We start from the raw sequence: 230,686 nt of genomic DNA on the forward strand, positions 1-230,686 counted from the left end.
CACTTCACCATCGATAGAGATACCGTTGTCATCCCAGAAAGCAACTAGCTTACCAAGACCTAGCGTACCCGCTAGAGAACATGCTTCGTGAGAGATACCTTCCATCAGACAGCCATCACCCATGAATGCATAAGTGTAGTGGTCTACGATGTCGTGGCCTTCTTTGTTGAACTGTGCCGCTAGCGCTTTCTCTGCCATAGCCATACCAACAGCGTTAGTGATGCCTTGACCTAGAGGACCAGTCGTTGTTTCGATACCTGGTGCGTAACCGTACTCAGGGTGACCTGGAGTCTTAGAGTGCAGTTGGCGGAAGTTCTTAAGATCTTCAATTGAAAGCTCGTAACCTGCAAGGTGAAGCAGAGAGTAAATCAGCATAGAGCCGTGGCCGTTAGACAGGATAAAACGGTCGCGGTCTGCCCACTCTGGGTTTGCTGGGTTGTGGTTTAGGTGAGAACGCCAAAGTACTTCAGCGATGTCAGCCATACCCATAGGTGCGCCTGGGTGACCAGAGTTTGCTTGTTGTACGCCGTCCATGCTTAGAGCACGAATAGCGTTAGCTAGATGTTTGCGATTCATAAGAACTTCCGAATAAAAATTAAGAAAAACAAAATTGATAAAAGTAGGGGAACTGAACGTTCCCCTATTTGTAATTGGTAAGAGTGATTACAGCTTAGCTGCGATCATGTCTTCTAGTTTGCCTTGGTCAACGGCGAAGTTGCGGATGCCTTCAGCTAACTTCTCAACAGCCATTGCATCTTGGTTGTGATCCCATAGGAACTCAGCGTGAGTCATCGCGGCTGGACGCTCTTTAGTACCGTTAGAGTCGATTAGCTTCTCTACTACTTCGCCTTCTGCTGCTTCTAGGTCTGCTAGAAGTTGAGGTGCGATAGTTAGACGGTCACAACCAGCAAGTTCAAGGATCTCGCCGATGTTACGGAAGCTTGCGCCCATAACAACAGTCTTGTAACCGTGGTCTTTGTAGTAGTTGTAGATATCTGAAACAGAGATTACACCTGGATCTTCTGAAGCTTGGAAATCACGACCTTCTTTCGCTTTGTACCAGTCCATGATGCGACCTACGAAAGGAGAGATTAGGAATACGCCAGCTTCAGCACAAGCACGAGCTTGAGCGAAAGAGAATAGAAGCGTTAGGTTACAGTTGATGCCTTCTTTCTCTAAGATTTCAGCTGCGCGGATGCCTTCCCAAGTAGAAGCCAGTTTGATAAGGATGCGGTCATTAGTGATGCCAGCGTCGTTGTACATTTTGATAAGTTGACGAGCTTTAGCAACACTGCCTTCCATGTCGTAAGAAAGACGAGCATCTACTTCTGTAGAGATACGGCCAGGTACAACTTTCAGGATTTCTTTACCGATGTTTACGTTAAGCATGTCGCAAGTGTCTTGAACTTGCTGTGCTTTGTCATCGCTTTGCGCTTTAGCGTATTCGATAGAAGCATCGATTAGAGGTGCGTACTCAGCAATTTGAGCAGCTTTAAGAATTAGAGATGGGTTAGTTGTTGCATCTTCAGGAGTGTACTTGCTGATAGCTTCGATATCGCCAGTGTCAGCTACAACAGTTGTTAGTTTACGAAGTTGCTCTAATTTATTGCTCATTTTGATCATCCTATGTATCGCATAACACCTCATTAATGGGAGAGGTGTGGGCATTTGCAAGCTAACTAATGAAGTTCTCAATGGTTGTACCAGTGAGCCAAACTTACATTAATTTAAATTTTTCTCCGAACGAACATTTGCACAGAACATTTGATCGTTCGATGAGTAAATGATGTAGCCATATTTATCCGATCTAGCACCAAAGTCAACGGTAAATAGTCCTGTATGGTGACTTCAGTCAAATATATTTCGCTCTAGTAATCATGGGGTATGCAGGCAAACGTTTAACGGGCATGGAGAGGTGAATTAATCAACAATAAAACCAAGGCTATCACTGTGAACAAATGTTCCTTGTTGTTACATATGTTCACGGTGTAAACTTGTGTATCACTTGCTGATGCATCGAACATTTGTTCTCAAAGCAGGTAAAATAATTGTTAAATATAGGTTGCGTGGTATATGAGTAAGAATATCCAAGATGTTTCCGAAGAAAACACTGATCTCCTCACTGAAGTGGCGGTAGCTTATTATCAGGATGGCGCGACACAAGAAGAGATCTCCAAAAAGTACTCTATCTCTCGTGCAAAGGTTGGTCGAATGCTCAAACAAGCCCGAGACGAGGGTATTGTTGAGATCACCGTGAAGTACCATCCAGTATTCAGTGCCAAGATAGAACAACGCTTGATTGAGCGCTTTGGTGTGAAACGTGCGCTCGTGGCACTAGATCAACCGAACGAAGAGAAGCAGCGACTTCAAGTTGCAGGTTTAGTGTCTAACTACCTAACCAGTAAACTGAAAAACGGCATGGTGGTGACAGTAGGCCAAGGTCGTAACGTATCTTCTGTTGCTCACCATACTGGTGTAATTACTCCTCGTGATTGTAAGTTCGTGTGTGGTATCGGCGGTATTCACCCAAGAGGCGGTATGTTTAATGCCGACCATATATGTAGGCAGTTAGCCAAAAAATACGGCGGCTCGTCTGAGACCTTGTATGCGCCCGCTTATGCAGAAAACAAAGCACAAAAAACCGCATTCATGGAAAACAGTACCGTTAAGCAAACACTCGATCTAGCCAGAAAAGCAGACGTTGCTTTGGTCGGTATTGGTGATATGAGTGAAAACAGTTATATGGTCGACTTAGGTTGGTTTACTGCGGGTGAAGTTGTTCAGTCTCGCTTATTACAAGGTGTCGTAGGTGACTTCGCGGGTTATGACTTTTTTGATGTACACGGCAAAGCAGCAAACACAGTAATGAGTGATCGAGTCATAGGCTTAGGCTTAGAGGAGTTTCGCCCAATAGCGGAAGTTATTGCTATCGCAGCAGAGAACAGTAAGCCATTAGCTCTCTTAGGTGCACTAAGAACAGGTGTGGTTGACGTGATTGCGACTAGTGTAAGTAACGCATTGACTGTGCTTAACCTAGATGAACAAATGAAGCATGCTGAGTTTAAATGAAAGTCGCTAGAATATAATCGTCATTGAATGAAAGGGAGCCAGTACCGACTCCCTTTTTCTATAAAGCAACGACACTACAATTCTAATGACATCACAAACATCACTTCCTTCCCGCTGCTTGATTCACTAATTTGCTGCCATACTCTGTTCTAGATTTAGCTTAAACAGATCGATAAATGAGCGAGTTTTTTTCGATAACGAATTCGCGGAAGGGTAGATCATGGTCAAACTTAATTTAGGGAAAACAACCTCTGGCAAAACATGTACTAGGTTGGATTCATCCCCTGATCGCGTTAGATAGATATCTGGAAGAAAGGCAATCCCTTGGTGTTGTAACGCTAACTTGAGTAAAAGGTTTAGATCGTCGGACTTTAAATGGATTTGAATGGACTTATCAAGAAAGTCAGCGCTGTATCTATTGGACAAAATACGATGGAGCTTTAAGTCATTTAAGCTTTCGCAGAAGGGATGACTATCAAGGTACTGTTTGGTCGCGATGAGCCTTGAGCCATAATGTAGCAAGCTAAACTGAACATAACTATCGTCGATGATCTCGACGGTATTAGGCAGTATCTGTAGGTCAAGCCCCTGGCGCTTTAAGTCCACGGAATCTTGGTAATTTTCAATTTCGATTTGCACATTGGGAAACTGTGCTGAATAGTCTTCGATAGTGGAATTAAAAATACTAGAACTCATCAAAGCTGACGGAATGGCTAGGCGCAATAGGCCATTGAAATCCCGCTGACTTTCCTGCAACGCTTCGACTCCCTGCTCAATGTGATAAACCTGCTTAGCCACCAATTCGTACAAGTGCTTCCCAGCCCCAGTTAGTTCAATATTCCGTGTGGTACGAATCAAGAGCTCTGTACCTAGAGAGGATTCTAACGCTTTTAAGCGGCGGCTGACCTTTGAGCGCTGCATATTATTTGCCTTAGCTGCAGCACTGATCCCTCCATGAAGTACGACTTGGGAAAATAGTCTGATATCGTCAAAACTTGCTTTCATTGTCCTATTTTTAGCTCAAGTGTGGGCTCTTTATGAGCATACCAGATAGATTTTATTATGACTATAATTGCACAAAAATCTTTTCGGTTAGGATGTAGCATGAAGCAAAAGCAAGTATTTAAGCGCACTATGAAAATTTTGGGTAGCGTATTTGTTGTCTTATTTGTGTATTTAATTATCGCGGATCGTCGAGCTCCTTTCACAACAGAAGGACGTGTTTATGGACAAGTTGTGCAGATAGCGCCAGAGGTGACAAGTCGAGTCATACGAGTATTCGTTGAGAACAATGAGGTGGTTGAAAAGGGCGACGTGCTATTCGAACTGGACTCGAGTCGATACCAAATAGCGCTGGAGCAAGCTGAGTTATCATTGAAAGCGGCAAAAGAACAAGAACGTTCTTTATATGCTCAGAAAAAGATGGCGATAGCGAGCATATCTAGGGCCGAAGCCAGTTATAAAAATGCACAAACAGACTATCTACGAATTGCCGAGCTTGCCAAAAATCAAGCAGTGTCGGCATCATATCTAGACAATGTTTTTAAACAGTACCAAGTTGCAAGCTCGGTACTTGAGATTGAAAAGCATAACCTTAGCACTTTGGTCGCTCGTTTAGGAGAAGCGGGTCAGCCAACAACTGATGTATTGCTGGCTGAAAATAGAGTTAAGCAAGCACAGCTTGATTTAATGAATACCACAGTACGTTCACAAAGCGATGGTGTCGTTACTAACCTACGTTTAGAAGTTGGAGCAATGGCGACAGCCAATATGCCGTTGATTACATTAATATCTGATGGTTCTATGTGGGTCGCGGCTGATTTTAGAGAAAAGTCTGTGGCGCATGTTCAAGAAAGCTATCGAGCGCTTGTTACGTTTGATGCTCATCCCGGACAGATATTTGACTATCGCGTCGCGAGCCGAGATTTAGGTGTTGCTTCCGCTCACCAAACCCCAAACGGTACGTTAACTCAAATTGAAGGGAATAACCGTTGGGTACGCGATGCGCAACGAACAAGAATTAATCTACAGAGTGACGGTGTGTTGCCGAGCCCACTATTTGTTGGTTCTAGAGCGACGTTAGCCTTGTACTCAAACGATAATCGCTTTTGGGGGTTTGTCGCTAAGATGCGTATCCGTTTGGTTAGCTGGTTTCATTTCATCTATTAGGCGGTCGCGATGAAGACGTTTCGAATATGGTTTGGTTGTTCATTCGGTTTAGCCATAAGTATGAGTATGGGCTGGGAACTGGGCTTTTTGGCGATTCTGCTGCCCCTTTTTATACTTAGCCTAAGTGATAGCTTGAACCTACCTCTGTTGTTGATCATTGCGGCTAGTGCACTTTGGTCAATAATTCAGGCTAATTTACTATGGGGAGCTTTCGGAAGTTATCCCTTTGCTTTGTTGATCGCTGTAGCGGGAGTATTTCTCTTTAAATGTATTGCGATGACAAAAAAACAAACCTTTATTATCGGGTATATGGGATTGATTGCGATATCTATTTTATTGCATCTAAGTAGTTACGACTTTATCGATATAGAAGAAATATCAATCACGATTGGCGTGTATTGCTTTATGAATATTGTTATCTGCTCTATGGCATATTGGTTATTCCCGGACGCGACAGACAAGAACCAACAGCCAGAAGAAACAGCACTGCCTATTCAGTACGATGCAACGCAAATCATGGTGATTTGGGTTGTCGTGATGCTGTCTTTTATCGTATTTCAAGTTGTTGATCTTTATGACTCATCGGCTGCATACGCATCAATACTTGTAATTTTGGCACCTTTAACTTGTTCAGGTGCAGTGCAAATGGCCAAAGTGAGAGTGATTGGTACAGCGCTGGGCTGTATTACAGGATTGGCTGTGCAATTGATTCTTGGACCATGGTACGAAAATGCAATTTTGTATTGGTTATTATTCACAATTGCTATGGGGCCATTCTGTTATTGGCACACACAAGGTAAATTAAAATCTGCCGTTGCCTCTGCCGGGATGGCTTCATTAACGGTACCTTTGACAACTGCTTTAACCCCAAGTGAGCAAGACGCTATTTTTTCTATTTTATATAGGTTTAGTTCAATTTTTATTGCAGTTGTCGTCAGCGCTTTATTTATTTTGTTGATGCAAAAAATACTTGAATATAAAGCGTTAGATAACTCCCCAAGTTTGAAAGAGAAACGATAATGACGCCACATTATGCGGTAGTTATTACGCTGTTACTGATACTCGTCACGTCTGGGTGCGCGCAAACCCCTGAGCGAAACATCTCCTTAAAGTCTGAGCAGATAAATCCCCTTAATACTCCTGGGTTGAGATTTTGGGATGAGTCTGTCAACTCTGCTGATAATTACGATATCGATAACGCGATAGATTCATTAGTTGAGCACAGTAACCTGTCTGGACAGGTGAATCATCTTGCTTTGTCTGGGGGCGGGTTTGATGGAGCTTTCTCTGCTGGTGTTTTGAATGCATGGACCAAAAGCGGTACTCGACCCGAGTTCGACGTGGTCACGGGAGTTTCAACCGGTGCAATTGTGTCGGTGTTTGCCTTTTTAGGAAGTGATTACGATCAAGCACTAGAGTACTACTATACGAGAACGTCAGCTGAAGAGATGTTTAAGCGTAACTCGATTTTTAAGTTACCTTTTCGTAACTCAATGGTGGATGTGAGTGGCTTTGAACGCAAAGTGCGTCACGCTGTCGATGTCACTATGCTTAATCAGCTTGCTCTTGAGAGAAGTAAAGGGCGGTTATTGCTGATAGCAACAACCAGTTTAGATAATCAAAAAATGGCAATTTGGGACATTGGAAAAATAGCGCAGATCGGTACGCCTGAAGCACAGTATTTGATTCAAGATATTATTATCGCGAGTAGTGCTGTACCAGGCCTGTTCCCTGCGACTCGAATTGTGTTGCCTTATGAAGGAGGAACGCTAGATGAGTTGCATGTAGATGGTGGCGTGTCACGACAAGTGTTTCTCATTCCTCAAGGTTTTCAAACACCTTTGGCGTCAACGTCAAGAGACGTAAAAAGGAACATCTACGTCATACGTAATGGTTTCCTGAAGCCAGAATTCGAAGAAGTGGAAAATGGTTTAGCGTCAGTCTCTTACCGTGCTTTATCGATTTTGATTCGCCGGCAAAGTATTGGTGATATAGAACATATCTATAATTACAGTGAGCGAAATCAGATTGGCTTTCATCTTGCTTACATAGACGATGATTTTTCGAAAGATAACCTTAACTCGTTTAGCCTAGAGTATATGCAAAAGTTGTTTGCGTACGGATATCAAAAAAAGATAGAGAGTGACTTATGGAGCCAAAATTTACCGAATCCAGATTGAGTGAGCTTTAAATGCATCTATGGTTTTTGGGGAAGCATAGATGTAAATCTACTTTCCCCATCTGCTTGATTCAGCCAATGTCTAGAGGTTTGAATCGTGACGCTACTCGTTAACTTTCGGATTTTGTCAGCTCGACTTCCTTTGCTAAATCTGGAGATAAAAACTCACACAGCTCATCGTAAGGAATAGGGCGAGAGAAGTAATAGCCTTGCATTAAGTCACATCCACACGCCTTTAGAATCGCGAAGTGTTCGTTTGATTCTACGCCTTCAGCCAATACCACCATGCCAAAGTTCTTGCCGATTGCTATGATGTTTTGAACCATAGTTAATGATTGCTGATCCACCGCAATATTTTCAATAAAGCTTTTATCGATCTTAAGTTCATCGATAGGGAGTGCTTTCAACATACTCAGTGATGAATAGCCAGTACCGAAATCATCTAAAGAGATCTTTATATTCTTCTCTTTGAGGGCTTCAAAAGTCGGTTTCACTAAAGTTACATCTTCAATGAACAAGCTCTCTGTAATTTCTAGCGTTAAACAGCTAGGAGAGAGTTGATACTTTTCTAGTGTCGCGAACAGGTGCTCAGAGAAAGATTGATGAGAAAACTGACGAACTGATATGTTGATCGACAGCCCGATCTTTTGTTCCGTTGTTCTGTGCAAGTGGGCGATCTGCATAATGCTGGACTCAATAATAAAAGTACCCAGTTTTTGCATTAAGCCTGTGTTCTCAGCAACCGGTATGAAGACATCTGGCGGTACAAAACCCAATTCGTCATCAATCCAGCGAACGAGTGCTTCTACACCATGAATACTTTCATTTGCACGAACTAGCGGTTGAAAAACCATGAACAGCGTTTGTTTCTCGATAGCGATGCGTAGCCTTTGTTCTACTTTCATTTTGTAGAGGTGCGCATCTTGCATTTCCGTTGTGAAAATACTGTATGAGTTTTGCTGTTGTTTCGCTTTGTACATCGAAATATCGGCAGAACGTAATAAACTGTCTAGATCTTTCCCGTGTTCAGGGAAACGAGCTACGCCGATGCTGCAACCTAACAAAAACTGAGCGCTTTCAACTTCATAAGGTTGAGAAAGTACTTCAATAATACGCTTGGCGAGTCGTTTTACCTCAGCTTCATTCGACAATGGCGTTAAGAACAAAAACTCATCGCTTGATTCACGTACTAAGAGGCTGAGTCGAGATCGGAATCGCATCAAACGCAAAGCTATTTGTTTGAGCACCTTGTCGCCGAAGTCGTGTCCGTGGGTATCATTGACACATTTAAAGTTATCGATATCAATAAACAACAGCGAGAACTGCTCTGACTCATCCTCAATCCATTTACCAATATTTTTACGCATGTACAAGCGGTTTGGTAGAGAGGTTAATGGATCATGGTTAGCCTGATAAATGAGTTGGCTACGAGTGCGCTGTTCATTCTTGGCAATCGACTTAACCAAAAAGTAGAAACCAAATTGAAGAAAAATAAAGGCAACGAAAAGAATGCTGAACTCTTGTATAAATATGCTATCAACGTGAGTTAGATCCGTGCGTCCAACCACCCATAATTTGTAGTTTGGGATGTATTTTGCGCTCATTAAAGAGTGGTATTGTTCATCGTCGACGACAAAAGAGTAGGTTTCTTGCCCATTCATCGCTTCTTGCACGCTGATTCCGAAGTGGTCGGTAAAGGTCCGTGCAATACGTTGTAGGACATCTTTGCCTACTGGAGAGGAATATGCACTCTCAGATTCGATATCACTCGAATAAAACTGGCGATAACTGTCTGTTCTGATCAGGCTTAGTGTATTGAAACTTCCGGCGTGAGCATTATTTTCAAATACGATCGTGGCGTCTAACCGCAGCCCTGCGGTCATTACTGCATCGATTTTATTACCATCGATCGAAATGGATTTTCTCAGCGGGATAACCAAGCTATTCAACGACTCTTGAAAATAGGTACGGCCAAGCACCATGCTACTGCTTGATAGGGCGTCTAAAAAGGAGTCTTTCGTTGGCGCGTATTGAAGCAAGTTCCTTTGATTCGCAAGTTGGAGATTTGAGCTGATCGAGAGGTAGTCACCGTCGGTGTTCAACAAGCCAAACGCTGCAATCGCAGGGTGAGTATCTAGCAGTTTATCCAGTATTGGTCGAATTTGAATGGAGGCAGTACGAGTGAAGTCAGACTGCTGGGCGAGTTGGTGCCCAACCACTTCAAGCAGTGCCTCTTGACTGGTCAAGAGTGAGCTTACAGAGCTAGAAAAAAGCTCGACTTGGATATGTTGTTGTTGGGTGAAGTCATCTCTGTTGGCTTGCCATTTAGTTACGCCCAACGCGGCGAAAAGTATCAGGGTCAGTAGTACGATCAACGCGTACAGCGACCAGATATTTTTCTTAAATAGAGCCATGAGATGCCTTTTGTTGGTTACTACTTTTAACAGAGTGCAAGTGACAAACTATTGGGTCGTCAGCGTGATTCGTGCAACGAAAGATACAAACATCAATGATGACAGTATCAATGATTAAATAGTGTAACGACTACGAGCAGAGATTCTTGAGTGAAATATTATTATTCACCACATTGATAACGATTTACCCAAGATTAATCACGGTTTATGGTCAATAAATCGCTATAGATTAAAAAGCAACCGAGTAAATCCAGATTTGTTTTCAAACGACGTAGCATTACCGCAAAGCAAAGAGCTTACTGTGTGAGACGTTAAGTCATCACTACGAGTAAGCTCTTTATGCATGCGCAGTATATTCTAACAGTGGCATTAAGCGAAGTTGAATTACCTTTTAGTCACAGTGATGGGTAATTTCTCGTTAGCGCCCCATTCAGTCCATGAGCCATCATAAACGCCCATTTCACCTGAATATCCGGCCAGTTTAGCGGCTAATAATATGATGCAGGCTGTTACTCCAGAACCACAACTAAAGAACATCGGCTGAGAAGGGGTTAATTGCAACGTTGAAAAGATATCGACGAGCTCTTCTTGAGGCTTTAACTTACCGTTATCGAGCACTTGGGCAAATGGTAGGCAAATCGAATTCGGTATATGGCCACTACGTAAGCCTTCACGTGGCTCAGGAACTTCTGAATCGAAGCGAGCTTGAGAACGAGCATCGACAATGTTTGCGCTTTTGGCAGTGGAGTAACCTTCAATCTGCTGAGCAGTAACAAAATAGTTGTCTTGAATATTGCCTTCAAAATCACCCACTTTTACTTCGGTTCGATAGTCAGTCTCGGTCGCGTAACTGGCTTCGATCCAAGCTGGCAAACCGCCATCTAAGATGTATACGTCGTTGTGTCCCATTGCCATAAACATCCACCACGCACGAGGGGATGCGAAGGTTCCTGAGTTATCGTAAACCACAACCGTACTGTCTTGATTGATGCCAATTTCTTTTGCGCGAGTGTTGAAGTGTTTTTCGGTCGGGAACATGTGAGGAAGCAAAGTGTGCTTGTTACAAAAGTCTTTATTGTAGTCAAAACGAATAGCCCCAGGAATCATTTGTCCTTTGATCTTTTCTGACTCACTTGGGATCTGAAATTCGATACTGGCATCTAGGATTATAATGTTGTTTTCTTCTAGCAAACGTTGTTGAAGTTGTTCTGGTGAAATGAGTGGCTGAGTCATTCTTCTTATATCCATTCTTGTTGTTATATCGACGACTAAGGCGCTGTTCTACAGTGGATGAACTGATAGCTGCTTTGTCCGGTTATTTGATTGTTTAATGTATCAAGCGCGACCACAGAATCAAGAGGGCAGTCTGTTGTTGGTGGAATGGAAACGCGAAATATCTCGTTGTTTTGAGTTTCAACCGTGAGGTAGCGCCTATGTCCGTCTAGTGACTGAGTGAGCGTGTTAGAAATCACTTTGGCTTCAATACGTTGCCCCGTCTGTGACGTTAACGGGAAATGGGTAAGAGCAACTAATACGCCGACACCACACATTAATATAAGTAGACCTATTTTTAACTGTTTCATGAGAGTAAGTCTTTGAAGGTTATCTTGAAAATATAAGTTAGATTCGAAGTAAAGTGAATGAACGCCTATCAGATAATTTTCGCTGTTATTAGTGTGGGGCGATTAAAAAAGTGAGCATTGCTGCTCACTTTTAGTTGCTGATATTCGAAGCTAAACTTTCATTACCACACGATCTGAGAGTTGCTGCTCGATACTACTTTTTGTAGAGGTGGCTGCCCATCGTAAAACCAAATCTCAACAAGAAGTGAATCGTGGTTGACTGGGCTAGAGAAGTTAGAGGCGAACACACCATTGTTTAATGATCCTGCAATCACTTTGCTTGAGTAGTCTGGTTTCAATGTCGAGTCGTCACGAGCACTAAAACGGCTATACACGGTAACAAATGAACGGTCTGTTGAAATACTACTGATGTCGATGTCGATATCAAACTGCTCTACAGAGCTGTAATCAAAACCATCGGGTACCACTAAATCACTCATAGTGTAAGTTGGTTCCGCTGCTGCACTGGCTACTGGAGACGGTGATGGCGTTGCAGTTACTGGCGTTGCAGGTGTCGCCGGTGATGATGGTGAAGGAGAAGCCGTGCTGCCACCACCGCCACCTCCGCCCCCACCACAACCTGCTAGTAGGAGTGGGGCTGTAGCTAAAACTACGGTCATTGTTTTCTTCATGTTCCAAGAGCTTTGTGCAGACATATTATTTTCCTTAGAGAGGTTGCTTCTCAACTCAACGTTATGATGTTCGCGATTAGGTTTATCTTTGATACTCATGACGTCTCTCCTTATGGCTCGTAACATTGGTTGTCTGCTGGTGATGTGTACCAAGTTTGGTTATTGTCACCACCTGACTCTGCCCACTGCTTAAACTCTGGGTAAGCAGTTACGATATCAACGTATTCTTGTGGCCATTCCCACTCTTCTGTTGACGTGATAATCAGTGCCCAAGGGTGGTTTTCTGCTGTTTTGAAATATTTACCTGTTGCTGGGTCGCTATCATCAACACCGATTCCAGAATCAAATAGGTTCACAGTGTCAAAGGCCTCGGTTGGTGCTTGGTCTGGCAAGTGAACTTCCCAACTACGCCCTGGGTGCATCGGTAGGTTGTCGCCGTGATAGTAGCCCGGTGTTGCAAAAATGAAGGGGTCGTAAGGCATGTCTGTCCATGACGCAGTACTCACACCGTCGCCTGATAAGTTGATACCGATTTGGAATGCGAACTGTTCATCTTCTTTACAAGCGTTGCTTGTACGGTAGAAGGCGCATGAAGTATTCGCTTTTTCAGACAAGTCTTCAGCGGCGATAAAGATAGCTTCACTACGACCGTCTTCCATACCTAAATCGGTGAATACGCCATTGTGTTTCATGTATGAGTTAACGGTATCTACCGAGCTTGGTGCAAGGTTTGGTAGGCGAATCGCAAAGCCATTTTTGTAGGTTGCCCCCACAGCCGCTAGGCGACCATCGATGGTAGACTTAACAACCTTACCGTCTTTTAAGATCTCAGTGATGCGATACATGATAACGGCATCATTCATGTCATAGTCGGCTTTATAAGGCCAATTGTCTTCATACGCTAGGGTGGCGTAGCCAGAAGCACTTGGGAAGTAACGAGCCGTTGCGCCATCATTAAGAACATCGACTTGAATATCGACCACCTCACCAGAGGTAGAACCACCAAAGTAGCTCAGGTTAGTTTGTTGGCTGAATCTGAATCGAGCCCAAGTGGTACCCGTTAAGGCATTAATATCGACATTTAAGAATAAGTCGTTCTCACCGGCCGCCAATAAGTAATCGGTAAAGACTTGTTCGTTGGCGCCGTCGAAGCTGCCGTCTTGGTTCCAATCTATCCAAGCTGAAAGATAGCCCGTTGTTGAAGCTTCAATAATTACTTTCGAATCGAGGCCAGCTTCAAGTGCGGTTACGAAGCCGATACCACCATTCGTCCATTCGTCATCAATGCCGACGCTTTCATCCGATTGTGGAGAAACGTATCCATCCAGATCTGCATCTGGTGCATCTGTCCCTAACCATGTGACACCATCGAGTTCATGTCGAGGACCATTACTCGCTAGTAGAGTTAGGTAGCTGTCTGGCGCGTCACCGAAGTCGATGTTTGAATCTTCATCAACAACAGGTGCGTTGGCACAACGAGCACCATCGTTTTGACCAGAAGCTGGGCCATTCGAAACAAATTCAACGGCTGGAACAATACCTGCCGCGATATTGGCAGCGTTGTCTGGAGACAGGTTGATACGGTAAATTTTACCGTCTTGATTTCGCGATACGTAGTAGTAGCCATTGACATCAAAATAGCCAGCACCGAACGTACCTAACTCGCCGGTGTCGCCGATATAGGTTTCGGCACCAGTTGTAGGGTTGAAGCTGTATAAGCCACCAGAGTTATTATCGATACCATATAGAGAGCCATCGCTTGGGTGGAAAGCGAAATCAGTTAATTTCACTGTTGCTGGGCTGCCTGCGATTTTGTTAACGGTAACTGTCGCATTTGGATCAGAATCCAAAGGTGATAGATCAACCGTGAAGAGCCCTTTACCAGTGCGGTACAGGTAGTAAACATGATCGTAAACGTCACCCACATAGAAGGTATGGTCTGTCGGCAGTCCACTGGTGTTGATGACTTCTGCTTGGAAATCCTTGCCTAGGCGCACCAAGCGCTTGTTAGTGGTGTCATAACCGTAGATGTATCTGTCTTCGAAGTCGAAACCGACACCATTGATGTTAGCGTTCATCCCCGTGTCGTCTTCGAGAAGGGTCGTTGAACCAGTCACTAGGTTAACGCCCCAAACTTCCACAGGGGTGGATTGAAAGAGGTATGCCTTACTCGGGCAAGTATCGAATGGCGCTGCGTTGGCGACCAGTGGCGCGCTTAATAGCAAACTTAACGTTGTAATTCTCATATCTACATCCTTGTGATGGAAGGTCTAGATACTTAGTCAAGTAATGTGCCATTTTTAAGCTTATGATTTTATATGTTTTTATTTTTGATAATTCAAGTTCTTGTTGTTTTCTCAAAATGAGAATTCAAATGAAACTAATCCCTTAATAATTATTTCAAATTGATAACCCTGAGTAGAAGCTAAACTTCAGGAATACAAAAGCCCTGACTTATAGTCAAGGCTTAGGCTCTCGATAAGAGGAGGATGGTTTAGTCTATCCACACACCGAGCAATTAGGCATTTTCATCAAATTCATCTCACGCCAGCTGTGCGACATCGCATCGAGTATCAAAAGCTTGCCTTGCTTTGGTTGCCCGAATTTAGCAATCACCTTAATCGCTTCTAGAGCTTGCGCCGCGCCTACCATGCCAACAACAGGTGCCATTACACCCGCTTCAACACAGCTTAGTGCGGCGTTGCCGAATAGAGCACTCAAGCACTGATAACACGGCGCGTCGGCGTCTTGATAAGTGAATACGCTAATCTGACCTTCCATTCGAATCGCAGCACCAGAGACTAATGGTGTTTTCGATGCGTAACATAGGCGGTTCAACTGATTACGTGTTTCGACGTTGTCACTGGCATCAAGAACAAGAGAGTGAGTTTCAATCAACTTTGCAAGCGCTTGATCATCAAGCCTGTGGTCGACAGTTTCAATTGTCAGATGAGGGTTCAATACCTGCAGCGACTCAGCGGCAGAATCGACTTTCTTCTTACCAATGTCAGCATCGGCGTGAAGGACTTGTCGCTGTAAGTTTGAAAGCTCGACAATATCATCGTCGATCAGTGTCAGCTTACCAATCCCCGCGGTCGCAAGGTATTGAGCAGAGGCACAACCTAAGCCTCCAGCCCCTAATACTAAGATTGAGCTCTGCTTTAGCGCTTCTTGGCCTTCAAAATCAAACTGCTTAAGGATGATTTGGCGGTTGTAGCGAAGCATCTCTGTGTCAGACAGTATTTCCATCAGTGAGCCTCGTTAGTAAAGCGTCGAGTTAAACAGTTGGATCTGAACCGTTTCACCAACTTCAACACGACCGCGTTCGCGCTCTAGTACCACAAAGCAGTTTGCTAAACTCATTGAGCGGAAAGCGCCAGAGCTTTGGTTACCGGTTGTTTCTACGACAAACTGACCGTTTTCAATCGAGTAGATGCCACGTTGGTAATCAGTACGGCCTGGGCCTTTTTTGAATGCAGACTTGGTGATAGCAGGAATAGATTCTGGTGCTGTCCACGCGGTATGACCCGCAAGCTTAGCCAGCATAGGTTGAACCAGTACGTACATCGTCATCATCGCTGATACTGGGTTACCCGGTAGGCCACAGAACCACGCGTTATCCAACTCACCAAATGCGAACGGTTTACCGGGTTTGATTGCAAGTTTCCAAAAACCGATTTGCCCCAGTTCTTCAAGAATGTCTTTCGTGTAATCAGCTTCGCCAACGCTTACGCCACCAGAAGTCACAACCACGTCTGCTATTTGCTGTGCTTTCTCGAACGTCTCTTTAAGCGTTGCAGGGCAATCTGGGATGATACCTAGGTCGATAGCTTCACAACCAAACGCTTCAATCAGCGGTTTAATGCCGTAGCGGTTGCTGTCGTAGATCTGACCGTCTTCAAGAGGCTGGCCTAATGGTTTTAGTTCATCGCCAGTAGAGAAGAACGCGACTTTAGGCTTGTGTAGTACTGTAACGTGGCTTACACCCAGTGAAGCAATCATTGGAATATCACGAGGTGTTAAACGTTCACCGCGGCTAAGTACGATATCACCCTGCTTGATGTCATCACCAGTAGGACGAATGTTATTGTTCAGCTTGATGTCGTCTTGTTGAATCTCAATGACAGCGTCAGTTTCAACCGTGTTTTCTTGCATGATTACGGCGTCGCACCCTTCCGGGATCTTTGCGCCAGTCATAATGCGAATACAGGTATTTGCTGGCCATTCACCTTCAAAAGGTTGACCTGCAAAAGACTTACCCGCTAAAGGCAGCATTTTACCGTTTTCAAGGTCTGCTAAGCGCAGTGCATAGCCGTCCATTGCTGAGTTGTCAAAGGGAGGTACGAAAATAGGGGAAAGAATATCTTCAGCAAGGACATAACCTAATGCTTCAGCAAGAGGCAGAGATAAAGTCGTTTGGATTGGTTTGATTGGTGATAGCAGCTTGTCTAGTGCTTCTTCAATTGGCATTAAGCCGGGAGCGTCGCAACAGCCCATAATTGAAATCCTTTGGTCGTTATTATTTTGATTTGGTGGTTGGCAGCAGTGATTCAATAATGATCAAATTAATACTATTTACCAACGAAATTGCAGCCACTTTAGCATAGTTTAACCCCCGTAAATAATGACCTCCCTTAAAATATGGGTGTATTTATTCAAAATTCCGAGTATCCTTGTTTGCCATCCAGAAGGGGCAATAAAAGAGGAAGTTCAATGTCAGGTCTTAGCGAATCAGCGAAGTTGGTTAAAGATGCGCTAGCAAGCCGCGGATTAGAGACACCAATGCGTCCTAATCAGGTTAGCCGAGAAGAGAAAAAGGAACGAATCGAACACCATATGCGTGAGATTCTAACTCTCCTTGAACTTGATCTTACAGACGATAGTTTGGAAGAAACACCACAACGTATTGCTAAAATGTACGTGGATGAAATTTTCTCTGGTTTGGATTACGCCAATTTCCCTAAAATTACGGTAATTGAAAACAAGATGGGCGTTCGTGAGATGGTACGTGTAAAAGATATTACCGTGACCAGTACTTGTGAGCACCACTTAGTGACGATTGATGGTAAAACAGCGGTCGCTTATATCCCGCGTGGGAAAATCATCGGCCTTTCAAAGATTAACCGTATTGTTCGATTCTTTGCTCAGCGCCCGCAAGTTCAAGAGCGCATGACACAGCAGATCCTTGTTGCATTGCAAACGCTATTAGAAACCGATGATGTTGCTGTAACCATGGATGCGGTTCACTACTGCGTGAAATCACGTGGTGTAATGGACGCAACTAGCGAAACGACGACAACCGCATTGGGTGGTATCTTCAGATCAAACCCAGCAACGCGCCACGAATTCTTACACGGCCTACGTTAATACGTTGCGTTATTTGATGGACGCGATTTAGCCTCTGTAAATTGATGTTCGTTAAAAATATTCTAAGCCTCGCTTCCTGCGGGGCTTTTTTGTGCCTGTAATAAAGTTAACTGCATGACTGCGAATGTTGTCATTACCGAGAGTGAAGAAGGAGCGAGTAAGGAATCTGTTTGTCTGCGCTGTTTTCTGATTTTGTATGAGATCCCCGATTCAGTCGTTCCTCCTTCTTGGGGATGACGGAGAAGATCGGTTTGCTCATAAGGGAAAATACGAGGGTGGAGGTTCAGTTTGTATTCTATTGTCAGCCTTTTAGAAGCACGCGCTGCCGATCTTGCAGAGTGAGCGACTCAGTCATATTCGTCATTCCCTAAAGCGAGGAACGAGCGTAATAGGGAATCTTTTGGGGCTGAAGAGGAAAAGTACGCTCTATCGAAAATATAGAGCGTAACTAGAAACAACTGCTGGTGGAATGCTTAAGTAAGATTAAACAAACGCTTAAAGCGATGAACAAAACCTGATGGTTTGTTCTCAGCTTGATAGAGGTTCAAGCCATCATAAAAGCTGCCCATGAACTCGACTCGAATCTCGTCATCAGTATTTCTCGAAAGGCGAGACAGTAATGTTGCGGTCGCAGCAGCATGATCATTGGCTAGGCTGTAATCCATTCCTAGTCGTCCTTGAATGAATAACCACAAATGCGTGACTAGTTTTAACTGTTGGGCGTTAGAGTTTTGAAACTTGTCGCTATGTTCAGTGCCCACTGTATTATCGAATACATTTTGCATCGCCTCATTCGCTTCTTTATTACTTTCAAAGCGATAGCTTACATCGATATGTACTTTAGTTAGCAGACCAAGCAACGTCTGACGTGCAGAGTTGTCCGGTTTGTTCTCGCAAGCGTGTTTAAACAGGGCATGATTTTCGTCAATAAAAGACGTTAGCTCTTTCTCAAAACCTGTCGCAATCGCAGTTACTGAGTCTAAGCCAGACTCCTTCAAACAAACGTGAAGTCTGGTTTTAGCTTGTTGGTTTGCTTCAAGCTTTTGCTGATTACTGGTTGGAAGCTCAGTCATTACTCTGCAGCTCTTCCCATGTGACTTCTGCTGATTGTGTATCGCTATTAACGAAAGCAGAGTTGCCTGTCAGCATGACAGAAAGATCCATCGTGCGTTGTGTCATCGCTGCAAGCTGCTCAATACCATCGTTGTCTAGACGAACGATTTGAGCTTTTAGATAACCGAATTTGCCTTTGTTCTGTTCCCACCAAACATTTGATTTAGTGTTGAAGCTGAATACGCGAACTGATTTCGATAGACGAGTTGCCTTCTTAACACGCTCTGGATCGGGTTCGCCGACATCAACCCATTCTAGGATTTGATCATCTAACGACTTCTGCCATAAATCGGGTTCTTCAATGCTAGACAACCCTTTGGTGAACTCAAGTTCAGGAGAGGCATTGATACAGAAAGCCATGATTCGAGCCATCATTCGCTGTTCTGTTTCCGAAGGGTGTTGTGCAACCGTTAGATTAAAAGAGTCGTAATAGTCGCGATTCATATCAGTTAAAGAGATACGAAACTTATAGATTGTCGGTTTAAGAGCCATTGAGAGGGTGTCTTAGGTAGAAATAGTGAAGGGGAATATTACCTTAAATCTCTGAATAGCGGGTAAAAAAATAGCCAGCAGAGGCTGGCTATTTTTAGAAAGCTTTAAAATACTAAATTAAAGTACTTTGATGCTGTCAGCTTGTGGGCCTTTTTGACCTTGAGATACTACGAACTCAACTTTTTGGCCTTCAGCAAGAGTTTTGAAACCTTCGCCAGTGATTGCAGAGAAGTGTGCGAATACGTCTGGACCGTTTTCTTGTTGAATGAAACCGAAGCCTTTAGTTTCGTTGAACCATTTTACTGTACCAGTAACTGTGTTAGACATGATGTTATCCCTAAAATTAATTTTTATAGTGAGCCAATTGTGGCACTGATAGCGTGGAAAAGTTTATTGCTATTGCGTACAACACAACGGGGTTACTAGTAATCCAACGAAATGTTTATATACAAAGAACTTTCTTTCTAGCCGAAATGGAGTCTAAATCAAATCAGGGGATAGTCAATCGAATCCATAGTGAAAGGTTGCAGAAACTTGGGGGTAGTCAAACTTTGCATTCCTTAAATATCATGGAGTTACAGTTGTATGGTGATTTCTTGTCGTTTTTGTGAAAAACCTAGGTGAATTTGATGACAAAATTAGAGTGGTTGCACTGTTTTGGCACATTCTACTTTGTGATAAGAAAGCCGTTAAATTGACTTGAGGGCCTGTATTTAACGGCTTTATTTATAAAATCATTATCAAATATCGTCTGTTTGTATCGGTGTCGCCACTACTTTTTCAAGCGGTATAGATTACCATTATCGGTGCTGAAGAAGATGTCTCCGTTTGGTGAAGTTTCGATGTCTCTTATCCTTTCGCCTAAGTCCTCTAAAATGCGTTCTTCCTCGATTGCCTCACCTTGCCCGTTAACTGTGACGATATTGATGTGGGTAAGTTTTAGTGCCCCTGCCAACAGCTTGCCTTGTAATTCTGGGTACTTGTTACCTTGGTAGACGATCAAACTGCCCGGAGCGATTGAAGGAACATAGACCTTTTTAGGCGCTTCTATGCCTTCTTTGGTTTCAGATTCGCCAACGCTGATAGGGCCCCAATACTCCTTACCGTGTGATGTGACTGGCCATCCGTAGTTAGCTCCTGCTTTTATTAAGTTAATTTCATCACCGCCACGCGGACCGTGTTCTATAGACCAAAGCTTTTGACTTGGGAAATCATAGAAAAGCCCTTGCGGGTTGCGGTGACCGAAACTCCAAACCTCGTCGAGAACCTTGTCGTTATCTGTGAAAGGGTTGTCGCTTGGCGTGCTTCCATCGGCATTTAATCGTAATATTGAACCTGCGTGCGTCATGGTGTTTTGGCCGTTATCTCGATCCCCTCGGTCGCCAATAGAAAAGTAAAGGTGGCTATCGTCAAACGTAATGCGGCTCCCGAAGTGACGCCCAGTATCGGTTCTCGACTTCGAAACAAACACATCTTGCCAATTAGACACTTCACCATTTTTGTAATCAGCGGAAGCGAGTGTGGTTACGCCTTCATCGTCGATGTCTTTGCTATACGTCACATAGAGTTTGTCTTCTTCAAAGGGTGAAAACGTAATATCTAGAGCGCCGCCTTGACCTTTTGCCCAAACATCAGGCAGCCTGAATAGTGTGCTTTGGTCACCTGTTTTCAAATTAACGTGTTTAATAACGCCGGCTTTTTCTGTGAGAAGCATAGAGTCGTCATCGACATAAGCTAGGCCCCATGGGATTACGAGACCGTCTGTGATCTTCTCAGCTTGCCAGGCGAAGGCCGCCGTTGAGGCAATAGGACTGGACACAACAAGTGCCAAAGCAGAGCATAGAATGCGGTGATAAGTGTTCATTGAAGTCTCTTGATTTCATGAGGTGGTATTAGTGTAGCTTGTGTTGATTTAAGTTTAAGGAAACATTTACTCTGTTTTCACTCGTTATGCTGGTGAGTTATCCAAAGAATGAGTACCTCATTCACTTAACTTTGATTCTTCGGGTTACTCGCAGACAACGGCGACCTTTTCGCTTGCAGCTGTCTTAGCTGGAACTGGATGATCGATAAGTCGAATTGGGGACTCATACAGTGCAGACAAAGCCTGTTCATCGAGTAACTTATCGGCGCTGCCTTCAAATGCAATCTGACCTTTCTTCAGAGCAACGATGTGCGTCGCGTAGCGCAGTGCAAGGTTCAAGTCGTGCAGAATCACGATAACGCCAACGTTTTCATTTTTGTTCAGTTCAGACAATAAACTCATCAGTTGGAATTGGTGATGAACATCCAATGCAGAAGTCGGTTCATCAAGGATCAATACCGGTGACTGTTGAGCCAGCAACATAGAGACCCACGCTCGTTGACGTTCACCACCAGATAAGTCATCCGCTAATGCTTGTGAGAATTCAGTAACACCGGTTCTTTCCATTGCTTGTCGGATGATCGACTTATCTTCTGAATTCCAACGACCTAACGCGCCTCTCCATGGGAAACGCCCTAAACGAACCAGCTCTTCCACCGTTAAGCCAGCAGAAGCAGGGAGCTTTTGTGGCAAATACGCAATCTTCTTGGCTAAGTCTTTGCTTTTTAGTGAAGAAAGAGAAGTGCCGTCCAGTTCAACGCTACCATGATCCGGTGACATCTGCCCTGATAGCAAATTAACGAGTGTAGATTTACCTGAACCATTATGGCCAAGAACGACAGTCAGTTCATTGGTCGGAATCGCAAGGTCTTCAATTGAGAGAATGGTTCGTTCATCACGAACAATTTTGATGTTTGAAAGCTGAAACATGTCAGTCCTGTGTCTAGACCAATAAAGCGACTCAATGGAATCAAATGAGCGTTATTGGCCTTTAAAAATAGAGGGTGTTATTGTGCTGCTTTTTTGTTATCGGGGTGTCTTGGACAATCGTCGCAATACTTTCCCGAATCGCATTTGTAAACTAAGCAACAGCTGACTCTAATCAGTTTAAGCATTCCTGAATCGGCATCGACCTTGAGGCTGTCTAAGTGACTTTCAGGTAATTGGCATGCTTCTAACCAAAGCTTAGCTTGTGCTGTGATGTAGTCGTTGGTCAGGCTCGGTTCATGCTGCTGCAATTTGATCAAACTGCCTAACAGTAGATCCGCCAGCAAATGGTTAGTAAAGCCTGGGCGGATGCGTGTCCATTCACTTATTTGGCTGCGATAAAACTCAGTAAGTGCAAGTATGGCTTCGCCCGCTTTAGGTATCAATTCCTCAGGTGAGCCGTGTTGATGATCACCATTAAAGAATCGGTATCCTGTGACGAACTCTTTGTACCTAAACTGACCGATATTCTTAATATCAGGCAGCGAGTGAAGGCCGTAGATAGAAACGAAGGTCACATAGATAGGTTGCCAACAAACTAGATCCCAAGTTCGGGTTAACCAATAAGCTTTGCCTGCTTCTGTGTGATTTTCCGCTAATCCATCGTAAACACGTTTGATCTCGATATGGCTCTTATCGTTTGTCATTGCGATGCTTTTGCTGCTCAGAGAGCCATAACTTCCGCTTAGATAAGGCGTTATTTGTTTTGAGTAAGCGAAGATTTTCTGGTGCAGGGAGGGGGCTCTGCGACGAGTGGCAATATTGTGCAGCTGGGAAAGCATTTTAAACCATTAAATGAGAATCAGTTGCGTTATCATAGCGAACCTCATTGACGATAACCATACAAAATGGTGCATCTCTTCAGAGAACTCTTGGTTTAAAAGATTTATAAATTGAGTGCGCCTTGGCCATTATTAAGTGATAAAAGTCGCTTTAAATGTTAAAAAGTATTCCTGTATCGACTTAATTGTTACCACTATCGAGATTATAAAAGCGTGACTATGAACACTCCTGCATTTGACCGTATCAGCCGCGTTCTAGCTTATATCCATGCGAACCTTAGCTCTGCGTTATCTCTAGAAGATATTGCAAAGCAAAGCTGTTGGTCTCGCTGGCAACTGCAAAGAGTGTTTCAAGCCGAAACGGGGCTTACTGTGGCTAACTATGTGAGAGAGCTAAAACTGAGTCAGGCAGCAGAAGAGCTACTTGATGGAAGAGAGCGTGTCATCGATGTTGCACTCGGGCTTGGGTTCAATTCAGAAATTAGTTTTAGTCGTTCCTTTAAGCAGATGTTTGGGGCAAGCCCAAGCCAATATAGAAAAGCGGGCAAAAGAGTAGGGCTAAGAAAGCCGATACAAGTGTCTGAAACTGTCAGCGCAGAAGAAAAAGGCGCTCTGAGTTTTGTTGAAGTTCGTATTGACGAAAGAGAGTCTTTCCTTGTTAAAGGCATAACATCAGAAATCAGCGGCTTGTTTTCACTAACACAAGATTTTGCAGAGAAAGTCCCTCAACTTTGGTCTCGCTTGGAACAGGAAGTTACGATTCCAAATGATAATGTGCTTCAGTTTATTGGCGTCGTTGATCTTACTCAGTCTTGTTTTGATGGCACCAACATCCACTATTGGGCCGGTGTTGAGCTTCACGACGGAATTTCCATCCCGCAATTACCAAGCATCATATCCGATAAATTGAAGGTGCTGACCATCCCTAAGCAAACTTATGCTGTGGTTAAGCATTGTGGGCCGATTGAAAACTTGCGACATACCTTGAGCTGGTTTGTGCTTAACTGGCTGCCGAGTTCTGGTTATCGTGGTGTCGATGGCTATGAACTCGAAGTGTACCCATTTGGCTATCAAGCCCATGCATCAGATGCTGAAATGGAGTACTGGGTTCCTATTATTAAATCGTAATCATATCCCCACGAAACCTCTTTCTATAAAACCTCCCACTGAATAAGGTCAATTGTGTTTTTAATCAGCAATTGGCCGATTTTTATTAAAATTAGGCCAAGTTCTTTTTTAATTTGCACCAAATTGTTAATTATCCCATCTCTAGATACATACAATGCAAATGAGATTTATTATTATTTATGTTAAGCATTGGTACCGAGGGAATCATGACCACTCACACTCGTTTTAAGTATTCATCATTGGCAGTAGCGTTGCTCACTGCATTTTCAGCGCAAGCGTTGGCGGAAGAAACCGTTACAGCGGCAGACTCGAATATCGAAACTGTCACGATTATGGGGAAAGCCTATCGTAATACCGCAACAAAATCGGCACTTGAGCCAGAAGAGACGCCTCAAGGTATTACCGTTATTGATGAAGAACAGTTAGATCAACGAGGTGTGAAGTCCCTCAACCAAGCGCTTAGATACGCGCCGGGTGTTGTAACCGAGCAGAAGGGCGCATCAGTAACGATGTACGATACGTTCTCGATTCGTGGCTTTAGTAATAACCAAAGCTACTACGATGGTTTGGTACTTCCGTTCCTTACTGGTTGGAACTTACAACCTCAAATAGACCCTATTGCGATTCAGCAAGTTGAAGTGTTTAAAGGCCCTACGTCTGTGTTGTATGGAGCTATGCCACCGGGTGGTATGGTCAACATGATTGCAAAGACGCCGCAAGAAGACGGGGCTACAAAAGTAGGAGTATCTACTGGCTCAAGAAACCTTATGGAAGCGTCAATTGATACAACAGGTCAATTGGGGGACAGTGACTTTTCTTACCGCTTGGTAGCACTCGCTCGTAAACAAGACAGCCAAGTCGATCACGCCGAAGAAGAGCGCTATGTGATTGCTCCTTCACTAGATTGGCAGGTCTCTGATAGAACACTTATTAACTTCAACTTTTACTATCAAAATGATCCGTCAATGGGTACTAACTCCGCAATGCCGCTTGAAGTGCTGAAGGCAAGTGATCCATCTGTCTCCATGGGTGACAAGAACTGGAGTACCTTTGAACGTGAAGTCTTGATGTTAGGCTATAAGATCAATCATCAAATCAACGATAATTGGACTTTTCTTCAGAACGCTCGCTATACCGATGCATCTCTGTACCAGGAGAATACTTACCACACCGCGACTAATTTCAACCCTGCGACAGGCAGTTTAATTCGAAATGCTTACAGTACGGATGAGGATTCACAGAGTTTTGTTATCGATAACCAAGTTTCAGGTCGCCTAGAAATTAGTGGCTTAGAGCATAATTTACTATTCGGTGTCGACTACCTAAAGCTAACAGGTGATTCTCTGTACAAAGAATTCACTGCGAATGCGGGCTTCTATGGGTTTGATGCTTACAATCCGAAAACTGACCTTTTGGATAAAAGTCAGCTTCAAGAGAACTACCGTGAATCTCACGACATTACGACCGAGCAGCTAGGACTATATTTCCAAGACCAAGTACGCTACGACGCGCTTGTTCTACTTGCTGGTGGTCGTTACGACATGTTCAAGGCGAGCGATGATAAAAATAGCTCTTACCCAACTTATGATGGAAAAGAAGAAGCTGAACATAACCAGTTCTCTTATCGTGTAGGTGCCTTGTATGAGCTAGATAATGGTATTTCTCCGTTTGTAAGTTACGCGACGAGCTTTGAGCCAGCGGCAGGTACTGATATTAATGGCAACTCTTTAAAACCTCAGCTAGGTGAACAGGTCGAGCTGGGTATTAAATACTTGTCTCCAGATATGTCGCAACAGGTTACGGCTTCCTATTTCCATATTACTAAGAAAGACTCAATTGCTGCTGATCCATCAGATCCTACATACCGTTCTAAGATTCAGCTAGGCGAGGTGCGCTCGCAAGGTTTGGAGCTTGAAGGCCGATGGTTTGTCACGGAAGATTGGGATGTGAACGCGAGCTATACATACGTCGATATGGAAGTAACGGAAGATGCAAACCCTGACCTTGAAGGAACGACACCAATCTACGTACCTACACACGCTGCGAATTTGTGGAGTAATTACTATGTGTACGGTGGTGCTTTAGCAGGTACGCGTTGGAGTGCTGGCGCTCGTTACATGGGTGACATGGAGATGGATGCAACCAATACTCAAGGGAAAGTGCCGTCTTACACTGTCGTTGATATCTCTATGGGTTACGACTTAGGTGAGGCAAGCGACACACTATCTGGTGCAACGGCTAATTTGATGGTTAACAACCTGTTTAATGAAGAGTACTACACCTGTTACGACCAATCGAACTGTTGGTTCGGTGCTGAGCAGTCTGTAGAGCTCAGCGTTAACTACGAGTTCTAATTCATTTGAATACATAAATCTAAGCAGCCTGTGTAGGCTGCTTTTGTCGTTAAATAAACAATTAAAAAGTGACAGTGATTATATGAAAGCCAACTATTTTACTTCTCGTTTTCCTAAAGTGAGTTCGTTCATTGTCTCATTGAGCTTGTTGTTATCAGCTCAAGCGATGGCCAACTTTCAAGTTGAAGACAGTGAGGGTGTTAAAACCCTTGAAGTTCAGCCTGTTAGAGTGGCTGCGCTGAACTGGGACATTGCTGAACAAGTGATTGAACTCGGTGTAACACCAGTGGCAGTGCCTGATATCGCTGGCTATACAGATTGGGTTGTTCAACCTGCGATTCCAGAAGGCGTGGCCGATATTGGCACTCGAACTGAGCCTAATTTCTCTGCTTTGAAGAAGCTAAATCCTGATGTGATTCTTATCGCTTCTCCTCAGAAAGATCTTCAGGAACGACTTTCTGAAATTGCGCCCGTGCTTTACTACCAGACGTACAGTGAACAGCATAGCAATGCGGCGGCGGCTATCGATAACTTCAAGAAGATAGGCCAATTGCTTGGTAAAGAAGAGCAAGCGAACGACAAACTGGCTGCGATGGACGAACGTCTTGAGGTTTTAAAAGCTGAACTAGATAAAGCGTATCCGGGCGACAAGCCGAAAGTGACCTCTTTCCGTTTTGCGAGCACGACTTCGGTTTACATATACGGTGATAACTCGATTCCGCAATATGCGCTTGAGCAGCTAGGCTTTGAAAATGCGATGGATCTTCCTGCGAGTCAGTGGGGCATCAGTCAAAAGCGTATGACCGAGCTTAAGAATGTTAAGGGTGGTATTGCGCTTTACTTCGAACCTTTCCCATATCAAGACAAGTTAGATCGTTCTCCGGTTTGGAAGAGCATGCCTTTCGTTCGTAATGGTCAATTTAGCCCTGTAGCAGCAAGTTGGAGCTACGGCGGTGCTATGTCGATTTTGTATAACGCAGAAGCGATGGCGCAATCGTTGTTGACGTTAGCGGAGCAGTAATGAAATCCAGTGGTTTGATGATGGGGGCGGTGTTATTTATCGCCGCCCTTATTCATTTATGGTTAGGCCAGTCTGAATTTGGCCCTATCGGTGAGTTGTTTCAGCAAGTCTCACAGATCAGTGACATCGTTACATTCAATAAAATGGTCGACGATTCATTCGAGTTGATGGCATTAATTTATGTCAACTTACCTCGTTTAGTGATGGCGATTTTGGTTGGTGGAACACTTGGCACTATCGGTAGTTTGTTCCAACAGTTAACGCAGAACCGCATGATGTCTCCACTTACACTCGGTACATCATCAGGGGCGTGGCTTGGTCTGGTCATTCTGAACGTGGTCGCGCCAATGTTGGTTGCTCAATATTCGGTTTGGTTTGCGCTGATAGGCGCGCTGCTTGCTATGGGTCTGATTGTCTCCATTGTTGGCATTAAAAATATGAGCGGTTTACCGATTGTATTGGCGGGTATGGCGGTCAACTTATTGCTAGGGGCATTTGCAACGGCGATTATTCTACTCAACGACCAGTACGCACAGAATCTGTTTGTATGGGGAGCGGGCGACCTAGGGCAAAATGGCTGGGAACAAGTGCTTTGGTTGATGCCTAAGCTGTTGCCGATTTTTGCCATATTCTTCTTAGCTCCGCGAGTTCTGACTTTGCTTTCCATCGGCACTGAAGGGGCTGCGGCGCGCGGGCTCAATATTGGCACGACCTTCTTTGTGCTAATGGCAATCGGCGTTTGGTTGGTTTCAGTGTCGATTACCTCAGTGGGCGTGATCAGCTTTATCGGCTTGATTGCTCCGAACATCGCTAGGCATCTAGGTTTTCTAAAGGCTAAATCTGAACTCATCGCGAGTTGTGTATTAGGCGCGCTATTACTTTGTGTCACCGACAGCTTGGCGATCTTCTTGGCGCAATGGTCTTTGGACATGATTCCAACAGGGACGGCAACCGCAGTGATTGGTGCTCCTGCGTTGATCATTATTGCGAGAAAGCAAATGTCTGCTCAAGATCAGTTGTTTTTCTCAATGCCTAAAGGTCCGAAGTCTATTTCATCTTTGGCTTACTTCTTGTTGGGCACAATGATTTTCGGGTTGTTGGCGTTGAGTGCATTGTCACAGCCTTCTTCTGATATGGGCTACTTTGTTATCCCAGACGCATTTGAATGGTCTATTCGTTGGCCGAGAATGTTAACCGCGATATTCGCTGGTGGCGGCTTAGCGGTGGCGGGTGTGATTTTACAAAGATTGGTCTACAACCCGCTCGCAAGCCCAGACATTCTTGGTGTGTCGGCGGGTGCAGTTCTGGCGTTGATTTTCAGTAGCTTATTCATGGGCTATTCGATTCACTCACTAAGCCCGTGGGTTGCATTTTTAGGTAGTGCGATTGCGCTTTGTTTATTGCTGTTCCTTGGCAAGAAGCATCAGTTTGCTCCGTCTATTCTAATTCTGACAGGTATCTCGCTGACCGCGGTATTGGAAGCTTTGGTGCAATTCTCTTTAACACGAGTGGGTGAGGGGAAATACACATTATTGGCTTGGTTAGCAGGGTCTACCTACCGTGTGGAGCCTGAGTCTGCCACTATAATGGCTGTCGTGATAACGGCTTGTATTGGTGTTGCTCTGCTGTTGAGTCGTTGGGTGACCTTAATTGCGACTGGACGACAGTTCGCGAGTGCCAGAGGGCTGAACATCAACATCGCTTACGTGGCTCTGTTGTGTATTGTCGCGGTGTTATGTTCGATGGTCACAACCACCATGGGGCCGGTCGCCTTTGTTGGTCTATTGGCTCCACATATCGCGGTGATGGTTGGTGCTCGTTTGGTTCGTGAACAGATCATTCTATCGTTTTTGATTGGTGCGGCATTGATGTTATTTGCTGATTGGTTAGGGCAAGTGGTGGTGTTCCCAGCGCAACTTGCGGCAGGGACGTTAGTTTCCATTATTGGTGGCAGTTATTTCATATTCTTATTACTGAAATCTCGAACAGCATAGGTTCTGCTAATGTCCTAAAACCACTGGTAATCAAAGCTATTGGCAACCAAAGCTACGAATAAAAAGCAGTGAATGGAGCGATCCATCACTGCTTTTTTTGTAGGAGTCGTTTGTGTAAAGGGGGGGAGTTAAGCAACGCAGGTCTCGCTTCTTAATGTGCAAGTTTGGCATATGTTAATAAAATGTATAATCTAAAGGTCTGACCACTGATAAGGTAGCCGCCATGCCAAACCTCGATCGTATTACTTGTTCTATCGATGAAAACCAAATTGCGACGGTTGTGTTGAATCGACCCGATAAGCTCAATGCTATTGATATGGCAATGTTCCAAGGCGTGAATAACATGGTGACTCAGCTGAAAAAGAACACTGAGATTCGTGCTGTAATAGTGAAGGGCGAGGGGCCTGATTTTTGTTCAGGGCTTGATGTTAAGTCCCTTTTAACCAGTAAATCTGGGGCGATGAAGCTGCTGTTTAAATGGTTACCGACATTGCCTAATGCTGCACAACGTTTTTCATTGGGTTGGCGAGATATTCCATGCCCTGTCATTTTTGCGATTCATGGTCGTTGTTGGGGAGGTGGTCTGCAATTAGTCAGTGGTGGTGATTTTAGGATTGCTAGCCCTGATGCGAACTTCTCAATATTGGAAGCAAAGTGGGGCTTGATTCCTGATATGGGAGGCGCCATCGCATTTCGAGAGCTGATGCGAAAAGATCACACCCTAGAAATGGCGATGACGGCCAAAGTGATCGACTGCGAAACCGCGAAAGAATATGGATTGGTGACCAAGATTGCCGAAGACCCTTACGCTGAAGCTTATGCTTTGGCTCTGGAATGTGCGAATCGGTCGCCAGATGTTGTCGCTGCTAATAAGAAACTCTATAACAAGACTTGGTGGTCAAGCCCAGGCATGGCTGTGTTCTACGAGACTTGGTATCAGATAAAGGTCGCTTTGGGTAAGAACCGAGCGATTGCTGCTCAACGTGAAATTCATCGAGATAACCCACGACCATACGTCGCCAGAAAGTTTAAATAGCGTTTGTACAGGAATAATGGATATTCCCTTTGTTTATGAGGCTTTGCGGTAACCTTAGAACAATTTAATGTCTAAGGCTAAATGAGCAATCTGATGAACAAAACTTTTACTTACTCTATAGCTGCCACCGCAATTTTTACTAGCTTAAATGCTTTCGCAAGTGGCCTGTTTTTGCAAGAAGCGGTCGTTGCCAATGCTGGTACTACTGGTGCTGGTGACGGTGTTTATACTCGCTCTGCTGCTGCGATATGGACTAACCCTGCCACTATGTCTCACATGGGCGAGAGCAAAACGACCATCAACACCATGGCGTTCGATCTTGAGATGAAATATCAAGACAACGATGGTAATCCAGACGGCAAAGCTCATTCAGTCATGCCTTCATTTGGTGCCTTCCATGCTCACCAAGTCACAGACAAATTACACCTTGGTATTGCGCTGGGTGCTGTTGGTGGTTCAAGCCTTGATTACGGCAGTGATTGGGCGGGTGCTGCACTTCTAGAAGACATTACCCTGACCGCAATGCAAGTGAACCCATCACTGAGTTATAAGCTGAATGATCAGTGGTCAGTGGGTGCTGGCGTTCAATTGAGTTGGGCTGCATTCGAGCAGTCGACTTCTGGGTTTACAGCTAAGCAAGATACTGATTGGGCTTACGGGTATAACCTAGGTGTAATGTACACGCCTACAGATAAACTCAAGTTAGGTGCCAGTTATCGCTCTAAGCTAGAACACGAGTTTAATAACGAAGTGAAAGGTTTAGGTAATGTTGCTAACTCTTTGTCTACAGATATTGCTCTTCCTGAAATCATTGACTTCAGTGCAAGTTATGCATTGAATTCTCAACTTGATCTCTTGGCAAGCGTTCAATTCCACCGCTGGAGTGCTTGGGACGAAACGGTATTAGATTTCGGAGCAACTGACTTAGGCGGCGTTCCAATCGAACGTGATTGGGATGATGTATGGAAGTTTGCAGTAGGTGCGGATTACCAACTTAACTCTGATTGGCGCTTAAAAGCAGGCTTCTCTTACGAAACGTCACCACAAGACGATCCTTCAATGCAATGGGTTGACCTTCCAGTGGGCGAGCAATACCGCTACTCGGTAGGAGCATCTACCTATTGGGATGATATCTTAATTGACGTTTTCTATGAATACGCAGATTTAGGTTCAGTTGATATGAACCGAAACTTGGCAGGTTCACAGGTGAACTTGTTGAATGGTTCTTTCGATGGCCGCATTCACTTTGTTGGCGTTAGCGCGACATTCTAATGACATTACGTAATTTATTAATTGTTACTTCGGTAATACTGGGTTCAACGGATGCTTTGGCTGAAGAGAAGCATCCAGATGATCCGACTAAAATCGTGACCAAAGCCGGCGTTGCTTATAACGAAGAGCTTAAGTTCTCAGGCTCTATCGGGCTTGATGAAGCTCGAATGATCAATGCTCGTGTCAACGCGGACGGCGAAGAGTGGCGAGTGGGTGGTTCATGGTTATTACCTTTGGGCATCGTCAATTTCAACTTTAGCCGCTCTGAATACGACAACGATGCTTATAAGAATAACTACAGTATCGGGACATTTGTTCCGTTGAGTTATTTTGATATTGAGCCGTTTGGATGGCAAATCTTCCCGATGGCTGGCTACAGCTATAACGATGGTGAAGTGGCGGTGTTCGATGATGATAACGTTGGCTCTGACTATGTATTGATGCCGAGTTCAACACACGGTGGCTACATTGGTGCGTTTGGTTTAAAAACGATTACGGATGAATGGTCTATCATGGGCTTCGGTGGCGGTTCAATGGGGTCTGATGATTACTCCGGCTATTGGGCTGGCGTCGGCGCAAGCTACAAATTGAGTGATGCTCAATCATTCAACTTCTTCACTATTTTTGCTGAGGACGATTTCGGTGAAAATAACAGTGTCGGTGCTTCTTACACCTATGAGTTCAACTAAGCTTCAACTCGTTTCCCCATAAATAAAAAAGCTGAGTGTAGGCCAACCTAAGTCGGTGAACTTACACTCAGCTTTTATCATTTCTCTATGAGCTTTTTAGCTGTTGTTCGATGTTAGCAAGTCGCTTGGTAGCGCTCTACGTAGCTTTGCATTACCTCATTCATCGCTTTCGTGATGTTGGCGTATTGCTCTTCTTCTAAGTTCGCGAGAGACACACGTAGTGACCATGTTGGAGCATCAAACCCTGCGCCCGGCATGACAATCACACCATGCTCTTCTGCAAGGCGAACCAAGAAGTCTAGCGGTTCGTAGGTTTCTTCTAACCAAGAGAAGAAGCCCTCGCTGTGAACTGTTTGAGCGATTTCTTTCAGGTCAATCTCTACATAATAAAACGCACCTGTTTTATCGCCTTCAGCAATGATTGGCGTTGCTAGGTTTTTCTGCATCAAAGTATTGTATCGACGACGCACAATCTGCTTAGCCAAGCGCTTATATTCTTCACCACCTTGCATCAATGACAACAATGAGAACATCGTCATCTGGATTTGCTGAGGTGTTGAAAGGCCAGCAGTATGATTCAGTGCGACAGCACGGCTGTCAGCCACCAAACGGTCAATAAATTTAATCTTACTCGGTTCAAGGGAGATGCCTTGGTATCGTGCTGTTAATGTGTCTCTGGTTTGCTCCGGGAGATCTGCAATCATGCGGTCGAAGTTACTGTCTTCGTGAACGCCAATTACGCCTAAACGCCAGCCAGTAGCACCAAAATACTTAGAGTACGAATACACTAGAATTGTGTTCTTCGGAGCAAGCATCGCTAACGAAGTGAAGTTATCTGCAAAGGTGCCATAAACATCATCAGTCAGTAGGATGAGTTCAGGACGACGGTTAGCAATTTCTGCGATCTTCAAGAGCGTCTCGTCACTTAATCTTACTGATGCTGGGTTACTTGGATTCACTAAGAAGAACGCTTTTACGCTTGGATCGTTTAACTTTTCTAATTCTGAATCAGGAATCTGCCACGCCGACTCTTCTGTTGCCATGATTTCCACTTTGTTTAGTGAATAATCTTCAAGCTCTGGCATCTCGATGTAAGGCGTGAAAATTGGTGCGCCAATCGCAATCGTGTCGCCTTTGTTTAATAAGCGGTTGCTCTTCAATGTATTGAAGATGTAGACCATTGCTGCGGTACCACCTTCAACTGCAAACAAGTCAAATTTGCCAGCAGGTAGCGGCTGACAGCCTGCCATTTCTTGCTCGATGTATTTACGAGCAATGAGTTCCGAATATTTGAGCATGCGATCAGGCACTGGGTAGTTGTTACCTAGAATCCCCTCAACCCATTCATAAATAAGCGCATCACCGTCTACCTGATATTGATCCGTAATAAACTGGAAGGCTTCAATGAGGAATTGCACACCTTCTTGGTCTTCGTATTTTTCACAAAACTGAAGAAAGCGCAGGCTAATATCTTGTTGAACTCCCATTCCACCAAAGCCTTCATACCCTGAGAAATTCGATTTTGATTCTTCTAGTGCAAACATACCTAATTGGAAAAAGGCTTCACGTGGCGCTGTCGCGACCCAGTTTGGGTTACCACGACCAGCGTTGATCATAGTTTTCTCATGTGAATGCTGAGCAAGGTCGATCAGTGTGTTTTTTACTTCGAATGGGCTTAGTGTTTCTAGGCGTTTTTCATCTGTGCGTTTCATAGTCGTTTCTCTTTAAATTTGTTTAAGATCCAAGTTTTTTGGATATATAAATGAGTTAATTTCTTTGAGCAGCTAGCCTGCTTGGCTAGCTACTGTGTTAAATCGTTAATGAATAAGTTGAATCATCAATTGGCTGATTCGGTGTTGATTACGAAATTTTGGTAATTAGGTTGATGATGATCGGACCCCATAAGGTGAGGAAGATATTGGCAACCGCATAAGTCATCGTGAAACTCGGTACTGGTGTGCTGTTTTGTGTTTTTTCTAGTAGCGATGCGAATGCAGGGTTTGCACTGCGACTACCCGCGATAACCGCTAGCGCTTCTACTGGATTTTTGATTTTGAGTACGTAGTAGTTGAATAGGAACGTCAGTACTTGAGGAATTAGAGTGACCAACACACCTAGCAGTAAGAGCGTTACGCCATTCTCTTTGATTGCCGTCAGCGCTGGAGCGCCTGCATTAATACCAACAACCGCAACAAATACTGCAAGGCCGAATGTCTGCATAAAGTTGGCTGCGCCATGGTTAACACTGCCTAAACGAGGTGTACGCATTCTTAAGTAGCCCACAAGTAAGCCGGAAACCAGACAACCTAAACCTGAACCTAGAGCGATATGAGAACCACCGATAGTGAAACCAATCTCGCCAATCAGATAGCCAAGCACCATGCCGAAAGACATTGTTACGAAGTCAGTAACACTAGGCAGTGGGCTGTTGTAGCCAATTTTTTTGATGACTTTAGCTATGTCTTCTTTTTGTCCAACTAAGGTGATTTCGTCACCAATGTGCAGTTCAGTTTCTGGCAATGTCGAAATATCATGGCCCATGCGTGATAGCTGAGTGATATAAACACCACGACGTATACGTGCGTTCGTTTCATCGTGAAGCTTACGTAGCGTAATACCCGCTAGTTTCTTATTCGTGAGTACGACCTTCTGTTGTGTTTGGACAACATTGCTTTCTTCACTAAATTCACCGAGTTCGACACCCAGCGAGGTCACTTTAGGAAATGCCTGAGTCAGACCAGTAAGGTAAACTTTGTCATCCGCCGCTAAAATAGGGTTCTTCGCCAAATCTAACGTTGATTCTGTGTCTTCGTGTGAGCGGTAAATAGCTTCAATTGTGAGGTCGGCATCGAATGCTTCTTCTAACTCGACAACACTTTTTCCAACAAACATAGAGTTCGCGGTCACTTGATAAGCACGAGAAGATACGCGGTTCAATGCAGAGAATTCACCCTCGTTTAGCTGCTTGCTGCCTGCGCCCATTTTTTCCGTAAGCTTCTTCGCTTCTTTGGTTATGTTCCAACCCATTACCATTGGAATGAGTGACATCATTAGAATCGGACCAAGAGAGCCGAAGATGTAGGTGATTGAGTAACCCACAGCCACGTTTGTTTTAAGCGTTGAGGTGACATCTGGCGCTAGGTTCAGCTGATCGATAGCATTACCTGCAGTACCTATGATTGCCGATTGTGTTAAGCCACCAGCCGCAAGGCCCGCCGCTAAACCTTTATCTAGTCCTGCCCATTTAGATAGCAACACAACCGTGATTAATCCTACAAACGTCATCACAAACGAAGCGAATAAGCGTGTTAGCGATGAAAGGCGGAATGACGAGAAAAACTGCGGACCGCCGTTGTAACCCACCATAAAAATAAATAAAGCAAAGAAGATGCTTTTTACTTCGTTAGAGATCATGATACCGCCGATCTGACCAAGTGCTACAGCAACAAGCAGTGAACCTGCGATTCCACCTAATTCAAACTTACCGATTTTAATTTTACCAATTAAGTAACCGAGACCGAGTGATAAAAAGAGCGCTATAAACGGATAGTCTCTAAGTTGTTCAATAATAAATGACATAGTAATCCTTGAATGAAATAGCATCATCATTGACTCGCTATTTCATTTTTTAATTTGGTTTAACGTTTGATTAAGCATTAATCAACATTTGGTTGATGAACTGATCTAATGCTTTATTTTTAATAATCTGAACTTCATCCAGTCTTCTACTTTTTATGATGAAGTCGCGATGATTTTTTATGGTCATGCATTTTATCTTTGTGATGTTTATCATGATGACCATCAGAATGGTGATTGACTAAATGCTTATGACCTTCTGGGTCGCCACCATGTTGACCAGAATGAGAGGGTTGATGTTCTCTATATTCTAAATGGTCTTTATTATGTTTATGGGTAACATCTTCTCCATATATACGTTTCATCTTTTCTTTAATAGCGACTTTAGTGTGATTAATTTGATTCGACATAGTTAACTCGTTTATTTTTTAAGGAACGATGAGAATTATATCGATCGAGAAAATAGATAAATCATGTTCAAATAAAATAGCAATAAAACAAAAATTGAGTGCCGATTGGTATTTTTATATTAAGTGTTTGATTTTTAAGGTTTGATTTTTATTTTATATAAGATTGGGTGGATGTTATATGAGTTTGATTTATTGGCAGTGTCGATAGATAGAATGACCAGACTTAAAAAACAAGGTGAACACATGAGTAAGTATAAAGGCGTTATTGTCGGGTCAGCTCTTTTTATATTACTGTCTTTTGTATTTGGCTTTCATTATGTAAAAGGTGAAATGATCAAAGAGAAGGTCGCTAATTTTAAATTGCCAGCTATATCTGTAACAACGGAAAAAGTAAATCAAGATACTTGGGATAAAAGTTTAAAAGTCATTGGTAACATTCATTCTAATCAATCTATTGATGTGACGAGCCAAATGTCAGGCCAAGTAAAAGAAATTCTCTTTACTTCAGGTCAGCAAGTAAATAAGGGTGATGTTCTTGTTAAATTGGATGATGCGTTATTGAAGTCCAACTATAAGAGCCAGCTATCCAAAGTTGAATTGGTTAGAGTCGAATTGATGAGAAATAAATTGCTCCTTAGAAATAACAGTGTTTCAAAAAACTCGGTTGATAAGCTACAAGCTCAATTTAATGCTGAAGGTGCAAAGCTGGAATATATTGCTACGCAAATTGACTACATGAAAGTGAAAGCGCCATTTTCTGGCAGCGTTGGGATTCGTAATATCGATGTGGGTGACTTTATTAATTCAAGCACAGCGATTGTCGAGCTGGAAGACAAATCAAAGCAATATGTCGATTTCTCTATTCCAGAGCTTTATTTACACGATGTGAAGGTAGGGCAAGATTTACAATTTTATTCAGAAGCAACGAACGACGAAGTCTTTCACGGCACGATTTCTGCCATTGAACCGAGCTCAGACAGCAACACGCACAATATCGAATTGAGAGCCATGGCTAACCAAGCCGTGCCGTTAGAGGCGGGTATGTATGTCGACGCTACGTTAATCACATCAGAATCGGACACTATCGTGGCAGTACCTTCTGTTGCGATCAGTTACACCTTATACGGAAACACCGTGTTTGTGTTGGATACGTCGACTAAAAAGGCCAGCGAACATTCGAGCAACGATGCATCACCATTTTACGAGTACAAGGTTGTGCAGCGCACTGTTGAAGTCGGCCCCAAACAAGGCGGTTATGTTGGTGTGGTTTCGGGCTTGAAAGAGGGGGATGTTGTTGTGACTTCAAACCAACACCAACTCAAGAATAGTGGATGGGTTCTGGTTAATAACCAACATCCGTTGATTACTGATAAAAGTACTAAGCAAAGTAACTAGGAAACTCCCATGACATTTACTGATGTATTTATCAAACGTCCAGTTTTGGCTACGGTATTAAGCCTTGTACTGTTGGTGTTAGGTCTTAAAGCTTTTACCTCACTGCAAGTGCGCCAATATCCAGAAATTGAAACGGGCGTTATTACCATTACAACGAATTATCCAGGTGCCAGTGCATCCAGCGTTCAAGGGTATGTGACGCAGCCACTGCAGGCAGAAATTGCTCAAACAGCGGGCATTGATTACATGACATCGGATAGTGCTCTGGGTAAGTCCGTGATTACCGTTTATTTGAAGCTAGGGTATCCGTCGGATAGTGCTTTGACCGAAATTTTGTCTCTCGTGCAGCAAGTGAAATATAAGCTGCCGTCGGGTGTATTGGACCCGAGCATTCTTAAATCGACGTCTCAATCGCCGATCTTATATGTTTCATTTTCGAGTGACACATTGAAGACGGAGCAAGTCTCGGACTATGTGAGCCGTGTGGTTAAGCCGACTTTCTCTACTGTTGAAGGGGTGTCAAAGGTCGACATATTGGGGCAAGAAGATTTTGCAATGCGAATCTGGCTGAACCCTCAACGACTGGCTTCATATGGTCTGACGGCTGAAGATGTTCAAAACGCGCTTCGTGCAAATAACATTGTGAGTGCGGCGGGCAAGTTGCAAAACCCTTATATCGAAGTTGATATTAACGCTCATACCGATTCAAGTTCGGTAGACGATTTCAAGAACATGGCTTTGAAAGCGCATGACGGGCAACTGGTGCACTTAAAAGATGTGGCGACGGTTGAACTAGGCGCAGCAAACTATGACTCAGACGTTGAATTCAATGGTGTGACTACCGTATCAACGGCGATCAGTAATACGGCAACATCTAACCCATTGACCGTTGTTGAAGGCATTTACGAATTGCTTCCACAGATCCAAGCAGGCTTACCTGAAGGTATTAAAGCGGATGTAATCTATGACTCGACTAAGTTTATCGAAACCTCAATTGATGAAGTAGCAAAAACCTTAATCGAAGCCGCACTGATCGTAGTCATCGTTATCTTCGCCTTTTTGGGCTCAATGCGAGCGATGTTGATACCACTTGTAACGATTCCTTTGTCATTGATTGGCTCTATGTTCTTCATGTTGAGCATGGGCTTCAGTATTAACCTGTTGACGCTGCTTGCCATGGTATTAGCAATATCGCTGGTGGTTGATGATGCCATCGTTGTTGTGGAAAACACCTTTCGTCACTTAGAAGATGGTACCAGCCCAATTAAGGCTGCTATAGACAGTGCTCGTGAAATTGCAGGCTCGGTTATCGCGATGACCATTACATTGGCCGCAGTGTATGCGCCGATTGGTTTCATGGGAGGACTCACCGGTAAGCTGTTTACTGAGTTCGCATTCACTTTGGCGGGTTCAGTACTAATTTCGGGTTTCATCGCCTTAACGCTAACGCCGATGATGTGTTCAAAACTGCTTAATAAATCGGTTCTCGACGGAAAACTGGTTAAGAAGATCGATGCAGTGATTGAAGGCGTAACAGAGCGCTACCGAAAAGTGCTCGAACATGTGTTGAACAACCGTGTTTATATTTGGCCAGTGGTAGGAACGTTAATGATCAGTCTGGTGTTCATGTTTATGAATACTTCATCTGAACTGGCACCTGAAGAAGATCAGGGCGTGATGATTGTGATGGGGCAAGGTCCTGCACAAGCGAATACCGATTACATTCGCCACTTTACTCCGGCTCTTATTGACTCTATCAGCAAGAACGATGAAGTCGAAATGACCATGCTAGATAACGGTTACATGAACAACAATGCGTTCTTTGGTTTGGGTGTATTGAAAGATTGGGATTCGCGTGACGCAACGGCAAAAGAAGTAATGCAACGTTTCGAAAAAGAGAGTTCTGTATTACCGGGCTTGCAGGTGTATACCTTCTCTCCACCAGATTTACCAGGTACACCGCAAGGCTTGCCATTCCAAATGGTTCTGAAAACGCCAACGGGTTCTTATCAAGAACTCTATCAGTACGCTGAAAAACTGAAAGAGTACGCGCAGAAGAGTGGCAAGTTCATCTATGTGCAAAACGACCTGAATTTTAATAAGCCACAAGTAGAGATTCGCATCGACCGCGATAAAGCGGCTCAGATGAACGTGAACGCACAAGACATCGGTACCGTGTTGTCTCGCTTTATCAGTGAAGGCTTCGTGAATTACTTCTCGATGGATCAGCGCAGCTACCAAGTTATCACTCAGGTACCTAACGAGAACCGTAACTCTTGGAATGATTTGAAGAACTACCACGTGCGCTCTAACACCAATGAGATGGTACCGCTGGCATCATTGATTGAAATTAGCCAATCAGTGCAGCCATCGAAAGTGGATCAGTTTCAACAGCTTAACAGCGCCATGATTGAAGCGAAAATGATGCCGGGAATCAGTATCGGGGAAGCCTATAAAGTGATGGAAGAAGGGGCGGCGAAGATATTGCCTAAGTCTTATACGACAGACACTTCAGGCCAATTGAGACAGTTCCTACAAGAAGGCTCTTCACTGGTTACGACGTTCTTCCTTGCTCTTGTGATTATTTACTTGGTTCTGGCTGCTCAATTTGAAAGTTTGCGAGACCCACTAGTGGTATTAACCAGTGTTCCATTGTCTATCTTTGGCGCCCTGATGCCACTGTATTTAGGCATTGATACGCTCAACATATACACCGAAGTGGGGCTGGTGACCTTGATAGGCTTGATTAGTAAGCACGGTATTTTGATTGTGGAGTTTGCAAACCAAATGCAACAGGAATTGAAATGCAGCCGACGTGAAGCGGCCATTCGTTCGGCTACCGTTCGAATGAGACCAGTATTGATGACAACCGCAGCCATGGTTGTTGGTGTTGTACCACTGCTCATTGCAAGCGGAGCCGGTGCTCAAAGCCGTTTCTCGATTGGTTTGGTCATCACGGTGGGTATGTCGGTGGGCACATTATTCACCCTGTTCGTGGTACCAACGATATATACCTACTTGGCTGCGGATCACCGCGGGCAAGAGCAAGAAGTTTAGTCCGTTATCTGGCTGCTAACGTTACGCGGCCAATACACATAGAAGTTTAATCAACACGAGTCCCATTTTATGAGCCTTATCGCTCAGGGATTCGTGCACTCAAAATTTAGAAAACTAGAGGTTCACATGAAACTACATTACCTATTCCCATTGTTCGTTTTATTCACTGCTGGCTGTTCAAGCAACATGCCAGATAAACAAGAAATCCAGAGCGTCGACTCAAACCATTATTTTATTGATAGCCAGTTTGATGATGATAGGAAAGGCGTTTCTTGGATAGCGAAAGACAGCGCGTCACTTCACTTTAATCAATTTGAATTTACAACCGTTAGCATGAAAAGCTCGGGTGTTGATCAGCATGTATCAAAGGAGGTTCAGTCTCAATTTAAAGCACAGATCCATAAGAAAATGGATGAGAAGTTGGCTGAGAAATTACAGGGCTACAAGAACGTAGTTTTGGAGAACAAGGAGCTTGATATTAGCGTGAAGTTATATGATATCAATGACATTCCTGAAGACATGCGTGTGACTGAGTTTATCCCAGTAGGTTCGGTTATCGGCGCTGTAAAATACGCGGCAGGTACTCGTGATCGCTCTATTCGTATATTGGCGAGTGTGGATCTGAAAGATCATGATTCATCTCAGCTCATTGGTCGCCGTATTTTCGTCGTGAACGATAATGGCGTACTTGAGAACGACAAATCAGAAATCACCATCGAGATGCTTGATAAAAACGTTGAGCAAATTACTCAGCAAGCGGTCGACTTTGCGTTTGAAGTGACTTACCAAGATAAAGACCAAGGGTAGAGTCATGCGATCTCGTAAACAGAACAGCGCTAGTAAACGCCTTGGGGTTGGTGAAAGGCTAGCTGGACACAAAAACACGCTTGCTCTACTGGTTATCGGCCTCGCTGTGAATGCTTCAGCGTATGCCAATACTAGCGGTGTTGATGAACGAGCAAGCTATGAGCAATGTATTTTGTCTTCATTGGCCAAAGCAACCAATCAACAAAGTATTGAGTGGTTAAAGCAGCAATGCGCATCCCAAGAAGCCGTTACATCAAACAAAACACCCGAGAATAAGTTGTCGGGTGAAACCAGCGAAGACGGTTTAGACTCCATCAGCGAAAGTGCACTGGAGTCTAAAGTCCCGCGATTGAAGATGGAGTACACAACTGAAGATAACCCGTTTGTTATAACGCCTTATCGTTTGAACTATATTTTGCCAGTGACTCATATGACCAACGTGAATACACAGCCCTATGGGGATGAGCGATTCGGAGGTAAAGCGGATGACCTCAGCGATGAAGAGATCAAACTGCAGTTAAGTTTAAAAATTCCAGTGGTTGATGATGGTGTTTTTAATCAAGCGGACAAAATCTATTTTGGTTTTACGCTCAAATCATTTTGGCAGGCGTACTCTTCTGATATCTCGGCACCATTTAGAGAGACTAACTATCGCCCAGAGATCTTTTACGAAACGCCTTTGAACATCGAGTCAGCTGATGGTGTTTGGTTTTCGCGTTTGGGTTTAGAGCATGAATCTAACGGACGAACGGCAGAGCTTAGTCGTAGCTGGAACCGCGCTTATGTTGGGCTAGGGTATACCGAAGATGACTTTGCGGTTTATTTCCAGCCTTGGTACCGAATTCCTGAGTCGAGCAGTAGCGATGACAACCCTGATATTCAAGACTATTTGGGTCACTATGAATTGTCTGGCGCTTACAAATGGGATGGTTTTGAGGTTTCAGCATTGGGTCGCTACAACTTTCAAACCGGGTATGGTGGAATACAGACATCACTCAGCTTTCCTCTGTATGGCCGGCTTCAAGGGTATGTCCAGTACTACAAAGGCTATGGAGAAAGCTTGATTGATTATGACTACAACAGTGAAAGGATTGGTGTGGGTATTCTGCTAACCAATGCCTTATAGCGGTTATCGCTTTTTTATCAACGATTGAGCGATTAACGATTTCTGTGAGAACCCAAAAACACACCGCCTGAGTAAGCGGTGTGTTTTCTATATTAATAGCTAACGGCCAATAGTTAATAGTTAACAGCCAATAGTTAAGAGCTGTTAATCATTGATTGATACCCAATTTGGATTCAATCTCGGTGATGTTACTTTTGAAAAACAACGTTTGAGCGACTTTCAAAACCACAGGGTGGCCAGATTCTAATATCGCTTCATAGTAGTACTCTTCCGCCATTGAAGGGTTGCCTTGAGATTCTTCAATTTTTGCCAAGATAATCATAGACATCACACTGTATTCATTCCTCGGAATCAAGCTTAGATAGTATTCGGCTTGGTCAGGGTTATCTTCAGTGAGGAAGTAGGCTGCTAACGCGTCATAGACTCGATAAGAGTTAGCATTGTTCTGAGCATTGAGTAACTGTTTTTTGAATTTCTTATTGAGCGCTTCAACCTGCTTATTCTTATTCTTATTCTTCGATCTCATTATAAAAATGTCGGCAAGCTCATACATGTAACGGTTCGACATAACGAAGTGGTTGTCGGGTTCTAGCTCATTGGCTTGGGCGATCTTAGACAAGGTGTCGGTTCTGTCTAACGTCATGAAGGTGAGCCCGAGCGCTTCAAGGGTGAGCTTTAAGGCTTCTTCTTGTTTGGGTAACTCAGAGATTTGCTGCTTCAATATCGATTTTTGAATATCCAAATTAAATGAATCCAATAGATCATCGAGCATTGAACGCATGGTCGTGTGGAGTGAAGCCGGGTCAATCAGGTAATCTCGACCTAGGTGTCTGAAATTAGAAATTCGGTTGAAGTAGGTGATATCAAGGTATTCTCTGTCGCCATCAATTTCACTCTTGAAACTGATCACGTTGGCTGAATTCGGCACCAAGGTTTCATCGACTACGACACGAAAATCGCGATAGGTGGTCAAGTAGCTCATTAATTTATGAATGATCCCACGTTTAAAGGCATCCGTCTTCAAGTTGTCATCGATACTTACGTAGATATATCTAGGTTCTAAAGATAAGTAGTGCACAGATTCGTGTGCTTTGTGGGCATCTAGGTTTTGACTGTCTACTGTTTGATTAAGACGATTTTGTTCCGTTGATTGATTTGAGTCAGCGAGTGGTTGGTTTGATTCATTAGCGGCGGTATTTAAACTGCTCAAATCGAAGGCGTCCGATGTAGGGCTGGTCGGTTTTAACGTCCACCAAATAAGTCCAAGCGCAATAACTATAGCGCCCCCAAACATAACAGCACGAGACGTTCTTTTCTGAGGTTTATTTTCTGCGATAGGCGCTTGTTTGTCGTTAGCTGTTTTATTTACAGGTGACTGTTGAACGGACTGTGCTGTACTCGAATCGGTATGGCTTGGATCGACATAGCTCGAATCGCTAGGTCTCGAAGCGCTAGGTTGCTGATCAACAGGCTGAATAGGTTCTTGTGAAGCAGGTTTTTCTGAGGTTGCATCGATTGAACTCTCTTCAGATTCTTCGAGTACGGTTTTGGCCTCTGAGCCTTGATTGCTTATTAGGTTCTCACCAGTAACCGATTCTGCTTTTGGTTCGACTTGTTGTTTTTTATCCTCATCCAAAACTGGCGATGTATCTGGTGCGTCTGATTGAGTTGAAGGAAAGGAACCAAAAGCATTAGGTGCATGATTCATGTCTGTAACTGATACGGTATTTGTGGTGACACTTGCAGGTACTAAGATGGTTTTGTGGACATCAACATCGAGTTTATAACCGCGTTTGGGCACGGTGATGATGTGTCCCATTGAATGTCGTTCAGCCGCTTTGAGTATTTTGCGCAGTTCAAAAATAGCTTGCGTGATCACCTGATCCGTCAAGATTGAGCCATTCCAGACTTCATTAATCAGCTCATCTCGTGAGAATACGATCTTAGGATTTTGGCAGAAAAAGTTGAGTAGCTTGGACAAGCGATTGTCGATGATCACGTCTTCATCATTCATGATGAGTTTGTCTTCATCAGGAATAAATAACCACACGTCGAAAGAGTATTGAATGCGTTCTTTTTTCATAACCACCGAGACTAAGTCATTGTATTAAAATTACTTTAGTAGACATGTTTGGGCAATTCAATTAACCAATGTCTAATTATGATAAGTGGACGTGCTTTTGAGCGGATTAGTGAGAGCCAGCAAAAAAATAAAAACAATATTGAGACTTATTCTCATTTGTTGATCTCGATAAAGGAACGGTTTAAATTGTCTGGTTAGTATCACTACAACATGAATATTATGAGGTTTTTTATGAGTACGGTCGTTGTATGGGGAGCAGGAAGTGGGCTGGGTGCTGCAATTGTTGAGCATTTTCACAAACAAGATTATCAAGTAATAGCGATTGCGAGAAACCTAGAGAAGAACACGCGCTTGGCTGAACTTGGTATCACCACACTGCGTTGTGATGCTACCGATAAAGAACAGGTTGAATCTGTGGTCGCTCAGTTACCTAAATCGACACTGGTCGTTTCTAGTATGGGCAGCTTCAGAGCTGACATTCCCGTTGATTACATTGGACACCGACATCTGACTGATGCGCTTGAAGCCAATGGTATTGCTCGATTTGTGCTGGTAACGTCGTTAGGTTGTGGTGACTCTTGGCAGTATTTGTCGGAGCGATCTCGAAAAGGGTTTGGCGCAGCGGTTCGTGAAAAGTCGTTGGCCGAAGCTTGGCTAACCTCGAGTTCTCTGGATTACACCATCTTACGTCCGGGTGGCTTGTTAGACGGCGAGGAGACTGGCAACGGTGAGCTGTCCCAGCAAGTCGAAGTTCATGGTGTGATTTACAGACAAGAAGTGGCGCGCCTTATTGAAGCCTTGTTAACCAATGAAGCGAGCATTGGGCAGATCTATCAGTGTGTTGATCCTACGGTTCAATATGGATAACGCTGTTAAGTCTGATTTTTAGTAAAGCCTTCAAGCTATAAAGCTATAAGCTTATAAATCCCTGAAGTCGTTTAGCTAAACTAAGCGGCTTTTGTTTGCTTCCTTTGTTCTCTCTAATTCCTGCCTTTCTATTCTTTTGCTGTCTCTTTCTGCCTTTTTCTCAGATGAGAGTGGCGCTCTCTTAATCTAGATTAAGTTTTCCCTAGTTTATTCTCTGTAGTATCCGCCTGAATCAGTGCCCATGCTTAATGGGTAACTCGCGCAATACGATTTTGAGAGGAAGACACTTGAGCACTTTGTTTACAGAAACCCACATTGGCAAGATGACACTAAAGAACCGCTTCATGAGAAGTGCAACGTGGGAAAATATGGCCACCGAAGACGGGCATATGACAGATAAACTGTACGCTATCTACGAAGAGTTGGCTCAAGGTGAAGTCGGCCTGATCGTGACGGGTTACGCGAACATCGTTGAAGAAGAAAAGCCGAATGCGGGCATGATGGGCATGTATAACGACTCATTCATTGAAGAGTATCAAAAGCTCACTCAATTGGTTCATGACAATGACTCTAAAATCGTCATGCAATTGGCATACGGTGGCACAAAGACCACGCATGATCTTGGCGAGCGAGTGATCTACGCACCAAGTGAGGTTCCAGAAAAAGGAACTCAAACACTAGGCAAAGCGATGACCAAACGCGAGATTGACTACATTGTTGATGCCTTTGCTCAAGCGTCATTGAGAGCACAAAAATCAGGCTTTGATGGTGTTGAGATTCATGCTGCTCACACTTACCTGATTAATCAATTTTTAAGCCCTTATTACAACCAACGTGAAGATGAATACGGCGGTAGCCTAGAGAATCGCATGAGATTTCTGTTAGAGATCTATACTGCGACGCGCAAGCTGGTGGGTGATGATTTCCCTATCTTGGTTAAGCTTACAGCTTCGGAGTTTTTTGAAGGTGGTGTCACCTTCGACGAAACGCGCTTAGTTTGTAAAAAGCTTGAACAAGTCGGCGTTGATGGCATTGTCGTATCAGGTAATATTCATGGCAAGGCAGACACTATGATTGGCGAGTCGCACGATGGTTTTACTATTCAAGCTGAAGGCTACTTCCACGAATATGGTCATGCGATCAGCCAAGACGTTAATATCCCAGTTATCACGGTTGGTGGTCTAACGGATTTTGATGCTATCGAAGCGATTGCAAACAACACAGGTATTGAATATTTCGCGCTTTCAAGGCCGCTGCTTTCTGAACCACATTTGGTAAAGCGTTGGAAAGAAGGGGACAGAAGCCCTGTTGAGTGCGAAAGATGTTCAAAATGCCGAACTAAGCGTGGCAACTTCTGTGTCGTGAATAAAGACAGAAAAGTACAGCTTGCTCGTATGTAATCGCTGAACCTAGCTCCAAGCGTGAGCCGAAATTTATAGCCGAGCCTATGTTTGATCCTGTGTAATCGCACAGGCTCTATTCATTCCGTATTCTATGAAACGAAATTTGAAACCTTATTAATCACATCTGACTGTCAAATGGGTGCGATTAAACAGATACACTACACCTGTAAATTATCCAACCAAGTTATCGATAAAAACTGAGCAAACTTTGAAACTACTTCCTCTTCTTAAGCAACCTCGAATCCACTGACGCCTCTTTAGTTTTAGCGGCATTGCTATGATTTAAGCGTGATACTCACTATTTATCCCGGTGAACCCTGTGTTTATGGGGGTGCTAGTTTGTGCACCTTGGATTTGCATCGTCGAACATTTTGATAGTTAACGAATAAAACTAAATAGATCATTCAGAGGTAAAAATGCAAAAGAAGCATTGGTCCAAATTCGAGTTGTTGCATGAAGTCGTAACCAACCCCAATATTCATGTAAAAGGTCAACACAGTTATTACAGCGATTACTGGGATAACGGTTTTGAACAATCGGTAGTGCGTTATTTACACGGCGACGAAGTCAGCCGCCAGTGGGAGCCTCGATGGGAAATCGACGAACTCCATATCGGTGATTATGTCTGTATTGGCGCAGAGGTTGTGATTTTAATGGGCGGCAACCATACACACAGAGTTGATTGGTTTTCACTGTATCCATTTGTGGATGTTATCGACGACGCCTACATTGGCAAAGGCGATACTCACATTGAAGATGGGGTGTGGTTAGGCATGCGAGCGATGGTGATGCCCGGTGTGACGATTGGCGAAGGCGCTGTAGTTGCAGCGAATAGTGTGGTGACTAAAGACGTCGCACCCTACAGCCTTGTCGGTGGTTCTCCAGCTAAAGTCGTCAAATACCGCTTTGATGAGTCCGTTATTGACGAGCTCATTTCATTCAAAATATACGAGTGGCCCTCAGATAAATTTGAAGCGCTGAAACCGTATTTATGTAACCCAGACTTTTCAAAGTTAAAGCAGGCGATAACGGATTACGACAATTGTTTGTAAGGAGCACTTGTAACGAGCATTTGTAAGGTGCGTTTTTAAGGTACGGGTATAGCCACAGATTTGTGTAGAAAGATCTGTGTCATATTTATATTGAAAAACACGTTAAATCAGTCCGTTACCTTGCAATACTCAACATGGTGTACCAATCTTATTTCATAAGCATGGATAAGGATTGTGTATGCCCGCAAGTTCAATGAAAAACAAAGGGGTGGTGGGGAAAGTCCTACTGCCTTCTTTACTCATAAATCTTCTCTCTCTCGCCGTTCCGTTAACGGTTTTACAAATTTACGATCGTATTTTACCTAACCAAAGTTACGGTACTGCCACTTTGTTGTTGGCGGGTGCAGCGTTGGCTGTTGCCATGGAAGCATTAATCCGGTTTGTGCGTACTTGGCTTTTGTCAGCCGCGGCCAGCAATACCGAGAAAGCGACCTATCAAACCTTGGTTGAAAGAGTAACAACGGCTTCATCAGGCCATCTTCGCCACATTGGTGTTGGCGGCGTGGAAGAGGGGCTGGGCTCAGTATCAAAAGTCAAAGATTGGTATTCCGGTGGTGTGATTGCAGGCTTTATTGATTTGCCTTTTGCATTGATCTTCTTGGGCTTGGTGGCTTACATCGGTGGTGAGCTGGTGGCGATACCTTTGGCAGTTTGGCTGATTACTCTTGGAATCGTTTGGTTATCTTCTATTCGCGTTAAAAGCTTAAGTGAAGAGGCTTCCCAAGATGAGCAGGAGCGAAAAGCGTTCTTGATTTTACTAAGCCAAACCATTCAGGGAATCAAACGCCAGGCCGTTGAGTCTCGAATCTTCAATCAGTTCAAATCCCTCAATAATGTTCGCTCTCAGTCTAAAGCGAGAGAAGAAGAACAGAACGCCTTCGCCCAAGAATGTATTCAGCTTGCTGCATTAGCGACGTCAGTTTTACTGGTGATTACGGGGAGCTTGTGGGTGTTGGATGGTCAGTTAACCACAGGTGGGTTGGCGGCATGTTCTATCTTATCGGGCAGAGCGGTTGCGCCTTTGAGTGCACTGGTTGGGGTTCGAATCAAGCTTAATTCAATACACAGTGCCAATCAGGCAATAGAAAAATTGAATGACTTGTCACTATCTGAGTTTTCAGATTCTGAGCAACCTGAGACCCCTTTATCTGACTTTGAGACGCTGGAAATTAAGCAAGCGACCGTCGAAAGATACGGTGAACTTGCTTATGCAGATGTCACACTGAATAAAGGTGAGTTGGTATTGTTAGAGAGTGAGGATCGCCACACCAACAGTCATTTATTGTCGTCGATTGCAGGTATTGATGATCTAAAAGCGGGTGAGTGCTTCATTAACGGAGCTGCCGTTTCAATCGCATCGGTAAGCAACATTGCAGCCTACTGTGGCGTTAAAGGACAACTGGTGTCGGGGACCATTCTTGATAACTTATGTGGCTTTGACCCTGAGAAAACGCAAAGCGCCAGTGACTATGCAAAGCGTTTGGGTTTAACCAAAGAGATTACTCGATTACCCGATGGGCTCGAGACACAAATTGGCCATACGAGTGCTTCTTTGTTGAGTATGGGTAACGTGAAAATGCTCAATATCGCGGCTCAATTGGCAAGTGATAAACCCATAATCATGTTAGAAAGGCCTGATTCTTCACTTGATTTAGACGCTCTTGGAAATCTAGCTCAGGTGTTGGAAGAAGAAGTGACGGCAGGGCGCACGATACTGATGGTGAGCTACCATTTGAAACTTCGAGATTTAGCTAATCGAATAATTACAGTGAAAAGTCGAGCTATTACCGAACAAAGTGAGATCAATCAGGAGGCCGTCGTATGAATCGTTTAGATGCTAGCAACCGTGCAGATACGGATGGTCGACAAGAGGTGATGAACCATTTAGAAACCGAGAGTCTTTCCGTCCTCAAGCAGTTGGAAGTGAATGCGAATATCCAATTGTTCGCACATCAATGGGTCGATGAGAATGGCATTGAATCAATAGACGATATGTTTGCCTTGTTCGACAGGCTTGCACTGCCTTATCGCTTGGTTGCCAACCTAGATGAAGTTGGTGAACATAAATTGGTCTTACTGGTACTTGGTGAACATGAGCTGGTCTCTGGTCATATAGAATCGAAACAGTTTATTGCTTTTGATGCCAATGAAGACATTGCCGATATACCACAGTTTTGCATTGTTATCGAAGGCCCACCACTAGAGAAAGCTTCTCCTGATTGGGTTGGCGAACGGTTACATGCGTTTCGTCATATCATTCCTAAATTGCTGTTGGTCAGTTTTATCACTAACTTATTTGCACTTGCTGTTCCATTCATCACGATGTCGATCTATGACCATGTGATTGGTGGTGATGCAGGGCATGAGCTGCAAGGTATCGCCATTGGCGCGGCGTTGTTGTTTGTAATGATGGGTTGGTTAAGGACATTGCGTAGCCGAGTATTTGCTTCAGTGTCCAACCGAGTGAGTCGTGAGATATCCCAATCCCTCGTGCAGCGTCTGCTAAGAAATAGCTATGCTCAAAATCAGCAAACAGCATCTTCTAGTCAGCAAAACCAAGTGATGTTGTCGGAGCGTATTTCAGGTGTGCTATCAGGACCATTAGGAAATGCGTTGTTTGATCTGCCATTCATTCTAATCTTTGTACTCGCAATTGGTGTGTTAGGCGGGTGGTTAGTGCTGGTTCCGATCGTCTCTTTGGTTCTGTATTACCTATTAGCTAAACGTGCGATACGTTCGAGTAGTAAGTGCTCAATGCAATCGACGGTAGCAGGTACGAATCGTCAAAACATGACCAATGAACTGTCATCCAAACTTGCCTTTATTCGCAGTGCTGGGTTTTCAGAGCACTGGATCCAACGTTTTCAAAAGGCCAATCTGCTTGCCTCTACAGTGACGTTCAATCAAGCAGTTCTGCAAAGTCGTTACACCTCTATTTATTACTTTATCGGAGTGGGCTCAACATTGGCTGTCATGGGCTTAGGTATTGGACTTATTTTCGAACAAGTGATGACACCCGGTGGTTTGATTGCTTCAATGATGTTGATATCTAAAGTGACGGGTCCCGCTCAGGTGTTGGCAAACAGTGCGATGCGTTTTAACAGCTTTAATCAATCCAAATTGCAAGTGAACCGTATCTTGTCTCAGCCGTCCGAGCGTGAATTCAGTTACCAGCATCACCCGTTACCTGTGGTAGCGCCTAACTTGAAATTAGACCAAGTGACACTGCGTTATCCTAAACAGAGTCGCCCCGCTTTGAATGGTGTGAGCTTTGATATTGAAGCGGGTGAAATTGTTGCGATTACTGGCCCTTCAGGAAGCGGTAAATCAACCTTGATCGAAGTATTGTCTGGTTTACAACCTATCCAAAATGGCATGGTCGAGCTTGAAGGCGTTAACCTCGTTCAATACGACCCGCAGCTCTATCGCCACTGGTGTTTCATTCGAGCAGCTTATCCTGATTTGCTTACGCTGAGTATTCGAGAGTGGCTAAACGACGGTCATAAAGTCGAAGATCAGAAAATGATCTCTGCGATTGAAATGGTCGGCGGAAAGCGTTGGTTCGAGACATTATCAGGCGGGCTCGATACTTCCATCAGCAGTATTCAGCCGGACAGTCTTTTTGACATGTTGTCTGGCAGCGTCGCGCAGATCCTCATTGACGCGAAAGCGCTGGTTTATGACTACCCAATGTTCTTAATGGATAATCCTGTGCCTGATGCTCACCCAAATGCTAAACGTATATTTGGTGAGTTTGTGCAGTCGAAAAAAGGAAAAGCAACGGTGATCTACACGTCCCACGACCCGGATTTAATCAAGCTTGCCGATAAAGTGGTGGTATTAAATGAAGGTACAGTGGTTTATGCCGGTCCATTAGAGCCGGAGCAGTCTTCAGAACCTCAAGCTTCCCAAGGAAAAGAGGCGTCTGCTCAACAAAATGCAGCCCAACAAGAACAATCAGAGTCTAAGCAAGGAGTCGCTAATGACTAAACAATCTATCGAGAAGGGCAAGCGCTACGGTGAACTTGTTGAATCACAAAATACGGCTCGTACATTGGCATTGGCGACATGGTCGGTTGCCTTATGTGTTATTGCTTTTGCCACTTGGTCTGTAGTCACTCAAGTTGATGAAATTGCAAAAGCCAAAGGCGCTGTGATTCCTGAAGGCGAAAAACAGGTACTACAAAGCGCGATTGGCGGTAAATTAAAGCAAATTCTCGTTAAAGAAGGTCAGTTGGTTGAGAAAGGTCAGCCACTTGTTGAGTTTGATGCCACTTTCCAACGTACCGCTCTTGAAGAATTGAAGTCTCAACAAGTGACGCTTCTAGCCAGTGTGGAACGTATGAATGCGTTGCTTGAGCAACGCGAGCCTAACCTTGCTGAGTTCGAGGTCGATTATCCTGAGATTGTTAGCCAACAAAAAGCTCAACTGAACGCGCAGAAAGCCCTCTACTTCCAAAAACGTGTGGTGCTTGAGAAAGAGAGCGAGCAAATTGCAGAGCAACTTCGGAGTGTAGAAAAGGCCTTGCCGAGTTATGAGAAAGAGCTAAATGCGACTAAGCAAGAGTTGAATATACTAGAAAAGGGTTATAAATCGGGCAACATTTCACGCTTACGTGTGCTTGAAATGCGCCAAAAGCTGGCCAGCATAGAGCAGAAAATCGAAGAAGCTCGTGGTAAGAAAGCTGTGTTAATCAAGCAAGCAGACAGTACAGAGCAAAAAATTGAACAGCTTTTAGCAGAGGCGAAGGCGAAAGTCAGCGACGATCGTTCTAAAGCAGTATCTGACTTATCAGCATTGAATGCCAGAGTTCGTTCAAGCCAGGCTAAATTGACGAACACTATGTTGGTGTCACCGCTACAAGGCTTGGTGCAAAGCCTGCCAAGCACCCAAAACGGTGGTGTTATTCAGCCAGGTGGCACTGTGGTTGAAATCGTTCCTGTTGGTGGGAAAGCTGACTTTAAAGCTCGTTTATCGCCAAGAGATATTGGTTTTGTGAGTGTAGGGCAGCCGACTCGAATCAAGATTGACGCGTTTGATTACAGTCGCTTTGGGGCGCTGAAAGGTGAGGTGGAAAGTATTTCACCAACCACCAGTCAAAGCGAGCGAGGCGAGATTTACTATGAGGTTGTGGTATCGGTTGAAACGCCGTACTTCCGTGATAATCCTGAGAGCTTTTCAATTCTGCCGGGTATGACGGGGGAGGTAGATATCACGACGGGCGAGAAGTCGGTGTTCCAATATCTTTGGAAGCCAATTTATACCAATATCAGTGTTGCATTTGGTGAAAGGTAACTCAAAGAATCACAATCGTCTCTTTGTTCAGAATGATACAAGAAACAACTATTAAAAAGGGAGCACATAGCGTGCTCCCTTTTGTTTTACTTCACTAATGACCAACTACCAACCATTAGTTATTTGGATCTATGTCTGGTAGTCCATCTACGTCGTTGTGATGATGGTGTTCATCATCTTGGTTATGGTTATTGGTTGTATCATGGTGTTCAAGTGCATCCGACATATCTAAATGCGCTTGATCGTAATCTACCGTATGTTGTTGGTCGACTTGTGCAAGCACGATGTCCATATCCGCTGGCTGATCGTGAACCGTTGTCGATGTCGCATCGGGGCTGATGCCTAGGGCATCCAGATAAGCGGCTGCACCATGATGACTGGTTTTCTGATCTGGTTCTTGATGGGTCTGCTGGGTTAAATCTAGATAAATGTCATCGCTTTGCGTGACCATAACATCCGACTGGGAAGTCATATCTGGTTCATCATGTTGAACTGGAGTTGGCGGCGGTGGAGCAGGGTGTGATGTATGGACGACAGGAGTGATCGTCATATCAACCACCTCGGTTCCAATTGTCAGCTTACCACTACCTCCTGGACCATGACTGAGTATCTGGATATTCACGTGGGCGACTACTTCATCTTGATTTGTCCCTTGCAGTGCCACTTCAAATTTATCTTCATGTTGACCGATACCTGAAGTGCTGCCATGTGGTCCGGTGTGAACTTGAGCTTGCTCTTGGTAATGCAATTGGCCTGTTTGAGGATCAATGGTTAAAGTTCCATATTGTCCTTGATGGCTTGTTACATACTGTCCATTCGGTAAATGGATTCGCCAACCGCTTTGTGCTGTTGGTACCGGAGTTAAAGATGGTAACAGTGGTGGTACCCCAAGTGTGCCAGACACTTGGTGGCTTCCTGATGGCGGTCTGACAATGATCGGTTCAGGAATAGCGCTTGCAGCAAAACCTTGGCTACCTGCGGTATTACCGTGTTCGTCAGTCATTGTTGCTTGTACATTAGAACCCGGGTGAACTTCAATTTGTATTCCGTGCTGTAGAGTATGAGCATCTAATACATGATCCTGACCGTTAACGACAAGATGCTCACCGATTTTGGCATCACCAGGAGGCGTAACGGTTGCTGTGATCGTGTTTGCCTGTCCTCGGGCGATTTCAGCTTTGCTGTATAAGTTGTCTGCCCCTGCGTTTTCAAAGGTAATCGTAGGAACGCTAACCTGTGTATCGACTTGGTAAGTAACATCTGCAGTGGCATGAGCGCTATTACCTGCGGTATCTGTTACCGCTACTGATGCCTCTATTTTTTGGTCAGCATCAGCAATGAGTTCACTGCCAGGGACGGCAATTGAATAGTGTCCTTTTGCATCGACCACGCCAGTATGCTGTGTCCCATTTACATCTAAAGTCACAATGTCGCCTGCATTATAATCGCCAGAAACGGATCCGGTGATGTCAATGGAGCTGTTGGATTCTTGAGCATTAACCACATTATCGGCAGTAATTGGGTCTGTTTGAATACCGACGTGTACTTGTGTATCTATGTGGACGGAAAGAAGCGAAGAGGTAGCCGGTAGCACTGACGAAGGGGCCAGTGTTTTGGCGGATAGATTATGATCGCCCTCCGATAAGCCGCTTACTGCAACACTATATTGGCCAGAAGCATCTGACACCGCGTGTCCAACCGGTGTTGAACCATCGTAAATCGTCACTTGTGAATACGGAATATCAGTATGTCCGGTAATCGTTGGGGTCGTGTCATTGGTCAGGTTGTCGGTGTTTGATGAACCAGAATCGCTTGTTGATGCAAGATCCAGAGTCACCGTATTCGTTGGCGCGACGTTAGTGCCTGAAGACAAGGTTGGTTGCGTCGCGGTTACCGTAGGTTGTTGAGGTACCGTCGTTGATATGACTAGACCACCCGTTGGTGACATGGTGACATGTCCCGAGGCATCAAAGGTGATGAATTTCGAATCTTCAGTATGGCCGTCGCTGACTTTTACTTCAAACACGTCCACACCATGATAGGAGTTGGTGGCAGAGTTATAACTCATTCCTGTGATAGACGTATTTGGTGTGTAGATGTAGTCACCAGTATTTGGATCGACGGACAGTGAACCGAATTGCCCCGCAGAACTCACGACAGAGAAGGTATGAGAGTCAGTAACATCCACATCAGTCTCTGTTAATGTACCTGTAGTCGATGATGCTTGGTTGACACCGAGAACCGGTGCATCGTTGGTTCCGGTTATCGTAACAGTCACCTCATGGGTAGCAGTACCATCTAAGGAAGTCACGATATGCCTTTCAACTAACTGTTCGCCACTTCCGAGCTGCTGAACGACTGAAGCATCCTTATCAATACTATACTTCCAATCGTGACCTGACACGGTAAAAATGCCACCATGGACTGTTGTCACCGTTTCAGCCTTGAGTTCCTCTTCAGAATGGATTGTCCCCTTATTATCAGCATCGCGAACTGTAACAAGGCCATAGGTTTCTAAATTATTATGATTGATGTCAATCGAGTTGTCTTCAGTTACAGCTGTGTGACTCATATTCCCGACTGCAGTTACGATTACATCCGTTATTGTGGCTTTGTCATTACTCCCATTAATCTGTATCTGAACCTGCTGAGGTGCACTGTCAATACCATGTACGGTAAAAATTTCAGTGATATGGTCTTGAGCTCCGAGCCTATTGAAAAAACCAATTTTGGAAGGTGCAGGCTCATAAAACCAACTTCCATCTTTATGGATTATTAAATGGCCATAAGCTCCTGTCAGAGTACTTTGTAGAAATTGATTGGCTTCGCCTCTATCAACATCATTACTTGTTAACTGTCCCTGAACTCTTTGAGGAAAATAAGTAGCATCATCATTATGAGGAATAATATGGTCTTCCGTTGAGACAACATAAGTGTCACCGCTAATTATCGCCGCATCATTTACCGCTGTTAACATAATAGAAGCTGAAGTAGACACCGAGCCACTGTGTCTATCAGTAACATCATAAGTGAAGTGCACTTGTCCGTTATAATTAGGGTCGGGGTTAAAGGTAAAACTGCCATCTGAATTTGATACCAAGCTACCGTGGTCTGCAGTCAAGTTTTCAACGTGTAACCAACCTCTATCGTTAGTATCAACATCTGTCGCATTAGCGATTAATTCAGCTTGTGTAATATGTATTGAAGTATCTTCCTTACCTGAAGGTAAAGAGACCTCACCACTAACGGTTGGTGCATCATTATTGCCATGTACAACAACCGATACGCTTTTCGATACATGGCTACCATCAGTAGATACTGCCTCAACTGTAAAGTGTTCCCAATACTCGTCACCGTCTCCTAATTTTGTAGCTTTACTTTGGTCAACGTCATAATGCCATTGTCCATCTGCACTTAGGTGGAACGTACCATACTGGCCATTAAGGCCTGCTGTTGGTGTTTGTGTCCAACTCACCGTATCGTGAAGGTCGACATCGTGGGCTATTACGTTGCCGGAAACTGAAGCACCTGTTTGGGCATTTTCTACGACATGGCCAAGTTCTGACTTGGAATCGATTATGATCCCATCCTCTGTGCCGTTTACCTTAACCGTAATAGGAAACTCAGTACCGTCGGTTGCTATTAGCTTTATAGATTCGGTTAATGATTCACCATGCTTTAATTCTTGAACGTGAACATTATAATTGTCGCCAATATAACTCCAAGAATGCTCACCTTTGTGAGATCCACTTGCGATAGTATGGAACTGGAATTTGCCATAGGGAGTCGTAACATCTAGGTCACTGCCTATATTCCATGTGTATTGTTTGCCTGCAAATTCGACAGTGACTTGAGTATTAGGGCTGTCTACATCAGTAACTTGTAGCGCTTGCCAATCTACAGCATCCATAATATGGGAATTCGTATAAACAAGAGTGGCTACATCTTCAGTTGCAACACCATGATCAATGCCAGAAATAATGGTTTTGTCATCGACTGCCGCAAGTGTCGTACTCGCTCCGGTATGCGTAACACCGCCGTGCGCATCTTTTACATCATAAGTGAAGTGAACCTGACCGTTATAATCCTTGGCAGGTGTGAAGGTGTACGTGCCGTCAGGGTTAAGATGAACGGAACCGTGATCAACATTCAAGTTAGCCACCGTCAATAAACCCACATCATTGTTGTCGATATCTATTGCATTGGCGAGCAGTTGCGAAGCGGTCAAGGTCATGCGTGTATCTTCAACGCCAGCAGGAAGCAGTGTTGCTTGTGTTACGACTGGGGCATCGTTTGTACCATGGATAGTGACTTCAATCGTGTGTTGGGTGCCATCACTTGAATGAATAAGCACCCGATCAACTAAACTCTCGCCATCGCCTAATACTTGGATATTGGGCTTAGTTGTATCAATGACATATTCCCAACTGCCATTTTTATCGATGCTTAACTTACCCCCCAGCTGGCTTTGATAAGGGGCCCATTCAGGGTGAGATGCTACTTTGATAAAGCTTTTAAAGTCAAAATGATCTTCACCTGTGTCTGGATCACTAATACTTAGCTGCCCTGTGGTATGAATCATATTTGGCAGCCAACTTACAGGTGTATATGGGTCGATATCTTCGGTCACACTACCGGTGTCGGTACCTGTTATTACAGCTACATCATCCACAGCATTTACCGTGAGTATCATTCCCGATAGTGCGGCTTTTCCCGTACCAGTATCTATCGCTTGTGCATTATGATTATCCATAATTGCATAGGTAAAGGTGACCTGCCCATTGAAGTCTTTTTCTGGCGTGTATATAACACTCTTACCATCAGGTGACAAAACAGCAGTTCCATGATCGACATGCAATTGCTCAAGATGCAATGTATCACCATGGTCAATATCTTTCGCTGACATAAAACGATCCACGGAGATGGTTATGGCTTTATCTTCATCTGTTGTGATAGGAGATGGTCCGCCACTTAGATTACCGTAGCCAGAAAAGAGCAGTTCTGGGTTGTCATTTGTTCCATGAAGGGTAATCGTAATGAGCTGTTTGGTTCCATCTACTGTTGAAACTTCATAGACAATATCCTTTGTCTCTCCTTCTGCCATATGTTGGACTAAATAATTATTTACACCATAATGCCAAGCGCCGCTGGGAGAGAGAATAAGCCCATCGTGATTTGTATTGTAGGGGTCATCAATCTTTGTTACAGAGGTAAAGTGAGCCTCTCCACCATCTGGGTCCACCACAGTTAAATGGCCCTGAACAGTCAGTTGAGCTAGGTGTGGGGTAAGATGGTCTTCAGTAATATCTCCAACATGTTGTCCACCAATTAACGCTTTATCTGCTACACCTTGCAGATTCATATTTGCACCAGTAGCAGTTACCCCACCATGTGCATCTTTCACATCATAAGTGAAGTGAACCTGACCGTTATAATCCTTGGCAGGTGTGAAGGTGTAAGTATCGTCATGATTGTCGCGGATAGAACCATGGTTAGAATGAAGGTTAGCGATAGAAAGTATGCCAGCATCGTTGTTATCTACATCTATGGTATTCGAAAGAAGTTCTTTCGTTGTGAGTGTTTGCGAAGTGTCTTCTTTGCCAGAGTTGAGTTGTACTTCTGAAGAGCAGTAAGGTCTATCATTGTCTCCATGAATAGTAATTACGATGTCGTGAGTTGTGCCATCTTTAGATTGTATAGTGATGGTGTCGGTTAAAGTTTGCCCTTCACCAAGTTGATCTATAGTGGTGCCAATCGTTGTTTTTTTATTACCAACCCAATCACTACCTCCCACTGTTACATCGTAATGCCAAGTTCCATCACTGTTTAATAATAAGTGGCCATATTGGCCATGGTAGGAGTTATTCCAAGCGCCGCCTTTAGGGTCAAATTGGGCTTCACCACTATCAGGATCAACTATATCCAACTTGCCATCAGCAGTTATTGCATCTTGCCCTAGTTTCGCCATGCCAGGATGAGCATAGTCTGGTGACCTATCGCCATAACTGCCATGTCCTTCATCGACATCACCTGTGCTAACACCGCTGATCGTCGCAGAGTTATTGGCACCTGTTATTGTGATCGAAAGGTTTTGGGTGTTGCTAGCGTGGTGTTCATCGGTCAAGGTTACAGGAATTGTGAGTGTTTTTGTTGTTCCCGATGCTAACGACAGGTAGCTGGCATGATTGGGGTCAAAACTGTAGCTACCATCAGGGTTAAGAACTAAGCCATCAACCTGCGGTGCACTGTAAATCAATGTCGCACCTGTATCAATGTCGTGCCCAACCATTTGTCCATTTAAGAGGCTACCTCCTTCAACAACGGAGTGAGATTGAGCATTAATGACGGGGGCATCATTAGTGCCGTTAATCGTCACTTTGATCGTTGACGTTGTGCCATCAATAGACGATACAGTGAAGGTCTCTTCGACTTTATCGCCGACGTTCAATTGATTAAACGCGTTGTTGGCAGTGAACGTCCAATGACCATTGGCATCAATAGTCAGGTCGCCTTTGGTGCCTGAAATAGAATCCGGCGTGAACGCATTATCTGGATTATCCACGTCGGTGCTGGTTAGGGTGCCTGATGTGGTTACCGCTTTGTCGGTTTCATCGATGGCAACGGTCGCACTGCTGACAGTAGCGGCGTCGTTAGTGCCGTTAATCGTCACTTTGACCGTTGACGTTGTGCCATCAATAGACGATACAGTGAAGGTCTCTTCGACCTTATCGCCGACGTTCAATTGATTAAACGCGCTGTTGGCGGTGAACACCCAATGCCCATTAGCATCAATAGTTAGGTCGCCATTAGCTCCAACAATGGAGTCTGGCGTAAATGTGTTATCTGGATTATCAACATCGGTACTGGTTAACGTGCCTGAGGTGGTTACCGCTTTGTCAGTCTCATCCACACTGACTGTTGCGGTACTGACTGTCGCTACATCGTTAGTGCCATTAATCGTCACTTTGATGGTCGAGGATGTGCCATCAACAGACGATACAGTAAAGGTTTCTTCGACTTTGTCGCCAACGTTTAGTTGATTAAACGCGCTGTTGGCAGTGAATACCCAGTGGCCTGTGGCATCAATGGTGAGGTCGCCATTGGTGCCTGCAATGGAATCCGGAGTAAACGTGTTGTCTGGGTTGTCTACATCGGTACTGGTCAATGTTCCTGAAGTAGTTACCGCTTTGTCGGTTTCATTGATAGCAACGGTCGCACTGCTGACAGTAGCTTTGTCATTAGTGCCATTTACTGTGATAGTCACTTGATGCGGCGTGCCATCAGCAGAATGAACGGTGATGGTGTCGGTAGCGGTTGCTCCGTTGCCCAAAGCTTGAACGTTAGGATTTGTATTATCAAGATCGTACGTCCAAGAACCAGTATCAGTCAGATGAAGCGTACCAAACGAGCCTACGATATCGGTGTTGGAGAAGTGTGCCTCGCCAGTATCCACATCCGTTACCGCAAGTGTGCCCGAGGTCTGAAGTTGGGACTCTTCGGTTACCAAGCCGGTACTGGTTCCGCTTATCACGGCTTTATCATTGGTGCCGTTAACGGTAATAGTGATTTGATGGGGAGTGCCGTCAGCGGAGTGGATGGTTATGATGTCTGTTGTCGCAGACCCTTTACCAAGAGCCTGAACTTGTGGATTTTTATTATCTAGATCGTAGGTCCAATCGCCATTGTCTTTAAGGTGTAAAGTACCCAGTGTCCCCTTGAGGTCGGAATTAGAAAAATGTGCCTCTTTTGAGTCGATATCGGTGATGTTGAGTTGGCCCGAAACCGTTAGGTCTTTATCTTCAGTAACTTGGCTCGAGCCATTACTTCTCCCGATAGCGAAAAACGAACTTGGTGAATTTGCTGTACTACTCGTGATTACCGCATGGTCGTTGGTGCCATTAATCGTAACCGTAACTTGATGTGCTGTGCCATCGGCAGAGTGAACAGTGACGATGTCTGTCGCAGTTGAACCTTGGCCAAGCCCTTGAACTACAGGGTTATTGTTATCTAAATCATATGTCCATGCACCGTCTTTTGTGATGCTTAGCGTACCGAAATTACTAGTCACTTGTGAGGCTTGAAAGTGGTCTTCTCCAAGATCAGAGTCCGTTACTGAAAGCTGCCCTTGAACTTGTGTCGTTAAATCTTCAGTTACTGTGCCAGCATCTACACCTGTGATAACGGCGTTGTCGTCGTTGCCGCCAATTGTCATATCGATTGTTTGCGGTGTGCCGTCTTTGGTGTGAATAGTGAAGCTTTCGTGCAATGAAGTGGCTGCGGTTAACGCTTGAACATTCGAAAGAGAGTTATCAACTTGATACTGCCAGTGTCCATCAGCATCGATAGTTAATGAACCATATTTACCTGAGATAACTTCTGGCGTAACCGAACTTTCACTTTGGTCAGGGTCAACGACGTCAATTTTACCGTTCGCATGCAGTAAACCTTGTGAATCTATATTGTGGTCTTCGGTAACGACGCCGGTTAAGTCTCCAGAAATACTTGGCGTGTCTTGCTTACCTATTACCGGTATCTGGACAATGATGCTCGATCCATTAGATAGATGTAACGCAAAATGGTCAGTACCTGGTTGGTGCTGATTTAACAGGATGTATTGAGGAGAATTTGGATTCAATACAAATGTGTATTGACCATTTGCATCAACATGAAGCTCTCCGTACGTTCCTTTTATGACTTCTGGCATGAAGGTGACGGGTAAAGCGGGCATCGTAGGCGCATTCGAATGAGTCGGCTGACCGTTACTTCCTGAGGAGATAGTCGGCATCGATACCGAAGGAATGTAATGGACTTGCGGGTGAGAAAGCGTCGATAAATGATGAGAAGGAACCAAGTGAGAGCTCGAACCATTGGGGGCATGACTTGCACTTAAGGTGGCGTTTACGTCGCTGTCACTCGTCTGAGCTTCTTGGAGAGCAACCGATGATGAGTCCGCCTTGGTATGATCATCGGTGACATCTTTTTCGGTCACGTTATTTGCGATTACTTGATCTGCAGCACCGCTGGAATTGTCTATAGTCTCGGCAGCTGCGTGTTTAGCCAATGATGGCAAAATCATCATGAGTGATTGAAAAAGTGGGATATTAACTTTTAGGTGTGAATGCAGTCTGAGCTTCTTTTTTTTTGTTGGTTTCTGTTGTTCTAGCTCGTTACTTTTCTTATTTTTGGTTTCTGTATTTTTCTTGTTTGCTTCGACGTTTTTTTTGTTAGCCATCTTTATCATCCGTGAATCGTGGTTGCACTATCTTAAGTAAAATACACAGATCGAGGTTTCGCTAGCTAATTGGATAATTTTTAAAGAAAATTTCCTCAAATCAAACAATTCTCTCAATTTAATGCAAAAAGGTAATAGAACCTTTTCTGGTCTATCATACAAATGTACAAAGAATTATATTGACCTTACCCTAAGGGGAACCTTTATAGTTGCTCCATAAATTTAAAGGTTAGCTATGACAAACACACTCCGAACAACTTGGATTACTGTTTTCAGCATCATCGCGATGTTGGTGTCGAGCTATGCTTCAAGTTCATCGGCTCTGATGGCCGACGTAATGATGGCTCAGATGGGCTCACCTCAGTCAGATTGCCATCATAGTGAATCATCGAATGCGGTATCAGATCTGTCTAACATGACAACGGGTTGCGACATTAGCGTAGCAACTGGTGATGCAGGTGGTGAGCATGCTGCACATGCCACTATGCCTCATCATTCCAGTCAGCAGGGTCATACTGAAATGACCGTTTCCGATGATGAAGTAACAACTGCACATTCTTCTTCAATTAGCTCTCACGATGACAATATGATGGGTACGCACTGCCTAGGCGGTTCGGATTCTATTCATAACTGTTGTATCTCTGTTTGTTCTACTGCTTCCTATCCAATTCAGGCTGTTCAAGCCGTTAATCAATTTTCCTTTTCATTTGCTCTTTTTCAATCTGTCACGATTGGCCAGAAAGTCGCACGCGCTCAATCTTTGCTACGCCCACCTTCCGCATAAATCTATATCTAAAAATCTAGCGATATCAGAGCAATAAATCTGATACGCCAATCTTTTATATGCGTTATTTAACGCAAGATATGGACATTCATTGTGAATATAAAACCAATAACCTCTGTGTTTGGAATAAACGCAAATGTCGCGGTCGCTGTTGCCTTTGTTTCGAGTGCTGCTTTTCTTTCAGGTAGTGCTTTGGCTGCTGCCCCTGCTTCAACACAAGCAAATCAACAAAGCTCAACACAGCAACTCAATACGTTGATTGAGATAGCATTGAGCCAAGACAGCAACCGCAAACAGTACTTTGCTCAGTCGCAAGCGATGCGTGAAACCGGTATTGCGAGCGCAACCTTAATGGATCCGAAATTGAAAGTCGGATTTGGCGGACTGCCAGTCGATAGCTTCCAGTTTGATGAAGACCCGATGACCAATATTTCGGTCGGTCTAATGCAGCAATTTGAGCGTGGCAATACACTCGATCTTCAGCAGAAAAAAGCTGGTCAGCAAGCGGATGGGTTAGCTCTTCAAGTGCAGGCTCGCGAGCTTACCGTTGCTAACAGCATGACGCAGCTATGGCTTGAATTGGGTTATCAGCAAGTTGCAGAAGGCGTGATGCGTGAAAATCGACGCTTGTTAGTTGAGCTAGAAAACTATGTGCAGACCAATTACTCGATTGGTAAAAGTGAAGCGCAAGATCTGCTTAATGCTCAGCTTCAAGTGAGCAAGCTTGATGAGAAACTACAGGCAAACCAGCAGGTTCAGCGCCGTTTAATCTCTCAGCTTTCTGAATGGTTGGGTTCTGATTGGCTAGGCTCTCAGGTTCTTGATTCTCAGGGAACACTGAGTGCAACTAACCAAATCGATTGGTCGTTGTTGGAAAGCAAATTAGCGACCAATATCGATTCAACTAAGCACTACCAGCTACTGACTGACCATCCTTTGGTTAAGATCTCCGATGTCAGTATTTCCTCCAATCAAACTCAGGTTGAGTTAGCCGAGCAAGCTTATACCCCGCAGTTTGGGGTGGAAGTCATGTATGCCCACCGACAAGCGAACAACATGGCTGGCGAACCTGCTTCTGATCTTGTGAGCGCTTATCTAACAGTCGATATCCCTCTGTTTACAGGGAACCGACAAGACAAGAATTTGTCTGCGGCTCAGTACCAAGTTGGCGCAGCTAAATCTCAAAAAGACACCTTACTTTCCCAAATGAACGCGCAAGTGAACGCATTGCTGGTGGACAGATCAAACCTGATCCAGCGATTAGAACGCTATCAAACGTCCTTGCTTCCTCAAACCGCAGCACGAATCAGCGCGGTTGAAAGGGGCTATCAAAACAACACCGCGCAATTTAACGATGTTATTGCAGCAACGGCAGACGAGCTTGCTCTGAAACTAGAGCAACAGCGTTTGATCACCGACCTCAACATCGTTAACAGCAAGCTAGCCGCGTTAGTCAGTGGTTTTGAATACCAAGTAAACCAACCACAACTCAACTCAAGCGCAACTAAACACACAGCCAATCAATAAGGGAATAGACAATGAGTTCAGTAAAAGTAGCAACAATCGCTTTATTGGTCGGTGGTGCATTGGGTTTTGGTGTGAACCATTTTCTAATTAATCCAGCACACGACATGTCAGCAATGGCAACTAGCACAGAAACCAGTGACGAACCTTTGTATTGGGTTGCGCCAATGGACCCAAACTATCAGCGTGATAAACCGGGTCAGTCACCTATGGGGATGGATTTAATCCCTGTTTATGCCGATGACTTAAGTGGTGGTTCAGACAAAGCAGGAACTGTGTTTATCGATCCGTCGGTAGAAAACAATCTTGGTGTCAAAACAGCGAAAGTTAACTTCGAACCGCTGTCTCCTCGGATTGAAACCGTGGGTTATGTGGCGTTTGATGAAAGTACATTGTGGCAAACCAACGTAAGAGCAGCTGGCTGGGTTGAGAAGCTTTATATCAATGCTGTCGGTGAGAAGGTAAATAAGGGCGATGTGCTGTTCACACTTTATTCTCCAGAGTTGGTTAAGGCACAAGAAGAGTTACTTAGTGCGTACAAAACGGGTCGCAAAGGATTGATAAAAGGTTCCACCGAGCGCTTGATCACCTTGGGTGTCGATAAAGCTCAGATTCGTTCGATCACTCGCCGAGGTAAATCCTCACAAACCATAGAAATCAAAGCACCTGCTAATGGCGTAATTGCGAGTCTCAATATTCGTGAGGGCGGCTACCTTTCACCAGCGCAAGCGGTAATTAGTGCGGGTCCTCTAGGCGAAGTATGGGTTGATGCCGAAGTGTTTGAACGCCAAGCACACTGGATCTCGTCGGGCAGTAATGCAGAGATGACACTGGATGCGATTCCCGGTAAGGAGTGGCAGGGCAATGTTGATTATGTTTATCCAATCCTAGATCCGAAAACTCGAACTTTACGCGTTCGTTTGAAGTTCTCGAATCCTAATGGCGAACTCAAACCGAACATGTTCGCCAATATTGCGTTGAAGCCAATCAGTGATGATGCCGTACTTACCATACCAAGATCATCGGTTATCCATTCAGGTGGAATGACTCGAGTGGTGTTGTCCGAAGGTGAGGGAAAATACCGTTCAGCACGCATTGAAGTAGGGCGTGAAGCTGGCGAGAAGATCGAGGTGTTGCAAGGGCTTGAACAAGGTGAACATATTGTCACCTCTGCGCACTTCATGTTGGATTCTGAATCTAGCCAATCCGCTGATTTGTCGCGAATCAATGGCGTTGAAGAGCAAGCCGAAACAGTTTGGGCAAACGGTGAAATTTCCGATGTTATGCAAGGCAGTCGTATGGTGACAATTAACCATCAGCCTGTTCCAGAGTGGGATTGGCCGGGCATGGTGATGAACTTCACCTTTGCGGAAGGTTTAGACATGAGTGACGTGCAACGTGGTAAGGCAATTGATTTTGAGATGAGAAAGTCAGAGTCAGGGCAGTACGAGGTTGTTGATTACAAGGTCAGCGAACATCAAATGGCGGGCGAAGTGTGGGTGAAGGGAGACATCACAATGCTGATGGCAGACTTCGGAATGATCACGGTAAATCACAAGCCAGTGCCTGAATGGGATTGGAAAGCGGGCGAAATGAACTTCCAAGTCAGTGATGACCTCGATTTATCCGAGTTTGCCGAGGGTCAAAGTGTTCGGTTTCTAATTGTGAAGCAAGGTTCGGATTATGTGCTCAAGTCTCTCGAACCGACGAATAGCACGGGTGAGGGCGAACTATGATCAATGCAATCATTCGTTGGTCCATCAGTAACCGCTTTTTGGTGCTGGTTGCCACTGTAGCCATCGTATTTGGGGGCTTATACAGCGTTAAAAACACACCGGTAGATGCGATTCCTGATTTGTCAGATGTTCAGGTGATCATTAAAACAAGCTATCCGGGGCAAGCACCTCAAGTAGTTGAAGATCAGGTGACCTATCCGCTCACAACGGCGATGTTAGCCGTTCCGGGTGCAGAGACGGTTCGTGGCTATTCGTTCTTTGGCGATTCGTATGTCTATATCATCTTCAATGACGATACCGATATGTATTGGGCGCGTTCACGTGTGTTGGAATACTTAAGCCAAGTAGCCCCTAACTTACCATCAAGTGCTAAGCCAACATTAGGGCCAGATGCAACTGGTGTGGGCTGGGTTTACAGCTATGTGTTGCAAGATAAAACCGGTCAGCATGACTTAGCGGATCTTCGTAGCCTGCAAGATTGGTTCTTGAAGTATGAGCTGCAAACCGTTGAGGGCGTATCTGAAGTGGCGACTGTTGGCGGCATGGTGAAGCAGTATCAGGTTCAGATAGATCCTGCCAAGTTACGTGCTTACGACCTAACGCTTCAGCAAGTCAACAAGGCAATCCAGGATGGTAATCAAGAAACCGGTGCGTCTGTGGTCGAAATTGCCGAAGCCGAACATATGGTTCGTACGACCGGCTACCTCACAAGCATAGAAGATATCCAATCTCTGCCATTAAAAGTAACCGACAAAGGCACGCCGCTGCTACTGGGCGACATTGCTGACATTAATCTTGGCCCGCAAATGCGACGTGGTATCTCTGAACTTAATGGTGAGGGCGAAGCGGTTGGCGGCGTTATCGTGATGCGCTTTGGTGAAAATGCCAGTGAAGTGATCGACTCGGTGAAATCCAAACTCGCTGAGCTGCAAGCCGGCTTACCTGATGGTGTCGAGATTGTCGCGACTTATGACCGCTCTACTTTGATTGATTCTGCGGTTGAAAACCTTTGGAAGAAGCTAGCTGAAGAGTTCATCGTGGTCGCCGTGGTGTGTGCGCTGTTCTTGTTCCATATCCGCTCGTCGTTGGTTATCGCACTAAGTCTACCTGTCGGAATCTTGGGTGCATTCATCGTCATGCATTGGCAGGGCATCAACGCCAACATCATGTCTCTTGGCGGAATAGCGATTGCGATTGGCGCCATGGTGGATGGTGCCATCGTGATGATCGAGAACGTTCATAAACACATTGAACGGACTCCGCTCACTGACAAAAACCGTTGGCAGGTGATTGGTAAGGCAGCAGAAGAAGTTGGCGCACCGCTGTTCTTCTCTCTGATTATCATTACCTTGAGCTTTGTGCCTGTGTTCGCGCTAGAAGGGCAAGAAGGCAAGATGTTCTCGCCACTTGCGTTTACCAAGACGTATGCGATGGCCGCAGCCGCTGGTTTGGCTATCACGCTGGTGCCTGTGTTAATGGGTTATTTCATTCGCGGTAACGTGCTACCTGAACATAAAAACCCAGTAAACCGTAGCCTAGTGGCGATGTACAAGCCGCTTCTAAACCTCAGCCTAAAGTATCCAAAGGTGATGATTGTTATCGCACTTGGCTTAATGGCGTCTGCTTATTACCCAACCAGTAAGCTTGGTAGTGAATTCATTCCTCCTTTGGACGAAGGGGATTTGATGTACATGCCAACCACGTATCCGGGTATCTCAATAGGTAAGGCTCGTGAGTTGTTGCAACAAACCAACAAGCTCATCAAAACCATTCCAGAAGTCGAAACCACGTGGGGCAAAATTGGTCGAGCAGAGACAGCAACCGATCCTGCACCGTTAACCATGATTGAAACCGTGATTCAGCTTAAACCACGCGATGAATGGCGTGACGGTGTCACTACGGAGTCGCTGCGTAAAGAGTTTGATGATCTGATTCAGTTCCCAGGTTTGACCAATGCGTGGGTTATGCCAATCAAAACCCGTATCGACATGTTGGCGACAGGAATCAAAACCCCAATTGGTATCAAGATTGCGGGGCCTGATCTTAACGTTATCGAGAAAATTGGCTCTCAGCTTGAACCTATCTTAAATGGTGTCAGTGGTACGGCTTCTGTGTATGCCGAACGTGTGGCTGGTGGTCGTTATGTGACGATAGACATCAAACGACGCTCTGCTGCGCGATATGGCTTGAGCATTAAAGAAGTGCAACAGGTTATCTCGACTGCGATCGGAGGAATGAACGTGGGTGAAACCGTAGAAGGGCTAGAACGTTACCCAATCAACGTTCGTTACCCACAAAGCTATCGTGATTCTGTCGTTAAGTTGCAGAACCTGCCGTTAGTGACACCAAACGGTGCGCGTATCGCCCTCTCGGATGTCGCGGATATTCGTTACGAAGACGGGCCTCCAATGATTAAGACGGAGAACGCTCGTCCTAATGGTTGGGTGTTCGTTGACATCGAAGGTCGCGACCTTGGTTCTTATGTGGCAGAAGCGCAAAAGGTCGTTGCTGACCAAGTTGTATTACCGGCGGGTTACTCGCTCGCTTGGTCTGGTCAATACGAATACATGGAGCGAGCAAAAGACCGTTTGAGTGTCGTTGTGCCTATCACCATCGCCATCATCATGCTGTTGCTTTACCTGAGCTTCCGACGGGTCGGTGAAGTGATGATGATCATGGCAACGCTTCCTTTGGCTATGGTGGGTGGTTTGTGGTTGATGCATTACCTCAATTACAACTTCTCTATCGCGGTCGGCGTTGGCTTTATTGCCCTTGCCGGGGTTGCGGTTGAAATCGGAGTGATCATGTTGGTTTATCTCAATCAAGCGTGGCACTACAAAAAGCTCGATGCAGAGGAGAACCAACAAACACTTCAACAAGCTGACCTAACGGATGCCATTCGTGAAGGGGCAGGGCTTCGTGTTCGTCCAGTAATGATGACGGTTCTTACGGTGATCATTGGCCTAATTCCAATCATGTATGGCGAAGGAACAGGCTCTGAAGTGATGCAACGAATTGCCGCGCCGATGATAGGTGGAATGGCGTCGGCACTGTTGCTTACCCTACTGGTTTTGCCTGCAATCTTTAAGCTCTGGAAACAGCGTGAGATTACGCATAGCCAAAATGAGACAAACAAATAACGTATTGATTATTAGCCCTTACTTACCAAAAACAGAGTGGGTAAGGGCGTACCACATGAACATGTGAAACTAACAAATAAATAACTGAATTAATCTAAGGAACGATCATGAAAAAGACACTTATTGCGATTGCATTGACGTTAACTACTGCAACGGCTTTTGCTGAAATGGACCACTCAAATATGGATCACTCGATGATGAAGAGTGGAGAGATGGATCATTCCCAAATGGACCACAGCATGATGCAGGGCGGAAAGATGGACCACTCAAGTATGATGAATATGGAAGGCATGTCTGAAGTGGGTATGCCTGCGACAGGCGCAAAGCCGGATAAAGTGGTTCATGTGCTGCTTAGTGATGATATGAAAATCACATTTAAGAACAAGGTCGATATTGAGCCAAATGACGTAGTGCAGTTCGTTGTTATGAACACAGGCAAGATAGATCACGAATTCTCGATTGGTTCTGCATCAGAGCAATTAGAGCACCGTGAAATGATGAAAAATATGGGTAACCACGCTCATGACTCAGGCAGTACAGTGACGGTAAAGCCCGGTAAAGCGAAGCAATTGCTATGGCATTTTCATGGCGACAACAACGTAGAGTTTGCGTGCAATATCCCAGGTCATGCTGAAGCGGGTATGCTGAAAAAAATTGAGTTGTAGTATCGATTAATAAAGCGCACCAGACTTATATTGATTAGTTTGGTGCGTTTTCTTGTTTTTCTCGTATTAGACGATTAAGTTTAATAGGTAAATAGAAAAAATTTTTAGTTAGAACAAGTAAGTAGGAGTTTAAGGATGAACAAAACAGTACTCGTCGTTGCCGTATCAAGTGCTTTACTATCATGGTCTAATTACAGCATTGCTGCTAAACCTGAGTGGGCTGGTAAAGGTAAGCCCAATTTAGAAGAAGTCAAAACGTTCGCTGAGGCAAAAAAAGTTGAAGGCGAAATTAACGATCGTGAGAAGCAGCTTGATTCAATGATCGAAGAGAAAAAGAAGAAAGCCAAAAAAAGTAAGAATAAAAAAGATAAGCAGAAGCTAGATAAAGAGCTCGACGATTTGGAAGACGAGAAAGAAGCCCTCGAAGAGAGTAAAGAGAAGCTCAAGGATAAGAAAGAAAAGCTTAAAGATGATATGGATAATGACGAAGAAAAGTCGGGATTAGAAAAGCAGAAAGAAAAGAAAGCGGAACAAGAGCGTAAAGAAGAAGGAAAAGGGTCAGAAAAAGGCCAACAGCAGCGTGAAGAAAACAGCAAAAAGTGGTGGAACTTTTGGGAGTAATGCGAGGGCCTTACATCACCTATTCATTTCAACCAATCAGAACAGCTTTGTGTGACCGCTAAGTCATTGATTAAATGCTGTGTTCAGTTAAAGATAAGCCTCAACCTGCCCAGGAATACATGAACTAACTTGGATTGGCTGAGGCTTATCTGTAGCTAGAATCACTGTAGCAAGATAGAAGTTTCAAGCAAATGGTGTGCTTCACCGCTTAGGTGCGGCAGCTCTGCCATGATCTTTCTAAACTTGTCGTCGATTGATTCTGCTTCATTCAGTGATCGAAAAGCCATTACAGCTTGTTCAGGTTCGCTGTTCACATAACCTTTCAACGTATCTAGCTGAATTTTATTGGCATTCTCAACTTTTGCTAGCGCGACATTGATTGCTTCGATGCTAATCGTTAACTCATTGCTTTTAAACATTTTTTATTATTTATGGGTTGTTGCTAATGCGCGCACATTAACACAATGATTTTGGCAGATATTGACCAAGATTATTAAATTGGAACAATTTTGAAAATCATTGAAAGTTGCTCTGCAATGTGTGATTTGGACAAGTGTAAAAATGTGAAACGATTTAAGGCGTTAATAGCTATGAATAGTCGATAGGGGCATAACCAATGTAAGTCAACGCAATATAGGTTTAATAGATATAGGTTTAAACGATATCGATGAAGATGGCTTAATGTACAGAGGGATTTTCTTGGGGAGCGGGTTGCTGAAAGAGATACACATAATAAAACTGGAGGAAGAGTTGGAGCGTGCAGCGGGAATCGAACCCGCATCATCAGCTTGGAAGGCTGAGGTAATAGCCATTATACGATGCACGCACATCGTGAAGACTGAACTAATATGCCATAATTAAAGCAAAAGAAAAGCATTAACTCATGCTTGGCGAGCTATTTGCATGACTTTTGTGCTCTTTGTTTGATATCTACACAGTGGGCAAGGGCATCTTTAACAAAAGCTATAAAACGAAACACTATCGCCAATAGAAATACACCAGCTCAATAAGGTTTAACTTATTGTAACCCTAATAAAAAATAGCCATTTTTGCTGCCAAAGTATCCTTCTAACGAATATATAAAGATTTATCATTAGCTCGCGCGGCTTATGCTTTAAATGGTGCGCTATGTTTAAAAAAAGGGGGACAGTTTTATAACCTCAATCCACTTAAAGGGGATTTATAGTGTCCATTGCAATCAAAACCAAGATTATTGCTTGAAATACCGCTTCAGTGAATGCAAAAAGGCTCACCATTTAGAGAGCCCTTTTTCGTGGTACTACATATAGTAGCTATAAGTAAGCTTTAACTCTGTACCTTGACGGTTATGACCAAAGCTTTGCTCTGTGTCATCAAAGTACTCTGTGTAAGTTAACTTACCCCAGTGACGACGGTTACTGTTTAATGGCATTTGCAATACAGTATCCATTTGTAATTGGTTTACTGTGCCAACCGTACCGCCAAGATCTAAGCTGCTAAATTGTGGGTTGAGTTGAATGTGAGTGCCATTTTCATGCAGATAGATAGAGTTTAAGAAATTAAACTGTACCCCATATGTCATTTTATCCACTAGACCAATATTGCTGTAATCTTTGTTATTTTGACCTACCGCAGCGGCGATGATTGGGAATGATAACCAGTTTTTAAACGGTGTGTTCATGCGGATCAAGCCGCCTACGGCAAACAAACGATCAGAAGTTGCATTGGTAAAGCTAGATTCAATGTAGTCAAACGACATACCTAGCATAGGCGCATTGGCCCAATCAGTTCGCGTTACTTCGAAGTAACGAGCTCGAACCTGAGATAGGTTAAAATCCTCGCTTCCTACTTTACCATTGTCTTGCCCTGTCACAGTCAACGAGCCTAGGAATAGGTTTTCATTGTCTTTTGCGCCAGAAATCTGACCTTGCAGTTGAAGAAAGTCATTATCAGCTTCACCAAAACTTTGTTTACCATAAGTTGCACTTACAACTGAAGATACTTTTGTGTGATCGCCTGGATCGGGTGCATTTTCTTCAGTCGCATCTTGTGCGTTGGCAAAAGCAGATAATGGAAGCAATAAAGTGAGTAGTGGTAATTTCTTCGTTATTGGCATAGTAAAACCTGTTAGTTATTCAATTTAAGAATTTCACTATCACCTTAAGTAAATGTTTCGCCCACGAATAACCAAATAAAAAAAGATAAAATGATAAAAAGTAAGTATGTTAATTAACTTGTTGTTTCATAATGGATAATTACCCTGGTCTTACTTGGTGGGGTTCACATATCCGCTATCCTTTTCTTACTCTACCAAGAGAATAATTTATAATTTATTTATTAAATGGTTAATCAAACCAATAGTTAGTTTGTTGTAGATCAAAATAATTTATCATTACTTAACAGTACTATCTCCTGTAATTTCTGTGACCTAGAGGCCTCGGTATGACACAACCCTTTCTTGAACCGCCCATTTATCAAGTGGCAGGACTGCAATACTCTCCCACCTCCGGAGCCATCAAGAATGAAGAAGGTAAAGTGATTCGTCTACGGGCGCGTGAGGCCAATTTATTTACGGCATTAATTGACTCTTTCCCCGATATTTTGTCGCGTCAATCGATTGAAGAGCAACTTTGGAAAGGTTCTTATGCGACTAATGCAACCATTAACCAAACCATTAAAGCGCTACGTTTTTCCCTCGATGATGATCAACGCTCTTTAATTCGTACCATTCCCAAACAAGGTTATGTTCTTTCCAGTAAGCCATATATCCTTGAGTCTCACACTGCTCATCATATGGCGGGGGCGAAAGAGCCGGCTCCTGGTATTGTGCCTGACAGTACCGCTAACTCTTCAGAGTCAGTAACCTTGACTGACACACCTCAGAACAGCAAAGCATTAGGTTGGAGAACTTTTTTCTCAGGCAACGAGTTAATCGGTATCGGCGTAATAAGCCTATTACTATTCACACTCGGATACCTCGGCATATTCAGCCCGTCATTCGAGCGCATTAGCTATAAGGCTGGCGAACATTGGTTGTTATTTGATGCTACAAGCGAAGAAATCAATTCACTGAACCTCAGTGATGACACCCCATCCATTATTATGAAAAACGACAGTAATTATCGAATTTGTCATGTTGAAGAGGGGATAACGGTATGCAAAAATCAATAATCAAACGCGCTATTGCTGTGATGCTACCGGTTGTTGCTCTAACTATTGGCCATTATCTTCATGATCCAATCAAAGCACATAACCAACAGTTTGAAGGGGTATGGACGGGCCAATCTGTCATTCAATTTGATCAGCACACGATTGATAGCTACGCAACCATGGTGGTTGATAAGGACAACATCCGTTTATCTATCAATAACAAAAGTGGCAACAGTAATTATGCTTTCGATGCCAAACTTGAACTGCACTATACCGACAAACAATATAATCGATTGCAATTAGTCGATAGAGAAGTCACTGGCTTGGAGCGATTTGAGCAAGAAACAGGTATTCGAGTTCCGGTTTCTGGCACCCTAATCGAGCTCAATGGCTGGCGACTAGAAGAGGATGAGATCTTTTTCAATTTCAATTCGCTTGGTGAAGATAGCATTTCATATGTGGTAAAAAGAAAGCGCTAACACACCACCCCAAGCAATGCTAAGTTTATGATATATAGAGTTTTATATATTTTTTCATCGCCATATTATTTTTTTTATTTCAAGAATACTTTTTTTTGTTGGATGAGTCGGTTCTTCGCACGGTTTAATGGTTGTGTTCAAAACTATTTGAAAAAACAACCTCCGAGCAACGGCTCTACAACAAATGAAGGTATCCCCAATGACGGTATCAGTTTCAACTAATCCAGCAGAAGAAAAAGTTGGCATGGCCAAGTGGTTCCCGCTTCTGGTTCTTCTTGCAGCTCAATTCTCAACCATGGCAGACAACACAGGTCTTTCTATTTCAACAGAAGCACTGATCGCTCTTCACGGTGCGACCATGCCTCAGATTCAAATGGCTAATGCTATGTATCCTCTAATTGCGGGTGCTGGTATGATTGCTGGTGGCCTTATTGGCCTAATCATTGGTTGGAAACGACAAATGATCATCGGTGCAGGTATCTTATCGCTTGCCTCATTTGCAGCTGCATTTGCTCCAAACATGGAAGTTTTGAACTATGGTGCTCGCGTTGGTTCTGGTCTAGGTGCATGTCTACTTATTCCTGCAGTTCTAGCTAATGTCGCTGGTATCTATAAGGGTAAAGATCAAGCGATTGCCTTCTCTGCTATCGCTGCTCTAGTTGGCTTGGCAAGTGCTTTAACTCCGCTTATCTTTGGCTTCATCCTTGATGTCGCTAGCTTTGGCGTTGCCTTCGCTGGTCTTGGTGTCTACTGTGCATTAGTTATGTTCGGTAGCATGAAGTTACCTGAGCTTCCAAAAGCCACGTTCAAAGGTAAGTTTGATATCGTTGGTGTATTACTTGCGGGTACTGGTCTACTGTGTTTTGTTACTGGTCTGCTAAAAATTGCTGAATGGGGTCTCGTTGCACCACTGACTGATTTCACTGTTGCTGGTATATCTCCGGCTCTACCTATGTGTCTTGTGGGTGGCATACTGCTAAAAGTATTGATGGTATGGGAACGTCGTTTTGAAGCTGCTGGTAACACGCCACTTCTCCCTCGCTCATATGTTGAAAACCCACAAGTGGTTGTTGGTCTAGTACTTTGTGCCACTATCTTCTTGCTCTTTGGTGCTACGGGCTTCATTAATGTCTCGTACATGCAGTTAGTTGCTGGCATGAGTGCATTCGCATCAGGCATGGCATTGTGTGCATTTGCTTTAGGTATGATGATCGGTTCTCTTGGTGCACCCGCCAAATTGGGCAACTTATCTTGTCAACGTATCTGTCAATTAGGCTTCATCATTGCAGCTTTAGGTACTGCATTAATGTTCTTAGGCTTTACTAAAGACGGCATTACATTCTGGCAATACATCTCACTACTCGTATTTGGTATTGGCGCAGGTTTACTAGCTTCTCAGGCTTCTATTGTTGTGACTTCAGCGCTTAGTGAGCAAGAAGCAATGCAATCAGGTGGTATCCAAGCAACCTCTCGTAACATTGGCCAGGCGTTCGGTGTAGCGATTCTTGGTACGGTAATGCTGTTCTCCCTAACAGGTGAAATCAAGAAGGGCGTTATGGACCACGACGCTATTTCAGCAGAAACCAAGCAGATGATTGTTAACACACCGTCATTACCATTCGTGTCAAATGATATGGCACTTGAGCTTATGGTAAGCGCAGAAGTTCCGGCACAAGAGCAACACACTGTTGTCGCTGTAATGGCAGATTCTCGTCTAACATCGGTTCAATATGCACTTTATACTCTCATTGCCTTAATGATGGGCGGTTTAGCTCTTTGTTCTAAATTACCAACTCGTTCGTTAATGGCTAACTCAGACTAAATTTAAAAGCCCCAACTCAGGTTGGGGCTTTTTCGTAGACACTTAAATGTCGGTATATCGGCATCGGTAAAGTGAACTTACTGATGTTTACTCTTTAATCAACTATGGAGCCAACACCCTCTTTACGTTTATGCACCAAATACTGATTTTCAGCACAGGTGCAATCAATCAGTAGTTCACCAAGCAAAAAGAACAATAATTATGACAAATTCTATTACTGCCTCTCAAAAGCGTCTCCTATTCATTCTTTGTATTGCTCAATTTTCTATCTCGGCTGATATAGCCAACTTATCTATCGCAACAGCTACGTTAGTCACCCACTTTCAAACAGACATTAGTGCAATTAAAACCTTGGGCACAATTCAGCCTCTAGTTGGCGCAGCGTTAATGTTACCCGCAGGCCTTATTGGGCTATTTATCGGTTGGCGTATCATGCTCATCACCGGGGCTTTTATTGGTTTAGCCGCTTCTATTTTATTTATTCTTGCTCCTAATGTAGCCTTTGTCACCTACTTGGCTCGGCCACTGACAGGCATATCATCAGCACTGCTTTTACCTGCTATTCTAGCTCTAGTCTCTGCCCGATTTCCTGGTAAATCTCGTGCACTAGCGTTTGGCGTGTTAGCGGCTTCCGGTGGACTATCTGCCGCCGTCGTGCCGATGAGCAGTGGTTTGCTAATGGACCATTTTGCTTGGTATCTACCCCTGACATTTATCAGTGCCTTTTACCTCATTACCAGTTGGTTTGCTATTAAAGGAATCCCGCCAGTGGAGAATCCGCGCCCGAGCTCATTTGATTTTATTGGGGCGCTGCTAAGCTCATCGGGCATCGTTTTGGTGGTGCTGGCACTGATCAAAGCACCCAGTTGGGGCCTATTAAGCGCCAACAGCAACGCTGATATTCCTACTTGGTTTACCGGCCTTACGTCATTAAGCCCTTCCTTGGCCGTTATAGCATTAGGGCTAGTGTCACTATTTGCCTTTTATTTTCAACAGCGACAACGAGAAGCCCAGCAAAAAACAGCTTTATTACCGATTAGCTGGCTGAAAAATCGCCAGTGTCGAGCTGGTTTTCTGCTTCTTACCTTCATGTATATGATTTTAGGTGGTGTGAGTTTTATCATCATAACCTATCTCCAAGTTGCCATTTCATTAAGCTCTTCGCACTCAGGTTTTATTATTCTTCTGTTCTCCATTTGCATGATCGCGTTTTCAGTTATTACACCTTTGGTGTTTAAATCACTAAAGGCAAAGACCTTATGTTTAACGGCATTTATCGGTCTGGCTAGCTCTGCAGTTATTTTATTTTTTTCTAGTCAATCTCATCATATTTTGTCGCCTTTTTATCTAGGTATGCTGCTCACGGGTTCTTCAATGGGGATACTTGCATCACAATGTCCGGCCATCATCACCAATGCGCTTGGTGAAACCGATGCCGCTCAGTCGAGTGGTTTACAAGCCACCATCCGAAATATGGGTTTAGTGCTCGGGATTTGCTTGATTGGCGGGACACAGCAATGGGCACTAGAGCATACGGTCAGGCAGCACAGTGAACAATCGAAACAGATCTTTCCGGACCACTTTATCAGCCAGATCGAGCAAAGTCCGACCCTACCTTATTTAGACGATATTAGAATTGCCAATCTCTCTGATACTTATGGTATGGATCATCAGCAGCATGCGACCTTATTAACTCTTAATGCCCATTCTCGGCTAACCAGTTTTCAAAACGCTTTGATGATGGTGATTTTTCTTTCAGCATTAGGAGTGCTAACCAGTTATCGCTTATCTGTACCCGCTACACAGCAAGGCAAATTAAAGGGGGAGAGTGGCTAATAAACACATATTAATAGTCGTAACTTTAGAACTAACAATACGCGAGCTTATATTGTAACCATTTGAATTTATTGAAATAGAGTGGTGATATAAATTAAAAAAAAACCTAAAAAGTAGGAAAAACCCATTTCTATTTTCTCCGCATTTTTTATTGATTGGCTTGTTTATACAATTGCCATATCCAATTAGGGCAGCGGAATATCAGACCTGTTGCCAACCCTATAATTTGATAATTGATTGAGAGATGCATTATGAAAATGGTTAAAGAAATGGCGGCATGCAGTGTTATTGGTACTGTGGTGATGGTAGGTTATGGAGTAGCTTGGGACTGGGTCACCGTAGAGAGTATTGGCATGGGCGCTATTTCTGCCCTTATCATGGCGGTGATTGTGAAGCTATCAGTGGCGTTTGAAAAAATGACTTCAGAATTTTGTTTAAAACAACGCTCATTAGCTAAGCCAAAGCGTGTGTTCACTTCGTGGTTGATTCTTGTTGGTTCAAAAGTCGCAGCAATGGGTGCTATTGTGATTATGTTTGGTGAGCAAGTGCAGTTTAGCGGACCGGCCAGTGGTGTTGTGGCATTCTACCTTACCATCATGTCAATTCTTCTCATTGAAGCAGTTATCGGTAAGGCATTCAATAAACGCAATGCTGAAGCGGTAATAAGCTAACGAGCCTATTATCTGAATTGCTTGACTAATACCAATCGTAGTAAATAACTGGTCACCCTCGCTTGTTAAAAACCTCGATAACTTCGTTAGAATTTTTGATTGTAGAATAACTACTTATCGAAAAAATCTGTCTTGTTCTCAAGCTTTTTTTGTACGCCATTTTTGAACACTTACTTACTGTGATTGGTATAAATATCATCGTAGAGGACATGGCGCTAACATTTTGCGCTGTGTTTCTCGTTTTCTCCCGCCTTGTTCTCTAGCCTTTTCCCACGCTATTTCTGAGCACTTACTGTAAGTGGCATCACTCGTGATGTCGTCGTAGAAAGTTTTTTTTTGCTTGCTGTCCAATAGGGCCTTTGCTGCAATCATAATGTACTAATGAGTAAGACCATGAAGAACGTTTCTAACGCAAAAATAGTGTAGGGCGCTTGCCTAAGTGTATCGATTTACTGAATATAAAAAGATTTTATATCGGCATATTGAACTGGCATTGGCCTGTTTTGCTTGTTCCTAATGTTTTAGTTGTTCATCCACTTTTTCTAATGCAGTCGGTAAAACTCAAACATGAGAAAAGCCAAATATCTCAGATGCTGCAATGGGTTTATTTGTAAGAAGGCAATGGGCAACAGACATGACGCTGGTCAGGTTTAGCTTGATCGCTATTATCATAGTAAAAAAGCCTAGCTCAAGAGCTAGGCTGATGTTTTTAATACAAAATTGGTGTATTGCCACAGGTATACCCTTTTATTGATGTTGAATGAAAAATCACTCAGAACATCAATTAGGCAATGGAAAGCTCTTCTTGTTTAACCGCTGCTTTACCAAGGTGAACGGTTACATTGCCGCCTAGCATGGTAGCGTGGACATGAATATCTTTAACTTCTTGTTTATCTACGCTTAGTACGTCTTTATCCAAGATAGCCAAGTCGGCCAATTTACCGACTTCGATAGATCCTTTCATGTTCTCATGACCCATTAAGTACGCGGCACCTAATGTCACTGCGTGAAGTGCTTCCTCTGCGTTCAAACATTCATCTTCGCCGTACACGTTGTCCGAGAATATACACTGGCGGTTCATGGCTCCCCACATCATAAACAATGGATTAACTTGCGTCACACCGTCATCACAGTGAATAGAGAAAGGCACGCCTTTTTTCACTGAACTCTTAAATGGATTTAAGCGTTTTACTAGCTCAGGGCCCACTGTTTGTTCTGCGTGTACATCGCCCCATACCGGTATATGAGTACCAAATAGGTTATGGCAAATTCCGATTGCTTTCATACGATCCATTTGCGCATCTGTTACCATTTGATTGTGCTCTAAGCAATGGCGTGCATTTGGCATTGGCGTGTCTACTTGTAAGCGTTCAATGATGTTAATGAGCTTCTCGGTGGTGCCATTGCCGTTACAATGAAACGAGATGTTGTAACCGGATTGGTGGAAAGGTAAACATTCTGCAAAAATGGTTTCTTCATCTTTGATAAGTGAACAACTCGGTTTGCCGTTATAGTAAGGAGCATCATCAAGAAGATTGGCGGTGAAGCCTTGAATTGAACCATCAGTACTGACAAATTTCACGCTAGAAACACTAAGACGATCGTTATCCGATGCTTTCATATCTAGCACTTCACTGGTAGAGAAGTTACTCACCAATGGGTAAGCTGTTATGCGTAATTTAAACGCCGGATTTTGGCTTAGCGCTTGATAAAGCGGCCATGGGTTAGTTGGCAATCCCATACCACAATCGGAAACCGAGGTAACGCCTAACGAATGCGCGATATTGGCGTAATCTATTAGCGTTTTCCCTATCGCTGCAGGATCAGTACCGTAGTTAAAAGCACCTTGGTTTAAGGCACGATATAGATCAGGTAGCTCTGCAATGTAACCAGTTAAGCGGCCATTTTCACGCATGACAAATTCAGGGTTATCTTCGAGGCTGTAGCCAACTTGTTCAAGCGCCATTGAGTTAAAGCTCGCTAAGTGACAACTGGCATGCATAAAGAATACGGGTGAATCATCAATCACTGAATCGATAAAATCACGATTAACCACTGAGCCATCGGTCATCAAAAGTGGGTCTAAGCCCCATAGATTTAACCACTCGCCAGTTTTCCCTGCGGCATCATGTTTTGCTTTAAGTTCTTTAAGCAAAGCTTTTAAAGTGTCTTCAGTGCAACACCCTTTTAGTAACTTACCTTCAGCACCAAGGCGATCATATTGACCGCCATATTCGAACATACCGGTAAACAGCGCAGCCATCAGTGGGTGCATGTGTGCTTCAATAAACCCAGGAACAATGGTTTTACCTTTGAACTCTTCATTTAGTGTGTGAACGATAGACTCATTAGCAAGAAAGGTTTCGGCTTGATCTTGGGTGCCAACAAAAAGGATTTTTCCATCTTGTACGACGATGGCTGAAGCCTTAGGTTGTTCCTTATTGACAGTAACAAAGTTACCCGTATATAAAACAGCTTCTTTATTGGCTTCTAGACCCGGATTTAAAAATGGTTGAGTTGTCATTATGTGCTCCACATTACTTAGTGTAGGGGGTAATCAAAATCAATTACCCACTTACTTTGCACATCGGCCACTTTTGGGTCGAGACTTTATAAGTCAATTAAAATTATAAAAAGTAATATTGACGAATCGAGTAGTGATGAAGATAAAAGTTAACTTAAAACAATGAGTTAAACTTATCCTGACGGTTGTGTAAAATTAAAAAGCAGCACCACTAGTGGCACTGCTTATCTATTTTGAATTAATTTTCACAAATTAATACTGGACGAAAGCTAAGCTTCAGCTGTTTGCTTAGCTTCAACCTCTGATGTTTGGTGCACTTGAATATCTCCACCTAGCATAGTGGCGTGCACTTTAATCTCTTTGACTGCCATTTTATCAACGGTTAATGGGTTTTGATCAAGAATGGCTAGATCTGCCAACTTACCCACTTCGATAGAGCCAATCATATCTTCTTGCTCCATCAAATAAGCAGCACCCATCGTCACCGCGTGCAATGCTTGCTCTGCAGTTAGACGCTCTTCTTCTCCGTAGACGTTACCAGAGAAAACACATTGGCGGTTCATTGCCCCCCACATCATGAATAGTGGGTTTACTTGTGTTACCACATCATCACAGTGAATAGAGAAAGGAATACCTTTCTTCACCGATGTTTGGAATGGGTTCATTGTTTTAACGCGCTCTGGGCCAACAGTTTGTGTGGCATGAACATCGCCCCAAAATGGAATATGTGTGCCAAACAAGTTATGTAGCACGCCTAACTTCTTCATGCGATCCATCTGCGCTGGCGTTACCATTTGGTTGTGCTCTAGACAGTGACGAACGTTTGGTTGTGGGCACTCTGCTTGCATTTTTTCTATTAAGTCTAGTAACTTAGTTGTACAACCTTCACCATTACAGTGGAAAGAGATGCTGTAACCTAGTTTGTGAGCATAGAAGACGTCAGTCCACATTTTCTCATCGTCAAATTGGAAGTGACCATTTGCTTTGCCGTTATAGTACTTCTCGCCTTCTTCCAATACCGCTGTAAAGCCTTGAATAGAGCCATCAGTGTTTAGGTATTTTGTTTTTGTTGCAAATAGACGATCGTTACTTTGTGCTTTAAAGCCAGCTAGCTCTTCTTCACTAAAGTTTGGGACTAGTGGGTAAGCGGCTAGGCGCGAGCGGAATGCTGGCATTGTCGATAGCGCTTGGTATAGCGGGAATGGGTTATGAGGTAAGCCCATACCGCAATCAGACATCGTCGTTACGCCAAGACGGCTGGTGCTGTCTGCATATGAAATCATCGCTGCAACGGCATCTTCTGCTGTACCTAAGTTAAAACCACCCACTTTTACAGCACGTAAGATATCTGGCATTTCTGCGATTTCACCTGTTAGGCGACCATCCTTGCGAAATACAAATGCTTCATTATCTTCAAGGCTAAAGCCTGCTTTTTCAATTGCAGCACTGTTAAAAGCCGCTACGTGACAAGATGCGTGCATCACCATCAACGGCGAATCTGAGCAGATTGCATCTAAGAAGTCACGGTCAATAACCACCTCTTCGGTCATTAGAAGTGGGTCTAGCCCCCACATATCAAGCCACTCGCCTTGTTTGCCTGCTGCGTTATGAGCATCAACAAAGCTTTGCATCTTATTACTCAATTCTTGCTTGGTTAGGCTTGCACTTAATACTTCGCCGCCACCTGCACTGCGTTCAATTTGCCCCACATAACCAAAGCGTGCTGTAAATAATGCAGCTCCTAGCGGGTGCATATGCGCTTCGATAAAACCAGGAACAATGGTTTTACCATTGAATTCGTCATTCAGCGAGAAAGCAATCGATTCGTTAGCAAGGAAAGTTTCTGCTTGATCAACAGTACCAACAAAAAGAATTTTACCACTTTGTACCACGATTGCTGATGCACTTGGTTGTTGTTCATTGACGGTAATGAAATTGCCAGTATAAAGGACAGCTTCGTCGTTGTAGCTCAGACCCGGTTTAAGTTGTGATTGTGTTGTCATTATATGCTCCACATTGGTGTAGGGTTTAATCAAAGTTAACTGCCAGCTCACTTTGCCCCTATGCCCATTCGTGGTCGAGAATTAAGAAATGAAATAAAGATCGGGAAAATGAATAGAAATAATGAAAAATAGTGGCTATCAAAATAAATATAAAATAAAGCCCGCTAGCTACTATAATGATCATTTATATCAATAGGTTAAGTGGTGTTAAGAATTTGGCGCATCATCTGTATTTACTGTTGCTCTCGCAGAGCGGGGCGATTAAAGAGTTATTTTTTAGTATTAAGTTTATTCAACAAACGATTGGCTAGGGGGCTATTTCATCTTTGTGCGAGTAGCACTGCCTTGAAGTTATAAAAAAAACTCAATCGCAACTTATACTTCAAGAGATAAATGACATCATAAGTCTAAATTCAATTTGCTAGTGCTGCTAGGGCGGAGGTCCCTTAATGGCTGTTTATGGGTTGGGTCGTGTGACCATAATTATTAGCAAAGTCTGTTGAGGTTTCATCGAGTAGGGACGTGCTGATTTTTGGTGGTCGTGTGAGACTGGCGGATGCGTGGTGTTCTAAGTAACACCGGTTTTGGCGAATGTTACTGGTCTGTTCAAGTTAAAAGGCAGTTTATTGTTGCCAATCTGACCCAATTTATTTCGACAAAATATGAATATACAACGGATAAGTTCCGTATTGGCTTTTTTCAAGGTGCTATCTAAAGGGGGGCTATAAAATTATTTATTTGTAAGAGAGAGGAGTCAAGAGGACTTGGAGCGTGCAGCGGGAATCGAACCCGCATCATCAGCTTGGAAGGCTGAGGTAATAGCCATTATACGATGCACGCACATCGTCTTAACGAGTTTGATAATGCCACATCTAACTGAAAACGAAACCTTTTTCTTTCATTTTTATTCTAAGTGCTCGCATAACCACCACTCCGCTAGTTTTTCCATCAGGTTCGGCATTTTCATAGTGAATAAAATGTGACTAAAATCTCGTTAAAAGGAGGGCTAGAAATATTAGTAAATGTCATGCTTATTTCTACGATAAATCTACCTTAATTTATAAACCTGTTTTAGTGGTGCTCAGTTGTCATAAATCTCATGAAAATTAAGGTATTTGGAGTGTTAACATAAACTGATTTTCATGCGTGTTTTGGCGCCCGTTAATAACAATCTAAATGCATAAATTTAACTTATCAGCAGGTCAAAACATTCAGTAAACTAATCCCAAATGAGTAGAGATATAGGCACTTCTAAGCCTTTGCAGAAAAAAGTAACGAGTTCAGTTGATAATTTACGCAAAAGTCTCGTCATTCCGTCTATCGTTTGGTACATTTGCCGCACATTTTGTCTCCCCTAAAATACCCATGCCTTCTCAGTTCCGAATTAACAAAATTGTTGAAATTGGTGACACTCTTCACCGCAGTGGCTGTGCTCCTTACAAGCTAGAGAAATACACTCAATTCTATGCAAAAAAGCATGGTGTTGACGTGATGATCCAAGCAACGCCAACTGCGATTAACTATCAATTTCCAGACGATAACAACGCCGTTATTCTTAAGCGTCTAAAGCCTGCGTCAATTAACCTGAGTTTGTTGGCCAATACGATCATTCGTATTAACCAACCGAGCAGTGAGCCTGTACCAGAGCCTGTCGGTTACTCTAAATTTGTGACTGCACTAGCCAATATGGGGATTCCGCCTGCGTATTTGATGCTGGTGGGCAGTACGTTGGAAGCTGTGGGCTTTTCTGCGTTATTGGGTTTGATGGTTTGGGTCTGTCAGCAAGTTCTTCATTCACGTCGCGCTATCGCGGTTGAGTTCATCTCTGCATTGTTAACGGGTATCTTTGTGGCGTTTCTGGCAAGTACAGGGTTGCCGATTCCGGTGTGGGCGTTGTGTATCGCCTCGATCGTCTTATTTGTACCAGGGTTATCCATAGCCAACGCATTAGAGTGTTTGGCGTTTAACGATCTCGTCTCTGGTACTAGTTTACTAGGGCAGAGTGCGTTAACGCTGATCAAGCTGTTTGTTGGGATTATCATGGGTCTCAATATTGGTGAAGCAATATGGGGACAAGCGGTCTCCATCGACTATACCAATGCGGTACCGATGTGGATGCACATATCAGGCTTGGTGTTGATCTCAGTATCTATCGGTGTGATGTTCAATGCGCGCCCTAAAGACATCTTGCTTGGCTTGCCAGTTGCGGTTCTTGGCATGTGGGGGCCGTTCTACCTCGGTTTTGATAGTGGTTGGGTTGTGGGTACTTGGGTAACCACGGTTCTTATTACTCTGTACGGAACTTGGATTGCCAAGAAGATGGAGCTCACAGGCTCTATTTATATCGTGCAAGGGATCATCATTTTGGTTCCGGGTAGCCGAGTATTAGTGAGTGCCAGCCAGTCGGTGTTTGAACAATCTATTTTGCCTATTCCAAGTATTGGTTTGTCGGCGTTATTCATGTTTTCTGCAATTGTGGCAGGGCAAATCACCGCTTACTCGATTTATTCGCCAAAAGTCGAACGTTAATCGGTTCCACTTCCTAGGCCTTTAAACAAACACAGCTTAATGGCTGTGTTTGTTCGTTTTAGGTGCTGTTCTTTTCAACGTTAAGTTACGCTACCGAAAATTGGTTCGATTTGTGCTCGCTAAGCCTAACAAGAGTCATTAAAATGGGGACAAATTCTATTTAAATGAAGTATTAACGTATGTCTTTACCTCCTTGTCCGCAATGCCAATCTGAATATGTCTACCCAGACCAAAACAACCTGATCTGCCCTGAGTGTGCCTATGAATGGAATCCAGAAGAAGAGCGTTTAGAAAGAGAAGCCGCGCGTGTTAAGGACGTAAATGGCGTTGTATTGGAAAGTGGCGATAAAGTTACCTTCATTAAAGATCTAAAAATCAAAGGCAGTTCTTCTGTACTGAAAATCGGCACTAAAGCAGTGATTCGACGTATCAATGAAGGCAAAGATCACCAGTTAGATTGCAAGCTGGATGGTGGCGGTGAAATGCTTGTTACGGCGAAGTACGTTAAGAAGCAATAGCGGCCAATGGTATTGATCTATCATTGCCGTTCAATAATTCTGACTGGGACATTGTCGTAAATCTTCAATAGGTTTAAGTCGCTTCTTGGCATACTGGTTAGCCCATTAAACAATATTAATTGCCTGAGAATTAAGATGATTAGAGAGTACAACCCAAATGATATTGAAGCTGTTTTAGATATTTGGTTAACCGCCTCGATAAAGGCCCATGACTTTGTGGCTCCTGAGTTTTGGGAGTCGCAAGTGGCCAATATGCGTGACCTATATATTCCGGCATCAACAACTTACGTGTATCAAGTAGACGGTGAGGTTCGTGGCTTTTATTCGCTTTATGAAGGGATCTTAGCGGCGATCTTTGTCAGTACAGAACATCAAGGCAGTGGTATTGGTAAGCAACTTATCCAACACGCTAAGCTTGAATGTCTGAACTTGTCATTGAATGTGTATAAAGAGAACCAAGCGACGATTCAATTCTACTTGTCCCAAGGATTCTCTATTGTGAATGAACAAGTTGATGAACATACAGGGCATCAAGAATACACCATGCACTTAGCTTAGGCTTGATAGCTCAACCCGAAAGAGCAGTAACTAGGAATCGAAACTATATGGACATGGTCAAAGCTGATATTTCGTACTCAAGTGCCTTTCATCATTATGTGAATGCTTGCTCTGAGGATGGGTTAGTTATTTACACCGGTATTTCTGACAGTAGTGATGCGTATTTAAAAAGGCGAGTCGCTTATTCAAAAGGTGAGGAACTTCCAGAAGGTTGGACGCCTGCTTCTACGTATTTTTGTATCGACTCTGGTCAAATCCTTGGTGTGATAAGAGTTCGTCATGGTACCAGTGAATACATTCATAACGTTATCGGACACATAGGCTACGAGACTTTGCCACAAGCGAGAGGGCAAGGTATCGCAAGTCATATGTTGTCTTGGGTTCAACGTCACGTACTGACCGAAAACGCTATTATTACCTGCGAGTACGGCAATATTGCTTCGCAAAAAGTAATTGAGAAGTGTGGCGGGCAGTTCTTAAATACCTTTTACTCAGAGCAAGATAAACACGAAGTTCTACGCTTTCAACTAAACCCTAAATGAACACTGAAGCATGGCACCTTCCTCATTCTCACTTACTTGTCGTGAGCGAGCTTTTTGGAAATGAAGCCATTGTAGATTTTGATTCATTGATTATTGTTGGAGATATTTTGAAGTATTCGACAAGACCTGCTCAGTCATCAGATTATGAATTTCTGTTCGAGCTAAAAAAGGCGGCTGAATTTGAGCCAATCAAAGCTGTTTTTGGCTGGGATGAGCAAGTTCAACGAGGCATACACGCCGAAGAGTGGGCAGAAGAAAGGCCTGAAATCATTGAATATCAGGGCAAAGCGATTGGCAGTGTGTTGCTGAAAGACAAGGGTGACCACTTCTACTTTTGCCGATTCTTTTTGCTGCCTGAATATCATGGCAAAGGTATTGGCAGCCAAGTTTTAACGGATTGCTTAGCTCAAGCAGCCAAACTCAATAAGCCTGTAGAGTTGTGTTATTTACAAGGTAATCGAGTTGGGGAGTTGTATTTAAGGTTTGGCTTCGAAATCACCTCGCAAAACGATGAGTTTGTCTATATGTGGCGTGAATAGTTTGTAATAAATTGAGATTAACTCATTCCTTTAGCCTGTATCTCCATCAGATAGTTGCCTTCATCTGCCAACAGAGGACGTGTAAATATGAGAACTGTCAGCTGAATTATAAAATAATGCCAACTATATCAAGATTTTATCAATCTTTGTTTTCGGTCTGGATTTTTAATGATAGGGTCGCCGAATAATTATATTGATAAGAATAAAGGCTTTATATGAAACATTTTCTGCCAATGGCTTTGGTAGCTAGCTTAACGGGTTGTATGACGTTACCTCATAATGCGTCGAATACTCTATCTGCTCCTCATGGAGATGGAGCTATTGGTATTACTACGAAGATCATTAAGGTTGGTAGTGTTTATCCGTGTGATACTTTTTCGATTCTAATGTACGAAAAGATTGGTGATGAACTCGCTCAAGAACCGGAGACGTTGAGAATGACAGTCTACGAAGATCTAGAGTACGTATTGTTTGATAATATCAAGCCAGGTAGTTACGTTGTTAAAGAAGCACGCTGCAATGTTCCAAGAGGGATCGTTGTAGACGGATATAAACGTTACCACTCTATCGAAATGTCGAGTGAGTACATGGTTAAACCCAACACATTGACTTTAACTGATGACCTAATCTTTGCTGCTCAGGAAACTGAGAAGGACTTTTATTTCACAGTTGAATCAAGTGAAGAAGTTTCCATTTACCTTGAGGGTCTGCTTGCGGTATCAGATACTATCGGTGAAGGGTGGAATATAGAAACTCCTAAGAGTCAGCAGCTCTAATCGTTCGTTGGCTCTAAAGTATTAGCTGCCTTAAAACTGGTTAACTTAGCTGGAAATTGTAAATAAACTCAATGGAACACTGTATCATTGAGTTTATTAGTTTTAGCTTCTATTTAAGACTTAACCGCCAATAGTGCTCCGAACGTCACTAAGCCAAATCCACACGCTTGATTAAGCCTTTTCTTTGCTCTCAATAGATGCTTTTGCAATGTATTCGAAGTAAACAGCATAGCGACAATTCCAAACCATAAGCCGTGAAGAACGATCATGTAAAGTCCATAGCCGAGTGCGACATGCTGGTTTTCTGCATCAGGTGAGATGATTTGGCTGAAGATGCTCAAGAAGAACAACATGGTTTTTGGGTTGAGCACGTTACATAAAAAGCCTTGGGTTAAATAGCGCCAAACATTGGTGCTTTGTTTTGCATCTTCCATCGGTGCAAGCTTGTTGTCCGCACTCAAGATACCTTTTAGCCCTAGATAAATAAGGTAGGCTGCACCTGCGTATCTGATCATGTCAAACAGCTGCTCATTCTGTGAGATTAAGTAACTGATCCCAAGCATTGAATAACTGATGTGAACACAAATCGCTAAACTCACACCTATTGCAGTCCAAATCCCTGCTTGTCTTCCTTGATTGACACTGTTTTTCAAAACTAAAACGAAATCAGCTCCTGGACTAATAACAATCAATAGTCCCAATACTGCTAGGCTTAACCACTCCATAATGACTCCAACTCTTTATATTTGATGAGCGAGCATTGTATGGTTTTTTATTGCTGCCTATAATCGAAATGAACTCCACCTATCTGTGAGAAAAAATCACGCATGAGACATTTGAAAGCATTTCATATTTTCCACATAGCAGCGCATTCGAGCAGTTACAGTGATGCGGCGGATAAACTCAATATCACACATGGCGCAGTGAGTAAGCAGATCAAGGTATTGGAAAATCACTTATCTCACGCCTTGTTCTATAAACAGGGCAGGAATGTGTGTCTCACCAAAGAGGGGGAATTACTCAAAGGTTACACAGAGCAAGCGTTCCAAGCCTTGGAAACTGGAGTCCACAAGCTTAATCAGCTGAATCATCACGCGTTGGAGGTTTCATGCGAACCCACATTGACCATGCGTTGGTTAATGCCTCGACTCGGTGATTTCTATAACGAATCCGGAATTGATGTCCGATTGTCTACCGCAGGTGGACCTGTGACATTAGGCGCAACTGGATTAGATATGGCCATTCGCCGAGACGACTTCAACGTAATCGAGCATTATAAACAGATTCCGTTAGTTGAAGAGTGGGTTGGCCCTGTGTTCTCGCCTGATTACTGGCAACAGGTCAAAGACAAGTTAGCCGATGTAAAATTACTGCACAGCAGCACGCGACCAAACGCTTGGAGCCACTGGGCATCCATCACCAAAGATAGTGAATTTGATAGCCGAATGGTGCCGCAAGCTATTTCAAACCAAACCTTTGCACACTTCTATTTTTGCTTTCAAGCGGCCGTTGATGGGTTAGGAGCGGCTCTTGGCTCTTATCCATTGGTGGTTGATGATTTGAATAGAGGCAACTTAATCGCACCGTTCGGCTTTGTGCCTTCCGGTCATCAGTACATATTGCTCACACAAGATGACAAGCAAGATGAACCAGAAAGCCCGTTTGTGGTTTGGCTAAAGAATGAGTTGTCACAGTGTGTTCCAACCTTATAGGAACGACAGTCTCCGACCTAGAAGTGTGCTTGTCTTATGTCAGACTTTAGTTCGTTATTGTGGGAATCACTCAATCGGCAAAGACAAGACACCACCATTGAGTTCTACTTGGTTTAGCCATTCTGTTGGAATCGCTCCGTCTTCTTCATAGAAGCAAGCCGCTAATACCGCGCCAATCACGATCGCACGACCGCAGCTATCACCGCCACATAAGATGTTATCTCGAATAGCTTGTTTAAAGCTCTGAGCACCCGCAATGATGCGAATTAGTAGTGGGAACGCGGCGCTCAATTCACAATGCAATCCAAATTTCTTTGCAGCCTCAGTGATTGAAAGTTCAGGTTCTGCTAATGCTTCATCGATTTGATCGTGTATAAACTTGCTGCAGGTTTGTCTTACCATTTCTACCGACTGAAGCGGAGAGTTACCCTGTATCGCGGCTTGAATTAATAGAGTGATTGCCTGCGCCCATTCCACGGCTTTGTCGTTGTTGTTGGTCACTCGTACCGCACTCTCTACCATCGCGGGTAAGGTGTGTGAGGTATAAGTACATGCCACTAATGGAATGATCTTTGAGACTGCGGGAAGTTGTGTATCGTCTGCGCCACACGCAGCAATAGAGGCGTCCTCTAGTTCTAATTGATGGATGTTCAACAAGCTCATACGCGTTGCTTTATCAATGTAGCCTTGCCAACTACCACCAAAATCAAACCAGAAACGGAAATGTTTGATGTAACTCGCTTCATCGTATTCTTTATTGTCGACTAAGCTGTCGACCATCGCCAAGAGCTGAGCACCGTATTGCGATTGTTCACCTGCGGTTTTACCTTGGTGCGCAAAGTAGCCCTTGTCTTGGTAATCGAACTGATTCGGTGAGCGAAACTCTGGTTCAAAACCCGCCACGTGTAAGATTCTCTCTTGGTCATACAGCCAGTGCAGCCCCATTGAAGCGGCGTCGCCAACCAAGGCGCCAACAACAGCGTAAAAAGCTCTTTCTTTATGATTGTCCATGTTGAGTGATGTCCTTGAGAAGAATCAACGCAGTTCGATACTTTAAGTATAGTGATTAGGCGAGTATTTTGCTGTGTTTCTAAGAAGAAATATGAAGAGATAAATCCTGATTAGTCAATAGCTTAAACCAATCAGGTGAAATTGATAAGGGCAATGAATAGTCGGGCGAGTCGATACTTTTGATTAATGGTGTTACTGATGGTTAAGGTAGGCGCTAGAACGCTGCTCAATCACTTTGAATAGACGCGAAAGTGCAAAGCACAAAGTAAAATATACGAAGCCAACAATCAGCCAGATCTCGAAGATCAAACCGGAAGAGTTGGCCATCTCAGTACCAACAAAAGTCATCTCTTGGATGGAAATTAGAGACACAATCGACGTGTCTTTAACCAAAGATATTGCTTGGCCAGCCAATGGTGGGGTGATGGCAGTCAATACTTGTGGGCCAACCACAAATCGATACTTAGACAATGCAGACAAGCCAAGTGAATCGGCGGCTTCCCATTGGCCTTTAGGAATACCTTCTAAACCCGCTCGAATCACTTCCGCAATATAAGCCGAAGAGAGCAAACCAATACAAATAACACCAGATGCTAAGTTTTCCCAAAGGTTAGCTGGGCCGAATAGGAAACCTTGAACAGCGTTAATCTCGCCATTATGTTCACGTAAGATACTTTCTAAACCAAGTAATGGAATCAGTTGGTTAGAAACGAAGAAATAGAAGATGAAGACAAACACCAGTGGCGGAATATTTCGAACCAACTGGATAAAAATCAGTGCAGGCGTTCTGAAGAAAGCGATTTTGGAGTGCCTTGCGACGCCAAGTAATGTGCCAAAAGAGAGTGCTAACACCATGCTCCAGACACTCAAGCGCAGTGTGGCGATCAAGCCTTGGAAAAAGTACGGGACGTTACCTTCGGATGGCGGAATAAAAATCAGGGTAAACGCATCTTCCCAGCGCCACTGGTAGTTAATACCAACAGCAGAGCGATAATAAAGCCAGCCTGCAAACACACAAATGACAGCGAGTAACACACCATCTAAAAGAGTAAGGCGTTGATACCAAGGCTTCATATGAACGTTGGGCTTAGGTGTTGTTAATGCGCTAGTACTACTCACGTCATTCCTGTTTAAACATTAATTATTATTGGGTTGTTGCTTGGATCTAAAACGAATCAAATAAAGCTACTTAAAAAGGCTACTTAAATCGTCGATGAGAAGGCAGTGCAAACAGTGCACTGCCTTGATTCAGATTCGACAGATTAGCTCATATTAAAAAGTGAGCTCAACTTCAGATTACTGACCTTGAGCAATTTGATCTTGCCAATCCAGAGTAGAGAACCAGTACTCGTAACGCTCTTTCAACCAACCGTCTTCAGTACGTGCTTTGATCCATTCGTTGAAGAATTCTGCCTTGTCAGTTTCACCTAGGCGAACTGCAAATGCTTCGTTACCTTTGGATAGACGCTCTTCAAATGGAATAAATAGCGTATCTGCGTTTTTAATCGCTTCGTGTTCTGGTTTCGGGCTAGACGCGATAACTGCGTGCGCGTTGCCGTTTAACACTTCTTGGAATGCTTGAGCATCGTCATCGAACTGTAGAACTTTCGCTTTAGGGAAGGTTTCACGAGCCACTTGAACGGTGAACGCACCACGACGAGCGGCAATTTTCACGCGGCGAGAATCAAAATCAGAGATTTGAGTAAAACCTTCCGCTAGCTCTTTATTAGCAGCCAGTTGAACACCAGAGTGCGAGTATGGTTCAGTGAACAGTACGCTTTTAGCTCGCGCTTCAGTAATAGACATACCGCCGATGATCACATCAAACTTCTTCGATAATAGAGAAGGGATAATGCCGTCCCATGCCGTAGGTACAAATTCGACTTTCCAACCTGAATCTTCGGCAAGGCGTTTCGCCACGTCGATTTCAAAGCCAACAAGATCGCCTTGTTTGTTACGCATTGCCCAAGGAACAAATGTCGACATACCAACGCGCAGTGAGCCACGTTCGTTGATTTTATCGAGGTTAGGCGTTTCAGAAGCAAGTGCAGGCAAACTTACGGCAAGCGCAAGTAGGGCTGTAATCGCGGTTTTAAATAGCTTCATGCTGATAAATCCTTATTGTGTTCGCCAGTTAGCTCCGAGCTTATGCTCAAGCCAAGCAGCAACGGAAGAAAGTGAAAGTGTAAGAGCAAGATAAATGATCGCCACAGAGAACCAAATCTCGAATGGCATCGCGGTTTCAGAAACGATGTTTCTGGCTTCGGTTGTCAGGTCGAAAATAGCCATGACACTCACAATCGAAGAGTTTTTAATAAGAGAGATCACTTCATTGGTCAAAGGTGGCAAGGTGCGTTGCACCACTTGAGGAAGAATCACATCCCAGTAAGTATAGGTCTTTGATAAGCCCAAGGATTGAGCTGCTTCAAATTGTCCTCTCGCAATACCATTTAAACCGGCACGAAATATCTCGGCGGTGTAAGCACCTTGGAAAAGTGCCAAGGCTAAAACGGCAGTGCTAAAGCGATCCAGCCCTAATACGGGGCCAAATACAAAATAGAGCAAATAAATTTGTACCAATAACGGCGTATTACGAATCAACTCAACATAGCTGGTGGCTAAGGTGCGTCCGACTACAGAGTTTGAGTTTCTCAATAGCGCTGTCGTTAAACCAATGATCAACGTAGCGACCAAAGAAATCAAAGAGATATTGATGGTAACCAGTAGCCCTTCAACCAGCTCTGCTGGCCACCATTCACCATCTTCATAGAAAGCAATATAGTCCGGCACGCGCTCCCACTGCCAGCTGTATCCCATGGTTTGTGCGCCAGAATCGAGGATCCAGACAACCGCAGCCACGAGCACAATAATTTGTACCAAAGCGGATAGGGCGGGTTTAATAATTCGAAGCAACATCAATAAGTCAGGATCTGATTTAGGAACGCTTGAGTACGTTCATGTTGCGGGTTTTCAAAGAGCGCTTGTGGCGTATTCGATTCCACAATTTGTCCTTCATCCATGAAGATAACACGGTCGGCCACTTGTTTCGCAAAGCCCATTTCATGGGTCACACACACCATGGTGATACCTTCACTCGCCAGTTCAACCATTACATCGAGCACTTCGTTGATCATCTCCGGATCAAGCGCTGAAGTTGGTTCGTCGAACAAGAGTAATTCCGGCTTCATACATAGAGAACGGGCGATAGCCACGCGTTGTTGCTGACCGCCAGAGAGTTGCACTGGGTATTTGTTGGCTTGTTCTGCGATGTGTACACGCTCAAGATAGTGCATTGCAAGCTTCTCGGCTTCGTGTTTACTTTTTTTAAGCGTACGAATTGGGGACAAAGTTAAGTTCTCAAGCACAGTAAGATGGGGGAATAAATGAAAGTGCTGAAACACCATCCCAACTTGGCCTGGGGTGTTGAATTTGCTCGGAAGTGCTTGATCTAACACAGAAAGCTCGCCACTCTCGAAAGGTTCTAGCTGATTGATACAACGGATCAAGGTTGATTTACCCGAACCTGACGGCCCGCAAATCACCACTATCTCTCCTTGTTCAATATTTAAATCGATATCCTTTAGGGCATGAAAATCACCATACCACTTGTTAAGTGACTTAAACTTAACCATTTCCTTGAGATTGTTCAAATCGTTGTTCATACCTAGTAAAGAGACAGGTTTACCTTAACAATATAGAAATATGATTGCACATAAAATTAGGGACTTATGAGAATTTAATAGCATCTTGTAGGGCAAATAAAAAGCAGCGCCTGATTTGGACGCTGCTTGAGGATATACGCAAGGGCAAAGAATTTGGTTCAGTTTCACGGCATAAATTTTTAGATTATGACGATTTTCCTTAGAACCTTGTTTTCCTTGCTCTAATTTTGAACGCTATTGAATCGCAGACTCTAGAATTTCACGAGTCTTCTCTGGCGTGATTGCTTGGTTTTCGCCAAGTTGCAGGTAGCCATGTGATTCAAGTTGAGCGACAACATTGTCGATCGCTGTTTCTTTGTTTGTTTCGTAGCCGTCGAACATAGTTGCAACGTCTAGGCTGTGGTAGAACGCTTCGATTGCCGCGATTGTGCGCTCGGCTAAATCAGCACCCGCTTCTAGGCCAAATACGTTACGACCCATTTGCTCAAGCTTGCAACGCTTCGCTTCGATTTGGTTACGAAGTAGTGAAGGTTGAACAATCGCAAGTGAGCGTGCGTGGTCTACGTGCCATAGTGCTGTGAACTCGTGGCCAATCATGTGTGTTGCCCAATCTTGATGAACACCCGTACCAATCAGGCCGTTAAGCGCTTGGTTTGCTGTCCACATTAGGTTGGCACGCCATGCGTCGTTGTCACGCTCGTCGTATTGCTTACCCAGTACAAGTAGGTTTTTCAGCAGAGTTTCTGCATAACCGTCTTGAACCATCGCGTCTGTTGGCATTGTGATGTATTGCTCACATACGTGTACCCAAGCATCAACTAAACCATTAACTAGTTGGCGTTCAGGCAGAGACTTCATTACATCTGGGTCCATTACTGCAAACTTAGGCTGCACCGCAGGGTTCATGAATGCCAGTTTTTCTTGAGTTGCTTTACGAGTGATTACTGCACCCATGTTAGATTCAGACCCTGTAGCAGGAAGCGTCAGCACTGCGCCGATTGGCGTCGCTTCTGTTACTTGGTGTTTGCCCGCTAGGATGTCCCAACCGTCACCGTCGTATTTAGCCGCTGCAGCAACATACTTAGAACCATCGATTACCGAACCACCGCCAACAGCGATAATGAATTCTACGTTTTCTTCTTTAACAAGAGCGACGGCTTTATCTAGCGTCTCTTTGGTTGGGTTTGCTTCAACACCAGAAAACTCAATCCAAGCGTGATCTTTAAGAGATGCGACTACTTGGTCGTAAACACCATTGCTTTTGATTGAACCGCCACCGTAGATGACTAGCACTTTCTTTGAAGTATCAACCGCTTGGCTGATAGCGTTGATTTGACCTTGGCCGAAATGGATTACAGTAGGGTTAACGTAAGTAAATTGCATTAGAGATTCCTTGTGTAAAGCTAAATTTGTTATTTTGGTTTATTGCTCAATTTCTATATTTGCATATTAGTACAGTAATATAGGGTTATGAAGAGCTGATCCTCCAAATAAATTGCCTATTTCTACAAAATTGATATTATTTCTCTGCTTTAGCTTACATACTCTTAGCACTTGGAATGGAAAGTCACCACTTATGAAAACACTCGCGCAGTTGTTACAGTCTTATGTAGAACACAAAGGTTGGGATGATCTCGAAGGGATCAGAGAAACTGAAATTGGCGGTGTGTGGTTGTATAGAAGCAGTGGCGGGAATCAGCGTCAGCCATTTACTTACCAGTCGGGTATTATCATGCTCGGGCAGGGCAAAAAGAACATCTACATTGGCGACAGACCCGTTACTTACGCTGCTGGTGATTATCTTGTGGTAGGCGTGCCAATGCCATTGGAGTGTGAAGCCTTACCTGTAAATGGCGAACCATTGCTTGGTTTGTCGATAAGCATCGATTCTCAGCGCTTGCACAGCTTAGTCAAAAAGCTGGAAGACCAAGGCTTTCTAGAGAGCTACTGCAACAAGCACAAGCAGAATTCGAGCGGCTTAGAATCGACGCCAATGGAAGAGCAAATGCTGGAGAGCTTTACTCGATTGGTCAAAACTCTACATTGTGACATTGAAGCCAATATATTGGGCGATGCCATGGTCAGCGAGATTGTCTACCGCGCCCTAACCGGTTCAGAAGGACGAGTGCTGTTTGATTTAGCTCATCATGACGGACACTATGCACGTGTCGCTAAAGCGCTGTCTAAAGTGCATGAAGAGTATGACCAAACCATCACTGTTCAATCGCTTGCCGATGAAGCTAACATGAGCGTGTCTGCCTTCCACAATGCATTCCGCAATGTCACCTTTGAATCACCTCTTCAATATTTGAAGAAGGTGAGACTCAACAAAGCCAAAGAACTGATTCAGCTAGAAGGCCTTCGCATCAGCGATGCTGCTCGCCGAGTCGGCTACTCGAGCCCATCCCAATTCAGCCGCGAGTTTAAGCGCCACTTCAATACCACCCCTAGAGCTGTTTAGTTCTTCTTTCAAAAAAGCCATGTCCCAAAAGCTATGGCGTCGATAATTCGTCTGACGCCATCTTCATTTCAGAAAACAGCACTTCTTAGTATCACAACCACCTTTCTCACCCAGTTACCCTAAACATCTCGCTTGTTTAATTATATGAGTAAATGTATCTAATCATGGGCTTTGTCAGATTATTGGCATTTGAGTATCGAACATTCTATTAACGTACTTGTATAAAATAGGCTCTTTAAAATAATTAGTTAAATAGCTTAAGAGTTTATGCAGGGTATTTTATTGATAGTTCGATGGTTCTGATAATACGGCTGTTTTATTGTGAACAACCTATCAAACAGCATCTAAATTTTTGGAATAACTCATAGAATTACCAGAGAGAGTATTCAATATTATTGAATAGTTTAAAAATTAAAGAGAATTTAGCAGTTGATAAAGCCAAATGTGACGGATATTTAGTCGTGTGATGACTAATTATTCTATAACCTGCTGATTTATAGTCACCTTAGAGTCTGACAGGTATCACGTTTACCCTAAAATAATTCACTTAACATGGCGCTACTTCAATCATTCTTTCCAATACGATTGTTCCACATAAACACGTATTACTATATTATTAAAAGGATAATTCCGATGAGTAGCGATATTATTAAAGTTTCAAGAAATACTGAAAACGCACCAAAAAATTCTGTATCTACACAAACGGTCGCTTTTTCTCATTATAATAACTTTTCAGCTCAATTACCTGTCGATCCTAAAACAGGTGAAGTTGTGATTGGTGATATTAAAGACCAAGCAGCACAATGCTTGAATAATATTAAGGCCATTGTTGAAAGCATCGACCATGTTATGGATGATGTGGTGAAGATTAATGTTTTCGTTAAGAATATTTCTGATATCGATGCTATCGATGAAGTTTACAAAAGCTTCTTCAACAATAGTCTTCCTACACGTACAGTTGTGGGCGTAGCTGCGCTACCGAATAGCGACGCTTTAGTTCAAATGGATGCGCTGATTTCAAACGGCGAAGGCACTAAACCACAAGCACCTTGCGCGCTGGTAAAGGTATCAAGAAATACAGATAACGCTCCGCATAGTGTTGTCTCTACGCAAACAGCGGCTTTCTCTCACTACAACAACCTTTCGGCTCAATTGCCTATCGATGTAAATACAGGTGAGTTGGTTTCAGGTGGTATCACAGAACAAACGACACAATGTTTAGCAAACATTAAAACGATTCTAGAGAGCATCGGTCATGTCATGAATGACGTGGTTAAAACCACTATTTACCTAAAAGATATCGAAGATGCAGAAAAGGTAAACGAAGCTTGTACTAAGTTCTTCCCAAGTTATGTTCCAGCGCGAACGGTTGTTAATGCCGCTGAACTACCAATGGGCGCTTTAATTCAAATTGATACATCCGTTTCACATGGCGACGGTACACCGCCACAACTGCCAGAAGACACTCGCTTACTGGTTATCGAAGCTAATAATACGGTTGATGCGCCATTTATGGCTTATTCGCACACCGTTGCTTTCTCTCACTACAATCATATTTCAGGTCAACTGCCTGTAGATCCGAAAACCAATGAAGTGGTTGCTGGTGGTATAAAAGAGCAAACTGAACAATGTCTTAAGAATATTAAGGCGATCATTGAAAGTGTTGACCACAGCATGGACGATACGGTGAAAATTAATATTCAGCTTAAAGATGTTTCAGATATTGATGCGGTGAACGAAATCTACACTACGTTCTTTAATGCTGATTTACCGGCAAGAACGGTGGTTGGGGTTTCAGAGATTCCTATGAACGCTTTAATTCAAATTGATGCCGTCGTTTCTAACTGCGAAGGTACACCTCCACAAGACATTGTTGCTTAAACATCGTTACACACATCGATAACAGCGTTGAAATTTCGGCTCTATTTCCTAACTTGGAATTAGAGCTGATTCAGTTTGAAGGCCTGCGATTAAGCGACAGTGTATACCGAATCAATGACTCTAATTCATCACAAGTTGGGCGCGAATGTAAGCGCCACCTCAATACATCCCCACGAGCGGTGTAATGCTTCCTATCAGCAATAAAGGTTGTTAAACATGCGGCACTTCATATAGTGCAATCTTGCGCATAATTTTTGATTGACCGAGAAATCTAAATTTTATAAATACCTGTTATTGAGGTACTAAGATTCTGGAGGAGGTTCATTTGCTCGATTTGTTAAAAAAAGTGGTGCTTATCAATTTGATGGCTGCAATGGTCGTTTATGTGCTGTCGCAGTTTTTTCCTTTCTTTTCTTCTACTCGACTCGTCGACTTCTTATTTTTTGTCGTTATTGTCATTTGGATATTGGCAAAACTTCTGTGGGAGGGAGGCGTTCATAGCAAAACAACGCGCTTAGATGATCCTATTACAGACAAAGTCTACAAAATGGTCGACGGGCACGATTTTGCTAAAGACCAACAAGAACACTATCGAATGAATTATCAAACGGGCTTAGTGTTATTCATTGCTGGCTTACCGGCGTTTATTGCGTGCTTTGTTCTGCAATTCTTTTAAGTACGGGTAAGAGGCAGTAATGGAAGAATATTTAGAGCTGGACTTGATGACATTAGAGTCAATTTCAAAAGAAGCGGGCTTTCCAATAGATAGAGATGTGTATTTAGCATCGCGCACTCAATCAATGGAACAAGGACTGCTTGTCGAATATCGGCGACAGAATAAGCTAATTGGCTACACAACGTTGAGTGATTTAGGGGATGGAAAGTGGTTTGTCCCTATGTTTGTGGTACACCCAGACTATAGAAGTAAAGCCGCTTTTCTTGCTTTATTTCGTGGCATTGTAAATATACTGAAAGAGCGCGATTCAAGGGTATTAGTAAGCAATGTTTTACGCCTAAATGAACTGTCGGTGCAGTTTCATAAGCGATTAGGGTTTGAAATAACACGTGAGAATCACTTAGGTTATGAATTTACACTAGCGTTGACTCCTGAAGTAAAAAGAAAATGGGCTAACTTCGTCGCTGTTACCTTGGGGTCATAAATAATTGTGGATCGAGTTTGACCTCAAGTGTGTGGTGGTTAATATCACCTTTCTATCAAACGCATCACTATTAACGCTTCTTATCTTTCGAGAGTAATCAGCAAGGGCATGAATTATGTACAAAGTCGGAATCGTATTATTTGATGACTTCACCGATGTAGACTTCTTCTTGATGTATGACTTACTAGGAAGAACGACAGACTCTTGGGAGGTTAAGGTTCTCGGAACCAAGCTCGAGCATCGCTCACATTTGGGTATGACCGTGAAAACCGATGGTCATTTGAGTGAAGTTGCGCAGCAAGACGTTGTGCTGATCACAAGTGGTTATCGTGGTATTCCGGCTGCATTGAGAGAACCAGAGTTCATGAACTCATTACAGTTGGATCCGAGCGAGCAGTTAATCGGGTCGATTTGCGCGGGATCTTTTGTGTTGCACGAACTCGGTTTACTTAAAGGCAAGAGGTTAACAACAAACCCGCATGCAAAACCAACATTAGAAGCGATGGGTGGAGATGTTCAAGATCTACCTCTAGTCATCGAAGGCAACATTGCTACAGCTGGTGGGTGCCTTTCTCTGGTCTACTTAATTGGTTGGGTGGCCGAGCGGTTATTTGATTCTAACAAACGTAGGGCGATACAAAATCAGCTCATCCCTGCAGGGCAGCTAGAGCTCTTCGAAGAGCTTATCTCTAGAACCATCCAGTCTGCAGAGGCTGATAACTTACACAACAAGTCATTCAAAGCTGAGCTTACAGACGCGGTGAGTTAAATCATCGTCATGGTATTTTTACAAAAAGCGTTTAACGAGAGAAAGAAAACCAGTTTATGCAATTTCGAATTATTTTACTGTTGTGCCTAGCCCTGATGGGTTGTTCATCCAAACCAGAGTTAGCTCCTGACCCAACAACTGTCACTCTTTTTTATGGTAATACGTCGATCTCTGCGGGTGTCTTAGAAGATAAAACATTTAGTTCAGTGCTCGCTGATAGGGCTGAAAGCGTGACTTTTTCAGGGGCAATACGTAAGCAAGATCCTGGCTACTTCGTCGATATACTCGTGATTCGAGAAAAGAAAGAGCCGCGTTCAACACGACAACTAAACGCCTCGCTTGTTATGAAGCCCGGAGAGTTAGTGGATGTTGGTGGTGTGAATAACGATGTCTTCAGAGTCATTATTGAGTAGCAAGACAAACATGCCGATTAATTTGAATTTTCACTTTACTTCAACCTAACTTTAAGTCTTAAGCTTCTTTTACTCATTTAAAAGGAGCTTATTATGCAAAATAACTACGTAAAAGAACTTGCTGTCAAAACTTACCAAGAAGAACTTCAGAAAGAGTACGTAAAATCTAAAGCTCGCCCATTTCATGCCCCAAGTTTTATCGGAGGCATACTGTTGTCAGTCGTGTTGGTTGGCTTGTTTTAACTTAAGCAGGATCTTTGATCCACTGCCAACTCTCAACATCTCTATTTGATGCGTTTTAATGCTTACGGCACAATCGCTTATGTTGAATTATGATGCCAATGTCGAGAGGAAGTATGGCAAGTCCTAGAGTTTTAAAGGCGCAGATTACTGATATTACGTGTGGCGAAAATGTCACTATCATCGAACCAAGCAACGTTTATGGCTGTGAGCTTAAAGATGATGTGTTCGTTGGCCCTTTTGTTGAGATTCAAAAGAACTCGGTTATCGGTGACAGAAGTAAGATTCAGTCTCATACCTTTATTTGTGAGTATGTGACGATCGGAAGTGACTGCTTCGTAGGCCACGGCGTGATGTTCGCGAATGACTTGTTCAAAGAGGGCAAGCCAGATCAAAACCCAGACAGTTGGGGACGAACTGTTATCGCAAATAACGTTACCATCGGCTCCAATGCGACAGTGTTGTCTGTCAGGATTTGCGAAGGGGTGGTAATCGGCGCGGGCAGTGTAGTGACCAAAGACATTACCGAGAAAGGTATCTATGCAGGCAACCCGGCTAAGAAGTTAAGAGACCTACCTTAAATTCAGAATAGAAGCCGCGTTATATGAATCATAAGGTGCAGCTTTTTAGATAAGCGCCAGAGTATTGATTATGGATGTATTTTTACACTTACTTCAGCCAAGCGATGTTCGTGCTTTATTGGAGTTTGAAGTCGAAAATAGAGAGTGGTTTGAGCAATTTGTCCCAGCTCGGGAAGACAGTTTCTATTCTTATGCGGGCGTTGCTGAACAAGTCACGAGTTTTCTAACAGAGTATGGCAATGGCGAGATGATTCCTATGTTGATCAAAGACGCTAATGGCACTATTTGTGGGCGAATCAACGTTCGTGATATCGACCAGAACGCTGAAAGTGGAGAACTAGGTTATCGAGTAGGTCACGCATTTGGTTCTAAAGGTATTGCGTCCAATTCGGTGAGGAAGTTACTTATCTACTTGGCCGAGAATTCTTCCCTTAAATATGTTGATGCCTATGCGCTAGTGGGTAATGTTGGCTCAAATAAAATTTTATCCAATACGGGCTTTGAGTTAGTTGAGCGCGTTGAAAGTTACGCCGTGTTCAAAGGGCAAAATCAAAACGCCAATTATTATCGTAAAGCGTTATCTGCTTAAGTGAATACTATCAATGCCGATCCTATCCTCATATAAGGAATTACTTGGTTTATCGTTGTGCGTATCTAACTTCTAACTGAGTCTTCTTTGATACTCAAAGTTTAGTGCTCACTTATCGCTCTAACTTGTTAATTCTACGTGATTTATTCATATCTCTCTTGTTATGCATATCAGTGTGACTAATATTAGCCAGATTCTAACAAGATAGACTCGATCGTTAACCTGTCTATCTTTTTTGTATGTATTACATGGTGTTATATGAAGTATTTAATAGGTGTTTGCTTAGGTGCCTTATCTCTGTCTGCGGTAGCGCAGTCAATGGTCATTGTTGATTCAACAAGAGATCGCTCTATACCTCTAGAGGTCGTTTTACCTCAAAATTCTGACAGTTGTACAACGACAGAACAGTGCAATGTGGCTTTTATAAGTGCTGGTAATCGAGTTCCATTTACCAAATATGGTTTTGTTGGAGAAATGCTCAACGATAGGGGTTACATGACCATTTATGTCGATCACGAACTACCAAGTGATCCTCCTTTATCGAAGACTGGTGACTTGTATAAAACACGAATTGAGAATTGGACGCGAGGGGCACAAACTCTCAACGTACTTCAACATGAGCTAGCGAGTCGTTTCCCTACTTATGATTTTGACAAGTTAACCTTGGTCGGGCATTCGAATGGTGGCGATATTTCTACATGGTTGAGTAACGAAAATAAAAGTTATGTTTCTCAGTTAATTACGCTCGACCATAAACGAGTCACTTTACCTAAAAGTGAAAATATCCGAGTGCTTTCCATTCGAGCAACTGAATACCCTACTAAGGAGGGTGTACTGCCGACTGAATCAGAGCAAAAGCAATATGGTAGTTGTGTTGTTGAGATTCCAGACTCTAAACATATGGATTTAAGTGATTATGGCTCTAATCTCGCCAAGCAAAGTACGAATGACATTATTATTGGCTTTTTGGATGGCTTAGCGTGCGAAGAGTTGAGAGTAAAAGTTGAGTAGAAACATCTAAACCATTAGTGCGTGATAACTGTACTCGGAGTAGACGACCTTATCGATTATCGCCTTATACATTAGAAGCTGGCAGCGTCCTTCTAGCCAGCTTCGAGTCTTTTTATTTCAAGGTTTAAGGTTACTTCTAGTTACGGCCACTTATACATTTACGGTTACTTCTGAGGTTTGTTACGTTCGATTACGCTAATCGCGATCGCCAAAAATAGAATATCTTTCACTAGGAAGAAGTTAGTGACTAAGATGCCATCCGATACTTTCCAAGCGTTTGGCGTTGTAATTAAGAAGCTGAGTGTCACAACAAAGATAGCCGCTGCAGCAATGCCTGAATAGAAAGCAATTGTCGGTTTCTTAAATCCAACGATCAGTCCAATCGCGACAATGATCTCCGCGCCACCTACCATGTTAGACACCGCTTGTACTGAGAACAGATTATAAAGCCAGTTCATTGCAGGATGATTTGCGATTAGCGGTTCAATGAGCATCGCTTCGGTTGGCGTAAACTTGTAAATACCAATCCAAGCGAGCACTAATGCTACGCCAATCACACCAAGGTTATATCCCACATTACTCTGTTTTAAATCATAGGTTTGAACATGCATAAAAGTACTCCATTTAATAAAATCCCTGAATATGACCGCACTAGTGCAAAATTAATTTCGCTGTGAGAGTATTACTTTTCTATATGATTCATAATGCTTGGCACTTCTGGTGTTCTCTATGCTAATGATTTGTGTAAAGAAAAAGAGACTAGAGCTTTGAATGAGAGCTTTAGATGACAGAATAAGGAGATAGGTTATCAAAGCGTTTATATATGATGTATTTGGTGGGGAGTCAGCGAAAGGTAACCCTTGTGGGGTCGTAGAACTTGGCCAATGGTTAGCCGACTCGGAATTACTAGAAGTAACGCATCAACTCGCACTGCCAATCACAGCTTTCGTCGTGAAATCAGGGAATGCTTTCGATATTCGTTGGTTTGCCTTAGATGGTGAGATAAACCTTTGTGGTCATGGTAGTTTGGCTGCAGGCACTAGTTTGATCGAAAAGTATAAGCTCAATGAGATTACACTAAATAGTGATTATGGACAGGTCGTGATTTATAGAAAAGAAGGCTTGTCTCAAATAGAACTGCCAAGCTGGAAGGGTAAACCCTACTCGCAGTTAAGCGATGTTCCTATTGATTTAGCGGCTTTAAATCAATCTGTTGTCGAAGCTTTTTCTACAAGAGATTTAGTGCTGATTTTGGATTCAGAGGAAGCCGTAAAGAATTTTTCGCCTGACTTTGAATTATATAAACAAATTAAAGATCTGCATGCGGTGATGGTGACAGCCAAAAGTTCAGATGACAGTTATGTTCTGCGCTATTTTGCGCCGAAAATCGGTATTTCGGAGGATTTAGCAACAGGTTCGGCACAATGTTCACTGGCTCCATATTGGTTTGATAAGCTAGGAAAAGACAAACTTTCAGTTCGTCAGCTTTCAAGCTATGGCGGTTGTTTTGAAGTTGAGAGGAAGACAGACTCTTCAATTGTGGTGTCGGCACGAGTTGAGCGCCGTCCATAACAGAATGGTTATCTCACTCGAGAGGTAGAGCTTTCTAATTTATGTTTTCAATATTAGGAATTTGGATTAGATTACGCTGAAGTAAATCCTAATTATAAGAAGAGAATCGCACGTGAAAATCCATAGAATTAACCCGACCAAGCGTTGGTCAGATGTAACCGTATTTAATGGCATCGCAAGCTTTGTTGAAGTACCAGAGACGGATACATCGGCAGGAATTAAGAGCCAGGTTCAGCAAATTTTTGATCAAGCTGAAGAAATGATGAGCTTGGTCGACAGCGATAAATCTCGCGTATTGTCGGTGACAATTTACCTAACAAATTTCGCGAACTTCGATGCACTGAACGAAGTGTGGGATTCATGGTTCCCTGAAGGTAGCGCACCAAGCCGAGCGTGTGTAAAAGCTGAACTGGCAAACCCAGAGCTATTGGTTGAGATGTCGTTTATGGTTGCTGCGGGTGAAAAGTTTCAATAAGCCGAACTATCGGTAGAAATAAGCTTCGTCAATACAAGTAACGAACAGATAAAACAAAGCCACTCAGGTGAATCACTTGAGTGGCTTTTTCGTTTTAAAGGCTAACCGAGACTAAATCGGATTAGGAATTAAGCGATGCCTTGATCTCTTGCCATCTGCTTCGCGATCTTCGGTGCGTGCCATAAACACGGCAGCAAGATAAACGATACAGGAACGGCTGTGATCACAATAAATGACTGTAGAGCAGAGATGCCGCCAGAGCCCATCGAGATAAGTGCAATAGCTACGGCACCCATGATGATACCCCAGAAGGTACGTACTGCTGCATTCGGCTCTGTTGTGCCCGTCATTACTACACTGATTGTGTAAGTCATTGAGTCACCTGTCGTCACGATAAACGTGGTCGTCAGGATAAGGAACAGAATCGCAATCAGAGTAGGGAACGGCAGTTGCGCAGTAATTGCTAGAAGAACTGCTGGAAGGTTGAACCCTTCGAACGCGCTAGAAATCACACCTGGGTTCTCTAATTCAAACGCTAAACCACTACCACCAACGATGCTGAACCAGAAACACGTTACAAGCGGTGCAACGATGCTGATAGATACGATCATTTGGCGAATAGTGCGGCCACGAGAGATGCGAGCAATGAAGATAGCCATCATTGGACCGTAACCTAAGAACCACCCCCAGAAGAACACAGTCCAGCCACCTAGCCATGCTGTATCTTGGCGGTAAAGCGCCATTGGGATGAAGTTATCAATCATTTCACCCATGCCTTGTAGGTAACCGTCAACGATGAAGCTTGTTGGGCCTACTAGAAGGATGTAGCCGATTAGACACACAGACAAGATGATGTTGTAACGGCTAACCAGTTGGATGCCTTTGTTCACGCCACTTAATGCAGACAATGTGTACATAGCGATAGCAAAGATAATAACGACACTTTGAGTTGCAAAGCTGTCTGAAATACCAAACAGTTCGCTCAATGCGTAGCTGATTTGTAGACCAAGGAAACCGATAGGGCCGATAGTACCTGCGGCTACAGCAACAATGCTGCATGCGTCTACTACGTTACCCACCCAGCTGTTGATTGCCTTGTCGCCAAGTAGAGGGTAAAGAAGAGTGCGAGGTTTAAGAGGAAGGCCTTTGTCGTAATGCAGATGCATTAACACGATAGAAGACAAGCCACCTAAGATTGCCCATGCAAGGAAACCCCAATGCATGAAAGATTGTGATAGAGCGTTAAACGCCATCGCTTGTGGATCAGCGTTGCCATAAAGTGGCGGAGCCGAAACAAAGTGAGCAATAGGCTCTGCAGCTGCCCAGAACACACCGCCGCCAGCTAGCAGCGTACATAGGACGATAGACATCCATTTGAAGGTGGTCATTTCAGGTAGGGCAAGCGTTCCTAAGCGAACGTGGCCGGTGCGACCTAGTGCAAGCACTAAACCGATAATGAAGTTGAGAAGTAGTAGGACTTGCCAGAAAGCACCGAACCACTTAGTTGAGTAACTGAAGCCGATGTTAACAAGTTCGGACAACACGGAGGTGTTGGTAAAAGCGAGGATGACAAAGAGGGTTAAAAAACTGCCACTAAGCCAAAAGACTGGGTTTCCGAGTTCCAGTTTTTCACCCAGAGATTGAGCTTTATTGAAATCGATAGAAGTAGATTCTGCGTTGATGTTTTCGTTGGCGACTTGCGTCAAGTTGGACATTATTTCTTCGCTATATTTGGCTCTTTCAAGCCTATGTATTTCTCCCACACTTGCATGGAAATGTGAGGTTCGTCAAAAAAGCCGCCGATACTAACACATTTGTTATCAAAAAGTGGGCGAATTCCCAAAAGAATCCCAAATCGCCTTTAAATTACTACTTTTTGGCTAGTTTTGATACGGATTTTTTTCTCGAATCCAAATCACATTTCCGATTTTTGAGATATTATTTTTTAGCTTTCCGAAATAAATTAATATTAGTTGTTGGTGCAAAATAAGTGTCGACTCATTGCATGCTATAAACAAATTAATGCGAGTCATTTTATAAATACTGAATATTTTAGGTGTTTAATTGGCGCTGTTACCTACAGTTGTTTTGCGAAGAGATTTAAGTGGTGAGGAAAATGCCATTTAGATTAAACATCTTGAAACAACAACTTAAGGGATAGCTAACATGCACCTAAACCAAGGAAGAGTGGCCAAGAAGGTTTTTACACTCAGTACTCTAACCGCGTCATGCTTAATGGCGTTCAACAGTTATGCGGCTGTTGATTGTTCAACGTTAGAAACGTGGGACTCAGCCACGGTATACACCGGTGGTGATCAGGTTTCACATGACGGCAGCGCGTACTCAGCGAATTACTGGAATCAAAACAACAACCCGAGCCAATTTGAAGGTGATTACGCACAGTGGAAAAAACTGGATGTGTGTAGTGGCAATGGAGGCGGCGGTACACCAAATGAAGCGCCAACCGCTTCGTTAACAGCGCCAACGGCATCCGATGTGATTGTTGAAGGTGATAATGTGGTACTTAGCGCAACAGCACTCGACTCTGATGGCAGTGTTGCTTCGGTAGAATTCTTTGTCGATGGTTCGTCGGTTGCAGTAGTGACAGCGGCACCATTTGAGGCGGCTTGGGCTGCAACGTCTGGCAACCATCAAGTTTCAGTTGTTGCAACGGATAATGAAGGCGCAGCAAGTGTTGCAAGTGTGGTTTCTGTTTCTGTTGATTCAGCACAACCAGGTAATGAAGCGCCAACAGTTTCAGTTGCCCTTTCAGCGACATCTGTTGATGTTGGTGGTGTAGTTACACTAACTGCAATGGCAGCAGACAGCGATGGTACGGTTGATAAGGTTGATTTCTACGTAGCGGGTGCTCTTGTGGGTACAGCTGCAACAAGCCCATACACGCTAGATTACACAACCACTCAAGCTGGCTCTCTAGCGGTCTACGCGAAAGCGACAGACAACCAAGGCGCAACGACTGATTCAGCACTGGCTTCTTTGACAGTTAACGGCGCTCCAACGGTGAGCACTTGTCGTCCTGATGGCTTGTATCAAACGCAAGGTGTCGATGTTCCTTACTGTACAATTTACGATGATGAAGGCCGTGAGAAAATGGGCGCGGATCACCCTCGTCGTGTGATTGGTTACTTCACCAGCTGGCGTGCAGGAGACGACCCGCAAGCGGCTTATCTGGTTAATGATATTCCTTGGGAACAACTCACACATATTAACTACGCGTTTGTGAGCATCGGTTCAGATGGCAAAGTGAACGTTGGTGACGTAAACGATCCAAATAATGCTGCTGTAGGTAAAGAGTGGCCGGGTGTAGAAGTAGACCCTGCATTAGGATTCAAAGGTCACTTTGGTGCGCTGGCAACCGCGAAGAAAAAACATGGTGTTAAAACGCTAATCTCAATTGGTGGTTGGGCTGAAACGGGCGGTCACTTCGCGACTGACGGAAGCCGAGTTGCTGATGGTGGCTTCTATACTATGACGACCAATGCTGATGGATCTATCAACCATCAAGGCATTGAAACATTCGCGACTTCAGCGGTTGAAATGCTGCGTAAATATCAATTCGATGGCCTAGATATTGATTATGAGTACCCAACGTCAATGGCCGGTGCGGGTAACCCATACGACAAAGACTTCATGGAACCGCGTCGTGAGTACCTATGGGCTTCGTACCAAGTATTGATGAAAGTGCTGCGTGAGAAGCTTGATGTAGCGTCTGCTGAAGATGGCAATCATTACATGTTAACTATCGCGGCTCCTTCTTCTGGGTACCTATTGCGCGGTATGGAAACATTTGATGTCACCAAGTACCTCGATTACGTAAACATCATGTCTTACGACCTTCACGGTGCGTGGAACGATCACGTTGGTCATAACGCTGCATTGTTTGATACAGGTAAAGATTCAGAGTTAGCACAATGGAACGTTTACGGCACTGCGGCTTACGGTGGTATCGGTTATCTGAACACGGATTGGGCTTACCATTACTTCCGCGGTTCTATGCCAGCTGGTCGTATTAACATCGGTGTGCCTTACTACACGCGTGGTTGGCAAGGTGTAACGGGTGGCGAAAATGGTCTTTGGGGCCGAGCTGCGCTACCAAATCAATCTGAATGTGCGGCGGGTACAGGCGAAGGCGAGAAGAATAACTGTGGTCATGGCGCAATTGGTATCGACAACATGTGGCACGATACCGATCCGAAAGGCAACGAAATGGGTGCGGGTTCCAACCCAATGTGGCACGCGAAGAACCTAGAGAAAGGTATTTGGGGTTCTTATGCGGATGCTTACAAGCTTGATCCTGTCAACGATCCAACGGATGTTCTAACGGGTACTTACACGCGTAACTACGACAGCGTGGCGGTTGCACCTTGGTTGTGGAACGCAGAGAAGGGCGTATTCCTCTCTACAGAAGATAAGCAGTCTATCGATGTGAAAGCAGACTACGTTATCGATAAAGAAATCGGCGGCATCATGTTTTGGGAACTAGCAGGGGATTATAACTGTTATGTACTCGATGCGAGCGGCAACCGAACTTCAATCGATACCACTGAACAAGCGTGTAACAGCGGTAACGGTGAGTTCCACATGGGTAACACAATGACGAAAGCTATCTACGATAAGTTTAAGTCTGCAACACCATATGGAAACAAAGTCGCGACGGGCGCTATCCCAACAGAAGCGCTAGATATCACAGTATCGGTTGGTGGCTTCAAAGTCGGTGACCAAAACTACCCAATCAACCCTAAGATCACGTTTACGAACAACACAGGGCAAGCACTTCCGGGCGGAACTGAGTTCCAGTTCGATATCCCAGTATCAGCTCCTGATAACGCGAAAGATCAATCGGGCGGTGGTTTGTCTGTGATTGCTTCGGGTCATACTCGTGCGGATAACATCGGCGGATTAGACGGTACTATGCACCGCGTAGCGTTCACGTTGCCTGCATGGGAAGATCTTCCTGCTGGTGGTGTATATGAACTAGACATGGTGTATTACTTGCCAATTTCAGGCCCTGCAAACTATGCAGTGAGCGTGAATGGTGTCGATTATGCCTTTAGCTTTGAGCAACCAGACCTACCATTAGGTGATATCAGTTCAGGTGGCGGTAACCCTGGCGATGGTGGCACAAACCCTGGTACATGCGACACTGCAGGTTTGACGGTTTACCCAGATCTACCTCAGAAAGATTGGGCTGGTAATCCAAGCCATGCAAACACGGGTGACCAAGTGGTTCACAACGGCAGTATTTACCAAGCTAACTGGTGGACAAGCTCTGAACCGGGTAGCGACGGTAGCTGGACTCAGGTTTGTTCTTAATCTAACGCTAGATCATGTATTTATAGGTAACGAATGCGAATGATTTTAAGTTTATTTATCAGTATCTTAGTTTGATTTAAATACATAACTGAAGCGTAAAATTAAAACGCCGAACTGAATCCAGCTCGGCGTTTTTGTTATAAGTCACAGATTGCGTATAGAAACCTCTCAAAATATCGACGCCCGTTCAGTAAAAAATAAAAATATGATATAAAACAATCTGTATATAAAAGAAATCACAGCGTTACCTGAAATTATAAATCTATGGGGTAATCTTGAAGGTCAGACGTAAGTACATTCTTAATTTTTCCATTGCGCTCGCCGTCGTGTCGATGATTCTTTCCGCTGTTCAATTTAATCGAACTGAAAGGTCATTATTAGAATCTAACCAACTGTTTTTTCGTACGATTGTGAATGCGAGCTACGATATTGTCGATACCACAGTTAATGAGGCGATAAAGACATATCTTAAAGGAATCACGGATACCGTTGCGTCTCATGTATGGCATGCCACGCCAGAGCAAGAAATTGAACAGGTAAGCCAAATTGCCAGTGAATTGCACATTGGACAATCGGGTTATATTTATTTGATGTCTCCGCAAGGTGTCCACCTCTATCATCCATTCTTACAAGGTAAGAAGCGCGGTCACCTTACTCATATTCAAAAACAGCTCAGTATTGGCTCTGGTATGATCGAATACTTTCACGCCAATCCTCATGAAATAAACCGCCGAGCCAAAGTCGCTTATTCGATGAGGCTTCCGAGTGGCAATACATTGGTCGCGACGACTTATAAAGAAGAATTGATGTATTTGGTCGATCTTGAAGGTTTAAAAGACAAGCTAAGAAAGTACGCGTTCGGTGAGAGCGGATATGTGTACATTGTTGATCTGCAAGGTAACTTAGTGCTTCATCCGGATTATGAACATAAATCATTGAAATCCTTAATAGGCTACTCGTCTGAACTGCTTATTGATCGAGTCGCCACCAAACCCGAAGGTCACTTCAGTTATTCGATTTCTAGTGACAATGGCACGACAAATAAAAACATCTTCTACAAGTTTTACCCTTATCTGAATTGGGTCATTTCTGCAGGTATCTTAGAACAAGAGCTTAATCGAAATCACAGCCTCCTGTTTATTAGTTTGATGGCTTTGGTTGTAAGTTTACTGAGCATTATTATCGTGTTGGTGCTTTACCTGCGGCATCGCCATCTCAAAGTTTTGGATGTTGCGAGTCTTGATTACCTTACAGGGCTTCCTAGCAGACGGAGCTTTATCGAGCACCTAAAACTGAAGATTACTCAAAGTTCACCTTATCCGATAACGAATGTTGGTATCATCTTGCTTGATATTGACCATTTCAAGCGGGTGAATGATCAATATGGTCACGCTCAAGGTGACCGGGTTATCTGTGCGGTCGCAAAATCACTCAAGAGATTTGCTAACCGCCGTCGTTTGATTGCACGATATGGTGGTGAAGAGTTTATTTTAGTGACGTTTGATTGTGATGAACATGAGTTATTTGAACTATCAGAGGCGTTACGGCTATGTGTTGAGCAACTTCAAGGCTTGGTGTCTCCGGTGACAATCAGCGCTGGTTGTTGCCATGCTCCGGCACTGACTGATATTGAAACCGCTATCGATAAAGCCGATAAAGCGCTTTATCAAGCCAAAGAGAGTGGACGCAATAACACTCAAGCGTATCGAGAGAGTGAATATCGCGTTGCTTACATGTGAGTGGTTGAAACCTTCGATGTGAGTGAAGATTTGATGTACACAAATCGTGCTTGAGACCGACAGATACAAAAAAGCCCAAATAGATCGCTCTATTTGGGCTTTTTCTGAATTATTTGAAATGCTAATCGCTAATTTAAGCTTTCGCTGCTTTCATCGCTTCCGTTTTTTTTTCCTTTTGCATTTTTGCAAGGAAGTAGATGTTTACACAAGCGATAAAGCCGTTGGTGGCTGCAACTGGCCATGCGTCAATCATGATGCCGTATGCTGTGAAGAGTGCACAGCCAATAAAGTTAAGGACACGCAGACGAACGATATCTTTCATTGTTAATGAAATTGCGACCATAATAGACGCAGCGTAACCTAAAATTTCAACCATATTGAATTCCATTGTTTGACCCTCTTAAATTTGCCGATACTTTGTCGGTACCAATTCTTCTCTTCATGAGATGATTGAGGAAGCTCCGTGCCTCGAATGGTCTGGTTTTGTTTAACGGGATGAACTATACCAACTCTGTTTTTGTGATTAAACCCCCAAAACAGACAGAAGTGAAGGTTAGCGATTACGCAAACGTTTAATGACCTTTCTATTAACATAATTACTATTTATGTTGGAGGTTGAATTGATAGTTATTCTTATATGGGTAAGGGCTCCACGAATGATAAAACGATCCATTTGTGCAACAAAAAGCATAAGAAAAGTAGCGCAGCTAGCTTTGATAGCGATTGGACTGACAGCATGTACCACTCAAGAATTGCCGCCAACGCACAATTATGGTGTGGTCACCAGTGGTGATTTTGAGTTCATGAAACACGGAGTGATGACGTACTCGTGGCACCCTGAATCAGAGCAGGTTTACCTTTCTCAAAAATACGATGAAACTGTGGTTACCGATTTAGTGCGTGAGTCGATTCAAGAGCAACTCTCTAATAAAGGTTACCAGTTAAAACAGGATGGTGTTGGCGATGTTGTTGTCGGTTTTGGGTTGGCGGAAGAATCGGAACTGAACGATGAGTCGATCTTTGATGCGATCAAGCTATCTACTGGTGTGCCATTTTATGATGGTGAAGGTAAAGTAGCGGAGAAAGGTTCGTTGTACATTGCGTTTTTCGTGCCTAACTCTGAGGTCGTACAATGGCAAGCATTAGCACAGTCTGGCATCCAAACTGATTTAGAGCCAAGCGAAAGAAAACAGCGCGCTACTGGCTTTGTTGAAATGTTATTTAGACGCATGCCTGAGCGATAGAGTTAGGTGTTGGACACATTCGTTGAGTCAATATTAGTTGTTGAAAATATGGTCAGATCGCAGATTATACTTTTTTATTTGTAACGAACGGTACAAATACGTAAAGCAACGTAAAGTTCGCGCTTCTTTTGCTGGCATTTGTCTATACTGCTCAAAACGTTAACTTAGGTTTGATTCAATGAAACTGTTTTCCAAATACTCTCTCCCTCTATTAAGTATATTCATTGTAAGTAACGCAGCGATGGTAAGTAATGCAGCTATCGCAGCACCTTCTATAGTACCAAGCCCACCTAGCCTAGGCGCAAAAGGGTATGTGTTAATTGATTTTAATTCTGGTGATGTGCTGGTAGAAAAAAATGCACACACTAAGTTAAACCCAGCGAGTTTGACCAAACTGATGACCAGCTATGTAGCTGGACAAGAGATGAAGCGAGGCAACATTTCTGCTGATGATCAGGTACGAATCAGCGAAAACGCGTGGGCGAAGAACTTCCCAGACTCTTCAAAAATGTTCATCGAAGTAAACACAGATGTAGCAATGATGGACCTTTATCGTGGCTTGATTATTCAATCCGGTAACGATGCGAGTGTTGCGATTGCAGAACACGTTGCAGGTTCACAAGATGCATTCGTCGACCTTATGAACTCTTGGGCTACATCTCTGAAGCTAGAAAATACCCATTTTGCCAATGCACATGGTTTAGACGCCGATGATCTCTATTCGACTCCTTATGATATTGCGCTACTCGGTCGTGCCATTATTCGTGATTTACCGGATGTGTATGGCTTATACAGTGAGCGTTCTTTTAGTTACAACGGCATCACACAGCACAACCGTAATGGCTTGTTGCGTGATAGAAGCTTAACCGTTGATGGCATGAAAACGGGCTACACCTCTGGTGCTGGCTACAGTTTGGCGAGTTCAGCGACACAAGGTGAGATGAGACTTATTGCGGTTGTGATGGGCGCATCAAGCGTTAAGAGCCGTGAATCAGACAGTAAACAGCTGTTGAGCTATGGTTTCCGTTTCTTCGATACACTAAACCCGCACAAAGGCGGCGATCAAGTGGCTGAAGAGAAAGTATGGTTTGGTGAGCAAGACACATTGAAACTAGGTGTGGCAGAAGACACGTTCATTACCTTGCCTAAATCAGACAGTAAAAAGCTGACTGCATCTATCGAGCTTAACTCTGAACTGAAAGCGCCAATTGCAGAAGGTCAAACTCTAGGTGTGGTTCATTACACCGTTGATGGTGAAGATGTTCAAACTCAGCCTTTGATCGCGCTGGAAGCGGTTGAGCAGGGCGGTTTGTTCAAACGTTTAATGGACTACGTTAAGCTGTTCTTCGCGAGCCTATTCTAAATAGAGCTTGTAGCGATAAGCCGCAATCAAAAGTGGAAACATATGGGTGTTGTGAGTGAATCACAGCGCCCATTGTTTTTTTTACATCAATGAAAACACCGCTTCGTACCATCTTTATTAGCCGTAGCGGGCGGTTTCGATTACTATACGCAAAATTTAGCAGTGTAGTCACTTATGACGATAGAGATAAAGAACGTAACCGAACCCGAAGTAACCTGTGCCAATTGTCAGGCATGCTGTTGTCGTTTAGAGGTTATGATCATCACAGATACGGGCGTACCTGAAGAGCACATCGCTTACGATGAGTGGGGCGGTGAAACCATGAAGCGCTTAGATGACGGTTGGTGTTCTGCGGTAGATAGAGAAACACTGATGTGTACTATCTATGAAAACCGACCATGGATCTGTCGTGAGTTCGAAATGGGCTCTTTTGAATGCGTTGATCAGCGCAAAGATGTAATGGGCTAGGCGTCTGCAGTATTGAAGTTAGTAACGAAAATACGCTACTGAGCTGTGATAAGCACATTAAAAATTAAATATCAGGGTTCTATATCTGAAGCAGATGTAGAACCTTGATGCGTTTTACGAGATCGAATATTTAGTGAGATAAGAGTTTTAGTTCGACAAAATAACTTAGAACTCAGAAGGCACTTCAAACTCCATCCATTCTCCAGTTGTTGGGTGAATCAACTTTAGGTAGCCAGCGTGCAGGTGTAAGCGCTCGCGTTTGTATCCGTATAAGTCGTCACCACGAATCGGAACACCAAGCCCTAATGGATGAGCACAGTGCACTCGCAACTGGTGGGTTCGCCCTGTTTTAGGGTACAAGTGAACCTTGGTTTTCCCATTATGAGTGCCTACCGCTTGCCAATGGGTTTCTGCGTTTCGGCCGTGTTCATGGCAAACCAGTTGTCTTGGTCTGTCTGTGATGTCACCGCGCAAGGGCAGGCTGATATCGCCAAATTCGCCAGTTATCTCACCATCTAACAAAGCGGTGTAGCGCTTCTCTACTGTTCTATCAATGAACTGCTTCTGAATGTGCTTGTTTGACTCCGCTGTGAGCGCCAAGATCAACAAACCTGACGTCGACATATCCAATCTATGGATAATCAAAGGGCCAGTAGCATCCGGGTAACGCGCTTTTATTCGTGTATAAACAGAATCTTCGATGAACTTGCCGGGAACCGACAAGAATTCTTCAGGCTTATTGACGACCACGATCTCTTCGTCTTCATAAACAATATCAAAAGACTTACCAACCGCAGGGTTCACGATAAGTGGGTTATCTTCTAACTCAATGCTACTTAGCTGGTGTTCGAGGATTTCAAAGCTTTTACTCTGACAAACCGGGTAGAGGTTTGCGTGTTGTCGAATGATAGCTGTAGGCGGCAATCCCCACCAAAACTCAGATAATGCTAACGGCTTAAACCCGTGCTCAAAAGCGAAGTTAAGCAGCTTAGGTAGGCAGCAGTCACCAGAGCCTTCAAGCGCATCTTTGCCATCGAGTAATTCAAGTAAATTTTTAGATTGCTTCGTTTGATTGATAAAGCGATAGTGAGAGAGGCGTTGAGTTTCTAACTGTTCTGAAATTGCTTGGTGATCTTGCTTACGGCTTTTCAGTTCGTTTTCAATCAAGTCAACTTGTGATTGACGTTCTGCGATCTTCTGTTTCCACTCAATACGAAGTGCTTTTAGGTCGCGTTTCTCTTGGCTACTTTGATTGCCCAATTGTTTGAGCAAATTCGCCGCCGATTCTAGATTCCCCGATGCCTTTTCTTGGTTTGCTTGCTCTCTGACTTCATTTCGCTGAGTTTTGTTCTCGGCCATTGCTAACTGAAAGGCTTCGATAGCTTGTGCTGATTCGATTTTTAACCCTTCAAGCTCGGCTAATAATGCGTCTAGGTTGTGTGACTGTTGTAGCTTTTCAATGTCATCCGCTAGTTGCAACTGGCGAGCAAGGTTTGCACTATTTTGAGATTGAAACTGTTCTGAATCGAAGGCTGGTGGAACAAAGTGAATGTTGTTTAACTGAGAGACCAAAGCCGGATCTAACTGTAAACCTGAAAACGCAGAAAGGTAGCCTAACTCTTGCGTAGTTGGATTCTGAACAAGCAGAACAGCGTAGAGGTTACCTTGCGATATTTCGTTTAAACCACAGTCCAGCAGCGACTGTTGAAGCTGCTGCATCGCTAATTCACACAAAGGATGCGGAGTATAGTAATACGGGAATGTAAAACGCTCTGGCAGCGACAAGTCTTGATTCGCTGTTTGGTTTAACGTGCGCAGTGGCGTGTATTGAGCAAGGTTTGCTGACATGAAGATCAAACTCTATGGGTATTCAGTTTAGATCTCGGTATTGTTGTCGAAATAAAGACAAATGAGAAGCCAAAGCGGAAGATAAATCGGCTTTGGCTTCATTTAGATTGTCATGTTCATGCTATGAAAGCAGTGAATGGAACAAATCTTGATTAGTTAGAGTGTTCTAACTCTAATTGCTCTGCTTTTTGGTAAGCTGGGTGGCTAGTCAAAAGCTTACCGTATTTAGCAATGTTAGGGTAAAGCGCAGTTGCACCGAAGTTACCAACGATTTCTACGATGAACGACATCATGAAATCGGCACCAGTGAGAGTTTCGCCTACAAGATAAGTTTTGCCTTCAAGCGCTTCGTTAACGAAGGTTAAGATCTTTTGATTTTCATCGTCTGCATAACCGCCTAGGAAGTTAGTCTCGCAGCCGTCTTTCATCACAAAGATCTTAAGCAACATTGGTAAAATACCTGAGCTTTCAGCGAAGTGAAGCCATTGTGAATATTCGACGTATTCTGCTGTACCGCGTGCTGGTGCGAACTTACCTTGACCGTATTTGTCGATTAAATATTCCGTGATAGCACCAGATTCAGTGATCACGACACCATCGTCTTCAATGACAGGAGATTTGCCCAACGGATGAACGGACTTGAGCTCTGGTGGTGCAAGGAAAGTGACACTGTCTCGTTGGTAAGGTTTGATTTGATAATCGACACCAAGCTCTTCCAGTAGCCAGATGATGCGCTTCGAACGTGATTTATTCAGGTGATGTAAAGTAATCATGATTTTACCTAGTTAACGGGTTCAGTTTATTGAATTATTTAGCTTCGTTCGTTTTGATAACAAGCTTGCCGAAGTTCTGACCGTCCAATAGGCCCATGAATGCTTGTGGCGCGTTTTCTAGGCCTTCAACTAAGTGTTCACGATAGTGCATCTTGCCTTGAGATAGCCACTCTGTCATTTGAACAGCAAACTCGTTGTAACGGTGTGCGTAGTCATCAAAGATGATGAAGCCTTGCATCTTAATTCGTTTAACCAGCAGCATCCCCATAAGGCTAGACATGCGATCTGGACCTTCAGGCAGTGATGTCGAGTTGTATTGAGAGATGAGGCCGCAAACAGGGATACGAGCGCCTGTGTTTAGAAGAGGCATGACTGCATCGAATACCTTGCCGCCAACGTTTTCAAAGTAAACGTCGATGCCGTTGTCACACGCTTTCGCCAGTTGTTCTGCGAAGTCGTCAGCTTTGTGGTCGATACATTCATCAAAGCCAAGAACCTCTTTCGCGTACTGGCACTTTTCTTGACTGCCTGCAACACCGATAACACGACAGCCTTTTAGTTTGCCGATTTGTCCAACGGTTGCGCCTACAGCACCTGTTGCTGCCGCAACGACTAGCGTGTCGCCTTCTTTAGGTTGGCCGATATCAAGCAAGCCCATGTAAGCAGTAAAACCAGGCATACCCATGATGCCCAGTGCGTAAGAAGGGTGCGTCGGTTCTTTGCCTAGTTTGATTAGGCCTTCACCGCTAGACACACCAAGATCTTGCCAACCTGTGTAAGCGAGAACCCATTCGCCAGTTTCGTAATCAGCGTGGTTTGACTCTTCAACCTGACATACGGTTGCGCCTACCATCACTTCATCAATCGCAACGGGGTCTGCGTAGGATTTAGCATCGCTCATACGACCACGCATGTATGGGTCTAGAGAAAGGTAAACTGAGCGAAGTAACATCTCGCCGTCTTTGATACTTGGCGCGGCTGCTGACTCTAAACGGAAGTTGTCTTGAGTTGGTGCGCCAACTGGGCGAGAAGCCAATACGATGCGGCGATTGCCTTGTTGAGTCATTGGATATCCTTAATTTATGTTTTATATATTTAGAATTAGACCAGTCGTCTAGTCTTGTTGTCTAAAAATCCCGCCATCATCAAATTGATAAGAGGGCGGGTGATTTGTTTTAAGTTAAAGCCAATAAAGCGCGCTGCGCGTTATTAGCTTTCACCTTTTAAAATTCGTTCGGTAAGGCTCAAAGCTGACTGTAAGCTATGTGAACTCTGGCTCAGCTTGCTTAATAAGCTTGCGCCTAACCACATAGAATAAAGGTTCTGAGCTGCTTCTTGGCTATCTTCAACCTTTATAGAGCCATCTGTAATACCACCGACAATGCACTGCTCGATGGTATTCGTCACCTTCTCAGCACCTTTTAACAGCGCTTGGCGCATTGGATCAGAGAGATCAGAAACTTCGGCACTGAGCTTAACGACCAAGCATTTATGAGCATTACAGATACCGTTTTCGGTCTTCGCCCATAGCGAAAAATAGCTCAGGATTCGCTGATAATGATTACCTTCACCGTGCACTAAAATTGCTTCAATCTTAGTGATGTAGTTTTCAAAATAGTGCTGAATTAACGCCTCACCAAATTGCTCTTTCGATTTAAAGTAGTGGTAAAACGAACCTTTCGGTACGTCCGCTTCTTTAAGCAACTGTGATAAGCCAACGCCATTGAAGCCGTTGTTCACTATTAATTGATAGCCGACATTTAAAATATGCAGGCGTGTGTCATTCGTTTTCTCGTTCATGGTCGGTACTATAGTTTAAATTAGACCAGTCGTCTAGTGGTGGGTTTTGAGGGTATATTTGGTCGTTGTTAAAATAGTTAAATAGTTAAATAGTTAAATAGCTAAAGTGCTTTCAAATGTTCAGATATAAAAAAGCCCCAACATAGCGCGTATGTTGGGGCTTAAATCAGTCTCTTCGATTATTTGATAGAGATGAGTTCTACATCAAAAATCAGAGTCGATGATGGTGGGATAGGGCCTGAACCGCCTTTGCCGTAAGCTAGAGTGCTTGGAATGAATAGACGAACTTTTTGGCCTTCAACCATGTAAGTTAAGCCTTCTTGCCAGCCTTTGATTACTTGCTTAAGGGCAAATGAGATTGGCTCGCCACGCTCAACAGAGCTGTCGAAAACAGTGCCGTCGATCAGCGTACCGTGGTAGTGAACCGTTACTTTGCTGTTCTTAGTTGGGTGTTCTGTGCCAGTACCTTCTTCAAGTACAAGGTACTGTAGGCCGCTTTCAGTCGTAATTACGCCTTCTTTAGCTCCATTCTCGATAAGGAACTGTTGACCTTGTTCGAAGTTTTCTGCACCAGACTTATGATTCGTCCAAGTACGGTAAATCATGAAACCCGCCAAAAGAAAGACAATGACCGGGATGACAAATTTAGACATAGTAAAACCTATTTATATTGAGTGCTGAATTTCGTAGTTAAAACTGAATGTGTTAATCAGTCGGCTTAAGCCGTGATTATGGTTGAGTCAAAAGGTAGTTGATCGTTTTCGCGATACCAGCAACGTCTTGGTGGCCAGCTGTCAGCACTTGGTATTTACCGTTGATGATAAAGGTTGGTACTGAGTTGATCTGACCTTTCACTGAGATCTCTTCTGCTTTTTTAACGTAGTCGAAAAGAGCGACTTGCTGTTCTTTGTTCAGTTGGTATGGGCTAACCAAACCACGAGAAGTAAACGCTGTCTCCAGCGCTTGTTGACGCTGCTCAGGTGTTGCATCTGCACCCATTTGAACGGCACCAAATAGGTCGTCCATGAACGCGTGGTCAGGCGTCGCATCAAGCTGCATCACTGCTGTGTAGTAGATCATTGCGCTGATTTGAGCGCTTTCGTTAAACGTCACGTGCATCTTGCCAATGGTTTGGTCTGTTAGAGATTCAATCTCTGGAATTGCACTTTCCATTTGACGGCAGTGACCACAGTTAAGAGAGAAGATTTCAGTGATCGGAGATAAGTTAAATTCGGTTAGAGCAGTAGGAAGCACTTCGTATTGAGCACCTTTTTGTGGCTCGTCTGTTTCACTACAACCCGCGATGATAAGTACGGCAGCGAGTGCTGTGATGAATTTAGTAAATGGTTTAAACATAATGTTTGCTCTAGCGTTGAGAAGTCGTGAGATTCTAACTATTTAGGACGAATTGGAAAACAATTATAAGGTAAATAAATGCAAACAGTTCGAACTAGCGAGTTAAGACAGTCTAGTTGACGGTTAACTGTGATCAATAGCACTTTTTTTGATGCAGGCTCTTTTGTCGAAAGTTTTCGTCTAAAGTTTTCCCCTCAGTGCCGATATAGACATTAGTGAATGATTTATCTGCATGAGTGGTTGGTGAAGTAATGAGATATTTAGCAATAATGTTAAGCATAGCTTTGGCAGGGTGTGAAACGACATTACCAACAGGTATGTTGGGCGATGATATGCTAGAAACTGCGCCGCAAACCGATTACGACTTGATGCATCCTGAATGGGGTGTGGTTCAAACGACTCATGTCGCGAGCAATCGTGGCTACACAATACAGAGCAACTCTCGTCAGCAAACAACCATTACCACCAACTATGGTCGAGGCGTATCAACCAATGATCCGCTAGAAGTTTTCCTCAGACAAAACCGTATCGATTTTGAAGTTTTACCGGGCAATCATGTAATGGTAAAGCTTGAGCAGCACGTGAACTTTAAAACAGGTTCTGCATTCCCTGAGCCTGCTTATAATCAATGGCTAGATACGCTAGGCAGCTATCTTGCTCAACGCCAAGATATTGATGTGGTCATAGAAGGGCATACTGATAATACGGGCACAGATCGAATCAACGATCCGCTTTCAGAGAAGCGCGCAAAAGAAGTGAAGGCTCGATTAGAGAGTAACTATGTGTCGAGTCGCTCCATTTATACTCGTGGCTTTGGTGAATATGTTCCAGCTTGTACCAACGCCTCTGCGCAAGGCAAGGCGTGTAACCGCCGTGTAGAATTGATGCTGATCGTAGCGAAGTAGTCGTTTGAACTTTCGTACCTCATTTGAAACGGCTTATGCTAAATAATAGACATAAAAAATCCCTCACATTTGAGGGATTTTTTGTATCTAGATTTTGTCGCTTTATTGCTTATGCAAACTGCTTTTCTAAGTAAGTCACGATATCTGAAGATTCGTACATCCACTCAGTTTTGCCGTCTTTTTCGATACGTAGACAAGGCACTTTCACACGACCGCCGCCAGCTTCAAGCTCTGCACGGTGTTGCTCGTTGTTTTTTGCATCACGAAGTTCAAATTGAACCGACTGACGTTTCATCGCGCGGCGCACTTTCACACAAAATGGGCACGCTTCGAATTGGTATAACGTGTGCGTTTTTGCTTGCTCGTTTACTTTGCTTTGCTCTTCTTGAGAACGCTTAACACCACGTGGGCTGAAAACAAAATTCAATAACAAGATGACACGACCTAAGAACCAACGGATAAACTTCATAACTCTCTCTACATATTTAAAATTAGCGTTACAATTTGCAGCATTATATACACAAGTTTTGCCAGATGCTTGCAACAAACCGCTAATATCTATTTTGTCCGTTCGATCGTGTGAGACTTAGCCACATTTAGCCCTAAACGCTTAGACAGTCGAGTCAGGTTTGCTCGGTCTGTTTTCAAAATACGGCCTGCTTGTGCCCAGTTAAAATTGGCATCTTCCAATACCTCAGTAATGATACTGCGTTGAAAATCATCTGTTGCACCGCGCAGCCCTGCAGAAAGATCGATCGTTGGTGTCGATAACGGTGTGTTCTTCACCTGTGTCGTCGCAATTGGCTGGTCTTGGTCGAGTGGACCACAATCTTCCTTGGTAATTGTCACCAGGTTTTTATTCGTGCTACGCGCCAATGCTTTCAATGCTGAACGACTGATCACGTGCTCAAGTTCACGAACGTTACCTGGCCAACCATAACGATTTAGGAAAGAAAGAACGTCAGAGCGGAACTTAACTTGGTTGATACCAAGTTTACGACGTGCTTGTTCTAAGAAGAAACCCGCTAATAGGCTGATGTCGTCACCACGATCTTTTAGTGCAGGTACTGCGATAGGGTACACACTCAGTCGGTGATATAAATCGGCTCTGAATCGCCCGTCTTCAACTTCTTGCTTTAGATCTCGGTTAGTCGCTGCCAATACTCGCACATCAATGGTTTGAATGTTGTCTTGGCCAACAGGTTGAATTTCGTTGTTTTGTAGAGCACGTAGTAGTTTACTTTGCGCGGCCAAAGGCAATTCACCAATCTCATCTAAGAACAGTGTGCCACCATCGGCTAACGCAAACTTACCTAAGCGGTTTTTGTCTGCGCCAGTAAACGCGCCACGAACGTGACCAAATAGTTCACTCTCTACCAAGTTCTCAGGAATAGCAGCACAGTTGACGTAGACCAACGGGTTACGTTTACGTTGCGATTGATGGTGCAGGGTACGAGCAACAAGCTCTTTACCAACACCAGTGTCACCATGAATCAAGATATTAAATTCAGACGGTGCGACAACGGCAATGTCGTTCTTAAGCGCGACCATGGTGTCACTGTTACCAATTAACTCGCCGCCGTCACGTTCCCAGGCTTCTACGTTCAACTCTTCCAGTAATTGCTTTGACTGTTTTGCTTGATGCTCAAGTTGCGAGAAGGTCAGTGCCATCTGCATAGTTGACGCTGCAATAGCTGCCAGCACCTCAAGGTTGCGGGCAGGAATATTCGCAAATACATCTGGTTTTAGGCTGTCCAGGGTTAGCACCCCTAACAATTTGTCACCAAACAGCAGAGGCAAACCCATGCAGGCGTGCATTGGTAGATCGCCGTCATGATCGATCAGTAAGCCATCGAAAGGATCAGGTAGCGAGCTATCAGCATCAAAACGAACAGGAGAGCGTGATGCGCAAATCTCATCAAAACGAGGGTGTTCTGAAATGATAAAGCGACGACCGAATGTATCTCGGCTGAGCCCTTGCATTGCTATAGGTACTAGCGTGTCGCCTTGAAGGCTTAAAAGCGCGACACAATCACACGTTATGGTTTTGCGAATGGCATCGATCAGGCGATTGAAACGATCTTGATCGTTCACACCACTTGCGAGGCCAATGGTCATTTCCATGAGGGTAGATGCGGAGATATCTTGCATAAAAAACTCTAACTGTGTGTGTTTATCTACATAATAGAGTCTTATTGACTTAAAAAAAAGGTCTTTTTGACATTTTTATAAGATGTATTTTGAAAGGAAAACCAGTAATGACGGAGATTGATAAAGTTGGCACTGATTGTGCAAAAGAGACAGCGAAGCCCAATTATAGCGCTGATTAAACAGACTATTCTTGATCTCAATCAATCAGGTGGCATTAATCAGGTTTCGCGATTTTTTGAAATGAAAACGAGTCAAAATAACTCAGTTTCTAAAAATAACTCAGGTTTCAGAAAATCGATAAGTCATTCTTAATTTTTAGTAGTCAAAATGACATATAGGTCATAAGGCTCAGTGTTCGGAGTAAATTCATGCTTAACAATGCACATATCGAAATCATCAAATCTACTATCCCTCTACTTGAGAGCGCAGGCCCAGCTTTAACTCAGCACTTTTATCAACGTATGTTCACACATAACCCTGAGTTAAAAGATATCTTCAATATGACTCACCAAAGAACAGGTCGCCAAGGCGTAGCACTGTTTGAAGCTATCGCGGCTTATGCAAAGAACATTGAAAATCTAGCAGCGCTAACCACAGCAGTTGAACGCATTGCACAGAAACACACAAGCTTTAATATTCAACCAGAGCACTACCAAATTGTTGGTTTGCACCTGATTGAAACACTACGTGAATTAGCTGCTGACGCGTTTACTCCAGAAGTGGAAGAAGCATGGACAGCCGCTTACCTATTCTTAGCTCAAGTATTCATCGATCGTGAAGCTGAACTTTACCTACAGCGTAAGCAAGCTGTTGGTGGTTGGGAAGCAGCGCGTGCGTTTGTGATTGCAGACAAAGTCGAAGAGTCAGCGCTAGTAACAAGCTTCATCTTACAGCCAAAAGACGGCGGTGAAGTTCTGGATTACACACCAGGTCAATACATCGGTATTGAAGTGAAACCTGAAGGCTCTCAATACAGCGAGATTCGTCAATACTCACTGTCTGATAAGCCAAACGGCAAGCAATACCGTATTTCTGTCAAACGTGAGGGACAAGGTCAAGAGGCACAAGGCGTTGTATCTAACCACCTACACGATATGGTTGCTGTTGGTGATGAAGTAAATCTTTACGCACCAGCGGGTGACTTCATGTATCAAGAGCGCAGCAAGCCAGTAACACTTATCTCTGCAGGTGTTGGTGTAACGCCGATGCAGTCTATGCTTGAGTTCCTAAATACGGAAGATAAAAACGAGCCAGTACTTTACCTTCACGCTTGTGAGAACGTAGGCCAACACTCTTTCACGACTCGTGTTAAAGACATTGTTGCCAACAAAGGTTGGGAAGCGAAAACGTGGTACATGAACAAAGACGAATCTGCATGTGAAAACACGCATCAAGGCCAAATGGATCTAGCGTCTATCTCAGACACTAAAGGCTTTGAAGAGAGTGACTTCTACATCTGTGGCCCGGTTGGTTTCATGAAGAACATCGTGGAACAACTAGACGCACTTAACGTTGATCGTTCACGCGTGCACTACGAAGTATTCGGCCCTCACGCTAACTTCTAATAGTTCTCGATAGTTCTATTAACACTCGCCTGAACTATTAACGACCTTGCCTATTCAAAAGGCCTCACATTGTGAGGCCTTTTTTGTTTGGAGGAGCGCTGAATCGAGAGGTCTCTAGAAAAGAGGGCTTGAGTTGATTAAGAACGCTTCGTCTTCTTAGACATGTAATCGGAATCAAAAAACTCAGGCCAGTACATTTTCACGTAACCACCTGCAACCCAAATCACTAGAATGGTCGCGATGGTTAGCTCAAAGAAACCAAACTTGTGTAGCCAATACCATTGTGGGTATTCCGCGCCGAAAAATGTGGTTAGACGATGCATGGCAATAGCGCTGATCACGGATGGGAAGGTGACGGCAGCAATTGAAGGTTGGAACTTCAGACGCATTAGGCGGATGTAACACAAGTAGATCAGCAGTGTCATTGTGATGGCAATGCCAGCCAAAGCGCCAGTCAGAATAGGATCTGGATTATCAAAGTTGACCAAGTAAGCGGCTAAAGACAAGTTTACTGGTGCGGCCATGATTGCCAGTGTTGGTCTTGCTCTGCGTGGCAGGTTTCCTTCGAACACCAAGCGGTACAATACCACTGGCAGCATAAGGAAATAGATACCGATACAAGTGGCCGCAAGTGTTTCTGAAAATACCGTATGGCCAAACTGTGTGCCCGCTAAAGAACTGCTGATCAAACCTACCGGATACAGAAACCAACTCGGTACAATGTTTGACATTTTGAAGTTGATGATCTGAAAACCAAAGAACAATACCATCATGGTAAAGTGCAGCAATAGCGCACAGAACCAAACTGGGTAGGCGATGACTGGCGATATCTCGGCTAAGTAGTCGCACAGAATCAGCAAAGCCATGCTCATTGGTGCCATTAAGCTACCCACTAATGGGTGACGTATGTCATTAAGGAAGGTATTAAAGCTCGTTAGATAACGGAGTAAAACAGGCAGCAATAATAGCGCACCGAATGAAGCGAGGTAGGGACGAATGATCTCACCAATGCCCGGGATATATAGCGCCCAAGCTTGTCCTAGCCCAATAACGCCAAGTGCTAAAGACGCCTGAGATGGCGGCACATTTTTTACTTGGGTTAATCTTCTCCAGTTCAACGACTTGCTCCGACTTAGTTAATTACAGAATATTGGATTATTTGCTTTAGTTAGAGCCTGTAAGTATTTCATCAATAGATTTTGAGGGCACTCAACTAATTTTGAGTGGATGATACCAAGTTTAACGTTTGCTTTTTTGATTTTGATACGGAATCGGGAGATTAAGCACGTTGAATGTGTGCTTTTGTTTCATGAGTCTTTTGTAATTAACGCACTTCCTCTTGTTGAGGCAGGTCTTGTTGTCTTAACTTCTCGTTTTTCAGCGTGCGGTTCAGTAGTTGGCTGTAAATCGGCTGACCCCCTAACATCTGCGCAATGATTACGGCACCTAGACAGGTGATGATCAACGGTAGGATAAGGTAGTAGTTATTGGTCATCTCGATAACCAGTAATATACCCGTAATTGGTGCACGCACGGTTGCAGCAAATAAAGCGCCCATACCTGCAATCGCAAACATGCCCGGCTCGATATTCAGTTCAGGAAAGAATGCCGCGGCGATAAGCCCAAATGCGTAACCAAAGAGTGTGCCGAGTGCAAGCATCGGCGCAAAGATACCGCCCGGAGCACCAGAGCCAAAACAAAGCAAAGTGGTGATAACACGCCCTAGAAAGATCAGTAGCAATATGTTGGTGCTGTAGCTGCCATTAGTGATATTCGGGATGATACCAATACCACCGCCAGTCAATTCCGGGATATAAAGCAGCAACAAGCCAAAACAGCCACCAAGCAGGGTTCCGGTTATCAAGTAGCGTTTGCGGTCGTTCTTATGTATTGCCACAAACATATCTTGCGAAAGTGTTATTAGCTTATTGAAGATCACGCCAAATACGCCGAACAACACGCCAAGTAATAGGAACAACCACAGTGCACTCAGTTCAGGCGGTTGGTATTGAGGCATTGTGATAACGGCAGATTGGCCATTGATCGAACGAAATACAATGTTGGCTGAGATTGCAGAGATGATGACGGCTTTGATTGAAATGAGTGAGTAGCGAAATTGTGGTCGCATCTCTTCAACAACGAACATAATCCCAGCCAATGGAGCATTGAACGCAGCAGCCAAACCGCCAGCCGCACCAGAAGCGAGCAGTGAATGTCGAGTATCGTCATCTTTCACTCGGAATATGTCAGTCACCATACGTCCGATGCTTCCGCCCATTTGCACGGTAGGCCCTTCACGACCTAACACCATGCCAGAGCCTAACGCGCCCATACCACCAAAGAATTTCACAGGAAGTACTCGCCACCAACGAACAGGTCGCATCCCGTCCATCGCGCCTTCTATTTCAGGGATACCTGAGCCGGCAGCTTCTGGAGCGAAACGGTGAACGAGGAAATAGCCAATGAAAGCGAATGCAGCACTAATAAGGAAAGCCGCAAGCCAAAGTGGTAAATAGCTACCGATTTCATCTTTCAGCCAATCGGTACGAGTTTCTGTGATGAAATGAACCGCAACCTCGAAATAGGTGCCCACCACGCCAGCAAGGATACCGACAATGCAAGAAAGGAAAAGTACTGAAGCGGGTGTTTTGTCTCTAGAGAGAAATTGGTTGATAGCATCCCTTGGCATTTTTGCTAAAAGGGATTGCTTAATTCTCTCTCTATTGGTCATTTAAGTTTGGTTCCTGAGTTGATGCGGGGAGGGCCTTAGTAAATTATACGCCTCCTCTGCATATCCTATAGCAGCAAAGATGCAAAGTTGAATTTCATTTATGAAAGAAGTGTATTACATAAATGGAATGTATGGACAATATAGTGTAATCGCCGTCACAGTTTTGATCGATTCTCAGGTAGCAACTTGTATTACGCCAAAAATGAACCATAGTTAAATCGTAAAGCAACATAACGAACCGCAAGGAGAAGTGAGGTTTTACACACAATTTGGATGGATTCAGAAACAAAGTTTTTAGTTCCTCGTTAAATGTTCAGGTCGATATTTAAGGCTTCCTGATTCGCGAACTCACGATTGAGTAACGAGGGTGAGGCGTACTGACAAGTACGCCTTTAGTCCGTCTGGAGCATCCAAAATTCTGCTTTTCACTTCAATTATCTATTTATCTGCTCAAAGTCTTTACACTTCGTTAAGCACTGTATCTCTGTTAATCAGCTTAACCCTCTATTTAGTTAACCCATTCTTCTGCTCGCCAATCTGAGTATAAACAAGCGATTGGGGTCAACTTTTTGGTAATTGAGTATATACTCCCTTAAAAAGGAGAACTGATATGACTAAAAAAGTTCCTACAAACATCATTACGGGTTTCTTGGGTGTTGGTAAAACGACAGCCATTTTGAATCTGCTTAAAAACAAACCTGAGAATGAAAACTGGGCTGTTCTGGTTAATGAGTTCGGGGAGATCGGCATAGATGGCGCATTGATGACGGACCAAGGTGCTTTGATTAAAGAAGTGCCGGGCGGTTGCATGTGTTGTACAGCGGGTGTACCTATGTCTGTAGGTATTAATGCTTTACTTCGCCAAAAGCCAGACCGCTTGTTGATTGAGCCAACAGGCCTTGGTCACCCTAAACAAGTGATTGCGACGCTGACTTCTGAGCAATACACGCCATACGTTGATCTCAAAGCGACGCTTGGTTTGGTTGACCCACGAAATCTATCCAATGAAAAGTACACGTCGAATCAGAATTTCAATGATCAACTAGACAGTGCCGATGTGATTCTTGGTACTAAGGTTGACCTTGTTCATTCTGAAGACATCGATGTGTTTAATGATTGGGTGACGGATCAAACGCCGGCCAAAGTCTTCCATAAGCTAATTCATGATGGTGAAGTGCCATTGGAAGTGTTGGACATTGAAAGAGTGTATGGCAGTGCTTCATCTCATCTTGAAGCGCACCATCACGATCACGCTGACCAAGAACCTCAATTCCAACTTCCTCCCGGTGAAGCTTTCATCCGTAAAGAGAATAAAGGGCAGGGCTACTTTAGTTGTGGTTGGTTGTTTGGAGCAGAGCATAAGTTCGACTTCGATGCGCTATTCTCAATGTTGTCGGATCTAACGGCTGAGCGTGTAAAAGCCGTAGTGAACACCGACCAAGGTTGCTACGCATTTAATGTGGCGAATCAAGTTGTATCTGTGAACGAAATTACGCTTGATGGTTTTGAATCTCGATTGGAAGTGATCGACTCACAACTCATGCCGTGGGGCGATCTCGAGCAGATTCTACTCAAGCTGTGTGGCATCAAATAGCCTCATTTTTGCTGTTTGAACCAATGAACTCGGTGTTTACTTCGTTTAAGGCGGGGTAAACACCAGATTAAATGAGAAAGTTTGCGTTATATCACGATAAATGTGAGATAAATCACTCTAATTACTTTATAGTGCTCGGCTGAAATAAGAATGTAGGCTGTCTGCTTAAGGAACCCGTAACAATGTCATTTTCCTCTCAAGGTTTTGCTCCTGAATTAGTCAAAGCGTTGACTGAGTGTGGTTATGAAAAACTCACTCCAATTCAACAAAAAGCGATTCCAATGGCTCGTAAAGGCCATGATATTTTTGCTACTGCTCAAACCGGTACGGGTAAAACAGCGGCATTCTCATTGCCTGTTATTCAGCACCTACTGAACAGCGGTAAAAAAGCATCTCGAGGAACGGCTCGCGGCCTTATTCTTGCTCCAACTCGTGAGCTTGCTGCGCAGATCGCTCAAAACATCAAAGACTACGTTAAATACACTGAACTAAGCGTTTCAGCCGTTTACGGTGGTAACAAGATGTCTTCACAGGTTCGTCAATTAGAGCTGGGTGTGGATATTTTGGTTGCGACTCCAGGCCGCTTAGAAGAGCACTTAGAAGCGGGTAACGTGTCTATTGCCAACCTAGAATTCCTAGTGTTTGATGAAGCCGACCGTATCCTAGATATGGGTTTCATCAATGCCGTTCGTAAGATCATGTTGGATGTAGAAACCTCTCCACAAATCATGATGTTCTCTGCGACAACATCGACTCAGTTGAACCAATTGTCTGTTGATATTCTACGTAAACCAAAACGTATCAGTGTTGAGCGTGAAAACTCAACGGCTGCAACTGTTGGTCACGTGGTTTACCCAGTGGATCAAGAACGTAAAACTGAACTGCTTTCTGAGCTTATTGGCCGTAAAAACTGGCGCCAAGTGCTTGTGTTCGTGAACTACAAAGAAACAGCGAACGATGTCGTTAAAGAGCTTAAGCTAGACGGTATTAAAGCGGTACTTTGTCACGGTGATAAAGCGCAAAGCGCTCGTCGTCGTGCTTTAGACGATTTTAAAGAAGGCAGAGCGCGTGTAATGGTAGCAACAGACGTTGCGGCTCGTGGTCTTGATATCGAAGACTTACCACACGTAATTAACTACGACATGCCTTTCCTAGCGGAAGATTACGTTCACCGTATTGGCCGTACAGGTCGTGCTGGTAAACAAGGTCACGCAATCTCTTTCGTTAATCGCGAAGAAGAGCTGACTGTTGTTCAAGTTGAAAAATTGATTCAACAGCGTATTCGCCGTGTTGAACAACCGGGTTATGAGCCGAAGAAGCGTGATGCTTACATTGAAAAGCTGAACACTAAGTCGGCTTACAAAAACCGCCAAGGTCGTAAAAACAATGCGAACGAAGAGCCTCAAGATCAAGCAAGCGCAGAACGTCGTTTGACTATGATGAAGCGAATTAAAAACCGTCGTAAGTAAAATTACGGTTGGTAATGAAAAAGAGCCACTGTATTGTGGCTCTTTTTCGTTGTGTCGCTAAATACAAGGTCGCTCCTTACAAAGACAACTCAACAAGCTGAACACTCAAATAAAAATAAGTCGATAAGGTAATAATATGGATAGCGCGCTACTTTGGGCTTTTATTCCCACGTTTTTCTTTGTATCAATCACGCCCGGCATGTGTATGACCTTGGCGTTAACACTGGGCATGAGCATCGGTTACAAGCGTACATTATGGATGATGGTCGGTGAACTGGCTGGCGTCGCGGTAGTTTCAGTGGCCGCAGTATTAGGTATCGCATCTATCATGCTGAACTACCCATGGTTGTTTACAGGCTTCAAGTTTGTGGGTGCAGGGTACTTGTTCTACTTGGGTGTTCAGATGTGGCGTTCAAGAGGAAAACTGGCGATCAGTACTGATAATCAAACAACCAAAGTCAGCAATGATTGGGACTTGGTGGTTCAAGGCTTTGTTACTGCGATTGCAAACCCGAAAGGCTGGGCGTTTATGATTTCTCTGCTGCCTCCTTTTATCAACAGCAGTAAAGATTTAGCACCTCAGTTGATGATTCTGGTTTCTATTATCTTAGCTTCTGAATTTGTTTGCATGACTCTGTACGCGACAGGTGGAAAGAGCTTAAAACATATGCTGGGCAAAGCCGATAACGTTAAGTTAATGAACCGCATTGCGGGCACCTTGATGATGGGCGTAGGTGTGTGGTTGTTCGTGAGTTAACTGTGATTAACGGTATTGCGATTAACGAGAACGGGTAGAGAGATCCCCGACTCAGTCGTTCCTCCTTCTCGAGGATGACGATGAGCTCAAGGGCTAGGACTCTTGTTTCAACCGAAGATTGATAGAATAGAAAAAGAGCGATAGGGCATTTAACCTTATCGCTCTTTTTGATTTTACCTAGCTAGATGTTAGAAATGCTTCTGATTTTAGCCAGTTTTACCGATTAAACCGCGATTTCCCCACCGTCTTCACGACGAATCACAACCGTTGATGCTCTTGGGCGAACATTGCCTTGAGTTTGTACAGTTGCATCGTCTGATGATGGCCAGTTTGCAGGGTGTTGAATGTTCACAAACAGTGATTTGAAATCTGGGCTGATGGTAAAGCCAGTCACTTCACAACCGTTTGGACCCACAAAGAAGCGTTTAAGCTGTGCCTGGTTGTTTGCATCAATCACCGCGCTGTTGCCTTTGTCGTCCGTTAACTGAGATGGAACTACTGCCAGCATTTGGTCGTTGGTGTACCCAGTAACTTCGTCTGCACCGTTATCTGTTTGAATCCACAAAATGCCACGAGCATCACACGCTAAGCCGTCAGGGCTCGCGAATTGGTTCATGTCTGTTAGTCCTGAGCGGTTGATAGATTTATCTTCCACTGCAGGAGAGCCGAATACAAAGATATCCCAATCGAATTCGCCAGCCGTTTTACCTTCATCCCAGCGGATAACATGACCAAACTTGTTGTTTACGCGAGGGTTCGCTGAATTGGCTTCTTTGCGCTTATTGTTGTTCGTTAGCGTTAGATAAGCCGTACCTGTCATTGGGTCTACAGAGCACCATTCAGGGCGATCCATTGGCGTTGCGCCTACAAGGTCGGCTGCGCCTGCGGTATTAACGATAAGTGCGGCTTGAGAGTCATATGAATCACCTAGCTTGCCGCCGTTTGTGGTTTTGCTGCTGAGTGTTAATGGTAACCATGTACCTGAACCGTCGTCGTTGAACTTAGCGACGTAAAGCGTGCCTTTGTCCATGTATTTGTCGCCCGCGCTTAGGCGGTTGCTTGGCTCAGCGTCACGCGGGTCCCATTTTGCTTCAGAAACAAATTTGTAGAGGTATTCGAAACGAGAATCGTGGCCAGAGTAGAATACGATCGGTTCTCCTTCGGTCAACTTACCAAATGTACAGCCTTCGTGACGGAAACAACCCAGTGCAGAACGTTTTTTAGCGCGAGAGTTTGCTGTGTATGGGTCGATTTCAACAATGTAGCCGTGACCGTGTGCTTCATTACGGTAATCGTCCATTGGTGAATCAGCGGTTGGTGTTACATCAAAACGTGCGAACTCATCCAAGCGTTCTTGTTTGTCACCAGAAAGTGTGTCCCAACCGTAGCGAGTTTTGTCAGTAGCGATACCGATACGTTCTTGAGCTGGTGTCGTTGTACCTTTATTGACGAAGTAACCTGGCCAGTTCTCTTCACAAGTTAGGTAAGTGCCCCAAGGTGTGTAGCCGTTGCCACAGTTATTCAATGTTCCACGAGCTTGGCTACCGTCTTGTGAGAATTTGGTTTTGGTAAACTCACTGTGAGCGACAGGGCCAGACAGGTCCATCACAGTTGCGCCAGTGTAGCGACGGTTAAGTGGATCGTTATCGACTATTACCCATTGATTGCCTTCAAGCTTAACGCGAACCACACTCACGCCGTGTGCGTTGATCTCTTTACGTACTTCATCAATGTTAGGACGAGCGCCTTCATTGTATGTAGGGCCATTAGCGTGCAGGGCTTTTTGGTCAATGTATTCGTGGTTGATCACCAACAAACCGTCATTGCTGTTGCCGTCGAGTGGGAAGAAGTGCATGCCATCGTGGTGCATTCCCAGTGCGTTGGCTTGGTCTTGTGCGTTGTTTGTACCGTCTTTTAACCAAGCATTACCTTGCTTGTTAAGTGGCGTACCCCAAGGAACAAGCACTTGTGCTGTGTAACCTTTCGGTACGACAACACTGTCAGTCAATGAGCCTTTAACCGATTCAAACGCTAGAGTCGCGGTGCTTTTCTGCGCGCCTGTTGCTTGCATTGTTGCGGCGTTAGCTGTGCTGTGACCCGCTAAACCAAACGCGCCAAAAGCGGTCATTGCACTGATGCCTAAACCGCCTTTTAATACATTTCTTCTTGAAAGATTTGCATCTAGAACTTCTTCGAAGGGTTTGTTTTTACTCTTGTTAAAACGAGTGCTATCAAATGTTTCCTTGCTCATCGCGACTGCTTCCTATTGGCTGACTTTATTATTCGTTATTTATGACTTACCCGCCTACTAGGGCGTGTTGACCTTTTGCGGTTAAATTTTGTTCGAGATAAAAGCGTTTTAATCGCGGCGAGGGGGAAGTAGCCTAGTCATTCTAAGCAAATCCTCCTCAACAAAGAGTAAAACGCTTTTTGCGGGGGCGCCCAGATCGAACCCTTCGGGCAGCGTTTGCTGGTCATTTCTACTGCGTTATCGGCTTCTCATGTAGGCTAGCTACACATCGAAGCCTCTGCCTTGTATAAATACCCAGCAACTCGCTGCAAAAATCAGCTCAAAAGATCAACACGCCCTAATTAATTGGTTAATAAGTTGGGTAAATGTGTGACCAATCGTGAAGCAGTTAAGTGACAGATTTTTATAGTTTTCATTAAGCTTTTGTTTCTGTAGCACGATTTTTGCCATAACACTTCTCATGCAAGACAAAACACTTGGGGATTGGGTTAGAACTGTGTATAAATGCTTAATCAAATGAAAAGAGAGACAGTTATGAAATTAGATAAAATCGAAAACAAAAATCGTCGCCTACGCAAAAAGCTATACCTAGGTGAATTCGCGATTCTGGGTTTTGAAGTAAGCTGCAAGACATCGATTACTGATTTTGATCAATACGATGTGTTCATTGACGAGTTCATCGATTTCATCGACAGCATCGGTCTGTGCTTTGGTGGCGGTGGTCTTGAGCTGTTTGAAGGTTTCTTATGCTCTATTGAGCGCTACCGTTCAGTGACAGAAGCAGAGCAACTGCAAGTTGCACAATGGCTTGAAGCGCGTGCTGAAGTAACGAAAGTTGAAGTAAGCGAGCTTATTGACGCAAACTACGCGTTCTAAATTGATGTTGTTCTGTTAGCTTTGCTTAGAGGTCTATACGACTTTTAGAACGAGCAACAATACACAAAAACAGAGGCCGAATCGGTATATCGATTCGGCCTTTTTGCGTTTTCTTCCTTTCATATTCTTTTTTTATGTTTCCCTTTTGCTTTGTGAGGCGACTAATTTCTCTTAAATATCAGTGCTCTATGGCTACTTATCTGGGCTGTAATAAGTTTGGATAAACTTGTGAGACTTTTATGAGAATTCAATGAAGTTGCTGATAGATTTGATCGCCATTCTTAGAGTCAACAACACCACTGTTCGTGGCTGACTAGATAACACGTCTTTCGATGTTATTGATTCGCCAGTCACGAAAGGACTCGATAAAGGATGGAATCAAAATGAATAAACGTACTCAAATCAGCTTAGTGATTGGCTCAGCGATGTTCGCTTTTGGGGCTGTTCAAGCTCAGGCAGCCCAGCTTGAGGTGACTGTCACCAATGCCACAAAAGGGATCTACTTTACGCCAATCTTGGCTGCGGCTCATGATTCAAGCTTGTTCATGTTTAGAACGGGGGAGGCAGCTTCTGCTGAGTTGGAATCCATGGCGGAAGGTGGCGATATTTCAGGTCTATCTAGTGTTATTGCTAACGCGGGCGGCGTGGTGGTTGAGAATCCAGCAGCCGGAATTCTCAATCCAGGCGTCGCAACTACGTTTGATATCGATACGGGTGATTTAGCTTACTTGTCACTCGGCGCGATGTTGTTGCCGACCAATGATGGCTTTGTTGGATTAGACAGTTGGAAGATCCCAACTCAAGCGGGCACCTACAAAGCCACACTCAATGGTTATGACGCAGGTACAGAAGCCAATGATGAGTTGGCAGGCAGTATGCCAAATCCTCCCTTTATTACCTTTGGTGCTGGTGGTACTGGTGTGGAGACTGCCGTGTCTAACGCTAAGGTTCATATTCATCCGGGTAACATTGGTGATAGTGACGCGGCGGGCGGTATAAGTGACCTCGATAGCAGTAGTCATCGTTGGTTAAACCCTGTTGCAACTATCACCATTGTTGTTAAGTAAGGGGGATGTATGAAAGCTAGAATTCTATTTATCGCTGCCTCTGTTGCCGTGTTAGCCGGTTGTCCTGATGATGACGATGATTACTATCGCTATGATGTGAGTGTTACTAACCTCACGCCCAACCAACCTATGTCGCCACTTGCGGTGCTGACGCACAACACCAGTTTTGATCTGTTTGAAATCGGGCAAAGTGCTTCCGTTGACCTTGAATACTTAGCTGAAGGCGGCAGCAATGCTGAACTTATCGCGCTTAGCGACAGCGACGCTAATGTCTATCAAGGTATCTCAGGCAATGGGCTAATTCTTTCGGGTGAGCAAGACACGGTGTCTATTCGTATCGACCCAAATCAAGAGGAATATATCTCAGTTGCCTCTATGTTGGTGAACACCAATGATGCGTTTGTTGGTGAATCTGGTTTATCGCTGAAATCTTTGGCGGTGGGCGACACGTTCGTTATGAACATGAATGTGTGGGATTCAGGAACTGAGCTCAACGATGAGCTTGCTGCAACCATTCCGGGACCAGCAGGCGGTGGTGAGGGCTTTAATACCACACGAGACGACACCGATGTAGTGAGTTTTCATCCTGGTGTCATCAGCCAAGATGATGGTCTTGCGACCTCCGCATTAAGTGGCAACCATCGTTTCCTTAACCCCGGTGCGCGAATTACCATCACTCGCACTGAGTAACTAGTTGAATACACGATGAAAGAATTCCTGCTCTGTTCCGGTCAATTGAAAGGTGGGCAGACTCAGAATAGAGCAGGGATCATGAATAGTGCTGCGGTAAATTTGATGGCAAACATATTGCTGGTCGAAGACGACGATGATTTGGCCGAGCTGGTGCAGATGCACCTCAAGTTCCAAGGGCATGATGTTGTAAGAACCAATTCAATTGAAAAGGCTCAAGCGTTATATCAGGGAAGCCAGTTTGATTTGATCGTGCTTGATCGAGGCTTACCTGATGGCGACGGTCTTGATTTCTGTCGATTGCTACGTCAGCAAGAAGACTGGGCGCCTGTGTTGATGCTTACAGCTAGAGACACTGAGCTAGATAAGGTCTTAGGCTTAGAAGCCGGGGTCGATGACTACATTACCAAGCCTTTCAGCGTTCTTGAGTTTCAAGCTCGAGTAAGGAATATACTGCGTCGCTTAAGTCACTCTGAAGCAATAGTGAAAGATCCGCAGTCAACCGAATCCGTAATGAGTTTTGGCAGGCTTACCATCCAACCTGAGCGTCATCAGGTTTCATTAAATAATCAAGATGTCCCACTTACCGCAACCGAGTTTACGTTACTTCACTTTTTAGCTACCCGACCGGGGCGCGTCTATAGCAAAGACGAGCTGCTCAATCACGTTTGGAATACCGATCATTCTGGGTATCACCACACGGTGTGTAGCACCGTTAACCGTTTGAGAACTAAGTTGGCCGTGCCGAATAGCGACGATGACTTCATCAAAACCGTGTGGGGTGTGGGCTATAAGTTCGAATCGAAAGTTTAGGGTTATGTGTCGCATCTTAAGCTTAAGAGGCATCGAGGAGAGAACATGAGTTTCAAATCGCGTTTAGTGCTGTTTACCAGTTTGTGGTTTCTGCTCGTGAGTGTGGTTATCGCCTATACCTATCATTGGCAAAAAGAGACTATAGAACAAAGAACTAAGCAGAGCTTACATAAAGATCTCGCGCTGCACATGCGTGATGATAATCCTCTGATGATTGGCACGGACTACAACCCGAAAGCACTCAAATCCATATTTCATACCTTGATGTTGATTGGTCCCGATTTCGACATCTACTTTCTCGACAGTCAGGGCAATATCACGACACACGCCGCACCAGAGGGCACTGTGTTGGCAAACCAGATAGACTTAGCACCCATTAAACAATTCTTAAATGACGAGCCTTATCCGATTCTGGGTGAAGACCCGATCAACCCTGAATCTCGTAAGGTATTCTCTGTTGCTGCGATTGAAGAGTTGGGTTCTACGGTGGGGTATCTGTATGTGTTGATTGGCAGTAACCGCCATACCGTCATTGCCAATTCACAAGTCGATACGCCTTATATGGCGCTAGCCGGGCTTATGCTGATCTCTATCTTAGGCTTTGCGATTGGCGCTTACCTGCTCGTAAAACGTAGCCTGTTGAACCCTATTGAAGAGGTTACCAATAAGCTACAACAGCAAGCAGAGCAAGATTTCCGCCTCGACCCCAACTTCATACATCAAGTACCGGAGTTGGTGCCGATCGCACGCTCTTATCAGTTGATGGCGAAACACATTCAGCAGCAATTCTTACAGCTTGAGTATCAGTCTTCACATCGTAGACAAAGTTTATTGCAACTGAGCCATGATTTGAAAACACCGTTATCAAGTGTGTTGGGTTACTTAGAAACATGGAAGATCCAAAACCCTCAATCGGATTCACTGATTGATGTCGCGTATCGCAATGGTAATAAACTGTCTGAACAATTGCATTCACTGCTCGACAGTGCCAAACATGACAATCCTGTCCCTACCTATCGATACGCATCGATAGATTTGAATGGGTTGCTTAGCGAGTGCTTAGAAACGATTCAGAGTCAGTACCGCCATAAAGATGTCGAACTTAAGGTTGATATACCTGATGGAGTAAAAGCAGCTGGTGACAATGACTTGCTTGAAAGGTTGATTTTGAACTTACTAGACAATGCGTTGAGGCATAGCCCAACTGGAACAGTAGTTTCACTGAGTGTTGATTTAGAACCGGATTCGAAGCGGGTGAAGGTGGTGATTCAAAATGAGGTGGAGCAGGAAGCACCGAATGGTTCATTGGGAATAGGAACCAAGATCGCGCAGTCTATACTGATGTTGCATCACAGTGTGCTAGAAACAACAAAGGCAGAGAACTCATTTCAGCAAAGCTTTTACTTGCCTTCGGTATAGTTCTGTCTGCCTTTGGTTTAGCTTGGTGTGTATTTACGTAGAAGCAACGTTAAGCGTCTTTGCTGCCTTCGTTACCTTCGTTCACTTTTGCGTAGAAGTGAAGTAGCTCAGTTAATTCTTTAACCCAACCAAATGCATCTTTAGGTGCATTCTTTAAAATCTTTTCTACTTTCTCACAGTGCACTTCGATTGCGATTGCTTCTTCAAGGTTGAAAGAAATTGAGTAGAAGTGCCAAAGCAGTAAGCGAGTCATTCGCTCGATGTTCTGTTGCGAGTTATCCGACTCTGAGAAGGCTAGGTTCACTTCACCAAGCGCGATAGCTGTCATTCGAAGCATTGCGTCAAATTTCGCTGATTGCATGCGTTCTTCGCTGGTGACTTCTTCTTGTTCAAACGTGAACAATTCTGTCATTGCGTCTTCAGGAACAAGGCGATGGATCATTCTTAAACTAAATTCTTCTAGTTCATGACGAGGCATGGTGATTAAACAATTTAAGGTGTAGTCGCGTTGCATGGTGTTCTCTTGAATCAGCAAAAAGGTCGGACAGTTTAATGGAGAAGCGAGCTTAGAAAAAGCAGATTTTAGATAAGCCTACCTTTGCAGACTTATCTGGATGCCGCATACCTGAAAACTAGCGAAAATGGTGAATATAAAAAGCGTTACGCTTTACTATGACTTGGCGGTTGGTATTGCATGGACTGGTCGTTTCTCATAAAAATGTTGCTCGCAACCAAACTGCCAATGCAAATCGAACCAAGGGCGAGCCAAGTCATCGCATCGGGAATCTCGTTAAAAAGCGGGATGGCTAACAAGGTTGCTACTGCGGGGGTTGCACTGCCAAAGGCGGCAGAACGTTCAGCCCCTAAGGTATTGACCGCATAAAGGTAAGTGAACGCCGCTATTAAACCCGCCCCAACGCCTTGCACAGCTGAATGAACGGCAAGCTCTGTGTAGGGCCAATTAGCGATAGGTGTATCCATTAGATGGCTTGGGAGTGTTCCGGTCAGGATTAGGACGAGTAACAGCAAAGTAGAGCAGAGCGAAATAAAACCGGCACTGACTAACGCATTAAGATTAGCGACACGGGCAGATATGGTAAACGTTGCCCACATTAAGCTTCCGCATAAAAACAACAAATGGCCTTTGGTGTACTCAAAGTTGAAGCTGCTTAAGCTACTTCCCAAAAACAACACAATACCGAGCAAGACCAAACCTAAACCGACAACACGGTGTCGGCTGAGCGGCTGCTTAAAAAAGAGTACGGCAATTCCTGTTACGAAAAGAGGGAGCGTGCCCGGAACAAGAGCACTGCCATGTGATACCGGAACAAACTGCATGGCCGTTCCTGCAACAAGCAGATAAGGCAATCCGCTACCGACAAACATACCCGTTAGATACCGTTTAGGGACTTCAGCAATCACGCTGCGTGCTTTCCATATCAGAGGCAATAAAACCAAAGCCGGTATGAGAAATCTTGTGAGAGCGATATCTGCAGGTGTTAAATCTGAATTTGCGCCGCCTTTAAGAGAAAGGAAAAAACTCGCCCAAATGAGCAGAGTGATGGTAATTGATAGATAGCCAAGATTCATAATAAACAATGAAAGTGAATGATGACTAATTATGGAGGAGAGCTCGTGCCTTAAGTTGGCAAGTTTCGTTCTAACTTGACCTATCATTGCGGATTTCTGCTAACATTCTTTCAATTGTTAACGAATTTAACTAATGAATGGCTTTCACTATGGACAGAATTGATAGACATCTTCTCGAGTTGCTGCAAAAGGACGGTAGATTGACCACGGCAGAGTTAGCTGATGAAGTAGGCTTATCCCCGTCACCTTGTGCTAGACGTATCAAAAGGCTTGAAGAAAAAGGCATTATCGACAGTTACCGCGTGAGCTTATCGCGAGAGAAGGTGGGTGTGGCGATGAGTGTGTTTGTCGAAGTGAGCCTAAACAACCACCAAGAAGTGTCGATCGATAAGTTCGAGGGAGCGATTGTCGAGATGGAGGAGGTGATCAGCTGTCATGTGGTGTCTGGCGCTTATGATTATCTGTTAGAAGTCGTTAGCCCGAACTTGATGGCCTACGAGGCATTTACAAGAAAACTTCAAAGGCTCTCTAACGTGAAAGACATTCATACTCACCTTGCGATAAGACAAGTAAAAGGTAATGCGCCACTGCCAATTTATACCGATTAAACCAAAATAAGAGCAGTAACGCGGCGGTAAAGTGAGCTGAAAACGAAATGGTTTGATCTTTAAAGAAGAGCGAGAAAGTTACCAAACATCTCTCACAGGATGACAAACTCACGGCAATAAAAAACGGAGAACCTCGTGAAAGGTACTCCGTATATGTAGGTGCAAAACTTAGTGATACTTAAAGTTAGAGATTGAACAATCCCCAGTTTGTGCATTAATTCTGAATGAAAAAGCATGTGAATGGTAATCCACACCATCATTCCAAATTGTTTCTCCAAATATCTTACATAGCTCTAGCTCACTTACTGAACCGAACTCTTCCATGTGTTTAGCTACAGATAAAAGTTTACCTCTTATCTCTGCAGTCCATTCCGTGTTACTCAAGCAGTTGAAAGCCATAGTCTTTTGCATATTACCTAGCCAAAATGTTTCTTGTTATTAAGTTATATGAAGATTCATGATAACAATTTTCTGGCGTTTGTAAATCTATTTTGTGATGAATATCTCACATACTCGCTTGCATTGGTCGGAAATTGAACTTTATTGTTGATAGTTAGCACATTAGTTTTACAACTTATTGATAAATCTTTGATTAGCGAGCTCTTAGAATAGTATGAAGTGGGTAGAGCATATTAATCGGAAAAGTCCAGTCAAACAGTGAGGTGATCTAATGGCTTCTTCAGTTTGATACATCGCTTATTGGTTGGTTTGTGTGGCGTGCTTCATCAATCATCGTAGCTTCTCTACGGTATATTGACGACAGCTGCCGGAATTTTTCACTGAGTGTATGGAGATCTCGGGAGAGTGATTGTGAGCTTTGTACGTGCACTTGTGCACTTTCTGTTTGTCTCGGTAGTTTTGCTCTAGCACAATGTTTAGCGACGGCTTGCCAAGAGTGTGTGAGAGACTCAGCTCCATCTAACTCGGTAGACACAACGTATGCCTGTTTTAATAGAACCTCAGAGACATCGTAAGCGGTATTCATATGACTATTGAGCTGTACATTAAACCTTTGCTCGTACTTTGCCCAAAGCTCAACGATCTGCTTTTTGGTGAAATGTTTGGATAACAGCGTTTGTGACTTGTAGGTTGAGAGAACTTGGTTGAATTCTTTGGTGTATTGGTTGTAACGTCCTTCAAATGAGAGCTGGCGATCCAGCAGTAGTTGCCAGTTTTCACTGCTACATTGGTTTGCTAGCACGACATTAGCACTCAAAGGTACACACACAATGATAACCTTCACCCAAAAACTCATGACTTTCCTCTACTTACCGCGTTCTCTATAGAGAGTATAGATGAGCAGCAGCATGAGTTGATGTACACTTGAAAGATACCTAAAACGGAAGAGCTGGTGGATTTGATGAAAAAAGCGCTGATCGCTTTACTTGTGTTGTTAATATTGGGCGGAGGAGGAGCTGCGTATTACTTCTTGGTCATGAATAAAGACCCAATTCCACCAGAGAAAATGGAAGAGCCAGCTGTAGAAGTTACTCAGCAGTCAGAATTCGACCGGGCACCCATCATGGATCTGCAGCCTGAACCAGAACAGACGGAATTTTACGTTTTGGATAGAAAGCTTGAAGTGGTAGAGCAACCTGAAATTGATGGGTTGATAACAGATTATCTCTACAAAGGTGAAAAAGTCGAAGTATTAGAGAAACAAGGCGAATGGGCTCGTATCTCTGATTATATTGTTCTCAAAGAAGGTGGCCCGCAGACAGCTGAATGGGTGTCTATGTCAGGTCTATCTAATGATGAAGTGATTATCTCAGAAAAAGAAAGCAAAGAGATATTAGATTCCTATTTGGTTAAGTCTGATGACCTCAAGATCCATCAAGAGAAATTCCGTAATTCGGTGGCTAAACTGATCTCTGAAGGGGAGTGTGCCCCAAGTGATTTTGAAGAACTCGGCGGATGGGTGAAATCGGTTAAGTACAGCAATCGAGATGTTTATTTTATTTATTGTGGCGGGTTGTCCATTGAAAACAAAATTTATCTTGATGTAAATACAAATGAAATATTTACGAAGTAGCAACCCACGCTCTATTTATTAATGATTTTAATTAAGCCCACTCATAGATTGAGTGGGCTTTTTTTTGCCTATCCATAATGTTCAGTTTTCCAATTCAGAACGTTAATTATATTGAAGTTCATATAGAATGATAATGAACCATTTATTAATGGATAATAAGATTTTTGTTATTATTTCCATGGTCAATCATTTCAAATTCTCACTTTGCATTCTTCTTGAAACAAGCTAAAAAATATAGGTTTATCTCCTATTAACAATGACTTACCTACTTGGTGATAAAGTTAAAATTAAATAAATCCTAATGATATCAGCACCTTGCATTGGTTTACATGTTCGCAACATTTCATTGATTTTGAGAGGGAAGTCAAGTTTTCAATCATAAGATATAAATATTTCCCATTTGTAATAATATTTTTTGATTTTGAGTTGTAGGGTTTAATTAAAGCAAAACGTAAAGTTTAATTATCAACTAAGACATTATCTTATTAACATCATTGTTATTTAATTGCTTGTAAGGGATGGAACCATTAATGAAAAAACTTGCTTTAATTACAGGGTCAAAAGGCGGTATCGGCTCAGCAATTTCCTCTAAATTAGTTGCAGACGGCTATCGTGTTATCGCGACTTATTTTACTGGAAACTACCAATGTGCATTGGATTGGTTTAATGAAAAACAATTCACCGAAGACCAAGTGAGATTGTTTGAATTAGATGTTACTAATACCGCGGAATGTGCGCTGAGCTTAAGCAAGTTGTTAGAAGAAGAAGGCACGGTGGATGTGCTAGTCAATAACGCAGGTATTACACGTGATAGCGTATTTAAAAAGATGGATGCCGAAGCGTGGAAAGAGGTTATCGAAACGAACTTAAACAGTTTGTTCAACGTGACTCAACCTCTGTTCGCTCCTATGTGTGAAAAGGGTAACTGCCGAGTCATCAATATATCTTCAGTAAATGGTCTTAAAGGTCAATTCGGACAAACTAATTACTCGGCAGCGAAAGCTGGAATGATTGGGTTCTCTAAAGCTTTGGCAGCGGAAGGTGCTCGTAGCGGTGTGACAGTGAACGTGATTGCCCCTGGTTACACTGCAACGCCAATGGTTGAGCAAATGAAACCTGAAGTACTGGATTCAATCAAGAACCAAATCCCGATGAAACGCTTAGCAACACCTGTTGAAATTGCAGATGCAGTGGGTTTTTTAGCGAGTGAATCTGGCGCGTACATTACAGGCGAGACATTGTCTGTGAATGGCGGCTTGTACATGCACTAATGGCGAAACTGACAGGAATTGAATAATGGAAAAAGTATTTATTGTTGCAGCGAAACGCACACCAATTGGTTCATTTACGGGTTCATTGAAAAACGTTAACGCAGGTGAATTGGCTGGTGTAGCGATCAAAGGTGCTCTAGATTCAGTAGACCTTCCCCTAGATGTCATTGATGAAGTGATTGTCGGTAACGTGATTTCTGCTGGTCAAGGTATGGGCGTTGCGCGTCAGGCTTCCATCTATGCGGGGCTTCCTGAGGAAACACCAGCATACGGTGTGAACATGATTTGCGGCAGCGGCATGAAATCAGTGATGGACGCCGCGGCGCACATCAAAGCACAAGATGCTGAATTGGTTATTGCTGCTGGCGTTGAAGTGATGTCCCAAATTCCTTTTGTGGTTCCAGCGAGCGTTCGTAATGGTCACAAAATGGGTGACATCTCAATGAAAGACTTACTGGTTGGTGATGGCTTAACCGATGCGTTTAATCACTACCACATGGGCATGACCGCTGAAAATATCGCGAATACGTTGAATATTTCTCGCCTTGCTCAAGATAACTATGCCCTAGAAAGCCAACAGAAAGCAGTCGCGGCGATTGAAGCAGGTAAGTTTAACGATCAAATTGTGCCTGTAGCAGTTAAGCAGCGTCGACAAACTGTCACTTTTGATACCGATGAGTACCCGAAGTCAGATGCAACCTTCGAAGGTCTACAAAAGCTTCGTCCTGCCTTTGACCGTGAAGGAACAGTCACGGCTGGTAACGCTTCGGGCATCAATGATGGCGCGAGTGCAATCATCTTAGCGTCTGAATCTGCGGTAGCGAAACATGGTCTAACACCTTTAGTGGAACTGACCAGTTACGCACAGTCTGGTCTGGACCCAAAGATCATGGGCTTAGGACCCGTAGAAGCTGTTTCGAAAACGCTTGATAAGGCGAATCTAACTCTAGAAGAAGTAGATTTGTTTGAATTGAATGAAGCGTTTGCAGCTCAAGCTCTTGGCGTGATGTACCAATTGTCAGAGCAGCATGATTTCCCGCTTGATGCGTTCAAACCAAAGGTCAACGTGAATGGTGGTGCAATCGCGCTTGGCCATCCTTTAGGTGCTTCAGGCAATCGAATTATTGTTTCACTCATCCATGAAATGCTTGAACAGAAAACGACTTATGGCGTTGCTTCACTCTGTGTGGGTGGAGGAATGGGAACCGCTGTTTTGCTAAAAGGTATGGAAGGTTAGAACCTGACATATCGGTGGCAAGCTTAAAAAGATCGATTCAGCTTTGCAAAGCATCGTGAGTTAGTCGATAAGCGTCGGCTGAATCGATAGTGACACAAATTTATTAAACTATGTATTCATCAGGAGTTATTTATGTACACGGATATTTTCAAAACAATTACTGACCAAACTGAAAAGCAATTTGAACCGTACTTAAAGTTCAACAAGTTGGTTGCAAAGAACGTCCAAACGATGACAGAGCTGCAAATGAATGCTATGCAGACTTACACGGACATGGGGCTTGCGCAAATGAAAGCAGTGACTGAAATCAAAGACGTGACTAGCCTAACGGCTTTCAACAGCCAGCAACTAGCAGCGCTAACTCAGCTGTCTCAACAGATGATGAGTGACAGTGCTAAGCTTCAAGCTGCGGCAAAAGAGTTCAAAGAAGATGTTGAAACACTAACAACTGAAAACTTGAAAACAGTTACACCTGCATAAATAAAATCGCCATCGAGTTAGCACTGTGTTTACTGTGAGGCTCGGTGGCGATTTTCCGATTATTGGAGTCATGTTATGTTTCAACACTTCTTTTCGGACTACCTTGTTAAACTTCAACAAACGAACCAGCAATGGTGGGAAAACTTTGAACAAAACAAGGAAGCCGCGCAATCTCCCCTCAATCAAGCGATGCAAGAATTGAACTTTGATGATGCATCAAAAATCTTCGAGCAAGCCGCCAACCAACCCGCCGTTCTACTTCAGCTACAATCTCAATGGTGGGAACAACAACTTAAGATCTGGCAGAATGCCGCGCTGATGGGCAACACCGAAAGTGTTATTTCAGAAGGTCGCAGCGACAAGCGCTTTATTGATGAAGCGTGGAAAAACGACCCATTCTACAGCTTTATCAAGCAATCTTATTTGCTATTCAGCAAAAGCTACATTGACACCATCAATTCTATCGAAGGCATCGACGAGAAAACCAAAGAGCGTGTGGCGTTCTTTTCACGTCAGGCAATCAATGCTCTCTCTCCAAGCAACTTCATTGCGACTAACCCAGAGTTGATGAAACTAACGCTCGAGCGAAATGGTGAAAACCTGCTTGATGGATTAGAGCAGTTACAAGCAGACGTTGAAGCGAGTGCTGATATCCTCAAGATCCGTATGACTAACAATAACGCTTTCCGATTAGGTGTTGATGTTGCTAACACGGAAGGTGATGTTGTCTTTCAAAACGAGTTGTTTGAACTGATTCAATACTATCCCAAGACACCGCAGGTCAATGCGACGCCTTTGCTGATCGTCCCGCCGTTTATAAACAAGTACTACATTCTTGACCTTCGTGAGAAGAACTCGATGGTGCGCTGGTTGCTAGAGCAAGGACATAGCGTATTCATGATGTCTTGGCGTAATCCGAGCGAGGCGCAGAAAGACCAAGAGTTCGGTGACTATGTCACGGAAGGTGTAGTGAAAGCGGTTGCGGCGATTGAAGACATCACAGGTAAAGAGCAGATTAACGCAGCAGGTTACTGTATCGGTGGTACGGTATTAGCCTCTACGGTTGCTTACTACGCTGCGAAGCGCATGAAGAAACGCATTAAAACCGCGACCTTCTTTACAACCTTGTTGGATTTCTCGCAGCCGGGTGAGGTTGGCGCGTATATCAACGAAACGATCATTAACGCGATTGAGAAGCAGAACGACGCCAAAGGTTATATGGATGGTCGTTCATTGAGTGTGACGTTCAGTTTGCTTCGTGAAAACAGCTTGTACTGGAACTACTACATTGATAATTACCTCAAAGGCAGCAGCCCAATGGAGTTTGATTTGTTGTATTGGAACAGTGATAGCACAAACGTAGCTGCTAAGTGCCATAACTTCTTGCTGCGTGAGCTTTACCTTGAGAACAAACTCGTTCAAGACAAAGGCGTGAAAGTTGGTGGCGTTTGGATAGATCTGAATAAGATCAAAATACCAAGCTACTTCATCTCAGCCAAAGAAGACCATATTGCCTTGTGGCAGGGGACTTATCGCGGTGCATTGAATACGGGTGGCAACAAAACCTTTGTATTGGGTGAATCCGGTCATATTGCAGGCATTGTTAACCATCCAGGCAAGAAGAAGTACGGGTTCTGGTTGAATGACAATCTTGATGATTCTGCTGATGAGTGGCTATCAAACGCAAGCCATAATGAAGGTTCATGGTGGACACACTGGGATCAGTGGTTACAGGGCTTTGAGACTGACGAGCAAATCGAACCATTCAATCAAGGTTCTGAGCTTAACCCTGTGATAGGCAAAGCGCCGGGCAACTACGTAAAACAGGTGCTGCCGATTGTTGATACAGAAGCTGTCGATAAAGAGCCTGCTGATACAGAAGCTCCGAAAAACGAAGCTTAGATTTTGCTATATAAGGCTTTCTTTATATTAGCTGCGATGTCGTTTTACTAAGGTTCCATCATCCCCCTAGCAGTAAACAGAAACGCCAGATAATAAAAAAGCCACTGAAATCAGTGGCTTTTTCGTATCAACTCCTATCAGAAGCAACTGGTAGACGTTGATGCAATCTCGATTATTAATCGATTTCTTTGTCTTTACCCATAGATAAAATCCAAAGAGATACGGCTGCAACACCTGCGAAGCCGCCAAGAATGATAACTGGCATAGCGCTGTAACCTAGGATGTGCCAAATTACGCTTTCTAAAGTACTCATTCAATCGCTCCTTATTGCCAGCCTTCAACGCCGTGCATGTCTGGTAGTTTGTGTGCAATACCTTTGTGACAGTCTACACACGTTTTTTCACCAGAAGCTAGCGCAGTCGAGTGTTGTTTTGCACTACGAGGGCTTTGCTCTGAGAAGTCCATGTAATCGAACTGATGACAGTTACGACATTCAAGTGAATCGTTCTTTTTCAATCGAGCCCATTCGCGTTCCGCTAGGTGAGCACGACGCGCTTTGAACTTTTCTTCAGTATTGATGGTCTTCGCAATAAAGTGAGCGTATAGCTCTTTAGATGCTTGAACCTTACGAACAATCTTATCCGTCCATTCGTGAGGTACGTGACAGTCTGAACAGATAGCACGAACACCAGAACGGTTGGAGTAGTGAATTGTCTCTTGGATTTCAGCAACGATAGGTGCGTGACAGCCAGAACAGAATTCTTCCGTGTTGGTTGCCTCCATACCTGTGTTGAATGCACCCCAGAACAAAAGACCACCCGAGAAACCCAAGAACAAAACAACGCCTACGGCTGCTTTACTTGGTGTCGCGAGTCTTTTCCAAAACGCTTTAAGTAATTTTATCATATATAGCCTCTCTTACAGTCCGGCTACGATTAACGCAGTGAATCTACAGGTTTGAACTCGTTCTCAACTAGTGGCTTAGCATTAGCTTGAGGTACGTGACACTGTAGACAGAAGTAACGACGAGGTGATACATCTGCAAGTACCGCATCTTCACGGTTCATGTAGTGAGTTACACTCACTTTAGTAGCACCCATTTCTTTTGCGTTTTTCCAGCTGTGGCAAGAAAGACACTTGTTAGCGTTAAGAGAAACTTCATAGCTACGAATAGTATGAGGCACTAGAGGTGGTTGGTATACGTAGTCACTCTCAAGTACTTGGTCACGAGGGAACTTTTTGAAGTCATCTGCTGCGCGAGTTGCTTCAAGTTCACTTGCACCACGTAGAGATTCTACGCCACCAATGCCGCCTGGGTTATCCAGCTCAGCTTCAGCTTGAACTGCACCAGCTAGCAAAAGACCAGCTGATAGTAGGGCAGTAATCAGTTTTTTCATGGTTAATTTCTCCGCCTAAAGGCTAATTCTTTGAGTGGACTACTTTTTTCAAAATTCACAAAAAAAGTAGCCGCAATATTAAATACGTTAGATCTTGTACCTAGTTTCTAAAAGCATATGGCTCTTAAGAAACCTTAGTGATCTTAACTGGACACTTCTTGTAGTCCGTCTGTTTAGACAGAGGATCCGTTGCATCCAAGATCAACTTGTTGATCAGAATTCTTGCATCAAAGAATGGTACGAATACCAAGCCTTGTGGTGGACGGTTACGACCACGAGTTTCAACACGAACGCGTACTTCACCACGTTTGTTTTCGATAAGAACTTCATCACCACGACGAAGGCCACGAGCTTTAGCGTCAGCAGGGTGGATGTAACACAGTGCATCAGGTACTGCTTTGTAAAGTTCTGGTACACGACGAGTCATAGTACCTGTGTGCCAGTGCTCAAGAACACGACCTGTACATAGCCACATATCGTATTCATCGTTTGGTACTTCAGGTGGCGCTTCGTATGGGGCATTGATGATCAGTGCTTTACCATCTGGCTTACCGTAGAAGTCCCAATCAGAGCCTTTCTTAGCGTATGGATCTGAACCTTCTTTAAAGCGCCATAGTGTTTCTTTACCGTCAACAACAGGCCAACGTAAACCACGAACTTGGTGGTAGCGATCGTATGGCGCTAAATCGTGACCGTGGCCGCGACCAAAGGCTGCGTATTCTTCGAATAGGCCTTTTTGAACGTAGAAACCTTGAGCTTGTGCATCATCGTTAAGCTCTTGAGCTTCAGACAGTGGGAATGCATCAACGTTGCCGTTTTTGTAAAGCACGTCGTACATGGTTTTGCCACGGTACTCAGGCATTTTCGCAACCAGTTCTTCACCCCAAACTTCTTCAATAGTGAAGCGCTTAGAGAACTCCATGATTTGCCATAGGTCAGACTTAGCTTGACCTACGGTTTTCACTTGTTGGTACCATGCTTGTGTACGACGCTCTGCGTTACCGTAAGCACCTTCTTTCTCGATCCACATTGCTGTTGGAAGGATAAGGTCAGCAGCTTGAGCTGTTGCCGTTGGGTACGGGTCAGAACATACAATGAAGTTATCTGGGTTACGGTAACCTGGCAGACGTTCAGTGTTGATGTTTGGACCGGCTTGCATGTTGTTGTTACACATTACCCAGTAAGCGTTGATCTTACCGTCTTTAAGCATACGGTCTTGAACTACAGCGTGAGCACCTGGTTTAGCTGGGATAGTGCCTTCTGGAAGTTTCCAGATGTCTTCTGCAATCTTACGGTGTTTAGGGTTAGCAACAACCATATCTGCCGGTAGACGGTGAGAGAATGTACCAACTTCACGAGCTGTACCACACGCAGATGGTTGGCCCGTTAGTGAGAATGGGCTGTTACCTGGAGTAGAAATCTTACCTGTAAGAAGGTGGATGTTGTACACAAGGCTGTTCATCCATACGCCACGAGTATGTTGGTTCATACCCATCGTCCAAAGTGACATTACTTTGATGTTTGGATCTGCGTATTGCTTAGCCAGCTTGATAAGGTCGTCATGAGATACACCTGACATTTCAGACGCTTTCTCAACTGTGTATTCAGCAACAGAAGCTTTGTAGTCTTCGAAGCTAATATCAGTCATTTTGCCTGAGTTAGGGTTCGCAGCAGCTTTCTGCAGTGGATCATCGTCACGAAGGCCGTAACCGATGTCTGTCGTTGCTTGCTTGAAGTTTGTGTGCTTGTTCACGAAGTCCCAGTTAACTGCATCGTTTTGAATGATGTAGTTTGCTACGAAGTTCGCAATTGCAAGGTCAGACTGAGGATTGAAGATGTAACCAGTGTCAGCAAGCTCGAAAGAACGGTGGTAGTAAGTAGACAGAACGTTTACTTTAACGTGTGGGTGGCTTAGACGACGGTCTGTAATACGAGTCCATAGTACTGGGTGCATTTCTGCCATGTTTGAACCCCACAGTACGAATGCGTCTGCGTGTTCAAAGTCATCGTAACAACCCATTGGCTCATCAATACCGAAAGTACGCATGAATGCGCCTACCGCTGAAGCCATACAGTGACGAGCGTTCGGATCGATGTTGTTTGAACGGAAACCCGCTTTCATCATCTTAACCGCTGCGTAGCCTTCCATTACTGTCCATTGGCCTGAACCGAACATACCAACACCTGTTGGGCCATTCTTCTTCAGTGAAGCTTTCCATTTCTCAGCCATTACGTCGAAAGCTTTGTCCCAAGATACTGGTGCGAAATCACCATCTTTATGGAACTCACCGTCTTTCATACGAAGTAGAGGAGTCTCAAGACGGTCTTTACCGTACATGATTTTTGAAAGGAAGTAGCCTTTAATACAGTTAAGGCCTTTATTTACAGGAGCTTCTGGGTCGCCTTGAGTTGCAACCACTTTACCATTTTGAGTACCTACCAGTACCGAACAGCCCGTACCACAAAAACGACAAGGCGCTTTATCCCACGTGATTTTTGTTTGATCAGAGCTAGCAATCAGGTTGGTTGCTGTTGCCGGTAGAGTTACACCTGCAACGGCTGCCGCTGATGCAGCTGCGTTTGCTTTCACAAACGCACGTCTTGTCATTTTCATACTTCACCCTCAAGTTGAGAATTGTTGCTTCCAGTTTCTAAATCCGTTTCGTCCAGTCCAGTTTCGATTTGGTGATAAACCAAAGCTGTCCCTAAAACGTTCGTAATATTATTAATTTCTTCGATGGTATCCGTTACAAAACCTTGGTTTTCGGTTTCTAGGACCACTATGATTTTGCCTTCAGGGCTACTGCCGTAAATCTCTGCATTATCGAACTGCTCGATTTGTGCTTTGATCTCGTCTAGATGCTCTGGGCTCACATGCACGACTAAACTTGATATATGCACTTCATTTAGTGCCATAAATTGCTCTCGTTATTTTTGTTTTATGCATTACTCACAAGAATAGCTAAAGTAGGGCAAACTGCTACGCAGGCTCCACAACCGCTACACTCATCTAACTTGATTTTTGGTAGAGCAACACTGCCTGCTCTAAGTTGAAATTGAATGGCCATAGGTTCACACATGTCACCACAGCTTCGGCATTCAACATTTTGTTGCGCTAAGCACTTATCAGAGATATGTGCTTTTGCTTGCCAAGGCTCTCCCTGCTTTGGCTTAAAAATGGGTTCGGGGCAAACATCTGCACATTGATAGCAGAACGTGCATTCATCAATAGAGAAATCGACAGTGGGAAAACCACCATCGCCTACAATGATTATCTTAGTCTCACAATTCTCGATGCATTTACCGCAGCGAGTACAGTCATCTGTAAAGCTTTCTAAGTTGTTAATCCAAGGCAAACGAATCTGGCTTGAGTCAACTTTTCTTCTAGAGAACAGACGGCGTTTTGATAGATCTACCACTTAATACCTATAGATGTTGCTAAGATGTTGTAATTTTAGGTCAATATTCCATTAATATCTTGTAATTTGTCCTCATAAGTAGTGTAGTTTTAGAAACAATTGTATAAATACCCCCTAAGGGCTAATTGGGGGCATATATTGTCTTAGATCAATAAATTACGGAGCGAGTGATCACATATTGAATGGAGCTATGATTTTTGATGTGTGACAATACGATATCGCTGGCAAGTCATTTATCAATAGGAAGGCACTTTTGCTTATAAAACCGGTTTCATCTGTAACAAGTACGATAGCAAAATCCTTGCTCTCTATACTGCTGTTGTCGGTTGCTACGACTGGCTTTGCCATCTTTACTTTGGCTTCAAGCTTGAATGATGCGGAAGCGGTTAACGTGGCTGGTTCAATGCGAATGCAAAGCTACCGTTTAGCCCATGATATTCAAATAGAATCCGTCGATTACGAATCTCATATTCATGAATTCGAAAGTTCTCTTTATTCTCCATCAATGACCAATTTGGTCAGTTGGAATGTTCCGACAGACATCACAGAAGATTACTATTTAATTATTGGTCGGTGGCATGAACTGAAGCAAGTATTAAACAGTGAAGATCGCAAGCACTATCTCGTGTTGGTTGAGAACTTTGTTACTGAGATAGATGGCTTCGTTTTCAAGCTTCAAGAATTCTCAGAAGATAAGTTAATAAAATTGGCGTGGGCCGGTGGTGTTGGCTTAGGCGGAATTTTGGTCATATCTCTTTTTGTTGTTCATTTTGTACGTAAACAAGTTGTTAAGCCATTGCATGCGCTCGTTGGAGCCAGTCAGCGGATCAAAAACAGTGACTTTGAGGTAGAGTTAAAGGTCACCAATAACAACGAACTGGGTATTCTGACTAAAACGTTTAACTCGATGGCCAAAGATTTGGGCGTGCTCTATCGAAACCTTGAGTCAGTTGTAGACGCTAAGACAGTTGAGCTGCAAAACGCCAACCAATCTTTGCAGGCGCTTTATCACTCGTCACAAGAACTTACGGTTACACGTATCGCACCAGAAAACTTCCGAGCTATTCTGCAGCACCTAGTCAGTCTAGAAGGAATAGAGTCGTTAAGGCTTGAGATAGCTGATAGTTCGGGTCGTTCATTGATTATGGACGAAGGGTATGATTCGAACTTGGATTATGAAAAGTTTGAAATGAAGTTGGATGATAATGAGCTTATCTTAGGCTATTTATATTGTTCATATCATCATGGCCATTCAACCAAGACTCTGATTGAGAGCTTTATCCAACTGTTATCACGGGCGATCTATTATAATCGTGCGCAGAAGAAAGCAGAACAGCTTATTATTATGGAAGAGCGTGCAACAATTGCACGTGAACTACATGATTCATTGGCCCAATCACTGTCGTATCTGAAAATCCAAGTGACATTGTTGAAGCGCGTGATTGGCAAATTGCCAGAACAACAGCATCGAGAGCAATCTGAACAAATAGCGTCGGAAATCGGCAACGGTTTAGCTGATGCCTATACTCAATTACGAGAGTTGCTCACAACCTTTAGGTTGACAATAAAAGAGGGCAACTTCGGCGAGGCTCTAAGTACCATGCTTGAAGAGCTCAGTGAAAGAACAGATGCAAAGATTAACCTAACCAATAATCTTTCATCCATAGAGCTTGATGCACACAGTCAGGTTCACTTGCTTCAATTGATTCGTGAAGCAACAATAAACGCAATAAAACACGCCAATGCCGACTTGATAGATGTATGCTGTATCGATGAGGACGGTGAAGTATTAGTCGTGATTAAAGATAATGGAGATGGCTTTGACTCAAGTAGTTCCAAGACGAACCACTACGGGATGAGTATTATGCAGGAGCGTGCGGCAAGACTGAATGGCGACTTAACGATTGAAGCGGCTCAAGGTGAAGGCTGTACAGTCATATTGAAATATAAAAGTTTGAAGGAAGTTAAAGTTGACGATTTGTAAAGTAATGCTGGTTGATGATCATCCATTGATGCGCAGAGGTATAAGCCAATTACTGAGCTTTGAAGATGAATTCGAAGTGATTGCAGAAGCAAGTAACGGTACTGAAGCAGTCGCTCTTGCCCATGAAGAAGAACCTGATTTGATCCTATTGGATCTTAATATGAAAGGCATGTCTGGACTTGATACGCTGAAAGCACTGCGTACTGATGGTTCAAGCGCTAACATCGTTATTCTCACGGTTTCTGATAGCCCTGCAGACATTGAAGCGATCGTAAAGGCCGGCGCTGACGGCTACTTGTTAAAAGACACAGAACCCGATGAGTTAATCGAATTGCTTAAGCAAGCACACAGCGGTGACAAAGCTTACAGCAGTGTGGTTGCTCGTTACTTAAATGACGCTGGTAGTCGCAATGATATCTTCGACCAACTGACTGAACGCGAAATGCAAATCCTTCAAGAAGTCGCGAAAGGTTACCGTAACAAGCAGATAGCAGATCACCTGTTTATTTCTGAATCGACAGTTAAGGTACACATGAAAAGCTTGCTGAAAAAGCTACAAGTGCCTTCACGTACTGCTGCAACGGTTCTGTATCTAGAACGCTATGGTGAAATGAAGTAGGGCTTGTTCCTTTGAGATAACACTATTTCAAGCCTTACTGTTTATACATATCTCGATAGTTTTAACGATGTTGAGAAAATGAGATTAAAAAAAGGCGTTGAACTTATTAGGTTCAGCGCCTTTTGGTTTACGCATTTTATATCAGTATTGGTGTTCGTTTGTTCTTCGTTCTTTGAGATTAGAAACTTAAGGCTTACGCTGCCATTGGAACCAATACAAGCGTGCCGAAGATAACGGTAATAAGACCACAGATTACTGGTACAGAAGTACGTTTGACTACTTCAAATGGGCTGATTTTACCCATACCAGATGTCGCTACAATTACACCAGATACTGGTGAAATAGTACGGCCTAAGTTAGATGCTTGAAGCATTGGGATGATTAGGAACGCTGGGTTCAAGCCCATTTTCGCCGCTAATGATGGAGCCAGTTCTACGAATGCATAGAAAGGCGCGTTACCAGAACCTGTTGCGATAGCTGCAGCAACCGTTAGACCCGTCAGGATAAGCATCAATGCGATACCGCCTGCACCTGCCGATTCAGCAAGACCAATTAAGTTATCAATCGCACCAATAGACATTAGACCTTGAGCAAATACGCCTGCCGCAACCAACAGCATTACCACGCCTTTAAATGCGTCAGCCATACCTTGGTAACAAGAGTCTAAATCCTCTAGTGTTTTTTCGCCGTCAAACTTCTTAACAACGTAATCGATGACCGCGCCCACGAAGATAGAACCTACCACAATGGTATAGATATCAAGTGAAAGCCCAGGGATAGTCCGTCCGTTGAATAGAAAAACGCCGATGATAGGTAAGAATGGAAGTGCAGCGTAGAAAGCCGGTGCTGTTGTTTCGATTTCGGAAACGTCTACTTTTTCCATTGGCGTGTTTTCTTTCTTATCTAGATATTTGTTCCAGAAGAAAGCCGCACCTGCCATCACGATGATCGCACAGATAGAAACAGGCAGTACCGTTTGAACAGCAAACACATCAAGAGACATGCCTGATTTTTCTGCCGCGATAACCACATCACCAGAGGTTGGCGAAAGAATGATGGCAGCAGGTGACGCACAAACTGCAACTGCCGCTGGGCGAGAAATACCCATTGCCGTCATCATTGGGAATAGGGTTGCCATCAATAGCACACCAAGACCCGTTGCAGAACTTACTGCTAGAGACATTAGACACGCTACGATGTAAGCCGCAACAAGAAGTACATAGGGAGATTTGATCGCAGCAAGTGGTTTAGAGAACTGCTTCACTACCACGTTGTTCGCGCCGATGTGAGTCATGTATGAAGCAAAACCACAAAGAAGCATGATTTGCATGCCTAGGCCGCCCCCGCGGTACTGAAGCATGTATTTAACAAATTCTAGTGAGTCGGTAACCATGTTACCTGTTGAAGCGACTTTAGCTGGTAAGACTGTGTGACCAATAAGGCCAGTAATAAGAAGTAGGGCAAGGCCAGCAGTTAGTAATACACCCGCCGCTTTATAGCCTTTTACAATAAAGTAACCAACAGCAATAGTAATCACTAATCCGATCAAGAGCTCTAACATAGAAATCTCCACAAAGTTTAAAAAAATATAAGAAAGTGTTTCAGAATATGACAATGAATGTACAGAAAACGGCACTGTGGCACGAGGCATAGTTGAGGTTGATATGATCTAAGACAAACATTTTTTTTGATGTTAATTGTGGTTGTAAATCGTGATTAACTACTGTTGTTTAGATGTTAATAAACAAATTATATCGTTTGCTAGAATATAGCTTGGATCACTTTTGTTGTGCTAAGTTGCATATTAATGCTTTAATTTATAAAATTATGCTTTTTCTAACTTAGTGGTGGAAATCAAAAGGAAAGGGCTATTTCTTACATTTAGGAAGGTATTTTTGCATTCGAGGATTAGAGTCTGACGCCTACTTAATTGGGAAATAGCAGACGCCAGAGGAAAGTCACATAGAATTTACAGAGTGTGCTCTGTTAGTGACGGTAAGCTTAATTGATATTTACTTCCGGTTCTGAATTTGAATAAGCGGGCAGGTCGGCACATACCACTTTTTTACAGAAATGAATCATTCCACGTTGCGTCACCAATAACAGCTCTCTGTCGTTCAGTGGAATGTAAGTCATCGCATCTGAAGAGAGTACAGAACCTTCACTGATCATGACTTTTTCATAGAACGTGAGCTCTCTGTCTGGGATGATCTGTTCGTGTTGAGTCTCATCCAGCGAAATATCGTGTTGAGTGACAACGTAAGTGCCAGACGATGTGAAACCAGCCTCTTTAGTCGAAACATATAACAACTCGTAACTATTGTTCTTCTTAAATTCGATATTCACGGAAGCTTGGTTATAAATTATTTTCTCGGGCGGATTAACCACCGATGCCGTGTTGGCCAAATAATGACCTTTAAGGTGTTCTTTTGGAATAAAGGTTGTTAACCAGCCGACCAAAACACCCAATAGAGCCACGATTACGAATATCTGCTTTTCTTTATTCACAAGTAACTCCTTTAAATTCACTAGGGAAGCTCAAAGATTTTCCTGAATTATCTATGATGATCTTTCGACCTTTATATTCATAAAGAGTGACGTTGTAGAGTTCTTTAAAGGTGAACTCGTCGGTTTCGATTGTACAAGAGATAAAATGCTGCCCTGTAAGATCTTGACCCAAGCTATTTCTGTCTAAATAAGCAAACAAATAATGGGACAGACCAGCGGTTAATACAAATAAAGCAATTAGCGCTAACACATGGTTTGTCTTTTTCGTTGGGGCTGTTTTTTCTACCGTTGGGCTTTCTTCTATAGAGCTCTCTGTGGGTTGTGCAGTTTGTTGCGTGGGTTGAGCTTGAATTTTGCGCAATGCACGTTCTTTATCTTGTGTCACTTGTCCTGCAAATCGGTAGCCTTTACCGCGCTCAGTGACGATGATCATTCCGCTCTTATCTTCTAACGCTTTTCGGCAAATCGAGATGGTTTGCATTAGGCTGCCATCTTCTACGTAAATACCTTTAGACACCCACACCTGCTCAATAAGAACTTGGCGAGTGATCACCTCGTTGGGTCTCGAGATAAAAAACTTAAGCAGCTCTGATTCGTTAGAACCTATTGGGTACGTACGGCCCGTCTTAAAGTGATGGATTTCACTCTCTTCTAAATTGACCTGTATATCATCATTGATAATAAATTCAGCAGACATCTGGGTTCTCATTGTTATAAGCGTTCTAACCTAAATATAACAAATGTCGCTACAAATATAAACTTGCTGATTTTGGTGCCTTTGATATTTAAGGTTATGATTTAAAATGATTTATTAACCTAATTAGATTTCCTTATATACCTTTTTGAGGTTGTTTAATGCGGTTTCAGGTGCTTGCCGTTAGTAGCTATTGGATCATTAACGGGTGACGCTGATTTAGTGGGTGTGGGTTAATTGCTCAAATTTCTTACGTAGTTTTATCAACGTGTCATTCCAACTCTGTGTTGCCTTGCTCTCTGCGAATAAAAGTCGAGCTTACTTCCGACTCAATCGGCAACTCAAATAACGATAAATCGCATGACCACACCAGTTAAATGCGAAAGCTACGAAGGAGCTGTTTTGAAAGATTTCAATAAGCCATATATATGTGGACTAATTACGCTTGCCTTACTCGGCTGTCAGTCTGAAGACTCGACTCAAGAACCTGTTTCAGTATTGGTTCCCTACAACATTGATGAACTGCCAAAACCAAACGATGGATACGGGTATGACGACGACGGAACCATTACCGGAGTCGGTGAACACGCTGTAACTTTGTCATCAAAGAACGATGCCTATTATCAGGACTACAACAACTCATACGCCGCTTTAGATGGTTGGGGACTTTGTGCAGAGCCTATTTTAATTCCGCTACAAAGTATTAATTCTGATAAGCGTTTTCCACTGAATAATGAAACTTTATCGGGGAACGTGGTGTTAATTAATGAGTCAACTGGTGAGGAAGTTAGCACTCAAATATCAGCCGATGGTTCTAATATTATTATTCAGTGCGAGTCAGGATTAAAAGAAGGAACGACTTACTCAATCGTTGTGACTGATGGGGTAAAAACTGAATTTGACGAACCTTTAAAAGCAGACGCTAGCTTTGATGAATTGATTTATTCAGGTGTTCCGCTAGACAGCGATAAGGAAGTAAGCCTTCAGGAGCAGGTATTAAATGCGATAGATTCATATTATGCGCTGTATCCTGAGAAGGGTATTCCTGTATATGCAGCTCAATTTAAAACTCAGAGTTCATATTCGTCACTGGATGCGATGAGGGATAACCATATTGTTGAAGGAACGACTTTTTCTGGCGAACTCATCTTGATCGAAGATAAAACGACTAAATATGACCTTTATACTCAGAAACTAAAACTGCCATTTTATCTACCTTTCACGAAGAGTCGTGAATCTGAGTGCGATTACGACCAATATGAACCAAAGGCATCATGCCCGCCGCTATACGAATGGATGAAAACATCGACAGGCGGTTTTCCTACAGTAAATGAACCACTGCCAGTTGTTGTCCAGTCACAGATTGTCAATGCCGATGTTTACACACCAGCCCGTTGGGATGGGAAGACAACACTTCCGAGCGTTGTCTTTATTCATGGCGTCACGGCTGATAAATCTGCTGCGTCTCTAATGGCTAAAGATTACACAACACAAGGTTATGCCGTTGTAGCTATTGACATGCCCTATCACGGCGAACGTATGAGATACGATGTGAATGGTCTTGAAATCAGTGCTAAAGAGAACAAATCATTTTTCATCAATATCGACTCACCTTTCGCGCTTCGCTCCAATTTACAGCAGTCGGTTTCGGATTTCTTAGGTCTACGCTTTGCTCTGAATAATCAGCCATGGGTTGATAAGAGCAATATTCACCTAGTCGGTCACTCTCTGGGTGGGATCATGTCGGTGATGGTTAGTGAGTTTAGCCAAGACTCACCATTGTTTAAGTTCAAAACGGTTAACTTTGTTGTTCCGGGTCAGGGGCTTACCAATTTGGTTTTGTCTTCTCAGACGTTAGGGCCGGAAATGTCCGATGGGGTGAAAAAATCGCCGGATATACAGCGTAGTATCGCTGAAACTGTGATTCCGGAAAGCTGCGATGCAGAGAATAACAACCAAGAGTGTATTGAGTCATTAAACGAGTTTGTCAGTTTATCTTCCGAAAATGCTCTTACGGTTAACCAGTTAGAAAATGATATATATGACCTTCTTGTGACTGGTTTAAAGCAGGGTGTTCAGGCTGCTATTGATAGCTCTGACCCTGCGAGTTTTACATCCCGCCAAGCTAACAACAAACAACCAACGTTATTGCTGGCGGCAGTGGGCGACTGCGGTGAAACATGTGATGTTGGAGTGGATTATGTACCAGACAGTGTCGTTCCCAACTCAGCTCCAGACAACATAAGAACGGGAACTGAGCCACTAATTAAGGCTTTGGGATTAGCTCCAATTACGGGTACGACAGGACAGCCATTAACTACTACAGAAACCCGGGGGGTTATTCGAACGACCACGGGAGGGCATGGTACTTACCTATTCCCTTATGAGGGAACGATGGACGAATCAGGATTACCCGGATTCCCAGATTCTGAAGAGCTCAATTTTGTTTGGGATGCGACCAATACTCAGCAGGTTGCCGTTGCATCGATGGTAACAACAACGGGTGCATCAATCGAAATAGTGAACGAAGATCATATCGAAACAGAGGTGCCTCAAGATGAAGAATAAACTCTTATTGGGCACCGCAGCTGCTCTCATTCCTTGCTTAACAAACGCCGCAGGATTCCAACTTAACGCACAATCAGCAACAGGGTTGGGCCGTGCATTTGCAGGTGATGCTGTGATGGCAGATAGCGCCGCGATTGTTGCAAAGAACAGCGCTGCGATGGCTTACATCGAGCAACCAACACTCTCTGTTGGGGCTATTTATATCGATAGTGGTATTGATGTGTCTAATGTTAGCTACACGCCAATGATTGGTGATACTCAAACGTTAGATGATCAATCGTTAGATGCAGGGACGTTAGTCCCAAACATGCATTATGTTCACCCTATCGAAGGTTCTAAATTCACATTAGGTGCAACTGTGCATTCTAACTTCGGCACCGATGTTGAGTTTGACGAGTCGTTCGAAGCGGACGAGTTCGGAGGTAAAACGGCGCTTTCCAGTATCAACGTTGGTTTTGCTGTGGCTTACGAGTTGTCAGAAAAAATCAACTTAGGCGCGGGACTGGATGTCATTTACGGTGAGGGTGAGATATACCGCCAAGGCTTGCTAAATGTGGACGCAGATGGCTTCGGTCTGGGCACAAATGTTGGCGCGACTTACCAAGTCAACGAACACAACAAATTTGGTATTAGTTATCGTTATAGCCCAGATATTGAAGTAGAAGGTGATATTACTAAAGGTGGTGTCCCTGCCGACAAGATGAACGTGCCTTTACCAGATACTCTAGAGTTTTCCGGATGGCACCAAATCAACGAGCAATGGGCGTTCCATTACAGCCTGCAATGGGTGAATTGGTCTGAATTTGATTCATTAACGTCTGATTCTTACGACGATTCTATCAAGGAGTATCAATGGAAAGATGCGGGGCATGTTTCGGTCGGTGGTACATACACCATGTCAAAAAACATCGTGCTAAGAGCTGGCTACATGTACGACCTTTCTCCAACTGACGAACTCACATCGTTATCCATTCCTGATGTTAACCGTCATTGGCTCACCGTCGGAGGGACATATAACGTCACGGCCGCCAGTTCTGTTGATATTGGTGTCGGATTTATCATCGGAGAATCACAAGATATTGACGAAAGCCTGACGACGATCCCAGGAACGAGTTCCAATATAACTGCTGATGTGACTGCCGATGCACTCTTGCTCGGTGTTCAGTATCAGCATCGTTTTTAACTTTTACTTTGGAGTTCAGAACGTAAAAATTTAGGAATCATATAAAAATGCAGGGCTCGACAGTGAGTTGAGCCCTTTTCCCATTATTAGCTGTTTTAGCATTATTTAAATAGCTGGAAGCTCATTAAGTAAGAAATAGCTGCTTAGAAAAACGTTTTAATTCAGACGAATTCAACGGTTATGGTTATTAAAAATGAAATTTACAAAGCTTAGTAAAACAATCTGTTTGGTGCTGTTTGCCTTACATATCTCTCCATCGTTTGCCCAAGATTCAAACTTGATTCCTGTGACTATTGAAAAAGCTCACAAACAAGCATTCACTTCTTCAATCAACGAGGTAGGCAAAATCAGAGCAACGGATTCTGCTGCATTGACATTTAGTGCCTCCGACAAAATTCTTAATATTCATTTCAAAGACGGCGATTCCGTTAAAAAAGGTGAACTGATCGCTCAACTCGACAATACCAAAGCGAAAGCCGATCTCGACAAAGCTAGAAGCTCTCTAGCGTTAGCAAAGTCGAAATTAAAGCGAGTACAAAAATTACTAAAGAAACAGCCTGACTCTATGTCTCAACAAGATGTGGAAGAACTGGGCGAACAGGCGAATCTAGCCGCGGCTGATTTCCGCCAGAAAGAAGCGCTAATGAACGATTACCTGTTGATTGCCCCATTTGACGGGCAGCTCACTAACTTTAGCCATTCCGTAGGCAGTAAAATTGATAGTTCGACGGCACTTGTTAGCTTGATCAAATTTGATCCTGTCGAAGTTCAGTATTCCATTGGCCAGTCGGACTTGGGCAACGCAAAGCTTGGGCAGAATGTTTCCATCCAAGTTGATGCATTTGTTGATGAAGCGTTTTCTGGCGTGGTGGATTACATTGCGCCAGCGGTGGACGAGAGCTCAGGCCGTGTTGAAGTACACGCGCACGTGACTAACCCAGAGCATCGCTTAGTTCCGGGTATGTTTGCCAAAGTAAGTCAGATGACGAGTGAAGACTCCACGCAAATGGTGGTTTCCCAAAACTCAGTTCAAGCAAAAGATGCAGAGCGCTTTGTTTGGGTTGTGAATGGCGAAAGAATCGAGCAACGTATTGTCGAATTAGGCGTGAATACTAACGATGGTTACGTTGTTGTAGAGAAAGGCTTGAAGCTTGGCGATAACGTCGTTGTGACGGGACAACAGAATCTTAAGAAAGCGTCGTTAGTTAAGGTCATGAACCCAAATGCTGAACAGAAAACCGTTGAGCTAATAACGGAACCGACAAACAAAGACAATCCTCAGCAGACCGCAAAGCCTAAAGTAGAAAAGACCATAACACAGGTGGATGAACCCCATCCGATTGAGCCTTCGGTTGATTGGACGGAAGCATCGAAAGGCGTAAATGAAGCGATCATCGAAAACAGCGAGCAAGCAGAGACGAGCGCGGCTGTTGAGGATTCAACGAGCGAAACTCACACTAACGAAACACTAAGCAAGGAAGCTGTAACGAAGGATAATCTGGATGAAGCTTCCTGAGATTTGTATTAAGCACCCTGTGTTTGCGTCAGTTCTGAGTATCACCATTGTTTTGCTTGGGCTTTTGTCGTTTCAAAAGCTCTCAATCCAGTACTTTCCAGAACATAAAACACCGTCAGCAACGGTAACGGCTGCGATCAATGGTGCGAGTGCGGAGTTTATGTCACGCAATGTGGCAGATAAACTGATCACCGCGGCAACGGGTCTTGATAGTGTTAAGACCATGACCACGGATTGTCAGGAAGGCACGTGTAATCTAAAAATCATCTTTGAAGATGACATTAATGACGTCGAATACACTAGCTTGATGAACAACCTGCGTAGCAGCGTTGAAGCGATTGGTGATTTCCCGCCGATAAGCCAACAGTAACGGAGTATGACGGATGACTCTTCTGATACTAGCATGCCGAGCAACATCATCACGTTTGTGAATACTGGCAAGATGTCTAAACAAGATATGTACGACTACATCAGCCAACAAGTCGTGCCGCAGTTTAAGCATATTCAAGGTGTCGGTGGTATTTGGGGGCCGTACGGCGGTAGTGAGAAAGCGGTGCGTGTTTGGTTGCAACCGGATCGTATGATGGCGCTCAACATGAGTGCTTCTGACGTTGTCGGCACTTTAAGTTCATACAACGCAACGTTTACCGCGGGCACCATCAAGGGGCAAGTGCGAGATTTCTCTATCAACCCAGTAAACCAAGTCACCAGCGTTGATGACGTGCGAGATTTGGTGGTTCGTGTCGATAACGGCAAGATCATTCGTATAGGTGATATCGCTGAAGTCAAAATGGGGGAAGAGAGCCTTACACCAAGTATTCTACGTGTAGACGACAACTTAGCGATGTCGATTCTGGTGTTGCCGCTAAAAAGTGAAAACCCAGTAACCGTTGCGAATAAAGTGAAGAAACAGATTGATGTGATTCAGCCTCAGTTGCCAGAAGGCATTGAGATGAAGATGGTTTATAACCAAGCTGATTTCATTAAAACGGCAATTGACGAAGGTTTCATGACTTTAGTGGAAGCGATTGTACTTGTTTCTGTTGTCGTCGTTCTGTTCCTCGGTTCTGTTCGTGTGGCTTCGATTCCAATCATCACCATTCCAGTATGTGTGATTGGTGTGTTTGCCGTGATGCATGTACTTGGCTTTAGCATCAATGTGCTTACTATTTTGGCAATCATCCTTGCTATTGGTTTGGTGGTCGACGATGCGATTGTCGTGGCTGAAAACTGCTATCGTCATATCGAAGAAGGTGAAACGCCATTTAATGCTGCAATTAAAGGGTGTCGAGAGATCGTCTTTCCAGTGATTGCTATGACGTTAACATTGGCGGTTGTTTACTTACCAATTGGCTTGATGGCGGGCTTAACCGCTGACCTGTTTAGACAATTTGCTTTCACGTTAGCAGCAGCGGTCATTATTTCTGGGTTTGTGGCGTTAACGCTTTCGCCAATGATGAGTGCTTATTTAATGAAGCCTGTATCAACTCCGGCGAAGTGGTATCAAAAGGTTGATGCGAAACTGAATGTGTTATCGGATTTATACACCAAAGAACTGGGCAAATGGTTTGATCGTAAGGCTCTGATGAGTGGTATTGCTTTGGTACTAATCGCTCTGTCTGCCTTAGCGGTTTGGAAAATGCCTCAAGTATTACTTCCAACGGAAGATACCGGTTTTGTTGAGGTGACTTCTACGCCACCAACTGGTGTTGGCCGTCAGTACCATTTAGATAACAACGAGCAGCTTAACAGTGTGTTCAAGGGTAATAGTTCAGTAGAAGCGAACTTATCTTACATTGAAGGTACACCGACCAATCACGTTCTGTTGAAACCATGGGGTGAACGTGACCAGTCAGCTGATGAATTGGTAAACGAGTTTATCGCTAAAGCACAAAGTTCAGTCTCTGCTTACGGCATGTCCTTCAAGGTGCGCTCAGCAGATAACCTAAACATCGCTACCAACATGATCCTTGAATTGACAACGGTTAACCGTGATACCACTGTGCTGTCTGAAACCGCGAGCGAAGTCGTTAACGCGCTTGAGGATTACGAGGGCGTAACCAACATTAAGAACTCGATGTTGCGTGACCAGTTACGCTATGACTTATCGATTGACCGTAATGCGATTGTGTTGTCTGGTGTGGATTACGGCAATGTCACCAATGCGTTATCAACATTTCTGGGTTCAGTGAAAGCGGCGGATTTACAAGCGGATGACGGTTATACATACCCAATTCAAGTTCAAGTAAACCGAAGTGATCTTGGTGATTTCAAGGTGCTCGATAAGTTGTATGTGGATTCACAATCGGGGCAAAGGCTTCCGTTATCCCAATTTGTTTCAATCAAACAAGTGACATCGGAATCTAACTTCAAGACGTTCATGGGTAAAGACAGCGCTGAAATTACGGCTGACTTAATGCCCGGATACACGGCAAGTGATGTTAAAGCCTACATTGATGATACGGTTCCAAGCTTATTGAAACCGGCGCAGAGCTACGAATTCAATGGCATCGTTAAAGATCTAGTTGATTCAACCGCCGGCGCACAAGTGCTGTTCGTATTGGCGTTGATTTTCATCTTCCTGATTCTAGCGGCGCAATTTGAAAGCTTTGTCGACCCTATGATCATCTTGTTAACGGTTCCATTATGTATTGTGGGCGCGATTTTGACGCTGTCGGTATTTGGTCAAAGCCTCAATATTTACTCCAAGATAGGGTTGCTGACACTGGTTGGCCTAGTGACCAAGCACGGTATCTTGCTGGTGGAGTTTGCGAATGAGAAACGTAAGTCTGGCGCCAGTGCGCAAGAAGCGGCGATCAGCAGTGCTCGTTCGAGGTTGCGTCCTATCTTGATGACCTCACTCACGATGATCCTAGGTTCATTACCGTTAGCACTGGCTGATGGCCCTGGTTCATTAGGTCGAATTAATATTGGTTTAGTACTGGTCGGTGGATTATCTGTCGGAACTTTCTTCTCATTGTTCTTAGTGCCTGTCGCGTATGTCGGTATGGCGAACCTAAAGCAAATGGATGCGTTGACTCGATTAAGAACCAAACCAGCGTAGCGAGATGCTTTAAATTTATCTAGATACTTCAAGGCCCTCATTGTGAGGGCCTTTTGCTATTGTGGGCTAGATTAAGTGAGGAAAGCGGTGAGGGCGGTTAGAAATCGTAGTTTAGATTCATTGAGCTGTAGATTTCGGTGTTACTTTGATCTGAGGCGACAGTGGTGTTGTAAATGTATTCGGTATCAAACGTCAGTGCTAAATTACCCATCAGAATGTTCTTCAAATAGCCTTTTAGGTTGTAGTTTGTGTTCTCTTCACCGTAGGCCATGTTTGCAGTTGCACCCATAGAAAACGTTTCTGTAAGTGTTAGCGATCCATCAATACTGGCATTAACGATCAGCTCGTAGTTTTCTTTGTTTGGGAACTCTTCATCGGAGGGTTGTCGTTGACTGATTCTGTAACCCGGACCCGCAGAGCCTTGAAGCTTGATTCTTTCTGTATCGTAAAAGTGACGACCCAATCCGGTCGCGGTAATGAATTGCTTACGATAGGTACCATAGTGATCGTGTTCAAAACGTGTTGTCGCGACCAAATAGGTGATTTCGTTCAAGTCATAGCTGATGCCATAGTTGGTGGTATAGCGATTGGTACCGTCTTCGTCGTTTTCAGCATCGGTATAGTAGGTATCAAACTGAACTCGTTGGCCCCAGTTCTCTTTTTTGTATCCAATAGAGATTCCAGAGTTGATCGACAAAGATGAGTTGGTGTTTTGTGAGTAGATAAACCCAAGCTTGGTCAAGGTCGTAAAAGGGGATTCTTTAGCTTCTTCTTGTAATTCAGAACCTTCGCTTAATACGACTTGGTCCTCGACTTCCACTTCTTCAACCTCCTCTCCAGCCTCTTTTCCAAATATGGGCATAGAGAACGCGATGAGAGCTAAAGGTAGCTTTCCTAGGTATCGTGTGTATGAAACTGTGTTTGTTAATGGGCGCGTTGTTTGCGAGATAGCGTGTGTCGACATAATGGTTTGGTATATAAAATGATAGAATACGACGAACGCAAGGTTAGTCGTGAAGAGTCGCCAATGAATGAATCGAAAAAGCTAGTGAGTTACGACGCCATAGGTAAAGGCGAAAAAATCGTTTTTATCGCTGAGAACCCGCTACCTCGATGAGGATTGAAATCTTCAATGTGGACAAAGAATTCAAGTATCTCAGAAGGTTTATCGTCTTCGATTAATAAGAACTCGAGTAGCCCTTGTTCGACATGGCATGAAACTATGGTCTCGCTTGATTGATCTGCTGAAATCTGTTCAACATTGATCACAACGCTCGTCTCGGGTAAGACATTGAAAGCATCTTGCGCACATTTGAGAATACAGCTGCAGACATACTCTCGATATAAAGCATTGCTTTCAGAAAGAGACATCGTTTCAAGCTTCACTTCACCTTGGCACAATACCTTTTTTTCTTTAGGGATCACGTTGTGCTTATTAACCTGAATATTGATTTCTAGCAGGTGACCATTCTTATAAGTATTGAAGTTATGGTTAATCAGCTTAGTGTCGGCTACCGCGGCGTTAATCGAGTTCTGCTGAGCTTCGGAAAGGGCAGAAAGCTTTGCTTCACTATCGTTGTTTAATATACCTTTCGATAATTGATTGCCCTTGGCCCAGTAGCTGTAGCTTTGAACCCAATGCACAAACTCTGTCTTGTATTGCTCGATGTCCTGTTCGGCGGCACGCTCAATATTGTTGGTGAGGGTGTACAATTTCGACTTGTTGCCTAGCAGCATATCTAGCCAGCTAGGCTTGTACTCATCGAGTGCTTCCATGGCTTTGACTTTATGATCGAATCGAACTGTTGGCATTACCGGAGCAGGCTCCATCGCAATCGACTCCCAATTCATTTTTGGGGTCGGAATGGTATGCACGGATTGGATTAAGTATAGGTGCTGATTGAATAAGTTCACTTCACTTACAGCGTCCTCAAGTTGTTTGGTATTCATCTACATTCCTGTCGACTGTTGTTCTTGTAATTTGGCGCTTAGTTTATGGTCAAAGCGCGCGAATAGTATTTAAATGAATGTGAATGATCTTTCGTGAGGTTACTTGATATTGGTTTAGGAATATTTCGACTGTGGAGAGATTAGCTTCTGTTTATGAGGGAGGAAGCGGCACATCGAGCCTGGCACAAAATGAACTCGAAACAACATGACAGGCAAGAAAAGCGAAACCCTGCGTTGAAAGCAGGGTTTTTATTGAATCAGTACTGAGTGACTGGTTAGGCAATGTGCGTCATTTTGTTAAGCACAAAGGTTTCAATACAGTTTTCAGTCGCAGCCATGTACTCGGCGATGTGTTGGCTCGCTAAGTGTTTCTCTAGATGAGCTTCAGAATCCCAGTTCTCATGAAAAACGAAGTGAGCAGGGTTACTGTTATCTTGATGGAGGTCGTAGTTGATACAGCCTTCTTCGGAGCGGGTTTTATCGATCAATTTAATCATCTCTGATTTAACTAGCTCAGTTTTATCTTCTTTAGAGACGATCGTTGCAATAATGGTTAGCTTAGTCATTGTGAATTCCTAGGGCAATAAATCTCTGGGTCCGGGTAATATAAGTATCTATAAACCAAAGAAAAAGATACGATCTATCCAATGACTATGGCTGTTTGTGTCCATAATTCTCTTTGTAATCGCGAGATTATTAATGAATTACGCTCATAAGAAAGCCCGACACTAAGCCGGGCATCTTAAAAAGTGAATGAATTAGTTACTGAAATCAGCCTTTACCCAGATCATACGATGGTCAGAGGATACATCCTTGCCGTTACCATAATCACCAATTCGTGAGTCATTGAATAGTTTGCGTCCTTCTTCATACGAAGCTGACCAATAAACACCAGATTCAACAATGTTTAATGTAGCTGACGGCAGTGCGTAATCAACCGCAAGTCCAAACGTCGAAGTTATACGGTTTGGTTGTGGGTGAGACGATGACTTATCTACCGCATGTTCAGCTGCGCCATAACTAGTAGGGTATAGACTGCCGTTGGTGACTTCTTGATTAACTAATGAGTCGTTATGCAAGTCTTGCATTACAGAGCTAATGCCGTCGCCATCAACAGGATCTAGGTTTTGGTCACCCATCATAACAAAGTGCTTGCCTTGCTCTAGGCCACCTGTTTTTCCAGTGTCATCATAGATGAACGACTTGTTTTGGATGTATTGGTGCCAGAAGTCGACTTCTGCTGCGTTTTGCTCAATGTTCTTACCCACATCAAAAGCTGGAGGAGTAGGGTGTGACATCAACAAGTGAACGGTTTCTGTCCCGTTTTTAGTTGGAATTAGGATCGGCGCGTCAACGTGGTTTTTTGACGATAGACGAACTTCTTCCCATTCAGCTGCTGTGTACCACTCGTCGCCACAGTCCATGCCGACAGGGAACTTACTAGGATCATCACACACTGTGATTGTTGGGATGGTTGCACCTTCAAGATCCTTCCATTTAAATTCTTGGAATGTACGAGTGTTTGCCGTGTCTATCTCATATTTAGACATTAGAGCAAACGCGTACTGACCGTGGTAGAAACCGAAGCCCCAAGCGTCACCGGGAAGTGTTCCAAAATTACCGTCATTGTCTAAATCAAAACCAAATTCGTTCAGCAAACCTGTATTGGTCGAATAGCTTTCAAAATATGGGTATGAGATTGGTTCTAGGTTCGCGTCGCCACCTGCACCTTCGATACTTTGAGCAACAGAAAGGTAGTTCTTCTGGAAGCCTTCGAGCGCTGATTTGTCGGTACCAGTACCATCATTGTTAAATTCAGCCATCATCAGCACATCAGGTCGATTCTTTTGAATCACGGCAGCGACGTTGCGGATCTGGATAACCTTTGCAGCTGTTACTTTGTCAGCGTCATCAATCGTGTTATCCAAATAGTCGGTCACTAGTTTTGTTTGAGCGCTTGGTTCAATCTGCATTTCTGTCACAAGGTCTTCGAAGGTGGCACGATCAAAAGACAAGTTATAAGTCGCGATCTTTACTTCTTCAGGTTGAACGTAATCTGTGTCACTGCTGCAACCAATCAAAAGTGCAGAAGAGATGGCGAAAGCGATAGATGTTTTTAACAATTTCATAAAGTGGGTCCGCTAATTGCTGAAAGAAATTTGGGACGCGCATGTTATGAGATGGATATCATTCTGTAAGTGATTCTTGTCACAGGCAAGGCTCTGAAGTGACATCTTGTTGCATTGAAAATGTGACATTTGGAACTAGTGTCTGTAATTAGAATAAAGACTTAAAATTCATAAATTTAATTAGAACTGTGAATTAAAAAAGCCCTCATAGCAATATAAGGGCTTCAGAATAAGAATCAAACTGTGTTGTTATTGGTGTGTTAAGCGTATTTTTTTGCTTTAAGCATATTGTTCCACTGTCATCGCCCAATTTTTCTTCTGTTGTTCGAAATTCATTTTGATTTGCTGGTAACGAACTTTAAGAACTGAGTGTTCGTACTTCTTCACAACGTCTTCACGTTTACTTTCAAGTAGCTGCTTTTTGACTTCGTAGTACTCGTTCATGTTTGATACTAGAGCATCGAATTCTTGCTGAAGCTTGTCTGCGATTTGTTGCTTGTCGGCACGGTGCATGATTTTTTGCTGTGTGCGTTTGAGTAGCATTGACGCTTCGGCTTTCTCAATGCGAGCTTGAGGGGTCTTTTTAAGCTTACTTGTCAGTCCCATCAATGAAGCACTTTTGATCAACCACTTTGTAGGATCGTATTGCCACCAGTAGATGCCGTTACGGTAGTCGTTCTCAAAAATGTGGTGGAAGTTATGGTAGCCTTCGCCAAAAGTTAGAACCGCCAACACACCGTTATCGCGGGCCGTGTTTTTGTCGGTAAAAGGTTGGCTACCCCAGATGTGAGCAAGAGAGTTAATGAAGAATGTTGTGTGGTGGTTAAGTACCAAACGAACAGCGCCTACGATTAACAACATGCCAAGTACGTCACCGTAAATAACACCTAAAGCGATAGGAACACCGAAGTTCATCAGCAATGCCAACAGAACATAGTGCTTGTGCTGCCACATAACAATCTTGTCTTTTTTAAGGTCACGGCAGTTTTCGTAGTTTTCGTACATTGAAGTGCTGTAATTACGAATCATCCAACCAATGTGCGAGTACCAAAAGCCGCGTTTTGCAGAGTATGGGTCTTTGTCGTTGTTATCGACATGCTTGTGGTGTACACGGTGATCAGAAGACCAGTGTAGCGCGCTGTTCTGCAGGGCAAATGCACCACCTAATGCAAACAGGAATCTTAGGCTTGAATGCGCTTCAAACGCTTTGTGTGACCATAAGCGGTGATAACCCGTCGTGATTGAAAGGTTACAGAACGTAAAGCAGATCGCTAGCCATATCCAGTGCTCCATACCATAGCCAAAAAAGTAGCCATAAACGGGAGCGGCTACAACAGCAAGCAGCATACTAAAAGAGAATACAAAAATATTGAGCCAGATTAATGGCGGCTTTTTTGTAGATTGTTTGTCGGCACTATTCATTAGCAAATTTCCATTGGGCTTACATCTGTGCGCTAGAATATCAGCGTACACGTGTAAGTCAATATTGAAAGTGTAAACGTGTATTAGTATGTTTTGCTTAAATATTGTATAAAGGTAGTGTGAAATGTAGTAGCAAGTCATAAATGGAAGTACTAAGGGCTAATAAATGGAAATTAAGGTAGCTGAATATAAAGATTATGAGCGGATTGCCCAATTACACGCGGATAGCTGGAAGCTATATTACCGTGGCATCCTTGCTGATGATTACTTAGAAAATGATGTTTTGGAGGACAGATCTGTTATTTGGCAGACTCGTTTGATTAATCCTCCTTTCAACCAACATGTTTTATTGCTAGAAGAAGGCGGTTTACTGGTTGGTTTCGTCTGCGCGTTTGGTAATCACAACTTTGAACGAGGTACGTTCATTGATGCGTTACACGTAGACAATAATTACCGCGGTCGCGGTGTAGGCAAGCGTCTATTGTCTGAACTATCGAAGTGGTTACAGCAATACTATTCGGATTCAGGGCTTTACCTAGAAGTGATGTCTGAAAATCGCCAAGCTATCGCGTTTTATGAAGCAATTGGAGGCAAAGAAGAGCTAGAGCAAGTTTGGAATGCACCATGTGGTAGCCAAGTGAACGAAAAAGTGATTTCTTGGAACTCTCCCGTTGAACTTGAACAGAAAACAGCAAGCGTCGTGTATTCTTAGACGATTCTTGTTGAATACTGGTTCCTTGCTTAATTGCAACGCTTACCAAAGCTGAAGAATAAAGATAAAAGCCCCGAGCATTAAATTGTTCGGGGCTTTTTTGATTGGAGTAGTCGTCTTTTTTGTTAATCGCTAAGGTGCGTGAAATACTGGGTGATTAATCACACCATGTGATCTTATTCCTACCACCTTTCTTCGAAATGTAGAGTGCTTGGTCGGCGTCGTCGATAAGTTGCTCGACAGAACCAAGGGCCTGAGGTGCATGTTTTACACCGATTGAAATCGTTACCTCTAACCTAAGGCGAGAAGGGGACTCTATAAGGGAGTTAACTAGCGATTCAATTGAAGCCTTTGTTTCCCCTTGCACCATCACCAAAAATTCTTCACCCCCGTATCGAAAGCAGTTACTGCTCGTCGGTAGTCGTTTTTGAATCTCATCAGCCAGTTCTTTTATCACCATGTCGCCCATTTGATGGCCGTAGGTGTCGTTAATTGATTTGAAATGATCAACATCTATCATTATCGATGTAATGGATAACTGACGGTTTATGCTCGGTTCTATGACCTGATGAAGATAAAGGCGGTTGTAGCAACCTGTTAGCGCGTCTTGATAAGAAAGCGCCTCAAACATATTGGATTGTTTGCGAAGCTGAATCGCTTGTTTGCGCAACTGCTCGGATTGAGCAAAACGCTTGTGTACTTCTAAGTCACGTCTTATACAGGCCGCTGAGATTAGGATGTAAGCCGAAATATAAACGGAAATTGTTTCTATTTCATGCTTTGGCTCTGCTTCATAAAGCAGTGGCGCAAGGCCGATCAGATAAGCCAAAAAGATAAACGACAGCGTAAAGATACTGTATTTGGCTGACAATCTTGAAAATGTGCCAATGTAGATCATGACGAGAATGATACCACCTTGGTAATCGAAATTATTCAGATCAATCGCAAGCCGACCGACATAGACTAAGAAAAGTGAGCTAACTACAAGGAAAGCACTTTCTACCAGTTCCAAAACGTTGGGTTTGTTTGTAATGCAGTATCTGGCGACAGCCATCATCAATAGAAAAAGTATGACTCGGAAAATGATAGGTGTAATGCACTCGCTACCAAAGTGGATGTAGTCGGTGATGATGAAAGCACAGAATATTGAGATCGGGATGTAGATGAAATTTATGTACGGCAAATAAATTTCATTATCGAAATAGGTTTTAAATCTTTGATTCTTGAACCCAGAATAAGAGCGCATTGAGAAATTAGCCGAGATGGATACACAATAATTTGCGTAGTATGTCACAGTCTTTGGGATTGTAAACGACCGTTTCTATAGATTTGTCAGTATGTTAGCTAGATCAACAAACGGTAACAGGCAATATTCACGCTCTATCATCGATAGAACGTGAATATATTAGAGGCAGGTGTAAGAGTGGTAAACAGAAACTAAAGTAGATTAATAAAAACTAATAGCGATTAACGCTTGTTCTTCAAGTAACGCTTACGACGCTCTTCTTTTTTCTTAATCTGTTGTTCGGCTTTCAGCGCAGCCGCTTCTTCAACTTCGATCAGCTCTTGTGTGATCATTTCTGGCAACTCAAGAGTTACCTTACCTAAAGTGCCATTACGCAATTCGTGAAGCAGGATTTCTGAACATTTGTGAATGTCTATGTGGCCACCTGCACGAAGTGCACCACGCTTACGGCCAATCGCTTCCATCAGTTCGATGTCAGACTCAGGCAGCTCTTCAATTTGGTAGCGCTCTTGCAAAAGGTTAGGGTACTGCTTTGCTAGGTACTCTACTGTGTAAAATGCCACTTCATCGTATTCCATTGCCGTATCTTTTACAGCACCTGTTGCAGCCAAGCGGAAGCCACTGTGTGGGTTTTCCACTTTAGGCCAAAGGATCCCTGGAGTGTCTGAAAGGATCACGCCATTCTGCAGGTTAATGCGTTGCTGACGACGAGTTACCGCAGGTTGGTTACCAGTAACCGCGATCGTACGTCCCGCCAAACAGTTGATGATGGTCGATTTACCCACGTTTGGGATGCCCATGATCATTGTACGAATATTCTTGCCCATCTGTTCACGGTGCGGTGCCAGCTTACGTACTAGCTCCATAACGTGGTTAACTTCTTCTTTTACGCTAGTCGTAATCGCAATCGCTTTAACGCCTTGCTCTTTCTCGAAGTGTTCAATCCAACGCTGAGTCAGTTCAGGATCGGCAAGGTCACGCTTGTTCAACACTTTTACACAAGGCTTATCGCCGCGCAGTGAAGAGATCATTGGGTTTTCACTACTAAACGGGATACGAGCGTCCAGTACTTCGATGATCACATCAACCTGTGGGATAACTTCTTCGATTTCTTTGCGGGCTTTATGCATGTGGCCCGGAAACCATTGAATAGACATAGAGATAAACCTTGATAAATATATTTGCTGCACATTGTAAGGGTTGGATGATACGTGTAAAGGTATATCTATCGCGACCTTCAATGAGCTCTGTGAGTTTGCTTGAAGTATAGACGGCTTGGTGATGCTTATTTAGCTGATGATTAACCTGATGAAAGTGGGCCCGCTAATGTTGTGACGTGTAAAAAGCCGCTATATCTTTCAAGTCTTGGTCATTGAGCTTGCTTAGTTGTGCTCGCATCATATCTGCGTAGTCGCCTTGTCTTTCCCCATTTTGATACGCTTTCATTGTATTAAAGAGGTAGGTTGGATCTTGACCAGAAAGCTTAGGATAGGAGTTATCAGCCGAAGGGCTGGTGGGGTTATGACAAAAAACGCAGCTTGGTGATTTCACTTTACCTAATTCAGGATCGCCATCATCAGAGGCATAAAGGCTAGAAGAAAAAGCGACTAATATTAGAGCGAAGGATGGGTAATGCATGTTTTTGTTCCGGTAAAAACATGATTATAAAGCTGACCTTAAGGGGAAGCTCAAGTTCTATTTGCTCTAGATGAGCAATTACATGGGGTTAGAGTGAATTTTTACAGCTTTGTTAGGAAAGTCATGTACAAACCGGAGCAGCTAAGCTTTTTGAGAAGCTGTGAGTCATAGAGCCGAAATGTGTCGTGAGGCTTAAGTTTTTGTGATGCGCAGTTGTTGGATATCAGAGCAGAAACTTGTTAAGGGGGGACGTGGCCCAAGCTTTGAAAGGGAACTTTCGTCAACTGTCATCGTGCTTGTAGGTAACTGTAATTTACTATTATCTTTGGATTGTAGTTATACTTTGAGCTTTATATCAGGTTGTATAATAGTCTCTAAACTATTGATAAAATATGCTTTTCTTATTGCTTCTTTGCGGTTTGTGACATTTATTTTTTTATATATATTGTATACGTGCGTCTTTACCGTACTTTCTGAAATAAATAGTTCGTTTGAAATTTCTAAATTTGAATCGCCTCTAATCACGCGCTTGAATATTTGAACTTCTCTTTTAGTAAGGCTAGATAGTATTACTTTCGACTTGAAAGTGTAATCGTGTCTATTAGATAGAATATGTGACATTAACTTTCTTGGTAGCCACAAATCGTCGTCACACACTGTTTTTAAACAACGGGTAAGGTGATCAATAGGAGCGTCCTGATAGATGATTCCCTTTATATTAAACAAGTTGAATAACTGCATTACGGTAATACTCTGTCCGGTAATGTCTGCAGGGACATCATAAACTACCCATTTATTGGATTCTATTTTGGATAAGATGATGTTGATATCTTCGATATTTGCTAATAGCAAGTAGCTAATAAGGACGATATCGAAAGTTTTATGGTTATTCGAGCGCTCAATGCTCGCCAAACATTCTCTGCTAAAAGAAAAGTCACTGTATTTTCCTATTTCGCGCTGAATAAACTGGTTGTTAATACCGTTGTCACCAATTAGGAGCATCTGTTTTAAATTATTTCTATGCATAACTTATTCCGAGCCTGGTAAATCATGTTTTGATTCTATGACGTTGTGTTTTATAAAATTGAGCTCTTCGGCTTAATTTTTACATAATTGCATAATTACGGTTGCTGTGAAAGTCGGGGTTCAATAGAAATTTGTAATGTATCGTCATATTGACCTCCTGGTTTGTTCTCTGTTTCACCAATGACAAAATTCAAAGGAATAGGTTGACCAATCGTAGCGGAAAGACGTTGAATCCTTGCATCCAGTTGCTCAAGATTTACTCTGTCGCTATCGAGGGACAATTGATATGGAATGTCCCATTTGGTCTCATTAGATTCATGACGCAGCATTCCTTGGTGGGATGATTCCAATACGATGGTATAAGCTGTATTGCTTTGAACCCATAGGTTAGGTGCAGAACGAATAACCTTGTTTGAGTATAAGGTTCCTAGATCAAGGTCATAATGTTGTTGGGTTAATCCATAAAAATGAATTTTCGCAGCAGGAGGAACGGTAACCGATACTGGGATGGAACTAGGGCTAATTTCTATTTGTTGACTATTTGATGTATAAGACGGCGAGACTTCCAATAACCCCCGATAGGTTCCTGATGCTAACCATTGTTTGCTCGGAAATCGCATTTGTATCGTTGCCGAAGGTTGGCTGTCGGTTAATGATAAGTGCCATTGATTAGCCACTGGCATACCGATCTGTCCACTCCACTCAAAGTTGAGTTTGTCTTGGTTTGACCCTTTTAACGAGCGGCTTGTATCGTTAAGCTGCAAAATTAAGCTTAAGTTGCAGGGTTCGCCAATTATGTTCGCATCTATACGGTAAGTGTTTATTGTTGCGAATGTGCCTGCGCTGAAAACATCATATTGTGATTTCGATGAGACGGATTGAATAGTCAACGCACTAGCTTCACATGCCAATGCCGAAGGTACATGGTTTATGGCTATGAGGAACAAGGATCCCCAAAGTACTTGTTTATTCGACATACACATCTCCTAGTCTTATCAAGTTGTTACTGCGTTCACTGAGGGAAATGATGACTGACTCTTGTTCTTTAGTGTCTAGTACTAATTGATATTTACCTGGCTTTAACCCAGAGATTGCAAATATGCCGTTACGATTTGTAAAGAAGTCAATTGGCAACTGTTTTGCCTCACCAAGGTAATGTGCTACGCCAGCGACAAGTGAAATAGGGTTGTTACTTTGACGATCGAATAGCTTGCCAATAACGGTTAATACAGCATCAGATCCAATCTGGAGTTGGAAGCCCCTTTTGTAACCCGGCTTAATCCAAAAAGCGCCGTCGCCTAAGTCATACCCTGGTGGCAAGTTATCGACCTCGTAGCTGACTACTTGGCCATTATAAGCAACAAGGTCAGGAACCATGGCACTTGCATCTCCTTTAAGATAAACGCGTGCGTACTCACCCTCTTTTGTGGGATCGATAGCCACGTCATTCTCTTTAAGGCTCTTATGTTTGCTGACAATAGCAAATGCTTCGCGTACTGGTCTGCCGATCGTCACAGATGAGCCCGCAAAAGCAATGGCACTACTAATGGTCACGTCAGTATTGTGGTTTCGTGTTTCACCACTAATGTCTTCAAGCCGCGAAGCGTGGGTTGCATTTAATTCATAGCGGTTTGCCGTGTAGTTAATTCCGGCATCCATATCGGCATCCGTTTCTTCGTTATTAATGACACTCGCAAACGCTGATATCCCGCCTGTGTTACCAATATTATTTTGATAGCTGTAATCTAAGGCGGCTTCATTGAGTTCTGTGGTGTATCGACCGACGACACGAGTTTGTCGACTAAGAGGCCAGCTAACGGTGACTGTAGTGCTGATATCATCGTCTTCGGTTGCGTTGTTCCGATAGTTAACGCGTGCGCTCCAGGTGGCGGGTGTATCAAACAGTCCGTCCGATAAACTCGGGCTAATCAGCCAATAATCGTTCTCTTTGTCTACTCCTGAACGATAATTGAGCGTCATGGCGGCACGTAAGGACTTGCCAAGATAAATGGAGCTGAATGCAGAGACATAATGAGTGGTTAAGTTGATATCGATATCGGAAGCATCAAATCCTGAAACCCCAGTAAAATTGTTGGCCAGATATTCATAACTGAAACTCAGTTGTGGGGACAGCGTGTTCGTATTGGAAAACTCCGCATCGAACGCAAATTTGTAAGCGTCGCCAGTTCCAAATGTAGGGTGTTCGCTAAGAGAAGCAGTGAGTTCAGTGACGCCCCATGTAGAAGCGAGTAACGCAGTGGCACCATATTGATAAAGATCTTCACGGGTTTGAAAGTTCGTACCTAACGTTAACCAAGGACTAATACCCACATCAATATAACCATGGAAAATGCGCTCGTCGGTTAGGTACTCTAGTTGTCCATTTTTTAATTCAGAAGGCGCTCCATACATGATGCTATATTCAAACTCACCGCTATTGAGCAAGTCGTTACCGGTCGCAATAGAAAACTCGATGCGTTCTTCATTACCGGAGCGGTCGGTGATGACGAGTACAATATCATTACTACCTTGTGCAAGGGGGATATCACTAAGGTTATAGCTACCTGCTCCTAGAGTTAATCTTTGGACTGCGATCCCATCAATATAGACATCGACATTTGATGCTCTTTGAAGCGTGAATGATTGATTGGCTCGTGGTCGTGCATTTCTGGTTGGAATGAGCGTAAAATCTCGAGTTAAACCAATACCAAGTATGTCTGTGCTGTCCTGAAAAGATTGACCACTGTTGTACATATCGCCGAGCACAAGTCGTGTTCCTTGTTCGGCAAAGTCAATATTAAGACGAGATCCTTCTCTTATGTATCGTGAATCTTGTGATGAGCTGTTTTCTAGATAGGATTCATACTCAAAGTTTAGAAAACCAATGTTAAGTGCTGAATCGAATTGGCTGCGATAAAGATCCTGTCTTGATGAGTTTTGATCGACATATTGGCTCTCATTGGCAGAAAGGGCAAAATTAATGTACCCACTAAACAGGCTTGGTTCAGCATAGTTATAAAAATCATCTGCGCCGTCCATAGACAATTGCTGGGTTAAGCCAAATTCAGGCGGTACTGTCACGATACATTCTAATGATGAGAAATCGAAACTCAGCCCCAGTCCTACGCTCTCGAAGTCGTTCTGTGACAGCATCTCATCGTCAGTCGTATCATTGAGCTTCCCAATGCCCTCCTGAGTTACGACGGACGAAAGGAGGGAGAGTGTACTTTCCTTAGGTAACAAAATTTCGTTGTTTGCGGTAATGATAATGTCCGCTTCCCCAAGTATGGTGTCACTTATCCTTAGCAACGAGGTAAGTTGAATATCTCGTCCTGTTGGGTTTAAGACCATTTCTTGGCCCCAAGCAGTAGGACTTAAGGCGGCACAATAAAAAAGTACTAATCCCAAGACATACAAAATTTGCCACATCTTGTGATAGGGTTCAGTTTTCATGCCCATGATAAGTGCCCACTGGTAAGTAATTTAAAGAAGAAGGCAAAGTAATAATGGAGCGTGGTGGAATAAACTGCTCACCTAAAGCCTCATGTACTTTTTGGCTCTGAGATTCGAGCCCCGCAAAATGAAGTAACGATGTGTAGGTAAATCGCGATCCTGAATTAGTGAGTGTTAGCTTGCCTTGCTCATCTATGCGCAATTTCACGTCAGGCTCTAACGACGATGAGTGAATGTGCAGCAACGCATTGTAGTGAACTTGTAAGTTGATACCGGTTGTTAAACCGATGGGTTTATCTGTTCTCGCGTTGTTCTGTCCAATATTCACGGTACTGAAACGAATGAAATAACTTTGAGAGGTTTCGAGTGTTCTATTTCCCAACCATTGTATACGGAATACTTGACGTTCTCCGGGGGCCAACATCGCCGCTGGTGGAAACACAAACATCTCTTCACTCGCTAGATCAGATGTCTCGAATGTACCATCAGATAAGAATTTTAATCGACGAACGTTAGCTTCAAGTGGGAGAGCTTGTGTTGAGTTGTTAGTCACAACTAGTTGCGACGTTGCTCTGTGATCTGTGTTGAGCTCAATGACGGTTGGAAACAGTGTTATGCCAAACGCTTGTGCACACAGAAAGCAATAAATTAGCGCCCCCCAAATATCACGTCTCATTGCTATTGATCCTGCTCTATTTCAATCGATAGGTTATTCACGTTGTAATTTTTAAGAGGCAGCATTTCAAAAAAACGAGTGGAGTAGGGAAGGACTAAAGTTCCAGGAATACGCTTAGCGATTTCTACGCCTTTTAAATATGTCGAATTTTTACCATCAGATATCTTCCATGTTGTATTTGTTAATCGACCGTAGCTATTACCACTGTTAAGTACTTCAAGAACCCATTTGTTGTTTTTGGTATTCTGTTCGATACTTTTAATTTCTAGCTGAGAAGCTGTGTTCTGAGGTCGGACGTTAATAAGCGTATTAAATTGCAGTAACAGACTTACTTGTCCTTGGTTGCTGCTTGCTCTTTGAACTTGTACTTGCTTAACAGCAATTCGATACGCTTTAGATTCTGTGATGGAAGGATCGCCTAAATAGCGCACCATAATAGATTGTGATCGTCCAGGTTCAATAATCGCGGTCACTGGAATAACTAGTAGCTCGTCATCAGCAGGAGTGGTGGTCTCTTTGCCATATTTGTCCATTGTCATATATACCGGAGACAACTCAACCGTGAGCGGTTCTTGAGAAGAATTCTCAACCCTCATGGTCATTTGAGCTCTTTTGCCAAGCGGCGTCATTTCCATAGACATCGGTTCTACTTTGAACGCATGAGCGGACAAACAAGTGAAAGACAATAAAAACAGAACGGTCCATTTATGTATGATCCATTGATACATAGCGATAAGCTCCAAATTAAACTTACGTCGTTGAGATTGAGGCTAAGATTAAGTCGGAGGCCAAATAATAGCCCCCGACTTATTAACCTCTAATTTGAGGTGATATTTACGGTTAATGTATCTGAGTAGCCACCTGCCCATGGGGAGGTTTCTGTCGTCACAATATCAATAGATGCGGCAACACCTGTCGCTAATGCGCCAGAACCGCCATAAGAATTACTGACTGAAACGTCATTTAGACCTGGGCCCCCTGGTGCATTAAGCGTGAACGGAGCTAAGCCTGAAGGATTAAATGTTGCATCGTATGTAAGAGCGTAGTCTTCGCTATCATCTGACTCTAGACCACCTTCAGCACTTGTCAGTGTCACAGTTGCACCATCGACGTCATTACACTTCATGTTAAGACCACTAACAGAAAGGTTTTGAATTTGAGATACGTTACCAAAGTCCATAAGTTGCGTTGAAAGACCAGTAACCTCACATACAGGTGAAACAAATCCAACTAACTGTACATCACCTGGAGCGGCTTGGACTTGAGCGCCAAAAATAGCTGTGACTGTTGCTGCGTAGAGTGTTAGCTTTTTCATTAGAAATTCCTTTATCTTAAATGATTGGCTCGAATACTGCTGAGCGTATGTTGTTCTGCAGATACATTGCAGAGTTTTCACTTTGTTACGCTATGAATCGAAGGGTAAACTTCGATCTCAATAACGTCTTGATAATAACCTGCGTAATGCAAGCTATTTTCGAGTGCTACCCTAAGATTCCCCTGTTGAGAGAACGGAATAACACCAGAACTGTCTATCATTACTGGTGAAGTAAGTTGGCTACTGTGCCTACTTTCATGAAGACGAATTTCGTCTATTTGTAATGACAAATTGTAACTTTCAATAATATCAACCCCTTGATGTTGATATTTTAAGCCTCCATATTTTGAGTTGATCGTTATACCCAACGGACGGTTACAATAAATATTAAAAGGTAACGATTGCACATCACGGTGTTCCGTAAAATTCATAATGTTGCCAGAAAAGAAGTTTATTTCGCATCGGTCTTTGATCTGACCGCTAATTCCTAACGTTAAGCTATTAGCACTGGCATATAATGAAAGTGACAGACTGAAAATTAACGCTGAGACGATTAAGTTATGAAGAATTCGAAATGCTTTAACCATAATCTCACCTCTCAACGGTTGAATGTAACTTGTTGCTTAACTGTGAAAACTATATGTGCTTTAAAAAATGGTGAAGTAGTAAAAAAAGTTTATTATTTAAGAGAAGTATGAGTTTTAGTATGATTTTAATCTGAACCGAAGAGATTAAATAATTGGATAATAATAATATATTCAATTAGATAGTGGAGTTTTCCCCAATGTTTGAGTTGACGAGCGATTTTTATTTAATTGATAAAAATAGAAGTATGGTCTACGTCGAGTGTATTGAGTTTTTTGATGGGCCGTTGTCACCACAATAGTTACAGTGTTATTAACGGGGAGGCTAATTTGAAAACTTAATTTATAAGTTGATTTTAGCGATTTTAAATTTTTATTTCCGAGAGGGGTATCTGCTGTTTGTTTATTGAAATTAGTTATTTAAACGAATTTTTAGGGGAGGTTAACTCTAGTTTTAAATACCGTATGCGTGGTATTTAAAAGCTTGGCATTATTATTACTAAGTTATTTACCTCTAGTGAACAGACAAAGCTTTAAGTCATTAATGAAATTCAAACTCAAAGGTTAATTGAATGCTTAAATTTAGGGATTATTCTTAGAAGGTATCCTTATAGGCCAAAACGAGATTGCGTTCTGTTCCAGTCAATCTAGTGTGTTTTCTAGAAAACCTACAGGTGTCGAAGGCTGGTTTTGTTGTGGAATTGTCTAACAGATTTGATGAAAAATTAAAGCTTCCCGAAGGAAGCTTTAGTGTTAATTGCGATAGAGGCTCTTCTCGTTAAGAGTTAAAGTGCATTTTCTAGCTTTGTTAGGAAAGTAGTGATGTCTTCAGAGCTGATATCTCTATGAGTAACAAATCGAACCGGGTTACCTGGAGACATCGTAATGCCTTGTTTGCCCAGTTCGCGAGCGATTCGGTTGATATCAACGGACTCATCTAACTTAGCAAACACAATGTTAGTTTGAATGAAATCAGGGTTAACAGAAATGCCTTCTAACTTGCTTAGGCCGACCGCTAGGTTTTTCGCGTTCTCGTGGTCAGCTTTAAGTTGAGCAACGTTCTCAGTCAGTGCCATTTTACCTGCTGCAGCAAGAATGCCTGCTTGACGCATACCGCCACCAACCATTTTACGTAGTCGACGTGCTTTAGCGATGTACTCTTTACTACCAAGTAGTAGAGAGCCAATCGGAGCACCTAAACCTTTCGATAAACAAATCGTCATCGAATCGAAGTGTTGTGCGATCTCTTTAATGTGAACGTCTAACGCGACTGCCGCATTGTATACGCGTGCACCGTCTAAGTGCATCTGTAAACCATGTTGGTTTACGAACTCACGAGCTTCCGCTAGGTAAGACATTGGCAGCACTTTACCATTGATCGTGTTTTCTAAACTAAGAAGTTTAGTACGAGCAAAGTGACTGTCGTCTGGCTTAATCGCAGCAGCAAGCTTTTTAAAATCTAAAGTGCCGTCTGGGTTGTTCTCGATTGGTTGAGGTTGAATCGAGCCCAATACCGCCGCGCCACCGGCTTCGTATTTGTAGTTGTGCGCCTGTTGACCACATAGGTATTCATCACCACGCTCACAGTGCGCCATTAGGCCGAGTAGGTTGGCTTGCGTACCTGAAGAGGTGAACATAGCGGCTTCAAAGCCCGTTTCGTTGGCTGCCCACTGCTCAAGCTCGTTTACTGTTGGGTCATCACCATATACATCATCACCGACTTCTGCGTTTGTCATTACATCGCGCATAGCTTGTGAGGGTTTAGTTACGGTATCAGAACGAAAGTCCATGTTTCTCTCCTAGAGTGTTATAGGTAGCCGCAGAGTTGGGCTTTACTTAAACAAGCGATAGTTTTTGTATCGGTGATTTGATCGTGTCGTATTTTATCTTGCAGTTCTTCTAAGCTCAGTTCGATCACTTCTATGACTTCATCTTCATCACATTCAAAGCGGGTAGTGAGGCTTAAGTCTTTTGCGACAAACAGATGCTGTATTTCATCACAGAAGCCAGCCAAAGGGGTGACTTGCCCCAAGCTTTGAAAGGAAGTTGCGCTGTAACCGGTTTCTTCTTCCAATTCACGCTGGGCACATTGAAGAGGTGTCTCATCAATTTCCATCGTGCCTGCAGGTAGTTCAAAAAGCCATTTCTTAAGAGAAGGGCGGAATTGGTTAATGAGGATTATTTTTCCAGACGAAGTGATAGGAAGAATAACTGCCGCGCCAGGGTGGTTTATTGTTGTATGTTTTACCACGACGTTCGTAGGGAGCGTCACGTTCTCTTCTATGAGAGAAATACTTTTCCATTTATGGATAACTTTACTCATGCAGTCTGGCCACATTCCTTGCCAATTTTTCGTATAACGGAAGACGTGCACCACCATAACGTCTATGGTGTCGAAAATAAAAGAAAAATTAGGGTTAACAATAGATTTAGTTTCACGCCGTTCGTGATGTTACTCTCATAATTGGAATCTATGATTGCGCCAAAATTACCGACGTAACCATCTGATATAAATGCAACTCAATAATAAAATACACTTGTAACAAAGTGCTAACAAATGTATAAAAACATATCTACACTCTCAATTGTTCAAAGATTTTCGGAGTAACGCATGAACCCTTCTATTTCTTCACATGCTGACAAGGCGCTACTCTCTGAAAGAATCAATAAATTAGCGCATGCTCTCTCTGATGGAGTCTATGAAAGAGAAGACACGATTAAGCTATGTTTACTGGCTGCATTGGCTGGTGAAAGCGTGTTTCTATTAGGCCCTCCGGGCATTGCAAAAAGCCTTATCGCAAAACGTCTTATTCAGGCTTTTGACAACAGTAGTTATTTTGAATATTTGATGACACGTTTCTCTACGCCAGAGGAAGTGTTCGGCCCGCTAAGTATCCAAGAATTAAAAGACAACGGTCGTTATGTAAGACTGACCGAAGGTTACCTACCAACAGCACAAGTTGTATTCCTTGATGAGATCTGGAAAGCCGGCCCTGCAATCCTAAACACCCTGCTTACTGTAGTGAACGAAAAAACATTTAAGAATGGCAGTGACATTGAACGCGTACCTATGCGCTTGTTGGTTTCTGCATCTAATGAACTTCCAGATGAAGACAGCGGCCTAGAAGCCCTTTATGACCGTATGTTGGTTCGCGTGTTTGTTAACCGTATTCAAAACAAACAAAATTTCAAATCAATGCTGACAACGGGTACTTCTCAAGAAGCTGTGATTCCAAAAGGTTTGGCGATCACTGACATTGAGTACCATCAATGGCAGAAAGAGCTCGACAAGCTAGAGCTGACCGATAACTCGTTTAACAAGCTGTATGAACTGAAAACCATGCTTGAAGAGACGGTTAAGAAGCAAGGCTCAGCATCAGAGTCAGACTTGTATGTATCAGATAGACGCTGGAAGAAGGCCGTTAAACTATTGAAAGCGAGTGCGTTCTTCAGTGGTCGCGATAGCGTGAACCCGCTAGATATCATGCTTCTGCAGGATTGTTTATGGCATAGCCCTGAATCGCGCGATGTAGTTCGTAGCGTGGTGAAAGACTTTGCATTGAACCGAGCGTTTGATCAACAAGAGTCGAAAGCTCAAATCGAGATGTCTCGTGAAGAGTTAGAAGAGATTCAAGACGATGTTGAATCGACGCTATCAGTTTCGCTCTCTATGGAATCAACCAGCGGCTTGTTGCGTAAAGACGTTTACCAGAATGATATCAAGAACGCGAAAATGTACAGCGTGGGCAGTGCATACAATCTAGTGAAACTCGTTATGCTGCAAAGCAACATGTCGGTGTCTGAATCTGAGAAAGGTGATAGTCGTTGGGTATACGTAGCCAAAGACGATTTTGATCGTGTTCTTAAAGAAGGTCACGGTGATATTTACGGTTACGTAAACGAAAATAAAAACCTATGCCGCTTAAAACTCGACTTGGATGCATCGAACCAATTAGTGATTAAAGACATTGCCAATCGCTCTGTCTTGGTGAGCGTTGTTACCACAGATGGTTTGGATCAAGAACTGTATAACAAGTGGTTGAGTGGTGCTGAGAAAGCCTTAGAGCAGTTAACTGAAGCTGAATTCAAGTTAAAACGTGTTCGTACTGAATTCCATGATGCGTTACCTCATAACTATATTGACCCTGATTTACCGAAAGCGATGGAAGCAAGTTTGCAAGCGGTAACGCAAGATCTTGAAACCACGAAAGTGAAGAGTGCAAAGATTGCTCAGCGTATTAAGTTTATGAGTCAGTACTTCGAGTAAGGGGAGAGCATATGTTAGGAGCAGACGGCTTAAACCTCGCTTTGATGGTGGCTGATTCAGGAATCATTGATACAGCGATGAACGATCTCATTGCTCGCTCTCAAGTCATGATGGCTGCTGAGAATAAAGGCGTAAAAACATCAGTCAAAAATCACTTAGTTAAATGGCGTGGTAAGGTCAAAAAGCGCGTAACTAAAGTGTGCGAAACCGACCGATTTCAAGAAGAAATCGCCCTCTACCAAGAAGTGATTCACTGGGATGAACCGCAATTCTTTGATGAGATTGATAGTGTCATCAAAAAACTGGAGTGGCACTCCGCGTTCTATCTACAAGCAAGACGCTTGATGGAAAACAACAAAGGCGTTTATAACGCGATGTTTCCACACTACTTTTGCGACCAATGGTACCAATCTCTTTCTGATGCGATCAAGCAAGCTCAAGTAACCGAACTCGAAACAAGCAAAGAAAAAGTCTTAGCCGATCTTTATCAGCGCATGGAAACCATGAAAAACATGGACAAAGTGACGGAGTCGGGTGATGAAGGCAGTGTAGGGCGCTTGTGGGACATGGCATCTGCCAAGTTAAGCAAAACAGACCTTACCATCATGAAACGTCATGCTGAGTTCTTGAATAAACACAAGGGCTTGCAAGAGATCGCTGAAAAGCTAGGCCGTATGGCTGGCGAGGAAGATGATCCTTCGCTACACAAAGCCCCTGTAGAAGAATTGCAGATGGTTGAAGAGAAAAGCGATGAAGCGGTCGATGATATTGTTGGGATTCACGAAAGTGATGACCTCAACAAGATGCTGCCAAACGAAACCATGTTTCTAGCTTACCCTGAACTTGAGGTTATCTTTTACAAGCACTTGGCCGACAAGCGTTTACTGAGCTATCGCTCGCAAGGTAAATCACGCACGTTACGTAAAGTGAAAGCGCAAAAGCCAGATAGCAAGAACATCGATATTGAAAAGGGTCCGTTTATCGTCTGTGTGGACGCTTCGGGCTCTATGAGTGGATTCCCTGAGCAGTCTGCCAAAGCTATGGCTTATGCCTTAATGCAAATTGCTCTTGCGGAAGAGAGAGATTGTTACGTGATTCTGTTCTCTTCTGAGCAGATTACCTATGAGTTAACAAGGCAAGATGGCCTTCGTGAAGCGAGCGACTTCTTAAGTTACTCATTCCATGGCGGTACGGATCTAGAACCTGTTCTCATGAAATCGATTGACTTGATGACGGGTGATAAATACAAAAATGCCGATTTAATCGTACTTTCGGATTTCATTGCACCGAAACAATCTGACGAAATGATTGCTCAAGTTGAAAAGTTGAAAGAACACAAAAACCGTTTCCATGCGGTGAGTCTTTCTAAGTATGGTAACCCTCAACTCATGACCATGTTTGACCATTGTTGGGCGTATCACCCAAGTCTTGTCGGTCGTTTCATGAAGAAGTGGTAACGTACGACACCTAAATTTAATCCATTTTGCTGTGTGTTTTTTGATTGAAGAGATCGAACATGCAGCAATTTGATTTAAATGTCAGCAAACGGAATTTAAATTCACTTTTTTGTTTGACTATCTCCCCTCAATCCGTAAAGTAGGCACCCGAACACAGCGGTGCGATTTACCTAAGTCCCTAAAGTGTTGAATTAAAAAGGCGCCTTGGCAGAGTGGCTATGCAGCGGATTGCAAATCCGTGGACCTCGGTTCGACTCCGGGAGGCGCCTCCATTATTCAGAAAAAACCAGTCCTAGTGACTGGTTTTTTCGTTTCTGGCCTCGCTAAAAGCTTCCAACGTCCCCTTTTCAATGTTTATCAAAGAAATCTTTGTTACGAATATACTTACTCATCAAATGGTAAGAGAAAGGCCTAATCAACCAACTAAAGATAGAGCGACCAAGACGGATTAATGTCGGTGTGTTCTCGTAGATGCGCCCGTTATAGAGCCAAAGCACTTTGCCTACATGCCAATAGAGCAAAGGAACTGGAGGCATGAAGGTTACGATGTCGATATCACAGCAGATTCGGTAGGTCTTCTTACCCAAACGATAGTGCTTTCGAAAGCTCCAGTCACCAATGGCGGGTTGGCCAAAAGTCACTATTCGCTTAATACGGCTAGGGTACTTTTGATCAAAGTAATCAGCGAAGACACAACCGATAGCGCCACCGGAAGAGTGACCAGTAATAGACACTCTCTTGCCTTGCTCTATTAGAGGTGTGAGCGTAGCTTCCAAGCGTTCAATAACGGTTAAGCCAAGCTTATCTTCATTACGACTTGGCTGGCTTTCCTGAAACATTAGATGATAGAAGCCAGCATGCACACGATAATTGAGCCCAATTCTTTTGCAGCTTCTTGTCCATAGAGCAAAGGTCAGTAACCAATCTGAGATGCTGTGCGATCCTTTGATAACCACAACCACTTCATCTTTGTCGCTGCTCCACAGCACTCGAATCATGGTCTTGCCAAACTGGTTCTTTATGATGCGTTGTCCATTTGGGTCAAAACCATAGCGAGTTTGCTTAAATACTCTAGGGTAGGCGAGGTTACAAAGAACGGCATAGCGCTCATATTGATATCGTTTTAGTGGTTTCACGTGTTTACTTCTTAATAAGAGTTACTTAAAACTCTAGTCGTTGAATGTGAAAAGCACATGAAAACACCATTTACTTGATTCGTTACAGAAAAACCAAAATTTGCCGCTGTCGCTAAAGTTAACCCTAGATAGTAAATTGCAGTGTTAGATTAGAGAACAGCGTATAAGAACCGTACAAGCTGCACTAAATTTATTCTTTGGAGAGTGATAATTAATCATTTGAATTAAAAGATAAAATTTATTGTTGACGAATTTTTTCCATCCGTTAAAGTACACCTCGTTCTCACGGCTTAGGTCGCTGAGAGATGGTGTTTTACTTTTCAGTAATCAGCATCGCAAGATTGCGTTGCCCTGGTGGTGGAATTGGTAGACACAAGGGATTTAAAATCCCTCGGCGTTCGCGCTGTGCCGGTTCAAGTCCGGCCCGGGGCACCATCTATTAAAGTCTTTATCTTGATAAAGCAAATGCGATACTAGCTCAGTTGGTAGAGCGCAACCTTGCCAAGGTTGAGGTCATCGGTTCGAACCCGATGTATCGCTCCAAATTAAAAAGCCCGAACAGAAATGTTCGGGCTTTTTGGTTTCTGGCGTTCAGCGTTTCCATATCTGTACTTTTGTTGTTTGAATCCATACTCAAAATTCACTTCTATTTTTATTTCAAAATTTCGCAATTAAGTTCGTTTAGAACAGTTAGTTTTTAAAAGCGAGATCCCCTATGAACTCGTTCCTCGTACCAGGGAATGATGTAAAGGCGGCACAGCCTCAAGCCATCACTAACACCGCCTATATACCTGTGTCGTCATCCTCAGGCATGAGGAACGAATGAACCGGAGATCTCTTTCTTAAGCGATATTGCTGACGATATTTTCAGCAATTGCTTAGCCACCACTGCTATTTATCAGGCTATTATTAAAAACTATTGATCGTTCATTTCACTTTATGTTACTTTCCTGCGCAATCTCGGAATGAACAATGTTCAAGAAGAGCAACGATTGCTTCTGGGGGATACGCGTAGTGACCATTCTTGCTGATTGGGACATTACGTAGGGTAGGTATTGGCTAGTCCTTTAGCTGATAGACGGGATACTTATGGCGCAGTTCGCCATGTTAATGGGAAACCCAACATTGAACACACTAATTACAACATTGCTAATCAGCTCTGCATTTCCAAAGGGATCAGCTCCTCATAGCTGCCCGATCCTGCAAAAATGTCCAATTCTTCAAAACAGTAGCATTACTGAACCTTGAGCTCACGCTAACAATTTATCGCTGTCTTAAGACGGCTTAATTTCGTATTCGTCATTTGACTTATGCGAGCGTACAGCTATATCTCATTTCTAGACAATACGCGTGCTTCACTATGAACTATCTCCAAATTTAACGAGAGTTGGTGGGTAATTGCGTCTGATGGAGGTGAGTATGAACACATTCAAGGGGACTTTTATGACTACCGCCTTTGAAGTCGATATCAATACTATCGCAAATTCATTTTCAACTATGGTTCCTATCTTAGAGGGAACGTACGACCTAACACCTGACGCTATTTTGCTAGAGCAAGAACAGCATGAGTCGGATGTTCGCTCTTACCCAAGACGCCTGCCGATTGCTATTAAACGAGCATGTGGCGCTTTAGTTGAAGATACTCGTGGCCAACTGTTTCTCGATTGCTTAGCCGGTGCAGGTACACTTTCTTTGGGTTACAACCACCCTGAGATTAACCAAGCACTTAAAGACCAGCTCGATTCTGGTTTGCCATACCAAACACTTGATATCACGACTCAAGCAAAAGAGACGTTTATCAAGCGAGTTAAAGCTTTTCTCCCTCAAGACTTTTCAGATAACTCGGTTCTTCAATTCTGTGGCCCATCTGGTGCTGATGCTGTGGAAGCGGCGATCAAGCTCGCTAAGCAAACCACAGGTCGTAACACCATGTTTGCGTTCCGTGGTGCTTACCATGGCATGACTAACGGCACCATGGGTATGATGGGTAACCTAGGTACTAAAGAACGTCGTAGCGGTTTGATGTCTGACGTACATTTCATGCCTTTCCCATACAACCTTCGTTGCCCGTTTGGCATTGGTGGTGAAGCGGGGGCTAACGCGAGCATTCGTTATATCGAACGTATGTTGAACGACGACGAGTCTGGCATCATGAAGCCGGCTGCGATGATCGTTGAGCCTGTGCAAGGAGAGGGCGGTGTGATTCCGGCTCCGGCGTCTTGGCTACAAGGTTTACGACGCATCTGTAATGAACACGGAATCCTACTGATTTTTGATGAAATCCAGTGTGGTGTCGGCAAAACAGGTCATCGATTCGCGTTTGAAGAGTCAGGCGTTAACCCTGATATCTTATGTTTGTCTAAAGCGATTGGTGGCGGACTGCCTATGTCGCTGCTTGTATTCGATAAGAGCATTGATACATGGAAAGCGGGTGAGCACACTGGTACTTTCCGTGGTAACCAATTAGCAATGGTGTCTGGCGCTAAGGCGTTGGAAATCATCGAACGTGATGGGTTGGTTGAGCACGCGAACATCGCAGGCCAATACTTACGTCATGGGCTTGAGAAGATTCAATCTCGCGTTAACTGTATTGCTGAAGTTCGTGGTAAAGGTCTAATGCTTGGCGCTGAGATCAAGCAACCAAGCGGCGAACTTAACAAATTTGGTGAACCGAAATCAGACGGTGAACTCACCCTAGCGATTCAACGCGCAGCACTAGAGCGTGGTTTGATGGTCGAGAAGGGCGGTCGTGATGGTTCTGTGATTCGCTTCCTACCACCGATGATTATCTCTTTTGAGCAGATTGACTTTGCATTGCGCGTCATGGAAGAAGCGATCATCGCAGCAGGTGGTGGTTTACAAAAAGACCCAGCTTCAAGCGAACAAGCAAACCAAGAATGGAACAAGCATTTCATCCAGACAGGTTTAGGCGGTAGCGACGAATTCGCTAACGTGATGAACCAAACCACTCAAGCGATGAAAGCGGTTTTTGAGCAAGTTGAAACGCCATACTCAGGTCTAGAACCTAAAGTACTAGAGGCCGCTATCAAAGCTGTCGACCTCGATAACAATCAACACGCTTTGGTTGATGTTGTAGATAGCACTGCAGACCTTGTCGCTGCAAACTCCATCTTCGTGCAACACCCAGACTGTATTGCACACCTCCACACTCCTCCTCTTATGGCTTCGGTAGCGGCGGAATCAATCATCGCGGCGTTGAATCAATCAATGGATTCATGGGACCAAGCGTCTGCTGCGACTTATGTTGAGCAGCGAGTGGTGGATTGGATGTGTGACAAGTACCAACTTGGCGACCAAGCGGACGGTGTTTTCACTAGTGGCGGCACGCAAAGTAACCTAATGGGCTTATTGCTAGCGAGAGACTGGATTGCTGATAAACACGATGGTCACTCAATCCAAAAGCTGGGTTTACCAGATTACGCGAGCAAGCTTCGTATCTTGTGCTCAAACAAATCTCACTTCACGGTTCAAAAGTCCGCTTCACTACTTGGTTTAGGCGAGAGCGCGGTGTGCTGCGTTGAAACATACGCAAACGGAACCATCAAACCGGATTTATTAGACGCAGAAATCAAAGCACTTAAAGCTCAAGGCCTGATTCCTTTTGCTGTAGTCGGTACAGCAGGTACAACCGATCACGGTGCTATCGACGACCTTGATGCGATTGCAGACATCGCAAGCCAACAAGGTCTTTGGTTCCATGTCGACAGTGCTTACGGTGGCGCGCTTATCTTAAGCAGCCATAAAGCTCGTTTACAAGGCATCGAGAAAGCGGACTCTGTAAGTGTCGATTTCCATAAGCTTTTTTATCAAACAATCAGCTGTGGTGCGGTGTTGTTGAAAGACAAAGCGAACTTTAAGTACCTTCTGCATCACGCAGATTACCTAAACCGCGAACACGATGAGCTGCCGAACTTAGTCGATAAGTCTATCGCGACTACTAAGCGTTTTGATGCATTGAAAGTCTTCATGACTATGCAAAGTGTTGGTCCAAAGCAGTTGGGCGATATGTACGACCATCTTCTTGAGCAAACGCTAGAAGTGGCAGACCTGATTCAAAACCAAGCTGACTTAGAGCTACTCGCGGAGCCTTCACTATCAACAGTGTTGTTCCGATCTAAGCCGTCAGCAAACGGCGAGCTAGATTTAGACAAACTGAATCAAACGCTAAGACTGGAAGCGCTGACTCGTGGCGTTGCAGTATTGGGTGAAACGATCGTGGATGGTAAGAGTGCGCTTAAATTCACTATCTTGAATCCGTGCCTAAAGACATCAGATTTCAAATCTCTAATTAACAAAATTCAAACTCTAGCCACTGAGCTAGCAGAACAACAAGGGTAATTAATACTATGGCTATTCTACAAATTGGTGCAGGCGGTGTTGGTTGGGTTGTTGCACACAAAGCAGCACAAAATAACGAAGTACTGGGTGATATCACAATCGCTTCTCGCACAATCGCGAAGTGTGAAAAAATCATCGAATCGATTAAAGGTAAAAACAACCTTAAAGATTCAACTAAAAAACTAGAAGCTCGCGCAGTAAACGCTGACGATGTTGATGCACTTGTTACTCTGATTAACGAAGTGAAACCAGACCTAGTAATCAACGCTGGTCCTCCTTGGGTAAACATGGCGATCATGGAAGCGTGTTACCAAGCAAAAGTATCTTACCTAGATACATCGGTAGCGGTTGACCTATGTTCTGAAGGCCAACAAGTACCACAAGCTTACGATTGGCAGTGGGGTTACCGTGAGAAGTTTGCTGAAGCAGGCATCACAGGTATTCTTGGTGCGGGTTTCGATCCAGGTGTGGTTTCAGTATTTGCAGCGCACGCGGTTAAGCACTTGTTCGATGAAATCGATACGATCGACGTAATGGACGTAAACGCAGGCGATCATGGTAAGAAGTTTGCGACAAACTTTGACCCAGAAACGAACATGCTTGAGATCCAAGGTGATTCTTTCTACTGGGAAAATGAAGAGTGGAAACAAGTACCTTGCCACTCTCGTATGCTTGAGTTTGATTTCCCTAACTGTGGTTCTCACAAAGTTTACTCAATGGCGCACGATGAAGTTCGTTCAATGAAGGAATTCATCCCAGCTAAGCGTATCGAATTCTGGATGGGCTTTGGTGATGCTTACCTGAACTACTTCAACTGCATGCGTGATATCGGTCTTCTGAGCCCAGATCCGCTAACACTGCACGATGGCACTGTTGTTCAACCTCTACATGTTCTTAAAGCTCTATTGCCAGACCCAACGTCTTTGGCTCCGGGTTACACAGGTTTAACGTGTATCGGTACTTGGGTTCAAGGTAAGAAAGATGGCAAAGAGCGCAGCGTATTCATCTACAATAACGCAGACCACGAAGTGGCTTACGAAGACGTAGAACACCAAGCGATCTCTTACACAACCGGTGTTCCAGCAATTACTGCTGCACTTCAGTTCTTCCGTGGTGAATGGGCTGATAAAGGCGTGTTCAACATGGAACAGCTAAACCCAGACCCGTTCCTAGCAACCATGCCTGAAATCGGTCTAGACTGGCACGTTCAAGAGCTAGAACCTGGGCAAGGTCTACCTCTAATCCATACTTTGAAGTAATTTTGGCTCTTTGCCCTCGTTGCGTTGCCCTAGCGACAAGGTCAAAGCTCTGCGAATTCAATTCAAAGTCATATGAATGACGAGAACGTATAACTACAAGCCGATGCATTAGCGTCGGCTTTGTTCGATTATCATGTGCCTTCGTGAACTCGAGGGCCGCAAGGTATTAACATGCAAAACAACGAACTAAAAACGCCTTATTTCATGATCAACGAAGACAAGTTGATTGCGAATCTAGAGAAAGCGAAGCAGCTGAAAGAGATTTCAGGTGTGAAGCTAGTATTGGCACTGAAGTGTTTCTCTACATGGGGTGTGTTTGACATCATCAAGCCTTACCTCGATGGCACGACAAGCTCTGGCCCGTACGAAGTAAAACTTGGTCATGAAACCTTTGGCGGTGAAACGCACGCTTACAGTGTGGGTTACAGCGAAGATGACGTGAGAGAAGTTGCGGATATTTGCGACAAGATGATCTTCAACTCGCAAAGCCAATTCGAAGCTTACCGTCATATTGTTGAAGGTAAAGCCTCGCTGGGTTTACGTCTAAATCCGGGCGTAAGCTACGCAGGACAAGACTTAGCAAACCCTGCGCGTCAATTCTCGCGTTTGGGCGTACAAGCTGACCATATCAAGCCTGAAATCTTTGATGAGATTAATGGCGTGATGTTCCACATGAACTGTGAGAACAAAGACGTCGATGCCTTTATTGGTTTGCTTGATTCAATCTCAGAACAGTTTGGGGATCACCTAGATAAGTTAGATTGGGTGAGCATGGGCGGCGGCGTGTTCTTCACATGGCCGGGCTACGACATCGAGAAACTTGGTCTTGCGCTAAAAGCCTTCTCTGAAAGACACGGCGTGCAGATGTACCTTGAGCCGGGTGAAGCTATCATCACTAAAACGACAGATTTAGTTGTGACAGTGGTTGATATTGTTGAGAACGTGAAGAAAACGGCGATTGTGGATTCAGCTACCGAGGCTCACCGCCTTGACACGCTTATCTACAACGAGCCTGCATCGGTATTGGAAGCGTCTGAAAACGGAAGTCATGACTACGTGATTGGTTCGTGTTCATGTCTGGCGGGCGATCAGTTTTGTGAAACAAGCTTTGACGAGCCGCTGAAAATAGGTCAAAAGCTTCACCTATTGGATAGTGCAGGTTACACCATGGTGAAACTGAACTGGTTCAATGGTCTGAAAATGCCATCAATCTACTGCGAACGCAGCAGTGGTGAAGTTCAGAAGCTAAATGAATTCGGCTATGAAGACTTCAAACGCTCATTATCACAATGGTCGATTAAGTAACTGAACATTGCATTAGAACAAAAGAGCAGCCGATGATCTGCTCTTTTGTTCTGTACAGTGATAAACCTAATTAAATGTTTTCACTAAGCGAACAAGAGGATATGGAATATCATCTGGGTCTGTAATGACTTCTAAAGCTTCTTCAAAATCAATAATTAAACCATCATAGTCACTGTTGATTTTATGAGCGTCAGGAGTATTAGTCCAATATGGTTCGTTGGTTGTAGTCGGGAAGTGTGTCAGGTTGATTGCTGGTCTAGTACAGCTATAGTCAACGATTGAACTTAACTCTTTGATATTAGGCAACCTAAAACCAACCTGACCTGCGATAGTGGTCAGATTCGAATCTTCAGTTGCGATAAGTGCATCCTGCCAATTTTGATATTTAATCGCGGTACCATCACATGTGTCATTGGATTGATTGTAGATTTCGCCTAGGTTGCATTTTGACCAAAGCAAATTAGTCGTTACGTCGAGTAATGTCCCATCTTTACGGTCAATAAATTGCCCGTCTTGGTGAGAGGGAGTTTGAGTTTGCACGCAGGTTTGCGCGATGGCATTTGCACTTAACAGAGAGGCAATTACACCTAAGCATAGTTTTAGTTTCATTACTCAATACCTCCACTTACAGCCACAATTCCTGTTGAGCCTGCGATGTTTTTATTACAAAGCTCAAGCTCTCCATTTTGAGAGTCGATACATCTAGCACTACCATCTTGTTTAACAGAGCTAGAGTGCGTGAAGAGTCGGTCTCCAAGATTAGGAAAGAAATCAATGGCTCCTACTGGTGCAGTGCCGACATTGAAGTTGATAAATGAACGAGCTTCAACAGGTGAAGGTAAGCGCCAATCTGTAATACCGCAAATAGAGCGACTGTTTAGACTACTAATATAACTACTTGTATTACAGTAGTTACTTCCTGAACCATCGTTAATGTATGCACATTGAGAAGAGATCGGGCCGGCGCTGTACAATAGATCATTGCGTGCTCCGGCATAGCCACCATTGGTTGTATTATCAGAGTCGTGCCAAGTATATGTGTACGAAGCGCTTCGCCATGAGCTTGATTGACTGTCCCATGGATAAGGGTGGGCATCAGGGTTGTCTTTATGGTTCTTAACCCAGGTATCGACCGCGGACTGACTCGGCAGTGCTATCGGATCTTGTTTTGCTTCAATATATAATCCGGTATGCTCATCTTTAACACAGCGCCAATCAGTAGAGCTAGGTATTAGAGGGTTCCCGTGAGCATCTAGTTTGGTGTAGCGGAAGCCATATCCCCCATCCGAATGTTCACTTCCATTTGTGACATCTAAACCAAAATCGGCATCTTGATTTGGATGTGATACTGGAGGAGTGACGCTGTCGTAGTCTGTTCCATCAAAATAAGTGACATACCCAGTATCATTAAAACTTTTCTGCCCCGGAATATAGAACGCGAGAGTGTTTTTACTCGAATCGATAGTCGCGTTACCAACGGAAGCTATCGTGTAGATTACCGATTCGCCACCTTCATCGAAGCTATCATCACGAGCAGAAAAAGTGATATTTGTTGATAGGGTTTCTGCTGGCAATTTAAGAGTTAACTCTGATATATCAACAGTAAAGTCCTCAGGCGCGGCAATACCAGTTTGAGTTAAGGTAAGTGTTACATCTTGAGATGTGTAATGACTCAAAACAGCTTGTTGAATAATGCTGTCACCTTCTACAACGGTACTTAAGTCGTTACTAAAACTAACTGTTGGTTGAGTATCGCTATCATCAATGGTTACTACAGTTCGTTCGTTTGAAAGAGTGTAATTTGTACTGTTATCTGCGCTAATAGAGTAATGAAGTGTTTTACTGCCCTCATACAGATTATTGTGTATAAGGTTTAGTGGTAGAGCTGCGCTGGTTACACCTGCCGCAATTTTGACGTTTTGACTTGATATAGCATCGTAGTTTTTGAAGGTGCCATTAGAGTGAGTTGTCACGTCACTAGTTAAGATAGTTAAGGTGAGTTCTTGAGCTAATGCTTCGGAAAGAGAAACGGTAATGGATTCTGTTTTCGACCCTGATTGTGGTTCAGAAAATGAGACACTACTTGGGATGCTAAGCGTAATAGGAGAAGATGACGTACTTGAAGTTGTTCCCGTAGTCGTTGTTCCACTATCGTTATTTTCATGACCACTTTTGCAACCGCTAAACAGTGTCGTAAGAAGGATTGCTGAGATGACATTGAGCTGCCAACTCGACCTTTTTCTTTCCATGTGTGAACCTAAGCTACTAAATTATATAAGATATCTATCGTATCAAAAAAATTATATAAATGCTTAATTTCATATGCTGTCGCTATGTATTTTAGGTGTTTTGATGGTTTTTTTTTGTAAGTAATGTAAGAGAGGTCTTATTTATTAGGTGACCTCCCAACGATCAAGGTATCGTCAGGAGGTAAGTTAAATTAGCTTTCAATCATCACACGAGTGTCTTCACTGAGTGTTTCGAGTTCATTAACTACATCATCGATTTGAACTTCGATTGGCAGCTTAACCGCTATTTTTGAAGTGAATAGGCTTGAGCTTACACCACCGCCGCCTGCAATGAAGACTCGGTGACAGTCCATGTCTAGAATACTGATCCCTTGTCTATCTAATACATGTGTCACTTCATTGACGATACCTGCTCGGTCGTTAGAATCGAGTCTTAGGTGATGGATTGTGTCTTGGACATTATGCGTATGATCTGAATCGACAAATTGTACGATGAGATCTGGATTGGCGCTGAAAGCCTCTTTAACAATCGATTCGTTGATGGCTGGAAGTTGAACCTTGAGTACGCCTGCGACTTGGTCTTCAATAAAGTTCACTTTACTGATGAGCCATTTTCCGTCGTTTTCGTGAGTAACCGCAGCAAGCTGTTTGATTGTTGTTGGTGATGCTTTTCCGATAAAGTTTACGATAAATGTACTGTTCATATCAGCCCCCAAAGTTTCAATGATTTGTTGCGAATTAAATGTTTGATATCACGCGATAAAGTTCTTTAATTTCAGTGTAGAAGGTTACATCGAACAATGTTTGACCTACGTCAATTTTTGAAACTAAGCTGTGATGCAAAAAAAGAGAATGAAGAGTAGGGCACAAAAAAAAGCGGCTAGAGAGCCGCTTTTGGGATGAGTTGTCGTTTTTATTGGGAATGCAGTAACTTAAAACTTAGAGACTGAAAGCTGACTTAGAACGTTACTTTAAAGTTCATACCAACAAATTGAGAATCGTATCGTGCCCCAGCATCATAGGCGAATCGTGCTGCGTCTTGGTTATCCCACCAAGGGTTAGTATTCAGATTAACTTCTGCGTCACCGCCCCATGCATCACTTACCCAGTAGTGGATGTGACCAACAGGGTTTAGGAAGAATAGAGACACATCACCCATAGTTTGAGATCCCATCACTTCGCCACCTGAAGCAACGATGTCTTGCTCTGCTTCTAGCATCATTTCACCGACAACAGCACCAAAGAAAGGAGTGATAAAGAGGTCTTGCCATGAAGGTACTTCAGCAAACGCTTCTACGCCGTATTCCCAGAAGAACGTCGACATAGTCCAAGAGTATAAGAAAGACTCAAACTCATCGTAACCTGCGTGTCGAGCTGCAGTGTAGTAAACACCACCAAAATATGGGTGCATTACGTAGTTTAGGAAGTGTTCGTCACGGTCCCATACTGGGCCATCAGACACGTTATCTTTCCACTTTTTACCTAATGAGCTGATGTCACGTTGGTCATCATCCCACTTAGTGATACTTTCAGGTAGGAGAGTCATCAAACCCACCGTCGCGACACTCAGGCCAAGAATGGTGTAGGTTTGACCCATTAGGTAATCCCAATCCTTCTCCTGACTCACCAACAGGTGTTTTGGTTGTTGGATTGAGAAGTCGTACTCATCACTTGATTCGCTCAGTGCGTAATTGGTACTAGGCTTGTAGGTGTACAAGCTATCATTAACACAGTAATCTTGAGCACATTCATCCGAATAAGAAAGGTTGATTGGCTGGTCGAAGTCGTATTGGCTTGCAACCGAGTTAACTGACATTAGCATTGTAAATGCAGCAGTAACCTTTGCTAGTAACGGTGATTTGGCCACAAGGGTCTCCATGAGAAAGTTTGGAATTGATCAGGGTCACAATTATCTATTAAATGCCTGATTTAGGGAACTAATAATTTATAGCTTTTCCTAAGAAAACCTTAGGTTTAACATTATTAATATTAGTGAAAAGGCGGATTGCTCCAAATTCAACCATAGACCAGTTTGTAAATAATGCAGTGTCTTTTTATGACAACAAGGGATAGAAATATGACGAAAATCGCAATGTTAAGTACAGGTGAAGAAGTTCTTCATGGAGACATTGTAGATACAAACGCAGCTTGGATGTCTGGTGAGTTTTATCAGCATGGTTTTGCTCTTGCTAAGCGCTCAACTGTGGGTGATCAAATGAATGCTCTTGTTGAAGAACTGCTGATGCTGAGCTTTAACTATGATGTGGTTATCGTTAATGGTGGTCTAGGGCCGACAACCGATGATATGAGTGCAGCCGCCGCTGCAACTGCTTCAGAGCAGAAACTCGTCATGTTCCCTGAATGGCTGGCTCGTATGGAAGAGATGTTCTCAGGACGCGGTATGCCGATGCCTGACAGCAACCTTAAGCAAGCCTTGTTGCCAGCAAGCTCTGAGATTGTCGATAACCCTGTCGGTACTGCATGTGGCTTCAAGCTGAAAATCAACGATGCGACTTTCTATTTCACGCCGGGTGTACCGAGTGAGTTCAAACGTATGGTGACGTTTGAGATTCTTCCTGACTTGTCGCGTACCTACCCTCAAGTGGTTGCCTCTGAATGCAGTCGACTGTTTACGTTTGGTTTGTCTGAATCGGGTATCTCGGATGTGTTAGACCAGCTTAAGCTGCCAGAAGGTTATGAGTTGGGTTATCGCTCTTATTTGCCTTTCATTGAGGTCAAACTGTTTGGTCCTAAGGCAGACTTAGAAACTCGCGTTAAGCTTCTGCAAATGGTGTACAAGCTGCTAGAGAGTAACGTAGTCAGCGTTGATGAGCCGATGATTGACCATATTGGGCATATCATGGCAGAGAGAAAGAAAACCTTGTCTGTATCTGAAGTGTCGACCAAAGGTGCGCTTTCAGCTTGGCTACAATCGAATGAGCAGCTTGAAGATTGCTTTGGGCATTCTTGGGTGATGGCTGAACCCAAAGAGAGTGAGCTTGAAAAGAGCGATCCATTAGCCGCCACCTTTGCTCTGGCTGGCGCAACAAGAGAGAAGTGCGAAACCGAATTGGCTTTGGTGACTGGTAAGTTAGAAGGCAACACATTCAGCGTTGCATTGTCGACTGAAGCAGGCGAGTGGGGGCAGGTACTTGAGTTTTATCGTCAGTACTCGCGTGAAGACCAACGCAACGTGATTAAGACCGTTGCCGCCGATATGCTGAGAAGGCATCTAGACAACAAACCGATGTTTGGTACTTACTCTTCGGTTAAGCGATTGAAAGACATGTTTATTCCAGCGGCTATCATTAAGTAACTATGTAAGCGAAATCGCAAAGTCTGTACTAAAAACGCTAGAAAAAACGCAATAAAAAGGCCCAACATCTAAATAGGTGTTGGGCCTTTTGTTTATCTAGCCTTCTAGATAACTAAACAAGCAGCGACTTTTACACGTAACTCATGTCTGTAAGAACTTGATTACAAACCGCTTGTCATATGTAAGCTGTAGAACAAACCACGGCCGATTAACTCTGAAGCCAAGAACAATACTAGTGCTAAGCCAAGGTTCACTGGGTTCACTTTTGCTTTGTTCAGCATAGGTAGAATCCAAATCAACAAGCTTGCCATTAGCAGTGCCACTTGAAGAATCACATAGCTACCTAAACCATCGACTAACTCAGACGCTTTTGCTGCTGAAGTTTGGATCTCACCGATTAGGTTCAGTTTTCCTACTGTTGCAAGCAAGCTGATAGCAACTGCGATAACAGCCAGCATGGTGATGTTACGGTCAACCGTAAAGCGGCTGTCGTTTGCGAACACAATCACGAGCTGAGACAGCAGCAAGCCACCCACAACCATCGTCATGATGAAGCTTAGTGGTGTGTAGATGTTGTCCCATGTCGGTACTGTATTGATCATGTATACGTTGATCATCGCGTACATGAAGATAACACCCAGCACCATAGCGCCGACCACCAGTGCTTTTTGGATAGCTACGCCACCTTTCTTAACCACAGACAATAGCCATTGCAGGCCGCCTACTGCGAAGAATGCCGCACCGAAGAACACTTCGTTAGACAACCAAGCCGAGCCTAGTTGGTTAAAGGCATTAAACGCGCGCAGTGGAGAACCCAGGTGCGTTGTCGAGAACATGAAGCCAAGACCCATGAATGCCCACAGAATGAACATTGGAACCTTATAGCTGTTTAGTTTCTCTTCATCGTGACCAAGTACCAGTGCACGAGCACCAATCAGTAAGTAACCACCAACCGCAGTTTGCGCCAGCACCGTAAAGAAGATTAAAGACCACTCATGAAAAATCATCTTACACCTCCTTCGGGTTTGCTAGGTGACCACTGGTATCGCCAGTAGGCTTCGCGTTTTTGTTCAGCTTAATCACGATGTTTGGCAGTGTTTCGGTTGAAGATGGCAGTGGCGCCACATCTGCACCAGAGCCGTACTTCTCGCGAAGCGTATTGATTTCACCAAACTCCAATGCACGAAGTGGGCAAGACTCAACACAGATAGGCTGTTTGCCTTCTGAAACACGTTGGTAGCAACCATCGCACTTGGTCATGTGACCTTTCTTAGCATTGTATTGTGGTGCGCCGTAAGGACACGCATTGCTACAGTGCTGACAACCAATACACACACTTTCGTCAACCACAACCAAGCCGTCTTCATCACGTTTGTGCATTGCACCCGAAGGACACACTTTCACACACGCAGGGTTAGTACAGTGGTTACAAGCGATAGACAGGTAGTAAGAGAAAACATCTTTCTGAACCCAGGTATCGCCATCTTGAGTGAAGCCACCACCTGCGTATTCGTATACGCGACGGTAGTTCGTTTTGATGTCGAGATCGTTATAATCTTTACAAGCAAGCTGACAGGTTTTACAACCCGTGCATTTACTTGAATCAATGTAAAAGCCGTATTGTTTCATTCCAACCTACCTTATGCTTTCTTTAGCGCTTTGATTTGAACTAGGTTTGTATGCTGAGGGTTACCCTTAGCAAGTGGGCTCGGGCGCTGAGTGGTCAGCACGTTGATAGAGCCTGCATGGTCGATCTTCTGACCATCTGGTGCGTACCATGCACCTTCGCCTAGCGCGACAACTCGAGGAAGGATCCTTGGTGTCACTTTCGCTGGAATGTGTACTTCGCCACGGTCGTTGAAAATACTCACCATGTCGCCGTTTTCGATACCACGTTCTTTCGCATCAATTGGGTTGATCCACAACTCTTGCGGTGCTGCTGCTTTGATTTCTGCAACGTTGCCGTAAGTCGAGTGAGTACGAGCCTTATAGTGGAAACCAGTTAGCTGAAGTGGGTACTTCTCTGCTAGTGGGTCGTTGTGGCCTTCAAAAGAATCGGCGTAAATCGGAAGAGGGTGAATCACTTCGTCTTCTTTCAATTTCCAAGTCTTCGCGATATCAGCCAGTTGCTCTGAGTAGATCTCGATCTTGCCACTTGGTGTGGTCAGTGGATTCGCTTCAGGATCTTTGCGGAAATCTTCGTAAGCGATGTAGTGGTGGTCATAGCTACGTTTGTAGATACCCAGCTCTTTCATCTCTTCGAAGGTTGGCAGTGTTGGATCGTTCTTACGAGTTTCAGCGTAAAGATGCTCAATCCATTGCTCTTGAGTACGGCCTTCTGTGAATTCTTTTTCTACGCCCATGCGTTTCGCCAGTTGAGAACACATCTCGTAGATAGATTTCGCTTCGAACTGAGGCTCGATCGCTTTTTGCGCGTAGATGAAGTAAGGCATGTTCGATGCTTTACCATCCATACACCAGTCGTCTTGCTCTGACGTCGTTAAGTCTGGCAGGATGATATCGGCGTATTTCGCAGAAGAAGTCATATGGTTATCAACCACGACAATCATTTCACACGCACTTTCATCTTGAAGAATCGCGTGAGTCTTGTTGATGTCTGAGTGTTGGTTGATGATGCAGTTACCTGCATAGTTCCAGATCATCTTGATTGGGTTTTTAAGGCGCTCTGCACCGCGAACACCATCAGTGATGTCGGTCATTTCATGGTGACGGTAAATCGCATCTGTCCACATGAACATTGAAATTGACGTTTCAACTGGGTTTGGCACAGTAGGGAAGCGAACAAACGGAATGTTGATGTCACTTTCACGAGCACCTGTTGAACCACCTGATACACCCACAGAACCAGTGAGTAGCGACAGCATCGAGATTGCACGACAAGCTAGTTCACCGTTCGCTGTACGTTGTAGGCCCCAACCTTGGTGGATTGCACATGGTTTTGCTGTGCCCATTTCACGGCCAAGCTTAACGATAGTATCAACTGGAATGCCTGTGATCTTAGAGGCCCATTCAGGTGTCTTCTCTACGCCATCTTCACCTAAACCTAAGATGTAAGATTTGTAGTCGCTGTTTTTAGGCGCTGATGCAGGCAGAGTCTTCTCGTCGTAACCTACGCAGTATTTGTCTAGGAACGGTTGGTCGACAAGGTCTTCAGTGATCATCACGTGTGCAAGACCTGCTACCAATGCAGCATCAGTTGAAGGACGAATTGGAATCCATTGATCTTCACGACCACCTGCAGTATCGGTGTAGCGAGGGTCGATGATGATCGTTCTTGCGTTCGATTTGTTTTTGCTTTCTACGTAGTGGTGGATCAGACCGCCGCCAGACATACGAGTCTCAGCAGGGTTGTTACCAAATTGGATATTAAGCTTTGTGTTCTCTAGGTCAGAGAAAGAGTTGTTGTTTGCCCAACCACCGTAGGTGTAGCTCAAGCCTTTCGCGATTTGCGCTGTTGAGTAGTCACCGTAATGGTTTAGGTAACCACCACTTAGGTTCATTAGACGAGCAATCAGCGTTTGTGCTGGTGGCCAAGATTTAGTAACCGTACCGCCAAGGGTGCCTGTACCATAGTTTAGGTAGATAGTGTCGTTACCGTAGTCTTTGATAAGGCGTTGCATAGTACCAGCGACTTCATCATAAGCCTCTTCCCAGCTAATGCGTTTAAATTTGCCTTCACCACGTTTACCAACACGTTTCATTGGGTATTTCAGGCGATCTGGGTTGTAAACACGGCGGCGCATAGAGCGACCACGTAGACACGCACGAACTTGGTGATGACCATATTCGTCAGTACCTGTGTTGTCTGTTTCTACGTATTTGATTTCACCGTTTTGTACATGCATACGTAAAGGGCAGCGAGAGCCACAGTTTACAGTACATGCACTCCATACGATTTTCTCATCCACATTCTCAGCAACTGCAGCCGCTACTGGTTTGGATTTGAAAGGTAAAGCGATACCGCCCGCGAGTGCGGCTGCACTACCTACCGCAGAAGAAGCTTTCATGAAGCCTCTTCGAGTAAGGTTCATTACCCCAGATTCTTTCTTATTCGTCATTCTAAGATGCCTATTGTTATTGATGTATAGCACTTTATAGGTAGTTTTGTTTTTGTCTTTTAATATTTAAATATTGATTGATAGGTATCAAATAAGTATGAAATTTAAATCTTATGAATTGAATGTATAAATTAGATCAAAGAATGGAATGGTTTAATTAATATAATTATCTTTAAAACCTATTACGGTATAAATAATAATGATTATCGATACGCACAAACTGTTGGGTTCGCTATTTTATAAAGCGATAAATAAAGAACAGTTGTTAACCATTGTCGAAGCCTTGGTTGAGAGTGAAGTTCTATCAGAAGAATGTCTGCTGGCACTGAGAAGTGAGCAGGAAATCGCCTTGTCTGCGGAATTTAGTCGCTTGTTTGAAGGCGTTGGAGACATGCCAGCTCCACCTTGGGGCTCTGTATACCTAGATAAAGACCGTGTTGTATTCGGCGCGTCGACTGTGGAATATCGCCAATTCTTAGAATTGAATCAAATTGAGTTAGACACTGGATTAAGAGAGCCAGAGGATCAGTTTGGTTTAATGCTATTCGCCCATGCATATTTGTTAGAAAATAATAATATCAATTCAGCTAATGAATTACTTGAGTGTCATTTATTACCTTGGTCTTCTGTTTATTTGGATAAATTAAATACAGCATCAGATTTATCATTTTATAAGCAGCTATCAAGTGATGTAATAGATTGGTTTAAGTATTTAACATCTGAATATAATTTAAACGTTGCTACTAAAAAGTTATATATCGACTAATGTCTGAACAAATAAATTCAAATAGACGCGGTTTCTTAACTCGACTTTCTAAACCGGTTAAAGCAGCCGCGAATTACGAAGAGATCTCACAGCGCTTGCATTCAAGACCGCCAAGAGCGGTTGATGAGGTGCTGTTTGAGCGTCTTTGCGAAGGTTGTGGGCTGTGTGAGCAAGCGTGTCCGAATAGCGTTATTGAGATGTTAGAGGGAAGTGCACTGCTGAATTTGGATTACAATAGTTGTTCTATGTGTAACAAATGCACTGAAGTGTGTACGACTGGCGCACTTCATCCAACGGTCACACCTTATATCGACCTCAAGCCAAGCTTTGCCGATACCTGTAACAATTACATGCAAATGGATTGCTCAGCATGCCAAACTGCGTGTTCAGCAGGTGCGCTACACATCGAAGTAGGAGAGTTGCCTACAGTGGATAAAGATAAGTGTAATGGTTGTGGAGAGTGCCGAAGCGCTTGTTATATTGGCTCGGTGACTCTAAACCTGACTCAGCAATAAACGTTTGGTTAGGTGGTTGAGAACTTAAGACACGAATAGAAAAAGGGTCCGCATTCCTAAAGGAAGCGGACCCTTTTTAATTCTTATTGACGATATTCGAACAAGGTGACTTAAAGCCAGTTGGCTTATGCGCGTTTTTGCTTGCTTCTATGAATAACGTTACTCAGCGATAGCTCAGTCTTTGCTTTACAGATACAAGGCAATATTTCATTACCTTGCGTGTAAGCCATAGCAAAACCAACGTACTCGACCTCACCAGAATCCAACGTGCAGCGGCAAGCGCCACAGTGGCCATCTCGGCAGTTGTATTCTGGCTCTAACCCAGCTTGTTCCATTGATTCCAACAGAGTGTTTGAAGGGTTAGATTCAATTGAAGTCAGCTTGTTGATTTTGATTGTTGGCATTACAGCTCAAATCCTTCAAAGTCGTCAGCTTTTACTTCGTTGTCGATCTGACCAACTAGGTAAGAACTGATTTCTGCTTCTTGTGGAGCAACTTGCACGTTGTCTGAAGACAACCAAGCGTTAATCCATGGAATTGGGTTCGATGTTGCTTCTGGGTAAGCGGTACCTAGACCAACAGCCTGCATACGAATATTGGTAATGTACTCAACGTATTGGCAAAGAATGTCTTTATTCAGACCAATCATAGAGCCGTCTTTGAATAGGTACTCTGCCCACTCTTTTTCTTGCTCAGCCGCTTCTTTGAATAGGTCGAAACATTCTTGTTTACACTCTTCAGCGATCTGCATGAATTCGAAATCATCTTGACCGTTGCGTAACAAGTTGATCATGTGCTGCGTACCAGTAAGGTGAAGTGCTTCATCACGAGCGATTAGCTTGATGATCTTCGCGTTACCTTCCATTAGCTCACGCTCAGCGAATGCAAATGAACATGCGAAACTTACGTAGAAACGAATCGCTTCTAGTGCGTTTACAGACATTAGACATAGGTAAAGTTTCTTCTTCAGATCGTGAAGTGAAATCTTAACGTCTTCGCCGTTGATGCTGTGGTTGCCTTCACCGTAGCGGTGGTAGTCAGCCGTCAGCTTGATTAGGTCGTCGTAGTAGAAAGCGATGTCTTTAGCACGCTTCAGGATCTCTTCGTTTTCAACGATGTCGTCGAATACTACGCCTGGATCATTCACGATGTTACGAATGATGTGCGTGTAAGAACGAGAGTGAATCGTTTCTGAGAAAGACCATGTCTCAATCCAAGTTTCTACTTCAGGTAGTGATACCAATGGAAGTAGGGCAACGTTAGGGCTGCGACCTTGGATAGAATCTAGAAGCGTTTGGTACTTCAAGTTAGAGATGAAGATGTGCTTTTCATGCTCAGGAAGCTTGTTGTAGTCGATACGGTCGCTAGACACGTCTACTTCTTCTGGTCGCCAGAAGAAAGAAAGCTGCTTCTCGATAAGCTTTTCGAAGATTTCGAATTTTTGTTGGTCGTAACGTGCAACGTTTACCGACTGACCCAAGAACATTGGTTCTTTTAGTTGGTCATTTTTTTGCTGAGAAAAAGTACTGTAAGCCATAAATGCCTCAAATCCTTTAAAGACCCATAATAAAACGGACCCTGTTAATGCTTTAAACCCAGAGAAGATAACTCTTCTCTGGGGTCTTAATGTTTATTGCGGTTTAGATCTTACAACCGCCGCCTTCACAATCTTCTTCCGGCACTTGAACTGCATCGCCTTGGTCGTCTTTAGCACCATCACGAGTGTTATGGTAGTAAAGCGTCTTAACACCGTACTTGTACGCTGTTAGTAGGTCTTGAAGCAGCTTCTTCATTGGTACTTTACCGCTGTCGTAAACACTTGGGTCATAGTTAGTGTTTGCAGAGATAGCTTGGTCAACGAATTTTTGCATGATACCTACTAGGTGTAGGTAACCGTCGTTAGAACCAATGTTCCAAAGTAGCTGGTAGTTTTCTTTTAGATTTAGGAAATCTGGAACAACTTGCTTCAGGATGCCGTCTTTCGATGCTTTCACTGATACGTAACCACGTGGTGGCTCGATACCGTTAGTCGCGTTCGAGATTTGAGACGATGTCTCAGAAGGCATAAGCGCTGTTAGCGTAGAGTTACGCAGACCGTGCTCCATGATCTCTTCACGTAGAGAATCCCAATCGTAGTGCAATGGCTCTTCACATACTAAGTCGATATCTTTCTTGTAAGTATCGATTGGCAGTAGGCCTTTCGCGTAGTTGGTCTCGTGGAAAGATGGGCAACGACCTTGCTCTTTCGCTAGTTCAACAGATGCTTTTAGCAAGTGGTATTGAATCGCTTCAAAAGTACGGTGAGTCAGGCCATTGGCGCTGCCATCAGAGTACTTAACACCATTCTTCGCTAGGTAGTATGCGTAGTTGATTACACCCACACCTAGAGTACGACGGTTCATTGTCGACTTGTATGCGGCTGGAAGCGGGTAGTCTTGGTAATCAAGAAGTGCATCTAGTGCACGAACAACCAGTTCAGAAAGCTCTGCTAGGTCGTCTAGTTCATTGATTGCGCCAAGGTTGAATGCTGAAAGCGTACAAAGTGCAATTTCGCCTTCGTCATCTTCTACGTTAGAAAGCGGCTTAGTTGGTAGCGCGATTTCTAGACATAGGTTCGATTGACGAACAGGTGCAACTTCAGAATCAAACGGGCTGTGTGTATTACAGTGGTCAACGTTCTGAATGTAGATACGACCAGTAGAAGCACGCTCTTGCATTAGCAGAGAGAACAGCTCAACAGCTTTTACTGTTTCACGCTTTACTGATGGATCGTTTTCGAACTTAACGTATAGCTCTTCAAAACGGTCTTGGTTTTCGAAGAACGCATCGTAAAGGCCAGGTACGTCAGAAGGTGAGAACAGGCTGATGTTGCCACCTTGAACAAGACGAGAGTACATAAGCTTGTTCAGCTGTACGCCGTAGTCCATGTGACGAACACGGTTCTCTTCAACGCCGCGGTTGTTTTTCAGTACTAATAGAGACTGAACTTCACCGTGCCATAGTGGGTAGAACACTGTTGCTGCGCCACCACGAACACCACCTTGAGAACAACATTTTACTGCTGTTTGGAAGTATTTGTAGAAAGGGATACAGCCAGTGTGGAACGCTTCACCATTACGGATTTCAGAACCAAGCGCACGGATACGACCTGCGTTGATACCAATACCAGCACGTTGAGATACGTAACGAACAATTGAGCTTGCTGTTGCGTTGATAGAATCAAGGCTGTCACCACACTCGATCAGTACACAAGAACTGAATTGACGAGTAGGCGTACGTACACCAGACATGATCGGTGTAGGTAGAGAAATCTTAAACGTAGACGATGCGTCGTAAAAACGTTTGATGTAGTCAAGACGAGTCGATTTCGGGTACTTAGCGAATAAACACGCAGCAACTAAAATGTAAAGGAACTGAGCACTCTCGTAGATTTCTTTCGTTACACGGTTTTGCACGAAGTATTTACCTTCGAGCTGCTTAACCGCTGCGTAAGAGAAGTCTAAGTCACGTTTGTGGTCGATGTACTCGTCAAGCTCGTCAAACTCAGCTTTCGTGTAGTCTTCCATAAGGTGGCTATCGTATTTACCCATATCAACCAGTTTTGCAACGTGGTCATACAGTGCCGGCGGCTCGTATTCGCCGTACGCTTTTTTACGTAGGTGGAATACAGACAGACGTGCTGCTAGATATTGGTAATCAGGAGTCTCTTCAGAGATTAAATCCGCTGCCGACTTGATGATAGTCTCATGAATGTCAGTAGTGGTGATGCCATCGTAAAACTGAATGTGAGCTTTCAATTCTACTTGTGATACAGAAACATTGTGCAAGCCTTCAGCTGCCCATGTAATCACGCGATGGATCTTCTCTAGATCGATCGTTTCTTTGCGCCCGTTACGCTTGGTAACAGTAAGTTGTTGGTTCATTCTGCTTAATTTCCCTAACAAAACTGAACAAGGCCGTGTTTTTGTGTATTTCTGTGTAACTTTTGTAAATTACGTTTCGGCTTTGTGATCTTGGTCTACCCATATATTGTAGTTCAAACACAACATATAGGGGTCATTTGTTTGTTGGGTTACAAGATAGTGCTACAACTGATATTTTTCAAGGTAAAGAAATTGGGTTGCTTGTGGATAAGTGGTGGATTGAAAAAAAACTGTAAGTGACCACTAACTGATGAGGTTAGATGTGACTTGATTGTATAAAAGTCGGCTTTTAATGATGCTTTATTTTTGCACGCCCATAAAAAAAAATCCCTTGATCTTTGACCAAAATATGCGATGGATTTTGGGCGATTAAATTTAAATCGAGGTGGTCAAAATGGAAGCTAGCGCACGAAATTTAGACTGAAAAAAGTCGCAAACTTATGGTAATTGCAACTCTTTTCATTCGTCTTTTTTACAAAAGGTTTTACGGTAGGGCTACCGATATTTTTTAGCCGAAGTTTTGCGTGTGGACGATGTAGTTTACGTCTACATTTGTGCCTAAACGGTAAGTGTCCGTAAGAGGGTTGTAGTGCAGTCCTGTAATCCCTAATTCTTGCAGCGGCGTGTTATCAACCATCTTGATAAGTTCAGCAGGGCGAATGAATTTCTCGTGTTCATGAGTGCCTTCAGGAACAATCTTCAATAGCTTCTCTGCACCAACAATCGCAAACAAGTAAGATTTGAAGTTACGGTTCAATGTAGAAAAGAACACGTGGCCGCCCGGTTTCACCAATTTCGAACAGGCCGTGATAACAGATTGCGGATCAGGAACGTGTTCAAGCATTTCCATGCACGTTACCACATCGTACGTCTGTGGGTTCTGGTCTGCGTGGTCTTCGATAGTGCTCTGGATGTAATCGAGCTTGGTGCCAGTTTCCAATGCGTGAAGGCGCGCTACTTCTAGCGGCTCTTTACCCATGTCTAGGCCAGTCACTATCGCACCTTCAACCGCCATGCTTTCTGCAAGAATACCGCCGCCGCAGCCAACATCGAGGACTTTCTTGCCAAACAGGCCTTCCGTCTTCTCTAACACGTAATTTAGGCGCAGTGGGTTGATTTGATGTAGCGGCTTAAATTCGCCTTCTAGATCCCACCAGCGTGACGCCATGTCTTCGAATTTCTTGATTTCTGCTGGGTCTACGTTCTGTGATTTAGTCATAATCGGCATTTCCAAGTTAAATAATGCATCCATGAAATTGCAGGCATTATAACTTGCCTTTTCGCGCTGACCAGAAGATCTACAATTTTGCTAGTTTATTGGATGTAAAGTGACCATGTTTCAGCAAGATATGATGCGGAGGTGCAATTTCTCATCAATTGATTGGCTACAAGGGTCACAAGATGGTAAAAGGAGAGGGAAAGTGATGCCTCCGTAGGTAAATTTGTGTTATATTTTTCGGTCTTATACGTATTCAAAAATACGATCTGACTATAGAGGGAAAATGGCTCTATGAGCGATCTAGCGAAAGAGATCACGCCCGTAAATATTGAAGATGAGCTTAGAGGTTCATACCTAGACTACGCGATGTCCGTCATCGTTGGTCGTGCCCTTCCAGATGTGCGTGATGGCCTAAAACCTGTACACCGCCGCGTTTTGTTCGCGATGAATGTACTAGGTAATGATTGGAACAAACCATATAAAAAGTCTGCTCGTGTAGTAGGCGATGTAATCGGTAAATATCACCCGCATGGTGATAGCGCGGTATACGATACAATTGTTCGTATGGCTCAACCGTTCTCGCTGCGTTACATGCTAGTTGATGGCCAAGGTAACTTTGGTTCTATCGATGGCGACTCCGCGGCTGCAATGCGTTATACCGAAGTTCGTATGGCGAAAATTGCGCACGAGCTACTGGCTGACCTTGATAAGGAAACTGTGGATTACGTACCGAACTACGATGGTACAGAACAAATTCCAGCAGTACTTCCTACAAAAATTCCTAACCTATTGGTAAACGGTGCTTCTGGTATCGCAGTAGGTATGGCTACCAACATTCCACCACATAACCTTGGTGAAGTTGTTGATGGCTGTTTGGCTTACATCAATAATGAAGAGATCACTATTGATGAGCTAATGGACTACATTCCTGGTCCTGACTTCCCAACAGCAGCACTTATCAGTGGTCGCAAAGGCATCGTTGATGCTTATAAGACTGGCCGCGGTAAGGTTTACATGCGTTCAAAAGCGGATATTGAAGTAGAGAAGAATGGTAAAGAAACCATTATCGTTACTGAAATCCCTTACCAAGTAAACAAAGCTCGTTTGATCGAGAAGATTGCTGAACTGGTTAAAGATAAGAAAGTAGAAGGCATCAGTGCACTACGTGACGAGTCTGATAAAGACGGTATGCGTATTGTTATTGAATGTAAGCGTGATGCAGTAGGCGAAGTGGTTCTTAACAACCTATACGCTCAAACTCAACTGCAAACGACTTTCGGTATCAACATGGTTGCGTTGAACAACGGTCAACCACAGTTGTTCAACATCAAAGACATGCTTAAGTGCTTCGTAGACCACCGTCGCGAAGTTGTTACACGTCGTACTATCTTCGAACTGAAGAAAGCGCGCGATCGTGCACACATCCTTGAAGCGTTGTCTCTAGCACTTGCTAACATCGACGAAATCATTGAGCTTATTCGTAACGCTCCAACACCAGCTGAAGCAAAAGCTGGCTTAGTTGCACGCGGTTGGGATCTTGGTAACGTTGCTTCAATGCTTGAGCGTGCTGGTACTGATGCGGCTCGTCCTGATTGGTTGGAAGACCAATACGGCATCCGCGATGGCCAATACTTCCTAACGGAAACACAAGCACAAGCTATTCTAGAACTTCGTCTTCACCGCCTAACTGGTCTTGAGCACGAGAAGATTCTAGACGAGTACAAAGCACTTCTAGAAGAAATCGCTGAGCTAATGCACATTCTTGCAAGCACTGAGCGTTTGATGGAAGTTATCCGTGAAGAACTTGAAGCGGTACGTGAAATCTATGGCGACGAGCGTCGTACAGAAATCACAGCGGCAGTTCATGACATCGACATGGAAGAGCTGATTGCTCAAGAAGACGTTGTAGTAACGCTTTCTAACGCAGGTTACGTTAAATACCAAATCCTAAGCGACTACGAATCTCAACGTCGTGGTGGTAAAGGTAAGAGTGCAACTAAGATGAAAGATGAGGATTACATTGAGCGTCTGCTTGTTGCTAATACTCACGATAACATCCTATGTTTCTCTACTCGTGGTAAGACATACCGTCTGAAAGTTTACCAACTACCATTAGCAAGTCGTACTGCTCGTGGTAAGCCTATCGTGAACATTCTTCCTCTAGAAGAAGGTGAACGTATTACGGCTATCCTGCCTGTTTCTGAGTTCTCTAACGAGAAATTCATCTTCATGGCAACGGGTGACGGTACAGTTAAGAAGACATCACTGGATCAATTCGCAAACGTACGTGCTAACGGCCTAATCGCTGTTAACCTACGTGACGACGATTCACTGATTGGCGTTGACATCACTAACGGTGATAGCGACATCATGCTGTTCTCTAAATCGGGCAAAGTTGTTCGCTTTAACGAGGACAAAGTACGCGCAATGGGCCGTACTGCCTCTGGTGTTCGTGGTATGAAGCTTCCTGAAGACGATCAAGTGGTTTCACTGATTGTTCCTTCTAACGAAGGCGATATCCTAACTGTGACTCAAAATGGTTACGGTAAGCGTACTGAGCTAGCTGAATACCCAACGAAAGGCCGTGCAACGCAAGGTGTAGTATCTATCAAAGTCTCTGAACGTAATGGCCCAGTTGTTGGCGCTGTTCAAGTTGAAGAAGGCGATGAAATGATGATGATCACTGACGCAGGTACGCTAGTACGTACTCGCGTTGCGGAAGTTAGCCAAGTTGGTCGTAACACTCAAGGTGTAACACTGATTCGTACTGCTGAAGACGAGAATGTTGTAGGTCTACAACGTATCGACGAAGTAGAAGAAGCTGAGATTGTAGAAGGCGAAGCTGAAGAAGCAAATGCTGAAACTATCAACGCTGAAGTTGCTGAATCAAGTGAAGAGCAAGCATCAGATGCTTCTGACTCTGAAAGTGATAGCGAGCAAGATACTGAGTAATCTCGATTACGTTAAGTAATTAAGCTTACCATTGAAAAAACCGAGCCTAAGTGCTCGGTTTTTTATTGTCTGCTCGTTTATTCTGATTGGCGTAAATCCTAATAGCTAAGTCTCGATCAATATTGCCTGATAGGGAAAGTGTTAAACTTAAAGGGTTGATAAAGGAGTGTGGAATGGACATCTGGTTGTTGGTTGCGTTAGTACTAATGAGCCTGTTTTTGATCGTGGTCGTTATTGCCGCGAGCGACAATGGTAGTCATCTAAAAGGCAATGTGGTGATTTCCCTTACTGCAGTGGCTCTGAGTGTGCTTGTCTGGTCTCAAATGAAACAGGACACACCCCAACTTCCTTTGGATGATAGCAATGGTTACACGGCAACAGATTTCGAAGGTGAGCTTCAACAAAGCCTCAAACAAGATCCGAATCAATCCGATTTGTGGTTTAAGCTGGGTGGTGTGTATATGCAGAAAGGGGAGTTTGATGCAGCGTTCACCTGTTATGACTACGCGATTCGGTTGGATCCTCAAGCACCATCGGGCCTTTATGCGGCCAAAGCAACCGCACTTTATTACCTCAGCTCTCAAGCTATGAGTGATGAAGTGAATGCGTTATTGGATCACTCAATGGAGCTTGATCCCAATGATCGTACGGCATTGATGCTGATTGCGACCGATCATTTCATCAGCATGCGCTATCAACAAGCGATTGATGCGTGGACTCAAATCCTCGACTCCAATCAAAAGGGGATTGATCGCGTTTCGATTATTCACTCGATCAACCAAGCCAAACAGATGATCCGCTAAGCTTGGTCAATAGGCTGTTCTTCCTGATTAGCTTTTGAAGCTATTTGTCTTTGAAACGATTAGCCTTTGAAACGACTTACCTTTGAAGCGTTTAGCCTCTAAAGCCATTAATCTCTCAAGCTATTGGCTTTCTTGCATTTCTATTAACCCACCTGCGTTGTGGATTTGAGTAAATCCTTGAGCTCGCAAGAATTGATAGGCTTGTCCTGAACGATTACCACTGCGGCAATACAAAACGATCGGTTGGTCTTTATCTATCTTGGCGAAGTGAGTAGCGACTTCAGAAAGAGGGTAGTTGATGGCGTTGTCCAGATGCCCTTGTTCGAACTCTGCAGGTGTTCTGACATCAACCACTAATGCGCCTTTCTCTATTAATTCCCACCCTGTCTCAGCACGCTCAGAGGCGTAAACGCCTGAACTGAGTAGTGCGATACATAATGCTGAAAGTGAAAGTAAGGTTTTCATTATATATTCCTTGAATTGGCGAGTGGATTGGGGAGGAGATATTAATGTGTATTGCCCCAAACCTAAAAAACCAGCCACACAATAATAGTGTGACTGGTTTTTACGTAATGGTCTAATTGAAGAAACTAGTATTCGTAGCTGGCTTCACGCTTTTCAGCTTGCTCTTCCCATTTAGGAACAACTGTGTCTAAGAAGTGTTGTTTTTCAGCGTTCATCTTATCCATGTCCATTCCAAGCGCTTTTTGAGCCGCCTCTTTGGTTGAGATGTCTGGAATCTCGATTGGATCAGTGATGCCTTTCTTCGCCAGTAGACGAACAATCTTAGTACGAGCATCGGCTGCGCGGTCAACGGCAGTGCCTAGCACTTCTAGAGCGATTTCAGGTGCATGCATATGAACGCCGTGAGATGCAATAGCGTAGTCCCAACGCCATTGAGCGTGACGGATATCCAGTAGGATAGGCTCCATCTCTTGCTCTGTCGCACCTGCTTCCCATGCCGCGCCTGCTTCAAAGTGAGCGGCAACGATTTGTTTCTCAGCGGTCAGCTTCATGTTTAGCACTTGAGCTTTACGGCTTGAAACGATGTTACGCATGGTTTCTTTAGATTGAGTGTGACAGTTTGCACACGTATCTTCGAAGCGGTCGAATGGGTTACCCACTTTATGGTCGGTATAAACGGTGCCATCTTCTTTGGTCACTTTCGGCATATGACAGTCAACACAAGCAACTTTGTTTTTGCCGTGAATGCCTTCACGCCACGTTTCATAGCCAGGGTGCTGTGCTTTTAGCATTGGCGCTTTAGATACTTTGTGCGTCCAATCTTTAAAGCCGATTCCATCGTAATACTCTTCCATTTGCTCAACACGAGTCCCTTTGTCCCAAGGGAATTTCACGCCTTTTGTTGGCCCTGTGAAGTAGTATTCCACATGACATTGAGCACAAACGGAAGCTTGTTGATCTAAGCGACCTTGGTCTTCAAACTTCTTACCAATCGCATCGAACGCACGTTCAACATAAGGACGCGTCACCTTCAGTGCTGGCTCACCATTTTTAAAGCCTTCGCTTTGGGTATCGTGACAGTCGGCACAGCCAATAGGGTTCACAATCTCGTTGCCAAGACGTGCCCATTTACCTTCAAAGTAACCGTCTTCACCACGCTCTTCGATAACACGTGCTACGTCTGGGCTTTTACAGCTCCAGCACGCCATTGGCATAGGGCCAGAGTTTTCGTCCGTTGGGCCGCCAGTACGAAGTGTTTGTCGTACATCGTCAATCGCATAAAAGTGACCACGTGCCTTGTTGTAATCTTTTGCGAAGCCGTAGCCAGCCCACATGATAACCATGTTGGGATCTTCTTTTAGTGCGTCTTCAATGGTTTCGCTTTCTGAAGTCTGTCTCCATGAATGATATTGATCTGGGTGGTTTTGCTCGAACTGGTCGTTACGAGGGTCGCCAATTTCTTTTTGTTCAGACGCAGCAAAACTGGTTGCGCTTGCTAGTGATGCGCTAACCATTAATAGTGCTGTGACCGAATTACGTATCCAATGCTTTTTCACAGTGATATCTCCAATATACTGATTCTTATACCAAGCGTTGTGAGTTTGCTATTCAAATTAAGAACTGGAGAATTCCTGTTTATATTAATTCATAAACAAACACATTTTGTTACGTGTTGGATATAGCTTGTCTTAGATCAATTAATGGTAGTGACTTCAATCACGTTGAAGTTTATATAACCCTAAAGGGGTACTACTGGGTAGGGATATTAAAGTTCAATTGATAATTATTATCATATATAACAATCAATTACCTAGATTGACCATGATATAAATAGGGTGATTGCGTTCACAGATTAACCCATTCAAATTTCGTATTACCCAATTCGAGGTATATTCTAACTATAGAAAGCGTTGTGGCTTATCCAAAATAAGAATTGATATCATTTAAGCGGTAATAATATCGTTTAAGGGTACTTTTGTTTAACCGGAATATTATTTAGTTGAGAGTTAAATAATGCCGGTATAAGGAAAGGATAAAATGGGCAATATTAAATTGGCCATAGTCATAATGCTTAAATCCCTTCTAGCATTCTGCCTCTATGGTTATTCCATTCATGCTGTTGCTGAGCCTGCTGTTACGCCAGTAGGAGAATCAACAAGACATGAAGTCGAATTAATACGTGACAAAGACTACAAGTGTGTTCAATGCCATAAAGATTCAAAAGAAACGGTATTGGGTTCACATGGTGAAAGTGCACACGCTTTACTTGGTCGTGAAGTAAATTGTACCGACTGTCATAGTTCTATTAGCCCCGATCACCGTGAAGGTGCACCTGAAGTGGTGAAGTATCGCGCGGCTCAATCACAACCGGGAACCGAGAAGGTTTTCCTAGACCCTAGCTTAATTTTAGATGCCAATAGCCAATGTATAGATTGTCACAAACCGGATGATCTGCGCGAAGCGAGTTGGACCCACGATGTTCACGCGCAAAACTTAACGTGTTCAAACTGTCATGATGTTCATGCGACTGAAGCAAAGGTGTTGGGCTTAGATAAAAAGCAAACCATCAAGCTGTGTGTGGATTGCCATTCAGACTTCAACCAGAAGAAAGAAGAGGAGTAATCTATGAGCTGCTCAAGAAGAAACTTTTTAGCTGGCGCTGGTGCCGTTATTTTTACTACAAGTGTTGCGGGAACGGCGGCGGTAACAAGCCGTAAAACGCTAGCCAATGTTCAAGAGGACGGGGCTAAACGTTATGGAATGATTCATGACGAGACCGCGTGTATTGGTTGCACCGCTTGTACAGAAGCATGTCGTGAAGTAAACAAAGTGCCTGAAGGCGTGTCGCGCTTAGAAATTATTAAGAGCGAACCCCAAGGCGAATATCCAAATGTTGATTACCGTTTTACTCGTAACTCTTGCCAACATTGTGATAATGCACCCTGCGTGATGGTTTGCCCAACAGGCGCGGCCTACAAAGATGAAAAAACTGGCATCGTTGATGTGCATAAAGAGAAGTGTGTCGGTTGTGGTTACTGTTTGTTAGCGTGCCCGTATCAAGTGCGCTTCTTCCACCCTGAGAATAAATCGGCTGATAAATGTAACTTCTGTCGTGATACCAACCTTGCACAAGGGAAGCTGCCTGCTTGTGTCGAATCTTGCCCGACCAAGGCGCTAGTATTTGGCGATCTAAATGACCCTAAGAGTGAGATAAACCAGGTGCTTAAATCTGAGGTGGTTTACAGGGATAAAGCTTATCTAGGCACTCAGCCAAAACTCTACAAAGTGCCACACCAAAAAGGGGAGATTTGATTATGAGTGCATGGGACACAGCTTTTCAGTCTGGTACTGTGGTATGGGACTGGATTATAGCAATCTATCTATTTCTCGCGGGGATGTCGGCAGGTGCCGTAATGATCTCCATTTACCTAAAACGTAAGGTCATTGAAGGCGATCCTGCTCATAATGGGGTGTTAAAGGCCACGGCTTTTCTCGCGCCATTCGGGATCATTTCAGGTCTGCTTATCTTGGTTTTCCACCTGACAAAACCGTTATCCTTTTGGAAGATCATGATCTTCTATAACCCAACGTCTGTGATGTCGATGGGTGTGATCTTATTCCAAGTGTATATGGTGATCCTATTCCTTTGGATCGGCATTATATTCCGAGATCAAATTGTCGTGTTCTTGAATGACCAAGCTTGGTTAAAAGGGCGACTCGATTTTGTCGGTAACTGGATTGGCAAATTGGAAGTGTTTGAGAATGCTTTGGAAATCTTCTTAGCTGTTCTTGCTCTGATGCTTGCCGCTTATACCGGATTCTTGTTGTCAGCTTTGAATACTTTCCCACTATTGAATAACCCAGTGTTGCCGATTTTGTTCTTATTCTCAAGCTTATCCTCAGGAGCGGCGGCGTGTATTTTATTTGGTGTGTTGGTCTTTAAGGAATCACCTCATAGCCCGAGTATTTCATGGATCCACGGATTCGAACGTCCGGTCGTGATGTTTGAGTTGTTTGTTCTTATTACTTTCTTTACTGGGCTTATCTTCGCTGGTGGTCAAAGTGAGCAAGCAGTATGGAACGCAATTGGCAGTGGTTTCTGGGCGAGTTGGTTCTGGTACGGCGTCATCGGTGTCGGCATGGTTTTACCGTTGTTGCTGAATGCAGTGACACCAACCTCAATCCGCCATAGCTCGGTGTATATTTTTTCAGTGACTTCGCTAAGCCTAATGGGTGTATTAATGCTGCGAACGTTTGTCCTTTACGCAGGGCAGTTAACGATAGCTTAATTTTGCTCAAGTAAGCAGATGTTGGATACTGGTCATCTGCTTACTTGGTTCCTGTTTATTGGAACAGTATAAGCGAACAATTGTTTAACTTGGCTCTGCTCAAGCGGAGCCTTATTGAGGTGATATGGTCGGTTCTTTGGGGCTGTTTAGTTTGGTGTTGGTCGCTGTTCTTAGCAGCATTATTGGTGTGCATTCGTTTTATCAAATGCTAAATAAACGGACGCAAAATCTAGGTTTAATCCGCAGTTTCTCTCTTTCAAGCGCGCTGTTTTCTCTCACTTCTGTCGTATTGCTTGGTTATGCCTTTGTCAGTGATGACTTCTCTATCTTATACGTCGCTGAACATTCAAATACTCAGTTACCCTCATTTTTTAAGTTAGCAGCCGTATGGGCTGGCCATGAAGGTTCCTTGTTATTTTGGGTACTTACGATTAGCGTTTGGTCTGGCGTGATTGCCCTACAAAAACACTATTCGAATGAATACCAAAGCCGTGTGTTGTGGGTAATGAATCTACTGCTCGCGATATTTGCTTGGTTCACCTTATTCGCATCAAACCCATTTGAAATGAATTCGATTTTGCCGCTAGAAGGGCGTGACCTAAACCCAATGCTGCAAGATGTCGGCCTGATTTTTCATCCTCCATTACTTTACCTTGGCTATGTCGGCTTTTCTGTGGTGCTGGCGTTTGCTGTTGCGGCCTTATTGGTTGATCCTATTGAGTTTGATTGGGTTTCCCATTGTCGCAGTTGGTGTCTCGTCGCTTGGATCTTTTTAACTGCAGGGATCATTCTTGGTTCGTGGTGGGCGTATTACGAATTAGGTTGGGGCGGCTGGTGGTTCTGGGATCCTGTTGAAAATGCCAGTTTGTTGCCGTGGCTTACTTCGACCGCATTACTGCACAGCCTAGGTGTTGCAAAGGGCAAACAACAGCTCCTAAAATGGTCTCTCAGCCTTGCTTTCATTACGTTTTGCCTGAGTATCTTAGGCACCTTTATTGTTCGTTCTGGAGTACTAACATCGGTACATGCTTTTGCTGTCGACCCAACTAAAGGTATTGCACTGCTGCTTATATTAGTTCTGGTACTCGTAAGTTCATTTTCTCTGCTTATCGTCAGAGGTGAATCTTTTGAATCTAATCCGATTACCAGCTTCGCCAGCAAAAGCTTTTTGAGCTTAGTTGCGGTACTTATCTTTGTGCTGGCAACAGCCGTGGTTGTTTTCGGCACTTTCTATCCAATGGTATTTGAACTACTTGGATTGGGTAACATATCGGTCGGTGCGCCTTACTTCAATCTGTTGATTGCACCTTTAGCGTTACTCGCCCTTGGCGTGGTTGGCTTAGCTCCATTGCTCAGTATCAAACCTCAAGCAACTAAAGGCGTGATTGCCTCGTTAGCTGTGGTGTCATTTGTGCTTGGGTACATTTGTTATTCTTGGCAAGTGGAACAGGGACATCTACAAGTGATGGTGCTGCTGACTTGGGGGCTGGCATTCTGGGTTTTATTGACGCACGTTTATGGTTTAGTGGTTACGCGAAGATCCAAGTTCCAACGTAAAGCATGGGTGATGACCTTTGCGCATGTTGGAGTAGCGGTATTGTCTGTCGGTGCTGCTATGAACAGTTACCACTCGTTTGAGCGTAGCTATAAATTAAGCCCAGGTGAACAGGTGGAATTCATGGATTGGACGCTTTCTCATCGTGATACCGAGCTCTATGTCGCCTCCAACTTTACTGCAGAAAAAGCGATACTCGAATTAGATGCTAGCGAGCAAAGCTTTTCCATCGCGCCAGAAAGAAGACACTACCAAGTTCGTGTTATGAACATGAGTGAGCCTGCAATGAAGTGGTTCTGGCATGGCGATGTTTATATCACCATGGGAGAGAAAGTAGACTCAATAGCCTATGCATTCCGTGTTCAGTACAAAGCGTATGTGCGCTGGATTTGGTTTGGTGGGTTGTTCTCCATTCTCGGCGCTTTACTCTCATTAACTCATCGTAGAAAGAAAACCTTTAAGGCGTCACAGTATGCATACCAGCGTTCGTAACAAGCTCATCACGTTAATTGTCTTGGCATTAGTGATGGTGTTGGGTTTTGTCTTTGCACTCAATAATAAGCAGCAATCTACGACTGTGTCGGAGCAGAAGAGGGCATTTCCTGAATTCGTGTCTGCTGCGTTAGTCAATAGTGAAGGCATCAGTAGCAAACAGGAAATTACGTTGACTGATGTCACTCAGCACCCTTATCAACTAGTGAATGTATGGGCGTCGTGGTGTGGTATCTGCAAAACCGAACATGCTTTTTTACTCAAACTTAATGATAAAGGTATTCCAATTATTGGGCTCAATTATCGAGATAACTCTGCGGCAGCAATCAATGTGTTATTGAGCGATGGCAATCCGTACTCTACTGTGATCAGTGATCCTCAAGGTAAGCTAGCGTTAGAGTTGGGCGTAATCGGCACCCCTGAAACGTATCTGGTCGACGCTGATGGCCAAATCATTAAGAAGTTACTGGGCGTGGTCAATGAATCTGTATGGCAAGAAGAACTTGCGATGTATTTTGATGGTGCGAATGGATGATGAAGTCTTTAATACAAACACTCGTTATGCTGTCTACACTTATGTTTGTTAGTTTTCCGACTTTGGCGGAAGACCTGTTTACAGCCAGTAATAAAGACACGAGTATTCAAGTTGAACTATTCGAGTTTGAAAACCCTGAGCAGCAGCAGCGCGCAATTACATTGGCTAAAACGCTACGTTGCCCGCAATGCCAGAACCAAAACTTGATTGAGTCGAACTCTCCGATAGCAAAAGACTTACGTCTCGTTGTATTCAAAATGGTGAAAGCAGGGCAGAGTAATAATGAAATCACTCAATATATGACAGAAAGGTTCGGTGAATTTGTGCTCTATAAACCTGCAATGAGTGTTTCAAACTTATTACTTTGGCTACTTCCAAGCCTATTATTTCTCTTATTTATATATCTATCAGTAAAAAGTGTTAGAAAGAGCTCATAAAAATTATGTATTACTGTTTACCAATTGACCTGTATTTTGTAACATTAAAGGATTATAAAGGCTAAGCACTGTTATATAAGGATGTGTCTGTGGATAACGTAATCTCAAATTTAAAGAAAGAGTTCCATACTCATGTCCGATCTGACAAATGGGCAGAAAAATACAGTGCAAAATCGAGCATTTCTACGCTTACTCAAGAAGAGTTAACTGAATTAGAGAACGCTTGGGTTCAACTTGTCATCTGGAAGCAAACCCAAGTAAGCTGAACGTTCTGTAAAAATCGTAACTTCAGCCGCAACTGATTAATTTATAACCCCATGTTGGTCATTCCAATGTGGGGTTTTTTGTTACCTGAAAAATTATTGTTATAATATAACAATTTGAGCATGGTCGACCTTGAAAAAAATTGTTAACAGCCTCATAGTGTCTATCATTAGATAGTTAGCTACAAAATATTGCCTAGACATATAATGTAGTGTTGTTAAATACATCGAATTTTCAAGTGAGTATAGTTATGGCGGAAGTGCGTGCCAGAATAGATTTCAAAGTAGGGGTAACAAGCAGTATTGATGCTGAACTTCTGTCTTTTCATGGATTGAAAACAGACAAAGAGCATGTTGCTGTGATATTTAAATCAGCAGATAAGACACAAGACATACCTCTTGTTCGTATGCACTCTGAGTGCTTGACTGGTGATGTTTTCCATTCATCTCGCTGTGACTGTGGCGAGCAGCTAGACGAAACCATTAGAATTATGGGTGAGACGGGTGGAGTGATTCTTTACTTACGCCAAGAAGGTCGTGGTATTGGTTTATACAACAAAATCGATGCATACCGCCTGCAAAGCGAAGGTATGAACACTTACGAAGCCAATAACCACCTAGGCTTTGGTGATGACTTACGTGATTTTACTGAAGCAGCGGAAATGTTACGCGCTTTAGGTACTACAAAAATCCGTTTGGTGACCAACAACCCTAAGAAAATCAATGAACTTAAATCCTTTGGTATTGAGATTGAAGAAGTGGTGAATACCTCTGCTCATATCAAATCGGGTAATGAGAGCTACCTGAAAGCGAAAGTCTCACACGGTAAGCATAACCTGGATATCTGATTCGCTTACTTGTTGCGCTTAACATAAAAATGTTTAAAGACCTCACATATGTGAGGTTTTTTTGTATTTATCTTGCAATAAAATTGTAAGTTTGTATTATTCCAATCCGTAGTGCAAATGATAATGGTTTGCACTATTACTACGAATAATAATTTAAAGCTCAACAAGGATGCTTCATGACCATTAAATCTTTAGTGACAAAAGCAGTAACTTCGTCACTCATTTTTGCCTCTGCTTCTTCTTTTGCAGCAGTAACTCAAGATCAAGTTGTAGAACACTATGCAGATATTGCTCATGCCGTGTTTGCCGATTCAGTAATTACAGCAAAAGCGTTGAACTCTTCTATTGATACCTTTTTAGCTTCTCCTTCTGCTAGCAACTTCGAACAAGTAAAACAAGCTTGGCTTGAGTCTCGCGTACCATACCAACAGTCAGAAGTATTCCGCTTCGGCAACGTTGTTGTTGATGATTGGGAAGGCCAACTGAATGCATGGCCACTAGATGAAGGTCTGATTGACTACGTATCTTCTGATTACCAATATGAGCTTGGTAACGAAGGCGCTAGCGCAAACATCGTGGCTAATAAGACTTTCCAAATTGGTCAGACTACGGTTGATGCAACTAACATTACTCCAAAGCTAATCGCAGACTTGAACGAGATCGGCGGTTCTGAAGCGAACGTAGCGTCTGGCTACCACGCAATTGAATTCCTACTTTGGGGCCAAGATTTAAACGGTACAAACAGCGGCGCAGGTGAGCGTGCTTACACTGATTTCGTTGTTGGTGCTGAGTGTACTAACGGTAACTGTGACCGTCGTGGCGCATACCTAAAAGCATCTGCTGAGCTGCTTATCCAAGACCTAGAGTGGATGGAAAAGCAGTGGGCTGAAGGTGAGAAAGGTAACTACCGTCAAGAACTGCTTTCTGAATCTAGCGAAAATGGCCTACGTAAAATGCTATTCGGCATGGGTTCACTGTCTCTAGGTGAACTAGCGGGTGAGCGTATGAAGGTTGCACTAGAAGCAAACTCTACTGAAGACGAGCACGATTGTTTCTCTGATAACACGCACAACTCTCACTACTACAACGAGCAAGGCATCTACAACGTTTACACGGGTCTATATAAGCGTGAAGACGGCACTCTGCTTTCAGGTCCAAGCCTGTTTGACCTAGTTGAGCAAAAAGACGAGCAAGCTGCGAAAGAGATTCAAAAGCAGTTTGACCTAGCACGTGCACAAGTAGGCCAACTGGTAATGTCTGCTGAGAAAAACAACCAGCACTTCGATCAGCTAATCGCTGCTGACAACGCTGCAGGTAATGCACTAGTAAACAAAACGATTGTTGCGCTAGTGTCGCAAACAGCTGCAATTGAGCGTGCTGCGGGTGTGATTGGCATTGATAGCCTGAACCCAGACACAGCGGATCACGAGTTCTAAGAACCTGAGCCAAAAATAAATATAAGGGCTCTCATTGAGCCCTTAATTGTTTGATCCTCAAGAAAGCCACACCCACATAAAAACTAAAACCAAAAAACACAGCAAGGCAATGTATGAAGTCGTATCTATCAGCCTCACTATTAACCGCACTGTTTGTCTTATCGCCATTACATGCCCATGAAACTTACTCTGGCGGCAAAACGACCGTTAAGAAAGAGGGGGCGAACTCTTTTTCCCTTCCCGCAGCCAACCTACCAATGAGTAAACGCTTAGATTTCAGCGTAGGCAACAGTTTCTTTAGAAACCCTTGGGTTCCCGCACCGTCATCAACTGATGCTCGTGATGGATTAGGACCACTATTTAACACCAACGGCTGCCAAAACTGCCACATCAAAGATGGTCGTGGTCACGCGCCAGAAAAGGGCGATGAGAACGCGGTATCCATGTTGGTTCGCTTGAGCATTCCGGCTGAAACGCCAGAGCAAAGACAAGCCTTTATTCGCGATGGTGGCATCCCAGAACCGACTTACGGTGGCCAGCTACAAGATTTCGCACTTCAAGGTGTTAAACCTGAGGGGAAAGTGAACATCAGTTATACCGATGTTCCTGTTGAATTTAAAGACGGCACGGTTGTTACTCTGCGTAAACCCACTTTAAAAATTACTGAGCTTGCGTTCGGTGAGATGCACCCTAAAACTGAATTCTCAGCTCGTGTTGCTCCGCCAATGATCGGTTTGGGTCTGCTCGAGAGTATTCCTCAAGAGACGATTCTTGGTTTCGCTAAGCAACAAGCAGCGGATAACCAAGGCGTATCGGGTAAAGCCAATTACGTTCTTGATGTTCGCACCAATGAAATGGCACTGGGACGTTTCGGTTGGAAAGCTGGTCAGCCAAACCTGATGCAGCAAAATGCAGCGGCATTTAATGGTGATTTAGGCCTAACAAGCAGCTTATTCCCGAACGAAAACTGCACATCTGCACAATCGACTTGTGATGATTTCCCAAATGGCGGTGAGCCAGAAGTCAGCGACAACATCCTAGATTTTGTTGAGTTCTATTCGCAGCACTTAGCAGTACCTATTCGTCGTGACGTTGATAACCCTGCTGTCGTGCAAGGTAAAAAACTGTTCAAAGACGTTGGCTGTCAAAGCTGTCATCAAGCTGAGTTCCGCACGGCAGAGCGAGAAGGTCTGCCAGCATTATCTAATCAGTTAATTAGCCCATACACCGATATGCTGCTGCATGATATGGGTGAAGGCCTAGCGGATAATCGCCCAGAGTATCTGGCTAACGGTCAAGAGTGGCGCACCACGCCATTGTGGGGGTTAGGTTATACCAAAGAAGTGAATGGTCATACGTTCCTGCTTCATGATGGTCGTGCAAGAAACGTTATGGAGGCGGTACTTTGGCATGGCGGTGAAGCAGAAATGGCAAAACAAAACGTACTGTCTTTGAATGCGACTGAGCGTGAAGCACTGCTGGCGTTTTTGAACTCGCTGTAGTCGGACTGAGATTTAGCGGTTTAACTACTCAGCTAACCTAAAGAACACAACCGCTGAACTTGTAGGAATACGAGCTCAGCGGTCGTTTCATATTTAGTGAACTCATATAATTAAAAGAAAAATTAGGAAGTAAGGTAACAGCATGACACATAAATTTTTGTTAATGCCTTTGTCGGTATTAATCATGGCAGGCTGTCAATCATCGGGTGAGCAGACTGCTTCATCTGAGGTTAACGGTGTGTCCTATCAAGCCGACACGGCAAATCATATTAGTCGCAGTGTCTATCAACAAGAGTTTGATTCTGCAGTTCTATTTGCCAAGCAAGCCAGTGAACTAGAAGTCTTGATGCAGGGTTACTGCCAAACCAATAGTGTTGAGCTTGATACGTTGAAAGCTCAGTG

Annotated in this window: 189 protein-coding genes, 5 tRNA genes and 2 pseudogenes (1 of these 196 cut by a window edge); 104 read left to right on the top strand and 92 right to left on the bottom strand. The window is 43.7% G+C overall.

Annotated elements, in window-relative coordinates:
• Positions 1 to 576: pseudogene (locus CWO27_RS10285) on the bottom strand (transketolase); the annotation flags it as partial.
• Between the two features lie 87 nt (positions 577 to 663).
• The gene (gene tal / locus CWO27_RS10290; RefSeq protein WP_102432957.1) at positions 664 to 1,614 is read right to left on the bottom strand and encodes a transaldolase; all 951 of its coding nucleotides are present in this window, start codon (positions 1,612 to 1,614) and stop codon (positions 664 to 666) included.
• Between the two features lie 459 nt (positions 1,615 to 2,073).
• On the opposite strand from tal, the gene CWO27_RS10295 reads away from it, so the two are divergent.
• Positions 2,074 to 3,069: a sugar-binding transcriptional regulator gene (locus CWO27_RS10295; RefSeq protein WP_107898935.1), complete on the top strand. Its 996-nt coding sequence runs from the start codon at positions 2,074 to 2,076 to the stop codon at positions 3,067 to 3,069.
• Between the two features lie 126 nt (positions 3,070 to 3,195).
• Here the strand turns inward: CWO27_RS10295 and CWO27_RS10300 are convergent, their stop codons facing one another.
• Entirely contained in the window at positions 3,196 to 4,074 is an 879-nt protein-coding gene (locus tag CWO27_RS10300) for a LysR family transcriptional regulator (RefSeq protein ID WP_102432958.1), read from the bottom strand.
• A 99-nt stretch (positions 4,075 to 4,173) separates the two neighbouring features.
• Between CWO27_RS10300 and CWO27_RS10305 the strand changes: the two genes are divergently transcribed.
• From CWO27_RS10305 to CWO27_RS10315, 3 genes are read left to right on the top strand one after another with little or no spacing between them, the layout of a single operon-like run.
• Complete coding sequence (locus CWO27_RS10305) at positions 4,174 to 5,238, top strand: HlyD family secretion protein (RefSeq protein ID WP_102432959.1); 1,065 nt, start codon at positions 4,174 to 4,176, stop codon at positions 5,236 to 5,238.
• Between the two features lie 9 nt (positions 5,239 to 5,247).
• Entirely contained in the window at positions 5,248 to 6,258 is a 1,011-nt protein-coding gene (locus tag CWO27_RS10310) for a DUF2955 domain-containing protein (RefSeq protein ID WP_048659976.1), read from the top strand.
• The gene (locus CWO27_RS10315) at positions 6,258 to 7,418 is read left to right on the top strand and encodes a patatin-like phospholipase family protein (RefSeq protein WP_065676218.1); all 1,161 of its coding nucleotides are present in this window, start codon (positions 6,258 to 6,260) and stop codon (positions 7,416 to 7,418) included. Before CWO27_RS10310 ends, CWO27_RS10315 begins: the two co-directional genes overlap by 1 nt.
• 109 nt (positions 7,419 to 7,527) lie before the next feature.
• Here the strand turns inward: CWO27_RS10315 and CWO27_RS10320 are convergent, their stop codons facing one another.
• The 7 genes from CWO27_RS10320 to moeA all read right to left on the bottom strand — a co-directional run bounded on the left by CWO27_RS10320 (position 7,528) and on the right by moeA (position 16,582).
• Positions 7,528 to 9,831, bottom strand: coding sequence for a putative bifunctional diguanylate cyclase/phosphodiesterase (locus CWO27_RS10320; RefSeq protein WP_107898936.1), 2,304 nt, complete (start codon positions 9,829 to 9,831; stop codon positions 7,528 to 7,530).
• Between the two features lie 384 nt (positions 9,832 to 10,215).
• Positions 10,216 to 11,064, bottom strand: a complete 849-nt coding sequence (locus tag CWO27_RS10325; protein ID WP_102432961.1) for a sulfurtransferase — start codon at positions 11,062 to 11,064, stop codon at positions 10,216 to 10,218.
• Between the two features lie 35 nt (positions 11,065 to 11,099).
• Positions 11,100 to 11,414 (bottom strand): hypothetical protein, encoded by a 315-nt coding sequence (locus CWO27_RS10330; protein ID WP_102432962.1) that lies wholly within the window; start codon positions 11,412 to 11,414, stop codon positions 11,100 to 11,102.
• A gap of 161 nt (positions 11,415 to 11,575) precedes the next feature.
• Positions 11,576 to 12,184: a hypothetical protein gene (locus CWO27_RS10335; RefSeq protein WP_102432963.1), complete on the bottom strand. Its 609-nt coding sequence runs from the start codon at positions 12,182 to 12,184 to the stop codon at positions 11,576 to 11,578.
• Positions 12,185 to 12,195: 11 nt separating this feature from the next.
• Positions 12,196 to 14,331 carry an LruC domain-containing protein gene (locus tag CWO27_RS10340; protein WP_102432964.1) on the bottom strand — a complete coding sequence of 712 codons (2,136 nt, stop codon included), beginning with the start codon at positions 14,329 to 14,331 and terminating at the stop codon, positions 12,196 to 12,198.
• Between the two features lie 253 nt (positions 14,332 to 14,584).
• Complete coding sequence (gene moeB / locus CWO27_RS10345) at positions 14,585 to 15,334, bottom strand: molybdopterin-synthase adenylyltransferase MoeB (protein ID WP_048662564.1); 750 nt, start codon at positions 15,332 to 15,334, stop codon at positions 14,585 to 14,587.
• Between the two features lie 12 nt (positions 15,335 to 15,346).
• Positions 15,347 to 16,582: a molybdopterin molybdotransferase MoeA gene (gene moeA / locus CWO27_RS10350; protein WP_048662565.1), complete on the bottom strand. Its 1,236-nt coding sequence runs from the start codon at positions 16,580 to 16,582 to the stop codon at positions 15,347 to 15,349.
• Positions 16,583 to 16,798: 216 nt separating this feature from the next.
• Between moeA and folE the strand changes: the two genes are divergently transcribed.
• Positions 16,799 to 17,452, top strand: coding sequence for a GTP cyclohydrolase I FolE (gene folE / locus CWO27_RS10355; RefSeq protein WP_048659985.1), 654 nt, complete (start codon positions 16,799 to 16,801; stop codon positions 17,450 to 17,452).
• 473 nt (positions 17,453 to 17,925) lie between these two features.
• On the opposite strand, the gene CWO27_RS10360 is transcribed toward folE, so the two are convergent.
• From CWO27_RS10360 to CWO27_RS10390, 6 genes are all read right to left on the bottom strand, one after another.
• Positions 17,926 to 18,525 (bottom strand): hypothetical protein, encoded by a 600-nt coding sequence (locus CWO27_RS10360; RefSeq protein WP_048659986.1) that lies wholly within the window; start codon positions 18,523 to 18,525, stop codon positions 17,926 to 17,928.
• The gene (locus tag CWO27_RS10365; RefSeq protein WP_017631131.1) at positions 18,518 to 19,057 is read right to left on the bottom strand and encodes a YaeQ family protein; all 540 of its coding nucleotides are present in this window, start codon (positions 19,055 to 19,057) and stop codon (positions 18,518 to 18,520) included. The genes CWO27_RS10360 and CWO27_RS10365 overlap by 8 nt, the downstream gene beginning before the upstream one ends.
• Positions 19,058 to 19,174: 117 nt before the next feature.
• Complete coding sequence (locus tag CWO27_RS10370; RefSeq protein WP_004737278.1) at positions 19,175 to 19,384, bottom strand: cold-shock protein; 210 nt, start codon at positions 19,382 to 19,384, stop codon at positions 19,175 to 19,177.
• 445 nt (positions 19,385 to 19,829) lie between these two features.
• Positions 19,830 to 20,921 carry a PQQ-dependent sugar dehydrogenase gene (locus CWO27_RS10380; protein ID WP_102431700.1) on the bottom strand — a complete coding sequence of 364 codons (1,092 nt, stop codon included), beginning with the start codon at positions 20,919 to 20,921 and terminating at the stop codon, positions 19,830 to 19,832.
• Positions 20,922 to 21,065: 144 nt separating this feature from the next.
• Positions 21,066 to 21,851: an ABC transporter ATP-binding protein gene (locus tag CWO27_RS10385; protein WP_102431699.1), complete on the bottom strand. Its 786-nt coding sequence runs from the start codon at positions 21,849 to 21,851 to the stop codon at positions 21,066 to 21,068.
• A gap of 77 nt (positions 21,852 to 21,928) precedes the next feature.
• Positions 21,929 to 22,690, bottom strand: coding sequence for a siderophore ferric iron reductase (locus CWO27_RS10390; RefSeq protein ID WP_102431698.1), 762 nt, complete (start codon positions 22,688 to 22,690; stop codon positions 21,929 to 21,931).
• A 219-nt stretch (positions 22,691 to 22,909) separates the two neighbouring features.
• On the opposite strand from CWO27_RS10390, the gene CWO27_RS10395 reads away from it, so the two are divergent.
• The 7 genes from CWO27_RS10395 to CWO27_RS10425 all read left to right on the top strand — a co-directional run bounded on the left by CWO27_RS10395 (position 22,910) and on the right by CWO27_RS10425 (position 32,184).
• Positions 22,910 to 23,818, top strand: a complete 909-nt coding sequence (locus CWO27_RS10395) for an AraC family transcriptional regulator (protein WP_102431697.1) — start codon at positions 22,910 to 22,912, stop codon at positions 23,816 to 23,818.
• Between the two features lie 206 nt (positions 23,819 to 24,024).
• Complete coding sequence (locus CWO27_RS10400; protein WP_102431701.1) at positions 24,025 to 26,172, top strand: TonB-dependent siderophore receptor; 2,148 nt, start codon at positions 24,025 to 24,027, stop codon at positions 26,170 to 26,172.
• An 82-nt stretch (positions 26,173 to 26,254) separates the two neighbouring features.
• Entirely contained in the window at positions 26,255 to 27,193 is a 939-nt protein-coding gene (locus CWO27_RS10405; RefSeq protein WP_102431696.1) for an iron-siderophore ABC transporter substrate-binding protein, read from the top strand.
• Positions 27,193 to 29,187 carry a Fe(3+)-hydroxamate ABC transporter permease FhuB gene (gene fhuB, locus CWO27_RS10410; RefSeq protein WP_102431695.1) on the top strand — a complete coding sequence of 665 codons (1,995 nt, stop codon included), beginning with the start codon at positions 27,193 to 27,195 and terminating at the stop codon, positions 29,185 to 29,187. The genes CWO27_RS10405 and fhuB overlap by 1 nt, the downstream gene beginning before the upstream one ends.
• Positions 29,188 to 29,410: 223 nt before the next feature.
• Positions 29,411 to 30,223, top strand: coding sequence for a crotonase/enoyl-CoA hydratase family protein (locus CWO27_RS10415; protein ID WP_102431694.1), 813 nt, complete (start codon positions 29,411 to 29,413; stop codon positions 30,221 to 30,223).
• A gap of 93 nt (positions 30,224 to 30,316) precedes the next feature.
• Complete coding sequence (locus CWO27_RS10420; RefSeq protein ID WP_102431693.1) at positions 30,317 to 31,495, top strand: OmpP1/FadL family transporter; 1,179 nt, start codon at positions 30,317 to 30,319, stop codon at positions 31,493 to 31,495.
• Entirely contained in the window at positions 31,495 to 32,184 is a 690-nt protein-coding gene (locus tag CWO27_RS10425) for a hypothetical protein (protein WP_102431692.1), read from the top strand. The genes CWO27_RS10420 and CWO27_RS10425 overlap by 1 nt, the downstream gene beginning before the upstream one ends.
• A gap of 113 nt (positions 32,185 to 32,297) precedes the next feature.
• On the opposite strand, the gene CWO27_RS10430 is transcribed toward CWO27_RS10425, so the two are convergent.
• From CWO27_RS10430 to CWO27_RS10440, 3 genes are all read right to left on the bottom strand, one after another.
• Complete coding sequence (locus CWO27_RS10430; RefSeq protein ID WP_102431691.1) at positions 32,298 to 33,896, bottom strand: bifunctional aspartate transaminase/aspartate 4-decarboxylase; 1,599 nt, start codon at positions 33,894 to 33,896, stop codon at positions 32,298 to 32,300.
• 148 nt (positions 33,897 to 34,044) lie between these two features.
• Positions 34,045 to 35,763, bottom strand: coding sequence for an aspartate-alanine antiporter (gene aspT, locus CWO27_RS10435; RefSeq protein ID WP_107898937.1), 1,719 nt, complete (start codon positions 35,761 to 35,763; stop codon positions 34,045 to 34,047).
• A gap of 146 nt (positions 35,764 to 35,909) precedes the next feature.
• The gene (locus tag CWO27_RS10440) at positions 35,910 to 36,170 is read right to left on the bottom strand and encodes a hypothetical protein (protein WP_017081481.1); all 261 of its coding nucleotides are present in this window, start codon (positions 36,168 to 36,170) and stop codon (positions 35,910 to 35,912) included.
• A 243-nt stretch (positions 36,171 to 36,413) separates the two neighbouring features.
• On the opposite strand from CWO27_RS10440, the gene CWO27_RS10445 reads away from it, so the two are divergent.
• The 4 genes from CWO27_RS10445 to CWO27_RS10460 all read left to right on the top strand — a co-directional run bounded on the left by CWO27_RS10445 (position 36,414) and on the right by CWO27_RS10460 (position 42,555).
• A complete protein-coding gene (locus CWO27_RS10445) occupies positions 36,414 to 37,565 on the top strand; it encodes an efflux RND transporter periplasmic adaptor subunit (RefSeq protein WP_102458799.1) in 1,152 nt (383 codons plus the stop codon).
• Between the two features lie 9 nt (positions 37,566 to 37,574).
• Positions 37,575 to 40,622, top strand: coding sequence for an efflux RND transporter permease subunit (locus CWO27_RS10450; RefSeq protein ID WP_102432370.1), 3,048 nt, complete (start codon positions 37,575 to 37,577; stop codon positions 40,620 to 40,622).
• Positions 40,623 to 40,748: 126 nt separating this feature from the next.
• Entirely contained in the window at positions 40,749 to 41,429 is a 681-nt protein-coding gene (locus CWO27_RS10455) for a DUF3313 family protein (protein ID WP_017081484.1), read from the top strand.
• 4 nt (positions 41,430 to 41,433) lie between these two features.
• Positions 41,434 to 42,555 (top strand): phospholipase A, encoded by a 1,122-nt coding sequence (locus CWO27_RS10460; RefSeq protein WP_102432369.1) that lies wholly within the window; start codon positions 41,434 to 41,436, stop codon positions 42,553 to 42,555.
• Between the two features lie 148 nt (positions 42,556 to 42,703).
• On the opposite strand, the gene CWO27_RS10465 is transcribed toward CWO27_RS10460, so the two are convergent.
• Entirely contained in the window at positions 42,704 to 44,638 is a 1,935-nt protein-coding gene (locus tag CWO27_RS10465) for a winged helix-turn-helix domain-containing protein (protein WP_102432368.1), read from the bottom strand.
• 231 nt (positions 44,639 to 44,869) lie between these two features.
• Between CWO27_RS10465 and CWO27_RS10470 the strand changes: the two genes are divergently transcribed.
• From CWO27_RS10470 to CWO27_RS10495, 6 genes are all read left to right on the top strand, one after another.
• Positions 44,870 to 45,505 (top strand): SDR family oxidoreductase, encoded by a 636-nt coding sequence (locus CWO27_RS10470; protein ID WP_102432367.1) that lies wholly within the window; start codon positions 44,870 to 44,872, stop codon positions 45,503 to 45,505.
• 287 nt (positions 45,506 to 45,792) lie between these two features.
• Positions 45,793 to 46,905 carry an NADH:flavin oxidoreductase gene (locus CWO27_RS10475; RefSeq protein WP_102432366.1) on the top strand — a complete coding sequence of 371 codons (1,113 nt, stop codon included), beginning with the start codon at positions 45,793 to 45,795 and terminating at the stop codon, positions 46,903 to 46,905.
• Between the two features lie 419 nt (positions 46,906 to 47,324).
• Complete coding sequence (locus CWO27_RS10480; RefSeq protein WP_102432365.1) at positions 47,325 to 47,960, top strand: CatB-related O-acetyltransferase; 636 nt, start codon at positions 47,325 to 47,327, stop codon at positions 47,958 to 47,960.
• A 178-nt stretch (positions 47,961 to 48,138) separates the two neighbouring features.
• Positions 48,139 to 49,785, top strand: a complete 1,647-nt coding sequence (locus CWO27_RS10485) for an ABC transporter transmembrane domain-containing protein (RefSeq protein ID WP_107898938.1) — start codon at positions 48,139 to 48,141, stop codon at positions 49,783 to 49,785.
• The gene (locus CWO27_RS10490; RefSeq protein ID WP_102432363.1) at positions 49,782 to 51,950 is read left to right on the top strand and encodes a peptidase domain-containing ABC transporter; all 2,169 of its coding nucleotides are present in this window, start codon (positions 49,782 to 49,784) and stop codon (positions 51,948 to 51,950) included. The genes CWO27_RS10485 and CWO27_RS10490 overlap by 4 nt, the downstream gene beginning before the upstream one ends.
• Positions 51,943 to 53,256 (top strand): HlyD family type I secretion periplasmic adaptor subunit, encoded by a 1,314-nt coding sequence (locus CWO27_RS10495; protein ID WP_102432362.1) that lies wholly within the window; start codon positions 51,943 to 51,945, stop codon positions 53,254 to 53,256. Before CWO27_RS10490 ends, CWO27_RS10495 begins: the two co-directional genes overlap by 8 nt.
• 115 nt (positions 53,257 to 53,371) lie before the next feature.
• On the opposite strand, the gene CWO27_RS10500 is transcribed toward CWO27_RS10495, so the two are convergent.
• Positions 53,372 to 62,488, bottom strand: a complete 9,117-nt coding sequence (locus CWO27_RS10500; protein WP_107898939.1) for a VCBS domain-containing protein — start codon at positions 62,486 to 62,488, stop codon at positions 53,372 to 53,374.
• 235 nt (positions 62,489 to 62,723) lie between these two features.
• Here CWO27_RS10500 and CWO27_RS10505 point away from each other — a divergent pair, with 235 nt between their 5' ends.
• From CWO27_RS10505 to CWO27_RS10530, 6 genes are all read left to right on the top strand, one after another.
• The gene (locus CWO27_RS10505; protein WP_102433150.1) at positions 62,724 to 63,272 is read left to right on the top strand and encodes a hypothetical protein; all 549 of its coding nucleotides are present in this window, start codon (positions 62,724 to 62,726) and stop codon (positions 63,270 to 63,272) included.
• Positions 63,273 to 63,365: 93 nt separating this feature from the next.
• Positions 63,366 to 64,799 carry a TolC family protein gene (locus CWO27_RS10510; RefSeq protein ID WP_441351760.1) on the top strand — a complete coding sequence of 478 codons (1,434 nt, stop codon included), beginning with the start codon at positions 63,366 to 63,368 and terminating at the stop codon, positions 64,797 to 64,799.
• A gap of 11 nt (positions 64,800 to 64,810) precedes the next feature.
• Positions 64,811 to 66,532 (top strand): efflux RND transporter periplasmic adaptor subunit, encoded by a 1,722-nt coding sequence (locus tag CWO27_RS10515; RefSeq protein WP_102433149.1) that lies wholly within the window; start codon positions 64,811 to 64,813, stop codon positions 66,530 to 66,532.
• Positions 66,529 to 69,672: an efflux RND transporter permease subunit gene (locus CWO27_RS10520; protein WP_107898940.1), complete on the top strand. Its 3,144-nt coding sequence runs from the start codon at positions 66,529 to 66,531 to the stop codon at positions 69,670 to 69,672. Before CWO27_RS10515 ends, CWO27_RS10520 begins: the two co-directional genes overlap by 4 nt.
• Before the next feature lie 107 nt (positions 69,673 to 69,779).
• Complete coding sequence (gene copI, locus CWO27_RS10525) at positions 69,780 to 70,337, top strand: copper-resistant cuproprotein CopI (protein ID WP_102478951.1); 558 nt, start codon at positions 69,780 to 69,782, stop codon at positions 70,335 to 70,337.
• A 135-nt stretch (positions 70,338 to 70,472) separates the two neighbouring features.
• Positions 70,473 to 70,958, top strand: a complete 486-nt coding sequence (locus tag CWO27_RS10530) for a hypothetical protein (RefSeq protein ID WP_019825867.1) — start codon at positions 70,473 to 70,475, stop codon at positions 70,956 to 70,958.
• A 161-nt stretch (positions 70,959 to 71,119) separates the two neighbouring features.
• Here the strand turns inward: CWO27_RS10530 and CWO27_RS10535 are convergent, their stop codons facing one another.
• The 3 genes from CWO27_RS10535 to CWO27_RS10545 all read right to left on the bottom strand — a co-directional run bounded on the left by CWO27_RS10535 (position 71,120) and on the right by CWO27_RS10545 (position 73,053).
• Positions 71,120 to 71,377, bottom strand: a complete 258-nt coding sequence (locus CWO27_RS10535; RefSeq protein WP_102433146.1) for a hypothetical protein — start codon at positions 71,375 to 71,377, stop codon at positions 71,120 to 71,122.
• A 332-nt stretch (positions 71,378 to 71,709) separates the two neighbouring features.
• Positions 71,710 to 71,784: transfer RNA gene (locus CWO27_RS10540), tRNA-Gly, on the bottom strand.
• A 453-nt stretch (positions 71,785 to 72,237) separates the two neighbouring features.
• Entirely contained in the window at positions 72,238 to 73,053 is an 816-nt protein-coding gene (locus CWO27_RS10545; protein WP_102433145.1) for a hypothetical protein, read from the bottom strand.
• Positions 73,054 to 73,379: 326 nt separating this feature from the next.
• On the opposite strand from CWO27_RS10545, the gene CWO27_RS10550 reads away from it, so the two are divergent.
• The 5 genes from CWO27_RS10550 (at position 73,380) to CWO27_RS10570 (ending at position 78,895) form a co-directional block, all read left to right on the top strand.
• Positions 73,380 to 74,108, top strand: coding sequence for a winged helix-turn-helix domain-containing protein (locus tag CWO27_RS10550; RefSeq protein ID WP_107898941.1), 729 nt, complete (start codon positions 73,380 to 73,382; stop codon positions 74,106 to 74,108).
• On the top strand, positions 74,093 to 74,566 hold the full coding sequence (locus CWO27_RS10555; protein WP_102431802.1) for a hypothetical protein: 474 nt from the start codon (positions 74,093 to 74,095) through the stop codon (positions 74,564 to 74,566). Before CWO27_RS10550 ends, CWO27_RS10555 begins: the two co-directional genes overlap by 16 nt.
• Before the next feature lie 199 nt (positions 74,567 to 74,765).
• On the top strand, positions 74,766 to 76,388 hold the full coding sequence (locus CWO27_RS10560) for an MFS transporter (RefSeq protein ID WP_107898942.1): 1,623 nt from the start codon (positions 74,766 to 74,768) through the stop codon (positions 76,386 to 76,388).
• A 201-nt stretch (positions 76,389 to 76,589) separates the two neighbouring features.
• A complete protein-coding gene (locus CWO27_RS10565) occupies positions 76,590 to 78,224 on the top strand; it encodes an MFS transporter (RefSeq protein WP_107898943.1) in 1,635 nt (544 codons plus the stop codon).
• A gap of 251 nt (positions 78,225 to 78,475) precedes the next feature.
• Positions 78,476 to 78,895: a hypothetical protein gene (locus CWO27_RS10570; RefSeq protein ID WP_102433405.1), complete on the top strand. Its 420-nt coding sequence runs from the start codon at positions 78,476 to 78,478 to the stop codon at positions 78,893 to 78,895.
• 784 nt (positions 78,896 to 79,679) lie between these two features.
• Here CWO27_RS10570 and CWO27_RS10575 read toward each other — a convergent pair.
• The 3 genes from CWO27_RS10575 to CWO27_RS10585 all read right to left on the bottom strand — a co-directional run bounded on the left by CWO27_RS10575 (position 79,680) and on the right by CWO27_RS10585 (position 84,262).
• Positions 79,680 to 81,419, bottom strand: coding sequence for an amidohydrolase (locus CWO27_RS10575; protein WP_107898944.1), 1,740 nt, complete (start codon positions 81,417 to 81,419; stop codon positions 79,680 to 79,682).
• 269 nt (positions 81,420 to 81,688) lie between these two features.
• Positions 81,689 to 83,422 (bottom strand): amidohydrolase, encoded by a 1,734-nt coding sequence (locus CWO27_RS10580; protein WP_107898945.1) that lies wholly within the window; start codon positions 83,420 to 83,422, stop codon positions 81,689 to 81,691.
• A 765-nt stretch (positions 83,423 to 84,187) separates the two neighbouring features.
• A tRNA-Gly gene (locus tag CWO27_RS10585) sits at positions 84,188 to 84,262 on the bottom strand.
• Positions 84,263 to 84,787: 525 nt separating this feature from the next.
• Between CWO27_RS10585 and CWO27_RS10590 the strand changes: the two genes are divergently transcribed.
• The 6 genes from CWO27_RS10590 to CWO27_RS10615 all read left to right on the top strand — a co-directional run bounded on the left by CWO27_RS10590 (position 84,788) and on the right by CWO27_RS10615 (position 88,884).
• Complete coding sequence (locus CWO27_RS10590) at positions 84,788 to 85,951, top strand: threonine/serine exporter family protein (protein WP_004731486.1); 1,164 nt, start codon at positions 84,788 to 84,790, stop codon at positions 85,949 to 85,951.
• Between the two features lie 179 nt (positions 85,952 to 86,130).
• Positions 86,131 to 86,469 (top strand): zinc ribbon domain-containing protein YjdM, encoded by a 339-nt coding sequence (locus CWO27_RS10595; protein ID WP_004731484.1) that lies wholly within the window; start codon positions 86,131 to 86,133, stop codon positions 86,467 to 86,469.
• Between the two features lie 135 nt (positions 86,470 to 86,604).
• The gene (locus CWO27_RS10600; protein WP_102433401.1) at positions 86,605 to 87,027 is read left to right on the top strand and encodes an N-acetyltransferase; all 423 of its coding nucleotides are present in this window, start codon (positions 86,605 to 86,607) and stop codon (positions 87,025 to 87,027) included.
• A gap of 47 nt (positions 87,028 to 87,074) precedes the next feature.
• Positions 87,075 to 87,569, top strand: a complete 495-nt coding sequence (locus CWO27_RS10605; RefSeq protein WP_107898946.1) for a GNAT family N-acetyltransferase — start codon at positions 87,075 to 87,077, stop codon at positions 87,567 to 87,569.
• Between the two features lie 107 nt (positions 87,570 to 87,676).
• Complete coding sequence (locus CWO27_RS10610; RefSeq protein ID WP_107898983.1) at positions 87,677 to 88,108, top strand: GNAT family N-acetyltransferase; 432 nt, start codon at positions 87,677 to 87,679, stop codon at positions 88,106 to 88,108.
• Positions 88,109 to 88,323: 215 nt separating this feature from the next.
• A complete protein-coding gene (locus CWO27_RS10615) occupies positions 88,324 to 88,884 on the top strand; it encodes a hypothetical protein (RefSeq protein ID WP_057623223.1) in 561 nt (186 codons plus the stop codon).
• 113 nt (positions 88,885 to 88,997) lie between these two features.
• On the opposite strand, the gene CWO27_RS10620 is transcribed toward CWO27_RS10615, so the two are convergent.
• On the bottom strand, positions 88,998 to 89,609 hold the full coding sequence (locus tag CWO27_RS10620; RefSeq protein WP_107898947.1) for a LysE family translocator: 612 nt from the start codon (positions 89,607 to 89,609) through the stop codon (positions 88,998 to 89,000).
• Positions 89,610 to 89,711: 102 nt separating this feature from the next.
• On the opposite strand from CWO27_RS10620, the gene CWO27_RS10625 reads away from it, so the two are divergent.
• Complete coding sequence (locus tag CWO27_RS10625; RefSeq protein ID WP_102478475.1) at positions 89,712 to 90,596, top strand: LysR family transcriptional regulator; 885 nt, start codon at positions 89,712 to 89,714, stop codon at positions 90,594 to 90,596.
• A gap of 66 nt (positions 90,597 to 90,662) precedes the next feature.
• Here the strand turns inward: CWO27_RS10625 and CWO27_RS10630 are convergent, their stop codons facing one another.
• From CWO27_RS10630 to CWO27_RS10655, 6 genes are all read right to left on the bottom strand, one after another.
• Positions 90,663 to 91,607, bottom strand: coding sequence for an ADP-ribosylglycohydrolase family protein (locus tag CWO27_RS10630; protein ID WP_102478476.1), 945 nt, complete (start codon positions 91,605 to 91,607; stop codon positions 90,663 to 90,665).
• Positions 91,608 to 91,799: 192 nt separating this feature from the next.
• Positions 91,800 to 92,726 (bottom strand): amino acid ABC transporter permease, encoded by a 927-nt coding sequence (locus CWO27_RS10635; RefSeq protein ID WP_048660028.1) that lies wholly within the window; start codon positions 92,724 to 92,726, stop codon positions 91,800 to 91,802.
• 177 nt (positions 92,727 to 92,903) lie between these two features.
• The gene (locus CWO27_RS10640) at positions 92,904 to 93,713 is read right to left on the bottom strand and encodes a transporter substrate-binding domain-containing protein (protein ID WP_017093706.1); all 810 of its coding nucleotides are present in this window, start codon (positions 93,711 to 93,713) and stop codon (positions 92,904 to 92,906) included.
• A gap of 12 nt (positions 93,714 to 93,725) precedes the next feature.
• Positions 93,726 to 94,523, bottom strand: coding sequence for an amino acid ABC transporter permease (locus CWO27_RS10645; RefSeq protein WP_102433397.1), 798 nt, complete (start codon positions 94,521 to 94,523; stop codon positions 93,726 to 93,728).
• Positions 94,523 to 95,269 (bottom strand): amino acid ABC transporter ATP-binding protein, encoded by a 747-nt coding sequence (locus CWO27_RS10650; protein WP_048662590.1) that lies wholly within the window; start codon positions 95,267 to 95,269, stop codon positions 94,523 to 94,525. The genes CWO27_RS10645 and CWO27_RS10650 overlap by 1 nt, the downstream gene beginning before the upstream one ends.
• Before the next feature lie 234 nt (positions 95,270 to 95,503).
• A complete protein-coding gene (locus tag CWO27_RS10655; RefSeq protein WP_107898948.1) occupies positions 95,504 to 96,652 on the bottom strand; it encodes an iron-containing alcohol dehydrogenase in 1,149 nt (382 codons plus the stop codon).
• Between the two features lie 193 nt (positions 96,653 to 96,845).
• On the opposite strand from CWO27_RS10655, the gene CWO27_RS10660 reads away from it, so the two are divergent.
• From CWO27_RS10660 to CWO27_RS10700, 10 genes are all read left to right on the top strand, one after another.
• Positions 96,846 to 97,730: an AraC family transcriptional regulator gene (locus tag CWO27_RS10660; RefSeq protein WP_009845512.1), complete on the top strand. Its 885-nt coding sequence runs from the start codon at positions 96,846 to 96,848 to the stop codon at positions 97,728 to 97,730.
• A gap of 633 nt (positions 97,731 to 98,363) precedes the next feature.
• Positions 98,364 to 99,611 (top strand): RidA family protein, encoded by a 1,248-nt coding sequence (locus CWO27_RS10665; protein WP_107898949.1) that lies wholly within the window; start codon positions 98,364 to 98,366, stop codon positions 99,609 to 99,611.
• A 325-nt stretch (positions 99,612 to 99,936) separates the two neighbouring features.
• On the top strand, positions 99,937 to 100,287 hold the full coding sequence (locus CWO27_RS10670; protein ID WP_107898950.1) for a hypothetical protein: 351 nt from the start codon (positions 99,937 to 99,939) through the stop codon (positions 100,285 to 100,287).
• Between the two features lie 19 nt (positions 100,288 to 100,306).
• Positions 100,307 to 100,771 (top strand): GNAT family N-acetyltransferase, encoded by a 465-nt coding sequence (locus CWO27_RS10675; RefSeq protein ID WP_048660035.1) that lies wholly within the window; start codon positions 100,307 to 100,309, stop codon positions 100,769 to 100,771.
• A gap of 115 nt (positions 100,772 to 100,886) precedes the next feature.
• Positions 100,887 to 101,540 (top strand): DJ-1/PfpI family protein, encoded by a 654-nt coding sequence (locus tag CWO27_RS10680; RefSeq protein ID WP_017085588.1) that lies wholly within the window; start codon positions 100,887 to 100,889, stop codon positions 101,538 to 101,540.
• A 56-nt stretch (positions 101,541 to 101,596) separates the two neighbouring features.
• Positions 101,597 to 101,953: a hypothetical protein gene (locus CWO27_RS10685; protein ID WP_048660037.1), complete on the top strand. Its 357-nt coding sequence runs from the start codon at positions 101,597 to 101,599 to the stop codon at positions 101,951 to 101,953.
• A gap of 93 nt (positions 101,954 to 102,046) precedes the next feature.
• Positions 102,047 to 102,196: a hypothetical protein gene (locus CWO27_RS23580; protein ID WP_165886753.1), complete on the top strand. Its 150-nt coding sequence runs from the start codon at positions 102,047 to 102,049 to the stop codon at positions 102,194 to 102,196.
• A gap of 113 nt (positions 102,197 to 102,309) precedes the next feature.
• The gene (locus CWO27_RS10690) at positions 102,310 to 102,774 is read left to right on the top strand and encodes an acyltransferase (protein WP_107898951.1); all 465 of its coding nucleotides are present in this window, start codon (positions 102,310 to 102,312) and stop codon (positions 102,772 to 102,774) included.
• 70 nt (positions 102,775 to 102,844) lie between these two features.
• Entirely contained in the window at positions 102,845 to 103,363 is a 519-nt protein-coding gene (locus tag CWO27_RS10695) for a GNAT family N-acetyltransferase (protein ID WP_107898952.1), read from the top strand.
• A 258-nt stretch (positions 103,364 to 103,621) separates the two neighbouring features.
• Positions 103,622 to 104,374 (top strand): alpha/beta hydrolase, encoded by a 753-nt coding sequence (locus CWO27_RS10700; protein ID WP_107898953.1) that lies wholly within the window; start codon positions 103,622 to 103,624, stop codon positions 104,372 to 104,374.
• A gap of 164 nt (positions 104,375 to 104,538) precedes the next feature.
• On the opposite strand, the gene CWO27_RS10705 is transcribed toward CWO27_RS10700, so the two are convergent.
• Entirely contained in the window at positions 104,539 to 104,985 is a 447-nt protein-coding gene (locus tag CWO27_RS10705; protein ID WP_004731440.1) for a DUF417 family protein, read from the bottom strand.
• Positions 104,986 to 105,181: 196 nt separating this feature from the next.
• On the opposite strand from CWO27_RS10705, the gene CWO27_RS10710 reads away from it, so the two are divergent.
• A complete protein-coding gene (locus CWO27_RS10710) occupies positions 105,182 to 105,946 on the top strand; it encodes a PhzF family phenazine biosynthesis protein (RefSeq protein ID WP_170960780.1) in 765 nt (254 codons plus the stop codon).
• A gap of 112 nt (positions 105,947 to 106,058) precedes the next feature.
• Positions 106,059 to 106,421 carry a RidA family protein gene (locus CWO27_RS10715; RefSeq protein ID WP_048660042.1) on the top strand — a complete coding sequence of 121 codons (363 nt, stop codon included), beginning with the start codon at positions 106,059 to 106,061 and terminating at the stop codon, positions 106,419 to 106,421.
• Positions 106,422 to 106,549: 128 nt separating this feature from the next.
• On the opposite strand, the gene CWO27_RS10720 is transcribed toward CWO27_RS10715, so the two are convergent.
• Positions 106,550 to 108,136, bottom strand: coding sequence for a BCCT family transporter (locus CWO27_RS10720; protein WP_029405430.1), 1,587 nt, complete (start codon positions 108,134 to 108,136; stop codon positions 106,550 to 106,552).
• Between the two features lie 451 nt (positions 108,137 to 108,587).
• Here CWO27_RS10720 and CWO27_RS10730 point away from each other — a divergent pair, with 451 nt between their 5' ends.
• Both CWO27_RS10730 and CWO27_RS10735 read left to right on the top strand, forming a co-directional pair.
• A complete protein-coding gene (locus CWO27_RS10730) occupies positions 108,588 to 111,755 on the top strand; it encodes a chitinase C-terminal domain-containing protein (RefSeq protein WP_102433482.1) in 3,168 nt (1,055 codons plus the stop codon).
• 275 nt (positions 111,756 to 112,030) lie between these two features.
• The gene (locus CWO27_RS10735) at positions 112,031 to 113,494 is read left to right on the top strand and encodes a sensor domain-containing diguanylate cyclase (protein WP_107898954.1); all 1,464 of its coding nucleotides are present in this window, start codon (positions 112,031 to 112,033) and stop codon (positions 113,492 to 113,494) included.
• Positions 113,495 to 113,627: 133 nt separating this feature from the next.
• On the opposite strand, the gene CWO27_RS10740 is transcribed toward CWO27_RS10735, so the two are convergent.
• Complete coding sequence (locus tag CWO27_RS10740) at positions 113,628 to 113,882, bottom strand: YgjV family protein (protein WP_017068159.1); 255 nt, start codon at positions 113,880 to 113,882, stop codon at positions 113,628 to 113,630.
• Positions 113,883 to 114,150: 268 nt separating this feature from the next.
• Here CWO27_RS10740 and CWO27_RS10745 point away from each other — a divergent pair, with 268 nt between their 5' ends.
• The 3 genes from CWO27_RS10745 to CWO27_RS10755 all read left to right on the top strand — a co-directional run bounded on the left by CWO27_RS10745 (position 114,151) and on the right by CWO27_RS10755 (position 116,569).
• On the top strand, positions 114,151 to 114,738 hold the full coding sequence (locus tag CWO27_RS10745) for a DUF4136 domain-containing protein (protein WP_048662602.1): 588 nt from the start codon (positions 114,151 to 114,153) through the stop codon (positions 114,736 to 114,738).
• A gap of 178 nt (positions 114,739 to 114,916) precedes the next feature.
• Positions 114,917 to 116,101, top strand: a complete 1,185-nt coding sequence (locus CWO27_RS10750; RefSeq protein ID WP_048606313.1) for a D-alanyl-D-alanine carboxypeptidase family protein — start codon at positions 114,917 to 114,919, stop codon at positions 116,099 to 116,101.
• 174 nt (positions 116,102 to 116,275) lie between these two features.
• Positions 116,276 to 116,569 carry a YkgJ family cysteine cluster protein gene (locus CWO27_RS10755; RefSeq protein WP_080967419.1) on the top strand — a complete coding sequence of 98 codons (294 nt, stop codon included), beginning with the start codon at positions 116,276 to 116,278 and terminating at the stop codon, positions 116,567 to 116,569.
• 165 nt (positions 116,570 to 116,734) lie between these two features.
• On the opposite strand, the gene CWO27_RS10760 is transcribed toward CWO27_RS10755, so the two are convergent.
• The 6 genes from CWO27_RS10760 to CWO27_RS10785 form a co-directional block, all read right to left on the bottom strand.
• The gene (locus CWO27_RS10760; RefSeq protein WP_102433484.1) at positions 116,735 to 118,417 is read right to left on the bottom strand and encodes an RluA family pseudouridine synthase; all 1,683 of its coding nucleotides are present in this window, start codon (positions 118,415 to 118,417) and stop codon (positions 116,735 to 116,737) included.
• A 152-nt stretch (positions 118,418 to 118,569) separates the two neighbouring features.
• Entirely contained in the window at positions 118,570 to 119,190 is a 621-nt protein-coding gene (locus tag CWO27_RS10765) for a glutathione S-transferase family protein (protein WP_102433485.1), read from the bottom strand.
• 34 nt (positions 119,191 to 119,224) lie between these two features.
• Positions 119,225 to 120,256, bottom strand: a complete 1,032-nt coding sequence (locus CWO27_RS10770) for an NADP-dependent oxidoreductase (RefSeq protein WP_102433486.1) — start codon at positions 120,254 to 120,256, stop codon at positions 119,225 to 119,227.
• 143 nt (positions 120,257 to 120,399) lie between these two features.
• On the bottom strand, positions 120,400 to 120,990 hold the full coding sequence (locus CWO27_RS10775) for a TetR/AcrR family transcriptional regulator (RefSeq protein WP_048662606.1): 591 nt from the start codon (positions 120,988 to 120,990) through the stop codon (positions 120,400 to 120,402).
• 179 nt (positions 120,991 to 121,169) lie between these two features.
• Positions 121,170 to 121,643, bottom strand: coding sequence for an FKBP-type peptidyl-prolyl cis-trans isomerase (locus CWO27_RS10780; protein ID WP_019821974.1), 474 nt, complete (start codon positions 121,641 to 121,643; stop codon positions 121,170 to 121,172).
• Positions 121,644 to 121,719: 76 nt separating this feature from the next.
• Positions 121,720 to 122,346, bottom strand: a complete 627-nt coding sequence (locus CWO27_RS10785; protein WP_102433487.1) for a thioredoxin domain-containing protein — start codon at positions 122,344 to 122,346, stop codon at positions 121,720 to 121,722.
• A gap of 269 nt (positions 122,347 to 122,615) precedes the next feature.
• On the opposite strand from CWO27_RS10785, the gene CWO27_RS10795 reads away from it, so the two are divergent.
• The gene (locus tag CWO27_RS10795; RefSeq protein WP_102478539.1) at positions 122,616 to 123,251 is read left to right on the top strand and encodes an OmpA family protein; all 636 of its coding nucleotides are present in this window, start codon (positions 122,616 to 122,618) and stop codon (positions 123,249 to 123,251) included.
• A 109-nt stretch (positions 123,252 to 123,360) separates the two neighbouring features.
• Here CWO27_RS10795 and CWO27_RS10800 read toward each other — a convergent pair whose 3' ends face one another.
• Both CWO27_RS10800 and norR read right to left on the bottom strand, forming a co-directional pair.
• Positions 123,361 to 123,720 (bottom strand): glutaredoxin family protein, encoded by a 360-nt coding sequence (locus CWO27_RS10800; protein ID WP_017062638.1) that lies wholly within the window; start codon positions 123,718 to 123,720, stop codon positions 123,361 to 123,363.
• Positions 123,721 to 123,809: 89 nt separating this feature from the next.
• A complete protein-coding gene (gene norR, locus CWO27_RS10805; RefSeq protein ID WP_048660055.1) occupies positions 123,810 to 125,402 on the bottom strand; it encodes a nitric oxide reductase transcriptional regulator NorR in 1,593 nt (530 codons plus the stop codon).
• A gap of 368 nt (positions 125,403 to 125,770) precedes the next feature.
• Between norR and hmpA the strand changes: the two genes are divergently transcribed.
• The gene (gene hmpA / locus CWO27_RS10810; RefSeq protein WP_102433489.1) at positions 125,771 to 126,967 is read left to right on the top strand and encodes an NO-inducible flavohemoprotein; all 1,197 of its coding nucleotides are present in this window, start codon (positions 125,771 to 125,773) and stop codon (positions 126,965 to 126,967) included.
• 137 nt (positions 126,968 to 127,104) lie between these two features.
• Here hmpA and CWO27_RS10815 read toward each other — a convergent pair whose 3' ends face one another.
• The gene (locus tag CWO27_RS10815; RefSeq protein ID WP_170960777.1) at positions 127,105 to 128,085 is read right to left on the bottom strand and encodes a TDT family transporter; all 981 of its coding nucleotides are present in this window, start codon (positions 128,083 to 128,085) and stop codon (positions 127,105 to 127,107) included.
• Between the two features lie 206 nt (positions 128,086 to 128,291).
• Positions 128,292 to 129,698: a H(+)/Cl(-) exchange transporter ClcA gene (gene clcA / locus CWO27_RS10820; protein ID WP_048660058.1), complete on the bottom strand. Its 1,407-nt coding sequence runs from the start codon at positions 129,696 to 129,698 to the stop codon at positions 128,292 to 128,294.
• Between the two features lie 610 nt (positions 129,699 to 130,308).
• Between clcA and CWO27_RS10825 the strand changes: the two genes are divergently transcribed.
• From CWO27_RS10825 to CWO27_RS10835, 3 genes are all read left to right on the top strand, one after another.
• Entirely contained in the window at positions 130,309 to 131,292 is a 984-nt protein-coding gene (locus tag CWO27_RS10825; protein WP_048660059.1) for a CobW family GTP-binding protein, read from the top strand.
• A 182-nt stretch (positions 131,293 to 131,474) separates the two neighbouring features.
• The gene (locus CWO27_RS10830; protein ID WP_012600498.1) at positions 131,475 to 132,761 is read left to right on the top strand and encodes a DEAD/DEAH box helicase; all 1,287 of its coding nucleotides are present in this window, start codon (positions 131,475 to 131,477) and stop codon (positions 132,759 to 132,761) included.
• Positions 132,762 to 132,897: 136 nt separating this feature from the next.
• A complete protein-coding gene (locus tag CWO27_RS10835; RefSeq protein ID WP_048662612.1) occupies positions 132,898 to 133,518 on the top strand; it encodes a LysE family translocator in 621 nt (206 codons plus the stop codon).
• A 223-nt stretch (positions 133,519 to 133,741) separates the two neighbouring features.
• On the opposite strand, the gene CWO27_RS10840 is transcribed toward CWO27_RS10835, so the two are convergent.
• Positions 133,742 to 135,769 carry a PhoX family protein gene (locus CWO27_RS10840; RefSeq protein WP_102433491.1) on the bottom strand — a complete coding sequence of 676 codons (2,028 nt, stop codon included), beginning with the start codon at positions 135,767 to 135,769 and terminating at the stop codon, positions 133,742 to 133,744.
• A gap of 534 nt (positions 135,770 to 136,303) precedes the next feature.
• Here CWO27_RS10840 and CWO27_RS10850 point away from each other — a divergent pair.
• The 5 genes from CWO27_RS10850 to CWO27_RS10870 all read left to right on the top strand — a co-directional run bounded on the left by CWO27_RS10850 (position 136,304) and on the right by CWO27_RS10870 (position 140,634).
• Positions 136,304 to 136,645, top strand: a complete 342-nt coding sequence (locus tag CWO27_RS10850; protein ID WP_057623238.1) for a YggL family protein — start codon at positions 136,304 to 136,306, stop codon at positions 136,643 to 136,645.
• Between the two features lie 383 nt (positions 136,646 to 137,028).
• The gene (locus tag CWO27_RS10855; protein ID WP_102431714.1) at positions 137,029 to 137,712 is read left to right on the top strand and encodes a spondin domain-containing protein; all 684 of its coding nucleotides are present in this window, start codon (positions 137,029 to 137,031) and stop codon (positions 137,710 to 137,712) included.
• Between the two features lie 9 nt (positions 137,713 to 137,721).
• A complete protein-coding gene (locus CWO27_RS10860) occupies positions 137,722 to 138,402 on the top strand; it encodes a spondin domain-containing protein (RefSeq protein ID WP_102431713.1) in 681 nt (226 codons plus the stop codon).
• A gap of 81 nt (positions 138,403 to 138,483) precedes the next feature.
• A complete protein-coding gene (locus CWO27_RS10865) occupies positions 138,484 to 139,215 on the top strand; it encodes a response regulator transcription factor (protein WP_102431712.1) in 732 nt (243 codons plus the stop codon).
• 45 nt (positions 139,216 to 139,260) lie between these two features.
• Positions 139,261 to 140,634 (top strand): sensor histidine kinase, encoded by a 1,374-nt coding sequence (locus CWO27_RS10870; protein WP_102431711.1) that lies wholly within the window; start codon positions 139,261 to 139,263, stop codon positions 140,632 to 140,634.
• A 49-nt stretch (positions 140,635 to 140,683) separates the two neighbouring features.
• On the opposite strand, the gene CWO27_RS10875 is transcribed toward CWO27_RS10870, so the two are convergent.
• A complete protein-coding gene (locus tag CWO27_RS10875) occupies positions 140,684 to 141,148 on the bottom strand; it encodes an exoribonuclease R (protein ID WP_102431710.1) in 465 nt (154 codons plus the stop codon).
• 146 nt (positions 141,149 to 141,294) lie between these two features.
• The gene (locus CWO27_RS10880) at positions 141,295 to 142,224 is read right to left on the bottom strand and encodes a DMT family transporter (protein ID WP_048666318.1); all 930 of its coding nucleotides are present in this window, start codon (positions 142,222 to 142,224) and stop codon (positions 141,295 to 141,297) included.
• A 149-nt stretch (positions 142,225 to 142,373) separates the two neighbouring features.
• On the opposite strand from CWO27_RS10880, the gene CWO27_RS10885 reads away from it, so the two are divergent.
• On the top strand, positions 142,374 to 142,832 hold the full coding sequence (locus CWO27_RS10885) for an Lrp/AsnC family transcriptional regulator (protein WP_102431709.1): 459 nt from the start codon (positions 142,374 to 142,376) through the stop codon (positions 142,830 to 142,832).
• Positions 142,833 to 143,000: 168 nt separating this feature from the next.
• Here CWO27_RS10885 and CWO27_RS10890 read toward each other — a convergent pair whose 3' ends face one another.
• Positions 143,001 to 143,243: a hypothetical protein gene (locus CWO27_RS10890; RefSeq protein WP_017062621.1), complete on the bottom strand. Its 243-nt coding sequence runs from the start codon at positions 143,241 to 143,243 to the stop codon at positions 143,001 to 143,003.
• A 268-nt stretch (positions 143,244 to 143,511) separates the two neighbouring features.
• Positions 143,512 to 144,087 (bottom strand): hypothetical protein, encoded by a 576-nt coding sequence (locus tag CWO27_RS10895; protein WP_102431708.1) that lies wholly within the window; start codon positions 144,085 to 144,087, stop codon positions 143,512 to 143,514.
• A gap of 96 nt (positions 144,088 to 144,183) precedes the next feature.
• Between CWO27_RS10895 and CWO27_RS10900 the strand changes: the two genes are divergently transcribed.
• The 5 genes from CWO27_RS10900 (at position 144,184) to phaC (ending at position 149,754) form a co-directional block, all read left to right on the top strand.
• Entirely contained in the window at positions 144,184 to 144,864 is a 681-nt protein-coding gene (locus tag CWO27_RS10900) for an SH3 domain-containing protein (RefSeq protein WP_102431707.1), read from the top strand.
• Positions 144,865 to 145,394: 530 nt separating this feature from the next.
• Entirely contained in the window at positions 145,395 to 146,135 is a 741-nt protein-coding gene (locus CWO27_RS10905) for an SDR family oxidoreductase (RefSeq protein WP_048613548.1), read from the top strand.
• Between the two features lie 25 nt (positions 146,136 to 146,160).
• A complete protein-coding gene (locus CWO27_RS10910) occupies positions 146,161 to 147,372 on the top strand; it encodes an acetyl-CoA C-acetyltransferase (protein ID WP_102431374.1) in 1,212 nt (403 codons plus the stop codon).
• A gap of 132 nt (positions 147,373 to 147,504) precedes the next feature.
• On the top strand, positions 147,505 to 147,852 hold the full coding sequence (locus CWO27_RS10915) for a phasin family protein (protein WP_048660075.1): 348 nt from the start codon (positions 147,505 to 147,507) through the stop codon (positions 147,850 to 147,852).
• A 75-nt stretch (positions 147,853 to 147,927) separates the two neighbouring features.
• Complete coding sequence (gene phaC / locus CWO27_RS10920) at positions 147,928 to 149,754, top strand: class I poly(R)-hydroxyalkanoic acid synthase (RefSeq protein WP_102431375.1); 1,827 nt, start codon at positions 147,928 to 147,930, stop codon at positions 149,752 to 149,754.
• A gap of 175 nt (positions 149,755 to 149,929) precedes the next feature.
• Here phaC and CWO27_RS10925 read toward each other — a convergent pair whose 3' ends face one another.
• The 6 genes from CWO27_RS10925 to napF (CWO27_RS10950) form a co-directional block, all read right to left on the bottom strand.
• Positions 149,930 to 150,067, bottom strand: a complete 138-nt coding sequence (locus CWO27_RS10925; protein ID WP_010430103.1) for a TIGR02808 family protein — start codon at positions 150,065 to 150,067, stop codon at positions 149,930 to 149,932.
• Between the two features lie 11 nt (positions 150,068 to 150,078).
• The gene (locus tag CWO27_RS10930) at positions 150,079 to 150,660 is read right to left on the bottom strand and encodes a NapC/NirT family cytochrome c (protein ID WP_009845456.1); all 582 of its coding nucleotides are present in this window, start codon (positions 150,658 to 150,660) and stop codon (positions 150,079 to 150,081) included.
• A 29-nt stretch (positions 150,661 to 150,689) separates the two neighbouring features.
• Entirely contained in the window at positions 150,690 to 151,151 is a 462-nt protein-coding gene (locus CWO27_RS10935) for a nitrate reductase cytochrome c-type subunit (RefSeq protein WP_017062614.1), read from the bottom strand.
• A gap of 124 nt (positions 151,152 to 151,275) precedes the next feature.
• Positions 151,276 to 153,765, bottom strand: a complete 2,490-nt coding sequence (gene napA / locus CWO27_RS10940) for a periplasmic nitrate reductase subunit alpha (RefSeq protein ID WP_102431376.1) — start codon at positions 153,763 to 153,765, stop codon at positions 151,276 to 151,278.
• Positions 153,762 to 154,067, bottom strand: a complete 306-nt coding sequence (locus CWO27_RS10945) for a chaperone NapD (RefSeq protein ID WP_019824440.1) — start codon at positions 154,065 to 154,067, stop codon at positions 153,762 to 153,764. The genes napA and CWO27_RS10945 overlap by 4 nt, the downstream gene beginning before the upstream one ends.
• A 23-nt stretch (positions 154,068 to 154,090) precedes the next feature.
• On the bottom strand, positions 154,091 to 154,570 hold the full coding sequence (napF, locus tag CWO27_RS10950) for a ferredoxin-type protein NapF (RefSeq protein ID WP_102431377.1): 480 nt from the start codon (positions 154,568 to 154,570) through the stop codon (positions 154,091 to 154,093).
• 253 nt (positions 154,571 to 154,823) lie between these two features.
• Here napF (CWO27_RS10950) and narQ point away from each other — a divergent pair, with 253 nt between their 5' ends.
• Positions 154,824 to 156,554, top strand: a complete 1,731-nt coding sequence (narQ, locus tag CWO27_RS10955; RefSeq protein WP_048660079.1) for a nitrate/nitrite two-component system sensor histidine kinase NarQ — start codon at positions 154,824 to 154,826, stop codon at positions 156,552 to 156,554.
• Positions 156,541 to 157,173, top strand: a complete 633-nt coding sequence (locus CWO27_RS10960; RefSeq protein ID WP_008219279.1) for a response regulator — start codon at positions 156,541 to 156,543, stop codon at positions 157,171 to 157,173. Before narQ ends, CWO27_RS10960 begins: the two co-directional genes overlap by 14 nt.
• 193 nt (positions 157,174 to 157,366) lie before the next feature.
• Here CWO27_RS10960 and dcuC read toward each other — a convergent pair whose 3' ends face one another.
• From dcuC to CWO27_RS10975, 3 genes are all read right to left on the bottom strand, one after another.
• A complete protein-coding gene (gene dcuC / locus CWO27_RS10965; RefSeq protein WP_009845449.1) occupies positions 157,367 to 158,734 on the bottom strand; it encodes an anaerobic C4-dicarboxylate transporter DcuC in 1,368 nt (455 codons plus the stop codon).
• Positions 158,735 to 159,174: 440 nt separating this feature from the next.
• Positions 159,175 to 159,681, bottom strand: a complete 507-nt coding sequence (locus CWO27_RS10970) for a hypothetical protein (RefSeq protein WP_102431378.1) — start codon at positions 159,679 to 159,681, stop codon at positions 159,175 to 159,177.
• The gene (locus CWO27_RS10975) at positions 159,674 to 160,378 is read right to left on the bottom strand and encodes a winged helix-turn-helix domain-containing protein (RefSeq protein ID WP_102431379.1); all 705 of its coding nucleotides are present in this window, start codon (positions 160,376 to 160,378) and stop codon (positions 159,674 to 159,676) included. The genes CWO27_RS10970 and CWO27_RS10975 overlap by 8 nt, the downstream gene beginning before the upstream one ends.
• 357 nt (positions 160,379 to 160,735) lie before the next feature.
• On the opposite strand from CWO27_RS10975, the gene CWO27_RS10980 reads away from it, so the two are divergent.
• From CWO27_RS10980 to CWO27_RS10995, 4 genes and pseudogenes are all read left to right on the top strand, one after another.
• Positions 160,736 to 162,943 carry an alpha/beta fold hydrolase gene (locus CWO27_RS10980; RefSeq protein WP_102431380.1) on the top strand — a complete coding sequence of 736 codons (2,208 nt, stop codon included), beginning with the start codon at positions 160,736 to 160,738 and terminating at the stop codon, positions 162,941 to 162,943.
• Positions 162,933 to 164,126 (top strand): outer membrane protein transport protein, encoded by a 1,194-nt coding sequence (locus tag CWO27_RS10985; RefSeq protein ID WP_107898955.1) that lies wholly within the window; start codon positions 162,933 to 162,935, stop codon positions 164,124 to 164,126. Before CWO27_RS10980 ends, CWO27_RS10985 begins: the two co-directional genes overlap by 11 nt.
• A gap of 193 nt (positions 164,127 to 164,319) precedes the next feature.
• Positions 164,320 to 165,642, top strand: coding sequence for an efflux RND transporter periplasmic adaptor subunit (locus tag CWO27_RS10990; protein WP_107898956.1), 1,323 nt, complete (start codon positions 164,320 to 164,322; stop codon positions 165,640 to 165,642).
• A pseudogene (locus CWO27_RS10995) lies at positions 165,629 to 168,706 on the top strand (efflux RND transporter permease subunit). The gene CWO27_RS10990 and the pseudogene CWO27_RS10995 overlap by 14 nt, the downstream one beginning before the upstream one ends.
• 97 nt (positions 168,707 to 168,803) lie before the next feature.
• On the opposite strand, the gene CWO27_RS11000 reads toward CWO27_RS10995, so the two are convergent.
• The 5 genes from CWO27_RS11000 to CWO27_RS11020 all read right to left on the bottom strand — a co-directional run bounded on the left by CWO27_RS11000 (position 168,804) and on the right by CWO27_RS11020 (position 174,207).
• On the bottom strand, positions 168,804 to 169,568 hold the full coding sequence (locus CWO27_RS11000) for a DUF481 domain-containing protein (RefSeq protein ID WP_107898957.1): 765 nt from the start codon (positions 169,566 to 169,568) through the stop codon (positions 168,804 to 168,806).
• 191 nt (positions 169,569 to 169,759) lie between these two features.
• Entirely contained in the window at positions 169,760 to 170,656 is an 897-nt protein-coding gene (locus CWO27_RS11005) for a hypothetical protein (RefSeq protein WP_107898958.1), read from the bottom strand.
• A gap of 275 nt (positions 170,657 to 170,931) precedes the next feature.
• Positions 170,932 to 171,222: a putative quinol monooxygenase gene (locus CWO27_RS11010; protein WP_102431386.1), complete on the bottom strand. Its 291-nt coding sequence runs from the start codon at positions 171,220 to 171,222 to the stop codon at positions 170,932 to 170,934.
• A gap of 192 nt (positions 171,223 to 171,414) precedes the next feature.
• Positions 171,415 to 172,785, bottom strand: coding sequence for an endonuclease/exonuclease/phosphatase family protein (locus CWO27_RS11015; RefSeq protein WP_102479738.1), 1,371 nt, complete (start codon positions 172,783 to 172,785; stop codon positions 171,415 to 171,417).
• 279 nt (positions 172,786 to 173,064) lie between these two features.
• The gene (locus tag CWO27_RS11020; protein WP_048660095.1) at positions 173,065 to 174,207 is read right to left on the bottom strand and encodes an acyl-CoA desaturase; all 1,143 of its coding nucleotides are present in this window, start codon (positions 174,205 to 174,207) and stop codon (positions 173,065 to 173,067) included.
• A 166-nt stretch (positions 174,208 to 174,373) separates the two neighbouring features.
• On the opposite strand from CWO27_RS11020, the gene CWO27_RS11025 reads away from it, so the two are divergent.
• A complete protein-coding gene (locus CWO27_RS11025; protein ID WP_055318731.1) occupies positions 174,374 to 174,919 on the top strand; it encodes a GNAT family N-acetyltransferase in 546 nt (181 codons plus the stop codon).
• A 157-nt stretch (positions 174,920 to 175,076) separates the two neighbouring features.
• Here CWO27_RS11025 and CWO27_RS11030 read toward each other — a convergent pair whose 3' ends face one another.
• The 12 genes from CWO27_RS11030 to CWO27_RS11085 all read right to left on the bottom strand — a co-directional run bounded on the left by CWO27_RS11030 (position 175,077) and on the right by CWO27_RS11085 (position 187,180).
• Positions 175,077 to 176,102: a GGDEF domain-containing protein gene (locus CWO27_RS11030; protein WP_170960778.1), complete on the bottom strand. Its 1,026-nt coding sequence runs from the start codon at positions 176,100 to 176,102 to the stop codon at positions 175,077 to 175,079.
• A gap of 284 nt (positions 176,103 to 176,386) precedes the next feature.
• Positions 176,387 to 177,322, bottom strand: coding sequence for a ribosome biogenesis GTPase YlqF (ylqF, locus tag CWO27_RS11035; RefSeq protein ID WP_029405588.1), 936 nt, complete (start codon positions 177,320 to 177,322; stop codon positions 176,387 to 176,389).
• Between the two features lie 166 nt (positions 177,323 to 177,488).
• On the bottom strand, positions 177,489 to 177,803 hold the full coding sequence (locus CWO27_RS11040; RefSeq protein WP_102431388.1) for a c-type cytochrome: 315 nt from the start codon (positions 177,801 to 177,803) through the stop codon (positions 177,489 to 177,491).
• Between the two features lie 336 nt (positions 177,804 to 178,139).
• The gene (locus CWO27_RS11045; RefSeq protein WP_107898960.1) at positions 178,140 to 178,829 is read right to left on the bottom strand and encodes a helix-turn-helix domain-containing protein; all 690 of its coding nucleotides are present in this window, start codon (positions 178,827 to 178,829) and stop codon (positions 178,140 to 178,142) included.
• Positions 178,830 to 178,924: 95 nt separating this feature from the next.
• Positions 178,925 to 179,806: a hypothetical protein gene (locus CWO27_RS11050; RefSeq protein ID WP_102431745.1), complete on the bottom strand. Its 882-nt coding sequence runs from the start codon at positions 179,804 to 179,806 to the stop codon at positions 178,925 to 178,927.
• Positions 179,796 to 182,288: a fimbria/pilus outer membrane usher protein gene (locus tag CWO27_RS11055; RefSeq protein WP_240699534.1), complete on the bottom strand. Its 2,493-nt coding sequence runs from the start codon at positions 182,286 to 182,288 to the stop codon at positions 179,796 to 179,798. The genes CWO27_RS11050 and CWO27_RS11055 overlap by 11 nt, the downstream gene beginning before the upstream one ends.
• A complete protein-coding gene (locus CWO27_RS11060) occupies positions 182,272 to 182,958 on the bottom strand; it encodes a fimbria/pilus periplasmic chaperone (protein ID WP_102479224.1) in 687 nt (228 codons plus the stop codon). Before CWO27_RS11060 ends, CWO27_RS11055 begins: the two co-directional genes overlap by 17 nt.
• A gap of 2 nt (positions 182,959 to 182,960) precedes the next feature.
• Positions 182,961 to 183,686 (bottom strand): molecular chaperone, encoded by a 726-nt coding sequence (locus CWO27_RS11065; RefSeq protein WP_048668843.1) that lies wholly within the window; start codon positions 183,684 to 183,686, stop codon positions 182,961 to 182,963.
• Between the two features lie 89 nt (positions 183,687 to 183,775).
• Positions 183,776 to 184,273, bottom strand: a complete 498-nt coding sequence (locus CWO27_RS11070; RefSeq protein WP_017080976.1) for a hypothetical protein — start codon at positions 184,271 to 184,273, stop codon at positions 183,776 to 183,778.
• 77 nt (positions 184,274 to 184,350) lie between these two features.
• Entirely contained in the window at positions 184,351 to 184,875 is a 525-nt protein-coding gene (locus tag CWO27_RS11075) for a hypothetical protein (RefSeq protein ID WP_230682276.1), read from the bottom strand.
• 767 nt (positions 184,876 to 185,642) lie between these two features.
• Positions 185,643 to 186,647: a low-specificity L-threonine aldolase gene (gene ltaE, locus CWO27_RS11080; protein WP_107898961.1), complete on the bottom strand. Its 1,005-nt coding sequence runs from the start codon at positions 186,645 to 186,647 to the stop codon at positions 185,643 to 185,645.
• 17 nt (positions 186,648 to 186,664) lie between these two features.
• Complete coding sequence (locus CWO27_RS11085) at positions 186,665 to 187,180, bottom strand: NUDIX hydrolase (protein WP_107898962.1); 516 nt, start codon at positions 187,178 to 187,180, stop codon at positions 186,665 to 186,667.
• 288 nt (positions 187,181 to 187,468) lie between these two features.
• Here CWO27_RS11085 and CWO27_RS11090 point away from each other — a divergent pair, with 288 nt between their 5' ends.
• The 3 genes from CWO27_RS11090 to CWO27_RS11100 all read left to right on the top strand — a co-directional run bounded on the left by CWO27_RS11090 (position 187,469) and on the right by CWO27_RS11100 (position 190,853).
• Positions 187,469 to 189,124, top strand: a complete 1,656-nt coding sequence (locus CWO27_RS11090) for an ATPase RavA domain-containing protein (protein ID WP_019822307.1) — start codon at positions 187,469 to 187,471, stop codon at positions 189,122 to 189,124.
• 11 nt (positions 189,125 to 189,135) lie between these two features.
• Positions 189,136 to 190,581 carry an ATPase RavA stimulator ViaA gene (gene viaA / locus CWO27_RS11095; RefSeq protein WP_048668848.1) on the top strand — a complete coding sequence of 482 codons (1,446 nt, stop codon included), beginning with the start codon at positions 189,136 to 189,138 and terminating at the stop codon, positions 190,579 to 190,581.
• Positions 190,582 to 190,779: 198 nt separating this feature from the next.
• Positions 190,780 to 190,853: transfer RNA gene (locus CWO27_RS11100), tRNA-Cys, on the top strand.
• Positions 190,854 to 190,928: 75 nt separating this feature from the next.
• Here the strand turns inward: CWO27_RS11100 and CWO27_RS11105 are convergent.
• The gene (locus tag CWO27_RS11105) at positions 190,929 to 191,717 is read right to left on the bottom strand and encodes a lipase family protein (protein WP_102433455.1); all 789 of its coding nucleotides are present in this window, start codon (positions 191,715 to 191,717) and stop codon (positions 190,929 to 190,931) included.
• A 348-nt stretch (positions 191,718 to 192,065) separates the two neighbouring features.
• On the opposite strand from CWO27_RS11105, the gene CWO27_RS11110 reads away from it, so the two are divergent.
• The 5 genes from CWO27_RS11110 to nspC all read left to right on the top strand — a co-directional run bounded on the left by CWO27_RS11110 (position 192,066) and on the right by nspC (position 198,640).
• Positions 192,066 to 192,152 (top strand) — tRNA-Leu (locus CWO27_RS11110).
• 32 nt (positions 192,153 to 192,184) lie between these two features.
• Positions 192,185 to 192,260 (top strand) — tRNA-Gly (locus CWO27_RS11115).
• 876 nt (positions 192,261 to 193,136) lie between these two features.
• Positions 193,137 to 196,076 (top strand): pyridoxal phosphate-dependent class III aminotransferase, encoded by a 2,940-nt coding sequence (locus tag CWO27_RS11120; protein WP_170960827.1) that lies wholly within the window; start codon positions 193,137 to 193,139, stop codon positions 196,074 to 196,076.
• 8 nt (positions 196,077 to 196,084) lie between these two features.
• The gene (locus tag CWO27_RS11125) at positions 196,085 to 197,335 is read left to right on the top strand and encodes a carboxynorspermidine synthase (RefSeq protein WP_019820628.1); all 1,251 of its coding nucleotides are present in this window, start codon (positions 196,085 to 196,087) and stop codon (positions 197,333 to 197,335) included.
• 171 nt (positions 197,336 to 197,506) lie between these two features.
• Positions 197,507 to 198,640, top strand: a complete 1,134-nt coding sequence (gene nspC / locus CWO27_RS11130) for a carboxynorspermidine decarboxylase (RefSeq protein ID WP_048664720.1) — start codon at positions 197,507 to 197,509, stop codon at positions 198,638 to 198,640.
• A 66-nt stretch (positions 198,641 to 198,706) separates the two neighbouring features.
• Here the strand turns inward: nspC and CWO27_RS11135 are convergent, their stop codons facing one another.
• From CWO27_RS11135 to CWO27_RS11150, 4 genes are all read right to left on the bottom strand, one after another.
• Positions 198,707 to 199,249 (bottom strand): Lcl C-terminal domain-containing protein, encoded by a 543-nt coding sequence (locus CWO27_RS11135; RefSeq protein ID WP_107898963.1) that lies wholly within the window; start codon positions 199,247 to 199,249, stop codon positions 198,707 to 198,709.
• A complete protein-coding gene (locus tag CWO27_RS11140; protein ID WP_107898964.1) occupies positions 199,249 to 200,889 on the bottom strand; it encodes a DUF1566 domain-containing protein in 1,641 nt (546 codons plus the stop codon). Before CWO27_RS11140 ends, CWO27_RS11135 begins: the two co-directional genes overlap by 1 nt.
• A 191-nt stretch (positions 200,890 to 201,080) precedes the next feature.
• The gene (locus CWO27_RS11145; RefSeq protein ID WP_019820630.1) at positions 201,081 to 201,593 is read right to left on the bottom strand and encodes a glycine cleavage system protein R; all 513 of its coding nucleotides are present in this window, start codon (positions 201,591 to 201,593) and stop codon (positions 201,081 to 201,083) included.
• Between the two features lie 254 nt (positions 201,594 to 201,847).
• Positions 201,848 to 202,756, bottom strand: a complete 909-nt coding sequence (locus tag CWO27_RS11150) for a DUF3943 domain-containing protein (protein WP_102432889.1) — start codon at positions 202,754 to 202,756, stop codon at positions 201,848 to 201,850.
• 210 nt (positions 202,757 to 202,966) lie between these two features.
• Here CWO27_RS11150 and CWO27_RS11155 point away from each other — a divergent pair, with 210 nt between their 5' ends.
• Positions 202,967 to 204,205: a CinA family nicotinamide mononucleotide deamidase-related protein gene (locus tag CWO27_RS11155; RefSeq protein ID WP_102432888.1), complete on the top strand. Its 1,239-nt coding sequence runs from the start codon at positions 202,967 to 202,969 to the stop codon at positions 204,203 to 204,205.
• A 161-nt stretch (positions 204,206 to 204,366) separates the two neighbouring features.
• On the opposite strand, the gene CWO27_RS11160 is transcribed toward CWO27_RS11155, so the two are convergent.
• From CWO27_RS11160 to CWO27_RS11170, 3 genes are read right to left on the bottom strand one after another with little or no spacing between them, the layout of a single operon-like run.
• Positions 204,367 to 205,212 carry a dimethyl sulfoxide reductase anchor subunit family protein gene (locus CWO27_RS11160; protein ID WP_107898965.1) on the bottom strand — a complete coding sequence of 282 codons (846 nt, stop codon included), beginning with the start codon at positions 205,210 to 205,212 and terminating at the stop codon, positions 204,367 to 204,369.
• Position 205,213: 1 nt separating this feature from the next.
• A complete protein-coding gene (locus tag CWO27_RS11165; protein ID WP_004733360.1) occupies positions 205,214 to 205,834 on the bottom strand; it encodes a DMSO/selenate family reductase complex B subunit in 621 nt (206 codons plus the stop codon).
• 11 nt (positions 205,835 to 205,845) lie between these two features.
• Positions 205,846 to 208,284, bottom strand: a complete 2,439-nt coding sequence (locus CWO27_RS11170; protein ID WP_102478573.1) for a DmsA/YnfE/YnfF family dimethyl sulfoxide reductase — start codon at positions 208,282 to 208,284, stop codon at positions 205,846 to 205,848.
• Between the two features lie 199 nt (positions 208,285 to 208,483).
• On the opposite strand from CWO27_RS11170, the gene CWO27_RS11175 reads away from it, so the two are divergent.
• Together CWO27_RS11175 and napF (CWO27_RS11180) are read left to right on the top strand one after the other, a co-directional pair.
• The gene (locus CWO27_RS11175; protein ID WP_107898966.1) at positions 208,484 to 209,050 is read left to right on the top strand and encodes a molecular chaperone TorD family protein; all 567 of its coding nucleotides are present in this window, start codon (positions 208,484 to 208,486) and stop codon (positions 209,048 to 209,050) included.
• Positions 209,050 to 209,565 (top strand): ferredoxin-type protein NapF, encoded by a 516-nt coding sequence (gene napF / locus CWO27_RS11180; RefSeq protein WP_102431256.1) that lies wholly within the window; start codon positions 209,050 to 209,052, stop codon positions 209,563 to 209,565. Before CWO27_RS11175 ends, napF (CWO27_RS11180) begins: the two co-directional genes overlap by 1 nt.
• A gap of 125 nt (positions 209,566 to 209,690) precedes the next feature.
• Here napF (CWO27_RS11180) and yfaE read toward each other — a convergent pair whose 3' ends face one another.
• From yfaE to ubiG, 4 genes are all read right to left on the bottom strand, one after another.
• On the bottom strand, positions 209,691 to 209,969 hold the full coding sequence (gene yfaE, locus CWO27_RS11185) for a class I ribonucleotide reductase maintenance protein YfaE (protein ID WP_048664729.1): 279 nt from the start codon (positions 209,967 to 209,969) through the stop codon (positions 209,691 to 209,693).
• The gene (gene nrdB / locus CWO27_RS11190; RefSeq protein ID WP_048664730.1) at positions 209,969 to 211,102 is read right to left on the bottom strand and encodes a class Ia ribonucleoside-diphosphate reductase subunit beta; all 1,134 of its coding nucleotides are present in this window, start codon (positions 211,100 to 211,102) and stop codon (positions 209,969 to 209,971) included. The genes yfaE and nrdB overlap by 1 nt, the downstream gene beginning before the upstream one ends.
• A gap of 103 nt (positions 211,103 to 211,205) precedes the next feature.
• Positions 211,206 to 213,488 (bottom strand): class 1a ribonucleoside-diphosphate reductase subunit alpha, encoded by a 2,283-nt coding sequence (gene nrdA, locus CWO27_RS11195; RefSeq protein WP_102431255.1) that lies wholly within the window; start codon positions 213,486 to 213,488, stop codon positions 211,206 to 211,208.
• A 508-nt stretch (positions 213,489 to 213,996) separates the two neighbouring features.
• Positions 213,997 to 214,740: a bifunctional 2-polyprenyl-6-hydroxyphenol methylase/3-demethylubiquinol 3-O-methyltransferase UbiG gene (gene ubiG / locus CWO27_RS11200; protein ID WP_019821739.1), complete on the bottom strand. Its 744-nt coding sequence runs from the start codon at positions 214,738 to 214,740 to the stop codon at positions 213,997 to 213,999.
• 258 nt (positions 214,741 to 214,998) lie between these two features.
• On the opposite strand from ubiG, the gene gyrA reads away from it, so the two are divergent.
• Both gyrA and CWO27_RS11210 read left to right on the top strand, forming a co-directional pair.
• Positions 214,999 to 217,659: a DNA topoisomerase (ATP-hydrolyzing) subunit A gene (gene gyrA, locus CWO27_RS11205; protein WP_102431254.1), complete on the top strand. Its 2,661-nt coding sequence runs from the start codon at positions 214,999 to 215,001 to the stop codon at positions 217,657 to 217,659.
• Positions 217,660 to 217,832: 173 nt separating this feature from the next.
• Entirely contained in the window at positions 217,833 to 218,462 is a 630-nt protein-coding gene (locus tag CWO27_RS11210) for a TPR domain-containing protein (protein WP_107898967.1), read from the top strand.
• A gap of 120 nt (positions 218,463 to 218,582) precedes the next feature.
• Here the strand turns inward: CWO27_RS11210 and CWO27_RS11215 are convergent, their stop codons facing one another.
• Complete coding sequence (locus tag CWO27_RS11215) at positions 218,583 to 218,927, bottom strand: rhodanese-like domain-containing protein (RefSeq protein ID WP_102431252.1); 345 nt, start codon at positions 218,925 to 218,927, stop codon at positions 218,583 to 218,585.
• 125 nt (positions 218,928 to 219,052) lie between these two features.
• A complete protein-coding gene (nrfA, locus tag CWO27_RS11220) occupies positions 219,053 to 220,483 on the bottom strand; it encodes an ammonia-forming nitrite reductase cytochrome c552 subunit (RefSeq protein WP_170960826.1) in 1,431 nt (476 codons plus the stop codon).
• Between the two features lie 481 nt (positions 220,484 to 220,964).
• Here nrfA and nrfB point away from each other — a divergent pair, with 481 nt between their 5' ends.
• The 11 genes from nrfB to CWO27_RS11270 all read left to right on the top strand — a co-directional run.
• Positions 220,965 to 221,549 carry a cytochrome c nitrite reductase pentaheme subunit gene (gene nrfB, locus CWO27_RS11225; RefSeq protein WP_017101427.1) on the top strand — a complete coding sequence of 195 codons (585 nt, stop codon included), beginning with the start codon at positions 220,965 to 220,967 and terminating at the stop codon, positions 221,547 to 221,549.
• 3 nt (positions 221,550 to 221,552) lie between these two features.
• Entirely contained in the window at positions 221,553 to 222,239 is a 687-nt protein-coding gene (nrfC, locus tag CWO27_RS11230) for a cytochrome c nitrite reductase Fe-S protein (protein ID WP_048659577.1), read from the top strand.
• 2 nt (positions 222,240 to 222,241) lie between these two features.
• The gene (nrfD, locus tag CWO27_RS11235; protein WP_048607198.1) at positions 222,242 to 223,216 is read left to right on the top strand and encodes a cytochrome c nitrite reductase subunit NrfD; all 975 of its coding nucleotides are present in this window, start codon (positions 222,242 to 222,244) and stop codon (positions 223,214 to 223,216) included.
• Between the two features lie 124 nt (positions 223,217 to 223,340).
• Entirely contained in the window at positions 223,341 to 225,263 is a 1,923-nt protein-coding gene (locus tag CWO27_RS11240) for a heme lyase CcmF/NrfE family subunit (RefSeq protein ID WP_107898968.1), read from the top strand.
• A complete protein-coding gene (locus tag CWO27_RS11245) occupies positions 225,244 to 225,798 on the top strand; it encodes a DsbE family thiol:disulfide interchange protein (RefSeq protein WP_107898969.1) in 555 nt (184 codons plus the stop codon). Before CWO27_RS11240 ends, CWO27_RS11245 begins: the two co-directional genes overlap by 20 nt.
• The gene (gene nrfF, locus CWO27_RS11250; protein ID WP_048669252.1) at positions 225,795 to 226,235 is read left to right on the top strand and encodes a heme lyase NrfEFG subunit NrfF; all 441 of its coding nucleotides are present in this window, start codon (positions 225,795 to 225,797) and stop codon (positions 226,233 to 226,235) included. Before CWO27_RS11245 ends, nrfF begins: the two co-directional genes overlap by 4 nt.
• An 89-nt stretch (positions 226,236 to 226,324) precedes the next feature.
• On the top strand, positions 226,325 to 226,501 hold the full coding sequence (locus CWO27_RS23585; RefSeq protein WP_017063565.1) for a hypothetical protein: 177 nt from the start codon (positions 226,325 to 226,327) through the stop codon (positions 226,499 to 226,501).
• 248 nt (positions 226,502 to 226,749) lie between these two features.
• Positions 226,750 to 227,346, top strand: a complete 597-nt coding sequence (locus CWO27_RS11255; protein ID WP_009848836.1) for a GTP cyclohydrolase II — start codon at positions 226,750 to 226,752, stop codon at positions 227,344 to 227,346.
• Between the two features lie 176 nt (positions 227,347 to 227,522).
• The gene (locus CWO27_RS11260) at positions 227,523 to 228,782 is read left to right on the top strand and encodes an imelysin family protein (RefSeq protein WP_107898970.1); all 1,260 of its coding nucleotides are present in this window, start codon (positions 227,523 to 227,525) and stop codon (positions 228,780 to 228,782) included.
• Positions 228,783 to 228,895: 113 nt separating this feature from the next.
• Positions 228,896 to 230,284, top strand: coding sequence for a di-heme oxidoreductase family protein (locus CWO27_RS11265; RefSeq protein WP_107898971.1), 1,389 nt, complete (start codon positions 228,896 to 228,898; stop codon positions 230,282 to 230,284).
• Between the two features lie 142 nt (positions 230,285 to 230,426).
• On the top strand, positions 230,427 to 230,686 hold the 5' end (the start) of the coding sequence (locus CWO27_RS11270; RefSeq protein WP_107898972.1) for an imelysin family protein. The gene runs 802 nt beyond the window's last position; 260 of the gene's 1,062 nt are visible here — the first part of the coding sequence; it begins with the start codon at positions 230,427 to 230,429; its stop codon lies off the right edge, out of view.

This window comes from Vibrio sp. 10N.286.51.C3 (assembly GCF_003050065.1).
Taxonomy (GTDB): Bacteria; Pseudomonadota; Gammaproteobacteria; order Enterobacterales; family Vibrionaceae; genus Vibrio; species Vibrio crassostreae.

What these genes read in the sequence shown, in the direction of transcription:
- tal (WP_102432957.1), bottom strand. Translation starts at nt 1,614, where the DNA reads ATGAGCAATAAATTAGAGCAACTTCGTAAACTAACAACTGTTGTAGCT.
- CWO27_RS10295 (WP_107898935.1), top strand. Translation starts at nt 2,074, where the DNA reads ATGAGTAAGAATATCCAAGATGTTTCCGAAGAAAACACTGATCTCCTC.
- CWO27_RS10300 (WP_102432958.1), bottom strand. Translation starts at nt 4,074, where the DNA reads ATGAAAGCAAGTTTTGACGATATCAGACTATTTTCCCAAGTCGTACTT.
- CWO27_RS10305 (WP_102432959.1), top strand. Translation starts at nt 4,174, where the DNA reads ATGAAGCAAAAGCAAGTATTTAAGCGCACTATGAAAATTTTGGGTAGC.
- CWO27_RS10310 (WP_048659976.1), top strand. Translation starts at nt 5,248, where the DNA reads ATGAAGACGTTTCGAATATGGTTTGGTTGTTCATTCGGTTTAGCCATA.
- CWO27_RS10315 (WP_065676218.1), top strand. Translation starts at nt 6,258, where the DNA reads ATGACGCCACATTATGCGGTAGTTATTACGCTGTTACTGATACTCGTC.
- CWO27_RS10320 (WP_107898936.1), bottom strand. Translation starts at nt 9,831, where the DNA reads ATGGCTCTATTTAAGAAAAATATCTGGTCGCTGTACGCGTTGATCGTA.
- CWO27_RS10325 (WP_102432961.1), bottom strand. Translation starts at nt 11,064, where the DNA reads ATGACTCAGCCACTCATTTCACCAGAACAACTTCAACAACGTTTGCTA.
- CWO27_RS10330 (WP_102432962.1), bottom strand. Translation starts at nt 11,414, where the DNA reads ATGAAACAGTTAAAAATAGGTCTACTTATATTAATGTGTGGTGTCGGC.
- CWO27_RS10335 (WP_102432963.1), bottom strand. Translation starts at nt 12,184, where the DNA reads ATGAGTATCAAAGATAAACCTAATCGCGAACATCATAACGTTGAGTTG.
- CWO27_RS10340 (WP_102432964.1), bottom strand. Translation starts at nt 14,331, where the DNA reads ATGAGAATTACAACGTTAAGTTTGCTATTAAGCGCGCCACTGGTCGCC.
- moeB (WP_048662564.1), bottom strand. Translation starts at nt 15,334, where the DNA reads ATGGAAATACTGTCTGACACAGAGATGCTTCGCTACAACCGCCAAATC.
- moeA (WP_048662565.1), bottom strand. Translation starts at nt 16,582, where the DNA reads ATGGGCTGTTGCGACGCTCCCGGCTTAATGCCAATTGAAGAAGCACTA.
- folE (WP_048659985.1), top strand. Translation starts at nt 16,799, where the DNA reads ATGTCAGGTCTTAGCGAATCAGCGAAGTTGGTTAAAGATGCGCTAGCA.
- CWO27_RS10360 (WP_048659986.1), bottom strand. Translation starts at nt 18,525, where the DNA reads ATGACTGAGCTTCCAACCAGTAATCAGCAAAAGCTTGAAGCAAACCAA.
- CWO27_RS10365 (WP_017631131.1), bottom strand. Translation starts at nt 19,057, where the DNA reads ATGGCTCTTAAACCGACAATCTATAAGTTTCGTATCTCTTTAACTGAT.
- CWO27_RS10370 (WP_004737278.1), bottom strand. Translation starts at nt 19,384, where the DNA reads ATGTCTAACACAGTTACTGGTACAGTAAAATGGTTCAACGAAACTAAA.
- CWO27_RS10380 (WP_102431700.1), bottom strand. Translation starts at nt 20,921, where the DNA reads ATGAACACTTATCACCGCATTCTATGCTCTGCTTTGGCACTTGTTGTG.
- CWO27_RS10385 (WP_102431699.1), bottom strand. Translation starts at nt 21,851, where the DNA reads ATGTTTCAGCTTTCAAACATCAAAATTGTTCGTGATGAACGAACCATT.
- CWO27_RS10390 (WP_102431698.1), bottom strand. Translation starts at nt 22,690, where the DNA reads ATGCTTTCCCAGCTGCACAATATTGCCACTCGTCGCAGAGCCCCCTCC.
- CWO27_RS10395 (WP_102431697.1), top strand. Translation starts at nt 22,910, where the DNA reads ATGAACACTCCTGCATTTGACCGTATCAGCCGCGTTCTAGCTTATATC.
- CWO27_RS10400 (WP_102431701.1), top strand. Translation starts at nt 24,025, where the DNA reads ATGACCACTCACACTCGTTTTAAGTATTCATCATTGGCAGTAGCGTTG.
- CWO27_RS10405 (WP_102431696.1), top strand. Translation starts at nt 26,255, where the DNA reads ATGAAAGCCAACTATTTTACTTCTCGTTTTCCTAAAGTGAGTTCGTTC.
- fhuB (WP_102431695.1), top strand. Translation starts at nt 27,193, where the DNA reads ATGAAATCCAGTGGTTTGATGATGGGGGCGGTGTTATTTATCGCCGCC.
- CWO27_RS10415 (WP_102431694.1), top strand. Translation starts at nt 29,411, where the DNA reads ATGCCAAACCTCGATCGTATTACTTGTTCTATCGATGAAAACCAAATT.
- CWO27_RS10420 (WP_102431693.1), top strand. Translation starts at nt 30,317, where the DNA reads ATGAACAAAACTTTTACTTACTCTATAGCTGCCACCGCAATTTTTACT.
- CWO27_RS10425 (WP_102431692.1), top strand. Translation starts at nt 31,495, where the DNA reads ATGACATTACGTAATTTATTAATTGTTACTTCGGTAATACTGGGTTCA.
- CWO27_RS10430 (WP_102431691.1), bottom strand. Translation starts at nt 33,896, where the DNA reads ATGAAACGCACAGATGAAAAACGCCTAGAAACACTAAGCCCATTCGAA.
- aspT (WP_107898937.1), bottom strand. Translation starts at nt 35,763, where the DNA reads ATGTCATTTATTATTGAACAACTTAGAGACTATCCGTTTATAGCGCTC.
- CWO27_RS10440 (WP_017081481.1), bottom strand. Translation starts at nt 36,170, where the DNA reads ATGTCGAATCAAATTAATCACACTAAAGTCGCTATTAAAGAAAAGATG.
- CWO27_RS10445 (WP_102458799.1), top strand. Translation starts at nt 36,414, where the DNA reads ATGAGTAAGTATAAAGGCGTTATTGTCGGGTCAGCTCTTTTTATATTA.
- CWO27_RS10450 (WP_102432370.1), top strand. Translation starts at nt 37,575, where the DNA reads ATGACATTTACTGATGTATTTATCAAACGTCCAGTTTTGGCTACGGTA.
- CWO27_RS10455 (WP_017081484.1), top strand. Translation starts at nt 40,749, where the DNA reads ATGAAACTACATTACCTATTCCCATTGTTCGTTTTATTCACTGCTGGC.
- CWO27_RS10460 (WP_102432369.1), top strand. Translation starts at nt 41,434, where the DNA reads ATGCGATCTCGTAAACAGAACAGCGCTAGTAAACGCCTTGGGGTTGGT.
- CWO27_RS10465 (WP_102432368.1), bottom strand. Translation starts at nt 44,638, where the DNA reads ATGAAAAAAGAACGCATTCAATACTCTTTCGACGTGTGGTTATTTATT.
- CWO27_RS10470 (WP_102432367.1), top strand. Translation starts at nt 44,870, where the DNA reads ATGAGTACGGTCGTTGTATGGGGAGCAGGAAGTGGGCTGGGTGCTGCA.
- CWO27_RS10480 (WP_102432365.1), top strand. Translation starts at nt 47,325, where the DNA reads ATGCAAAAGAAGCATTGGTCCAAATTCGAGTTGTTGCATGAAGTCGTA.
- CWO27_RS10485 (WP_107898938.1), top strand. Translation starts at nt 48,139, where the DNA reads ATGCCCGCAAGTTCAATGAAAAACAAAGGGGTGGTGGGGAAAGTCCTA.
- CWO27_RS10490 (WP_102432363.1), top strand. Translation starts at nt 49,782, where the DNA reads ATGAATCGTTTAGATGCTAGCAACCGTGCAGATACGGATGGTCGACAA.
- CWO27_RS10495 (WP_102432362.1), top strand. Translation starts at nt 51,943, where the DNA reads ATGACTAAACAATCTATCGAGAAGGGCAAGCGCTACGGTGAACTTGTT.
- CWO27_RS10500 (WP_107898939.1), bottom strand. Translation starts at nt 62,488, where the DNA reads ATGGCTAACAAAAAAAACGTCGAAGCAAACAAGAAAAATACAGAAACC.
- CWO27_RS10505 (WP_102433150.1), top strand. Translation starts at nt 62,724, where the DNA reads ATGACAAACACACTCCGAACAACTTGGATTACTGTTTTCAGCATCATC.
- CWO27_RS10515 (WP_102433149.1), top strand. Translation starts at nt 64,811, where the DNA reads ATGAGTTCAGTAAAAGTAGCAACAATCGCTTTATTGGTCGGTGGTGCA.
- CWO27_RS10520 (WP_107898940.1), top strand. Translation starts at nt 66,529, where the DNA reads ATGATCAATGCAATCATTCGTTGGTCCATCAGTAACCGCTTTTTGGTG.
- copI (WP_102478951.1), top strand. Translation starts at nt 69,780, where the DNA reads ATGAAAAAGACACTTATTGCGATTGCATTGACGTTAACTACTGCAACG.
- CWO27_RS10530 (WP_019825867.1), top strand. Translation starts at nt 70,473, where the DNA reads ATGAACAAAACAGTACTCGTCGTTGCCGTATCAAGTGCTTTACTATCA.
- CWO27_RS10535 (WP_102433146.1), bottom strand. Translation starts at nt 71,377, where the DNA reads ATGTTTAAAAGCAATGAGTTAACGATTAGCATCGAAGCAATCAATGTC.
- CWO27_RS10545 (WP_102433145.1), bottom strand. Translation starts at nt 73,053, where the DNA reads ATGCCAATAACGAAGAAATTACCACTACTCACTTTATTGCTTCCATTA.
- CWO27_RS10550 (WP_107898941.1), top strand. Translation starts at nt 73,380, where the DNA reads ATGACACAACCCTTTCTTGAACCGCCCATTTATCAAGTGGCAGGACTG.
- CWO27_RS10555 (WP_102431802.1), top strand. Translation starts at nt 74,093, where the DNA reads ATGCAAAAATCAATAATCAAACGCGCTATTGCTGTGATGCTACCGGTT.
- CWO27_RS10560 (WP_107898942.1), top strand. Translation starts at nt 74,766, where the DNA reads ATGACGGTATCAGTTTCAACTAATCCAGCAGAAGAAAAAGTTGGCATG.
- CWO27_RS10565 (WP_107898943.1), top strand. Translation starts at nt 76,590, where the DNA reads ATGACAAATTCTATTACTGCCTCTCAAAAGCGTCTCCTATTCATTCTT.
- CWO27_RS10570 (WP_102433405.1), top strand. Translation starts at nt 78,476, where the DNA reads ATGAAAATGGTTAAAGAAATGGCGGCATGCAGTGTTATTGGTACTGTG.
- CWO27_RS10575 (WP_107898944.1), bottom strand. Translation starts at nt 81,419, where the DNA reads ATGACAACTCAACCATTTTTAAATCCGGGTCTAGAAGCCAATAAAGAA.
- CWO27_RS10580 (WP_107898945.1), bottom strand. Translation starts at nt 83,422, where the DNA reads ATGACAACACAATCACAACTTAAACCGGGTCTGAGCTACAACGACGAA.
- CWO27_RS10590 (WP_004731486.1), top strand. Translation starts at nt 84,788, where the DNA reads ATGCCTTCTCAGTTCCGAATTAACAAAATTGTTGAAATTGGTGACACT.
- CWO27_RS10595 (WP_004731484.1), top strand. Translation starts at nt 86,131, where the DNA reads ATGTCTTTACCTCCTTGTCCGCAATGCCAATCTGAATATGTCTACCCA.
- CWO27_RS10600 (WP_102433401.1), top strand. Translation starts at nt 86,605, where the DNA reads ATGATTAGAGAGTACAACCCAAATGATATTGAAGCTGTTTTAGATATT.
- CWO27_RS10605 (WP_107898946.1), top strand. Translation starts at nt 87,075, where the DNA reads ATGGACATGGTCAAAGCTGATATTTCGTACTCAAGTGCCTTTCATCAT.
- CWO27_RS10615 (WP_057623223.1), top strand. Translation starts at nt 88,324, where the DNA reads ATGAAACATTTTCTGCCAATGGCTTTGGTAGCTAGCTTAACGGGTTGT.
- CWO27_RS10620 (WP_107898947.1), bottom strand. Translation starts at nt 89,609, where the DNA reads ATGGAGTGGTTAAGCCTAGCAGTATTGGGACTATTGATTGTTATTAGT.
- CWO27_RS10625 (WP_102478475.1), top strand. Translation starts at nt 89,712, where the DNA reads ATGAGACATTTGAAAGCATTTCATATTTTCCACATAGCAGCGCATTCG.
- CWO27_RS10630 (WP_102478476.1), bottom strand. Translation starts at nt 91,607, where the DNA reads ATGGACAATCATAAAGAAAGAGCTTTTTACGCTGTTGTTGGCGCCTTG.
- CWO27_RS10640 (WP_017093706.1), bottom strand. Translation starts at nt 93,713, where the DNA reads ATGAAGCTATTTAAAACCGCGATTACAGCCCTACTTGCGCTTGCCGTA.
- CWO27_RS10645 (WP_102433397.1), bottom strand. Translation starts at nt 94,523, where the DNA reads ATGTTGCTTCGAATTATTAAACCCGCCCTATCCGCTTTGGTACAAATT.
- CWO27_RS10650 (WP_048662590.1), bottom strand. Translation starts at nt 95,269, where the DNA reads ATGAACAACGATTTGAACAATCTCAAGGAAATGGTTAAGTTTAAGTCA.
- CWO27_RS10655 (WP_107898948.1), bottom strand. Translation starts at nt 96,652, where the DNA reads ATGCAATTTACTTACGTTAACCCTACTGTAATCCATTTCGGCCAAGGT.
- CWO27_RS10660 (WP_009845512.1), top strand. Translation starts at nt 96,846, where the DNA reads ATGAAAACACTCGCGCAGTTGTTACAGTCTTATGTAGAACACAAAGGT.
- CWO27_RS10665 (WP_107898949.1), top strand. Translation starts at nt 98,364, where the DNA reads ATGAGTAGCGATATTATTAAAGTTTCAAGAAATACTGAAAACGCACCA.
- CWO27_RS10675 (WP_048660035.1), top strand. Translation starts at nt 100,307, where the DNA reads ATGGAAGAATATTTAGAGCTGGACTTGATGACATTAGAGTCAATTTCA.
- CWO27_RS10680 (WP_017085588.1), top strand. Translation starts at nt 100,887, where the DNA reads ATGTACAAAGTCGGAATCGTATTATTTGATGACTTCACCGATGTAGAC.
- CWO27_RS10685 (WP_048660037.1), top strand. Translation starts at nt 101,597, where the DNA reads ATGCAATTTCGAATTATTTTACTGTTGTGCCTAGCCCTGATGGGTTGT.
- CWO27_RS23580 (WP_165886753.1), top strand. Translation starts at nt 102,047, where the DNA reads ATGCAAAATAACTACGTAAAAGAACTTGCTGTCAAAACTTACCAAGAA.
- CWO27_RS10690 (WP_107898951.1), top strand. Translation starts at nt 102,310, where the DNA reads ATGGCAAGTCCTAGAGTTTTAAAGGCGCAGATTACTGATATTACGTGT.
- CWO27_RS10695 (WP_107898952.1), top strand. Translation starts at nt 102,845, where the DNA reads ATGGATGTATTTTTACACTTACTTCAGCCAAGCGATGTTCGTGCTTTA.
- CWO27_RS10700 (WP_107898953.1), top strand. Translation starts at nt 103,622, where the DNA reads ATGAAGTATTTAATAGGTGTTTGCTTAGGTGCCTTATCTCTGTCTGCG.
- CWO27_RS10705 (WP_004731440.1), bottom strand. Translation starts at nt 104,985, where the DNA reads ATGCATGTTCAAACCTATGATTTAAAACAGAGTAATGTGGGATATAAC.
- CWO27_RS10720 (WP_029405430.1), bottom strand. Translation starts at nt 108,136, where the DNA reads ATGTCCAACTTGACGCAAGTCGCCAACGAAAACATCAACGCAGAATCT.
- CWO27_RS10730 (WP_102433482.1), top strand. Translation starts at nt 108,588, where the DNA reads ATGCACCTAAACCAAGGAAGAGTGGCCAAGAAGGTTTTTACACTCAGT.
- CWO27_RS10740 (WP_017068159.1), bottom strand. Translation starts at nt 113,882, where the DNA reads ATGGAATTCAATATGGTTGAAATTTTAGGTTACGCTGCGTCTATTATG.
- CWO27_RS10745 (WP_048662602.1), top strand. Translation starts at nt 114,151, where the DNA reads ATGATAAAACGATCCATTTGTGCAACAAAAAGCATAAGAAAAGTAGCG.
- CWO27_RS10750 (WP_048606313.1), top strand. Translation starts at nt 114,917, where the DNA reads ATGAAACTGTTTTCCAAATACTCTCTCCCTCTATTAAGTATATTCATT.
- CWO27_RS10755 (WP_080967419.1), top strand. Translation starts at nt 116,276, where the DNA reads ATGACGATAGAGATAAAGAACGTAACCGAACCCGAAGTAACCTGTGCC.
- CWO27_RS10760 (WP_102433484.1), bottom strand. Translation starts at nt 118,417, where the DNA reads ATGTCAGCAAACCTTGCTCAATACACGCCACTGCGCACGTTAAACCAA.
- CWO27_RS10765 (WP_102433485.1), bottom strand. Translation starts at nt 119,190, where the DNA reads ATGATTACTTTACATCACCTGAATAAATCACGTTCGAAGCGCATCATC.
- CWO27_RS10770 (WP_102433486.1), bottom strand. Translation starts at nt 120,256, where the DNA reads ATGACTCAACAAGGCAATCGCCGCATCGTATTGGCTTCTCGCCCAGTT.
- CWO27_RS10775 (WP_048662606.1), bottom strand. Translation starts at nt 120,990, where the DNA reads ATGAACGAGAAAACGAATGACACACGCCTGCATATTTTAAATGTCGGC.
- CWO27_RS10780 (WP_019821974.1), bottom strand. Translation starts at nt 121,643, where the DNA reads ATGTCTAAATTTGTCATCCCGGTCATTGTCTTTCTTTTGGCGGGTTTC.
- CWO27_RS10785 (WP_102433487.1), bottom strand. Translation starts at nt 122,346, where the DNA reads ATGTTTAAACCATTTACTAAATTCATCACAGCACTCGCTGCCGTACTT.
- CWO27_RS10795 (WP_102478539.1), top strand. Translation starts at nt 122,616, where the DNA reads ATGTTAAGCATAGCTTTGGCAGGGTGTGAAACGACATTACCAACAGGT.
- CWO27_RS10800 (WP_017062638.1), bottom strand. Translation starts at nt 123,720, where the DNA reads ATGAAGTTTATCCGTTGGTTCTTAGGTCGTGTCATCTTGTTATTGAAT.
- norR (WP_048660055.1), bottom strand. Translation starts at nt 125,402, where the DNA reads ATGCAAGATATCTCCGCATCTACCCTCATGGAAATGACCATTGGCCTC.
- hmpA (WP_102433489.1), top strand. Translation starts at nt 125,771, where the DNA reads ATGCTTAACAATGCACATATCGAAATCATCAAATCTACTATCCCTCTA.
- clcA (WP_048660058.1), bottom strand. Translation starts at nt 129,698, where the DNA reads ATGACCAATAGAGAGAGAATTAAGCAATCCCTTTTAGCAAAAATGCCA.
- CWO27_RS10825 (WP_048660059.1), top strand. Translation starts at nt 130,309, where the DNA reads ATGACTAAAAAAGTTCCTACAAACATCATTACGGGTTTCTTGGGTGTT.
- CWO27_RS10830 (WP_012600498.1), top strand. Translation starts at nt 131,475, where the DNA reads ATGTCATTTTCCTCTCAAGGTTTTGCTCCTGAATTAGTCAAAGCGTTG.
- CWO27_RS10835 (WP_048662612.1), top strand. Translation starts at nt 132,898, where the DNA reads ATGGATAGCGCGCTACTTTGGGCTTTTATTCCCACGTTTTTCTTTGTA.
- CWO27_RS10840 (WP_102433491.1), bottom strand. Translation starts at nt 135,769, where the DNA reads ATGAGCAAGGAAACATTTGATAGCACTCGTTTTAACAAGAGTAAAAAC.
- CWO27_RS10850 (WP_057623238.1), top strand. Translation starts at nt 136,304, where the DNA reads ATGAAATTAGATAAAATCGAAAACAAAAATCGTCGCCTACGCAAAAAG.
- CWO27_RS10855 (WP_102431714.1), top strand. Translation starts at nt 137,029, where the DNA reads ATGAATAAACGTACTCAAATCAGCTTAGTGATTGGCTCAGCGATGTTC.
- CWO27_RS10860 (WP_102431713.1), top strand. Translation starts at nt 137,722, where the DNA reads ATGAAAGCTAGAATTCTATTTATCGCTGCCTCTGTTGCCGTGTTAGCC.
- CWO27_RS10865 (WP_102431712.1), top strand. Translation starts at nt 138,484, where the DNA reads ATGAATAGTGCTGCGGTAAATTTGATGGCAAACATATTGCTGGTCGAA.
- CWO27_RS10870 (WP_102431711.1), top strand. Translation starts at nt 139,261, where the DNA reads ATGAGTTTCAAATCGCGTTTAGTGCTGTTTACCAGTTTGTGGTTTCTG.
- CWO27_RS10875 (WP_102431710.1), bottom strand. Translation starts at nt 141,148, where the DNA reads ATGCAACGCGACTACACCTTAAATTGTTTAATCACCATGCCTCGTCAT.
- CWO27_RS10880 (WP_048666318.1), bottom strand. Translation starts at nt 142,224, where the DNA reads ATGAATCTTGGCTATCTATCAATTACCATCACTCTGCTCATTTGGGCG.
- CWO27_RS10885 (WP_102431709.1), top strand. Translation starts at nt 142,374, where the DNA reads ATGGACAGAATTGATAGACATCTTCTCGAGTTGCTGCAAAAGGACGGT.
- CWO27_RS10890 (WP_017062621.1), bottom strand. Translation starts at nt 143,243, where the DNA reads ATGCAAAAGACTATGGCTTTCAACTGCTTGAGTAACACGGAATGGACT.
- CWO27_RS10895 (WP_102431708.1), bottom strand. Translation starts at nt 144,087, where the DNA reads ATGAGTTTTTGGGTGAAGGTTATCATTGTGTGTGTACCTTTGAGTGCT.
- CWO27_RS10905 (WP_048613548.1), top strand. Translation starts at nt 145,395, where the DNA reads ATGAAAAAACTTGCTTTAATTACAGGGTCAAAAGGCGGTATCGGCTCA.
- CWO27_RS10910 (WP_102431374.1), top strand. Translation starts at nt 146,161, where the DNA reads ATGGAAAAAGTATTTATTGTTGCAGCGAAACGCACACCAATTGGTTCA.
- CWO27_RS10915 (WP_048660075.1), top strand. Translation starts at nt 147,505, where the DNA reads ATGTACACGGATATTTTCAAAACAATTACTGACCAAACTGAAAAGCAA.
- phaC (WP_102431375.1), top strand. Translation starts at nt 147,928, where the DNA reads ATGTTTCAACACTTCTTTTCGGACTACCTTGTTAAACTTCAACAAACG.
- CWO27_RS10925 (WP_010430103.1), bottom strand. Translation starts at nt 150,067, where the DNA reads ATGAGTACTTTAGAAAGCGTAATTTGGCACATCCTAGGTTACAGCGCT.
- CWO27_RS10930 (WP_009845456.1), bottom strand. Translation starts at nt 150,660, where the DNA reads ATGATAAAATTACTTAAAGCGTTTTGGAAAAGACTCGCGACACCAAGT.
- CWO27_RS10935 (WP_017062614.1), bottom strand. Translation starts at nt 151,151, where the DNA reads ATGAAAAAACTGATTACTGCCCTACTATCAGCTGGTCTTTTGCTAGCT.
- napA (WP_102431376.1), bottom strand. Translation starts at nt 153,765, where the DNA reads ATGAAAATGACAAGACGTGCGTTTGTGAAAGCAAACGCAGCTGCATCA.
- CWO27_RS10945 (WP_019824440.1), bottom strand. Translation starts at nt 154,067, where the DNA reads ATGGCACTAAATGAAGTGCATATATCAAGTTTAGTCGTGCATGTGAGC.
- dcuC (WP_009845449.1), bottom strand. Translation starts at nt 158,734, where the DNA reads ATGTTAGAGCTCTTGATCGGATTAGTGATTACTATTGCTGTTGGTTAC.
- CWO27_RS10975 (WP_102431379.1), bottom strand. Translation starts at nt 160,378, where the DNA reads ATGTCTGCTGAATTTATTATCAATGATGATATACAGGTCAATTTAGAA.
- CWO27_RS10980 (WP_102431380.1), top strand. Translation starts at nt 160,736, where the DNA reads ATGACCACACCAGTTAAATGCGAAAGCTACGAAGGAGCTGTTTTGAAA.
- CWO27_RS10985 (WP_107898955.1), top strand. Translation starts at nt 162,933, where the DNA reads ATGAAGAATAAACTCTTATTGGGCACCGCAGCTGCTCTCATTCCTTGC.
- CWO27_RS10990 (WP_107898956.1), top strand. Translation starts at nt 164,320, where the DNA reads ATGAAATTTACAAAGCTTAGTAAAACAATCTGTTTGGTGCTGTTTGCC.
- CWO27_RS11000 (WP_107898957.1), bottom strand. Translation starts at nt 169,568, where the DNA reads ATGCCCATATTTGGAAAAGAGGCTGGAGAGGAGGTTGAAGAAGTGGAA.
- CWO27_RS11005 (WP_107898958.1), bottom strand. Translation starts at nt 170,656, where the DNA reads ATGAATACCAAACAACTTGAGGACGCTGTAAGTGAAGTGAACTTATTC.
- CWO27_RS11010 (WP_102431386.1), bottom strand. Translation starts at nt 171,222, where the DNA reads ATGACTAAGCTAACCATTATTGCAACGATCGTCTCTAAAGAAGATAAA.
- CWO27_RS11015 (WP_102479738.1), bottom strand. Translation starts at nt 172,785, where the DNA reads ATGAAATTGTTAAAAACATCTATCGCTTTCGCCATCTCTTCTGCACTT.
- CWO27_RS11020 (WP_048660095.1), bottom strand. Translation starts at nt 174,207, where the DNA reads ATGAATAGTGCCGACAAACAATCTACAAAAAAGCCGCCATTAATCTGG.
- CWO27_RS11025 (WP_055318731.1), top strand. Translation starts at nt 174,374, where the DNA reads ATGGAAATTAAGGTAGCTGAATATAAAGATTATGAGCGGATTGCCCAA.
- ylqF (WP_029405588.1), bottom strand. Translation starts at nt 177,322, where the DNA reads ATGTCTATTCAATGGTTTCCGGGCCACATGCATAAAGCCCGCAAAGAA.
- CWO27_RS11040 (WP_102431388.1), bottom strand. Translation starts at nt 177,803, where the DNA reads ATGCATTACCCATCCTTCGCTCTAATATTAGTCGCTTTTTCTTCTAGC.
- CWO27_RS11045 (WP_107898960.1), bottom strand. Translation starts at nt 178,829, where the DNA reads ATGCATAGAAATAATTTAAAACAGATGCTCCTAATTGGTGACAACGGT.
- CWO27_RS11050 (WP_102431745.1), bottom strand. Translation starts at nt 179,806, where the DNA reads ATGTCGAATAAACAAGTACTTTGGGGATCCTTGTTCCTCATAGCCATA.
- CWO27_RS11055 (WP_240699534.1), bottom strand. Translation starts at nt 182,288, where the DNA reads ATGGGCATGAAAACTGAACCCTATCACAAGATGTGGCAAATTTTGTAT.
- CWO27_RS11060 (WP_102479224.1), bottom strand. Translation starts at nt 182,958, where the DNA reads ATGAGACGTGATATTTGGGGGGCGCTAATTTATTGCTTTCTGTGTGCA.
- CWO27_RS11065 (WP_048668843.1), bottom strand. Translation starts at nt 183,686, where the DNA reads ATGTATCAATGGATCATACATAAATGGACCGTTCTGTTTTTATTGTCT.
- CWO27_RS11070 (WP_017080976.1), bottom strand. Translation starts at nt 184,273, where the DNA reads ATGAAAAAGCTAACACTCTACGCAGCAACAGTCACAGCTATTTTTGGC.
- ltaE (WP_107898961.1), bottom strand. Translation starts at nt 186,647, where the DNA reads ATGGACTTTCGTTCTGATACCGTAACTAAACCCTCACAAGCTATGCGC.
- CWO27_RS11085 (WP_107898962.1), bottom strand. Translation starts at nt 187,180, where the DNA reads ATGAGTAAAGTTATCCATAAATGGAAAAGTATTTCTCTCATAGAAGAG.
- CWO27_RS11090 (WP_019822307.1), top strand. Translation starts at nt 187,469, where the DNA reads ATGAACCCTTCTATTTCTTCACATGCTGACAAGGCGCTACTCTCTGAA.
- viaA (WP_048668848.1), top strand. Translation starts at nt 189,136, where the DNA reads ATGTTAGGAGCAGACGGCTTAAACCTCGCTTTGATGGTGGCTGATTCA.
- CWO27_RS11120 (WP_170960827.1), top strand. Translation starts at nt 193,137, where the DNA reads ATGAACACATTCAAGGGGACTTTTATGACTACCGCCTTTGAAGTCGAT.
- CWO27_RS11125 (WP_019820628.1), top strand. Translation starts at nt 196,085, where the DNA reads ATGGCTATTCTACAAATTGGTGCAGGCGGTGTTGGTTGGGTTGTTGCA.
- nspC (WP_048664720.1), top strand. Translation starts at nt 197,507, where the DNA reads ATGCAAAACAACGAACTAAAAACGCCTTATTTCATGATCAACGAAGAC.
- CWO27_RS11135 (WP_107898963.1), bottom strand. Translation starts at nt 199,249, where the DNA reads ATGAAACTAAAACTATGCTTAGGTGTAATTGCCTCTCTGTTAAGTGCA.
- CWO27_RS11140 (WP_107898964.1), bottom strand. Translation starts at nt 200,889, where the DNA reads ATGGAAAGAAAAAGGTCGAGTTGGCAGCTCAATGTCATCTCAGCAATC.
- CWO27_RS11145 (WP_019820630.1), bottom strand. Translation starts at nt 201,593, where the DNA reads ATGAACAGTACATTTATCGTAAACTTTATCGGAAAAGCATCACCAACA.
- CWO27_RS11155 (WP_102432888.1), top strand. Translation starts at nt 202,967, where the DNA reads ATGACGAAAATCGCAATGTTAAGTACAGGTGAAGAAGTTCTTCATGGA.
- CWO27_RS11160 (WP_107898965.1), bottom strand. Translation starts at nt 205,212, where the DNA reads ATGATTTTTCATGAGTGGTCTTTAATCTTCTTTACGGTGCTGGCGCAA.
- CWO27_RS11165 (WP_004733360.1), bottom strand. Translation starts at nt 205,834, where the DNA reads ATGAAACAATACGGCTTTTACATTGATTCAAGTAAATGCACGGGTTGT.
- CWO27_RS11170 (WP_102478573.1), bottom strand. Translation starts at nt 208,284, where the DNA reads ATGACGAATAAGAAAGAATCTGGGGTAATGAACCTTACTCGAAGAGGC.
- CWO27_RS11175 (WP_107898966.1), top strand. Translation starts at nt 208,484, where the DNA reads ATGATTATCGATACGCACAAACTGTTGGGTTCGCTATTTTATAAAGCG.
- napF (WP_102431256.1), top strand. Translation starts at nt 209,050, where the DNA reads ATGTCTGAACAAATAAATTCAAATAGACGCGGTTTCTTAACTCGACTT.
- yfaE (WP_048664729.1), bottom strand. Translation starts at nt 209,969, where the DNA reads ATGCCAACAATCAAAATCAACAAGCTGACTTCAATTGAATCTAACCCT.
- nrdB (WP_048664730.1), bottom strand. Translation starts at nt 211,102, where the DNA reads ATGGCTTACAGTACTTTTTCTCAGCAAAAAAATGACCAACTAAAAGAA.
- nrdA (WP_102431255.1), bottom strand. Translation starts at nt 213,488, where the DNA reads ATGAACCAACAACTTACTGTTACCAAGCGTAACGGGCGCAAAGAAACG.
- ubiG (WP_019821739.1), bottom strand. Translation starts at nt 214,740, where the DNA reads ATGGATGCATTATTTAACTTGGAAATGCCGATTATGACTAAATCACAG.
- gyrA (WP_102431254.1), top strand. Translation starts at nt 214,999, where the DNA reads ATGAGCGATCTAGCGAAAGAGATCACGCCCGTAAATATTGAAGATGAG.
- CWO27_RS11210 (WP_107898967.1), top strand. Translation starts at nt 217,833, where the DNA reads ATGGACATCTGGTTGTTGGTTGCGTTAGTACTAATGAGCCTGTTTTTG.
- CWO27_RS11215 (WP_102431252.1), bottom strand. Translation starts at nt 218,927, where the DNA reads ATGAAAACCTTACTTTCACTTTCAGCATTATGTATCGCACTACTCAGT.
- nrfB (WP_017101427.1), top strand. Translation starts at nt 220,965, where the DNA reads ATGGGCAATATTAAATTGGCCATAGTCATAATGCTTAAATCCCTTCTA.
- nrfC (WP_048659577.1), top strand. Translation starts at nt 221,553, where the DNA reads ATGAGCTGCTCAAGAAGAAACTTTTTAGCTGGCGCTGGTGCCGTTATT.
- nrfD (WP_048607198.1), top strand. Translation starts at nt 222,242, where the DNA reads ATGAGTGCATGGGACACAGCTTTTCAGTCTGGTACTGTGGTATGGGAC.
- CWO27_RS11240 (WP_107898968.1), top strand. Translation starts at nt 223,341, where the DNA reads ATGGTCGGTTCTTTGGGGCTGTTTAGTTTGGTGTTGGTCGCTGTTCTT.
- CWO27_RS11245 (WP_107898969.1), top strand. Translation starts at nt 225,244, where the DNA reads ATGCATACCAGCGTTCGTAACAAGCTCATCACGTTAATTGTCTTGGCA.
- nrfF (WP_048669252.1), top strand. Translation starts at nt 225,795, where the DNA reads ATGATGAAGTCTTTAATACAAACACTCGTTATGCTGTCTACACTTATG.
- CWO27_RS11255 (WP_009848836.1), top strand. Translation starts at nt 226,750, where the DNA reads ATGGCGGAAGTGCGTGCCAGAATAGATTTCAAAGTAGGGGTAACAAGC.
- CWO27_RS11260 (WP_107898970.1), top strand. Translation starts at nt 227,523, where the DNA reads ATGACCATTAAATCTTTAGTGACAAAAGCAGTAACTTCGTCACTCATT.
- CWO27_RS11265 (WP_107898971.1), top strand. Translation starts at nt 228,896, where the DNA reads ATGAAGTCGTATCTATCAGCCTCACTATTAACCGCACTGTTTGTCTTA.